Source organism: Nocardia pseudovaccinii, from assembly GCF_050942345.1.
Taxonomy (GTDB): Bacteria; Actinomycetota; Actinomycetes; order Mycobacteriales; family Mycobacteriaceae; genus Nocardia; species Nocardia pseudovaccinii.
This window is the reverse complement of the sequence record NZ_CP192074.1, coordinates 7,278,714-7,505,852: the sequence shown is the minus strand read 5'-3', so window position 1 is coordinate 7,505,852 and position 227,139 is coordinate 7,278,714. Positions and strand designations below refer to the sequence as shown.

216 protein-coding genes, 1 tRNA gene, 1 other RNA gene and 3 pseudogenes (1 of these 221 cut by a window edge) are annotated in these 227,139 nt (G+C 65.6%); 108 read left to right on the top strand and 113 right to left on the bottom strand.

The window, feature by feature from the left end:
* On the top strand, positions 1 to 747 hold the 3' portion of the coding sequence (locus ACQPZ2_RS33860) for a DUF5995 family protein (protein WP_433522135.1). 147 nt of this gene lie to the left of the window's left edge; the window shows 747 of its 894 coding nt (coding positions 148-894); its start codon lies off the left edge, out of view; it ends in the stop codon at positions 745 to 747.
* Between the two features lie 45 nt (positions 748 to 792).
* A complete protein-coding gene (locus ACQPZ2_RS33855; protein WP_433522134.1) occupies positions 793 to 2,040 on the top strand; it encodes a vWA domain-containing protein in 1,248 nt (415 codons plus the stop codon).
* A gap of 31 nt (positions 2,041 to 2,071) precedes the next feature.
* On the opposite strand, the gene ACQPZ2_RS33850 is transcribed toward ACQPZ2_RS33855, so the two are convergent.
* A complete protein-coding gene (locus tag ACQPZ2_RS33850; RefSeq protein ID WP_040688132.1) occupies positions 2,072 to 2,347 on the bottom strand; it encodes a hypothetical protein in 276 nt (91 codons plus the stop codon).
* Between the two features lie 157 nt (positions 2,348 to 2,504).
* Between ACQPZ2_RS33850 and ACQPZ2_RS33845 the strand changes: the two genes are divergently transcribed.
* From ACQPZ2_RS33845 to ACQPZ2_RS33830, 4 genes are all read left to right on the top strand, one after another.
* Positions 2,505 to 2,801: a hypothetical protein gene (locus ACQPZ2_RS33845; RefSeq protein WP_063040631.1), complete on the top strand. Its 297-nt coding sequence runs from the start codon at positions 2,505 to 2,507 to the stop codon at positions 2,799 to 2,801.
* A gap of 114 nt (positions 2,802 to 2,915) precedes the next feature.
* Positions 2,916 to 4,316, top strand: a complete 1,401-nt coding sequence (locus ACQPZ2_RS33840) for a DUF1254 domain-containing protein (RefSeq protein WP_433522133.1) — start codon at positions 2,916 to 2,918, stop codon at positions 4,314 to 4,316.
* A 5-nt stretch (positions 4,317 to 4,321) separates the two neighbouring features.
* Positions 4,322 to 4,447, top strand: coding sequence for a hypothetical protein (locus ACQPZ2_RS33835; protein WP_433522132.1), 126 nt, complete (start codon positions 4,322 to 4,324; stop codon positions 4,445 to 4,447).
* A 13-nt stretch (positions 4,448 to 4,460) separates the two neighbouring features.
* Positions 4,461 to 5,180, top strand: a complete 720-nt coding sequence (locus ACQPZ2_RS33830) for a hypothetical protein (RefSeq protein WP_433522131.1) — start codon at positions 4,461 to 4,463, stop codon at positions 5,178 to 5,180.
* Between the two features lie 7 nt (positions 5,181 to 5,187).
* Here the strand turns inward: ACQPZ2_RS33830 and ACQPZ2_RS33825 are convergent, their stop codons facing one another.
* On the bottom strand, positions 5,188 to 5,631 hold the full coding sequence (locus ACQPZ2_RS33825) for a group II truncated hemoglobin (protein ID WP_433522130.1): 444 nt from the start codon (positions 5,629 to 5,631) through the stop codon (positions 5,188 to 5,190).
* 263 nt (positions 5,632 to 5,894) lie between these two features.
* Here ACQPZ2_RS33825 and ACQPZ2_RS33820 point away from each other — a divergent pair, with 263 nt between their 5' ends.
* Positions 5,895 to 7,124 carry a cytochrome P450 gene (locus ACQPZ2_RS33820; protein ID WP_433527598.1) on the top strand — a complete coding sequence of 410 codons (1,230 nt, stop codon included), beginning with the start codon at positions 5,895 to 5,897 and terminating at the stop codon, positions 7,122 to 7,124.
* 8 nt (positions 7,125 to 7,132) lie between these two features.
* Positions 7,133 to 7,858 carry a TetR/AcrR family transcriptional regulator gene (locus ACQPZ2_RS33815; RefSeq protein WP_433522129.1) on the top strand — a complete coding sequence of 242 codons (726 nt, stop codon included), beginning with the start codon at positions 7,133 to 7,135 and terminating at the stop codon, positions 7,856 to 7,858.
* On the opposite strand, the gene ACQPZ2_RS33810 is transcribed toward ACQPZ2_RS33815, so the two are convergent.
* On the bottom strand, positions 7,848 to 8,612 hold the full coding sequence (locus ACQPZ2_RS33810) for an SDR family oxidoreductase (RefSeq protein WP_433522128.1): 765 nt from the start codon (positions 8,610 to 8,612) through the stop codon (positions 7,848 to 7,850). The genes ACQPZ2_RS33815 and ACQPZ2_RS33810 overlap by 11 nt on opposite strands.
* 130 nt (positions 8,613 to 8,742) lie before the next feature.
* The gene (locus tag ACQPZ2_RS33805; protein ID WP_433522127.1) at positions 8,743 to 10,686 is read right to left on the bottom strand and encodes a TerD family protein; all 1,944 of its coding nucleotides are present in this window, start codon (positions 10,684 to 10,686) and stop codon (positions 8,743 to 8,745) included.
* Positions 10,687 to 10,835: 149 nt separating this feature from the next.
* On the opposite strand from ACQPZ2_RS33805, the gene ACQPZ2_RS33800 reads away from it, so the two are divergent.
* Entirely contained in the window at positions 10,836 to 11,327 is a 492-nt protein-coding gene (locus tag ACQPZ2_RS33800; RefSeq protein ID WP_433522126.1) for a hypothetical protein, read from the top strand.
* A gap of 6 nt (positions 11,328 to 11,333) precedes the next feature.
* Here ACQPZ2_RS33800 and pabB read toward each other — a convergent pair whose 3' ends face one another.
* On the bottom strand, positions 11,334 to 13,418 hold the full coding sequence (pabB, locus tag ACQPZ2_RS33795) for an aminodeoxychorismate synthase component I (protein ID WP_433522125.1): 2,085 nt from the start codon (positions 13,416 to 13,418) through the stop codon (positions 11,334 to 11,336).
* Between the two features lie 308 nt (positions 13,419 to 13,726).
* On the opposite strand from pabB, the gene ACQPZ2_RS33790 reads away from it, so the two are divergent.
* The 3 genes from ACQPZ2_RS33790 (at position 13,727) to ACQPZ2_RS33780 (ending at position 16,674) form a co-directional block, all read left to right on the top strand.
* Positions 13,727 to 14,716 (top strand): phosphotransferase family protein, encoded by a 990-nt coding sequence (locus ACQPZ2_RS33790; protein ID WP_433527597.1) that lies wholly within the window; start codon positions 13,727 to 13,729, stop codon positions 14,714 to 14,716.
* A 77-nt stretch (positions 14,717 to 14,793) separates the two neighbouring features.
* Positions 14,794 to 15,369, top strand: a complete 576-nt coding sequence (locus tag ACQPZ2_RS33785; RefSeq protein ID WP_433522124.1) for a DinB family protein — start codon at positions 14,794 to 14,796, stop codon at positions 15,367 to 15,369.
* Positions 15,370 to 15,543: 174 nt separating this feature from the next.
* Entirely contained in the window at positions 15,544 to 16,674 is a 1,131-nt protein-coding gene (locus tag ACQPZ2_RS33780; protein ID WP_040688149.1) for an NDMA-dependent alcohol dehydrogenase, read from the top strand.
* Positions 16,675 to 16,730: 56 nt separating this feature from the next.
* On the opposite strand, the gene ACQPZ2_RS33775 is transcribed toward ACQPZ2_RS33780, so the two are convergent.
* On the bottom strand, positions 16,731 to 17,918 hold the full coding sequence (locus tag ACQPZ2_RS33775) for a serine hydrolase domain-containing protein (protein WP_433522123.1): 1,188 nt from the start codon (positions 17,916 to 17,918) through the stop codon (positions 16,731 to 16,733).
* A gap of 85 nt (positions 17,919 to 18,003) precedes the next feature.
* Here ACQPZ2_RS33775 and ACQPZ2_RS33770 point away from each other — a divergent pair, with 85 nt between their 5' ends.
* Both ACQPZ2_RS33770 and ACQPZ2_RS33765 read left to right on the top strand, forming a co-directional pair.
* Positions 18,004 to 18,834 (top strand): serine hydrolase domain-containing protein, encoded by an 831-nt coding sequence (locus ACQPZ2_RS33770; protein WP_433522122.1) that lies wholly within the window; start codon positions 18,004 to 18,006, stop codon positions 18,832 to 18,834.
* A gap of 120 nt (positions 18,835 to 18,954) precedes the next feature.
* Positions 18,955 to 19,488, top strand: a complete 534-nt coding sequence (locus ACQPZ2_RS33765) for a DUF3145 domain-containing protein (protein ID WP_433522121.1) — start codon at positions 18,955 to 18,957, stop codon at positions 19,486 to 19,488.
* 128 nt (positions 19,489 to 19,616) lie between these two features.
* On the opposite strand, the gene ACQPZ2_RS33760 is transcribed toward ACQPZ2_RS33765, so the two are convergent.
* Complete coding sequence (locus ACQPZ2_RS33760) at positions 19,617 to 19,829, bottom strand: DUF397 domain-containing protein (protein WP_433522120.1); 213 nt, start codon at positions 19,827 to 19,829, stop codon at positions 19,617 to 19,619.
* Positions 19,819 to 20,703 (bottom strand): helix-turn-helix domain-containing protein, encoded by an 885-nt coding sequence (locus tag ACQPZ2_RS33755; protein ID WP_433522119.1) that lies wholly within the window; start codon positions 20,701 to 20,703, stop codon positions 19,819 to 19,821. The genes ACQPZ2_RS33760 and ACQPZ2_RS33755 overlap by 11 nt, the downstream gene beginning before the upstream one ends.
* A gap of 830 nt (positions 20,704 to 21,533) precedes the next feature.
* On the opposite strand from ACQPZ2_RS33755, the gene ACQPZ2_RS33750 reads away from it, so the two are divergent.
* The 3 genes from ACQPZ2_RS33750 to ACQPZ2_RS33740 are packed head-to-tail and all read left to right on the top strand — an operon-like array spanning position 21,534 to position 22,133.
* Positions 21,534 to 21,677, top strand: coding sequence for a hypothetical protein (locus ACQPZ2_RS33750; RefSeq protein WP_433522118.1), 144 nt, complete (start codon positions 21,534 to 21,536; stop codon positions 21,675 to 21,677).
* Positions 21,670 to 21,918 carry a hypothetical protein gene (locus tag ACQPZ2_RS33745; protein ID WP_433522117.1) on the top strand — a complete coding sequence of 83 codons (249 nt, stop codon included), beginning with the start codon at positions 21,670 to 21,672 and terminating at the stop codon, positions 21,916 to 21,918. Before ACQPZ2_RS33750 ends, ACQPZ2_RS33745 begins: the two co-directional genes overlap by 8 nt.
* Positions 21,915 to 22,133 carry a hypothetical protein gene (locus ACQPZ2_RS33740; RefSeq protein WP_433522116.1) on the top strand — a complete coding sequence of 73 codons (219 nt, stop codon included), beginning with the start codon at positions 21,915 to 21,917 and terminating at the stop codon, positions 22,131 to 22,133. Before ACQPZ2_RS33745 ends, ACQPZ2_RS33740 begins: the two co-directional genes overlap by 4 nt.
* A gap of 183 nt (positions 22,134 to 22,316) precedes the next feature.
* Here the strand turns inward: ACQPZ2_RS33740 and xylA are convergent, their stop codons facing one another.
* Genes xylA through ACQPZ2_RS33725 form a run of 3 tightly spaced genes read right to left on the bottom strand, consistent with a single transcriptional unit; the run spans position 22,317 to position 25,913 of the window.
* Positions 22,317 to 23,495, bottom strand: a complete 1,179-nt coding sequence (gene xylA, locus ACQPZ2_RS33735; RefSeq protein ID WP_433522115.1) for a xylose isomerase — start codon at positions 23,493 to 23,495, stop codon at positions 22,317 to 22,319.
* Between the two features lie 19 nt (positions 23,496 to 23,514).
* Positions 23,515 to 24,690, bottom strand: coding sequence for a 4-hydroxybenzoate 3-monooxygenase (locus ACQPZ2_RS33730; RefSeq protein ID WP_433522114.1), 1,176 nt, complete (start codon positions 24,688 to 24,690; stop codon positions 23,515 to 23,517).
* Positions 24,687 to 25,913, bottom strand: a complete 1,227-nt coding sequence (locus ACQPZ2_RS33725) for an MFS transporter (RefSeq protein ID WP_433522113.1) — start codon at positions 25,911 to 25,913, stop codon at positions 24,687 to 24,689. Before ACQPZ2_RS33725 ends, ACQPZ2_RS33730 begins: the two co-directional genes overlap by 4 nt.
* A gap of 124 nt (positions 25,914 to 26,037) precedes the next feature.
* On the opposite strand from ACQPZ2_RS33725, the gene ACQPZ2_RS33720 reads away from it, so the two are divergent.
* Positions 26,038 to 26,958, top strand: a complete 921-nt coding sequence (locus ACQPZ2_RS33720; RefSeq protein ID WP_433522112.1) for a LysR family transcriptional regulator — start codon at positions 26,038 to 26,040, stop codon at positions 26,956 to 26,958.
* Here the strand turns inward: ACQPZ2_RS33720 and ACQPZ2_RS33715 are convergent.
* The 10 genes from ACQPZ2_RS33715 to ACQPZ2_RS33670 all read right to left on the bottom strand — a co-directional run bounded on the left by ACQPZ2_RS33715 (position 26,942) and on the right by ACQPZ2_RS33670 (position 34,753).
* Complete coding sequence (locus ACQPZ2_RS33715; protein ID WP_433522111.1) at positions 26,942 to 27,748, bottom strand: IclR family transcriptional regulator domain-containing protein; 807 nt, start codon at positions 27,746 to 27,748, stop codon at positions 26,942 to 26,944. The genes ACQPZ2_RS33720 and ACQPZ2_RS33715 overlap by 17 nt on opposite strands.
* Before the next feature lie 22 nt (positions 27,749 to 27,770).
* Positions 27,771 to 28,157: a 4-carboxymuconolactone decarboxylase gene (gene pcaC, locus ACQPZ2_RS33710; protein ID WP_062992341.1), complete on the bottom strand. Its 387-nt coding sequence runs from the start codon at positions 28,155 to 28,157 to the stop codon at positions 27,771 to 27,773.
* The gene (gene pcaD, locus ACQPZ2_RS33705; RefSeq protein WP_433522110.1) at positions 28,154 to 28,930 is read right to left on the bottom strand and encodes a 3-oxoadipate enol-lactonase; all 777 of its coding nucleotides are present in this window, start codon (positions 28,928 to 28,930) and stop codon (positions 28,154 to 28,156) included. The genes pcaC and pcaD overlap by 4 nt, the downstream gene beginning before the upstream one ends.
* A 258-nt stretch (positions 28,931 to 29,188) precedes the next feature.
* Positions 29,189 to 30,541 carry a 3-carboxy-cis,cis-muconate cycloisomerase gene (gene pcaB, locus ACQPZ2_RS33700; protein WP_433522109.1) on the bottom strand — a complete coding sequence of 451 codons (1,353 nt, stop codon included), beginning with the start codon at positions 30,539 to 30,541 and terminating at the stop codon, positions 29,189 to 29,191.
* The gene (pcaG, locus tag ACQPZ2_RS33695) at positions 30,534 to 31,076 is read right to left on the bottom strand and encodes a protocatechuate 3,4-dioxygenase subunit alpha (RefSeq protein WP_433522108.1); all 543 of its coding nucleotides are present in this window, start codon (positions 31,074 to 31,076) and stop codon (positions 30,534 to 30,536) included. Before pcaG ends, pcaB begins: the two co-directional genes overlap by 8 nt.
* Positions 31,069 to 31,791, bottom strand: a complete 723-nt coding sequence (pcaH, locus tag ACQPZ2_RS33690) for a protocatechuate 3,4-dioxygenase subunit beta (protein ID WP_433522107.1) — start codon at positions 31,789 to 31,791, stop codon at positions 31,069 to 31,071. The genes pcaG and pcaH overlap by 8 nt, the downstream gene beginning before the upstream one ends.
* Complete coding sequence (locus ACQPZ2_RS33685) at positions 31,788 to 32,969, bottom strand: thiolase family protein (RefSeq protein WP_433522106.1); 1,182 nt, start codon at positions 32,967 to 32,969, stop codon at positions 31,788 to 31,790. The genes pcaH and ACQPZ2_RS33685 overlap by 4 nt, the downstream gene beginning before the upstream one ends.
* Positions 32,966 to 33,748, bottom strand: coding sequence for a CoA-transferase subunit beta (locus tag ACQPZ2_RS33680; RefSeq protein WP_433522105.1), 783 nt, complete (start codon positions 33,746 to 33,748; stop codon positions 32,966 to 32,968). The genes ACQPZ2_RS33685 and ACQPZ2_RS33680 overlap by 4 nt, the downstream gene beginning before the upstream one ends.
* On the bottom strand, positions 33,745 to 34,566 hold the full coding sequence (locus tag ACQPZ2_RS33675) for a CoA transferase subunit A (protein WP_433522104.1): 822 nt from the start codon (positions 34,564 to 34,566) through the stop codon (positions 33,745 to 33,747). Before ACQPZ2_RS33675 ends, ACQPZ2_RS33680 begins: the two co-directional genes overlap by 4 nt.
* A 1-nt stretch (position 34,567) precedes the next feature.
* The gene (locus ACQPZ2_RS33670) at positions 34,568 to 34,753 is read right to left on the bottom strand and encodes a hypothetical protein (RefSeq protein ID WP_433522103.1); all 186 of its coding nucleotides are present in this window, start codon (positions 34,751 to 34,753) and stop codon (positions 34,568 to 34,570) included.
* A gap of 92 nt (positions 34,754 to 34,845) precedes the next feature.
* On the opposite strand from ACQPZ2_RS33670, the gene ACQPZ2_RS33665 reads away from it, so the two are divergent.
* Positions 34,846 to 35,040 carry a hypothetical protein gene (locus tag ACQPZ2_RS33665; protein ID WP_433522102.1) on the top strand — a complete coding sequence of 65 codons (195 nt, stop codon included), beginning with the start codon at positions 34,846 to 34,848 and terminating at the stop codon, positions 35,038 to 35,040.
* A gap of 366 nt (positions 35,041 to 35,406) precedes the next feature.
* Here ACQPZ2_RS33665 and ACQPZ2_RS33660 read toward each other — a convergent pair whose 3' ends face one another.
* The 3 genes from ACQPZ2_RS33660 to ACQPZ2_RS33650 all read right to left on the bottom strand — a co-directional run bounded on the left by ACQPZ2_RS33660 (position 35,407) and on the right by ACQPZ2_RS33650 (position 38,085).
* Positions 35,407 to 35,901: a YbhB/YbcL family Raf kinase inhibitor-like protein gene (locus tag ACQPZ2_RS33660; protein ID WP_433522101.1), complete on the bottom strand. Its 495-nt coding sequence runs from the start codon at positions 35,899 to 35,901 to the stop codon at positions 35,407 to 35,409.
* A gap of 123 nt (positions 35,902 to 36,024) precedes the next feature.
* Entirely contained in the window at positions 36,025 to 36,603 is a 579-nt protein-coding gene (locus tag ACQPZ2_RS33655; protein WP_433522100.1) for a DUF2267 domain-containing protein, read from the bottom strand.
* Positions 36,604 to 36,687: 84 nt separating this feature from the next.
* Positions 36,688 to 38,085: a wax ester/triacylglycerol synthase family O-acyltransferase gene (locus tag ACQPZ2_RS33650; protein WP_433522099.1), complete on the bottom strand. Its 1,398-nt coding sequence runs from the start codon at positions 38,083 to 38,085 to the stop codon at positions 36,688 to 36,690.
* 263 nt (positions 38,086 to 38,348) lie between these two features.
* Here ACQPZ2_RS33650 and ACQPZ2_RS33645 point away from each other — a divergent pair, with 263 nt between their 5' ends.
* The 7 genes from ACQPZ2_RS33645 to ACQPZ2_RS33615 are packed head-to-tail and all read left to right on the top strand — an operon-like array spanning position 38,349 to position 45,944.
* Positions 38,349 to 39,203: an alpha/beta fold hydrolase gene (locus ACQPZ2_RS33645; RefSeq protein ID WP_433527596.1), complete on the top strand. Its 855-nt coding sequence runs from the start codon at positions 38,349 to 38,351 to the stop codon at positions 39,201 to 39,203.
* 2 nt (positions 39,204 to 39,205) lie between these two features.
* A complete protein-coding gene (locus ACQPZ2_RS33640) occupies positions 39,206 to 40,234 on the top strand; it encodes a VOC family protein (protein WP_433527595.1) in 1,029 nt (342 codons plus the stop codon).
* On the top strand, positions 40,231 to 41,955 hold the full coding sequence (locus ACQPZ2_RS33635; protein WP_433522098.1) for a bifunctional 3-(3-hydroxy-phenyl)propionate/3-hydroxycinnamic acid hydroxylase: 1,725 nt from the start codon (positions 40,231 to 40,233) through the stop codon (positions 41,953 to 41,955). Before ACQPZ2_RS33640 ends, ACQPZ2_RS33635 begins: the two co-directional genes overlap by 4 nt.
* A 26-nt stretch (positions 41,956 to 41,981) precedes the next feature.
* On the top strand, positions 41,982 to 42,809 hold the full coding sequence (locus ACQPZ2_RS33630; RefSeq protein ID WP_433527594.1) for a 2-keto-4-pentenoate hydratase: 828 nt from the start codon (positions 41,982 to 41,984) through the stop codon (positions 42,807 to 42,809).
* Positions 42,806 to 43,753, top strand: a complete 948-nt coding sequence (locus ACQPZ2_RS33625; protein ID WP_433522097.1) for an acetaldehyde dehydrogenase (acetylating) — start codon at positions 42,806 to 42,808, stop codon at positions 43,751 to 43,753. Before ACQPZ2_RS33630 ends, ACQPZ2_RS33625 begins: the two co-directional genes overlap by 4 nt.
* Positions 43,753 to 44,763, top strand: a complete 1,011-nt coding sequence (gene dmpG, locus ACQPZ2_RS33620) for a 4-hydroxy-2-oxovalerate aldolase (RefSeq protein ID WP_433522096.1) — start codon at positions 43,753 to 43,755, stop codon at positions 44,761 to 44,763. Before ACQPZ2_RS33625 ends, dmpG begins: the two co-directional genes overlap by 1 nt.
* 38 nt (positions 44,764 to 44,801) lie before the next feature.
* Positions 44,802 to 45,944, top strand: a complete 1,143-nt coding sequence (locus ACQPZ2_RS33615) for an amidohydrolase family protein (protein WP_433522095.1) — start codon at positions 44,802 to 44,804, stop codon at positions 45,942 to 45,944.
* Here the strand turns inward: ACQPZ2_RS33615 and ACQPZ2_RS33610 are convergent, their stop codons facing one another.
* Positions 45,945 to 46,580: a TetR/AcrR family transcriptional regulator gene (locus ACQPZ2_RS33610; protein WP_433522094.1), complete on the bottom strand. Its 636-nt coding sequence runs from the start codon at positions 46,578 to 46,580 to the stop codon at positions 45,945 to 45,947.
* A gap of 156 nt (positions 46,581 to 46,736) precedes the next feature.
* Here ACQPZ2_RS33610 and ACQPZ2_RS33605 point away from each other — a divergent pair, with 156 nt between their 5' ends.
* From ACQPZ2_RS33605 to ACQPZ2_RS33590, 4 genes are all read left to right on the top strand, one after another.
* Positions 46,737 to 48,047, top strand: a complete 1,311-nt coding sequence (locus tag ACQPZ2_RS33605; protein ID WP_433522093.1) for a bifunctional o-acetylhomoserine/o-acetylserine sulfhydrylase — start codon at positions 46,737 to 46,739, stop codon at positions 48,045 to 48,047.
* A gap of 5 nt (positions 48,048 to 48,052) precedes the next feature.
* Complete coding sequence (locus ACQPZ2_RS33600) at positions 48,053 to 48,844, top strand: ABC transporter ATP-binding protein (protein WP_433522092.1); 792 nt, start codon at positions 48,053 to 48,055, stop codon at positions 48,842 to 48,844.
* The gene (locus tag ACQPZ2_RS33595) at positions 48,844 to 49,821 is read left to right on the top strand and encodes an aliphatic sulfonate ABC transporter substrate-binding protein (protein WP_433522091.1); all 978 of its coding nucleotides are present in this window, start codon (positions 48,844 to 48,846) and stop codon (positions 49,819 to 49,821) included. The genes ACQPZ2_RS33600 and ACQPZ2_RS33595 overlap by 1 nt, the downstream gene beginning before the upstream one ends.
* An 88-nt stretch (positions 49,822 to 49,909) precedes the next feature.
* Positions 49,910 to 50,608, top strand: a complete 699-nt coding sequence (locus ACQPZ2_RS33590; RefSeq protein WP_433527593.1) for an ABC transporter permease — start codon at positions 49,910 to 49,912, stop codon at positions 50,606 to 50,608.
* 3 nt (positions 50,609 to 50,611) lie between these two features.
* On the opposite strand, the gene ACQPZ2_RS33585 is transcribed toward ACQPZ2_RS33590, so the two are convergent.
* Positions 50,612 to 52,327 carry an FAD-dependent monooxygenase gene (locus ACQPZ2_RS33585; protein ID WP_433522090.1) on the bottom strand — a complete coding sequence of 572 codons (1,716 nt, stop codon included), beginning with the start codon at positions 52,325 to 52,327 and terminating at the stop codon, positions 50,612 to 50,614.
* Positions 52,328 to 52,487: 160 nt separating this feature from the next.
* On the opposite strand from ACQPZ2_RS33585, the gene ACQPZ2_RS33580 reads away from it, so the two are divergent.
* On the top strand, positions 52,488 to 53,096 hold the full coding sequence (locus ACQPZ2_RS33580; RefSeq protein ID WP_433522089.1) for a TetR/AcrR family transcriptional regulator: 609 nt from the start codon (positions 52,488 to 52,490) through the stop codon (positions 53,094 to 53,096).
* Positions 53,097 to 53,160: 64 nt separating this feature from the next.
* Entirely contained in the window at positions 53,161 to 54,462 is a 1,302-nt protein-coding gene (locus tag ACQPZ2_RS33575; RefSeq protein WP_433522088.1) for an NtaA/DmoA family FMN-dependent monooxygenase, read from the top strand.
* 9 nt (positions 54,463 to 54,471) lie between these two features.
* Here ACQPZ2_RS33575 and ACQPZ2_RS33570 read toward each other — a convergent pair whose 3' ends face one another.
* Positions 54,472 to 55,209, bottom strand: coding sequence for a GNAT family N-acetyltransferase (locus tag ACQPZ2_RS33570; RefSeq protein WP_433522087.1), 738 nt, complete (start codon positions 55,207 to 55,209; stop codon positions 54,472 to 54,474).
* Between the two features lie 300 nt (positions 55,210 to 55,509).
* Between ACQPZ2_RS33570 and ACQPZ2_RS33565 the strand changes: the two are divergent.
* Positions 55,510 to 55,758: pseudogene (locus tag ACQPZ2_RS33565) on the top strand (F420-dependent methylene-tetrahydromethanopterin reductase); the annotation flags it as partial.
* 114 nt (positions 55,759 to 55,872) lie between these two features.
* Here the strand turns inward: ACQPZ2_RS33565 and ACQPZ2_RS33560 are convergent.
* Positions 55,873 to 56,640: a lipase family alpha/beta hydrolase gene (locus ACQPZ2_RS33560; RefSeq protein WP_433522086.1), complete on the bottom strand. Its 768-nt coding sequence runs from the start codon at positions 56,638 to 56,640 to the stop codon at positions 55,873 to 55,875.
* A 257-nt stretch (positions 56,641 to 56,897) separates the two neighbouring features.
* Between ACQPZ2_RS33560 and ACQPZ2_RS33555 the strand changes: the two genes are divergently transcribed.
* Complete coding sequence (locus ACQPZ2_RS33555) at positions 56,898 to 57,341, top strand: nitroreductase/quinone reductase family protein (protein WP_387290197.1); 444 nt, start codon at positions 56,898 to 56,900, stop codon at positions 57,339 to 57,341.
* An 89-nt stretch (positions 57,342 to 57,430) separates the two neighbouring features.
* Complete coding sequence (locus ACQPZ2_RS33550) at positions 57,431 to 57,922, top strand: MarR family transcriptional regulator (RefSeq protein WP_433522085.1); 492 nt, start codon at positions 57,431 to 57,433, stop codon at positions 57,920 to 57,922.
* A 3-nt stretch (positions 57,923 to 57,925) separates the two neighbouring features.
* On the opposite strand, the gene ACQPZ2_RS33545 is transcribed toward ACQPZ2_RS33550, so the two are convergent.
* The gene (locus ACQPZ2_RS33545; RefSeq protein ID WP_433522084.1) at positions 57,926 to 59,167 is read right to left on the bottom strand and encodes a PucR family transcriptional regulator; all 1,242 of its coding nucleotides are present in this window, start codon (positions 59,165 to 59,167) and stop codon (positions 57,926 to 57,928) included.
* 176 nt (positions 59,168 to 59,343) lie between these two features.
* Between ACQPZ2_RS33545 and ACQPZ2_RS33540 the strand changes: the two are divergent.
* The 4 genes and pseudogenes from ACQPZ2_RS33540 to ACQPZ2_RS33525 all read left to right on the top strand — a co-directional run bounded on the left by ACQPZ2_RS33540 (position 59,344) and on the right by ACQPZ2_RS33525 (position 65,186).
* A pseudogene (locus ACQPZ2_RS33540) lies at positions 59,344 to 60,787 on the top strand (class I adenylate-forming enzyme family protein).
* Between the two features lie 94 nt (positions 60,788 to 60,881).
* Entirely contained in the window at positions 60,882 to 62,693 is a 1,812-nt protein-coding gene (locus tag ACQPZ2_RS33535; RefSeq protein WP_433522083.1) for a DUF3556 domain-containing protein, read from the top strand.
* Between the two features lie 36 nt (positions 62,694 to 62,729).
* Positions 62,730 to 64,145 (top strand): phytoene desaturase family protein, encoded by a 1,416-nt coding sequence (locus ACQPZ2_RS33530; protein ID WP_433522082.1) that lies wholly within the window; start codon positions 62,730 to 62,732, stop codon positions 64,143 to 64,145.
* Between the two features lie 108 nt (positions 64,146 to 64,253).
* Complete coding sequence (locus ACQPZ2_RS33525) at positions 64,254 to 65,186, top strand: alpha/beta fold hydrolase (protein WP_433522081.1); 933 nt, start codon at positions 64,254 to 64,256, stop codon at positions 65,184 to 65,186.
* Positions 65,187 to 65,190: 4 nt separating this feature from the next.
* Here the strand turns inward: ACQPZ2_RS33525 and ACQPZ2_RS33520 are convergent, their stop codons facing one another.
* The 4 genes from ACQPZ2_RS33520 to ACQPZ2_RS33505 form a co-directional block, all read right to left on the bottom strand.
* Positions 65,191 to 66,069, bottom strand: a complete 879-nt coding sequence (locus ACQPZ2_RS33520; RefSeq protein ID WP_433522080.1) for an SCO6745 family protein — start codon at positions 66,067 to 66,069, stop codon at positions 65,191 to 65,193.
* A protein-coding gene (locus ACQPZ2_RS33515; RefSeq protein WP_433520531.1) for an IS5 family transposase occupies positions 66,066 to 66,892 on the bottom strand; the annotation gives its coding sequence in 2 pieces (ribosomal slippage) (positions 66,066 to 66,542 and positions 66,545 to 66,892; 825 coding nt in all). The genes ACQPZ2_RS33520 and ACQPZ2_RS33515 overlap by 4 nt, the downstream gene beginning before the upstream one ends.
* A gap of 92 nt (positions 66,893 to 66,984) precedes the next feature.
* Positions 66,985 to 67,338 carry a hypothetical protein gene (locus ACQPZ2_RS33510; protein WP_433522079.1) on the bottom strand — a complete coding sequence of 118 codons (354 nt, stop codon included), beginning with the start codon at positions 67,336 to 67,338 and terminating at the stop codon, positions 66,985 to 66,987.
* Complete coding sequence (locus ACQPZ2_RS33505) at positions 67,335 to 68,876, bottom strand: long-chain-fatty-acid--CoA ligase (RefSeq protein ID WP_433527592.1); 1,542 nt, start codon at positions 68,874 to 68,876, stop codon at positions 67,335 to 67,337. The genes ACQPZ2_RS33510 and ACQPZ2_RS33505 overlap by 4 nt, the downstream gene beginning before the upstream one ends.
* Before the next feature lie 263 nt (positions 68,877 to 69,139).
* Between ACQPZ2_RS33505 and ACQPZ2_RS33500 the strand changes: the two genes are divergently transcribed.
* The 5 genes from ACQPZ2_RS33500 to ACQPZ2_RS33480 all read left to right on the top strand — a co-directional run bounded on the left by ACQPZ2_RS33500 (position 69,140) and on the right by ACQPZ2_RS33480 (position 72,861).
* Positions 69,140 to 69,718, top strand: a complete 579-nt coding sequence (locus ACQPZ2_RS33500; RefSeq protein ID WP_387291392.1) for a TetR/AcrR family transcriptional regulator — start codon at positions 69,140 to 69,142, stop codon at positions 69,716 to 69,718.
* Positions 69,719 to 69,866: 148 nt separating this feature from the next.
* Complete coding sequence (locus ACQPZ2_RS33495; RefSeq protein ID WP_433522078.1) at positions 69,867 to 70,622, top strand: SDR family oxidoreductase; 756 nt, start codon at positions 69,867 to 69,869, stop codon at positions 70,620 to 70,622.
* Positions 70,619 to 71,602: an NADPH:quinone oxidoreductase family protein gene (locus ACQPZ2_RS33490; protein WP_433522077.1), complete on the top strand. Its 984-nt coding sequence runs from the start codon at positions 70,619 to 70,621 to the stop codon at positions 71,600 to 71,602. The genes ACQPZ2_RS33495 and ACQPZ2_RS33490 overlap by 4 nt, the downstream gene beginning before the upstream one ends.
* 34 nt (positions 71,603 to 71,636) lie before the next feature.
* Positions 71,637 to 72,398: a 3-oxoacyl-ACP reductase FabG gene (gene fabG / locus ACQPZ2_RS33485; protein ID WP_433522076.1), complete on the top strand. Its 762-nt coding sequence runs from the start codon at positions 71,637 to 71,639 to the stop codon at positions 72,396 to 72,398.
* 10 nt (positions 72,399 to 72,408) lie between these two features.
* Positions 72,409 to 72,861 carry a MaoC family dehydratase gene (locus ACQPZ2_RS33480; protein ID WP_433522075.1) on the top strand — a complete coding sequence of 151 codons (453 nt, stop codon included), beginning with the start codon at positions 72,409 to 72,411 and terminating at the stop codon, positions 72,859 to 72,861.
* A gap of 105 nt (positions 72,862 to 72,966) precedes the next feature.
* Here the strand turns inward: ACQPZ2_RS33480 and ACQPZ2_RS33475 are convergent, their stop codons facing one another.
* The 13 genes from ACQPZ2_RS33475 to ACQPZ2_RS33415 form a co-directional block, all read right to left on the bottom strand.
* A complete protein-coding gene (locus ACQPZ2_RS33475) occupies positions 72,967 to 74,022 on the bottom strand; it encodes a phosphotransferase family protein (RefSeq protein WP_433522074.1) in 1,056 nt (351 codons plus the stop codon).
* Between the two features lie 15 nt (positions 74,023 to 74,037).
* Positions 74,038 to 75,255, bottom strand: a complete 1,218-nt coding sequence (locus tag ACQPZ2_RS33470; protein WP_433522073.1) for an acyl-CoA dehydrogenase family protein — start codon at positions 75,253 to 75,255, stop codon at positions 74,038 to 74,040.
* 58 nt (positions 75,256 to 75,313) lie between these two features.
* Positions 75,314 to 75,934 carry an HAD family hydrolase gene (locus ACQPZ2_RS33465; RefSeq protein WP_433522072.1) on the bottom strand — a complete coding sequence of 207 codons (621 nt, stop codon included), beginning with the start codon at positions 75,932 to 75,934 and terminating at the stop codon, positions 75,314 to 75,316.
* Positions 75,931 to 76,740 carry an SDR family oxidoreductase gene (locus ACQPZ2_RS33460; protein WP_433522071.1) on the bottom strand — a complete coding sequence of 270 codons (810 nt, stop codon included), beginning with the start codon at positions 76,738 to 76,740 and terminating at the stop codon, positions 75,931 to 75,933. The genes ACQPZ2_RS33465 and ACQPZ2_RS33460 overlap by 4 nt, the downstream gene beginning before the upstream one ends.
* The gene (locus ACQPZ2_RS33455) at positions 76,740 to 77,753 is read right to left on the bottom strand and encodes an NADP-dependent oxidoreductase (RefSeq protein WP_433522070.1); all 1,014 of its coding nucleotides are present in this window, start codon (positions 77,751 to 77,753) and stop codon (positions 76,740 to 76,742) included. The genes ACQPZ2_RS33460 and ACQPZ2_RS33455 overlap by 1 nt, the downstream gene beginning before the upstream one ends.
* 162 nt (positions 77,754 to 77,915) lie before the next feature.
* The gene (locus tag ACQPZ2_RS33450; protein ID WP_433522069.1) at positions 77,916 to 79,253 is read right to left on the bottom strand and encodes an MFS transporter; all 1,338 of its coding nucleotides are present in this window, start codon (positions 79,251 to 79,253) and stop codon (positions 77,916 to 77,918) included.
* A gap of 169 nt (positions 79,254 to 79,422) precedes the next feature.
* Complete coding sequence (locus ACQPZ2_RS33445; protein WP_433522068.1) at positions 79,423 to 80,388, bottom strand: VOC family protein; 966 nt, start codon at positions 80,386 to 80,388, stop codon at positions 79,423 to 79,425.
* Between the two features lie 28 nt (positions 80,389 to 80,416).
* The gene (locus ACQPZ2_RS33440) at positions 80,417 to 81,490 is read right to left on the bottom strand and encodes a 4-oxalomesaconate tautomerase (protein ID WP_433522067.1); all 1,074 of its coding nucleotides are present in this window, start codon (positions 81,488 to 81,490) and stop codon (positions 80,417 to 80,419) included.
* Positions 81,487 to 82,194, bottom strand: a complete 708-nt coding sequence (locus tag ACQPZ2_RS33435) for a 4-carboxy-4-hydroxy-2-oxoadipate aldolase/oxaloacetate decarboxylase (RefSeq protein ID WP_433522066.1) — start codon at positions 82,192 to 82,194, stop codon at positions 81,487 to 81,489. The genes ACQPZ2_RS33440 and ACQPZ2_RS33435 overlap by 4 nt, the downstream gene beginning before the upstream one ends.
* A complete protein-coding gene (locus ACQPZ2_RS33430) occupies positions 82,191 to 82,991 on the bottom strand; it encodes a DUF1932 domain-containing protein (RefSeq protein WP_433522065.1) in 801 nt (266 codons plus the stop codon). Before ACQPZ2_RS33430 ends, ACQPZ2_RS33435 begins: the two co-directional genes overlap by 4 nt.
* On the bottom strand, positions 82,988 to 83,725 hold the full coding sequence (locus ACQPZ2_RS33425) for a PIG-L deacetylase family protein (protein WP_433522064.1): 738 nt from the start codon (positions 83,723 to 83,725) through the stop codon (positions 82,988 to 82,990). Before ACQPZ2_RS33425 ends, ACQPZ2_RS33430 begins: the two co-directional genes overlap by 4 nt.
* Positions 83,726 to 83,891: 166 nt before the next feature.
* The gene (locus ACQPZ2_RS33420) at positions 83,892 to 84,152 is read right to left on the bottom strand and encodes a hypothetical protein (protein WP_433522063.1); all 261 of its coding nucleotides are present in this window, start codon (positions 84,150 to 84,152) and stop codon (positions 83,892 to 83,894) included.
* Complete coding sequence (locus ACQPZ2_RS33415) at positions 84,149 to 84,577, bottom strand: DUF1622 domain-containing protein (protein WP_433522062.1); 429 nt, start codon at positions 84,575 to 84,577, stop codon at positions 84,149 to 84,151. The genes ACQPZ2_RS33420 and ACQPZ2_RS33415 overlap by 4 nt, the downstream gene beginning before the upstream one ends.
* A 63-nt stretch (positions 84,578 to 84,640) precedes the next feature.
* On the opposite strand from ACQPZ2_RS33415, the gene ACQPZ2_RS33410 reads away from it, so the two are divergent.
* A complete protein-coding gene (locus ACQPZ2_RS33410) occupies positions 84,641 to 84,883 on the top strand; it encodes a hexameric tyrosine-coordinated heme protein (protein ID WP_433527591.1) in 243 nt (80 codons plus the stop codon).
* 210 nt (positions 84,884 to 85,093) lie between these two features.
* On the opposite strand, the gene ACQPZ2_RS33405 is transcribed toward ACQPZ2_RS33410, so the two are convergent.
* From ACQPZ2_RS33405 to ACQPZ2_RS33385, 5 genes are all read right to left on the bottom strand, one after another.
* Positions 85,094 to 85,759: a GntR family transcriptional regulator gene (locus tag ACQPZ2_RS33405; protein WP_433522061.1), complete on the bottom strand. Its 666-nt coding sequence runs from the start codon at positions 85,757 to 85,759 to the stop codon at positions 85,094 to 85,096.
* Between the two features lie 76 nt (positions 85,760 to 85,835).
* Entirely contained in the window at positions 85,836 to 86,849 is a 1,014-nt protein-coding gene (gene yjfF / locus ACQPZ2_RS33400) for a galactofuranose ABC transporter, permease protein YjfF (protein ID WP_433522060.1), read from the bottom strand.
* The gene (locus ACQPZ2_RS33395) at positions 86,846 to 87,877 is read right to left on the bottom strand and encodes an ABC transporter permease (RefSeq protein WP_433522059.1); all 1,032 of its coding nucleotides are present in this window, start codon (positions 87,875 to 87,877) and stop codon (positions 86,846 to 86,848) included. Before ACQPZ2_RS33395 ends, yjfF begins: the two co-directional genes overlap by 4 nt.
* The gene (locus ACQPZ2_RS33390; protein WP_433522058.1) at positions 87,874 to 89,406 is read right to left on the bottom strand and encodes a sugar ABC transporter ATP-binding protein; all 1,533 of its coding nucleotides are present in this window, start codon (positions 89,404 to 89,406) and stop codon (positions 87,874 to 87,876) included. Before ACQPZ2_RS33390 ends, ACQPZ2_RS33395 begins: the two co-directional genes overlap by 4 nt.
* Before the next feature lie 13 nt (positions 89,407 to 89,419).
* On the bottom strand, positions 89,420 to 90,379 hold the full coding sequence (locus tag ACQPZ2_RS33385; RefSeq protein WP_040688225.1) for an ABC transporter substrate-binding protein: 960 nt from the start codon (positions 90,377 to 90,379) through the stop codon (positions 89,420 to 89,422).
* Positions 90,380 to 90,606: 227 nt separating this feature from the next.
* On the opposite strand from ACQPZ2_RS33385, the gene ACQPZ2_RS33380 reads away from it, so the two are divergent.
* A complete protein-coding gene (locus ACQPZ2_RS33380; RefSeq protein WP_433522057.1) occupies positions 90,607 to 91,677 on the top strand; it encodes a LacI family DNA-binding transcriptional regulator in 1,071 nt (356 codons plus the stop codon).
* A gap of 4 nt (positions 91,678 to 91,681) precedes the next feature.
* On the opposite strand, the gene mmsB is transcribed toward ACQPZ2_RS33380, so the two are convergent.
* The 6 genes from mmsB to araB form a co-directional block, all read right to left on the bottom strand.
* The gene (gene mmsB, locus ACQPZ2_RS33375) at positions 91,682 to 92,998 is read right to left on the bottom strand and encodes a multiple monosaccharide ABC transporter permease (RefSeq protein ID WP_433522056.1); all 1,317 of its coding nucleotides are present in this window, start codon (positions 92,996 to 92,998) and stop codon (positions 91,682 to 91,684) included.
* Complete coding sequence (mmsA, locus tag ACQPZ2_RS33370; RefSeq protein ID WP_433522055.1) at positions 92,995 to 94,548, bottom strand: multiple monosaccharide ABC transporter ATP-binding protein; 1,554 nt, start codon at positions 94,546 to 94,548, stop codon at positions 92,995 to 92,997. The genes mmsB and mmsA overlap by 4 nt, the downstream gene beginning before the upstream one ends.
* A 95-nt stretch (positions 94,549 to 94,643) precedes the next feature.
* Entirely contained in the window at positions 94,644 to 95,738 is a 1,095-nt protein-coding gene (chvE, locus tag ACQPZ2_RS33365) for a multiple monosaccharide ABC transporter substrate-binding protein (protein WP_040698588.1), read from the bottom strand.
* Between the two features lie 16 nt (positions 95,739 to 95,754).
* Complete coding sequence (locus ACQPZ2_RS33360; protein WP_433522054.1) at positions 95,755 to 97,149, bottom strand: L-fucose/L-arabinose isomerase family protein; 1,395 nt, start codon at positions 97,147 to 97,149, stop codon at positions 95,755 to 95,757.
* Positions 97,150 to 97,181: 32 nt separating this feature from the next.
* Positions 97,182 to 97,847 carry an L-ribulose-5-phosphate 4-epimerase gene (locus ACQPZ2_RS33355; RefSeq protein WP_063040493.1) on the bottom strand — a complete coding sequence of 222 codons (666 nt, stop codon included), beginning with the start codon at positions 97,845 to 97,847 and terminating at the stop codon, positions 97,182 to 97,184.
* On the bottom strand, positions 97,844 to 99,514 hold the full coding sequence (gene araB / locus ACQPZ2_RS33350) for a ribulokinase (RefSeq protein ID WP_433522053.1): 1,671 nt from the start codon (positions 99,512 to 99,514) through the stop codon (positions 97,844 to 97,846). The genes ACQPZ2_RS33355 and araB overlap by 4 nt, the downstream gene beginning before the upstream one ends.
* Before the next feature lie 264 nt (positions 99,515 to 99,778).
* On the opposite strand from araB, the gene ACQPZ2_RS33345 reads away from it, so the two are divergent.
* Positions 99,779 to 100,609, top strand: a complete 831-nt coding sequence (locus ACQPZ2_RS33345; RefSeq protein WP_433522052.1) for an alpha/beta fold hydrolase — start codon at positions 99,779 to 99,781, stop codon at positions 100,607 to 100,609.
* 334 nt (positions 100,610 to 100,943) lie between these two features.
* On the opposite strand, the gene ACQPZ2_RS33340 is transcribed toward ACQPZ2_RS33345, so the two are convergent.
* The gene (locus ACQPZ2_RS33340; protein ID WP_433522051.1) at positions 100,944 to 101,786 is read right to left on the bottom strand and encodes an alpha/beta fold hydrolase; all 843 of its coding nucleotides are present in this window, start codon (positions 101,784 to 101,786) and stop codon (positions 100,944 to 100,946) included.
* Between the two features lie 92 nt (positions 101,787 to 101,878).
* Here ACQPZ2_RS33340 and ACQPZ2_RS33335 point away from each other — a divergent pair, with 92 nt between their 5' ends.
* Entirely contained in the window at positions 101,879 to 102,442 is a 564-nt protein-coding gene (locus ACQPZ2_RS33335; protein ID WP_433522050.1) for a TetR/AcrR family transcriptional regulator, read from the top strand.
* A gap of 287 nt (positions 102,443 to 102,729) precedes the next feature.
* On the opposite strand, the gene ACQPZ2_RS33330 is transcribed toward ACQPZ2_RS33335, so the two are convergent.
* Positions 102,730 to 104,205, bottom strand: a complete 1,476-nt coding sequence (locus ACQPZ2_RS33330) for a glyceraldehyde-3-phosphate dehydrogenase (protein ID WP_433522049.1) — start codon at positions 104,203 to 104,205, stop codon at positions 102,730 to 102,732.
* Between the two features lie 410 nt (positions 104,206 to 104,615).
* Here ACQPZ2_RS33330 and ACQPZ2_RS33325 point away from each other — a divergent pair, with 410 nt between their 5' ends.
* Positions 104,616 to 106,424, top strand: a complete 1,809-nt coding sequence (locus ACQPZ2_RS33325; protein WP_433522048.1) for a serine/threonine-protein kinase PknD — start codon at positions 104,616 to 104,618, stop codon at positions 106,422 to 106,424.
* A gap of 239 nt (positions 106,425 to 106,663) precedes the next feature.
* Positions 106,664 to 107,092 carry a hypothetical protein gene (locus tag ACQPZ2_RS33320; RefSeq protein WP_433522047.1) on the top strand — a complete coding sequence of 143 codons (429 nt, stop codon included), beginning with the start codon at positions 106,664 to 106,666 and terminating at the stop codon, positions 107,090 to 107,092.
* A gap of 200 nt (positions 107,093 to 107,292) precedes the next feature.
* Here ACQPZ2_RS33320 and ACQPZ2_RS33315 read toward each other — a convergent pair.
* The 4 genes from ACQPZ2_RS33315 to ACQPZ2_RS33300 all read right to left on the bottom strand — a co-directional run bounded on the left by ACQPZ2_RS33315 (position 107,293) and on the right by ACQPZ2_RS33300 (position 109,087).
* Positions 107,293 to 107,364 (bottom strand) — tRNA-Val (locus tag ACQPZ2_RS33315).
* A 32-nt stretch (positions 107,365 to 107,396) separates the two neighbouring features.
* On the bottom strand, positions 107,397 to 107,876 hold the full coding sequence (locus ACQPZ2_RS33310; RefSeq protein WP_357480279.1) for a peroxiredoxin: 480 nt from the start codon (positions 107,874 to 107,876) through the stop codon (positions 107,397 to 107,399).
* Between the two features lie 71 nt (positions 107,877 to 107,947).
* Positions 107,948 to 108,370 carry a DUF3052 domain-containing protein gene (locus ACQPZ2_RS33305; RefSeq protein ID WP_040688342.1) on the bottom strand — a complete coding sequence of 141 codons (423 nt, stop codon included), beginning with the start codon at positions 108,368 to 108,370 and terminating at the stop codon, positions 107,948 to 107,950.
* 159 nt (positions 108,371 to 108,529) lie between these two features.
* The gene (locus ACQPZ2_RS33300; protein ID WP_063040470.1) at positions 108,530 to 109,087 is read right to left on the bottom strand and encodes a hypothetical protein; all 558 of its coding nucleotides are present in this window, start codon (positions 109,085 to 109,087) and stop codon (positions 108,530 to 108,532) included.
* A gap of 297 nt (positions 109,088 to 109,384) precedes the next feature.
* Between ACQPZ2_RS33300 and aceE the strand changes: the two genes are divergently transcribed.
* The 8 genes from aceE to ACQPZ2_RS33260 all read left to right on the top strand — a co-directional run bounded on the left by aceE (position 109,385) and on the right by ACQPZ2_RS33260 (position 119,894).
* Complete coding sequence (gene aceE, locus ACQPZ2_RS33295; protein ID WP_433527590.1) at positions 109,385 to 112,204, top strand: pyruvate dehydrogenase (acetyl-transferring), homodimeric type; 2,820 nt, start codon at positions 109,385 to 109,387, stop codon at positions 112,202 to 112,204.
* A gap of 11 nt (positions 112,205 to 112,215) precedes the next feature.
* Positions 112,216 to 113,550, top strand: coding sequence for a PucR family transcriptional regulator (locus ACQPZ2_RS33290; RefSeq protein ID WP_063040466.1), 1,335 nt, complete (start codon positions 112,216 to 112,218; stop codon positions 113,548 to 113,550).
* A gap of 128 nt (positions 113,551 to 113,678) precedes the next feature.
* Positions 113,679 to 114,593, top strand: a complete 915-nt coding sequence (locus ACQPZ2_RS33285; RefSeq protein ID WP_433522046.1) for an ACP S-malonyltransferase — start codon at positions 113,679 to 113,681, stop codon at positions 114,591 to 114,593.
* 123 nt (positions 114,594 to 114,716) lie between these two features.
* Positions 114,717 to 115,016, top strand: a complete 300-nt coding sequence (gene acpM, locus ACQPZ2_RS33280; RefSeq protein ID WP_063040462.1) for a meromycolate extension acyl carrier protein AcpM — start codon at positions 114,717 to 114,719, stop codon at positions 115,014 to 115,016.
* Positions 115,017 to 115,026: 10 nt separating this feature from the next.
* Positions 115,027 to 116,277: a KasA/KasB family beta-ketoacyl-ACP synthase gene (locus ACQPZ2_RS33275; RefSeq protein WP_063040460.1), complete on the top strand. Its 1,251-nt coding sequence runs from the start codon at positions 115,027 to 115,029 to the stop codon at positions 116,275 to 116,277.
* Positions 116,278 to 116,403: 126 nt separating this feature from the next.
* The gene (locus ACQPZ2_RS33270; protein WP_063040458.1) at positions 116,404 to 117,837 is read left to right on the top strand and encodes an acyl-CoA carboxylase subunit beta; all 1,434 of its coding nucleotides are present in this window, start codon (positions 116,404 to 116,406) and stop codon (positions 117,835 to 117,837) included.
* Between the two features lie 159 nt (positions 117,838 to 117,996).
* Entirely contained in the window at positions 117,997 to 119,364 is a 1,368-nt protein-coding gene (gene dctA, locus ACQPZ2_RS33265) for a C4-dicarboxylate transporter DctA (RefSeq protein WP_433522045.1), read from the top strand.
* Between the two features lie 59 nt (positions 119,365 to 119,423).
* Entirely contained in the window at positions 119,424 to 119,894 is a 471-nt protein-coding gene (locus ACQPZ2_RS33260) for a winged helix-turn-helix transcriptional regulator (protein WP_433522044.1), read from the top strand.
* Between the two features lie 15 nt (positions 119,895 to 119,909).
* Here ACQPZ2_RS33260 and ACQPZ2_RS33255 read toward each other — a convergent pair whose 3' ends face one another.
* Positions 119,910 to 120,395, bottom strand: a complete 486-nt coding sequence (locus tag ACQPZ2_RS33255; protein ID WP_433522043.1) for a hypothetical protein — start codon at positions 120,393 to 120,395, stop codon at positions 119,910 to 119,912.
* 224 nt (positions 120,396 to 120,619) lie between these two features.
* Complete coding sequence (locus tag ACQPZ2_RS33250; RefSeq protein WP_433522042.1) at positions 120,620 to 121,315, bottom strand: nitroreductase; 696 nt, start codon at positions 121,313 to 121,315, stop codon at positions 120,620 to 120,622.
* A gap of 709 nt (positions 121,316 to 122,024) precedes the next feature.
* Here ACQPZ2_RS33250 and ACQPZ2_RS33245 point away from each other — a divergent pair.
* The 3 genes from ACQPZ2_RS33245 to ACQPZ2_RS33235 are packed head-to-tail and all read left to right on the top strand — an operon-like array spanning position 122,025 to position 126,127.
* The gene (locus ACQPZ2_RS33245; RefSeq protein ID WP_433522041.1) at positions 122,025 to 122,945 is read left to right on the top strand and encodes an SGNH/GDSL hydrolase family protein; all 921 of its coding nucleotides are present in this window, start codon (positions 122,025 to 122,027) and stop codon (positions 122,943 to 122,945) included.
* The gene (locus ACQPZ2_RS33240) at positions 122,942 to 124,204 is read left to right on the top strand and encodes an acyltransferase family protein (protein WP_433522040.1); all 1,263 of its coding nucleotides are present in this window, start codon (positions 122,942 to 122,944) and stop codon (positions 124,202 to 124,204) included. The genes ACQPZ2_RS33245 and ACQPZ2_RS33240 overlap by 4 nt, the downstream gene beginning before the upstream one ends.
* 18 nt (positions 124,205 to 124,222) lie before the next feature.
* Positions 124,223 to 126,127 (top strand): Eco57I restriction-modification methylase domain-containing protein, encoded by a 1,905-nt coding sequence (locus tag ACQPZ2_RS33235; protein WP_433522039.1) that lies wholly within the window; start codon positions 124,223 to 124,225, stop codon positions 126,125 to 126,127.
* Between the two features lies 1 nt (position 126,128).
* On the opposite strand, the gene ACQPZ2_RS33230 is transcribed toward ACQPZ2_RS33235, so the two are convergent.
* The 4 genes from ACQPZ2_RS33230 to ACQPZ2_RS33215 form a co-directional block, all read right to left on the bottom strand.
* A complete protein-coding gene (locus ACQPZ2_RS33230) occupies positions 126,129 to 126,749 on the bottom strand; it encodes a TetR/AcrR family transcriptional regulator (protein ID WP_387294755.1) in 621 nt (206 codons plus the stop codon).
* A gap of 147 nt (positions 126,750 to 126,896) precedes the next feature.
* Positions 126,897 to 127,082, bottom strand: coding sequence for a hypothetical protein (locus ACQPZ2_RS33225; protein ID WP_063040439.1), 186 nt, complete (start codon positions 127,080 to 127,082; stop codon positions 126,897 to 126,899).
* A gap of 165 nt (positions 127,083 to 127,247) precedes the next feature.
* Positions 127,248 to 127,763 carry a gamma carbonic anhydrase family protein gene (locus ACQPZ2_RS33220; protein ID WP_433522038.1) on the bottom strand — a complete coding sequence of 172 codons (516 nt, stop codon included), beginning with the start codon at positions 127,761 to 127,763 and terminating at the stop codon, positions 127,248 to 127,250.
* 64 nt (positions 127,764 to 127,827) lie between these two features.
* Positions 127,828 to 128,787, bottom strand: a complete 960-nt coding sequence (locus ACQPZ2_RS33215; RefSeq protein ID WP_433522037.1) for a GlxA family transcriptional regulator — start codon at positions 128,785 to 128,787, stop codon at positions 127,828 to 127,830.
* Between the two features lie 71 nt (positions 128,788 to 128,858).
* On the opposite strand from ACQPZ2_RS33215, the gene ACQPZ2_RS33210 reads away from it, so the two are divergent.
* The 3 genes from ACQPZ2_RS33210 (at position 128,859) to ACQPZ2_RS33200 (ending at position 132,379) form a co-directional block, all read left to right on the top strand.
* Positions 128,859 to 129,626, top strand: coding sequence for an MBL fold metallo-hydrolase (locus ACQPZ2_RS33210; RefSeq protein WP_433522036.1), 768 nt, complete (start codon positions 128,859 to 128,861; stop codon positions 129,624 to 129,626).
* A gap of 76 nt (positions 129,627 to 129,702) precedes the next feature.
* Positions 129,703 to 130,818 carry an alanine dehydrogenase gene (gene ald, locus ACQPZ2_RS33205; RefSeq protein ID WP_433522035.1) on the top strand — a complete coding sequence of 372 codons (1,116 nt, stop codon included), beginning with the start codon at positions 129,703 to 129,705 and terminating at the stop codon, positions 130,816 to 130,818.
* Between the two features lie 49 nt (positions 130,819 to 130,867).
* Positions 130,868 to 132,379 carry a serine hydrolase domain-containing protein gene (locus ACQPZ2_RS33200; protein WP_433522034.1) on the top strand — a complete coding sequence of 504 codons (1,512 nt, stop codon included), beginning with the start codon at positions 130,868 to 130,870 and terminating at the stop codon, positions 132,377 to 132,379.
* Positions 132,380 to 132,420: 41 nt separating this feature from the next.
* Here ACQPZ2_RS33200 and sigJ read toward each other — a convergent pair whose 3' ends face one another.
* Positions 132,421 to 133,368 (bottom strand): RNA polymerase sigma factor SigJ, encoded by a 948-nt coding sequence (gene sigJ, locus ACQPZ2_RS33195; protein ID WP_433522033.1) that lies wholly within the window; start codon positions 133,366 to 133,368, stop codon positions 132,421 to 132,423.
* 294 nt (positions 133,369 to 133,662) lie between these two features.
* Here sigJ and ACQPZ2_RS33190 point away from each other — a divergent pair, with 294 nt between their 5' ends.
* A complete protein-coding gene (locus ACQPZ2_RS33190; RefSeq protein ID WP_433522032.1) occupies positions 133,663 to 134,580 on the top strand; it encodes a cobalamin biosynthesis protein in 918 nt (305 codons plus the stop codon).
* A gap of 113 nt (positions 134,581 to 134,693) precedes the next feature.
* Here ACQPZ2_RS33190 and ACQPZ2_RS33185 read toward each other — a convergent pair whose 3' ends face one another.
* Positions 134,694 to 135,554: an SURF1 family cytochrome oxidase biogenesis protein gene (locus ACQPZ2_RS33185; RefSeq protein ID WP_433522031.1), complete on the bottom strand. Its 861-nt coding sequence runs from the start codon at positions 135,552 to 135,554 to the stop codon at positions 134,694 to 134,696.
* Between the two features lie 188 nt (positions 135,555 to 135,742).
* Positions 135,743 to 136,204: pseudogene (locus ACQPZ2_RS33180) on the bottom strand (low molecular weight protein-tyrosine-phosphatase); the annotation flags it as partial.
* A gap of 17 nt (positions 136,205 to 136,221) precedes the next feature.
* Here ACQPZ2_RS33180 and cobC point away from each other — a divergent pair.
* From cobC to ACQPZ2_RS33140, 8 genes are all read left to right on the top strand, one after another.
* The gene (gene cobC, locus ACQPZ2_RS33175) at positions 136,222 to 137,286 is read left to right on the top strand and encodes an Rv2231c family pyridoxal phosphate-dependent protein CobC (protein WP_433522030.1); all 1,065 of its coding nucleotides are present in this window, start codon (positions 136,222 to 136,224) and stop codon (positions 137,284 to 137,286) included.
* Positions 137,287 to 137,419: 133 nt separating this feature from the next.
* Entirely contained in the window at positions 137,420 to 138,541 is a 1,122-nt protein-coding gene (locus ACQPZ2_RS33170; protein ID WP_433522029.1) for a Nif3-like dinuclear metal center hexameric protein, read from the top strand.
* Positions 138,542 to 138,645: 104 nt separating this feature from the next.
* On the top strand, positions 138,646 to 139,290 hold the full coding sequence (locus tag ACQPZ2_RS33165) for a hypothetical protein (protein WP_063040430.1): 645 nt from the start codon (positions 138,646 to 138,648) through the stop codon (positions 139,288 to 139,290).
* Between the two features lie 414 nt (positions 139,291 to 139,704).
* Positions 139,705 to 140,442 (top strand): zinc ribbon domain-containing protein, encoded by a 738-nt coding sequence (locus tag ACQPZ2_RS33160; RefSeq protein ID WP_433527589.1) that lies wholly within the window; start codon positions 139,705 to 139,707, stop codon positions 140,440 to 140,442.
* Between the two features lie 82 nt (positions 140,443 to 140,524).
* Positions 140,525 to 141,790, top strand: a complete 1,266-nt coding sequence (locus ACQPZ2_RS33155; RefSeq protein ID WP_433522028.1) for a bifunctional RNase H/acid phosphatase — start codon at positions 140,525 to 140,527, stop codon at positions 141,788 to 141,790.
* 316 nt (positions 141,791 to 142,106) lie between these two features.
* On the top strand, positions 142,107 to 144,581 hold the full coding sequence (locus tag ACQPZ2_RS33150; RefSeq protein ID WP_433522027.1) for an FAD-dependent monooxygenase: 2,475 nt from the start codon (positions 142,107 to 142,109) through the stop codon (positions 144,579 to 144,581).
* Between the two features lie 212 nt (positions 144,582 to 144,793).
* Positions 144,794 to 152,056 (top strand): amino acid adenylation domain-containing protein, encoded by a 7,263-nt coding sequence (locus tag ACQPZ2_RS33145; protein WP_433522026.1) that lies wholly within the window; start codon positions 144,794 to 144,796, stop codon positions 152,054 to 152,056.
* Positions 152,057 to 152,258: 202 nt separating this feature from the next.
* Positions 152,259 to 152,957 (top strand): S1 family peptidase, encoded by a 699-nt coding sequence (locus ACQPZ2_RS33140; RefSeq protein WP_433522025.1) that lies wholly within the window; start codon positions 152,259 to 152,261, stop codon positions 152,955 to 152,957.
* On the opposite strand, the gene ACQPZ2_RS33135 is transcribed toward ACQPZ2_RS33140, so the two are convergent.
* Positions 152,906 to 153,778: a helix-turn-helix domain-containing protein gene (locus ACQPZ2_RS33135; protein ID WP_433522024.1), complete on the bottom strand. Its 873-nt coding sequence runs from the start codon at positions 153,776 to 153,778 to the stop codon at positions 152,906 to 152,908. The two genes, ACQPZ2_RS33140 and ACQPZ2_RS33135, sit on opposite strands and share 52 nt — an antisense overlap.
* A gap of 127 nt (positions 153,779 to 153,905) precedes the next feature.
* Between ACQPZ2_RS33135 and ACQPZ2_RS33130 the strand changes: the two genes are divergently transcribed.
* Positions 153,906 to 154,301: a hypothetical protein gene (locus ACQPZ2_RS33130; protein ID WP_433522023.1), complete on the top strand. Its 396-nt coding sequence runs from the start codon at positions 153,906 to 153,908 to the stop codon at positions 154,299 to 154,301.
* A gap of 20 nt (positions 154,302 to 154,321) precedes the next feature.
* Here ACQPZ2_RS33130 and ACQPZ2_RS33125 read toward each other — a convergent pair whose 3' ends face one another.
* Entirely contained in the window at positions 154,322 to 154,819 is a 498-nt protein-coding gene (locus ACQPZ2_RS33125; RefSeq protein WP_433522022.1) for an N-acetyltransferase family protein, read from the bottom strand.
* Between the two features lie 235 nt (positions 154,820 to 155,054).
* On the opposite strand from ACQPZ2_RS33125, the gene ACQPZ2_RS33120 reads away from it, so the two are divergent.
* Positions 155,055 to 155,396: a hypothetical protein gene (locus ACQPZ2_RS33120; RefSeq protein WP_433522021.1), complete on the top strand. Its 342-nt coding sequence runs from the start codon at positions 155,055 to 155,057 to the stop codon at positions 155,394 to 155,396.
* A gap of 9 nt (positions 155,397 to 155,405) precedes the next feature.
* On the opposite strand, the gene ACQPZ2_RS33115 is transcribed toward ACQPZ2_RS33120, so the two are convergent.
* Positions 155,406 to 155,813, bottom strand: coding sequence for a hypothetical protein (locus tag ACQPZ2_RS33115; protein WP_433522020.1), 408 nt, complete (start codon positions 155,811 to 155,813; stop codon positions 155,406 to 155,408).
* Between the two features lie 233 nt (positions 155,814 to 156,046).
* On the opposite strand from ACQPZ2_RS33115, the gene ACQPZ2_RS33110 reads away from it, so the two are divergent.
* Complete coding sequence (locus tag ACQPZ2_RS33110; protein WP_063040418.1) at positions 156,047 to 156,466, top strand: pyridoxamine 5'-phosphate oxidase family protein; 420 nt, start codon at positions 156,047 to 156,049, stop codon at positions 156,464 to 156,466.
* 4 nt (positions 156,467 to 156,470) lie between these two features.
* On the opposite strand, the gene ACQPZ2_RS33105 is transcribed toward ACQPZ2_RS33110, so the two are convergent.
* From ACQPZ2_RS33105 to ACQPZ2_RS33075, 7 genes are all read right to left on the bottom strand, one after another.
* Positions 156,471 to 157,049 carry an NUDIX hydrolase gene (locus ACQPZ2_RS33105; protein ID WP_433522019.1) on the bottom strand — a complete coding sequence of 193 codons (579 nt, stop codon included), beginning with the start codon at positions 157,047 to 157,049 and terminating at the stop codon, positions 156,471 to 156,473.
* A 36-nt stretch (positions 157,050 to 157,085) separates the two neighbouring features.
* The gene (locus ACQPZ2_RS33100) at positions 157,086 to 157,370 is read right to left on the bottom strand and encodes a hypothetical protein (RefSeq protein WP_433522018.1); all 285 of its coding nucleotides are present in this window, start codon (positions 157,368 to 157,370) and stop codon (positions 157,086 to 157,088) included.
* Positions 157,371 to 157,412: 42 nt separating this feature from the next.
* Positions 157,413 to 158,405, bottom strand: coding sequence for a YncE family protein (locus ACQPZ2_RS33095; RefSeq protein WP_433522017.1), 993 nt, complete (start codon positions 158,403 to 158,405; stop codon positions 157,413 to 157,415).
* Positions 158,406 to 158,442: 37 nt separating this feature from the next.
* Positions 158,443 to 158,946: a TrmH family RNA methyltransferase gene (locus ACQPZ2_RS33090; RefSeq protein WP_281197370.1), complete on the bottom strand. Its 504-nt coding sequence runs from the start codon at positions 158,944 to 158,946 to the stop codon at positions 158,443 to 158,445.
* Positions 158,947 to 159,257: 311 nt separating this feature from the next.
* Positions 159,258 to 160,091 carry a helix-turn-helix domain-containing protein gene (locus ACQPZ2_RS33085; RefSeq protein ID WP_433522016.1) on the bottom strand — a complete coding sequence of 278 codons (834 nt, stop codon included), beginning with the start codon at positions 160,089 to 160,091 and terminating at the stop codon, positions 159,258 to 159,260.
* Complete coding sequence (locus tag ACQPZ2_RS33080; protein ID WP_433522015.1) at positions 160,088 to 160,627, bottom strand: DUF6879 family protein; 540 nt, start codon at positions 160,625 to 160,627, stop codon at positions 160,088 to 160,090. Before ACQPZ2_RS33080 ends, ACQPZ2_RS33085 begins: the two co-directional genes overlap by 4 nt.
* Positions 160,608 to 160,934: a hypothetical protein gene (locus ACQPZ2_RS33075; protein WP_433522014.1), complete on the bottom strand. Its 327-nt coding sequence runs from the start codon at positions 160,932 to 160,934 to the stop codon at positions 160,608 to 160,610. Before ACQPZ2_RS33075 ends, ACQPZ2_RS33080 begins: the two co-directional genes overlap by 20 nt.
* A gap of 218 nt (positions 160,935 to 161,152) precedes the next feature.
* Here ACQPZ2_RS33075 and ACQPZ2_RS33070 point away from each other — a divergent pair, with 218 nt between their 5' ends.
* From ACQPZ2_RS33070 to ACQPZ2_RS33055, 4 genes are all read left to right on the top strand, one after another.
* On the top strand, positions 161,153 to 161,380 hold the full coding sequence (locus ACQPZ2_RS33070) for a hypothetical protein (protein WP_063040397.1): 228 nt from the start codon (positions 161,153 to 161,155) through the stop codon (positions 161,378 to 161,380).
* Positions 161,381 to 161,423: 43 nt separating this feature from the next.
* A complete protein-coding gene (locus tag ACQPZ2_RS33065) occupies positions 161,424 to 161,594 on the top strand; it encodes a hypothetical protein (RefSeq protein WP_157124257.1) in 171 nt (56 codons plus the stop codon).
* 324 nt (positions 161,595 to 161,918) lie between these two features.
* On the top strand, positions 161,919 to 162,275 hold the full coding sequence (locus ACQPZ2_RS33060; protein ID WP_433522013.1) for a hypothetical protein: 357 nt from the start codon (positions 161,919 to 161,921) through the stop codon (positions 162,273 to 162,275).
* 572 nt (positions 162,276 to 162,847) lie between these two features.
* Positions 162,848 to 163,093, top strand: a complete 246-nt coding sequence (locus tag ACQPZ2_RS33055; RefSeq protein WP_397051226.1) for a hypothetical protein — start codon at positions 162,848 to 162,850, stop codon at positions 163,091 to 163,093.
* A 166-nt stretch (positions 163,094 to 163,259) separates the two neighbouring features.
* Here the strand turns inward: ACQPZ2_RS33055 and ACQPZ2_RS33050 are convergent, their stop codons facing one another.
* Positions 163,260 to 164,957 carry an RNB domain-containing ribonuclease gene (locus ACQPZ2_RS33050; RefSeq protein ID WP_433522012.1) on the bottom strand — a complete coding sequence of 566 codons (1,698 nt, stop codon included), beginning with the start codon at positions 164,955 to 164,957 and terminating at the stop codon, positions 163,260 to 163,262.
* Positions 164,958 to 164,974: 17 nt separating this feature from the next.
* Positions 164,975 to 165,307: a hypothetical protein gene (locus ACQPZ2_RS33045; RefSeq protein WP_433522011.1), complete on the bottom strand. Its 333-nt coding sequence runs from the start codon at positions 165,305 to 165,307 to the stop codon at positions 164,975 to 164,977.
* A gap of 429 nt (positions 165,308 to 165,736) precedes the next feature.
* Here ACQPZ2_RS33045 and ACQPZ2_RS33040 point away from each other — a divergent pair, with 429 nt between their 5' ends.
* Positions 165,737 to 166,108, top strand: coding sequence for a hypothetical protein (locus ACQPZ2_RS33040; RefSeq protein WP_433522010.1), 372 nt, complete (start codon positions 165,737 to 165,739; stop codon positions 166,106 to 166,108).
* 192 nt (positions 166,109 to 166,300) lie between these two features.
* Here ACQPZ2_RS33040 and ACQPZ2_RS33035 read toward each other — a convergent pair whose 3' ends face one another.
* Complete coding sequence (locus ACQPZ2_RS33035; RefSeq protein WP_433527588.1) at positions 166,301 to 167,194, bottom strand: slipin family protein; 894 nt, start codon at positions 167,192 to 167,194, stop codon at positions 166,301 to 166,303.
* 91 nt (positions 167,195 to 167,285) lie between these two features.
* An RNA gene (gene rnpB, locus ACQPZ2_RS33030) (RNase P RNA component class A) lies at positions 167,286 to 167,701 on the bottom strand.
* A gap of 105 nt (positions 167,702 to 167,806) precedes the next feature.
* Between rnpB and ACQPZ2_RS33025 the strand changes: the two genes are divergently transcribed.
* The gene (locus ACQPZ2_RS33025) at positions 167,807 to 168,694 is read left to right on the top strand and encodes an alpha/beta hydrolase (protein ID WP_063040385.1); all 888 of its coding nucleotides are present in this window, start codon (positions 167,807 to 167,809) and stop codon (positions 168,692 to 168,694) included.
* 114 nt (positions 168,695 to 168,808) lie between these two features.
* Here the strand turns inward: ACQPZ2_RS33025 and ACQPZ2_RS33020 are convergent, their stop codons facing one another.
* The 5 genes from ACQPZ2_RS33020 to panB form a co-directional block, all read right to left on the bottom strand.
* Positions 168,809 to 169,732: a CHAD domain-containing protein gene (locus tag ACQPZ2_RS33020; RefSeq protein ID WP_433522009.1), complete on the bottom strand. Its 924-nt coding sequence runs from the start codon at positions 169,730 to 169,732 to the stop codon at positions 168,809 to 168,811.
* A 2-nt stretch (positions 169,733 to 169,734) separates the two neighbouring features.
* On the bottom strand, positions 169,735 to 170,697 hold the full coding sequence (gene pip, locus ACQPZ2_RS33015) for a prolyl aminopeptidase (protein ID WP_433522008.1): 963 nt from the start codon (positions 170,695 to 170,697) through the stop codon (positions 169,735 to 169,737).
* Entirely contained in the window at positions 170,697 to 171,146 is a 450-nt protein-coding gene (locus ACQPZ2_RS33010; protein WP_433522007.1) for a hypothetical protein, read from the bottom strand. Before ACQPZ2_RS33010 ends, pip begins: the two co-directional genes overlap by 1 nt.
* An 89-nt stretch (positions 171,147 to 171,235) precedes the next feature.
* Positions 171,236 to 172,090, bottom strand: a complete 855-nt coding sequence (locus ACQPZ2_RS33005) for a phosphotransferase (RefSeq protein WP_433522006.1) — start codon at positions 172,088 to 172,090, stop codon at positions 171,236 to 171,238.
* A 7-nt stretch (positions 172,091 to 172,097) separates the two neighbouring features.
* Entirely contained in the window at positions 172,098 to 172,952 is an 855-nt protein-coding gene (panB, locus tag ACQPZ2_RS33000) for a 3-methyl-2-oxobutanoate hydroxymethyltransferase (RefSeq protein ID WP_433527587.1), read from the bottom strand.
* 183 nt (positions 172,953 to 173,135) lie between these two features.
* Here panB and ACQPZ2_RS32995 point away from each other — a divergent pair, with 183 nt between their 5' ends.
* From ACQPZ2_RS32995 to ACQPZ2_RS32985, 3 genes are all read left to right on the top strand, one after another.
* Positions 173,136 to 174,674: an alpha/beta hydrolase gene (locus ACQPZ2_RS32995; protein ID WP_433522005.1), complete on the top strand. Its 1,539-nt coding sequence runs from the start codon at positions 173,136 to 173,138 to the stop codon at positions 174,672 to 174,674.
* Positions 174,675 to 174,789: 115 nt separating this feature from the next.
* A complete protein-coding gene (glnA, locus tag ACQPZ2_RS32990) occupies positions 174,790 to 176,130 on the top strand; it encodes a type I glutamate--ammonia ligase (protein WP_433522004.1) in 1,341 nt (446 codons plus the stop codon).
* Between the two features lie 89 nt (positions 176,131 to 176,219).
* Complete coding sequence (locus tag ACQPZ2_RS32985) at positions 176,220 to 179,231, top strand: bifunctional [glutamine synthetase] adenylyltransferase/[glutamine synthetase]-adenylyl-L-tyrosine phosphorylase (RefSeq protein WP_433522003.1); 3,012 nt, start codon at positions 176,220 to 176,222, stop codon at positions 179,229 to 179,231.
* Between the two features lie 64 nt (positions 179,232 to 179,295).
* Here the strand turns inward: ACQPZ2_RS32985 and ACQPZ2_RS32980 are convergent, their stop codons facing one another.
* Entirely contained in the window at positions 179,296 to 179,628 is a 333-nt protein-coding gene (locus tag ACQPZ2_RS32980; protein ID WP_040688440.1) for a winged helix-turn-helix transcriptional regulator, read from the bottom strand.
* Positions 179,629 to 179,749: 121 nt separating this feature from the next.
* Here ACQPZ2_RS32980 and ACQPZ2_RS32975 point away from each other — a divergent pair, with 121 nt between their 5' ends.
* The 4 genes from ACQPZ2_RS32975 (at position 179,750) to ACQPZ2_RS32960 (ending at position 183,657) form a co-directional block, all read left to right on the top strand.
* Positions 179,750 to 180,088 (top strand): hypothetical protein, encoded by a 339-nt coding sequence (locus ACQPZ2_RS32975; RefSeq protein ID WP_433522002.1) that lies wholly within the window; start codon positions 179,750 to 179,752, stop codon positions 180,086 to 180,088.
* Entirely contained in the window at positions 180,088 to 180,729 is a 642-nt protein-coding gene (locus ACQPZ2_RS32970; protein ID WP_433522001.1) for a cysteine hydrolase family protein, read from the top strand. The genes ACQPZ2_RS32975 and ACQPZ2_RS32970 overlap by 1 nt, the downstream gene beginning before the upstream one ends.
* 401 nt (positions 180,730 to 181,130) lie before the next feature.
* On the top strand, positions 181,131 to 182,075 hold the full coding sequence (locus ACQPZ2_RS32965) for an endonuclease/exonuclease/phosphatase family protein (RefSeq protein ID WP_433522000.1): 945 nt from the start codon (positions 181,131 to 181,133) through the stop codon (positions 182,073 to 182,075).
* A 139-nt stretch (positions 182,076 to 182,214) separates the two neighbouring features.
* Positions 182,215 to 183,657, top strand: a complete 1,443-nt coding sequence (locus ACQPZ2_RS32960; protein ID WP_433521999.1) for a metallopeptidase — start codon at positions 182,215 to 182,217, stop codon at positions 183,655 to 183,657.
* Between the two features lie 4 nt (positions 183,658 to 183,661).
* Here ACQPZ2_RS32960 and ACQPZ2_RS32955 read toward each other — a convergent pair whose 3' ends face one another.
* From ACQPZ2_RS32955 to ACQPZ2_RS32935, 5 genes are read right to left on the bottom strand one after another with little or no spacing between them, the layout of a single operon-like run.
* Positions 183,662 to 184,528 (bottom strand): alpha/beta hydrolase, encoded by an 867-nt coding sequence (locus tag ACQPZ2_RS32955; protein WP_433521998.1) that lies wholly within the window; start codon positions 184,526 to 184,528, stop codon positions 183,662 to 183,664.
* Positions 184,525 to 185,934 (bottom strand): M20/M25/M40 family metallo-hydrolase, encoded by a 1,410-nt coding sequence (locus ACQPZ2_RS32950; RefSeq protein ID WP_433521997.1) that lies wholly within the window; start codon positions 185,932 to 185,934, stop codon positions 184,525 to 184,527. Before ACQPZ2_RS32950 ends, ACQPZ2_RS32955 begins: the two co-directional genes overlap by 4 nt.
* The gene (locus ACQPZ2_RS32945) at positions 185,931 to 187,580 is read right to left on the bottom strand and encodes a CocE/NonD family hydrolase (RefSeq protein ID WP_433521996.1); all 1,650 of its coding nucleotides are present in this window, start codon (positions 187,578 to 187,580) and stop codon (positions 185,931 to 185,933) included. The genes ACQPZ2_RS32950 and ACQPZ2_RS32945 overlap by 4 nt, the downstream gene beginning before the upstream one ends.
* 57 nt (positions 187,581 to 187,637) lie before the next feature.
* The gene (tsaA, locus tag ACQPZ2_RS32940) at positions 187,638 to 188,054 is read right to left on the bottom strand and encodes a tRNA (N6-threonylcarbamoyladenosine(37)-N6)-methyltransferase TrmO (RefSeq protein WP_433521995.1); all 417 of its coding nucleotides are present in this window, start codon (positions 188,052 to 188,054) and stop codon (positions 187,638 to 187,640) included.
* 14 nt (positions 188,055 to 188,068) lie between these two features.
* A complete protein-coding gene (locus tag ACQPZ2_RS32935) occupies positions 188,069 to 188,410 on the bottom strand; it encodes a VOC family protein (RefSeq protein ID WP_433521994.1) in 342 nt (113 codons plus the stop codon).
* Positions 188,411 to 188,482: 72 nt separating this feature from the next.
* Between ACQPZ2_RS32935 and ACQPZ2_RS32930 the strand changes: the two genes are divergently transcribed.
* The 4 genes from ACQPZ2_RS32930 (at position 188,483) to ACQPZ2_RS32915 (ending at position 191,232) form a co-directional block, all read left to right on the top strand.
* Positions 188,483 to 189,325, top strand: coding sequence for a sigma-70 family RNA polymerase sigma factor (locus tag ACQPZ2_RS32930; RefSeq protein ID WP_433521993.1), 843 nt, complete (start codon positions 188,483 to 188,485; stop codon positions 189,323 to 189,325).
* Positions 189,326 to 189,405: 80 nt separating this feature from the next.
* Positions 189,406 to 189,852: a DoxX family protein gene (locus ACQPZ2_RS32925; protein ID WP_433521992.1), complete on the top strand. Its 447-nt coding sequence runs from the start codon at positions 189,406 to 189,408 to the stop codon at positions 189,850 to 189,852.
* Positions 189,853 to 189,996: 144 nt separating this feature from the next.
* Positions 189,997 to 190,446 (top strand): TY-Chap domain-containing protein, encoded by a 450-nt coding sequence (locus tag ACQPZ2_RS32920; protein WP_433521991.1) that lies wholly within the window; start codon positions 189,997 to 189,999, stop codon positions 190,444 to 190,446.
* A 42-nt stretch (positions 190,447 to 190,488) separates the two neighbouring features.
* Positions 190,489 to 191,232, top strand: coding sequence for a DUF4191 domain-containing protein (locus ACQPZ2_RS32915; protein WP_063047323.1), 744 nt, complete (start codon positions 190,489 to 190,491; stop codon positions 191,230 to 191,232).
* A 45-nt stretch (positions 191,233 to 191,277) separates the two neighbouring features.
* Here ACQPZ2_RS32915 and ACQPZ2_RS32910 read toward each other — a convergent pair whose 3' ends face one another.
* Positions 191,278 to 191,667, bottom strand: a complete 390-nt coding sequence (locus tag ACQPZ2_RS32910; RefSeq protein WP_433521990.1) for a YrdB family protein — start codon at positions 191,665 to 191,667, stop codon at positions 191,278 to 191,280.
* Between the two features lie 38 nt (positions 191,668 to 191,705).
* On the bottom strand, positions 191,706 to 192,236 hold the full coding sequence (locus ACQPZ2_RS32905) for an RDD family protein (protein WP_063047321.1): 531 nt from the start codon (positions 192,234 to 192,236) through the stop codon (positions 191,706 to 191,708).
* Between the two features lie 252 nt (positions 192,237 to 192,488).
* Between ACQPZ2_RS32905 and glnA (ACQPZ2_RS32900) the strand changes: the two genes are divergently transcribed.
* The 7 genes from glnA (ACQPZ2_RS32900) to ACQPZ2_RS32870 all read left to right on the top strand — a co-directional run bounded on the left by glnA (ACQPZ2_RS32900) (position 192,489) and on the right by ACQPZ2_RS32870 (position 202,605).
* Positions 192,489 to 193,925 carry a type I glutamate--ammonia ligase gene (glnA, locus tag ACQPZ2_RS32900; RefSeq protein ID WP_387294815.1) on the top strand — a complete coding sequence of 479 codons (1,437 nt, stop codon included), beginning with the start codon at positions 192,489 to 192,491 and terminating at the stop codon, positions 193,923 to 193,925.
* Positions 193,926 to 194,071: 146 nt separating this feature from the next.
* Positions 194,072 to 194,395, top strand: a complete 324-nt coding sequence (locus ACQPZ2_RS32895) for a type VII secretion target (protein ID WP_433521989.1) — start codon at positions 194,072 to 194,074, stop codon at positions 194,393 to 194,395.
* Positions 194,392 to 198,999: an RHS repeat-associated core domain-containing protein gene (locus ACQPZ2_RS32890; protein ID WP_433521988.1), complete on the top strand. Its 4,608-nt coding sequence runs from the start codon at positions 194,392 to 194,394 to the stop codon at positions 198,997 to 198,999. The genes ACQPZ2_RS32895 and ACQPZ2_RS32890 overlap by 4 nt, the downstream gene beginning before the upstream one ends.
* Positions 198,996 to 199,466 carry a hypothetical protein gene (locus ACQPZ2_RS32885; RefSeq protein ID WP_433521987.1) on the top strand — a complete coding sequence of 157 codons (471 nt, stop codon included), beginning with the start codon at positions 198,996 to 198,998 and terminating at the stop codon, positions 199,464 to 199,466. The genes ACQPZ2_RS32890 and ACQPZ2_RS32885 overlap by 4 nt, the downstream gene beginning before the upstream one ends.
* Before the next feature lie 379 nt (positions 199,467 to 199,845).
* Positions 199,846 to 200,010 carry a hypothetical protein gene (locus ACQPZ2_RS32880; protein WP_433521986.1) on the top strand — a complete coding sequence of 55 codons (165 nt, stop codon included), beginning with the start codon at positions 199,846 to 199,848 and terminating at the stop codon, positions 200,008 to 200,010.
* Between the two features lie 382 nt (positions 200,011 to 200,392).
* Positions 200,393 to 201,097: an HAD family hydrolase gene (locus tag ACQPZ2_RS32875; protein WP_433521985.1), complete on the top strand. Its 705-nt coding sequence runs from the start codon at positions 200,393 to 200,395 to the stop codon at positions 201,095 to 201,097.
* Between the two features lie 698 nt (positions 201,098 to 201,795).
* Positions 201,796 to 202,605 (top strand): tyrosine-protein phosphatase, encoded by an 810-nt coding sequence (locus tag ACQPZ2_RS32870; protein WP_433521984.1) that lies wholly within the window; start codon positions 201,796 to 201,798, stop codon positions 202,603 to 202,605.
* A gap of 184 nt (positions 202,606 to 202,789) precedes the next feature.
* On the opposite strand, the gene ACQPZ2_RS32865 is transcribed toward ACQPZ2_RS32870, so the two are convergent.
* Entirely contained in the window at positions 202,790 to 203,341 is a 552-nt protein-coding gene (locus tag ACQPZ2_RS32865; RefSeq protein ID WP_433521983.1) for a hypothetical protein, read from the bottom strand.
* 43 nt (positions 203,342 to 203,384) lie between these two features.
* Positions 203,385 to 205,592 carry an elongation factor G-like protein EF-G2 gene (locus ACQPZ2_RS32860; RefSeq protein WP_433521982.1) on the bottom strand — a complete coding sequence of 736 codons (2,208 nt, stop codon included), beginning with the start codon at positions 205,590 to 205,592 and terminating at the stop codon, positions 203,385 to 203,387.
* Positions 205,593 to 206,194: 602 nt separating this feature from the next.
* Between ACQPZ2_RS32860 and ACQPZ2_RS32855 the strand changes: the two genes are divergently transcribed.
* Both ACQPZ2_RS32855 and ACQPZ2_RS32850 read left to right on the top strand, forming a co-directional pair.
* A complete protein-coding gene (locus tag ACQPZ2_RS32855; protein ID WP_063047309.1) occupies positions 206,195 to 206,629 on the top strand; it encodes an ester cyclase in 435 nt (144 codons plus the stop codon).
* A gap of 495 nt (positions 206,630 to 207,124) precedes the next feature.
* On the top strand, positions 207,125 to 208,681 hold the full coding sequence (locus ACQPZ2_RS32850; RefSeq protein ID WP_433521981.1) for a hypothetical protein: 1,557 nt from the start codon (positions 207,125 to 207,127) through the stop codon (positions 208,679 to 208,681).
* 4 nt (positions 208,682 to 208,685) lie between these two features.
* On the opposite strand, the gene lipA is transcribed toward ACQPZ2_RS32850, so the two are convergent.
* The 5 genes from lipA to sucB form a co-directional block, all read right to left on the bottom strand.
* Positions 208,686 to 209,702: a lipoyl synthase gene (gene lipA, locus ACQPZ2_RS32845; protein ID WP_433521980.1), complete on the bottom strand. Its 1,017-nt coding sequence runs from the start codon at positions 209,700 to 209,702 to the stop codon at positions 208,686 to 208,688.
* A gap of 78 nt (positions 209,703 to 209,780) precedes the next feature.
* Positions 209,781 to 210,515, bottom strand: a complete 735-nt coding sequence (gene lipB, locus ACQPZ2_RS32840) for a lipoyl(octanoyl) transferase LipB (RefSeq protein ID WP_433521979.1) — start codon at positions 210,513 to 210,515, stop codon at positions 209,781 to 209,783.
* A 112-nt stretch (positions 210,516 to 210,627) separates the two neighbouring features.
* Positions 210,628 to 211,161, bottom strand: a complete 534-nt coding sequence (locus ACQPZ2_RS32835) for an N-acetyltransferase family protein (RefSeq protein WP_433521978.1) — start codon at positions 211,159 to 211,161, stop codon at positions 210,628 to 210,630.
* A 32-nt stretch (positions 211,162 to 211,193) separates the two neighbouring features.
* Complete coding sequence (locus ACQPZ2_RS32830; protein ID WP_433521977.1) at positions 211,194 to 212,099, bottom strand: TIGR01777 family oxidoreductase; 906 nt, start codon at positions 212,097 to 212,099, stop codon at positions 211,194 to 211,196.
* A gap of 23 nt (positions 212,100 to 212,122) precedes the next feature.
* Positions 212,123 to 213,868 carry a 2-oxoglutarate dehydrogenase, E2 component, dihydrolipoamide succinyltransferase gene (gene sucB / locus ACQPZ2_RS32825; RefSeq protein ID WP_433521976.1) on the bottom strand — a complete coding sequence of 582 codons (1,746 nt, stop codon included), beginning with the start codon at positions 213,866 to 213,868 and terminating at the stop codon, positions 212,123 to 212,125.
* A 259-nt stretch (positions 213,869 to 214,127) separates the two neighbouring features.
* Between sucB and ACQPZ2_RS32820 the strand changes: the two genes are divergently transcribed.
* Positions 214,128 to 214,490: a hypothetical protein gene (locus ACQPZ2_RS32820; RefSeq protein ID WP_063042089.1), complete on the top strand. Its 363-nt coding sequence runs from the start codon at positions 214,128 to 214,130 to the stop codon at positions 214,488 to 214,490.
* 72 nt (positions 214,491 to 214,562) lie between these two features.
* Here the strand turns inward: ACQPZ2_RS32820 and ACQPZ2_RS32815 are convergent, their stop codons facing one another.
* A complete protein-coding gene (locus ACQPZ2_RS32815) occupies positions 214,563 to 216,098 on the bottom strand; it encodes a leucyl aminopeptidase (protein WP_433521975.1) in 1,536 nt (511 codons plus the stop codon).
* 67 nt (positions 216,099 to 216,165) lie between these two features.
* Between ACQPZ2_RS32815 and gcvT the strand changes: the two genes are divergently transcribed.
* Positions 216,166 to 217,266 carry a glycine cleavage system aminomethyltransferase GcvT gene (gcvT, locus tag ACQPZ2_RS32810; RefSeq protein ID WP_433521974.1) on the top strand — a complete coding sequence of 367 codons (1,101 nt, stop codon included), beginning with the start codon at positions 216,166 to 216,168 and terminating at the stop codon, positions 217,264 to 217,266.
* A 105-nt stretch (positions 217,267 to 217,371) separates the two neighbouring features.
* Complete coding sequence (locus tag ACQPZ2_RS32805) at positions 217,372 to 218,472, top strand: branched-chain amino acid aminotransferase (protein WP_433521973.1); 1,101 nt, start codon at positions 217,372 to 217,374, stop codon at positions 218,470 to 218,472.
* A gap of 44 nt (positions 218,473 to 218,516) precedes the next feature.
* Here the strand turns inward: ACQPZ2_RS32805 and ACQPZ2_RS32800 are convergent, their stop codons facing one another.
* From ACQPZ2_RS32800 to ACQPZ2_RS32780, 5 genes are all read right to left on the bottom strand, one after another.
* Positions 218,517 to 219,230, bottom strand: coding sequence for an MBL fold metallo-hydrolase (locus ACQPZ2_RS32800; protein ID WP_433521972.1), 714 nt, complete (start codon positions 219,228 to 219,230; stop codon positions 218,517 to 218,519).
* A 476-nt stretch (positions 219,231 to 219,706) separates the two neighbouring features.
* Positions 219,707 to 220,456 carry an adenosylcobinamide-GDP ribazoletransferase gene (locus ACQPZ2_RS32795; RefSeq protein ID WP_433521971.1) on the bottom strand — a complete coding sequence of 250 codons (750 nt, stop codon included), beginning with the start codon at positions 220,454 to 220,456 and terminating at the stop codon, positions 219,707 to 219,709.
* A gap of 287 nt (positions 220,457 to 220,743) precedes the next feature.
* Positions 220,744 to 221,898 (bottom strand): nicotinate-nucleotide--dimethylbenzimidazole phosphoribosyltransferase, encoded by a 1,155-nt coding sequence (gene cobT / locus ACQPZ2_RS32790; RefSeq protein ID WP_433521970.1) that lies wholly within the window; start codon positions 221,896 to 221,898, stop codon positions 220,744 to 220,746.
* A gap of 621 nt (positions 221,899 to 222,519) precedes the next feature.
* The gene (gene cobU, locus ACQPZ2_RS32785; RefSeq protein WP_433521969.1) at positions 222,520 to 223,074 is read right to left on the bottom strand and encodes a bifunctional adenosylcobinamide kinase/adenosylcobinamide-phosphate guanylyltransferase; all 555 of its coding nucleotides are present in this window, start codon (positions 223,072 to 223,074) and stop codon (positions 222,520 to 222,522) included.
* A gap of 106 nt (positions 223,075 to 223,180) precedes the next feature.
* Positions 223,181 to 224,164 carry a helix-turn-helix domain-containing protein gene (locus tag ACQPZ2_RS32780; protein WP_433521968.1) on the bottom strand — a complete coding sequence of 328 codons (984 nt, stop codon included), beginning with the start codon at positions 224,162 to 224,164 and terminating at the stop codon, positions 223,181 to 223,183.
* Between the two features lie 86 nt (positions 224,165 to 224,250).
* On the opposite strand from ACQPZ2_RS32780, the gene ACQPZ2_RS32775 reads away from it, so the two are divergent.
* Complete coding sequence (locus ACQPZ2_RS32775) at positions 224,251 to 224,409, top strand: hypothetical protein (RefSeq protein ID WP_433521967.1); 159 nt, start codon at positions 224,251 to 224,253, stop codon at positions 224,407 to 224,409.
* A gap of 188 nt (positions 224,410 to 224,597) precedes the next feature.
* On the opposite strand, the gene ACQPZ2_RS32770 is transcribed toward ACQPZ2_RS32775, so the two are convergent.
* On the bottom strand, positions 224,598 to 225,269 hold the full coding sequence (locus ACQPZ2_RS32770) for a DUF3043 domain-containing protein (protein ID WP_433521966.1): 672 nt from the start codon (positions 225,267 to 225,269) through the stop codon (positions 224,598 to 224,600).
* 172 nt (positions 225,270 to 225,441) lie between these two features.
* Between ACQPZ2_RS32770 and ACQPZ2_RS32765 the strand changes: the two genes are divergently transcribed.
* Both ACQPZ2_RS32765 and ACQPZ2_RS32760 read left to right on the top strand, forming a co-directional pair.
* Positions 225,442 to 225,792, top strand: coding sequence for a HesB/IscA family protein (locus ACQPZ2_RS32765; protein ID WP_040688522.1), 351 nt, complete (start codon positions 225,442 to 225,444; stop codon positions 225,790 to 225,792).
* A 139-nt stretch (positions 225,793 to 225,931) separates the two neighbouring features.
* Positions 225,932 to 226,900, top strand: coding sequence for a carbohydrate kinase family protein (locus tag ACQPZ2_RS32760; protein WP_433521965.1), 969 nt, complete (start codon positions 225,932 to 225,934; stop codon positions 226,898 to 226,900).
* The last annotated feature ends 239 nt before the right edge of the window (positions 226,901 to 227,139 follow it).

The following is a 227,139-nucleotide window of genomic DNA, read 5'->3' as shown; positions in this document are numbered from 1 at the left end:
GCTCAACTCTCCGATACCAGTACATTGATCGGAGATGCGTTGCAGCGCTTGGAGACCGCGGTAGCGCGCCACCGGGAGATCACCGAAATCCTGGTCGCGCATCGCGATCGACGCGGGCTGTTTCCGCTCGGGCTCGACGGTGTGGAGCAGTCGGCGGTAATGCCATTGCAGCGCGATCCGGGTGCGTTCCTGGATCCGGAGTACGCGCATGCGATCAGCTTGGAACTGCTGCGGCGGTTCCTGGTCAATGTGCACGCGGCCTTCACCGGCGCGCCGGTCGAGCCGCAGTGGGCGCGGTATTTCGAGCTCGCTCGCCGATGTGAGGTATCGCCCGCCCGTGTCGCCATGGCGGGCTACAACGCGCATTTGAGCGTGGATCTCGCGTATTCCGTAGCGACGGTCGCGAGTAAGCCCGAGAACGCGCCCGACTACTTCAAGATCGTCGACGCGATCGCGGTCTCCGGTCAGGTGATCATCGATCGGACCAAGGAGATCTACAACGGCGATCTCGGTCCGCTGTGGCGGTTCTATTTCGTCGGTGAGGGTCTGGACCTGTTGCTCGGTGCGGGCGTGGCGACCGGTCCGCTGCTGCGGGCCGCCGATCTCGGATACAACGTGGTGATCTACGGCAATGGCCTGGCGCTGGAGGACCCCGGACTGCACAACGCGACCGCGGCGGAGATCCGGCTGCTCGGCGATTCCGTCGAAACGGCACTGGATGTGTTGACACTGCTCAGGGGTTTGTGAGACGCCTAGTCGGTACGTTCGATCGGGTACGGCAAGGAGTTCGCGGTGGGCATATCACTCGTCAAGGGACAGAACGGTCCGCTCGCGGCGTCGAATGTCGTTGTCGCGGTGCGATCCATCGCCCCGGCCGATGTCTCGGCATTATTGGTGACCGAAGCGGGCCGCGTTCGCACCGATGCCGATTTCGTCTTCTTCAATCAGCCGCAGGCACCCGGCGTCGAGTTGCGGTCGGGAACGCTGCTCGTTTCCGCGGCCCACGTGCCCGCCGATATCGCCCAAATACGGGTGGTCATCACTTTGGACGAATCCGGGGCTACTTTCGGGCAATTCGCGCCACCGGTTGCGACCGTTGCTGACGGATCCGGAAATGCGCTCTACGAGTATGTAATCGATGGACTCGACCGCGAGTCGATCGTCATCGCACTGGAATTGTATCGGCGTAACTCCGAGTGGAAGGTTCGCGCGGTCGGGCAGGGATATGCGGGCGGATTCGCCGCGCTGGTCACCGATCACGGCGTGAGCGTCGACGACGAGCCCGCGCCCGTCACTCCTCCCGCCACCCCCGAGGTCCGCACCGTCCCCGGCGAAGCCGCACTCTCCTTCGAGAAGCGCGCCAGACTCGACCTGCGCAAACGCGAAGTCGCCAAGGTCCTGATCAACAAGAACGCCTTCGGAATTCGCGCCCGTGTCATCCTGGTCATCGACAAAACCCTCAGCATGAGCAGGCAATACAGCAAACAGGTCGTGCATCGCGTTGTGCAGCGGATGATCCCGGTGGCGACCCAGCTCGACGAGGACGGCACCCTGGAGGCCTACCTCTACGCGCTGTCCTTCGCGAAACTGCCCGACATCACCGTCGAGCACGGCGAGGCATGGGCCCAGACCTTCTTGCACCTCACCGGCACTCACCAGGGCATCGACTACGCCAGGATCGGCGGTCGCAACGACGAACTGCCGATCATGCGCGATATCATCGCCTCGCTGCGGCCAGGCGATGCGCCGACCCTGGTGCTGTTCTTCACCGACGGCGGCTTCGCGAAGAAGCGCGAGATCGCCGCACTCATGCGCGATGCGTCCCGACTGCCCGCCTTCTGGCAGTTCGTCGGCCTCGGCAGGGCCAACTACGGCCTGCTGCGCACCCTCGACGAAATGTCGGACCGGGTCGTGGACAACGCGGGCTTCTTCGCCCTCGACGACATCGACCAGGTGGACGACGCGCAGCTGTATGCCCGGTTGCTGGGTGAATTCCCGGACTGGCTGCGCGCGGCCGGGCAGGCGGGCATTCTGCGCTGAATCGTGCCGGTCCGCAGTCGAAGTCGCGGACTCAGCCGATGACGGCGTTCATGATGGTGCCCGCACTGGTGGCGACGACACCGCCGATCATGGCTCCGGCCACCATCTTCGGGGATTCCAGACCACCGCCGCTCCACTTCTCCCAGGCGAAGCGGCCACCTGCGTAGATGATGGCGACTATGCCGGCAAGCAGCACGAACCAGGTGAAGTAGCGGACCAGTTGAAGAATCTTGTCGGACACCGGAGGGGCCTCGGGAGTGGGATTGCCGATCTGTGCCCAAGTGTCGTAAACGGCGGCCAGGATCATCTCGTGTTGCTCATTCTGGATGCGGGACAGGGGGTTAACGCGCTCTCCGAGAGATGGTATCGGTTTCTCGGCGACCGCGCAGTCACGATGCCTGCGCGCTTGCGAGACCACTCGTTGTGCGGATCATGGAAAGGGCGTGATAGTCGAGGAGTAGACGATGAACATCTATCTGATGTCGATCGGCGATGCCTGTGCGACGTTGGCGCAGATCCAGAATCCGACGCCGCAAGCTCCGCCGCTATCGGACAAGCTGCTGCAGATGGTGCGCTATCTGACCTGGTTTGCCCTGCTGTCCGGAATAATCAGCATCATCTATGCGGGCGGCCGGTTCGCCTGGGAGAAATGGAGCGGCGGTGCGATGCAATCGCCGAAGATGGTGGCCGGAGCCATGATCGGCGGCGTCGTCGCCACCAGCGCGGGCACGATTATGAATTCGATTCTCGGCACCGGCTGATCGGCGAAAACCCGGCCGCATCGCCGGTTGCCCGAATTACGGCAAATATGTGGCTATACTCCGGCTGATCTCTCTCGAAGTTGTCCGACCTGATCGGGAAAGTAGGGAGAAGGCATGAGTATGTCGCGGCGATCCATGCTGCTGGCCGGTGCCGTTACGGGCGCGGGCCTGGTCGCGTGCGGCAAATCGACGAATTCCGATAATGTGGCGAGTTCCGGCAGCGTGCCGCCGAGCGATCCGCGTTCGATCGCGACCGACGCCTATATCTACGGATATCCGCTGGTGCTGATGGATGTCACGCTGCAGTCGAATACCGCCGCCGTACCCGCCAATCAGATCTGGGCCGTCAGTCCGGTGAATCCCGCGATGAATACGGTGGTCATGCCGAATATCGACACCCTTTATGCCACCGCTTGGCTCGACGTGGGTGCCGAACCGGTGGTGCTGCAGGTTCCGCCGATGGACGGCGACCGGTACTGGCTCATGCAGATCATGGACGCCTGGACCAATACCACCCACAATCCCAGCAGTGTCGCACCACAGGTGCGCGCCGGTCAGGAGCCGCCGTACGGCTACGTGATCACCGGCCCCAATTGGTCTGGTGCGCTGCCGGATAACCTGACCAGATTGGCGATGCCCACCGCGACAGCTTGGCTGATCGGTCGTATCGAGCTGCGCGGCCAGGCCGATTTCGCCGCCGCCGAGAGCGTGCAGCAGCAGGTGCTGCTCGTACCGCTGAGCGCCTGGTTGCGCGGTGAACGGCCGAACCCGGTGATCAATCCCGTTATGGCCGCCCCGATCGCACCTCCACAGCAGGTTGCGCGGATGGACGGGCGCACCTTCTTCGACCGGCTATGCACACTGATGCTCACCAACCCGCCCGCCCGCGAGGATGCCCCCGCGCTGGAGCGGTTTTCGAAGATCGGCATCCGACCGGGCGGCACGGTCGACGGTGCGCCGGTCGCCGACCTCGACGCCGCGGTGGCGGCGGGCCAGATGCGCATCCCGGACTACGCCAATCCCAAAGCCAGACGGGAGAACGGCTGGGGTTTCGCGACGAATCTCGGCACCTACGGCACCGATTACTCACTGCGTGCCTCGACCGCGTGGACCGCACTCGGTGCGAATCTGCCGGAGGACACCGTCTATCCGGAGATCAGCGCGAATGCGGGGGAGCAGGGTGCGCCGCGCTCGTACCGGCTGCATTTCCCCGCGGGCCAGACGCCGCCCGCGCGGGCCTTCTGGTCGCTGACCGCCTACACCGCGGAGCGCTTTCTGGTGCCGAACCCGGCGGGCATCTTCTCGGTCGGTCATCAGCGTCCCGTCGTACCGCTGCCGGACGGCTCGCTGGAACTTGCCGTCCAGGCGGCGGACCCGGGAAGTGATGTGCCGGACGGCAATTGGTTGCCGATACCGGAAACCGGCACCTTCCGGCTCGCGCTTCGCCTGTATGTGCCCGAGCAGCGGGCGCTCGATGGTCACTGGCAACCGCCGAGTCTGAACCGAGTCGGATGAAAGAGATGGATGAACGCTTGCTGCCCATTCCGTTGTCGGGCCAGTTCTCGCTGACCATGCGGCTGTACGCGCCGAAAGACATTGCCATCGATGGGCATTGGCAGCCGCCCGTCCTGACCGTAGTGCGATAGGAGACGAGAAACTATGGGCCGCTTGGCTTTCCCGATCTCGGTCGCCGCCGCCGTGGTGCTGGCATGCGCCGCACCCGTTGCCGCCGCCGAGGTGGGTGATGAGGACGGGGTTCCGTCGCGAACCGCGTTCTCTTTCCGTTCGGTGCTGCCCGGCGTCCAGTGGGGCACCAGCAACGAACACGAGATGCGCACCGGATTGTCACTGGTCAAGCTCTATATGGTCGACTACGCGCTGCATCGCGGCGACGGGTCGGCGACGGATCTGGTGTTGGCGGAGCGGATGATCCGCTATTCCGACGACTCCGCGGCCGACGAACTCGGCGCGAAGTATCCGCAGGCGATCGACGCCATCGCCGCGGAGTACGGCCTGACCGCTACCAAATCGGGCCCGGCCTGGGGCATGTCGTACACCAGCGCCGCGGATGTGGCCACCTTCCTGGCGACCAAGAAGCGCACCGAACCCTGGTCGCCGATCTTCGGCTGGATGGCCGCGGCGGGCGAACAGGCGGCCGACGGCACCGCACAGGACTGGGGGACCGCGCGGCTGCCCGGCGTCCAGGGCAGCAAGTGGGGCTGGTCCGACAGCGGGCCGCTGGAGGTGGCCTCGGCATCGTTCGGCGAGACTTTCGCGGTCGCGGCACACACCCGCGGCACACCCGAGGATCAGACGGCCGATGTCAGCGCCACAGTGCCGTTCTTGCTATTGGCTCTGGTCGCGCGTGTGACGGGATAGGCGGCGGTCAGTCGTCGCCGTCCCAGGTCCAGTGCGGCACCTCGCGGATCGGGTGCAGTTCGTCGTCGGTCTGAGCATGCGAATTCTGTTGTGCCACTTGGGCACCGAATTCGGCATGTTCGCGCACCGCGGCACGGAAGGCGGGATCGTCGAACAGCCCCGCCTCCTCGAACGCCTCCAGATACAGCTGGGCGAAGCGCGCACGCTGCTCATCGGTGATTTCGAGGCCGCGGTGCACGGCGATGATGTAGTCGAAGCCGAGGTTGCGGGTGAAACGGTCCGGGCCGCCGAAGGATTCGGCGGTGAACCAGGTGAGATGATCGACGTGCGTCGGGCGGCGTTCGGTGAACTGGGTTTTCAGTACCGGATCGGCGAGCACCTTGTCGTAGAAGGCTTCTTCGACGCGATGCAATGCCTCGTCGCCACCGGCGTGCTCGTACAGGCTGGGCATGGGGGACCTCCGAACGGTGACCTGTTGCGTCCCATTACAGGCTTGTCCGTTCGGTCGCGTGCACGGTTTCGCGATAAGCGATCAAGCTCACTATTTATAGCGGATAGCTATTGACCGAATGGCTATCGCCACTGAAGTTAACGGGGTTTACTAAACGCTATTCACAAAACCCCGGTTGTGTGGTTTTATCGGCTTCGGAACGTGTCCACACAACGTCGTGAGGTCTGCAGCCCAAGTCAGACCGGTAGGAGATAGCCGTGACCGTGACCACGCCGTCGATTCCCGCGGGATTCGACTTCACCGACCCAGATCTGCTGTCCACCCGCCTGCCCATCCAGGAATTCGCCGAGCTGCGCCGGACCGCCCCGGTCTGGTGGTGCGCGCAGACCGGGCGGGCCAGCGGCTTCGATGACGGTGGTTACTGGGTCATCTCCAAGCTCGACCACATCAAGGAGATCTCGAAGAATCCGGAGGTGTTCTCCTCGCACGAGAACACCGCGATCATCCGGTTCAACGAGGAAACCACCCGCGAGCAGATCGACATGCTCGGCAATATGCTGATGTTGAATCAGGATCCGCCGCAGCACACCAAGACCCGCCGCATCATCTCCAAGGGTTTCACCCCACGCGCGGTGGAGAGCCTGCGCGCGGCGCTCACCGAGCGTGCGGCTCGAATTGTGTACGAGGCCAAGCAGACCGGTCGCGGCGACTTCGTCGAACAGGTCGCCTGTGAACTGCCGCTGCAGGCCATCGCCGAACTACTCGGAGTGCCGCAGGACGACCGCAAGAAGCTGTTCGACTGGACCAACCAGATGATCTCCTACGACGATCCGGAATTCGACGGCAATCACCACACCGCCACCGCCGAGGTCATGGGCTATGCCTGGAATATGGCCGAGGAGCGGCGCAAATGTCCGGCCGACGATATCGTCACCCAGCTGATCAATGCCGATATCAACGGCGAGAACCTGGGCTCGGACGAATTCGCGTTCTTCGTGATCCTGCTGTCGGTCGCGGGCAACGAGACCACCCGTAACTCGATCACCCACGGCATGAAGGCCTTCGTCGACAACCCGGAGCAGTGGGAGCTCTACAAGCAGCAGCGCCCGCGCACCGCGCCCGATGAGATCGTGCGCTGGGCCACCCCGGTGACCGCTTTCCAGCGCACCGCCACCCAGGACACCGAGGTCGGCGGCCAGGAGATCAAGAAGGGACAGCGCCTCGGGCTGTTCTACAGCTCGGCCAATTTCGACGAGGACGGATTCGAGAATCCGTTCACCTTCGATGTGCTGCGCAACCCCAACCCGCACGTCGGCTTCGGCGGCACCGGCACGCACTACTGCGTCGGCGCCAACCTGGCCCGGCTGCAGATCGATCTGATGTTCAACGCCATTGCCGATGTGATGCCGAACCTGCGTCAGGTCTCCGATCCGGTGCGGTTGCGCTCGGGTTGGTTGAACGGCATCAAGCGCTGGGAAGTCGAATACGCTTGAATTCTTTTATGAACAGCTCCAAGCCGCGGGGGCGGGCACCGGTGGTTTCGGACGCGGATATCCGCCGGGTGGCCCGCACACTGCTGGTCGAGCACGGTCCCGATGCGGTCACCCTGCGGGCGATCGCGCGCGAACTCGGCATTACCGCGCCCGCGCTGTACCGGTATTACAACTCGCGCGAGGATCTGCTCGAGAGTCTGCGCCTGGAGTTCTGTGCGGACCTCGCCGCCGAGTTGTCCGAGCAGATCGCGACGTTGCCCGATGACGGCGCGGTGCAGTTCTTCGCCATCTGCAAGGGGTTTCGGCGCTGGGCGCTGGCGCACACCAGGGAATTCACCCTGGTGTTCGCCTCGCCTGGCCCGGGCCGTGCGCGCATGCTGCGCCGGTTCGACGAACCGTTCGGCCGGATCTTCCTCGCCGCGGCCGGGCGACTGCTGGCGACCTACAATGTCGTGACGCCGCCGACCGATGTGATTCCGGCGGAGCTGCGCGATGACCTCGTACTGTTCCAAACCGAGCTGCTGGCAGCGCTTTCGGAGTCCGGACAGAAATTTCCCGCCGAAAAACTCGACCTCGGCGTGACGTATCTGATGATCCAGATCTGGGCCCGGCTCTACGGGCACGTCACGCTCGAGGTGTTCGGGAATTATCCGATCCCGCTGTCGAATCCGGAGATCCTGTTCGATGCGATGCTGGCCGATCTGGGGCGCACGGCCGGGTTGATCAGTGAGTGATGCGGCGAGACAGCCATTCGGCGTACCCGATGCCGATCGCGTCGCCGTTTCCGTGCAGGCAGAGAGCGCCCGACCGTAGGGCACGTCCGGCACGGCCCGGGATGGGCACGGGAAGCGGGAGCAGCTTGCGGCCGATGTGCTCGCGGTAGATATCGGTGAGTTCGGTGAGGGTGTGCACGGTCGGTCCGGCGATATCCGGGATGCGCCCGGCCGGGCCGTTGTCCACCGCGTCGGCGAGCCTTGTCGCGACCGCGTCGACGTCGATCGGCTGTATCTTCGCCGTCGAGCGCGGTGCGAGCCGCCAGCGCGCCGACAGGGCCAGGATATCGGTGACGAGTTCGTGGAATTGGCTGGCGCGCAACAGTGTCCAGGGGATCTCACCGGTGGTGACCACCTGTTCCTGGTCCACCTTCGCGTTGTAATAGCCGAAGGGGACGAGATCGCAACCGACGATGGAGATTTCGACATGATGGCCGATACCCGCCTGCTTTTCGGCCGCAAGTAGTCGGCGCACGCCGTCCACCATGACCGATCGCGTCCGGCTGCGGGCGCTCACCGCGTCGACCACGGTGTCGCAGCCGTCCAGTGCGGATTCCAGGCCGGAGCCGGTGGCGAGATCCGCGGACCGGTGCTCCAGAGTTCGATCCGCCGGAGCGGTTCGGCTCACCACGCGGACCCGATGTCCGCGTGCGCTCAGCTCTCGTACTACCGCGGCCCCCAGTACCCCGGTTCCGCCGATTACCGCTACCTGCATTGATCCTCCCAAACGGCTCTGTTCGGTATTGGACGCTACGGTGACACCTCGGACCACTCAACGTGCTTCATCGCATATGCATTGTTCGCCACATCGGTGTTCCGGTGCGTGATCGCGTGCGGTATCCGCATCAGATCCGCGCACCCTTGGCGCGGTTGCAGGCGCGGCAGAGGATCTGCAGATTGGTCGCACTCGTCGCGCCGCCGCGGCTGAGCGGGATGATGTGATCGAATTCGAGGTAGTGGCCGTCACCGCATTCGACGCATTTACCGGCGTCACGTTGCCACACCTCGGCCTTGACCTCCTGCGGGATGCTGCGTGTGTCGCGCTGGCCGGGCGTCAGCACCAGCCGTTTGGCGACCCGCAGCGCACCCTCCAGCGCGGCCGCCACGTAATCCGGATCGTCGACATCGAAGATGGCGCCACCGCGGGACGAGGTCGCCGCGACAACCACCGAACGTTGTTCGACATGCACCGAAACCACCCGGTTCCACGGCAATTCGGTGCCGGTATCGGCACCGACGAACCGCAGCTTCTTATTGCTGGCGATCAGCCTGCCATGTGTGAGCTTCGGGCCCTTGGCGAGCAGGCGGACGTGCACGGCGGGCAGATCCACATGCACCTTCTCCTCCGGGTCCAGATGCAGGCCGGGCGTTCGCACCACCGGCAGATCCCCGCCGCGCAACCGTGACAGGGTGCGCCCGCGATACATCCGCCTGCGCAGATCCTCGACCAGCGGTCCGCCGAGCGCCAGCTCTTCGATCGCGTACTCGAACGCCTCGAACTCGGTCTTCTCGATTTCGCCATCCGCGAATGCGAAGGCGACCAGTCGCTCGACATAGGTGAGCGCCACATCCCGCAGTGCCGCCCGGCCAAGGCCCGCATCGATTCGCTGATACCGCAACGACGCCCACAGCGCATCCCATTCCGCACCGCGCGGTCCGGCCGCGGTCAGCGCCCGCCAGGCCTGGGTATGCCAGTGCGTCAGGAATTCCTCGATTTCCTGCTCGCAGCTCTGGCACGGCGCGAGCCCGCCGAACAGCTTGCGGCGCCGGGGATTTCCGCACCGCTCACAGCTGCGTGGGCCAGGCTGGCGCAGTTCGTATGTGGCAGCGGTCCATTCGGCCCCATCCCACCAACGCAACCGCGCAGGATTCTCGGGATCCGAATGCCAGTCCGCACGTTCGGGATTCGGAGGTGCTGGTATCGGCGGCTCCACCTCGTGCCGCTGGCGCTGAAGGTCGACCGGTCTGCCCGTTCGCGGCCGGGCAGGCCGGTCGTCGGCCGAGTCGGTGCGATGGTCGGCTCGGTCCCGGGGGCCGGTCGCGGCGGTGTGGTGATCTCCACGGTGTGCGCCGTGCGTCCATGGTCGGGCCGGTGCTTCATCGGGCGGATCATGCTGTCCAGTCGGGTCTGCGTGTGTGCCGTCCTGCTCCCCGGACGCGGTGTCGAGCTGCTGAGCACCGGGTGATCCGGCCAGCGCGGTGCCAGTCGAGACACGTTGCTGCACTGGAAAAGTGGGTATCCGATTCGCGTGCGCCGCGCGCGAGCGATCGGGTGCCGGCTCGGCGGGGCCGTCGATGGTGACGCCGAATTCGGTGACGAGACCGGGGAGCCCACTGTCCCAACCTTGGCCGATCGCGCGGAAGCGCCACTGGCCCTCGCGGCGGTAGAACTCGCCGAACATCATTGCGGATACCGCGTCGGGATCGGTGATCTCGAACCGGGCGATGGGCCCGTGTGCGGCCTCGATGGTGAGGGTCAGATCCGCGATATCGCCGAAGGTGCCGTCGTCGATCGATCCGGCGACCACGATCCGCGCCACATCCGATTCGGTGCGCGGTAGCGACACGCTCAGGCGCGCCGTCCCCGGTGCGGGTTCCTGATCGAGTGTCACCGCCTGCGACATATGTCGGGGTGCATTGAAGAACACCAGATCCCGATCGGTGCGCACCGTCCCCGCCTCCGCCAGCAACAGCGCGTGCGCATCCACCGCATGCCCCGACCGCCATGAAACAACCACGGCAAGAAGGGAAGTCGGCACCGCCGCATTGGCCCCTTTACTGAGTTTCATCGTGCTCGAACTATGCCACGAAGCACCGACACGCCGACGACGGCGGTCCAAACCTTCGGCGATGCGAGCGAGTGCGCGCCGACGCGACACAAACCGGTCGGTCGGGGGATATCCGGCTTCGCGGGCTAGGGGTGCGGCAGAGTGGAGGGATGACTACCCCGAAGGGTGCGGGCCGGAAGGGCGCGACTCCGAAGGCGCCGGGTGGGCGGGTGCCGAGTCCCGGCGATGTGCTGGCGGCCGCGCAATCGGCGGTGGAGGCGGCACAGTCGGCGGCGAGTCAAGTATTGGATGCCGCACAACTTACCGCTGGTCAGGCCTTCGACGCGGCGGTGCGCCTGCCACCGGCCTCGGCGCAGCTGGCGGCTCAGCTCCCGGATCTGATCGCGAGCCTCTCGATCGCCATCGACCGGCTCAACTCCACCATCGATCGCCTGGACCGCACCCTGGCGCTGGCGGATCCTGCCTTTGCCGCCTACGACCGCCTGCTACCTCGCCTGGAGGCGATGATCGGGCTCGGCGAAGACCTCTTCACCGCCATCGCCAAACTCCCGGGCGTCTCCCTGCTCGGTCGCTTCACCGGCAAACCCGCCGAACCTCCCGCGCCTCCCGAACCCTCGAAGCGCACCCGCCGCCGCAAATAACCGTGCTCAGTGGGGACCGGCGCGGTGGGTGGCGGCGGCCTTGAGCAGGGTTTCGTGGTATTCGTCCTCGGGGTCCGAATCCAAGACGATGGCGCCGCCCGCGCCGATGCGCCAGTGGCCGTCGTGGCGGATCGCGGTGCGGATGACGATATTGAGGTCGGCGGTGCCCCCCAGACCGAGGAAACCGATGGTGCCCGAATAGATGCCGCGCGCTTCGGTTTCCAGCTCGTCGATGATCTCCATGGTCCGCAACTTGGGCGCCCCGGTCATCGATCCGCCCGGGAAACACGCACGCAGACAATCGATCACGTCGACATTCGGCCGCAGCGTGCCGCGCACGGTGGAAACCAGTTGGTGCATGGTCGTATACGTCTCGGTGGCCATCAATTTCGGCACATGCACACTGCCGACCTGGCAGACCCGGCCCAGGTCATTGCGCAGCAGGTCGACGATCATCAGGTTTTCGGCCCTGGTCTTCGGACTGTCGGCCAGTTCGCGCCGCAGCCGCTCGTCCTCGGCGGCCGTGGTCCCGCGCGGCGCGGTGCCCTTGATCGGCTTGCTCTCCACGGTGCGGGCGCGGTCCACCTTCAGGAAGCGTTCCGGTGAGGAGCAGGCGATTTCGAGATCGTCGAAGCGCAGATACGCCGCGTATGGTGCGGGATTGCAGCGGCGCAGCGTGCGGTAGAAGTCGAGTCCATCCGCTTCGGCGGCCGCCATGGATGCGGTGTCGGTCAGGCAGATTTCGTAGGACTCGCCCGCATGCAGCCGCTCCTGGCAGACGGCGATATCGGCTAGATACCGCTCGCGCCCGCGGGTGAACAGCGGTGCGACGGCGGCGGTATCCGAGCGCACCTCGAGTGTCGGCGGATTCGCCCACGTCGGTAGGGATTCCAGGATCTCGCGGGTATCGCGCAACCAATCCGCACCCGCCCGAAGGGCTTCCGGCGTGGGATCGGTGAGTGCGAGCAGATGGGTGCGCCCGCCGACATGGTCCACGACCACGATTCGATCGGCGAAGATCCACTGTGCGTCCGGAGTCGAGGCGCGATGCGCGGCATTCGCGCCGCAATCGGCCTTCACCTCATAGCCCAGGTATCCGACGTAACCACACGCGAAATCGAAAGGCAGATCGGGTAGTTCGGTATGTCTCAGGTGTAGCTGCCCGGCGAGATAGTCGAGGATTCCGCCGGAGACGGTCCGCCGATTCCCGTCCGAGGATTCGACCGTCACCTTGTTCTCGCCGACCCGGTAGCGGATCACCTCGGCCAGTGGTCCGCTCGCATCACCGAGGAAGGAGAACCGATCCAGTCCGGGTTCGACATGTTCGCTGTCGAGCCAGAATGCGGTGGGGGAGTTGCCGTATAGCCGGAGGAACGCGGCCTCGGTATCGATCGCCCGATCGATCACCGCATGCCGCAGCTGCCAGGAACGCCGGGATTCGCGGAACTCGTGTCTACCCATCAGCGGCTCGGCATTCTCGAACGGTGCGATGATGCTCGACCGAATGCGCTGGCCCGCAGTAAGTTTCGCGAAATTTCCGAGCAATGCCGCACCGTACTCGCTGGCAATCGATTCGGGATGGAACTGCACCCCCCACTGCGGTCTGCTCCGGTGCCGCACACCCATGATCACCCCGTCGGCGGCGACGGCGGTGATCTCGAGGCGGTCCGGCAACGGCCGCTGTGCGCACAGCGAGTGGTAGCGCACCGCGGTGAACCCCTCAGGCAGCCCGGCGAACAGTTCGTCGCCGTCGTGCTCGATGTGATCGAGATAGCCGTGCCGCGCGGTGGGCGCGGTCGTGACGATGCCACCCGCCGCGACGACGATGGCCTGATGTCCGAGACAGACGCCGAGCAGCGGCAGCTCGGTCTCGCGGATCACCGCGGCCGAGATGCCGATATCCCGGCCGACATCCGGGCGACCCGGGCCGGGGGAGATGACGACACTGTCGAAGCGCTCCAGCCGCAGGCCCGCGATATCGACGACCTCGTCATTGCGCACGACCGTGGGTTCTTCCCCGTTCACCTCGCTGATCAGCTGATAGAGGTTGTAGGTGAACGAGTCGTAATTGTCGATCAAGAGCGTGCGCATCGTGCTCCGAACCCTACGCCGCACCGGTCGAAGCAAACTGTTGTCATGTGCCGTCAGTTATGTTCGGCGCGTGCCTGCGACCTACTATGGCCGGAACAAGCGCCGAAGAGAGATCGTGATAGTTGTAGGCATTCATGCTCTCGGGCGACAACTGATTTGGAGAGAACATGGGTAACTCATCGGGTACGTCCAGAACCGAGCGACCCGCTGAACCGTCGGCCCGCGACGCGACTGGTGGGGTGCTCGCCGATCGGCCAGAGGTTCGGGGAGGCGGGGGAGCCGTCGACTTTGCCGTCGTCGGTAAATGGATGGACGAGCAGGGTCTGCCTGCCGGTGAGTTCGAGGATGTGACCGCGCTCGGCGGCGGCACCCAGAACATCATGCTGCGTTTCGCGCGCGGCGGTCAGGACTACGTGCTGCGCCGCGGCCCGAAACACTTGCGCGCCAAGAGCAATGACGTCATCCGTCGCGAGGCCCGGCTGCTCGGCGCGCTCGACGGCACCGGCGTGCGCGCGCCGAAGGTGATCGCCGCCTGCCCGGACGAATCCGTTCTCGGTGCGGTGTTCTACCTGATGGAGCCCATAACCGGATTCAATCCGCAGAACGAACTGCCGGAGCCGCACGCGAGCGATCCGGAGATCCGGCGGCAGATGGGTCTGTCCGCGGTGGAGGCCATCGCCCGCCTCGGCTCGCTCGACTATCAGGCGCTCGGCCTGCAGGACTACGGCAAACCGGATGGCTTCCTGGAGCGTCAGGTGCCGCGCTGGCTCGGCGAACTCGAGTCCTATGCGGCCAATGCGGGGTATCCGGGCCCCGAGATTCCCGGTGTGCGGCAGGTCGGGGAATGGCTGGACCGGCATCGGCCCGCGCAGTGGACTCCCGGCATCCTGCACGGCGACTGCCACCTGGCCAACATGATGTTCTCCTACGACGGCCCGGAGGTGGCCGCGATGGTGGACTGGGAGATGTCGACCATCGGCGACCCGCTGCTCGACCTCGGCTGGCAGATCGCGACGCGTCCGGAGCCGGGTACCACAGGCGCGGCGCTGATCGGCAAGCTCGGCGCCGTCGGCGGTCTGCCGACGCCGGAGCAGATGGTCGAGCACTACGGCAAGTTCTCCGATCGCGACCTGAGCAATGTCACCTGGTACACCGTGCTCGCCTGCTTCAAGCTGGGAATTGTGCTGGAGGGCACGCATGCTCGCGCATTCGCGGGCAAGGCGCCCGAGCAGGTCGGTGACTTCCTGCATGCCATCACGCTCGAGCTCTTCGAACGCGCGCTGCGTCTGATGGATTGAACTTCCCTGTCGGGATCTTGTCGCTAGCTGGCTGAATATCTATCGCTGAAGATATTCAGCCAATCTAGGGTAGGCGCATGCCGATCGTTCCCGACGTGAAGAACTGGACCTGGGTCCTCGAACGCTCCTGTCCCGAATGCGGATTCGACCCGGAGTCGATCACGTATGCGGCGGTGCCCGATCTGGCTCGCGAATACGCGGGCCGTCTGTCGGCAACGCTCGCGCGATATGACGCCACTGTCCGCCCGGACGACGACACCTGGTCGCCGCTCGAATATGCCGCTCACGTTCGCGATGTCTGCCGAATCTTCACCTACCGCACGGCCGTCGCGGCCCGCACCGAAGCGGTGGATCCGGGGGTTCCCGGGTTCGACGCTGAGGGCCTCGAGTCCGAGGACGGTATTCCGGTCTTCTCGAACTGGGATCAGGACGTCACCGCCATCGCCGATCAATACGGCAAACAGGATCCACGAAAGGTCGCCGCGGAGTTGACCGACGCGGCCGAGGCGGTCGCGCGCGCCTTCGCGTCGGTACCGGAAGCCACCCTCGGCAACCAAGCGCGACGCAGCGACGGCTCGGTCTTCACGGTCGAATCCCTGGCCGCTTATTTCCTGCACGACGTAATCCACCATGTGCACGACGTGCACGGCTGAAGTCGGGCAGTATCGGTCCGAGGCGGGTTCGCGGTCGGGTGGAACTGGAACTCGTTCGGGGGTTCTGTCAATCTGTGTCGACGAATTTTCGATCGAGTACTAGAACGCGTTACAGTTTTCTCGTACTGTGGGTGCAGTCACATAGAAGCCCGTGCATGCGAGAGGTCGACACGAATGAAGACGAAAGGCGCGATCCTGTGGGGGACCGACCAGCAGTGGTCGGTCGAGGAGATCGAGGTCGGCGATCCGGTATCCGGCGAGGTGCAGATCCGGATGGAAACCGCCGGTATGTGCCACTCGGACCACCACATCGTGACCGGCGCGACGCCGATGCCCGCATTCCCGGTCATGGGCGGCCACGAGGGCGCGGGCGTGATCACCAAGCTCGGGCCGAACTGCCCCGCTGATCTGCAGGTCGGCGATCACGTGATCCTGTCGTTCATCCCGGCCTGCGGTCGCTGTCCGGCGTGTGTGAGCGGCAATATGGCGCTGTGCGATCTGGGCGCGGGCCTGCTGATGGGGCAGGCCATCAGCGACGGCACCTACCGGATCCAGGCGCGCGGTGAGAATGTCATCCCGATGTGCCTGCTGGGCACCTTCGCGCCGTATATGACGGTGCACCACACCTCGGTGGTCAAGATCGACCCGAGCATTCCGTTCGAGGTCGCCTGCCTCGTCGGCTGCGGCGTCCCCACCGGCTTCGGTTCTTCCACCCACGTCGCCCAGGTCGCGCCCGGCGAGACCGTGGTGATCGCGGGTATCGGCGGCGTCGGCATGAGCGCACTGCAGGGTGCGGTGCTCTCCGGCGCGTCCAAAGTCGTTGCCATCGACCCGAACCCGTGGAAGCGCGAGCAGGCGCAGAAGTTCGGCGCGACGCACACCTACGAGAGCATGGCCGCCGCGATCATGCCGCTGATGGAGGCCACCGAGGGCCGGATGGCGCAGAAGGTCATCCTGACCATGGGTGAGATGCACGGCGAATACATCGAAGAGGGCCTCATCCTCACCGCCAAGGCCGGCACCCTGGTCGTCACCTCCATGGGCCGCATGGACGAGAACGACGTCAAGCTGAACAGCTTCCTGCTGTCGATGCTGCAGAAGACCGTCAAGGGTTGCATCTTCGGCGGTGGCAACGCCCGCCAGGACGCGCCGCACCTGCTGTCGCTGTACAAGTCCGGCCAGCTGAACCTCGACGATATGGTGACCCGTCAGTACTCCCTGGAGCAGATCAACGAGGGCTACCAGGACATGTTGGACGGCAAGAACATTCGCGGCATCATCAAGTACACCGAGGCCGACTGGTAAATCGCCGCGTCACCGCTCGGCGAGCTACGGAACCAGCACGCCGAGCGGAGACTCGGTCAGACGGGACAGCGAAGCAGGGCGTTGCGGAGGTTGCGGCTGCGGACGTCGTCGAGGACGGCGAGGCCGAGGCGGTTCATCGAGTAGCCGAAGCCGAGACCGGTTGCCGGATCGGCGAATCCGAAGGAGCCGCCGAGGCCCGTGGTGCCGTAGGCGCGTTTATCCGAGCCGAAGCTGAATGAGCCGCGGGATTTGCGGAAGCCCAGGTGATAGCGAGATTTGGTGTGCAACACCAGATCGTCGGCGGGCACATCATCCGCGGCCGTGGCGGCGAGCCGATCGAGCACCGCGTCCTCGATCGGCAGCGCACCGGTGCGACCCGCCGCCGCGCCGTATGTCTTGGCCAGCGACCTGGCATTGCCGACACCGTTGGAACCCGGCATCTCCAACTCGAGCAGCTCGCGCCTGCTCGCCCGCACCGGCGCGCCGATGCGCGGATTGGTCAGTGCCGCATGGGAAAGTCCGCGCTTGGCGAAGATCTCCGCGCCGATGCGCACCGGAATATCGCGCTCGTAGCGCAGGATGTCCACGCCCTCGGTTGCGGCCAGGGTGGCGATCCGTTCCATGCTCTGTTCGGCGGGCAGGCCGATGAAAAAATCCAGGTCGAGCGGTTTCGCGATTTCCTCGGCGAAGATCCGCCCGAGTGTGCGGTGTTCCGGATCGGCGCGGCGCACGAGTTCGCCTTGGTACAGGCCCAGGGTGATGGCGTGATAGCCGTGTCGCGTGCCCGGCCGCCACGCGGGCCGCTGCGCCGCGAGAATCGTTGCGAGACCGTCGAGATCGGCGATCTGCCGCAGCCGCACCACGGTATCGAGTCCGGAAAGTCCGGCCTGATGGTCGATCAGCTGACGCACCGTGACCGTGCCCTTGCCCTGCGCGGCGAACTCCGGCCAGTACTTCGCGACCGGCTCCTCGTAGTCGAGCAGTCCCTTCGACACCATCGTGGCGACCACGAACGCGGCCATACCCTTGGTCGAGGAGAAGACCGGGACGATCGTGTCGCGCTCCCACGGCAGGGTCCGGCGGCGGTCACGATGACCCGCCCACAGGTCGACCACCGGGCGATCGCCCGCATAGACGGCCACGGCAGCGCCGATTTCGCCGTGCCGGGCGAAGTTGCGGCGGAAGGCGTCGGCAACGGGGCCGAAACCGGCCGCCACATCGCCGTGGATGGTGGGTTCGCTCATGATCGGTTGATGGTACCGGCGGTACCGACTTTCCCGTGCAGACGGTGCGGACACGCCGGGAACGGGCGTCTCGTACGCTCATTTCGTGCGTGCATTCGAGCAGATCAAGGAATGGCCGGTTCGACATGCGGCGGCGGGCGTCGTCACCCGCGACGGTGCGCAGACGGCGGGTGACACCGAGCGCGTATTCCCGCTCGCCTCGGTGACCAAGCCGCTGGTCGCCTACGCGGTGCTCGTCGCGGTGGAGGAGGGTGCGATCGAACTCGATCAACCCGCCGGTCCGCCGGGAGCTACCGTCCGGCATCTGCTCGCGCACACTTCCGGCATCGCCTTCGACACCACCGAGGTGATCGCCGCGCCCGGTACGCGGCGCATCTACTCCAGCGCCGGATTCGAAATTCTCGCGGCCTTCGTCGCGGAGCAGACCGGGATCGCGTTCCCGGAGTACTTGCGCGAGGCCGTATTCGAGCCACTCGGCATGACGGCCTCGGTGCTGGCCGGTCCGGCCGGACATGCGGGCCGGTCCACGGCCGCGGATCTGGTGCGCTTCGGTGCGGAACTGCTGGATCCCCGGCTGATTTCGGCGCAGACCCACGCCGAGGCGACCACGGTCGCGTTTGCCGGACTCAATGGTGTGCTGCCGGGTTACGGATCGCAGCGTCCCAACGACTGGGGACTCGGATTCGAGATTCGCGACGGGAAATCACCGCACTGGACCGGCGGATCGAATTCCGCAGGTACCTATGGCCATTTCGGGCAGTCCGGCACATTTCTGTGGGTCGATCCCGAATTAGGGGTGGCGAGTATCGCTTTGAGCGACGAGAATTTCGGCGACTGGGCACGGGAGGCATGGCCCGTCTTTTCCGATGCGGTGATCGCCGAGGTGATCCTCGCTCGGAACTCGGTTGCGAAGTAACAGGTCGGACACGCCTCCGAAGTAACATGTGTAACTCGGGGCACTCCAGTACACTCGGGCAACGCCAGTACGACGGATCGTTGGGGAAGACGTTTCTCGTCGAAGCTGGAGGTGTCAGTGGTGCGCGCATCGAGTCAGTTCGCGGACGCGACGGCGGGTGTGGTCTATATCCACTCATCGCCGGCTGCGCTGTGCCCACATATCGAATGGGCACTCACCTCGGCCCTCGGCTCACCCGCGAAATTGCGCTGGACCGCACAACCCGCCGACGGACAGCTGCGCGCGACCACCGACTGGATCGGTCCGGTCGGCACCGCATCCCGAATTGCCCAATCCTTGCGGTCCTGGCCGGTTCTGCGCTTCGAGGTCACCGAGGACCCCAGCGACGGCGTCGACGGTGAGCGCTACAGCTTCGTGCCCACCCTGGGCCTCTGGCACGGCTCCACCTCCGCCAACGGCGATGTCACCATCGGCGAAATGCGTCTGCGCGCCATGCTGCAGACCAGCAATGAACTCGGCAACTACACCGGCTATGACCTGGCAACCGAACTCGACCGCGCCCTTGGCACCCCCTGGGACGAAGATCTCGAGATCTACCGCTACGGCACCGAATCCGGCGCCGAGGTGACCTGGCTGCGCCGCGACGTCGGCTGAACGGTCACATGGGGCTGGAGTGCGCAACGGCCCTCTCTGCCAACAACTCTCGGCGCAATCAGGGCCGTAGGCCGACACGAAGAAGGCCCCGAACTCGCATTGGTGAGTTCGGGGCCTTCGGTCTGTCTTCAGCCCTGCTGACGGTTGAACTCGCCATCCTTCGCGCCCGCGACAAAGGTATCCCACTCGCCGGGTGCGAAGACCAGCGCTGGGCCGGTCGGGTTCTTCGAGTCTCGAACGCCGACGTGTCCACCCTCGAGGAACGCGACCTCAACGCAATCCTTGCCCCCACCGCTGCGGCTGCTCTTGAACCACTTGGCCCCGGACAGATCAACGTTCACGCGCGTACTCCCTTGCTACCTGGCGAAGCAGGCTCTTGCTGTTGGCGACGTCCAGTGAGGTTCGCTGGATGGTCTCGTAGGCACGACGATACCGGTCGAGATCCTTTATTCGCTCGAGGTACATATCCCCGGCGTACGACTCGACGTAGACGACGCTCGGGGCGTTCGGCCGCCCCTTACCGTCGTGCCCGAAGTCCAGGATGGTGAACGGACCGGGCGCGATGCCGAGTGGGAATCCGGCCGTGAATCGTTGCAAGCGCACTGTCACATTGGCGGGCATGTCTGCGAGGTGCTGTAGCTGTTCGGCCATGACGGCTGGCCCGCCGACCACGTATCGCAGACAGGCCTCATTGAAGATCACTTCAACTCTGGCCGGTCGGGTCTTGCGTGTGATCAGGGCTTGTCGCTTGGTCCTCAGTTCGATGCGGCGGTCGAGTTCTTCGGTGGTGATGCCGGGGAAGAAGTTTCGATCCAGCGCCCGGGCGTAGTCCGGCGTCTGGAACAGCCCCGAGATCACGTCTGGCCGGTAGCAGCCCATCTGTTGGGCGCTCGACTCCAGGCCGACGTACAGGTCGAAATTTCCGGGAATGAGGTCGTCGAAGGCGTGCCACCAGCTCTTGACCGATGCCTGCATGGCCAGGCCCTTGAGGGCGGCGGTCATATCGGCGTCCATATCGTAGATGCGGCAGAGCGCTTCCACGTCGAGTTCGCGGACCTTCGGCGATTGGCCCTTCTCCACGCGTTGCAGCTTGCTCGTGGACCACTGCATCATCGGCGCGACCTGCTCGAGAGTCATGTTCGCCGCCGAGCGCGCATCACGGAGGTATTGCCCAAGCTGACGCCTCGGCAGGGTGGTGTCGTTGTCTTCAGTCACGCTCCCTCACTTCTCATTACGCCCGTGGGGGCTTGTCGTCATGGGAAAAGTCTGGGACATCGGCGGCAAAAGCTCTGGCACTTTGAGAAAACTACTCATGAAAACCCATGGCGGGCTTGCTGGGAGGGATAGCGCGGTGTGTTCTTGAACTGCGCCCGAAGAGAGGTCTCCTGCTCTCGAGAAGGTTCAGGGGGTCGGGTGCGCCCAAGCCAATCCAACGCAAGCAGAGGTCTAAAACGTATGGACCACATAGCTTTTGGCGACACACCGGTTTCCCGCTGCCACTTCTACCGGCGGGTGTGCGATCTACCTGCCACGATCGACCCACCCAATCTTGGGCGAATCATTATGAAAGCCGAGCATGTTTGGGCGCTCATCATGCCCGGACATCTCGGCCAGGCGGTCAAATCGCTTATAGAACAACAGGGTTCGGATATCGGGCCGATTCTGTCGCACCAACTGCTCGGGTCGGTGGACATACCTCGTGCGCCCGGACATCCCTGATGACGTGCGCCTTTTCGCGGAGATGTTCCGCCTCGACGTCTCCGTTGTGCGCACCGGCGGCACTATCGCCCTTCCATCACCCACAAATCAATGTGCCGAGTTCCGGCGCTGGGTAGAACCACCACGATGCACATTTCGCCCCTCCGGCCTCGTCATCGTCGACTCGATCCGCGCGTGCACAGGTCAGCCGAAGCGACGAAGGGCCGCGAATGCCTGAGTGCACGTGTGGGCCATGGATCAAGGTATCCCTTTGCGGCGCAGCGATATTCAGCGCCAGCACCGGGAAGTTGGTGTCGGTGGCATGCCCGTCGAGACTGTGCGCGGGCATGGTCGCGATTGTCGATGACCGCATCGCCGATCACACGCCGATCATGCCGAACCCGCAGCCGTGCCCGTGGGTCGGTATGCGGGTCGCCGACGACCGCGCCGATTTCGATACTCGCTGCATCGGAGTTGTGCGCCATGGATGAGGTTGAACGGCAACGTAAGTCTGAGATAGCGCCGTCGGTGGTGGCGTTGCTCGCGGTCTTCCACGAGCACACGCTGGAAAAGCTGGCACTCGCCCCGGTCGACAGCGTTGTGCTCCGCCACACCGCCGAAGGGATCACCGAGATCGATGAGGACGGCTGGTGCGCCGAGTACGACGACAGCCTCGAAGAGGATGCGATCGAAGTCCTGCCCATCAGAGTCATCGATACCGAGAACCCATGAGCGCGAATGTATCTCCGCGCCCGACAGAGCCGGACGTGCATCTGAGTGTCTTCCTGCACGGCGCCCGATTCGACTTCACCGCCTGCCTGACCGCCGCATTGATCTTCGTGCGCGAGCACCAAGCGCAGCATTACGTCGATGCCGTCACCATCGATCTCGGCGACACCAGCCGCTACCCTCGCCTTCCGTGCGAGCGCCTCTACCTTGGCCCGTGACCTGAGCGACCAAATAGGGGGCTTGTGGGAGCATCGCGCGAGAATGTGCTGGTGCAGGGGTGCTCTCGCTGTTTGGCCGCCACCGATACATTCTCGGCTGCTGCGCTATCTCTTTCAGGGATCCTTGGTTTCGGATAGCAATTCGAGCGGGTGTGTGTGCATCGGGATGGTGCGGTGTGCGCCTCAGCCGATCAAGTGCTCCAGTGCGAGCTGTTGCAGTCGGACGAAACCGAAGTCTCGTTCGGCTGCCTTGTCCGGGTCGAAACCTTCGTCGTCGCGCAGGAATTCCTCGATCGATTCGCCGTCGTCGAGGGTGGTGTGCGCCAGGTCGAGGACGCCGGAGTAGGCCATCGCCTCCTGGACGCGGGGATCGGCGCGGAAGGTGCGCGCCTTGTCCGCCAGCTTCAGGTAGGTCGCCATACAGGCCTTGGCCGATTCCCATACGCCGGTGAGGTGTTCGGTGCGTGAGGGCTTGTAGTCGAAGTGCCGTGGTCCGGTGTAACGCGGGGCGTCCGGATAGCCGGGGAAACCATTTTCGAGCAGGTCGACGGTGAAGAATGCGGAGACCAGATCGCCGTGTCCGAAGACCAGGTCCTGGTCGTACTTGAGACCGCGCTGGCCATTGAGGTCGATGTGGAACAGCTTGCCGCTCCACAATGCCTGGCCGAGGGCGTGCGTGTAGTTGAGGTTGGCCATCTGTTCGTGGCCGGTTTCCGGATTGAGGCCGACGATATCGCCGTGCTCCAATTCGGCGATCAGGGCGAGTGCGTGCCCGACGGTGGGCAGGAAGATATCGCCGCGTGGCTCATTGGGCTTGGGCTCCAATGCGATTCGCAGGTCATAACCCTGTGACTTGATGTATCCGGCAACCGTATCCAAACCCTCTTTGTAGCGCTCGAACGCGGCGAAGATGTCCTTGGATCCGTCGTATTCGCTGCCCTCGCGGCCGCCCCACATCACGAAGGTGGTGGCGCCGACCTGCGCGGCCAGATCCACCGCGCGCAGGATTTTGCGCAGACCGAAGCGGCGGATCGAGCGGTCGTTGGCGGTCAGCCCGCCGTCCTTGAAGACCGGATGGGTGAAGGTGTTGGTCGTGACCATCTCGATGGTGAGACCGCAGCGATCGGTCGCTTCTTTGAGCCGGGCGAGGTTACGCTCCTTGGTGGCCTCGTCGGCATCGAACGGGAATACATCGTTGTCGTGGAAGGTGATTCCCCAGACGCCGAGTTCGGCCAGGCGTTCGGCGTACTCCCACGGTGTGAGTGCCGGTCGGGTCGGCAGGCCGAACGGGTCGGTACCCGTCCAACCGACCGTCCACAGGCCGAAGGAGAATTTGTCGTCAGTGGTGGGTTGACGGGTCACGCGATGCCTCCAGGTGTGTTTACGACGGACCCCAGCTTCCGGTGTACCCCTCGGCGAAGTACGCCGCGCCGCGTACGGATTCGGTGAGCATCGCGAGTTCACCACGTTGGCGTTCGAGATCGAAAGGGGACGCGCCGTCGATCGAGTGCAGCAGGGTCGTCGCCCAGTAGGAGAAATGCTGAGCCTTCCACACTCGATCGAGTGCGCGGTCGGTATAGCGACGCAGCGATTCGTCGGTCCCCCGGGCGAAGTATTCGTCGATGACCTCGTGCAGTACGCGCACATCCGCGAGCGCGAGATTCAACCCCTTCGCGCCGGTCGGCGGGACGGTGTGGGCGGCATCGCCTGCCAGCAGGAGTCTGCCGTGGCGCATCGGCGCGGTGACGAACGAGCGGAACGGCAGCACCGTCTTTCCACTGATCGGCCCCTCTTGCAGTGCGAAACCATTGCCGTTGACGCGGCGGCGCATCTCGGCCCAGATTCGTTCGTCATCCCAGTCTTCGGGGCGTTCGGTGGGCGCGCATTGGAAATACATCCGCTGCATAGTCGACGTGCGCTGGCTGACCAGGGCGAAGCCGTGTTCGGAGCGGGCATAGATCAGTTCCGGATGCGACTGCGGCGCCTCGGCGAGGAAGCCGAACCAGGCGAAGGGGTATTCGCGGAACCATTCGGTGCGCAGGCCATCCGGGAAGGCGTGACGGCAGATCGAACGTGAACCGTCGGCCCCGACGATCAGATCGGCTGCCAGCCGGGCCAGGCGGCCGTCCGCCTCGGTGAACGTCACCATCGGAGGATCGATGGAGACCTCGGTATCCCGTACGCCATAGCGGACATCACCGCCATCGGTCTTGCGGCGGTCGGCGAGATCGATGAACACATCGGTCTGCGGATACAGCCACACGGATTCGCCGACCAGTTCCCGGAAATCGATCCGATGGTTGTCACCGTCGAAGCGCAGCACCACACCGTCGTGCCGGTCGCCGTCGGTGAGTACGCGATCGGAGACGCCGGAATCCACCAGCATGCGTACCGAACCCGCCTCCAGGATGCCCGCGCGAATGGTGGTCGCGATCTCCTCGTGCGTGCGGACATCGATGACGACCGAGTCGATTCCGGAGCGATGCAACAGATGTGACAGCAGCAGACCCGCCGGGCCCGCGCCGACAATGGCGACTTGCGTGCGCGTAGTCCTCATAGGGCGAACCCCTTCGAAGTGTCCAGGGTGGCGGCCGGTTCCACCGACCGAGTGCTGAACCGGGACACCGCCGTCATCGCGAGCATGCCGACGCCCGCGACCGCGGCGAAAAAGTAGAAGCCCCACGGGTATGCGGATCCGGCGACGATGAGCCAGCCGGTAATACTCGGACCGAATATCGCGCCCAGTCGACCCACACTCGAGGTGAGGCCGAGCGCGGTAGCCCGCACCTCGGCGGGATATACCTGCGTGACGTAGGCGTAGATGAGCGCCTGCGCCGAGAACACGAAGATGCCGGTGACCAGTACCAGCGCATTGAGGAGCACGGTGCTGGAGACTTTGACGCTCAACATGGCCAGCAATATGGCGGCGGCCGCAAACCAAACGAGGACAATCGGTTTCGTGCCGCGGCGGTCCGCGAGCGGACCGGCGATCAGCAGCCCGACGATCGCACCGACATTCAGCACCAGCAGCAGCGTCAACGAGGTCGACATGTTGTACCCGGCGTCACGCATCAGCTTCGGCAACCAGGTGTTGAGTCCGTAGACCAGCAGCAGGCCCATGAACGAACCGACCCACACCCCGAGTGTCGTGCGCAGATAACGCGGTGCGAGCAGCACGGTCGGCCGAACCCGTTCCGGAGCGGCCTTGGCGGCCAGATATGCCTCGGATTCGGGAAGTTCGGCCCAGATCAGCGGCAGCAGCAGGAATCCCGCGATGCCGCCGAGATAGAACAGCGGCTGCCAGTGCGGAACGAGCTGTAGCGCGAGGAGCGAGGTGAGCACCGCGCCGACGTGATAGCCGGTCATCGTGATGGTGCCGATGAAGGCACGGCGGGTGGCGGGTACCTGCTCGGCCATGAAGGTCAGCGCCGTCGGCAGACAGGCGCCGAGCCCGATCCCGGCCAGTAGGCGGAATACGCCGAAAACGGTGATGGATCCGGCCACGGGGACGGCGGCGGTGAATGCCGAGAACAATGCGATCGAGGCGAGAAGCACCTTGCGGCGGCCGTAGCGGTCGGCGATCGGCCCGACCACCGCGGCGCCGATGGCGACGCCGACCAGCGAGATCGTTGCGGCGAATGTCGCACGCGCCGCGGTGAATCCGATGTGGTGGTGCTCGATGAGGGTGGGAATGACGGCGCCGAGCACGACCAGGTCGTAGCCCTCGAGCAGGACGATGAGCCAGCACAGCACGGCCGGCCACGACGACAGCTTGTTCATGATGATTCGTTTCTGCAGATTCGGACCGGTCATAGCGGGCCCTGATTGTGATGGCTCTCACGCTAGAATGACCGCCAATCAGAAATCCAATTGATATTTTTCTCGATCCACATAGAGGAGATCTATGGCAGCCGAGTTCGATCTGAACCTGGTGCGCACCTTTGTGCTGCTGTACGAGACCAGGAGTGTCACGGCCGCCGCGGACCTGCTCGGGGTCACCCAGCCGACGGTCAGTTACGGGCTCGGCAAATTGCGGCGGCGGCTGCGCGACGAACTGTTCGTGCGCGGCCCGGGTGGACTGGTACCGAGCGCGGAGGCCGAGCGGCTGTATCCACCACTGCGCGCGGCAATCGCGGGCGTCGACGAAACGCTCGGCACCGCAACCGAATTCGATCCGAATCGACCGGCACGGTTTACGCTCGGGCTCTCCGATCTCGGCGAGGTGACGGTGCTGCCGCTGGTGCTCGCGGAACTCGCGGTACGGGCACCGCGGGTGACCCTGCAGGTCGAGGCCTTCGATGTCGATACCGCGACCGATCGGCTGGCCCGCGGCGAGGTCGACGCGATGGTGGCCAGTCCGATCCTCGATTCACCTCGGCTGACTCGGACGCCGCTGTTCAGCGAGGGCTATGCCGGGCTGGTCGCGGCGCGCCACCCTCGGCTGCGCGGTGACGGGCCCACCCAAGCCGAACTGGATCGTGAGCGGCATATCGTCGTCGAGGGCGTGACGGGCCACCCCGGCCCGCGCAAGGCGCTGCGCGAGCACCATCTCGAAGACCGCGTCGCGGTGCGCGTCACCCGATTCGCCACCCTGCCCTATGTGGTGCAGGACAGTGAGCTGGTCGCGATCGTGCCCGAACGGGTGGCACACGCTTTGGCGCGCACCCATCCCGTGCGCGTGTTCACCCTTCCGTGGCCCATCGAGCCGGTGGAGGTGGCGGCCTATACCCGGCGCGCTCCCGGCCGGGCGGCGGCCCAGGGTTGGTTTCTGGAGGTGGTTCGGGCGGCGCTGGAGAATCTGCCGTCGGTCAGCCCAGCCGCGTAATCGGTTTCGCGGCGGTGAGATCCGCTTCGATTCGGTGCGCGGCCGTCTGCAGCCGCGGAATCAGTTCGGCCCGAATGGATTCGATGCTGCGGCGGGAGGCGTGCGTCGAGATATTGATCGCGGCGATCACGCCCGATCGATCGCGGATGGGGGCCGCGACCGACCGCAGACCTTCCTCCAATTCCTGGTCGACGATGGAAAAGCCCTGTGCGCGAACCGTTTCCAAGGCGGCGCGCAAGGCGTGCTGATCGGTGATGGTATTGGCGGCCAGCCGGGCCAGTGGTGTGCGCGCCAGATAGGCGTCGAGCTCGGCAGCCGGGAGTCCGGCCAGCAGGATATGGCCCATGGAGGTGGCGTAGGCGGGGAAACGGGTGCCGATATTGATGCTGACGGTCATGATCCGGGATGCGGCGACCCGGGCGACGTACACCACATCCGGACCGTCGAGCACCGATACCGAGCTGGATTCGTGCACGTCGGCGGAGAGCTGTTCGAGATGCGGCTGCGCCACCTCGGACAGGCTCATGCTGGACAGATACGAATAGCCCAGTTCCAGCACCTTCGCGGTGAGCGAGAAGCGTTTGCCGTCGGTTCGGACGTAGCCGAGATCGGCGAGGGTCAACAGGAACCGGCGTGCGGCGGCGCGGGTGAGTCCGGTCAGGCGCGCGACATCGGAGAGCGTCAGCTGCGGGTTCTCGGCGTCGAATGCCTTGATGACCGCGAGGCCGCGTTCGAGCGACTGCACATAGTGGGTGCCGCGCCGGTCGTCGTCGTTACCGCCGGTCGTCATCGTCGTCCTCCTCGACAGGGTGCTACAGGGCGGTATCGTCCCCGAGTTCGGCCAGCACCTGCTGCCCGATCGCGAAGGCGGCATTGGCCGCGGGCACGCCCGCGTAGGCGCCGGTGTGCAGCAGTACTTCGGCGATCTCGGCGGCGGTGAGACCGTTGGTGATCGCGGCGCGGACATGCATCGCGATCTCCTCGTGCCGCCCGAGGGCGGTGAGCACCGCAAGGGTAACGCAGCTGCGGGTGCGCCGGTCCAGGCCCTCGCGGGTCCAGATCGAGCCCCAGACCGACTCGGTGATGTACTCCTGGAACGGCCTGGTGAATTCGGTGGTCCTGGCGACGGCGCGATCGACGTGATCGTCGCCGAGCACTTCACGCCGGACCGCCATGCCGCTATCGGCTCGTTCGTTCACGAGTCCTCCTTCAGGTGAGCGAGAATCAGATCGTTGACCGCCTCCGATGCCTCGGCACTGGCCAGATGTGCACCGGGGCCGACGATTTCGAGGCGCGCGTGCGGGATCGTGTGCGCGATGCGCTGTCCGTGCTCCGGTGGAATGGCCGGATCCTGGGCACCGGCGATCACGAGTGTGGGTGCGGTGATCGATGACAGCTGGTCCGCGATATTCATCGTTTCGATTGCCGCGCAACAGGATGCGTAGCCGTCGGAGTCGGTGGCCGCGACCATTTCCTCGTAATAGCGGGTGCGCTCCGGATGGTCCACGCGCCACTCCGGGGTAAACCAGCGTTGAACGACTGCGTGTGAAATCGACTGTGTCCCTTCGGCTCTGACCAGTGCCGCCCGTTCGGCCCAGCCGCTGGGCGGGCCCAGTTCGGCGGAGGTGCAGCACAGCGTGAGCGTGCGCAGCCGGTCCGGCACGTGCTCGCCGAGCCACATGCCGACCATGCCGCCGAGGGAGAGTCCGACGAAATGCGCTCGCCCGACCCCGAATCGGTCGAGCAACCCGATCACATCGGAGCCCAGATCCGTCAGCGTGTACGGGCCAGGGGGGACCGGGGATCCGCCATGTCCGCGGTGGTCGTAGCGCAATACCCGATACCCGGCGGCGGTCAATGCGGTGACCTGCGGATCCCACATCCGCAGGTCGCTGCCCAGTGATCCGCTCAGTACGACGGGTTCGCCGTCGTCGGGACCGTTCGTGAGGCAGTTCACCTCGACGGCGCTCACGACTGCGCCTGCCGAATCCGCAGGCTGCCACTGGGCGTCAGCGCGACCGGTTGGTAGTCATCGGGACCATTCAGGGGGCAGTTCACCTCGACGGCTCCTCCGACCGTGCCTGCCGAATCAGCAAGCCGCCCCGGCGATCTACGCGCGACTGGTTCCTTGTGGGGACCATCCGGGATGCGGTGCATCACTACCACGCTCATGACTCCGCCTCGCTGGTGCTCGGCTTTTGGGTGGCCAAGGTGACGATTGGTCGGTCGCTCATGATCGGTCCTGCCAGTCTTCGAGTGCTCGTTCGATGAACTTGCGCGTCGACCCGAGGTACCGCGCCGGATCGAGCAGTCTTTCGATCTGTTCGCGTTCCAGATACTTCCCGACCACCGGATCGGCGGCGAGCAGATCGGCGAGTGGGTCTGCACCGGCGAGAGCGGCCTGGCAGCACTGCGTGACGGCATCGCCCGCGGTATGCCTGCCGACCTCCCCGTCGGATGTCGAAACCAACTCGGCCACCACGTTTTCCGCGAGTGCGAGGCCGCCGGTGAGTTCGAGGTTGGCGCGCATGCGCTGTGGATCGACTCGAAGTCGCTCCAGGCTGATACGCAGCCAATGCACCGCGGAACCGGTGGTCCGCAGCAATTCGACATAAGGTCGCCATTCCGCATGCCACGAGCCTGCCGCGCGCTGATGTTCGTGTGCGGCCGCGCCGAGCAGTGCGGCAACCAAACCCGGTGCCTGCCCGGCGGATCCGGCGGCAAGCACGGCGGCGACCGGATTGCGTTTGTGCGGCATGGTCGAGGAGCCGCCCGTACCCGCCGGGCCCTCCTCGTGGACTTCCGCGACCTCGGTCTGCGCCAGCAGGGTGATATCGCGGGCGATCTTGGCCACCGCCGCACAGGTCTGACCGAGCGCTCCGGCGATCTCGGCGATGCGGCCGCGCTCGGTATGCCACGGCAGGGCCGGTTCGGCCAATCCGAGCTGCCGCGCGAGTTCGCTCAGGACGGCAATCCCGTTGTCGCCCAAGGAAGCCAGTGTGCCTACCGCCCCGCCGAACTGCACCGCCAAGCGGTGGCGCCGGATGTCGTCGAGCCGGTCCCGCGCCGCGGCGATACCGCCGAGCCAGCCCGCCCCGGTGAGGCCGAAGGTGACCGGCGGGCCCTGCTGGAGCAGGCTGCGCCCGGCCAGCACGGTGTCGGCGTGGATTCCGGCGAGGTGCGCCAGCTGGGCCGCGCATGCGCGCAAGTCGTCATCGAGCACCGTCAGCGCCCGGTGCGTCACCAGCATGGCGGCGGTATCGCCCACGTCCTGGCTCGTCGCGCCGAGGTGCACATATCCGGCCGCATCGCCCGCGACGCGTGCGGTCAGTGCCCGCACCAGCGGCCCGGCCGGATTGCCGATGCCGACCGCCTGCGCACCGAGCTCAGCGATGTCGTAATCATCTGCAATGCAACAGCTTTGGATCGCGGCGGCGGCCTCGGATGGAACGACCCCGGCCGCGGCCGAGGCGGCCGCCAGCGCGCCTTCGAAGTCGAGCATGGCCTGCACCCATGCCCGGTCGCCGACCTGCGCCGCGACCGGACCGGCCGCGAGCACAGCGTCGAACAACCCGTCAGACATCGAAGAACACCGTCTCGCGCTCACCTTGGAGGTACACGTCGAAAACATAGCCATCGGGACCGTCGGCGGCGATCAGCGTGCCACGACGCTCCGGCGGCACCGCGGCCAGCACCGGATCGGTCGCGTGCTGATCGGCGTGCTCGGGGAAATAGATGCGGGTGACCACTCGATGCAGCAGACCACGGGCGAACACCGACACATCGATATGCGGGGCCTGCCCGTCACCGAGTGCGCCGGGAACGACGGTGTAGACAGCGAATTCGCCCGCTCGGGTGTCGCTGCGTGCGAATCCGCGGAAGTATTCGCGGACACCGCGACCGTCGTCGGGATGCGCGATATGCCCGTCCGGGTCGGCCTGCCAGATCTCGACCATGGCGTCATCGATCGGCTCGCCGACGGCGTCGAGTACCCGGCCGCGAATCCACACGGCCTCGGGTGTGCCCAGCGGTACGGCATACGGGCCGTCGTCCCACGTCAGTCCGATGTGCAGGTAGGGGCCGACGGTTTGCGAAGGCGTGGTGGGCAGATTAGTCATCGTCCTCGTCGTCCTCGAAAGGCGTGGCGTCGCGGCCACGCAATACGATGTCGAACTCGAACGCCAGCGCCCGCTCGGGTTCGCTGCGGTCGAGATCGAAGCGGCTGATCAGCAGTGGGCGAGCGGCCTCGGGCACCGAGTTGAAGATGGGGTCCTGGGCGAACAACGGATCGTCCGGAAAATACATCTGGGTGACCAGTCGCTGGGTGAAGGCGCGCCCGAACAGCGAGAAGTGGATGTGCGCGGGCCGCCAGGCATTGTGGTGGTTGCGCCACGGATAGGCGCCGGGCTTGATCGTGGTGAACTCGTAACGGCCAGCGCCGTCGGTGAGCGTGCGCCCGGCGCCGTCGAAGTTGGGATCCAGCGGACAGTCCCACGCGCCCCGGTCGTGGCGGTACCGGCCACCGGCATTGGCCTGCCAGATCTCGATCAGCGAGTTGGGGATCGGCTTGCCGTCACCGTCGAGCAGTCGGCCGTGCACGATGATGCGCTGCCCGAGCGGTTCCGCGCGGTGCTGCGCGGTCAGGTCGTTATCGGTCTCGGCGAGCCGGTCCGCGCCGAGCACCGGAGCGGTGAGTTCGGTCAGCCGCTGCGGCAGCAGGACCAGCGGCTCTTTCGGATGCCGAAGGGCGGTGGACTTGTAGTCCGGGGAGTCCAGCGGCGGGTGGGTGCCTGCCGGATCCTTTCTATAGCCTTGCAGCGCACGGGTTTTCATGATGTCGCCTCCAGAACAACGGCCAGCCCCTGGCCGACGCCGATACACAATGCGGCCAGTCCCCACCGGCTGCCGCTACGCCGCATTTCGCGGGCGAGTTGGTTGATGACGCGTCCGCCCGACGCGCCGAGCGGGTGGCCGATCGCGATCGCACCACCGTTGACATTGACGATGCCGGGATCCAACTCCGGCCAATCGGCCAGGCAGGCAAGCGATTGCGCGGCGAAGGCCTCGTTCAATTCGACCACGCCGAGATCGGCCGAACCGATTCCCGCGCGCCGCAGGGCGATGCGCGCCGCTTCGACCGGACCGATACCGAACACGTCCGGATCGACGCCGGCCGCGCCGCGTCCCGCGATCCGCGCCAAGGGGGCGCGGCCGAGCCGATCGGCCAGGGCTTCGTCACCGAGCAGCAGGGCGGAGGCGCCGTCGTTCAGTGGTGAGGCGTTTCCGGCGGTGACGGTGCCGTCCGGCCGGAACGACGGTTTCAAGCCCGCCAACCGCTCGACGGTCGTTTCCGCCCGCAGCGACTCGTCGCGAGCCAGTTCGGTGCCGGGCACGGCGACGACATGATCGTCGTAGAAGCCGTTGTCCCAGGCCTTCGCGGTGAGCTGATGGCTGCGCGCGGCGAATTCGTCCTGCGCCGCACGCTCGATTCCGTAACGGCCCGCGAGGATTTCGGTGCTCTCGCCCAAGGACACCGTCCACTGCGCGGGCATTGCCGGATTCACCAGCCGCCAGCCCAATGTGGTGGAGTGCAGTGTTTCGTTGCCAGCTGGAAATCCCTTGGCAGGCTTGGACATAACCATGGGCGCGCGGCTCATCGATTCGACGCCGCCGACGACAACCGTTGCCGCATCGCCGGTTTCGATCATCCGGGCGGCCTGCACCGCGGCGTCCATACTCGACCCGCACAGCCGGTTCACGGTCGTGCCGGGCACCGAGGTCGGCCAATCCGCCAGCAGCGCTGCCATGCGTGCCACATTGCGATTATCCTCGCCCGCCTGGTTCGCCGCCCCGAAGACGACCTCGTCCACCGTCGCGGGATCCAGCTCGTTGCGCTCCGCGAGCGACCGCAGCACGGCAGCGGCGAGGTCATCGGGCCGGATGCCGCTCAGCGCACCGCCGTACCTGCCGAACGGGGTGCGCATACCGTCGTAGAGAAATGCGCTGGTCATGAGGCGGCTTTCAGTGCTCGCAGGGTGGTGAGTTCCATGGCCGTCGGTGGCTCGCCGATTTCGAGATCCGGCGCGACCCGCAGTTGCCACCCGGTGGCCTCGCGGACCTGCTCGACGGTCACGCCCGGATGCACCGCCACGAGGATCAACTCGCCGGTGTCGTCGGGCCGCATCACTCCGAGGTCGGTGATCACCAGGGTCGGGCCCGCGCCGCGCAGGCCGAGCCGGGCGCGCTCGCCGTTACCGCGACCGTGCCCGATTGAGGTGATGAAGTCGACCTGCTCGACGAAGGATCGGCGCGACTGGCGCACGACGACGAACACCTCGCCACAGGAGGCGGCGATCTCGGGCGCGCCACCGGCTCCCGGCAGGCGGACCTTGGGATGGGTGTAGTCGCCGCCGATGACGGTGGTGTTGATATTGCCGTACTTGTCGAGCTGCGCGGCTCCGAGGAACCCGATATCGATCCGACCCGGCTGCAGCCAGTAGTTGAAAATTTCCGGCACGCTGATCACGGCGTCGGCGGTCTCGGCGAGCACACCGTCACCGATGGAAGCGGGCAGCCGATCCGGCTTCGAACCCAATGTTCCGGATTCGTAGATGAGGACCAGATCGGGCGCGTGGGTGTTGCGTGCGAGATTGGCGGCCGTCGACGGCAGCCCGATCCCGACGAAACACCGTTTGCCCGCACCGAGTGCCCTGGCGGCGGCGATCGTCATCATCTCGTCGGCGGTGTATGCCGTTTCCATTGTGGCGGTGCGGGTTTCGGCGATGGTCATACTGTCTCCGTGGTGGCGGTGTACACGTTTTCGTCGAGCCAGCGGGTGAAGTGGTCTCGGTCTCGGCCGATCGCGTCCCATGCCTCGTAGTAGGCGTTGTCGCGTTCGGAATAGCCCTGCGCGTAGGACGGATGCGCGCCACCGGGCACCTCCGCGACGGCGGTCACCGCCCACGCGGGCAGCACGATCGCGCCGGGCACCGGTGTCAGTTCGTCGACGATCTCCTCGACCGTGACCAGGCTGCGGCGGGCGGCGAGCACCGCCTCCTTCTGCACCCCGAGCAGCCCCCACAGCTGCACATTTCCGGCCCGATCGGCGCGCTGGGCGTGGATGACCGTGACATCGGGATTGATCGCCGGAACCGCGGTCAGCTGCTCACCGGTGAACGGGCAGGTGATCGGTTTGATGGTGTCGGTGACCGTCGGCAGATCGGTGCCGACGTATCCGCGCAGCACAGCGAACGGCAATCCGGACGCCCCCGCGACATAGCGATTCGCCATACCGGCGTGGCTGTGCTCTTCGATATCCAACGCCGTGGGCCAGGCATGCTGTACCGCGTCGCGGAACCGGTGCAGCGAGCCGACGCCCGGATTGCCGCCCCAGGAAAAGATCAGCTTGCGTGCGCAACCGGCCCCGATCAGCTGGTCGTAGACGATGTCCGGCGTCATCCGCACCAGCGTCAGATCCCGCCTGCGCTGGCGGATGATCTCTTGCCCGGCGGCCACCGGGATCAGATGTGTGAACCCTTCCAGCGCGACCGTATCGCCGTCGCGGACGAGTTCGCCGACCGCAGCTGCCAAGGAGGCAATCCTGGCCATATCACTCCTCATTCGAAATCGTGGAAACGCGACCGAGCCGAATCCAGCACTTGCCCGGGGTGGATCGCACCGCGGCGAAGGCTCGATCGGCGTCGTCGAGTGCGAATTCGGCCTGCAGCACCCGGCTCGGTGCGATCGCACCGGAGTCGAGCAGGGCCGTGGTGTCGGCGAAATCGCTCGGGGTCATCGATCTTGTGCGCAATACGTACATTTGGTTGCTATGCGAACAGCATAAGCCGAATCCGATGGCGACTCAAGTCCCATATATCGATTGATGGCATGGTCGAGGACAAACTCGGCGCGGCCGCCGCCAGCGGCTGGATCGGCGGTGCGCTCGAGTACTACGACTTCTTCATCTACGCGCAGGCCGCCGCGCTGGTCTTCCGGTCGAGCCGTTCTGGCGTCCCTGGCCACCTCCGGCGTCGGCTACGTCGCCCGGCCGCCGGGCGCATTCGTGCTCGGTCACTGGGGTGACCGGCACGGCCGCAAGAACGTGCCATGATCGTGGAGCACGCACCGTTCGGGCGACGCGGATTCTTCACCGGCTTCGCGCTGCCAGGGGCAGGCCGGTCGAATCCATACTGCCGCAGCGTTTTTGCCGATTTCGGCGCTGTTGCCCGATGACGCGTTCCAATCGTGGGGTCGGCGAATTCCGTTCCTGCTCAGCGTCGTTGTGCTGTTCCCCGGTTATCTGATCCGGCGCCGGTCGCGACGAAACTCCCGCATTTCAGGCCGAGCAGGCACAGCAGGAGATCGTCGCCTCGCCCCGCTGTCACGCGAGGATTACTCGCGCCTGCGCGCCGAGGCGATCGCGGCGTAAGAATGCGCGGTGCGGGTGGGTCAGGCGGCGAAGAGGCCGACCAGGGTGCCACTCGCGATGACGTGGTCCGTGATGGTGGAGCGGACCACGTCGGCCGTGGTTTCCTTGGTGAATCCGGGCTTTTGGTCCAGGGCGTAGAGGCGGAAGAAGTACCGGTGCGGCTGGTCGCCGACCGGCGGTCGCGGACCGCTCCAGCCGATTTCGCCGAAGTCATTGGGACCTACGACGGCCGTGGGCGGCGGCGCGTCCGCCCGGACACCGGTCGCGTTCGGCGCGATGCCGGTCATCAGCCAGTGGGTGAACGGGCCGCCCGGTGCGTCCTCGTCCTCACACAACAGGACGAGCTCTTCGGCGTCGTCGGGGATGCCACTCCACTCGAGCGGCGGGACCACGTTTCCGCCGTCGTAGGAGTAGCGGTCCGGGATCGTCGCGTGGTCGGTGAACGCGGCACTGTGCAGGTCCGCGCGGGCCGGCGTCCGTTGCACGTCGGATCGCTGGCTGGTGGGATTCGCCATAGTTTCCTCCGGTCGATCGATGGTTCGAAGGCTGCCTCGGAATCGGAGAGGTTCGCGCTGATCTCGTACTCGCCGAGCAGCGTCAATGTGCGGGTTACCGCTGGACTATCGGTTAAACCGTGGCTAATAGACGGCCTCGTACTTACCGGCCTGATCCGATGACATACCGGCCAGCCGCTGATCGATGCGCGCGAGCGTATCCGAGAGTGACTCGACCGACCGTTCCAGTCGATCCAGCCGGTCGGCTGTACCGTGCCTGGCCGTCTTGGGTGGGGCCGTTTCGGGGGACAACAGGAGCTCGCGCAGTGTGGGTGGCAGTTGTTCGAGGGCGTGCTCCAGCGTGCCCGGGGAGAACCGGTCCCGCAGCGCCGCGCTCAAACAGGTCACCGTAAACGGCACATCGCCGTCGGAGATCGTGGCCTCCGCGGCGAAGAGCTGGACGAATTCGGATTGGTCGTAGCGTTTCGGCACGTCGCTCGGACGCCAGCCCTCGTAGTAAATGCCGCGCAACAGCTCCGGGAGCTGCGCGCCGAGATGCGCTGCCGCATCCACCGTCAGACGGTCACGCACCGTATGCAACCACGCGCGGAGCACGCGGTACGCGTAACGGCGATCACTGGTCCCCAGGCACTCCATAACGGTGTCGAGCCAGATTCGCGCTGTCTGTTCGGTGTGGGCGAATGGGTCACCTCCGCGGTTCATTTCGCCTTCCCTTCGGTCTCGTGAATCCACTTCCCAGGGTAGGCCGATCGAACCCGTTGTATATGCCATAACCGCAGCTCACGCCTATCCGGCTGGCCTGCGCTCCAGATCGGGCAGCGCCGTGGCGTAGCGGTCTTCGAGTTCGTCGAAGGCGTCACCGAGGTAGCGGGTGAGACTGGCGACATCGGGGAGGGCGGTGCGGCATGCGATGAAGCCGAAGTGCAGCCGACCGTCGTAGGACACCGCGGTGATATTGAGTGCTTCTCCCTTGAACAGCAGCGACAGGGGATACATCCCGACCATCCGTGCTCCGGCGAGATAGAGCGGCCGGTCGGGGCCCGGCACGTTCGACACGATCAGGTTGAACGTCGGCGGCACGTGGGCGACGGCGCCGGGGACGACTTGACGCAGAGTGTGCGGTGTCATGGCGACGATCGCGTAGCCGACCAAAGCCGCGTGCGGTAAGGCCGCCTGATGTTCCTTCGCCGCCCGCGTCGACAGGGCGATCCGCGCCAGCCGGGCCTCGGCATCGGGTTCGTCCGTGGCCGAGTCGACGAACATGATGCCGATCGAGCTGGCGGTCGCGGATCCCTCGGGTGCGATGGAGACCGGGCAGCCGAGCACCAACGGCTTATCGGGTAGATCGGCGATCTCGATCATGTACCGGCGCAGCGCCGTGGCGCAGGCGGTCAGCACGATGTCGTTGACGGTGGTGTCGCTGCGCTTCGTCAGTCGCTTGATGCGGCTCAATTCGATTGCTGCCGTGGCGATCTGGCGATTCGGTCCGATCTCGTCGACGTTGAGCGGCGATCGCGGTGCCGCGAACGGTCCGACCAGCGGCGAGTCCGTGCATCCGGCACGCCACAGGGTTTTGGTGGCACGCGCAATGGCGGTCAGAACTTCGACTCGACTCGATCGACGTCGGCCTGCGGTGGCTTTCGTCGGTGATCTGCGAACGGTCGCCCACACCGGGGCGGTGATCGGGGCGTCGGCGTCGGTGGCGAGGGATCGGCCGAAGAGGCGTACCGCGTCGACACCGTTGATCAACGCGTGATGTGCCTTCAGATAGATGGCGAACCGATTGTCGTCGAGTCCATCGATGACGTGCACCTCCCACATCGGTCGTCGAGCGTCGAGCCGATCCGAGTGCAGGCGTGAAATCAGTTGTGCCAGTTCGTGTTCGCCACCAGGTGCGGATAGAGCGTGGTGGTGCAGGTGGCGGTCTGTGTCGATGTGGTCGGTTGCTTCGAGTCGGGTGCGCCGCGGGAAGCGGCGATAGCCGAGCAGCGATCGGAATCGCGGATCGACATCGCGGTGACACCGGAATGCGGTCAGGATTCGTTCGACGACCGCGGTGGCCGGCTCGTCCTGCGCTGCGAAGATCGCCAGGGCCGCGACTTGCATCGGAGTTTCGGGCGATTCGAGCCACATCCAGAACGAATCGTCGAAGGTGAGGTGCTTGCGTCGTTTCTGACGACTCACGGTATTCCCCCTTCGTGCGCCAACGCGCTCGATAAAGAATTTCGGCGCGACTTCGACGGCGCATGATCGAGGTCGTAGACCCTCGCGATCCGGCTGCTTCCAGACCGAGGCTGCTCACCCTGATGATAATTTCATCATTACTGAGACATCTCGTCAAATCTGGATGCGCGTCATTCTGATGTTTTCATCATTTCCTCTTGACAGAGATGGTGATCGTGACTGATGATTTCATCAACAACGTCGTGGAGGTAGCTGTGACAAGCATCGACAAGGGGGTCGGCGCCGGACGGACGGTCCGGGTCGGCCAGCGTGAGGTCTTCTTCAGCGAGGTCGGATCCGGTCCCGCGGTGGTGCTGTTGCACGGCGGCGGACCAGGTGCGACCGGGCTGTCCAACTATTCGCGCAATATCGAGGCGCTGGCACAGCGGTTTCGCGTAATCGTGCCGGATATGCCGGGCTACGGGCGCTCCTCGAAGCATGTCGATCAGTCCGACCCGTTCGGCGACCTCGCGCGGGCGGTCGGAGGTCTGCTGGACGAACTCGGCGTGGACTCGGCGCACCTGGTCGGCAACTCCTACGGCGGTGCCGCCGCGCTGCGGTTGGCGATGGATCGGCCGGAAAAGGTGGGCCGAATGATCCTGATGGGCCCCGGCGGTGTCGGCTCCACCCGCGCCCTGCCGACCAAGGGTCTGCAGGAGTTGCTCGCCTACTATCCGGGCAGCGGACCGAGCCGGGAGAAGATCACCCGGTTCATCCGCGAGTACCTGGTCTTCGACGGCGCCGCGGTGCCCGACGAGCTCATCGAGCTGCGATTCCAGGCCAGCATCGATCCCGAGGTGATCGCGAATCCACCGCTGCGCCGTCCCTCCGGTCCGCTGGCCCTGCGGACGCTGTGGCGGATGGACTTCACCCGGGACTCCCGGCTGAGCGAGGTGGCTCATCCGACCCTGGTTATCTGGGGCACCGATGACAAGGTCAACCGTCTCGCGGGCGGCCGGATGCTGGCCGATGCGATGCCCAACTGCGATCTGTACCTGGCGGCCAACACCGGGCACTGGGTGCAGTGGGAACGCGCGGACCTGTTCAACGCACTGGCCACCGCATTCTTAGAGGCCTGACGATGAACGATTTTCTGCGCCCCAATACCGATGCCTCGGTGTTCGGCTCGGTGCACCTGGGATATGTTGCGGTGCAATCGAATCGGCTGCCGGACTGGCGTCGCTTCGGTGCCGAGGCGATCGGCATGCACGTGGACCAGGTCGACCCCAATGCGCTACGCCTGCGTCTGGACGAGCGCGCCTGCCGGTTCCTCATCCAGCGTGGTCCGGCCGAGGATGTCACCGCACTGGGCTGGCACATCGACGACGACGACACCTTCGACCGCATTATCGCCCGGGTGACAGATCGCGGTGTCCCGGTCGTCGAGGGCACCCCGGAGGAGACCGCGCTGCGTGGCGTGGAGCGTCTGTGGCGCTTTCCTGGCCCGAAAGGCATTGCGCAGGAAATCTTCACGGCCCCGATATCGACACCCGAACCACTGCGGATGCTCAGCTCCGGATGGGTGACAGGGGAGGCCGGTATGGGCCATGTCGCGATCGTTTCACGCGAACCGGAAGCGATGCGTGGCTACTACCACACGGTTTTCGACTCGCGACTGACCGATTACATCGATGAGAACGTCTCCGGGCTGAAGATGAAGATCCGATTCATGCGGGTCAACGAGCGCCACCATTCGATCGCCATAGCCAATATTCGCGGCGTCAAGATCGACCCGCTGCGAACCCGGGTGCAGCACATCAATATTCAGTCCGCGAGCTTGGACGACATGCTGGCGGCCTTTCAGCGCGTCACCGATCTCGGCTTTCGTATGCAGTGGTCGGTCGGGCAGCACACCAACGACCGCGAACTGTCCTTCTACTGCGCGACCCCGTCAGGCTTCGAACTCGAGGTCGGCTGGAACCCGGTTGTGATCGGTCCCGAACTCGAATCCACCTGGGAACCGACGACTTACCAGGGCATCAGCATCTGGGGCCACACCACGGTCGGGGAAACGGTGCTGGACAAATTCGCCCAATTCCGCCAGGCGCTGCGGACCTCGACCACACCGGAGATCACCGTTGCGCAACTCGCAGGAGGACTTTCACGATGAGTACGACCGACTACGACGTGGTGGTCGTCGGCCTCGGCCCGACCGGCCTCACACTGGCCAACCTGCTGGGGCGGCGCGGCGCGCGCGTGCTCGTCCTGGAGCGGGAACCGGAGTACTACGGACTCGCGCGTGCGGTCTACACCGACGACGAAGGTATGCGCATCTTCCAAACCGCTGATGCGGCAGACGAACTCGCGGCCGATATGAATATCGACTCCACCGTGCAGTGGGTGCGCGCCGATGGCCGGGTGCTGGTGCAGTTCCATCAGACCGACCGTCCGCTGGGGTGGCCGGTGGTGAATTTCCTCTACCAGCCCTACCTGGAGAACACTCTCGAAAGTGCCCTCGGCAGCTATCCACATGTAACTGTCTGTCGCGGACGTGAGGTCGTCGATTTCGACCAGGACGAATCCGGCGTGAACGTCGAACATGCCGAGTGCCGGGGCACCGGATACGGCAACCGCGCGCCGGATACCGACCTGCGGACCGCGGCGCGGGTGCGGGCGAAATTCCTGGTCGGCTGTGACGGCGGGCGCAGTGTGGTGCGCACGAAGCTCGGTATCGATATGAGCGGGACCAGCTTTCCCGAGCGTTGGCTCGTGGTGGACCTGAAGGCCAAGGACGGCATCGACGCATTCCGGCATCTGCCGTACTTCAACTTCGTCTGCGATCCGGCAATGCCGATCGTGTCCTGCCCACAACCGGATGGGCATCACCGCTTCGAGTTCATGCTGAACGAATCACAGACCAAAGAGGAGATGGAGGATCCGGACAACGTCCGTCGCCACATCGCGCGCTATGTCGATCCGGACGAGGTCGAAGTGTTGCGCAAGCTGGTCTACACCTTCAATGCCGTGGTCGCCGACCGCTGGCGGGACGGACGGATCCTCATCGCCGGTGACGCCGCGCATATGACACCGCAGTTCGTCGGACAGGGCATGAACTCCGGTGTGCGCGATGCCGACAACCTGTCCTGGAAGCTCACCGCCATCCTCGAAAGGGGTGCGGACCTGCGGATTCTGGACAGCTACGAGTCCGAGCGGCGGCCGCACGCCAAGGCGATGATCGATTTTTCGGTATTGAACAAGAACATCGTTTCCTTCGACAACAAGCTGGTTGCGGCGGCCCGGGATATCTCACTCACCACCGCGCTACGAGTGCCCGGGCTGGGCGGCTGGATTCGCGCCGCGAAGATGAAGCCCGCACCGCGCTTCCGTCGCGGCGCCTACCTGGGTCTACCCCGGCGCGGGCTGCGCGGCGTCGAAGGCACCATCGCCCCTCAACCGGATGTAAGGACCTATGACGGACGGCATCGGCGTTTCGACGATGTGCTCGGCCTCGGATTCGCGGTGATCGGCAACGGTGTCGATCCGCGGGCTGCGCTGGGTGCGGACGATGTGGCGAGGTTGCGGGACTGGGGCGCTCGTTTCGTCACCGTGTATCCGCTCGGCGGGCGACCGCAGGGCGAACCGGGTGACGGCCGCGCCACCGGCGACGACTACGCCGATATCGAAGATCACACCGGCGCTTTGACTCGCTGGTTCGCCAAGGCGAGCGTCGGGACCGGCGGTGTGGTGCTGCTGCGGCCGGACAAGTTCGTCTTCGGCACGGCCGGTGCCGGGCGCGGCGGGTCCTTGATCGCCGAACTCTTCCGACAGCTCGGCGGTCCGATTCCGGCGCCGACGCAAGTACCGGACCGCCATCTCGAGGAGGCTCGATGAGCACGACAGCATCGCACAGCGATTCGATGAGCGGTGGTGGTCGGACGACGGTCGGGCCAGCGACCGCGGTTCGTGCCGCGGCGGAACGGCTTTCCATCGCCACGACGACCGGAGCGCCGGTCGCGCCCGTCCGCGACCTCATCGGCCCCGATGACGTCGACCTGGCGTATGCGGTGCAGCGCATCGGTGTCCAGCACCGCCTGGCCGCTGGTGCCCAGCTCGTCGGACGCAAGATCGGACTCACCTCACCGGCGGTCCAGCAGCAGCTCGGAGTGAATCAGCCCGACTTCGGCGTGCTGTTCGGCGATATGAACGTTACCGAAACCACTGCGGCACAACGACCCTCGCTATTGCAGCCGAAGATCGAGGCCGAACTGGCCTTCATGCTGGGTGCCGACCTCGATATCGAACAGTTGGATTCGATCAGCGTGCGCGGTGCGGTGGACTACGCGGTCGCCGCCTTGGAGATCGTGGACAGCCGCATCGCCGACTGGGATATCAGTTTCGCCGATACCGTCGCCGACAATGCGTCCAGCGGCTGGTTCGTCCTCGGTACCGAGCGACTGTCACTGGCCGATTTCGAACCGCGCGAGATCGCGATGAATATGGCGATCGACGGCGAAATCGTCTCGACCGGAACGGGTTCCGCGTGCCTCGGCGATCCGCTCAACGCACTGGCCTGGCTGGCCCGCACCGCCCGCGACTTCGGCGATCCGCTACGCGCCGGTGAGATCGTGCTGTCCGGTGCGCTCGGACCGATGGCCCCATTGCGGCCCGGTGCCCGGGTTCGGTCCGAATTATTCAGTGGCACACAGACACTCGGTGCCGTCGATTTCACGCTGGAGGAATTATGAGCGGCACCAAAGTCGCCGTCATCGGCTCGGGCAATATCGGTACCGACCTGATGTTCAAGGTGCTACGGCTGTCGGAAACCCTGGAGGTGGCCGCCATGGTCGGCATCGATCCGGACTCCGACGGACTGGCCCGTGCCGACCGGCTCGGCGTACCGACAACCGCGAGCGGTGTCGACGGACTGATCGCCATGCCGCATTTCGACGAGATCGATATCGTTTTCGACGCCACCTCCGCCGGAGCGCACCGCGCCAATGCCGCCGCGCTGCAGCCGTACGGGAAACGCCTGATCGACCTGACTCCGGCCGCGATCGGCCCGTTTGTCGTGCCTGCGGTCAACCTGGACCAGCACCTCGACGCCCTCAACGTGAACATGGTGACCTGCGGTGGCCAGGCCACCATCCCGATCGTCGCGGCGATCTCCCGGGTCACCGATGTGCCCTACGCCGAAATCGTCGCCTCGATCGCATCGAAATCCGCGGGACCCGGCACCCGCGCCAATATCGACGAATTCACCGAGACGACCGCGCAGGCGATCGAAGCGGTCGGCGGCGCTACCCGCGGCCGGGCGATCATCATCCTCAATCCGGCCGAGCCGCCGCTGATCATGCGCGACACCGTACTCGCGCTGATCGGCGATCCGAATCCAGAAACCCATGCGGCCGTGCGGGAATCGATCGAGTCGATGATCGCCGAGGTCGCCGCCTACGTGCCCGGTTACCGGCTGAAGCAGGACATTCAGATCGCTCCCGCCACGCAGTCGGAAACTCTCGTCGGCGATACCGTTGTCACCCATCAGGTCTCGGTATTCCTCGAAGTCGAAGGCGCGGCGCACTATTTGCCGTCCTACGCCGGAAATCTCGACATCATGACCTCGGCCGCGCTGCGCGTCGCCGAACACCTTGCCGCAGTACCCGTTTCGGTGCCGATCGGGGAGAGTGTGTAATGCCCGAAGTATTTTTGCAAGATGTGACTCTGCGCGACGGTATGCACGCGCTGCGCCACCACATCACCCCGAAAAACGTTGCCGCCGTTGCCGCGGCGCTCGATGCCGCGGGCGTCGACGCGGTGGAGGTCGCGCACGGCGACGGTCTGCACGGCAGCAGCCTCACCTACGGACCGGGCAGTCACACCGATTGGGAGTGGCTCGAGGCCGCCGCGAGCGCATTGCGCCGCGCCCGGCTGACCACACTGCTGCTCCCCGGCATCGGCACCATCGACGATCTGCGCCGCGCCTACGACCTCGGCGTGCGCTCGGTGCGGGTGGCCACGCACTGCACCGAGGCCGATATCTCCGCTCAGCACATCGCCTTCGCCCGCGAAATCGGCATGGACGTCTCCGGCTTCCTGATGATGAGCCATATGAACACCCCCGCCGGGCTCGCCGCACAGGCCAAGCTCATGGAAGCCTATGGCGCACACTGCGTTTACGTCACCGACTCGGGTGGGCGGCTCACCATGGACGGGGTCCGCAAACGGGTCCGTGCTTACCGTGCCGTGCTCGACGAGGACACCGAGATCGGCATCCACGCGCATCAGAATCTGTCGCTGTCGGTCGCCAATAGTGTCGTCGCCGTCGAGGAGGGCGTGACCCGCGTCGACGCCTCGCTGGCCGGGCTCGGCGCGGGGGCGGGCAATACGCCGCTCGAGGCATTCGTCGCGGTCGCCGACCTGCAAGGCTGGCAGCACGGTGCGGACCTGAACCGGCTCACCGATGCCGCCGACGATCTGATCCGACCGCTGATGGAGCGACCGGTGCAGGTGGACCGGGAAACGTTGACGCTCGGCTACGCCGGGGTCTATTCGAGCTTCCTGCGCCACGCCGAAAAGGCTTCCGCCACATACGGAATCGATGTCCGCACGCTGCTGACCGAGGCCGGACGCCGCGGTCTGGTCGGCGGACAGGAAGACATGATCGTCGATATCGCACTCGATCTGACCGCCGTAGCGGGATGACGAGGGATTGCTGGCATGAATAGGAAAGGTGAAGCTCTGTGAACAGTCCTCGGCCCGGGGCCCCGCTGGCGGTCAATCGTCGGCGCGCACTCGGTAGCGTTGTCGTCGGCACTTTCGGTGCGGCTGCGATGACGTCCTTACCGAATGCCCAGGCGGCTCCGGCCTCGGTCCGCGCCCAGCAGGCCGCGCCTTCGGGCACCTACCGCATCGATCTGCACGCGCACTTCCTGCCGCCGGATTACCGTGCCGCACTGCTGCAGCACGGCCACTTGACCATCGGCGGCTACCCGACGCCGGAGTGGTCGCCGGAGGCGGCGATGGCATTCATGGACTACTACGGCATCCAGGCGCAGGCATTGTCGGTCTCGGATCCGGGTGTTTCGTTCCTCGCCGGTAAAGAGGCCAACGATATGGCCCGTTACTGCAATACCTATGCCGCCGGTCTGTTCCGATCGAATCCCACGCGGTTCGGTGCCTTCGCCGTGCTGCCGATGCCCGATATCGCCGCCTCGATCACCGAGGCGATCTACGCACTGGACGAGTTGCACCTCGACGGGGTGATCCTGCTGACGGCCTACAACGGCGTCTATCTCGGTGATCCGCGCTTCGAACCGCTGATGATCGCGCTGAACCAGCGCAACGCCTATGTCTTCGTGCATCCGGGCTCCATCCCCGACGATGCGAAACCGAAGCTGCCGCTGCCGGACTTCTTGGAGGCGTTCACCTTCGACACCACCCGCGCGGCCACCATGATGATGATGACCGGAATGACACAGCGCTACCCGAACATTCGTTTCCAACTCGCGCACGCGGGCGGCACGCTGCCGTTCCTGTCCCACCGGATCAGCGTGGCCTCGCAAACCGTGCTCGAGCAGCTGTGGCCGAAGGATCTGCCGAAACCGTCGGTGCTCGACATAAAGAACCAGATTTCGCGCTTCTACTACGACACCGCGCTCAGCGGTTCGGCGGCCGCGATGTGCAGCACGACCGCCGTGACGAGCCGCGACCACATCGTCTTCGGCTCCGATTGGCCCTTCAGCGCACTCACATTGCCGCAGAGTGGCTCCCACGATCCAGCCCCCGGCCTCAGCGATATCTTCGATGCCGATCAGCGTATGGAGGTCGAACACCACAATCCGCTGCGGCAACTACCGCGACTGGCCGCAGCGGTCAACGGCTGATCACAGCTGGGGCTGCGGCGGCAATTCGCTGGATACCAGCTTCTGCGCCGAGCGCTTGTTCATACCGAACATCCGCAGCACATGCAGGGTCATCTCGTCGGTGAGGGCGTCGGCGTCGGCCTCGGGCCGGGCGTCCAACAGTTGCAGTAGTCCAAGCAGCGCCCCGCCCGCGGCCATCAGCGCCATATCCGGGTCCATCGGCTCGAACCGGCCCGCCTCCTGGGCGGCCATGATGTCGCGGCGGGCCCGCGGGCCCAGGCCCTCGTCACGCAGCAGCACCGATGTACCGGAATTCAGGATCACCCGCACACCTTCCGGGATCTGGCGCTGCAGCCGCCCGGTCATCCGGAAGCTCACCGCGAATACCTCGGCGGGATCGTCGTACATGGCGACGATCTCGTCGCGCATCTCGCTGTAGATCTGCAGTACCGATCGCACGGCCTCGTCGAACAATTGCTCCTTGGACTGGAAGTGGTTGTAGAACGAGCCGAATCCGACATCGGCGGCATCGGTGATCTCCTGGATGCTGACCGCGGATCGCCCCTCCGACAGGAACTTCCGCGCCGCCCCGATCAGGGCATTGCGCGTCCGCTCGCGCCGCCTGTCGATGCGGTTGCCCACCACACCTGTCACCATGTCCTCTTTCCCATTGATTCCGTTATCAGAATCGTATCTGATAAAAGAATCAGAGTCGATCGCGACTATGGTTTCGGGCGCTGCCCCGGCCCGGATTCGGTTCCGGCTGAATGTAATTCTCGACGCGATGCCGGGCGCTTCTTAGTGTCCGTTGATGTGACCACCAGCGACCAGACCCAGGCCGACCCGAGCGCCGACTGGAGCTTCGAGACCAAGCAGATCCATGTCGGACAGGCGCCGGACGGCACGACCAATGCCCGCGCCCTGCCGATCTACCAGACCACTTCCTACACGTTCCGGGATACCGCGCACGCTGCGGCGCTGTTCGGTCTCGCCGAACCGGGCAATATCTACACCCGCATCATGAACCCGACCCAGGATGCCGTGGAACAGCGCATCGCGGCGTTGGAGGGCGGTGTCGCGGCGCTGCTGCTGGCCTCCGGACAGGCCGCGGAGACCTTCGCGATCCTGAATATCGCCGGTGCGGGCGATCACATCGTGTCCAGCCCGCGGCTCTACGGCGGCACCTACAACCTGTTCCGCTACTCGCTGCCCAAACTGGGCATCGAGGTCAGCTTCGTCGACGATCCGGATGATCCGGAACAGTGGCGCGCGGCGATCCGGCCGAATACCAAGGCGCTGTACGGCGAAACGATCTCCAACCCGCAGAACCACATCTTCGACATTCCCGGCATCGCCGAAATCGCGCATGCCGCAGGCGTTCCGCTGATCCTCGACAACACCGTCGCGACGCCGTATCTGATCCAGCCGCTCGCCCACGGCGCCGATATCGTGGTGCATTCGGCGACAAAGTATCTGGGCGGCCACGGTGCGGCCATCGCGGGCGTGATCGTCGACGGCGGCACCTTCGATTGGACCGGCGGCCGGTTCCCCGGCTTCACCACGCCGGACCCGAGCTACCACGGTGTGGTGTACGCCGACCTCGGTGCTCCCGCCTATGCCCTCAAGGCCAGGGTGCAACTGCTGCGCGATCTCGGCTCGGCCGTCTCGCCGTTCAACGCCTTCCTGATCAGCCAGGGTCTGGAGACGCTGAGTCTGCGGATCGAACGGCATGTGCAGAATGCGAAGGCGGTGGCGGACTTCCTCGCGGCCCATCCTGAGGTGACCTCGGTGTCCTACGCCGGGCTGCCGTCCTCCCCGTGGTACGAGCGCGGCCGCACCCTCGCGCCCAAGGGTGTCGGCGCGGTGATCGGCTTCGAATTGGCCGGTGGGGTCGACGCGGGTAAGCGTTTCGTCGAGGCGCTCACGCTGCACAGCCACGTCGCCAATATCGGCGATGTGCGTTCCCTGGTGATCCATCCGGCGTCGACCACCCATTCCCAGCTGACTCCGGAAGAGCAGTTGGCGGCGGGTGTGACCCCGGGCCTGGTCCGTCTCGCGGTCGGCATCGAGGGGATCGACGACATCCTCGCCGATCTCCGCGGCGGATTCGCCGCCGCTCGGTAGTCGACGTGTCACCCACTGCCAGTCGTGCCGCCGGGGTCGCATTACGCGGTCTCGGCCGCAGTTTCGGCGCCCATACCGTCCTTCGCGATATCGAATTGGACATCGCGCCGGGTGAGGTGATCGCGCTGGTCGGTCCGTCCGGCAGTGGGAAGTCGACACTGCTGCGGGTCATCGCCGGGTTGGACGAGCCGACCGAGGGCGAGGTCGTGCTGGACGGTCGGCCCATGCGCGGCATCGACCCGCGCTGCGCGGTGGTTTTCCAGGAACCGCGGTTGCTGCCGTGGCGCGACCTCGCGGGCAACGTCGCATTGGGCCTGCCGCCGACCATCGCGCGGGCCGAAGGCGAGTCCGAGGTGCGGCGCGGACTCGAAATCGTCGGCCTGGCCGGATTCGAGGGACATCGGCCGCGACAGGTGTCCGGGGGCATGGCGCAGCGAACGGCATTGGCCCGTGCGCTGGTTCGCCATCCGGGCGTGCTGCTGCTGGACGAGCCGTTCGCGGCGCTGGATGCGCTGACCAGGCTGCGGATGCAGGACCTGCTCGACGAGGTGCAGCGCGCCGCGGGCATCACGGTCGTTCTCGTCACCCACGATGTGGACGAGGCGCTGCGCTTGGCCGACCGTGTTGTGGTACTCGAAACCATCAGTGGCGAAACGGGTTTCACGATCGGCGCGGCACTGGAGGTAGATGCCGATCGGCCTCGTGACGATACCGACCCACAGTTGGCCGCACTGCGGCTCGACCTACTCGAACGACTCGGCGTTCCGCGCCGCGCCACCGTCAAGGAGACACTCTGATGAGACGACCGTCGATCGTCCTGGCAGCCGTCGCGGCGACGGTGGTGACGCTGCTTTCCGGTTGTGCCGAGGGCGAAAAGTCTGGTGCGGCGGGGGCGGGTGAGGTGCGGCTGGACTACGCCTACTACAACCCGCTGAGCCTGGTCATCCGGGACCAGCACCTGCTGGAGAAGTCCGGCGCCAAGGCGACCTGGGTGTTCTCCGCGGGCAGCAACAAGGCCAATGAAAGCCTGCGCGCCAACGCGATCGATGTGAATTCGACCGCGGGTTCGGCGGCGCTGCTGGCGAAGGCCAATGGCACACCGCTGCAAAGTATTTCGGTCTACAGCAAGCCGGAATGGACCGCGCTGGTCGTCGCGAAGGATTCCCCCATCACCTCGGTGGCCGAGTTGAAGGGTAAGAAGATCGCGGCGACGAAGGGGACCGACGCCTATTTCACACTGCTGCAAGCACTTCAGACGGCCGGTCTCACCGCCAAGGATGTGGAGGTGACCAACCTGCAGCACGCCGACGGCAAGACCGCACTCGAACGCGGCGATGTCGACGCATGGGCGGGTCTGGATCCCTATATGGCGCAGACCCGTCAGGAGCAGGGTTCGCGATTGCTGTACCGCAACGCCAACTTCCAGACCTACGGCGTACTCAATGCCCGCACCGATTTCGTCGCACAGCATCCGGACCGGGTCCAGGCCGTGGTCAATGCCTATGAGCAGGCCAGGGTTTGGGCGCTGGAACATCCGAACGAACTCGCGCAGCTGCTGGCAACCGAATCCAAGACCTCCCTCGATGTCGCCAGGGAAACGCTCGAGCGCACCGTGTTGAAGGTCGATCCGGTGCCCGGTGAGGCTCAGCGGGCGGTGCTCACCTCGGTCGTGCCGATTATCGTGGCCGACGGTGACGTGCGATCGAAGGAAGCCGCCGAGACCGCGCTGGGTGCGCTCTTCGAGCCGAAATTCGCACAGCAGGCCCTTCGGTGACGGTGACCCGGACCGCGCCGCCGCGTGGTGCCGCCGGATCCGTTGGGACAGGGTGGCGCTCGGACTGGTCGTGCCCGTGCTGCTGCTGTTGCTGTGGCAAGGGGTGACCTCGGCCGGACTGTATTCGTCGAGTCAGCTCGCGCCGCCCGCGGATGTGCTTGCCGCACTGCGGGAATTACTACAGCGCGACGACCTGTGGAGCCATCTGGCGATCAGCATCCAGCGGGTGCTGCTCGGCTTCGCCAGTGGGGCACTCATCGCCTTGGTGCTCGGCGCGGTGGTCGGGCTGTTCGATATCGCCCGAGCGCTGCTGGCGCCGACCGTCGGATTGTTTCGCACGGTGCCGTCGCTGGCGTGGGTGCCGCTGCTGCTGTTGTGGCTCGGCATCGGCGAGGAGCCCAAGATCGTGCTGGTGGCCATCGGTGCGTTCTTCCCGATCTATACGACGACGGCATCGGCTCTGGCGCAGGTCGATCCGCACCTGACCGAACTCGGGCGGGCCTATGGACTGCGCCGTGCCGCGCTGTTGTTCTCGATCCAATTGCCCGCGGTGGCACCGGCGGTCGTCAACGGTCTGCGACTCGGCCTGGCCAACGGGTGGCTGTTCCTGGTCGCGGCCGAGCTGATCGCCTCGTCGAAGGGACTGGGCTTCCTGCTGATCGACAGCCAGAACAGCGGCCGCACCGACATCATGCTGCTGGCCATTGTGCTGCTGGCCTTGCTCGGCAAGATCAGCGACACCGTATTCGCCATCGCGGAAACGAAATTGATCGACAGCCGGTTCTGAAAGTCAGGCGTGCGCGCCGCGGATGCGGTCGACGATGGAAAGGGGGTCGGTCGGTGCGGCGTTGCCCCGCCACGCGACGTGTTGGTCGGGCCGGATCAGTACGAGGTCGCGTTCGTAGAGCGCACGGGCGTGGTCGTCGCGGATATCGACCACGTCGAGGGGAACGCCGCGCTCAGCTGCGGCGTCCGTGAGTCCGGTGACGTCGTGTTCGGCGAAGCGCAGCAGGGTGAAGCCGCGGCCGAGCAGGTCGAAGATCGCGCGGCCGTCCGCGAGGTACACGCTCGGCGGCCTGGTGCCGGGCCAGGTGCTCGGCACGTATTCGTCCATCCGCTGCGGCGGCGCGTGACCCTCGGGATCCCGGCAGACGATGGGGGAGTCGTCGTAGCGGTAGCCGAGTTCTATGCCGAGGGCTTCGTTCTCCAGGTTGCCCAAATCGCTGATCTCGCGGCCGAGTTCGCGCCGGGTGCGTTCGCCGAACCAGCGTTCGCTGTGCATGGCGGTCCAGTCGCTGGTCATGATGGCGCCGCGGACCGCGCTGTGCCTGGCCGAGGCCGCGCGGTTGCGCAGCGCTACGGCGCGTCGCTCCTGCTCGTAGGCCGTGAGCAGACCGGGGCCACCCCAGCCGTGCAGCTGTGCGGCGAGGACCCACCCGAGTCCTACCGCGTCGCCGACGCCGGTATTCATGCCGTAGCCCCCGGTGGGCACGACTTGATGGACGGCGTCGCCGGCAAGCCAGACCCGTCCGCGTCCGAAGGAATCGGCGACGCTCAGGCGCGGGGTCCAGAAATTGGCGACCAGGATCTCGATGTCGAAGCGTCGGCCGAGCCGTTCGAAGACGAACTCGCGCGGGTCGATCTTGTCGGCGTCGGTGCCGATGCCGAGCGGCGCCTGCAGGGTGAAGGTGTCGCGGTCGTTCTGCGAGATGACGGTCCAGCCTTCGGGGGACTGGAGGTGCCAGACGGTGCCGAAGCGGGTGCGGATCTCGGTATCTGTGGTGGTGAAGTGCACGAGGTAGAACCGGCCGTCCATGGGGCGCTGCCCGGTGGCACGGAATGCGCGGATCGAGCTCTTGACGGCCCGTCCCGGGCCGAGCTCTTTGACCAGGAGTTTGCGGAGATCGATCTCGTCGAGTCCGATGCCGAGTTGCCTGCGGGTGCGGCTGCCCGCGCCGTCGCAGCCCACGAGATATTGCGCGCGGACGGTGCGCGATTGCCCGGTCTCCCCGGATACCAGACGCGCGGTGACACCGTCGGCGTCCTCGGTGAAACTGTTCAGCGCCCAGCCGTAGTGGACGTGTGCATCGGCTCGGGTGTCGAGCTGTTCGCGCAGCGCCGGTTCGAGGATCACCTGCGATACGCGCATGGCGGGCTCCAGCGGGAGGCCGCCGTCATTGCGCTCGCGGATGAGCCGGAATTGTTCGGCGACGCTGGGATATTCGAAGCGCGCCAGCTCCCAGCCGACCGCATTGGTGACCCAGGTGACGCTGGTCCTGGAGTCGTCCGGAATCGCGACCTTGCGCAGTTCGTCGGCGACACCCAGCCGCCGGTACAGCTCCATGCTTCGGCCATTGGTGATGTCCATTTTCGGATGCCTGGTGCTGGTGGCATTGCGTTCCACGACGACGGTGTCGACACCGTGGCGGTCCAGTTCGAGCGCGAGCGTCAGACCTACCGGACCGGCCCCGACCACCAGTACTGAGGTTGTTTCGGCGGGGGTCATCGCGCCGTCCTTTCCGGATTGCTCCGGTCACTCCGATGTGCCATGGACCACATTGAACATCTCTGTTCAATTCATGTCAACATTGATCTGTTTAGATCGATGTTGACTCATTCGAAACGTGCTCGTACTTTGGTGTGGAACTCCAGGAAGGAGATGCCGGGTGAATGCGACCGAGAAGCGGATCAATGCCGCTGCGATGCGGCTGTTCGCCGCGCGGGGCAGCGCGGATCTGACGATCAGCGAGCTGGCGACCGAGGCGGGCGTCGCCCGCGGCACGCTGTACCGCAATGTCGAATCCATCGAGCAGCTCTTCGACCGGGTGCGGGCGCAACTCGCTTTCGATATCCACGATGCGAACGCCCGGGTCATGGACGCCCACGGCGATATCGATCCGCCGCTGCGGATGGCCACCGGCATCCGCTTGCTGGTGCGGCTCGCCCATGAGAATCCAGCGATGGGACGCTTCCTGGTCCGGTTCGGCCTGACCGACGAGTCCCTGCGCGAGGTGCTCGGCGGTCCGCCGATGCGCGATATCGAGCAGGGCATCGAGAGCGGCCGCTACACCGTCTCACCGGGGATGGCGCTGAGCGTCGCCGCGATGGTCACGGGCGCGGTGGTCAGCGCGATGTGGATGGTGCTCGAAGGGCATCAAGCCTGGCGCGATGCGGGCGCCGGTGCGGCCGAACTGGTGCTGTGCGCGTTGGGGATGCCGCGAGAGGAGGCGCGTCGGATAGTCGCCGCGCCACTGCCCGATCTTCCCGAACTCTGACCGATTCCATTCGAGCTGATCGCAAACCTGTTCTGCGGGAGCGGAATACGGTTGTCTCGAGCAAATGAGCTCTGCACGACGTCGGGCGTTGAAAACAGTTACCGGAGTCAGCGGCGCGGCGAGCGTCTATGCGGCCGCGATCGATCCGCACGAATCGACGGTCGCGTCCTCGATCGAGATCGCGAAGATCGCCGAGGCCGATAAGTTCGACGCACTGTTCGCCGCCGACCTGCTGAGCTTCGGCGCGCAGGGAGCGATCGGCGCGCAGGAGCCGCTGATCTTTTTGTCCGCGTTGAGCGCGGTGACCTCGCACGTCGGCTTGATCGCCACCGTGACCAGCACCTTCCACCATCCCTACAATCTCGCCCGGCTGTTCGGAACGCTCGACCATGTGAGCAACGGCCGCGCCGCTTGGAATGTCGTCACATCCTCGGTGGGTGAGGAGAACTACGGCGATCAGGATCTGCCGAGCCCGGAGCAGCGGTATGCGCGGGCGACCGAATCACTCGAGGTCGTCAACGCTCTGTTCGACAGCTGGAAACCGGGCGCGCTGACCCCCGACGGAAACGGCGGCGCGGTCCTGGACGCGACGAAGGTGCGCCCGATCGAGTATGCGGGGCAATACTTCACGGTGCGGGGTCCGCTCAATATCCCGCCGTTGCCGCAGCGTCGCCCGGTCCAATTCCAGGCCGGTCAATCGGCGGGCGGAATCGAGCTCGGCGCGCGGTTCGCCGAGGTGGTCTTCACCTCGTTACCGACGCTCGAAGATGCGGTGACCTATACCAAGACGATTCGCGCCCGCGCGACGGAACTCGGTCGCGCACAAGGCTTGCCGCTGATCATGAGTTCGTTCCATGCGACTTACGGAGCGACGGAGGCAGAGGCGCGGCGGTTGGTCCGCGAGGCGGCCGAAGCGACCGACTTCGATGCGGGCCGAATCCAATTGGCCGATATGTTCGGCGGCGGTATCGATCTCTCGGAACTGCCGCTGGATCGGCCGATCCCGGAAACGATACTGCCGGAACTGAATTCGGTGAATCGACGGCGCGGGCGGGTGGAGATCTTCACCAAGCTGGCGGCATCGGGTCGCACGCTGCGTGAGCTGATCGTCGCGGCGAAGGATACCGGGCACTGGGCGGCAGCCGGGACACCGGAACAATTGGCTGATGCTGTCGAAGAGCGTTATCGTGCCGGGGTTCTCGACGTCATTTCTTTGGGCGGTCTTGCCGATGCCCGAACTCGGGACTTTGTCACCAATGGACTGCTGCCCGAATTGCGCCGCCGAGGAATCGTCGGAAACGACTATGTCGGTGGCACTTTCCGCGAGAACTTGGAACTTCCCCCGCTACCCGAGCGCACGGAATGAATTCGGCGGCTAGTTCGGCGTCGATGCGGAGCCGGTGGCCGATGGTGCCTGCACGAGCGTCAACAACGAACGCTTGCGCAGGGTGAATCCCAACGTCTCGTACAGACTGATCGCCGTCGCATTATGAGCGACGGCGTGCAGGAACGGTGTCTCGCCGCGCGCCCGGATCCTCGCGCCGACCGCACGGGTCAGCCGAGAGGCGAAGCCGCGGCCGCGGAATTCGGCATCGGTGCACACGGCGCTGATCTCGGTCCAGCCCGGCGGGTGCAGGCGCTCGCCCGCCATTGCCACCAGCCTGCCGTCCACCCGAATCCCCAGGTATGTGCCCATTTCGATGGTCCGAGGCGTATACGGGCCCGGCTCGGTGCGGGCGATCAGCTCCAGAATCTCCGGCACATCGGCGGCGGTGAGTACCTCGAGTTCCGGATCGTGGGCGACGCGTAGCGCGGTGCCGTCCATTTGCACCGAACCGAATTCGTTCAGCACGGTCCAGTCGTCCGGTGGCACGTGGCCGTAGCCGCGCAGCGCGGTGCTGCCGCCCGGTCCGAGCAGGGCGGCCAGATCGGCCCAATCCTGTTCGTCCAGTACCGGTGGATGACCGATGAACCTGGCGACCTCCGGGTCGTAGCGGCCGATGCGGCCCACCCAGCTGGCGAACCGGCGGTGCTCGCCACGCAGCGATGCCCGCACCGGATCGTCGAGCGGGTGCAGTGGGGTATTGATGTCGATGGTCGACTCGGTGGTCATCGCGCACTCCTCCGCAACAGGGTCCGACCGGAGAACGTTAGCGAGGCGCACAAGTGTCGGCACCGGTTGTGCTCAGCGGAATTTCTATCCGGTGGCAGTCGCGTCGCAGCGTATTTCCCCGCGCTCGAGCTGATCTCAATCGTTGACACCACCAGGTCGGTCCCGCCACGAATATCGCCTGGCCACGCCATATGAGGTCGGCGAGGAATCAGACCTGGCAGCAGAGCGTCCGGCCGGGGTCGTCTACGTCCGACGCATCAGCGATTGCGCGCGTTGCAGGACATGACATTCGCGCATGCACAGTTCGAACGCGGGCCCCTGGTCGGCACTCCCGCCCAGGTCGCCGAGCAGATCGATACCTTCGTCCAGAACGACGGCTCCGACGGCTTCATCCTCGGCTCGCACCTGGTGCCTTGGGGCATCGATGAATTCGCCGACCAGGTGGTGCCGCTGCTGCAGGACCGCGGGGTGTTGCGCACCGAATACACCGGAACCACGCTGCGCGACAACCTCGGTCTGCCGAATATCCGGTCCACGATGTCGGCCTGAATTCGGCCGCCGCTCTCGGTATTCCGGGCCGACGGCGGCAATCGGACAGCGCCAGCGGCAGGAGACCCCGCGGGTACGGCCGCTCGGGGTTCTCGATGAGCGTCCTGCGGTGCTCTACGTCTCGCAGGGGATCGTGGCGTGCGACTCCGGGTCGAGGACGTTGGTGACGAGGCCGATCAGGCGCGGGTCCTTCAGTTCGGTGATGTGACCACTGTGGTCCCGAGAGCAGCCGTCCTGGAGCCAGACGTTGTGCACGTTGGGGGCATCGAGGAAGGCGATGTCCGGTGGGACCGAGATCTGGTCGTCATGGGTGGCGATCATGGTGTACCGCACCGACGCGGCGACAGGGGAGGGACCGCTATTGAGTGATTCGATAAAGCTTTTCGCTGCTGGATCGAGCCCGCTGAGTCGACCCGGTGCGGTTTGCGGTCCGCTGACGGCGACGACATTGTCGACCGGATTCGCCCCATCCGGGAAGCGTATGCTCACCGCACGCATGATCAGGGCGCCGTAGGAGTGGCCGACGAGGTCGACCGAGTTGGCACGGTTGACCTGGAGGATCTTGTGCACCGCGTCGGTGAACTGCTGTGTGATCTTCTCAGGTCCAGCGTTGGAGTCGTAGTCGGGTGTGTAGACACAGCGCCCGTCGGCTCGGAGGGCCGATTCGAGTTCGCCCATGCTCCGGTTCGCACCCTCGACGCCGAACGCCGAAAGCGGCTGCCAGCCATGGACGAGGACAACCGGTTGTTCCGCACGAGTGCCGACCGGACAGGCGACTATGCCGTCGGCCGGGTCCGCCGATGCCTGCCGCGACCCGCAGGCCACGGCGGCGACTGCCGTGGCGGCCACAAATGCCGTCGCGACGATCCGTCTTGTCTTCAATGTTCGTCTGCTGCCGTACATTCGATAGATCACAACGCTGCTAATTGTATGACCGGATACGCCTACCTCGCCGTGCTGGAGGAGGCGACCTCAGAACCGTTCGGCGAGTCGCCTCCATCGAATACACCAACGTCGGCGCGTCCGACTGTCCGGGCGGTGATAATCGCCGACGCCGGTCGCTTCACCCACGAGGAACCGCGCTGGTATGTGAAATATACGATATGGAACTCATATAATCTTCAACTAGGATTGTGTGCATGAGTGCAGATAGTTACCGTCGGACAACCAACACCATCAACAAGGTCATCGTCGGGCTACAGCGGATAGGCATCGCCTTCGGCCCGATGCAACTGCTCACGGTCGCGGGGCGACGCAGCGGGCAGTTGCGCACCTTCCCGATCGCGGTGAACCAGCTCGACAGCGGACGCTTCATCTTCCAGGCATTCCCGAAGGCGGCGTGGGTCGCGAATGCCCGTGCGGCAGATATCGTTACGTTGACGCGCGGCCGAAAGTCGTCGACGGCGCGCCTGGTCGAGGTGCCTGTCGACGAGCGCCCGCCGCTGCTGCACGAATTGGTGGCGACGAGTCCGAAGAGCGTCGGCCAGCGTTTCGTCACCACCGGACTGGCCGATGCCGCCACTCCGGATGGCGTGGCCGCATCGGCGCATCGAATCGCGGTCTTCCGCGTCGTTCCCGCCTGACGGAGCCGATCCACACCTCGGCGAGCCGGATCTGCCCCTCGCCTACGTATGATACGAAAACCATATAAACGTAGGCGAGGTGGCGGACAATGAATTCGGCAGCAGGTCGGACATCGACGCGCAGCCGTCGGCGATTGACGGCCGACGTGCGGGAAGCATTGCGTGACTTGAATATTCAGCTTTCGCTGCTCAATAGACGGTTCGGTGGCCGGGTCGAACTCAAGGACGTCGACTGGACCTGCCTCGACCTGATCAACCGTCACGGCCCCATGTCCCCGACGGCGTTGGCGCGTCGCGCCGGATTACACCCCGCGACCATGACCGGAATCCTTGATCGCCTGCAGAAGGGCGGATGGATCGTCCGCGAACGTGACCCGGACTCCGCAGATCGTCGCGCGGTCACCTTGCATGCGGTGCGCGAACGGAATTCCGAACTGTTCGAGCTGTTCTCCGGCATGAACAACCGCATGGACGAACTCTGTTCCCGCTACTCCGAAGCCGAACTCGAGGTGATCGCCGACTTCCTGCAGCGAACCGGCGTAGCGGGCCAAGAGGCCGCCCAGGAGTTGGCGCAAGGCTGAGGATCAGCTGCCTCGGCGCTCCGGTCGATCCAGTCCGAGCTGTGCGCAGGCCAGCAGGGCGACCTCGATTTCGAGCCGGTTCTCGGTTACCGGGTGACCGAGGATTTCCTCGGCTTTGCGGACTCGGTAGTGGACGGTGTTCTTGTGCACGTGCATGCGGGTGGCGGCATCGGTGAAGCTGCCGCGGGCATCGAGAAAGATCTGCACCGTCTCCCGTAGCCGGGCGGTCGCCTCATCGTCGCGCATGAGGTCGCCGAGCACGCGCTCGGCGAAGGCGCGGACATCGGCGAGATGGTCGATCAACAAGCTGGCCAAGGCAATTCGGGAATGCAGGGTGAGCTGACGGTCGAGGTGGGTGGTCGCGATGGCGACGCCGCGGGCGCGCTGTGCGTCGCGAAAGGTGCGACGGAATCCGTCGAGCCCGGTGCCGGGTTCCCCGACTGCCAAATGCAGGGTCGGTCGCGTGCGCAACTCGTTGTCGAGCCGGTCGGCATCGAGGGCGGGCTTGCCGGTGGAGGAGATCCAGGCCCAGCAGTTCTGTTCGTCGACGGTGATCGTCAGTGCGGTCTTTCCGGTGGCCGCAGATAGCATCGCCACGCCCGCGCGCAGCAGACCGGCCGGGTCGGGGGAGCCCGGTGGTATCCAGATGACGGCGGCCAGGTGCCAGCCGCGCAATGAGGTCGCCAGCATCTGTTCGGCCGATGCCAGATCCAGTTCGTCGGTATCGAGTACGGCCCGGATCTGTGCGGCGCGCGTGGCGTCGGAGCGAGTATCCCAGCGGCGGCGTTCGTTTTCGTAGATGTCGATGATGCCCTCGATGACCTGGTCGATGTAGCTGTTGACCAGCAGGGCGATCCGGCTCATGGTCGCCAGTGCCTCGTCGGCGGACCGATCCAATTCGCGCAGGATCGTCATGGCCTGCTGTAGGAACATGTGTTCGCCGAGGCGGTAGGCGCGCAGCAGCCCTTCCAGGGACAGATCGTGCTGGGCGAATCGGCGAGCGTATTCGGCGGCGGCCGGTGGCACGGTGATGTCGTCGATGGAGATGCTCAGGGCCAGCATGTCGATAATGGCGACGAGATTGGACGAGGTGCTCGCGACCATCAGCCGCCGCACCTCGCTGTCGTGCCGGAATTCCGGGATGACCTCGACGAACATCGAGGTCATCTCGACGGTCAGCCGCTCGAGATCGGCTTTGATACTTCCCGCGACCTCGCGCACGATCGGGTCCACGCCGGCACTCATAGCCGGACAGTAACCGACGGCCTGGTCGGGTTCGGCCGTATTCGGAAACCCTTTGTGCCCGCAGTACAAAGCCGCCGGTGAATTCTGGGATACCGGCCCGTAGTCGAGGGTCGGCCGGGTGCCTACCGTTGAATGTAATACCGATCACACCCGATGGTGAGGAAATCGTGCACCACATCGCCGAATTACCCGATATAAGAGCCGAACGGAATCCGGCCGGTCCATGTATCGCACGATGATCGTGAGCAGTTGGATAATCAGGCCTTCGCGGCTCGTGTTCGCGCGGCCGCCGCCGTTTTGTACGGGCATGGAATTCGTCCCGGGTATGTCGTGGCGGTGGCGCTGCCGAATCGAATGGAATTGGTGATAATTCTGTTCGCCGCGTGGCGTCTCGGTGCCGCGGTCACGCCGGTGAATCCGCACCTGACGTTCGACGAAGCGCGTTATCAAATCGAGGATGCCGCAGCGAAAGTGGTGATCACCGAGGGTGGGCGCGGCATCGGGACGCTGGATGTGGCCGAGGTGGCGGGTCGGTCGGCGAATACGGACGCCGTGGTGGATTCAGCTGCCGGAGACGGTCTGGCGCTGCTCATCTATACGAGCGGCACGACCGGGCGGCCCAAGGGCGTCATGCTCGATCACGGCAATATCGCCGCGATGTGCGGCATGATCATCGACGCGCTCGGCCTGGACGAGACCGATCACAGTCTGCTGATCCTGCCGCTGTTCCATGTCAACGGGATCGTGGTGAGCGTGCTGTCGCCGCTGCTGGCGGGTGGTCGCGCGAGCATCGCCGCGAGGTTCTCCGCATCGACATTCTTCGATGTCGTCGCGCAGGTCCGGCCCACCTATTTCTCCGCGGTGCCCGCGATCTACGCGATGCTGGTGTCCCAGCCGGAACAGCTGCGCCCGGACACCTCGTCGCTGCGCCGGGTGATCTGCGGTGCGGCGCCGATGCCCGCCGAATTGATCGCACGCTTCGAAACCCGGTTCGGTGTGCCGATCGTCGAGGGCTACGGACTGTCCGAGGGCACCTGCGCCTCGACGCTGAATCCGCCTGCGGGGCAAAGGAAGCCGGGTACCCTCGGGCTTCCGCTGCCCGGGCAGACGGTCGCGATCATGGATCCCGACGGCAACCTGCTCGCGGATGGATCGCCCGGCGAGGTGGTGGTGCACGGGCCGAATGTCATGCGCGGCTATCTCGGCCAGCCGGATGCGACCGCGCGCACCATCGTCGACGGCTGGCTGCACACCGGGGACGTGGGCCGGTTCGATGCCGACGGCTACCTGGTGCTGGTGGACCGGATCAAGGACATGATCATCCGCGGTGGCGAGAACATCTATCCCAAGGAGATCGAGAATGTCCTGCATGCCCACCCGGGCGTGTTGGAAGCGGCGGTGGTCGGTGCGCCCGATCCGGTCCTCGGCGAGGTTCCGGTCGCCCATATCGTGGCGCTGCCCGGTTCGGTGGTCACCGAGACCGAGCTGATCGAGCACTGTCTGCGGTCGCTGGCCCGCATCAAGGTGCCGGTATCGATTTTCCTCGCCGACGGACTACCCAGAAATCCCGTCGGAAAGATCGATAAACGAAAACTCCGTGCACTCGCGGCGAGTGCATAGCGGATTATCCGCCCGGCCACACGATCCGTAATCATCGGTATTTCGGACGCGGCCGGTGCCTGCCCGAAATCCCTGCCATTGAAAGGTTGGAACAATGGGATTCAAAGAGGCGGACTTCCCGCCCGTCGATCCGGAGACATTTCTCGACAAACCGCTCATGGAACGCATGAGAGCACTGGCCCTGCACTGGGTGGAATACGGATTCGGCACGCCGAAAATGATCCACACCATCTATATGGTCAAGGTGCTGATCCTCTACATTCTGGGTGGCATCGCGCTGGTCACCTGGACATCCGGCGTCGGCCCGTTCTGGGATGTGGCGCATTGGTGGAACCAGCCGATCGTGTATCAGAAGCTGATCCTGTGGACGGTGCTGCTCGAGGCGATCGGCGTCGCCGGATCGTGGGGACCGATCGCGGGCAAATTCAAGCCGATGATCGGCGGCATCCTGTTCTATGCCCGGCGCGGCGCGATCCGGCTGCGGCCGTGGCGGCGGGTGCCGTTCACCGATGGCGATCGCCGCACCGGTGTGGATGTGCTGCTGTATCTGGCATTCCTGGCCAGTCTGCTGGTGCCGATCCTGCTGCCGGGAGTGCCGAGTTCTTCGCTGAGCGACGCGGTGCCCGACAACACCACCGGCCTGGTGCAGCCGACGCTGCTGATCGCGCCGATTGCGCTGTACATACTGTGCGGATTGCGGGACAAGACGATCTTCCTCACCGCCCGTGGTGAGCAGTACCTGCCCGCGCTGGTGTTCTTCGCGGTATTGCCGTTCGTCGACATGATCATCGCCGCGAAACTGCTGATCTGCGTGGTGTGGATCGGGGCGGGGATCTCGAAGTACGGCTACCACTTCAGCAATGTCGTATCGGCGATGACCTCGAATGGTCCCTGTGTGCCGTTCAAGAGCGTCAAGCGGCGGTACTACCGTGACTTCCCGCGCGATATCCGGCCCTCGAAGCTGGCCTCGTTCACCGCGCATGTCGGCGGGTCGGCCGTCGAGATCGCCACCCCGCTCGTGCTGCTGTTCGCCACCAACCGGTGGATCATCCTGGCGGCGGTGGTGCTCATGGTGGTGTTCCACCTGACGATCATTTCGATGTTCGCGCTGGCGGTTCCGCAGGAGTGGAATGTCATCTTCGCTTACCTGACGGTGTTCCTGTTCCTTGGCTTCCCCGCCGGGGACGGCTATGCCGTCACCGACATGTCCTCGCCATGGTTGACCGTCGCGATCGTCGCGGTTCTGGTCTTCTTCCCGATTCTGGGCAACCTGCGTCCGGACCTGGTGTCGTTCCTGCCGTCGATGCGCCAGTACGCCGGAAACTGGGCTTCGGCCCTGTGGGCCTTCGCCCCCGGTGCGGAGGAGAAGTTGAACGCGCTGCCGCACCGGCCGACCGAGAACCAGATCGACCAACTGCGGGCCATGGGCTATCCGCCCGCGGTCGCCGAGATCACCATGCAGCAGACCATCGCGTGGCGGTCCATGCACAGCCAGGGCCGCGGACTATTCTCCCTGCTACTGAAGAACATCCACGAGATCGACCGCTGGACGGTGCGCGAGGCAGAGTTCGGCTGCAACTCGCTGATCGGCTTCAACTTCGGCGATGGCCATTTGCACAATCTGGACCTGATCAACGCCGTACAAGCGAGGATCGGATTCGAACCCGGCGAATGGATCATCGTCTGGGTCGAATCACAGCCGATCCATCGGGGAACCCAGGAGTATCAGGTGATCGATGCCGCTCTCGGCGTCATCGAACGCGGCACCTGGCGGGTCCGCGACGCGGTGGCCGCCCAGCCGTGGCTGCCGGACGGTCCGATCCCGTTGCAGGTCACCTGGCGGTGCGAGGAGGCGTTCCGCACCTTGTCCGGCAGGGCCGAACCGGAGTCGGAAATGGTGTTGTAGTGCCTGTGCCCCAGTAGTTTTCAGGAAGGACATCCGATGAAAACCGCCATCGTCGTCGGCAGCGGACCGAATGGCCTGGCCGCCGCGATCGCCCTCGCACGAGCCGGTGTCGAAGTGACCGTGCTGGAGGCGGCCGACGAGATCGGCGGTGGGACCCGTTCGAGCGAGGCGATCGTGCCCGGACTCGTGCACGATCACTGCTCGGCCATCCATCCGATGGCGGTCGGTTCGCCGTTTCTGGGCGGTCTGGATCTCGAGCGTTACGGGCTGCGGTGGGCGTGGCCCGAGATCGACTGCGCCCACCCACTCGACGACGGGACCGCCGGGGTGCTGTATCGCTCGGTCGCCGAGACCGCCGCCGGTCTCGGTACCGATGGCCGGGCCTGGCGGCTGCTGTTCGACCGGCCGGTCGCCGCCTACGACCGGTTCGGCGCGGACATCATGCGCCCGCTGCTGCGGCCGCCCCGGCATCCGATCAGCCTGGCCCGCTTCGGAATTCCCGCGCTGGCACCGGCATCGCTACTGGCGGAGATCTTCCGCACCGAGCAGGCCAGGGCATTGTTCGGTGGCGTCGCCGCGCACGCGTTCCATCCGCTGCACCGACCGCTGAGCGCCAGCGTCGGGCTGGGCATCCTCACCGCGGGGCATCGCCACGGCTGGGCGGTCGCCGTCGGCGGCTCACAGTGCATCACCGACGCGATGGCCGCACTGCTGCTCGACCTCGGCGGGAAGATCGAAACCGGTGTGCACGTGCGGTCGCCGTGGCAGTTGCCGCCCACCGACATCACCATGTGGGATCTGGCGCCGACCGCGCTCGCCGAAATCCTCGGTGACCGGCTTCCGTCACGAATTGCCAAGGCATATCGGCGATTCCGCTACGGGCCAGCGGCCTTCAAGGTCGACTTCGCGGTCGAGGGCGGGGTTCCCTGGGCCGCTGAATCCGCCCGCCGGGCCGGAACCGTCCACCTCGGCGGCGGTTTCGCCGAAATCGCGGCCGCCGAACGCGAAATCCATGCCGGGCGCATGCCCGAGCGACCGTTCGTGCTGGTCGGGCAGCAGTACCTCGCCGACCCCCAGCGTTCGGTCGGCACCGTGCACCCGGTGTGGACCTATGCCCATGTTCCGCATGGCTACACCGGCGATGCCACCGAAGCGATCAGTGCCAGGATCGAAGCCTTCGCCCCCGGCTTCCGTGACCGCATCGTCGGCACCATTACTCGCACCGCTCCCGGTTTCGCCGAGTACAACCCCAACTTCGTCGGCGGCAACATCATGACCGGCGCCAAAGACATTCCCCAACTCGTCTTCGGCCCGCGAAAAACCCTGCAGCCCTACGACATCGGCCTCCCCGGCCACTACCTGTGCTCCGCCGCCACCCCACCCGGCCCCGGCGCTCACGGCATGTGTGGAGCCAACGCCGCTGCCCGCGCCCTGCGCCTGCTTCATCACTGAACAGCGCCGGACCTGAGCGCGAGGTTCGGCTCGGTCACCGAAAGTTGAACTTGACGTCAGAGTCGAATACGGTGTCGATCTATATTAGCGCGGTAGACGAGGTGACCCATGGACGCACGCAATCTGCTGGACGAGTGGCTGGGGCTGGGGAGTCGCCAGGTCGGGACCAATGGGATCGAGTTGCGGGTCGTCGAGCATGGGGACGGTCCCGTTGTGGTGTTCTGCCATGGGTTTCCCGAGCTCGGGTTCTCGTGGCGGCATCAGGTTTTCGCGCTCGCCGAGGCGGGTTTCCGGACGTTGACACCGGATATGCGCGGATACGGAGGCAGTTCTCGGCCGAGTCGGATCGAGGACTACGACATGGCCGCGCTGTGCGGTGATCTCGTCGGTTTGCTCGATGAGGCCGGTGTCGAGGATGCGATCTTCGTCGGTCATGACTGGGGTGCGTCGGTGGTGTGGCAGTTGGCCCTTCGGCATCCGGATCGGGTGCGGGCTGTTGCGGGACTGAGTGTTCCGGCCACGCCGCGGTCGGTCGCGGCGCCGTTGCCGATTCTGCGGTCCAGGCTGGGCGACGAGTTCTATATGTGCTGGTTTCAGGAACCGGGCCGCGCTGACGCGGAGCTTGCCTCGGATGTGCGCCGAACTCTGCTGCAGGACGATGTCGTCGGTGTCCGGGATCTGTTGAGCGGCAACGGTTCCGAGATGCCAGCTCCGGCCTGGCTGAGTGAGGACGAACTCGGCTACTACATAGCGGCTTTCATGGCCACCGGGTTCACCGGTGGACTGAACTATTACCGCAACCTCGACCGCAACTGGGAACACAGCGCGCACTTGGCCGATGCGAAGATCCACCAGCCCGCGCTGTTCATCGCCGGGTCGGAGGATGCCGTCATCCGGTTCACCCCGACCACCAAGATGGCTCACATACTGTCCGACCTGCGGGCGACCGTTGTCCTGGACGGAGCAGGACACTGGATTCAGCAGGAACGCGCGGACGAAGTCAGTGCCGCACTCATCGACTTCGCCCGCAGCGTCAGCTGAAGACCTACCCGACCACCTGCCGATAGCGTGCGGACAGCATCTGCGGGAATCCGAGGTCACCTTCGATAACCCGGATCGCCAACGGCGCGGCGAGCGCACGCAGACGCGCACACCCGGTTTCGCCGATCGCTTCGTACGGAAAGACCGAGAGTTCGTCCGTCCTGCTCTCGATCGCGCCACGCCGCTCGGAGCCGTGCTCGCTCAGCGCAACAGAATCGTCGGCCATCCAATCCCGTTCACGAAGCCGCCGCACACCGTCGGCCCAGTCCCGCTCGCTCCAGGATCGGCTGGCGCGCAATACTTCCGGCGATATCTCGCCGGTCGCACTGTGCGTGATCAAAGCCTCGATACCGTCCAGCCCCTCTGTCAGCAGCAGGGCGACGTGTCCGTCGCCGCGGTACTCCCGCAACAGTGTCTGCGCATGCCACAGCACCAGATGTGGTTCATCGGGCCACGGCAGCGCCGCATGCGCCGCGAACAATGGACGGCCCTGCGGGCGTTCGCAGGCATGTTCGGCGGCTTGCCGGGCGAGCGCGGCGGCTTCGCTCACCTCGGGGCCATAGATGTCATCGCCCCATGCCTGCCGAAGCGACCGATCGACGGCACGCATACGAGCTCGGAAAATTTCTGTGGGAGAGGCGATGTCCCATGCGGCAGGGATGACGGCCCGCACCGCGTCCGGATTGAAATTGAAGAACGTAGCGATGGTGACTTCGGCAGGCACCGGTCCGAATGCCGCGGACCGGGACGCGAAGTACATCATGCGCGGATCCGTAATGCCCAACTCACGGTAGGCATCCGGGCCGTGTGGGGTGAAGTAGATCACCCCGTGTATCGGCTCGAGCGCTCGGAACGTCAGATGGGCACTAAGAGCGTGTCTCACGTCGCTGTTTTCCCGGCTTTCGCGAGTTTCTTGTAGCAGGTCAGTGTGGCGGCGAGGGTGAGGAAGCCGAGGTAGTGGGTGGCCTTGCGGTCGTATCGGATCGAGAGCCGGTGGTAGCCGAACAGCCAGGCGATCGACCGTTCGATGACCCAACGGTGGCGGCCGAGTTTCTTGCTGGATTCGATGCCCTTGCGAGCGATGCGGACGGTAATTCCCCTGTCTCGCACCCATTTTCGTAGTTCGACATGGTCGTATGCCTTGTCGGCGTGCAGTTTGGTGGGTTTGCGTCGCCGCGGTCCGCGTCGGGACTTGATCGCGGGGACGGCTTTGACGAGAGGTTTGAGCGCGTCGGCGTCGTTGGTGTTGGCGGCCGATATCGCCACCGACAGCGGCAGGCCGGCACGGTCGGACATCACGTGGATCTTCGAGCCGGCCTTGCCCCGGTCGACGGGGTTCGGGCCGGTCATGGATCCCCTTTTTTCGCCCTGACCGATGCCCCGTCCAGGACCGCGCGTGACCAGTCGATCAAGCCTTGGCTGCCCAGTTCGTCGAGGACCGCCCGATGCAGGCGCCGCCACAGACCGGCCTCGGTCCACGCCGTGAACCGGCGATGCGCGGTGGGCACCGTGACCCCGAACGACGGTGGCAGATACCGCCAAGCGCATCCGCTGGTCAGCACGAACACTATCGCGGTGAACACCGCCCGATCATCCATCGGCGCGGTACCCCCACCCTGCGGGCGCGCCTCGAACCGCGGAATCAGCGGTTCAGTCAACGCCCACAACTCATCCGGCACCAGGCGCCGCGAAAGTTCGTCCACCACAACATGATCACAGGATCAGACCCAGATCCACGTGAGACACGCTCTAAGCGGGGATACGGTAGTCAATGGCGTTGCTCCGGTTATCTATTCGATCATTTCTCGAAGTAACGGCGCGGATTGCGCACCAGAATCGCGTCGATATCGTCGTCGGTGAGTCCCCGCGCCGTCAGCGCCGGAATCACATCTTCACTGATGTGCCGGTAGTTCCACCGCGGCGCCACCTGCGCTTTGGCCTCCGGATCGAACCAGTCGATATGGCACGCCGCGTCATGCGCGATAACGACCTTGTCCAGGTAGCCGCGTCGCACCAGTTCGACGATGGTGTCGATCCGATCCTCGAACGGCAGCAGGACGTCGAGCCCGAATCGATCCATGCCGAGCAGCGATCCCGCGTCGGCGAGTTCGGCAGAATCGACGGTTCCGGTGGCGGTGGGAATCTCGGTCAACGGGCTGCCTTGTCTGTGAAGAGATTCGGGTCGAGAGCGCGTTTGAGGATCTTGCCGGTGGCGCCCTTGGGTAGCTGTTCGGTGAAGGCGAAGCGGTGCGGCACCTTGTACGCCGACAGCCGCTCCTTGGCCCAGGACCGCAGATCCGCCGGATCGAGTTCGACCCCGGGCGTGGCGGCGACGACCGCGCCGACCTCCTCGCCGTAGTGGTCGTCCGGAATGCCGATCACCGCGACTTCGACGATGTCGGGATGCTCGTACAGCACTTCCTCGACCTCGCGCGGATAGACGTTGTATCCGCCGCGAATGATGAGATCCTTCGCGCGGTCGACGATGTAGACATAGCCGTCGGCGTCGACGCGGCCCAGATCGCCGCTCTTCAACCAGCCGTCGGACAAATCGGCGGCGGTGGCCTCGGGCCGGTTCCAGTACCCCTTCATGATGCTGGGGCCGCGCAGGAAGATCTCGCCGACGGTATCTGCGGGCAGTATCTTGCCGTCGGGATCGCGAACCTCGATCGACGTCCCGGGCAGCACAGCGCCGACCGAGCCCACCCGCTGTTCGCGATTCAGCGGGTTGTACGTGGCCGCGCCGGTGGATTCGGTGAGTCCGTACCCCTCGAGAATGGTGCAGCCGAAGCGATCCGAGAAGGCGCGGATCACCTCACCGGGCAGTGAAGCCCCGCCGGATGCCGCCAGCCGCAGGCTCGCGAAATCTGCCGCACCGTAGTCACCGGCCGCGTGCAGCATGGCATTCCACATGGTCGGCACACCGGCGACGTGGGTGAGCTGCTGATCGCGGATCATCGCGATCATGGCCCGCGGTTCGAAGGGCATCACCATGGCGAAGGACGCACCCGCGTGCAGCGCGGTGAGCAGGCACACCGCCTGCCCGTAGACATGGAACAGCGGCAGTCCGGTACCGAAGCGATCGTCCGGGCCGAGTTGCAGCTGATCGGTGAAGATTCGAGCGGTCTCGGTCAGGTTGGCGACGGTGAGTTCGACGCCCTTCGGTTTGCCGGTGGTTCCGGAGGTGTAGAGCAGCACCGCGGTGTCGTCGGCGCGGCGGCGCACCGGTTCGGCCACGGGCTCGGCCGGTTCGGCATGCGCGCCCGGCGTGAGCGCGAGCAATGGCAGATTTCGTTCGGTGGCCGCCTCCCGCGCTGCCTCCTGCGCGCCGTGCCAGGCGATGACGATCCGCGCGCCGGAGTCGTCGAGCACGTACCCGATTTCGGGCGCCGTGGCCATCGTGTTCATGGTGATGGCGATGGCGCCGATGAGCTGCGCGCCAAGATATGCGACGACGAATTCAGCGACGGTGGGCGCCACCAGCAGCACCCGGTCGCCCGTGGCGATACCGGATTCGCGCAGCAGGCCGCCGTAAGCCGCACTGCGCCCGGCCAATTCGCCGTAGGTGAGCTGTGTGTCCGGGGCGAGCAGCGCGATGGCTTCGGGGCGTTCGGCGGCGTGCTGCCAGCACCGGTCGGCGACATTGGTCGGCTGATCCGATGCGGTCGGGGAAGCCGGATTCGCGGGCATGGCTTGCTCCAGTTTCATGAGTGTGCGAGAACTGATGTGACCCAGGCCACGTCAGTGGGTCGGACGCTACTTGAATTTGGCGTCATGTTCAATAGATGTTGTGCCGATACAGGTTGCCCAGCGGCGTCGTGGGGTCGCGGGAGCGGCGGGCGCTGTTACGATCCACCACGTCAGCGAGCCGGAAGACAGCGAGTGAGGCAGTGAACGCCCAGGAAGCCACCGAGGACCAGCCCGGTCGGGTGCCCCCACGGAGTAAGCGTGGCATGCGCACCAGGTCCGCGCTGGTGACCGCGGCGCGCGAGGTGTTCGAACGTGACGGTTTCCTCGACGCCAGGATCAGTGATATCTCCAAGGCCGCCGGGGTCGCCTCCGGGTCGTTCTACACCTACTTCGACAGCAAGGAAGAGATCTTCGCCGCGGTCGTCGAGCAGGTGCGCGAGGAAATGCTGCACCCGCACATCCGGGAGCGGGTCGGCATCGACGACCCGCGTGAGTTGATCGCCGCCGCCAATCGTGAGTACCTGCTGTCGTATCGGCGTAATGCGCGGCTGATGGCCGTGCTCGAGCAGGTGTCGAAGATCGATGAGAAGTTCCGGGTGCTGCGCTTCGAGCGCGCCCTGGCCTTCGTCGAGCGCAATGCCGAGATGATCCGGAATCTGCAGGATCGTGGCCTGGTGGACGCCGAGTTGGATGCCGAGGTCACCTCGCTCGCGCTGTCGAGCATGGTGAGCCGCATGGCGTACTTCGTATTCGTGGAGGGGCGGAAGGTGTCCTTCGAGAAGTTGGTGAAAACGCTGAATCAGTTGTGGTTCAACGCTCTTCAGCTGAAAGAAGCTCACTGACCGAGCGTCGGCCACACGGTCGGCCGGTGCGCACCGATCATTCATGTGACCCGTATCACGTGACGCGCGGCCTCACTTGAACTTGACGTCGGAATCAAGTTCGGTGAGTCTGGGTCACGCAGTTCGAGCATCAGGAGAGGCTTACGTAATGGGTCGTTTCGACGGAAAGACGGCGATTGTCACCGGAGCCAGCCGCGGTATCGGGCTGGCCATCGCGCAGCGGCTGGTGGCCGACGGTGCGCGGGTCTGTGTGACCGCCCGCAAAAAGGACGCGCTGGACGCGGTGATCGCCGAACTCGGCGGACCCGAGCACGCCATCGCCGTCGCGGGACGAGCCGACGACGTCGAACATCAGATCGAGGCCATCGAGCGCACGCTGCAGACCTTCGGTTCGGTCGACTTCCTGGTCAACAATGCCGGTATCAACCCGGTGTACGGTCCGATGGTCGAACTCGACCTGGCCGCGGCCCGTAAAGTCTTCGAGGTGAACTGCCTGGCGGCGATCTCCTGGGTGCAGCAGGCGCACAAGGCATGGCTGGGCGAGCACGGTGGCTCGGTGGTCAATGTCGCGTCGGTGGCCGGGATCAAGCCTGCGCCCGGCATCGGGTTCTACGGGGCAACCAAGGCGATGCTGGTGCACATCACCCAGGAGTTGGCGGTCGAACTCGGTCCGTCGATCCGGGTGAACGCGATCGCGCCCGCCGTGGTCAAGACCCAATTCGCCACCGCGCTCTACGACGGCCGCGAGGAGCAGGTCGCCTCGGCCTATCCGCTCAAGCGCCTCGGCGTACCCGAGGACATCGGCAGTGTCGCCGCCTTCCTGCTCTCCGATGACGCGGCCTGGTTGACCGGCCAGTTGATCGTCGTCGACGGCGGGGTCACCCTCACCGGAGGCGTGGCGTGAAGGCTTGGCGGGTAACGGAATTGGGCGAACCGGCGCAGGTACTGCGGCTGGTCGAACTGGCGGAGCCCGAGCCCGGTCCAGGCCAGGTGGTGGTGCGGACCCGCGCGGCGGCCGCGAACTTCCCGGATGTACTGATGTGCCGGGGCGAGTACCAGATCAAGCCCGAACTCCCGTTCACCCCCGGGGTGGAACTGTGCGGTGAGGTGGTCGCGGTCGGTGCCGACGTCGACGGCATCGCGATCGGCGACCGAGTGCTCGGCAGTCCGGCGCTGCCCTGGGGTGGGTTCGCGGAATTGGCGGTCATGCACGCCGCGGATGTCTTTCCCGCACCGGCGGCGCTCGACGATGCCGAGGCCGCCGCCCTCTTCATCGGCTATCAGACCGGCTGGTTCGGACTGCATCGGCGCGCCGGCCTGCGGGCAGGGGAGACGCTACTGGTGCATGCGGCGGCCGGTGGCGTCGGCAGTGCGGCCGTGCAATTGGGTAAGGCGGCCGGGGCCACGGTGATCGGGGTGGTCGGCAGCGCGGCCAAGGCCGAGGTCGCGCGGGCGCTCGGCGCGGATATCGTGGTGGATCGCAGCACACAGGATTTCGTCTCGGTCGTGCGGGAAGCGACCGACGGTCGCGGTGCGGATGTGGTGTACGACCCGGTCGGCGGCGAGGTGTATCAGCGGTCCACCAAGTGCATCGCTTTCGAGGGACGCATCCTGGTCGTCGGTTTCGCGGGCGGGCAGATCCAGTCCGCCGCACTGAATCACGCACTGGTGAAGAACTATTCGATCCTCGGCCTGCACTGGGGCCTGTACCGCGACAAGGACCCGCAAGCGGTGCGCGACTGCCATCTGGAACTGACCGGGCTGGCCGAGCAGGGTGTGGTGAAACCCTTGATCGGTGAGCGGCTGCCACTGGATGACGTGGCTGCTGGACTGCAGCGTCTCGCCGACGGCAGGACCGTCGGCCGTGTGGTCTTCGAACCGTGAACGGTGCCAACCAAATTCGACAAGGAGAACCGTAATGAGTAGTGAGACAACCCGTACCGCCATCGTGACCGGCGCCGCGCGTGGCATCGGCGCTACCACCGCGAAGCGGCTGGCGGCGGACGGCTTCGCGGTCGCCGTCCTGGATCTCGACGAGGCGGCCTGCAAAACCGTTGTCGCCGAGATCGAATCGGCCGGTGGCCGGGCCCTCGCGGTGGGGGCGAACGTCGCCGATGAACAGGCCGGCGCCGCGGCGGTCGAGCGGGTCGCCGCCGAACTGGGCGCGCCGACCGTCCTGGTGAACAACGCGGGCATCATCCGCGACAACATGCTGTACAAGATGACCGTCGACGACTGGGACGCGGTCATGGGCGTGCACCTGCGCGGATCCTTCCTGATGAGCCGCGCGACGCAGAAGTACATGACCGACGCGGGCTGGGGCCGCATCGTCAATCTCTCCAGCACTTCGGCGCTCGGCAATCGCGGCCAGGCCAACTACGCCGCGGCCAAGGCCGGATTGCAGGGATTCACCAAGACACTCGCGATCGAACTCGGCAAATTCGGCGTGACCGTGAACTCCGTCGCGCCGGGCTTCATCGAGACCGAGATGACCGCCGCCACCGCCGAGCGCATGGGTGTTTCGTTCGAGGAGTTCAGCAAGACCCTGGTGGCGCGGATTCCGGTGGGACGCGTCGGCAAGCCCGAGGATATCGCGCACACGGTGTCGTTCTTCGTCAGCGAGGGCGCGTCGTATGTCACCGGCCAGGTGCTCTACGTCGCCGGTGCGCCGACGGTCTGAGGGGCGAATAGTGAAGGTATTCAATGGAATCGGCGAACTCGAGCAGGCCGTCGGCACCCATCTCGGCTACAGCGAATGGCACACCGTCACCCAGGAGCAGATCGATCTGTTCGCCGAGGCGACCGGTGACCGTCAGTGGATTCACGTCGACCCGGAGCGAGCCGCGCAGGGACCGTTCGGCACGACAATCGCCCACGGCTATCTGACCCTGTCCCTACTGCCGCAGCTGGTCTGGCAGGTATATCGCGTCGAGGGGGTGCAGATGGGAATCAACTACGGCAGCAACAAGGTTCGCTTCCCGTCGCCGGTGCCGTCGGGTAGTCGCGTGCGGGCGGGCGTGGAACTGGTGCAGCTCGAGCCGACCAAAGCGGGGGTCCAGGTGACGGCTCGGGTGACCATCGAACGCGAGGGCAGCGATAAGCCCGCCTGTATCGCGGAAGCGCTGTCGGTACTCGTGCCCTGATAGAAGTGACCGCCGGACATCCTGTGCCCGGCGGTCACTTCTTTTCGGCGAGTGCGCGAAACGGCCTGTCTCCCTGGCGATATCGGGAGACAGGCCGTTTTCTTCTCAGAAACCGGCTTCGGTGGCGATCCGGTCGGCGGTTTCGGCGAGTCCGTCGACCATGTCGGTCGTCGGAATGCCCGCGGCCGCACGGTTGCGGGGGTCGTCGAGGGTTCGCCGGTACACACCCTCGGCAATGACCGCGAGCTTCCACAGCCCGAGCGCATGCCAGAACCCGAGTGCCCGCCGGTCACGTCCAGTGATCGCGAGATACTCCTCGACCAGTTCGGCACGGGACGGAAAACCCGGGAGCATAACCATTTCCGTACCCGGAATGGCCGCTTCGCCCGGCATCGGCCAATAGGCCAGCAGACTGCCGACATCGGCCAGCGGATCACCGAGGGTGCACAGCTCCCAGTCGAGTACGGCGGCGACCGCACCCGTCTCCGGTGTGGTGATCACATTGCGGAGGTTGTAATCGCCGTGCACGAGCGCGAGTTCGCGCTGTTCGGGAACGGCGGACCGGAGCCGTTCGGTGAGACGGTCCACCAGCGGCAGGTCCCGTGTTTTCGACTTCTCCCACTGTGCCGACCACCGTTTGAGCTGTCGCTCGGCATACGGTTTGTGACTGGCCAGGTCGATCAGCGCGGTGGCTTCCAGATCGACGGCGTGGATGCGGGCCAGCGTCCGCACCAGTGACAGCCCGGCGCCGCGGCGCAGTTCGGGGGTGATTCGCTCGGCGGTCTCGACACCGTCGATGACCAGTCCGTCGACGAATTCCATGAGCACGAGCGCGATCTCGCCCTCGTGCCGGACATCGTGGACGCGCGGCACGGGGACATCGGTGGGCGCCAGGGCCGACATGACGCGGGCCTCCCGCGCCACGTCGTGCGCGGATGCCAGCAGGTGGCCGAGCGGCGGACGCCGCAGCACCCACCGCCGCCCGTCCGCATCGGTGATCAGGAAGGTCAGGTTGGACTGGCCGATCCCCACCCGATCGGCCCGCACCGGCCCGGTACACGCCGAACCGAGCGAGGACACCCAGTCCGCGAACGCGGCCGCATCGATATCGAAGCCGGTCGCGTCCGCGGTGGGCTGAATGAGCCCGTTACTTGTCTGCATTCGTTCCTGTCCGTCCTACGCCCCGGTCCTGAACTTACCGAGTTCGGCGCGCGCGATGGCGCGTTTGTGCACTTCGTCGGGTCCATCGGCCAGACGCAATGTGCGCAGGTGCGCGTACATGCTGGCGAGCGGGAAATCGTCGGTGACACCGGCCCCGCCGTGCACCTGGATCGCCCGGTCCACGATCCGCAGCGCCATCTCCGGTGCGGCGATCTTGATCGCCGCGATCTCGACCTGGGCCGCCTTATTGCCGACGGTGTCCATCATCCAGGCGGCCTTGAGGGTCAGCAGCCGGGCCTGTTCGATATCGATGCGGGCCTCGGCGATCCAGTCCTGGATATTGGCGCGCTCACTCAGCTTCTGCCCGAATGTGATTCGCGATTCGGCGCGTGCGCACATCAGTTCCAGCGCGCGTTCGGCCATACCGATGGCGCGCATGCAGTGGTGGATGCGACCCGGGCCGAGCCGGGCCTGGCTGATGGCGAAACCCTCGCCCTCGCCCTTCAACACATCCGTGACGGGGACCCGCACATCGGAGAAATCGATCTCGGCGTGGCCCTCGCGGTCGGCGTAGCCGAAGACCGGCAGATTGCGCATGACCGTGACACCGGGTGCGTCGATCGGCACGACCATCATCGACTGCTGACGGTGCTTGGGTGCGTCCGGATCGGTCTTGCCCATGACGATGAGCACCTTGCAGTTCTTGTGCAATGCGTTGGAGGCGAACCACTTCCGGCCGTTGAGCACGTAGTGGTCGCCGTCGCGCGTCATGCGCAGCTGGATATTGGTGGCGTCGGAGCTGGCGACGGCGGGCTCGGTCATGGCGAAGGCGGAGCGGATGGTGCCGTTCAGCAGCGGCTCCAGCCAGCGCTCCTTGTGCTCCTGGGTGCCGAAGAGGGTGAACACCTCCATATTGCCGGTGTCGGGCGCCGAACAGTTGCACGCCTCCGGCGCGAGATGCGGGCTGCGGCCCATGATCTCGGCCAGCGGAGCGTATTCCAGATTGGTGAGCCCCGGACCCCATTCGGGATGCGGATGGAACAGATTCCACAGGCCGCGGGCGCGGGCCTCGGTCTTGAGGTCCTCGACGATCTGCGGATGGTGGTGCGGATCGCCGGATGCCGCCATCTGCTTCTCGTATTCCGACTCGGCCGGGTATACGCATTCGTCCATGAAGGCGCGCAGATCGCGTTGATACTGCTGGGTGCGCTCGGACGTGCTGAACAGGTCCATCGAGGCTCCGATCGTTGGTGCGGGCGGTCGAAAGTGACTGCGCCGCAAGGTGAGTGGATCAGCTAGGGGTTCGTAGTGCGGGCCACAGCAGTGCCGCCGTCGATGCGGCGTCGCGGTGCACGATGCCGCCGAGTCCGAGCAGTTCCGCCGCGGTGATGTTCTGCTCGAGGTCGTCGACCATGATGGTCTGCTCGGGCGCGACACCGAGTCGTTCGCAGCCGACGAGATAGGCCCGGCGGGACGGTTTGCGGCTGCCGATCTCCGCGGAGATGGTCACCGCGTCGAACATGGCGGGCAGGTCGAAGCCCGCGTAGCAATCATCGCCGAGCGAATTCGACAGCAGGCCGACCCGGTAGCCCGCCGCGCGGACACTCGCGACCAGCTCGATCATTTCCGGGTCGGGATGCAGCCGGGACTGGATGCGATCGACAAGGCCGGCATCGTCGATTTCGACGCCGTGCGCGCGCAGCCGCCGCGCGAACCCGACCTCGAACTCACGCTCACCGATGCGCCCCTCTTCGTGATCCACCAGCAGCGCACTGCTTTCCGGATCGCGGGTGAGCAGTAGCAGCGGTAGCCGCGGGGCGCCCAGCTCCGCGCCGAACTCGGCGAAGGCGGCGAGCACGGCGGTGGTGAGCACGCCGCCGAAGTCGAACAGCACAGCGCTGCGCCCACTCAAGACAGTGACCTCCGATAGCGCTGCATGCCCGCGATCCACCGGTCGTGATCGGCAGCCTTGCGGTTCAGGAATTCTCGGACCTCCTCGTGCGGCAGCACGAGGAAACGTTCGGCCTCGATGGCCTCGAGCACGCGATCGGCCACGTCGAGCGGAGCCAGCACCGCCCCGGCTCCGGTGACGGCGCGGGTGGCCAGGTCGCCTGCGGATCCGCCGTCCGTGCCGAGTCCGGTGAGCAGGGCGGTATCGACACCCATCGGACACAGGCAGCTGACCCGCACACCGAGATCCCCGTAGGTCACCGCCAGCCATTCGGCGAATCCGACGGCCGCGTGCTTGGAGACCGCGTAGGTGGCCGAACCGATCTGGGTGAGCAGTCCCGCCGCCGAGGCGGTGCTGACGAAGTAGCCGCTGCCGCGCTCGAGCCAGCCCGGGACGAGCAACCGCGCCGCCCGCACGTGGGCCAAGGTGTTGACCTCGAGTGCTTGCTCCCACTGCGCCTCGGTGGCGTCGAGGCCGGGGCCACCGCCGACACCGGCGTTCGCGAAGAACATGTCGACGGGGCCGAATTCGGTTATGGCCGTATCGATGAGCTTGCGGAGATCGGATTCGGATGCGGCGTCACCGGCCTGCCCGGACACCGCGCCCGGAAATGCCTCGGCGAGTTGACGTGTCGTCGCCGCGAGCCGGTCCGCGTCTCGGTCGGTGATCAGGACGCGAGCTCCGTGCTCGAGCAGACGTTGCGCGATGGCCGCGCCGATGCCGCCCGCGGCGCCGGTGACGATCGCGACCGCGTTCTGTACGCGCATCAGTTCGCCTCGCCGTTCAGCCGGACCAGCATCTTGCCGGTGTTGGCACCGCGCAGCAGGCCGAGAAAGGCGTCGACAGCGGTGTCGATCCCGGTCAGCACCGTGGTGGGGACGCGGAGGCTGCCGTCACGCACCCAGTCCGCCGCGAGCGCCGCGTACTCCGGTGCCAGCTCCGGATGGTCGGTGACGATGAAGCCGCGCAACGACAGTCGGCGAACCACCGCCAGCGCCAGATTCTTCGGGCCGGGCGGCGGGGTTTCGGCGTTGTACCCGGCGACGGCTCCGCACAGGGCGATTCGGCCGAAGTCGCGCATCGAGCCGATCGCCGCCTGCAAATGGTCGCCGCCGACATTGTCGAAGTAGACGTCGATGCCGTCCGGGGCCGCCTCGTGCAACCGTTTCCCCAGACTGCCCGCCCGGTAGTCGATCCCGGCGTCGTAGCCGAACTCCTCGACCAGCCGCCGTGCCTTCTCCGGACCGCCCGCCGATCCGATGATCTTGGCCGCGCCGAAGTGCCTGGCCACCCGGCAGGCGGCAAGACCGACGGCGCCTGCCGCGCCCGAGATGAATACGACGTCACCCGGACGGACCGGCGCGATTTCCTTCAGACCGACATACGCCGTGAGTCCTGGAATGCCGAGCGGGCCGAGGTAGGTCTCGGCCGGGGCCAGCGTGGTATCGACCACGCGCGCCTGCCCTGCCTTCAACAGCGCGTACTCCCGCCAGCCGAGATCGTGCAGCACTGTCGTGCCGACGTCGATTCCCGGTACACCCGAGGCGACGACGGTGCCGACCGCGCCGCCGTCCATGGGGGCATCGAGTCGGAACGGCGGAATGTAGGACTTCACGTCGTTCATGCGGTTGCGCATGTACGGATCGACCGACATCCAGTCGTTGCGGACCAGCAACTGCCCGCTGCCCGGGTCCGGGACATCCGTTGTCACCATCCGGAAATCGGATGGTGCGGGTTCGCCGGTGGGCCGGGCCACCAGGTGTACCTCTCGGCTCTTCACGACCAGAAACCTCCATGTTCATGCGCGCTGACCGGGGCGTCCGCGATGGAGCGCCGGTTGCCGGATAGCTCAGAGGTTAATTGAAGTTGACGTCGGATTCAATTGTTGGATCCGACCACGGGTGCGGGCGCACCACTCACGGCGCACCCGGCCACGATCCGATTATGCGGGCTGTGCGGTGACCGCCGTGTGAGCTTCGGCGGCATTGATCGCATCCACCTCGGGATTGCGCCGCACGAAGCTGATCATGAGCAGGGCGATCACCGCGGCCGCGGCGAACATGCCGAATCCGCTCGTGGTCAGGCCGTGCGACAGCAGTACGCCGCCGAACCACGGACCGAAGATCGAACCCCACCGGCCCACGCTGGAGACCCAGCCCAATGCGGTGGCCCGCACGCTCGGCAGATAGTAGGAACTCGTGGACGCGTAGATCAGGGTCTGCGCGCTGAACAGGAAGCCGCCGGTGAGGAAGACGACGGTGTAGGTCACCACCAGCGGCATGTGGAAGACCAGCAGGCCGACCCCGATCGCGGTCATCGCGAACCAGATCATCGCCACCGGGCGCGGGCCGAATCGGTCGGCCAGTGGGCCCGCGATGAGCATGCCCGCGATGCCGCCCAGGTTGATCACCAGCAGGAAGCTGATCGCCGAGCCCAGGTTGTAGCCGTGGCCGCGCATCATGGTGGGCAGCCAGGTGTTCATGCCGTAGACCAGCAGCAGGCCGAAGAACGACGCGATCCAGAACAGCAGCGTCGTCTGCCGCACCGAGGACGCGAACAGCGCGCGCACGTCCCCGCGCCGCCGCTGGGCACCCTGCTCCGGGGTGTAGAACTCCAGTGGCACACCGTATTTCGCCGCCTGCGCATCGGCCTGCTCGGTGCGGCCGCTGGACAGCAGGTAGGTAATCGATTCCGGCAGCAGCGCCCAGACCACCGGCACCAGCAGCAGCGGCAGCGCGCCGAACCAGTACACCGAACGCCAGCCGAGCTCGTGCACGACCGACATGGCCAGCGCACCGGCCAGGGCGCCACCGGCCTGGTGGGCGGTCATCAGGAAGGTGACCGCGAAGGCCTTGCGTCCGGCCGGTGCGAATTCCTGCACCAGCGCGATACATGTCGGCAGCAGTGCGCCCAGACCGTATCCGGAGATGAAACGAGCCAGGGCGAACGCGCCGACCGACGGCGCGGCGGCCGCACCGGCCGAGGCGATCGAAAAGATGATCACCCCGGTGATGAGGATCTTGCGCCGTCCGATGCGGTCGGTGAGCAGACCGGCGCTGAGGGCGCCGAGCAGCATGCCGAAGTTGGTGAGGCTGCCGATATCGCCACCCATGGCCTTGGTCAGGTGGAAGGCCTTGTCGTCGAGCACGCCGGGGAGTACCGCGCCGTAGACGAACAGATCGAGACCGTCGAGTAGTACGAGGAACCAGCACAGTGCGATGACGCGGACCGCCAGTCGGGAAATGGCGGTGTTTCCGCCGGGCAGGGCTATCGAGGACAACGGCGTCTCTTTCGTCCAAGGGTGTGCATCATAGTGACGCAGGTTACAGTGCTTGAGATATAGCACACAATATCTCCGTCAAAATTGTTAACAATCGCGATGAATGTTGGCAGACAGAGATGGGTGCGAGTTGGATTGCGGCGTTGCGAGAGGGATCGGCGGAAGTCGCCTAATCTTCGCGCGCCAACTCCTCGGCAGTCGGCGTGCCATGCGTGTGGAACGACTCGATGGTCTTCAGTCCCCAGGCCTGTCCCTTGGCGCGTTCGGTCTCGGTCCAGTCCACCCGTTTCCAGTCGGGCGCCAGGATCAGCCGCGCGCCCGGGTTGCACAGTTCGATGCGGTTGCCGCCCGGCTCGTAGACGTAGAGGAAGAAGGTCTGCTGGATGGCGTGTTTGTGCGGCCCGGTTTCGATGAATACGCCCTGGTCGAGGGCGACGTCGCAGGCGCGCAGGATGTCGTGTCGGCTGTCGGCGGCGAATGCGATGTGGTGCAGCCGTCCGGACTTGCCGAGATTGTCCTTGGTGTAGACGATGTCGTAGCTCTTGTTGGTGAAGGTCGTCCAGGTCCCCGCGACGGTGCCGTTGTCGAGCACGATCTGCTCGGTGGTCATCGCGCCGAGCGTGTCGACCAGGAAGTCGCGGTTGTCCACGGGGGTCCTGCCGAGGAAGTTGACGTGGTCCAGCCGCCGTGCCGGTACGCCGCCGCTGGGATAGGCCGCGGCCTGGTTCTTCAGCGACGGCCGGATGTCGTCGCCGCATTCGAACCATTCGGCCTCGTAATAGAGGCCGAATTCGTGGCCGTCCGGATCGGTGAACAGGTAAGTGGGGCCGAAGCCCGGCTCGCCGTCGGTCCAGCCGATGCCGCGACCGACCGCCTCGATCGCTGCGACTCGCTGCTGCAGCGCTTGCTGACTCGTCGCCCGCAGATAGGTGCGGGCGATGCCCGCGTGCCGGTGCGCCCGCAGGGTGATGGTGTGGTGCTGGTAGTCGTCCCAGGCGTGCAGGTAGACCAGGTCGCCGTCGGCGCCGACCACACGCAGGCCAAGGAAGTCGGTGAAGAAGCGGACGCTCTCGTCGAGCTTCGGGGTGAGCAACTGCACGTGCGCCAGATGCGCGATCTCGTGACGGGGTGCCATATTTCGGTCCTCCTTGACCAGCGGCGCATCAAATGCGGGGAAAAGCCGTACCGGCGAATAGTTTTCGAGCGGTGCGCACCACACCGGCCGAACGCACCAGCGGCGGGGTGACGGTGGTATCCAGGTCGATGTCGACCAGCAGATGTCCGGACGGGTGCTCCACGTCGATCCGCTGTGGTCGGCCCGCGGTGGGGTCGTGGCCGACCGCTCCCGGAGTCATCATCGCCGTTGCCGCGCTGATCGCGGCGAACACGCCGATCGAAGTGTGTGGTTGGACGGGGATGAACGAACGAGTGCACATCCGGCCGCCATCGCGAGCGGGGGCGAGCAGCACCGTCTTGGGCACCGACGACTGTGACACGTCGCCGAGGCCCATCAACTGGGCGGCCTTGCGGCGCAGGCGATCTACCCGGCCCAGCAGCGCGGTGTCGGCGGCCAGTTCGGCGTGCGCCTCGTAGCCGGTCAGCCCGAAACTCGTCGCGGTCGCGACAACGACCGGCATGCCGTTGTCCACGCAGGTGACGTCGATACCGTCGATGCTGTCGCGCAGTCGTCCGGTGGGGAACAGGCCTGCTGTGGCCGAGCCCGCGGTATCGGTGAACGACAGCACCACCGGTGCTGCGGTGCCCGGGACGCCGTCGATGCTGGTATCGCCGTCGTAGACCGGTAGCCCGTCGCGAATCGGGAAGCTCGCGGTCGCGAGACTGTCGGAATTGACCAGGTGGATACGGATATTCGCACTGTCACCGGTCGCGGTCACCATTCCGGTCTCCACGGCGAACTGACCGACACCGGCGAGGATATTGCCGCAGTTCTGCTGATCCGACACCGTCGGCTGATCGACGCCCAACTGCAGGAACAGATAATCGACATCGACGCCGGGCCGCCGCGAGGGCGAAACGATCGCCACCTTGCTGGTCAGCGAGGTCGCTGCGCCCATGCCGTCGATCTGCCGCGGATCCGGTGTGCCCATGATCCGCAGCAGCAGATCATCGCGCGCCGCCGGATCCGCGGGCAGATCGACCGCCCGGAAATATCCGCCCTTGGATGTTCCGCCCCTCATCCATATGCACGGAACACCTTGGTCGGCAACCGGATTCATTGCGGTTCCTTCGCGATGTAGTCGTCGTAGGTGAGGTAAGTGATGCCGAACTCGCCGAGGCGGTCGCGCAGGCCGTAGCGGTCCAGGCCGAGCTCACCCTGCCGGAACGCATGTCGGCTCGCTTCCTCTCTGGCCATGCGGGCTGCCGAAAGTTCCAGTACCTCAGGGGCTTTCAGGCGCGGCACGCAGGCGACGCCGTCGTCGTCGGCGACTATCACGTCACCGGGGTGAATCACCTGACCCTCCAGCACGATCGGCACGTTGATCGCCCCGGCTGTCGCCTTGACCGACCCCTGCGCACTCACGGCGGTCGACCAAGCGGGAAAGCCCGTCTCTCTCAGCTCCGCGACATCCCGGACGCCGCAGCCCAATACGACGCCGCGCACACCGCGACGCTGCAGCGCGGTCGCGAAGAGCTCACCGAACAGTCCGTCCGTAGAAGGCGAATTCGTCACCACCACAAGGACATCGCCTTCGGTGCACTGTTCGACTGCGACATGGATCATCAGGTTGTCGCCGGGCCAGCACACCACGGTGACGGCGGTGCCGCCGATCCGCGCCCCGGGCCAGGCCGGACGCAGCCGCGGCCCCAGATATCCGACCCGACCGGCTGCCTCGTGCACGGTCGCGACACCGTAGGCACCCAGTCGGGCGGCATCCTCGATCGAGGCGCGCGGCGGATCGGTCACCACGATGGACTTCACAGGCCTTCCTCTCCTTGTCGATGCGATGCGGCAATGGCCCGCAACGCATCTCGGGTGGCGGACGCGATATGCGGGGTGATGCCGAGGTCGGTCAGTTGCTGCGCGGCGGCTGCCATCTCCTCGGCCCGGCGGTTCGCGTGCGTGCGGCTGCCGCTGATCAGCCGGTCGATCATGTTCGCGTCGAATTTCACGAACTCGGTGGTCAGGTGCTCGTGGAACCATTCGGCGCAGCCCGCCGCCTCGGCCCCGGCCATCGCCTCGACGACGGCCGCCGCCAGTCCCTTGTAGACCACACTGCGCAGCAGCTTTCGCGAACTCGCGGCACCGATCGGGCCGTCTACCTTTTCGATCGTGACTGCGAGGCTGCTCATCATCGTCGCGAACAGCGGTGCTGCGGGACCGGAGGCCGCCATCGGGGTGTGCAGGCCTCGTCCTGGCACCGGGGCCATGATCGCGACATCGACGAGATCACCGCCGATATCTTCGACCAATTCGGCCAGCTGTACCTTCGACGCGGGCGACACCGTATTCGCCTCCGCCCAAACGGTGCCCGGTCGCAGCCCGGGTAGGGCTGCCCGTAGCGCGGACTCGGCTTCGTCTCCGGTGGTCAGGTTGAAGACCAGCTCCGCGTCACGGACCGCGTCGGCGTCATCGGAGCACTGGGTAACACCCTCCGGTGCAACGACTTTCGGGTCGAATCCGCGCACGTCGGCACCCGCCACGACGAGATCGCGGGCGAAAGCGCCACCGGCTTCACCGAATCCGAGCACCGCGACGCGGAGCTGAGGGGTATTCACGACAGCCGCGTGGTGACGTGCGGGTAGTGGCGCACGAACGCCTCGGCGCGACTGTTCTTCAGCAGGCCCAGGTTCGGACCCGCATTCCGCTCGAGCTGCACGCCGCGACGCGCGGCGAGGTCTTCGTAGTAGGTCCACATGTGCTCCTGAGCGCCGAGACAGCGCATCGCCTTGCGCTTGGTCTCGAACACTTCGGTGATATCGAGCAGCACGTCGGGGCGGAACTCCGACATCTCCGATTGATGTGGTTCGAAGCTGAAGACCGGGGGAGCGCCCAATGCCTCGCCGGGAGCGTCGTAGCCGATGGCCTGGGCGAGGATGCGGGCCTGCAGCGCCATGCGGGCGGCTGCGGGGTGGTCGCCGTTGTACGGGTCGACCAGGGTGTGGGTGAGCACCACGGTCGGGGTGACCTCGCGGTAGACGCGCACCAGCTGGTCGGTCAACTCCTGCGATTCGAGCAGGGGGTAGTCACCGGCATCGAGGAAGCGGATATGCGCCCCGAGCACGTCGGCGGCCGCCTCGGCCTCACCGCGGCGCAGCGCCTTGATCTCGTCGAGGGTTCTGCCCTCCCGCCAGGCCTTGGCCGACTCACCGCGCTCGCCATAGCTCAGGCACACCACCGTTGCCCGCTCGCCGCGCGCCGCGGCCAACGCGATCGCGCCGCCCGCGCGCCAGACGAAGTCGCCCGCGTGGGCACTCACCACCAGTAGCGATTCGGTTGCGTTCTCGGCCATCGCCTCACCTCACTCGATCACGGATGCCGCACCATGCGGCGGAGCACGGACATGCGGTGTAGCTCACGTCCGCAACCACAGTAGATTTTTGTCGGCGAAATTGTCAACAATTTTGGTGACGAAGTTTGAGTGGCGTCGTGATGATCGGGGAACGTTGTACGGTCGGTCAGCGAGTTCGCGCACGTCCCGCCGCAAGAGAACGCAACTCGGTGTTGAGCAGCATCCTGACGGCGATGGTGGCCGCAGCGACGGCGAGCGAGGTCCAGGACGGTTCATCGGCCAGCCGGATCAGTCCCGCCGCCACCAGGAAATCGGTCAATACCGGGAGCGTGGGCTGGATCCGACGCAGGCGCAGCCCGACACATGCCGCGGCGAGTACCCCGAGCAGGGTCACCAGCACGGCCGCTTGGTGTAGCACCGCCGTCATGACGTTTTCGCCTGGCTACCGGGCGGTGTCTCGATGCGTCCTGGCTCGATTTCGTCGCGTTCCCTAGCCAGTTCCTTGCCCAGCACGTAATTCAGGACGGTCCGAATGGTCGCGATAGCGGCCAACTGCCCGATCTCGGTGAAGGTGGGCGCCACAGCCGTGCGCAGGATATCCCCGGCCAGCTGAAACTCCAGCCCCAAGGCGAGGAACCGGCCCAGGGAAAGCCGGACGCGATCGAACTCTCGTCGAGGTTCCCACCCGTCGCGCTTGGCCGAGCGGCCCCAGCGAAGTCCCACCCGCACGAACTGTACGAATGCGACCACCGCACCGACGAAAATGACCAGCGCACCAGTGAATTCCACCAAACGCACGGCCATGTCGACGATGTCCCGCAACCTCGACTCCGGGAGCAGATCCCAACCCATGCAGGGATTATCGCCACCACGCATGGCCCGTCTCGCTCATCCATCGCGTGTCGCTGAACGCGTATCCAGTCGAGCAACCGAGCTCGAAGGCCATCGCGACACCGGCGGCGTGGGAACCTGGGGCCCCGGCTGCTGGCGCTCAACCTCGCCCGTCACACTGTCCACAACATTCAGCCCGATTTGGACATCCTGAAAGAAGGCCGTCCCCAGTATTCGGGGGATGCCGACAAGCTGATCGACGCCGCCCAGGTTGTGGCCATCGAGTTCCAGACGATCGCCGCAGCCAACAACTACTGGCGGTCCTGAACGACGTATCGACGAACTGCCTGTGGCGGCGCCACCGCCAGCGCGTCGCATGTGTGGGCTGTGGTAACGGCGCATTCGTCGAGCCGCCGCGGACGCCGACTGCTGGGCAACGTCACGCGGTTGCGCGGGAGCTCGGATTGAGATCGCGTGGGCCGCCCTATCGCGGTGCGGGTGCTCGGCGCTTCTCGTCGGGCCGATTTGTCCTCGTGCTCAGTCGAAGTCGCCGACCGCGGCGATCACACTGTCCAGGTGCGCACGCATCGCCTGCTCGGCACCGGCCGGATCATGCGCGATCACCGCCTCGATCACGGCAAGATGCTCGCCGAGCGAAGTCTGCGGACGCCCGGGCCGCAGCGACAACTGGAACTGAAATCGCACCACCTGGGTGTTCAGCCGCCCGATCAGATCGCTTGCGGTCGATTGACCGGCAATCTCGGCGAGCACCGCATGCAACTCATGGTTGAGTTCGGAATACTTCAGCGGCGCACCCTCCCGCACCGCCGCGGTCAGCTGATCGGCATACTCGCGCAGCCGCTCCACATCGGCCGGACCGGCATGCTCGGCCGCCTTCGCGGCGATCAAACCTTCCAGCGCCCTACGGCATTCGAGGATTTCGACGGCCTGCTGCTTGGTAACCCGGCGCACCCGAGCGCCCCGATTGTGTATGCGCTCGATCAACCCTTCGGCCACCAACTCGTCGATGGCGGCCCGCACGCTCCCCCTGGTAACACCGAATTGCTCGACCAACTCCGCTTCGACGAGCCGCTGCCCAGGCGCCACCTCCCCCTGCCGAACGGCGCGACGCAACCGCTCCACCGCAATGGCTTTGCCCTGCGTTCCCCGCTCCAACTCGGAAGTCTGCGACACTGACACCATCCTGTTCAGGCGACCATATTGTCAGAAATTATGCCAACAATTCGTAGAGTCGCCCAACGACACCCCTGTGGAGTCATTATCCGTCGCGGGTTGCGATGGTGCGCTGGAGCAGGATGAAGGCGAGTAGCAGGACGCCGATGAAGATCTTGGTCCACCAGGAACTCAGGGTGCCTTCGAAGCTGATGATGGTCTGGATTACACCCAGGGTCAGTACACCGAGTACCGAGCCGAGGACGAATCCGGAGCCGCCGGTGAGCAGGGTGCCGCCGATGACGACCGCGGCGATCGCGTCGAGTTCCATGCCTACGGCGTGCAAGCTCCAGCCGGACAGGGTGTAGAGCGTGAACAGGATGCCCGCGAGTGCCGAGCAGAAGCCGCTGATCGCGTACACGGCGACCTTGGTCCGGGCCACCGGTAGCCCCATCATGAGCGCCGACTGTTCGTTCCCTCCGATCGCGTACGCGGTGCGACCCAGTCGGGTGTAGTGCAGAACGACGAAGGCCGCACCGACGACTGCCAGCGCGACGATCATGCCCACCGTCAGGAATACGTCCCCGCCGAGCCGGAATCGACGCTGCGCCAGATCCGTATACACCGGGTCGGTGATCGTGATCGAATCCGTGCTGATCACATACGCCAGCCCGCGCGCGAGGAACATACCGGCCAGCGTCACGATGAACGGCTGGATCTCGAAGTAGTGGATGACCGCGCCCATCGCGGCGCCGAAGAGCGTGCCGCCGACCAGCATGAGCGGCATGACCAGCAGCGGCGGCCACCCGTGCACGGTCACCAGCCATGCCGAGACCACCGTGGACAGGGCCAGCACCGCGCCGACGGACAGGTCGATGCCACCGGTGAGGATCACGAAGGTCGTCCCGACGGCGAGAACGAGCAGAAAGGCGTTGTCTATGAACAGGTTCACGAAAACCTGCGGATAGCCGAATGCCGGATAGCGCATCACCCCGACGCCGTAGATGACGGCGAACAGTGCGGCAGTCGCCAGCACCGGGATGTATCGGCTGCGGTGTCCGCGCATCGTGGGTCGGCGCAGAACAGGTCGGACGGCGCGGGCCTGGGTAAGCACGTTCATCTGGTCGCCTCCGTCGCTCTCGATGGGATGCTCGGTCGGGGTCGGCGTCGAAAGACCTTGGCGCGGAACGCCGGTGACTGGATCAGGCATACCGCGATCACCACGACCGCCTTGGAGACCAGCGTCGTCTCCGGTGGTACCCCGACGGTGTAGATCGTGGTGGTGAGCGTCTGGATCACCAGTGCCCCGAGGACGGTGCCGCCGAGCTGAAATCGCCCACCGGTCAACGCGGTACCGCCGATGACGACCGCGAGAATCGCATCGAGTTCGATCCACAGTCCGGCGTTATTGCCATCCGCCGCAGAGACATTCGAACTGATCATCAGTCCCGCGATCGCGGCGCAGCACGCGCAGACCGCGTAGACGGCCACGATCAGACCACTGGCCCGGATGCCGACCAGACGCGCCGCCTCGGCATTACCGCCCACCGATTCCAGCAGCAGCCCGAGCGCACTGCGCCGCAACAACAACGCGAGCACAGCGAACACTGCGACGGCGACCAATACGGGCACCGGCAGCCCGAGCAGATAACCGCCACCGATGACCTTGTACGGCGGACTGTTGATCGTGATGATCTGACCGGACGTAATCAGCTGTGCGACACCGCGCCCGGCCACCATCAGAATCAATGTCGCCACGATCGGCTGAATACCGAAGCGCGCCACCAGCACTCCGTTCCACAGTCCGAGCGCGATCGCCACGCCGAGCGCGATCAGCACCGCGACGGCAACGCCACCGGCATCGGCCTGATCCGGCATATTGCTGATGTGCAGACAGGCCAGCGCACCCGCGATGGCCACGACCGTGCCGACCGACAGGTCGATGCCGCGCGTCGCGATGACCAGCGTCATGCCGAGCGAGATCAGCACCAGTGGCGCGCCGTAGCGCAGGATATCGATCAGGCTGCCGTAGAGGTGTCCGTCCTGGATGCGGATCGAGAGGAACCCTGGCGTGAACGCGACGTTGACGATCAGCAATGCGATGAGCGCGGCCGCGGGCCAGAACAGGTGGCTTCGGATAATCGTCATGAAATGGCCCCGCTCGCAATGGTTTCCGTGAGGCGATCCATGGTCAGGGTGGCATCGTTGACGAGTTCGGCGACCAGCCGCCGATCGCGCAGGATCGCCACCTTGTGGCTCAGCCGCAACACCTCCTCTAGTTCGGCGGAGATGAACAGCACCGACATGCCCTCCTCGGACAGCGTGATGACCAGTCGCTGGATTTCCGCCTTGGCGCCGATATCGATGCCGCGGGTCGGTTCGTCGAGGATCAGCAGTTTCGGCCGGGTGGCCAGCCAGCGGGCCAGCAGCACCTTCTGCTGGTTGCCGCCGCTGAGGAATTTCACCGGCGTATCCGGATCGGCCGGGACGATCCGCAGCGAGGTGATGTACCGGGCGACGAGTTCGTCGCGCTTGCGCGTCGACAGCGGCCGGGCCCAGCCGCGCGCGGCCTGGACCGCGAGCACGATATTGTCGCGCACCGACAGGTCGAGGATCAGGCCTTGGGATTTGCGATCTTCGGGGCAGAAGGCGATCCGGTGGTCGATCGCGGCGCGCGGCGAGCGCAGTGCCGTCGGTGCGCCCGCCACGCGGAGATGCCCGGTGGACGCGCGGTCGGCGCCGAAGAGCAGTCGCGCCACCTCGGTGCGGCCGGAGCCGAGCAACCCGGCCAACCCGACGACTTCCCCGTCCCGGACGGTGAGATCGAACGGCGCGACAGAATTGCGGCGCCCGCCTATCCCGGTGGCCTGCAACAGCGGATCGTGGCGCGCCACCACCGCCGGATCCGGTTTCTCGTGCTCGATCTCGTCGAGCGTGCGCAGCGCCGTGCCGAGCATGTGCGCGATGAGATCCTTCTGGTCCAGCTGTGCCACCGGATATTCGCCGACGAGGGTTCCGTTGCGTAGCACGGTTGCCCGGTCGCAGATCTCGAAGATCTGATCGAGGAAGTGGGTGACGAATCCGATCGCGACGCCCTCGGCGGCAAGTCTGCGCATCACCGCGAACAGTTGCTCGACCTCACCGGAGTCCAGTGATGAAGTGGGCTCGTCCAGGATGAGGACCTTCGCATCCAGGTCGACGGCTCGGGCGATGGCGATGAGCTGTTGCACCGCAAGTGAATACGAGCCGAGTGGCGATGCGACATCGATGTTCAGATGCAGTCTTTCCAGCAGCCGGGCGGCATCACGGCGCATCGCGGCGAAGCGGATCAGACCGGCCCGCCGCGGCTCCCGTCCGATGTAGATGTTCTCCGCGACCGACAGATTCGGGCACAGATTCACCTCCTGATAGACGGTGCTCACCCCGGCCCGCAGCGCCTGCTGCGGGCCGGTGAAGCGCACTGGGCGACCGTCGAGTTCGATGATCCCGGCATCGGCGTCGTGGATTCCGGTGAGCACCTTGATGAGGGTGGATTTGCCCGCACCGTTCTCACCGACCAGTGCGTGTATCTCACCGGGGAACAGCCGCAGGTCCACCTCGGACAGTGCGGTGACCCCGGCAAAACGCTTGACGATGCCCGACATCCGAAGTGCGGGTGTGACAGTCGGTTCCGACATGCACTGCTCCGGCTCAGTACGTCCGGGTGGGCAGCGCGGCGGCGGCCTGGTCCTGGGTGTAGACGCCTTCGTCGGTGACGATTCGCTTGGGCGTCGGGTGACCCGCCACGACCTCCTTGGTGATCTCCATCAGCTTCGGGCCGAGCAGCGGATTGCATTCGACCACGACGTTGATCTTGCCGTCGGCCATGGCCTGGAAGGCATCTCGGGTCCCGTCGATAGAGATGATCTTGATGTCCTTACCCGGCTTCAGCCCGGCCTCCTCGATCGCCTGGATCGCACCGAGCGCCATATCGTCGTTGTGCGCGTACAGCACGTTGATATCCCGATGCGCGGCCAGGAATGCCTGCATCACCTCTTTGCCCTTGGCGCGGGTGAACTCCGCGGTCTGCGATGCGATGATCTTGAACTTCGGGTCGGCGCCGATGACCTCCTGGAAACCCTTCTTCCGATCCGTCGCGGGCGCGGATCCGGTGGTGCCCTGCAACTCCGCGATATTCACGGTGTCGTTCGAGTTCTTGGTCGCGTCGACGAGCCAATTCGCCGCCCTGCGGCCCTCTTCGACGAAATCCGAGCCGAGGAAGGTCACATACAGCGAGGTGTCGGCCGAGTCGACCGCGCGGTCGGTGAGGATCACCGGAATCTTGGCGTCCTTGGCCTCCTTCAGGACGGTGTCCCATCCGGATGCGACGACGGGGGAGAAGGCGATGACGTCCACGCGCTGCTGGATGAAGGTGCGGATCGCCTTGATCTGGTTTTCCTGTTTTTGTTGGGCGTCAGCGAATTTCAGCTGTATTCCGGCCGCGGCCGCGGCGTCCTGGATGGATTTCGTATTCGCGGTGCGCCAACCGCTTTCGGCACCTACCTGGGAGAACCCGAGTACGGTCTGGTCGCTTCCCGAGCTGCCGCAGCCGACGGCCGTTGCTGCGGTGAGGACAAGTGCGCTGGCGGTGATCAGAAGCCTCTTCAACACGATCAGGCTCTCCCTTGAATTGTGAAACGTGTTGCACCGAGGTGCGGTAGTCCTGTTAGTGTTAGCGCTCACATTCTTCAAGTCAAGAGCTCTCGCGGCCGTAATCTGGTGGCGACGACTGGATATCGGTTGCCGAGGTCAGCGCGGTGGTCCAGGGTCGCGGTGTGGCCACCGGCCGTGTGAGCGTTAACCTGGGGGAACTGGGACGACGCTTTGGAAGGTGGGATGTGAGGGACAGGGACGGATTTGCCGCCGGGGACACCTCAACGGCGGTTCGACCGGCGGGCGCGCGCCCGGCGGTCATGACCGATGTCGCCAAACTCGCCGGAGTCTCCCATCAGACCGTGTCGCGGGTGCTCAACGGCAGTGCGAACGTGCGCCCGGAGACCCGCGAGCGGGTATTGCGCGCCGTCGAACAACTCGGCTACCGCCCCAACGCCATGGCCAGGGGGCTGGTCAGCAGGCGCTCGAATATGCTCGGCGTGGTCAGTTTCGACACCATCCTGTACGGCCCGGCCTGCACCCTGCTCGGCATCGAACGTGCCGCTCGCACAGCGGGCTACGGTGTCAGCATCTTCGCCTTGGAGACAGTTGACCGCTCCAGTGTGCTGGCGGCCGCGAACAGTCTGGCCGATCAGGGAGTGGACGGGATCATCGTCATCGCCCCGCAGATGGCCGCCGCCGCGGCACTGCACAATCTGCCCGAACGTCTGCTGGCCGTCGCGGTCGAGGCGGGACAGGACAGTGGCTTGCCATCGGTATCGGTGGATCAGGTCGAGGGTGCCCGGCTGGCGGTGCGGCATCTGCTCGATCTCGGGCATCGCACGGTATGGCAGGTCGCCGGACCCAGTGATTGGCTGGAGGCACGCGACCGCATCGAGGGCTGGCGACGCGCGCTGGAGGCCGCGGGCGCGCCGATTCCCCCGGTGATCGGCGGGGATTGGAGTGCCCGCTCCGGCTACGAAGCGGGCCTGCTGCTCGCCGCGCAGCCCGATGTGACCGCGGTATTCGCGGCCAATGACCAGATGGCACTCGGCATGCTGCGCGCCTTCACCGAACGCGGTATCCGGGTGCCCGCGGATATCTCGGTGGTCGGTTTCGACGACATTCCGGAGGCCGCCTACCTTTCACCACCGCTCACGACCGTCCGGCAGGACTTCGACGAAGTAGGCCGCCGCAGTATGCAGATGTTGTTGCGGCTCTTGGAATTCGACGGCACCACCGCCGAACCGGCATCGCCTTCGGTGGTGCCGACGCTGGTCACGCGCGACAGCACGGCGGCACCGGCCCAGCGATGAAGGGTCAGGCCGCCGCGCGCTTCTTGTTGTAGACGTCGAATGCCACCGCGGCCAGCAGCACCAGGCCCTTGATGACCAACTGCCAGTCGCTGCCGACGCCGAGCATCGACATGCCGTTGTTCATCACGCCCATCACCAGCGCCCCGACAATGGCGCCGACGACCGTGCCGATACCGCCGCTGGCCGACGCGCCACCGACGAATGCCGCGGCAATAGCGTCGAGCTCGAAGTTCTGTCCCGCCTTCGGAGTTGCCGCGCCGAGCCGGGCCGCGAAGATGACACCCGCCAGCGCCGCGAGCACGCCCATATTCACGAAAACCCAGAACGTATTTGCTTTGGTATTCACCCCGGACAGTTGTGCGGCCTTCTCATTGCCGCCGACGGCGTAGATCCGCCGCCCGATCACCGACCGGTTCATGACGAACGAATACAGCACGATCAACACGATCAGGATGACGCCGATAATCGGAATCCCGTTGTAGGACGCCAATACGAAGCTGAATGCCAGGATGACCGCGCCGAGCGCCGTCAACTTCGCGATGAACAGCGAGCGGGGTCCGGCGGGCAGTCCGTAGGAGTGGCGGCGTTGGCGCACCCGCCATTGCGACCACACCAGGGCCGCCACCGCGAGCACGCCGATGAGCAAGGTCAAACCGTTCAGCTCGCCGACGCGCAGCCGTATCGCGATTCCGTTGAACCCGGCGAACTGAACGGCGTGCAGCGGCAACCAATTCGGAAGATACCCCGCCGCGATATTCACGAAGCCCTGCGGGAACGGCCCGATCGACTGACCTTTGAGCACCAACTGCGCCAGACCACGGAACAACAGCATGCCGCCGAGGGTGACGATGAATGCCGGAATTTTGACGTAGGCGATCCAATATCCTTGCCATGCACCGATGGCCGCGCCCATCGCGACGGCTGCCAGCACGACCAGTGGCCACGGCCAGTGCCACTGCACGATGGCGATACCGGTCACCGCACCGACCAGCGCGCACAGTGATCCGACCGACAGGTCGATGTGCCCGTTGATGATCACCAGCATCATCCCGATGGCCAGCACCAGGATGTAGCCGTTCTGCAGGATGACATTCGTGACATTGAGCGGCGTCAACAGGCTGACACCGTCGGAAAGCTTTGCCGTGGTGAGGATTTGGAACAGCAGCGTGATCACCACGAGCGCAACGATCATGCCGTATTGGCGCACGTTTCCGCGCAGGGTGCGGCGTAGCGCTGCGAGCGCGCCGACCTGTTTCTGCTCGACGGCCTTCGCGATAACCTCCGCGGAGTCGTCGTCTTCCAGTTTGTCCAGCAACGTCATTCGGGTACCGCCTCGGCTGTGGCGGTACCGCGTGTCATCAGTTTCATGACAGCCTCCTGTGTGGCTTCGTGTTTCGGGAGTTCACCGGTAATACGGCCCTGGCTCATCGCGTAGACGCGATCACACAGGCCGAGTAATTCCGGCAACTCCGAGGAGATGATCAGCACGCCCTTCCCGGCGGCGGCGAGCTGGTGGACGATCAGGTAGATCTCGTATTTGGCGCCGACGTCGATACCGCGGGTCGGCTCGTCGAGGATCAGCAGATCGGGTTCGGTGAAGATCCATTTGCCGAGTACGACCTTCTGCTGATTTCCGCCGGAGAGGTTGCCCACCTTTTGGAATACCGTCGGCGTCTTCACCGTCAGCCGGGTGCGCAGGCGCTCGGCTTCGACGATCTCGCGGTGGGTATCGATGACGGTGTGCCGGGAGACCGCGGGAAGATTGGCCAGGGTCATATTGCGCCGGATGTCTTCATCGAGGATCAGCCCGTATTGCTTACGGTCCTCCGAGACATAGGCGATCCCCGCGCCGATCGCATCGCGCACCGACGAAACTCGCAGTACCGCACCGTCTTTGCGGATCGTGCCGCGAATATTTCGGCCGTAGGACCGGCCGAAAACACTCATCGCCAATTCCGTGCGCCCGGCGCCCATCAATCCGGCGATACCGACGATTTCACCGCGCCGCACGTGCAGTGCGGCATCCCGGACGATCCGGCGATCGGCGATGGTCGGGTGATCGACATTCCAATCGGCGATCTCGAAGAACACCTCGCCGATCTGCGGATCCGCCCGCGGCGGGAACCGGTGGTCGAGATCGCGCCCGACCATCCCCTTGATAATGCGGTCCTCGGTGACCTCCGCGGCCGCCGCGTCGAGGGTCTCGATGGTGCGGCCGTCGCGCAGCACGGTTATCGAATCGGCGACCTCGAGCACCTCATTGAGTTTGTGCGAGATGAGGATCGAGGTGATGCCCTGTTCGCGCAGTTGCCGCAGCAGCGCGAGCAGGCTCGCGCTGTCGGTCTCGTTGAGCGCCGCGGTCGGTTCGTCGAGGATGAGCAATCGCACCTGTTTGGACAGCGCCTTGGCGATCTCCACGAGCTGCTGTTTACCGACTCCCAAAGCGGCGACCAGGGTTTCGGGATCCTCGACGAGACCGACCTGCCGCATCAGCAGCATCGCCTGCCGATTGGTCTCTTGCCAGTCGACGGTCCAGCTGCGCAGCCGTTCATTGCCGAGGAAGATATTCTCCGCGATCGAAAGCTGCGGCACCAGCGCCAATTCCTGGTGGATGATCGCGATCCCGGCCGCCTCGCTTCCGCGAATATCCTTGAACGCCACATCGGTACCGTCCATGCGGATCTGTCCGCTGTAGGAGCCGTGCGGGTAGACGCCGCTGACCACCTTCATGAGCGTGGATTTGCCCGCGCCGTTCTCGCCGACCAGCGCGTGGATTTCGCCGTCGGCCACCGCGAAATCCACCGCGTCGAGCGCTTTCACACCCGGGAATTCCATGGTGATTCCGCGCATTTCGAGAATGTGCTTGGTCATGGGCTGTGTCCTTTTCTGCATGCCCGAGGGGCCTCCGTGGTTACGCAGGCTGCCTCCTCCGGGCCCTGACTCGGCCGTGCGGGCATTCCGGGTCGTCAGGCGAAGTCGCGTTCGGAGTAGTAGCCGGAGTCGATCAGCACCTTCCGGTAGTTGTCCTTATCGACCGAGACCGGCTGCAGCAGATACGACGGAACCTTCTTGGCGCCGTTGTCGTAGGAGGTGGTGTCGTTGGTTTCCGGGGTGCCGCTGGTCAAGATCGCATTGACCATCTGCACGGCGCGTTTGGCGAGGTCACGGGTGTCTTTGAAGACGGTCATGGTCTGCTCGCCCGCGATGATCGACTTCACCGACGCCTTCTCGGCATCCTGACCGGTGACGACCGGCATCTTCTTATCGCCCCTGCCGTAACCGACCGCCTTGAGGGCCGAGACGATGCCGATACTGAGGCCGTCGTAGGGGGACAGCACGGCATCGATATTCGTGGTGGAGTAATTGGCGCTGAGCAGGTTCTCCATCCGGGACTGGGCGGTGGCGCCGTCCCAGCGCAGCGTGGTCACCTGATCGATGGCGGTCTGCCCGGAGCGGACCACCAGCTTGCCGGAGTCGAGATAGGGCCGGATCACCGACATGGCGCCGTTGAAGAAGTAGTAGGTGTTGTTGTCGTCGGGGGAACCGGCGAACAGTTCGATCGAGAACGGGCCCTTGCCATCCCGCAGTCCGAGCCGGTCCACTATGTAATTCGCTTCCAGCACACCGACTTTGAAGTTGTCGAAAGTGGCGTAATAGTCGACATTCGCGGTGTCGCGGATGAGCCGGTCGTAGGCGATCACCGCGATCTTGTTCGTCTTTGCCTGCTGTAGTACGCCGGTGAGCGATTTGTTGTCGATCGCCGCGATCACCAGTGCCTTGACGCCGCGGGTGATCATGTTCTCGATCTGCGAAACCTGCGTTTCGATGACGTCCTCGGCATACTGCAGATCGGTGTCGTAGCCGAGGTCCTTGAACTGCTTGACGATGTTGTTGCCGTCGGCGACCCAGCGTTCGGAGGATTTCGTCGGCATGGCGATGCCGATCATGCCGCCGGCCGCGGACGAATTACCGCTGTCCTCAACGGAACACGCGGCGGCGGCCAACAGCGCGGCGACACCGGCGGCGCCGGCGAAGAGTCCGCGTCGGTTGATAGTGGGCATGGGCACAACTCCTTGACTAGACCTGGACGAACTCGATACCGGCGAGCTGACAGAAGACCTGCCAGTCGGCGGCGTGGTGGCCGATATTCATGACCTGGTGATGCGGCCCGCCCGCGGTGAGCCAGCCATCCATGCAGGCACGCACGCCGCTCGTGGGGCGGAACTGGCCGTAGGGCATCTCCAGCGCGGGCAGTTCCTGGCTGTCGAGCACGGTGCCCTCCGCCACCACCAGCCGGAACTTTTCGCCGCCGAGCGAAACCAGACAGGCCAGCGTCGCGGGCCCCGGCCGGTAGCGGAACAGGAAGGTCGGCGGCTCGTCGAGCTTGCCGATGCCGAGCTCGCGCCGGATGAGCCGGACCGGCTCATCGGTGCGCGCGATCCGCCAATTCCCTTCGCCCATATGGCTCATCAGGATCGACTCGGAGGGGAAGTCCATCGCATACATCTCGGTGAAATGGCCGTCGCCGATCAGCTGATGTCCCGCGTAGACCATGGCGGCTGCCATCGCATCGCCCTCGGCGCCATAGCCGTACCCCTTGGCCATCAGGCTCGATGCCGCGGCCAGTGGCAGTCGCTGGAACCGGCCGTCCTCGCCGATCGCATCGAAATGCGTCGAGTACGCACCGTAGCCGCGGTCGGTGAGAATGCGTTCGATGGCGATCTGCATTCGGGCGTGGTCCTCGCGTTCCGCACCGGTCAGTGCCGGATCGATCGCGAATTCCCGGTCCTCCCAAGCCATCAGCGCCGCCACATCGTCATCGGTCACCGCCTGGCTGCCGCGGTAGAGGTCGCCGGGTGCGACGAAGCTGATCTCCGGCCCGAGCGCCCGCAACAGCGCGTTCTCGTCGACGCGGATATCGCCCATATCGTTCATGGCATAGCCGAAGACGCCGACCTTCAACGACCGCCATGCGGTGACCGCGCGCGCGGCGCGTGCCCAACGATCAACGCGCACAGCGAATTCCGGTGTGCGCCAATCGTCGGTCACCACGGTGAACGGACGGTCGGCGCGGACCATCGCGTTGGCGGTGTCCTGGGCGCCATGGATGCCCTGGTTGTAGGTCATATCCGCCATATCCCAGGCGGGGGTGACAGTCGGCTCGGGCTGAATATTGGCCAGTAGCACCGGAAGTCGGTTCTCGTTGAACAACCGGGCCACTCGCATCGCCGGGCCGTAGGTGAGCATCACCACCATGACGCCGTCGAGATCGGCATTGACGAATTCGCGCATGACCGCCTCGGCGTCACGCCGGTCCTTGACGGGGCGTCCGACGGTCCAGTCGGCGAGATCGGCGAGTTGTTCGGCGATATCGTGGGCGTAGCGGTCCTGGCGCTCGGCGATGCCCGGGATCATGTCGTCGTAGAGGGCCTGCATGATGCCGAGTAGGCCGATGCGTGGTTTCGGGTTCATCGAGGGCGTACTCCTTTGTCGGCGGCCGGAATTCAGTGCTGGCCGTATACGTTCTGGTAGCGGTCGTGCAGGCTGTCCACATCGGCCTGCGCGAGGGGGACCGGTTCACCGAGTTGGCGCGCGATATGCACGGTTCGAGCCACGTCCTCGCACATGACGGCCGCTTTGACCGCGGCGCGGGCGTCGCGCCCGACCGCGAAGACGCCGTGATTGCGCATCAGGACGGCGGGGGAGCGGTGGCCGGACAGCGTCGCGACCACACCCCGGCCGATATCGTCGTTGCCGATGAGCGCGAAGGGACCGACCGGAATTTCGCCGCCGAACTCATCGGCCATCGCGGTCAGCGCACACGGAATCGGTTCCGCGCGTGCGGCCCACGCGCTCGCGTAGGTCGAATGGGTATGCACCACACCGCCCACCTCGGGCATCGCCCGGTAGATATAGGCGTGCGCGGCGGTATCGCTGGACGGAGACAGATCGCCCTCGACCAGCTTGCCGTCGAAATCGCAGATCACCATCGAATTCGGGGTGAGTTCGTCGTAGGACACCCCGCTCGGCTTGATGACCAGCAATTCCTCTCCGGGTATCCGGGCGGAGACATTGCCGGCGGTCCACACCACCAGCCCCCAGCGCAGTAGTTCTCGATGCAGATCGACCAGCTGCTCACGCAGGCCGGTTATGGCGGTTCGCTCACTCATGCGGTGGCGGCTTCCCTTCGTGCGTCGTTACGGATGCGCCGCAGGCGATGCAGTACCTCGGTGCCGCCGCGGCCGAAATGGTCGTGTAGGGACTGGTATTCGGCGTAGATGGCGTCGTAGGCGGCGGCGCGGTCGGGATCGGGGAGGTAGGCATTGCGGTGCACCCGGCCCATCGCCTTGGCGGCGGCACGAACATCCGGGTAGGCCCCGGCGGCGACAGCGGCATGGATGGCCGAGCCGAGCGCCGGGCCCTGATCCGAGCCGATGATCGACAGCGGTAACCGCGTCACATCGGCGTAGATCTGCATCAGCAACGAGTTCTTCAGCAGGCCACCGGCAATCACGAGTTCGTGAACGGGAACCCCTGCGGCATTGAAGGTTTCGATGATGGTGCGGGTGCCGAAGGCGGTGGCCTCCAGCAATGCGCGATAGATGTCCTCGGGTTTCGTCGCAAGAGTGAGGCCGACCAGGACCCCGGACAGATCGTGGTCGACGAGTACCGAGCGGTTTCCGCTGTACCAGTCCAGCGCGACCAAGCCGTGTTCGCCGACCCGCTGCCGCTGCGCCAGCTCACTCAGATATGCGTGGGCGTCCATGCCGAGCGCGGCGGCCTCGGCGGGATAGCGCCCCGGCAGCGACGAGTCGACGAACCAAGCGAAGATATCGCCGACCCCGCTCTGCCCCGCCTCGTATCCCCAACTGCCACTGATGATTCCGCCATCCACGACCCCGCACATCCCAGGCACCTCGGCGAGGTGGTCACTGTTCATGACATGGCAGGTGGAGGTGCCCATCACCGCGAGCAACTGACCGTTCTCGACGGCCTGCGCGGCGGGCGCGGTGACGTGCGCGTCGACATTGCCGACCGCGACCGCGATCCCGGGCCGCAGCCCCGTCCATCCCGCTGCCCGCTCGGTCAGGCCACCGGCACGACCTCCGAGCGGGGACAGCGGGTGGACCAGCTTGCCGACGGCGAAGTCGGCGAAGTCCGGATTCAGCGCAGCGAGGTAGTCGCGGCCCGGCCAATTCCCGTCCTGGTGAATTCCCTTGTAACCGGCCGTACAGACGTTGCGCGTCTCCGTGCCGCACAGCTGCCAAACGATCCAGTCCGCCGCTTCGATGAAGCGCTCGGTCCGGGCATAGATCTCCGGATCCTCTTCCAATATCTGCAGCGCCTTGGCGAACTCCCATTCCGCCGAGATCTTGCCGCCGTACCGATTGATCCACGGCTCGGCCCGTTCGTGGGCGAGGGTGTTGATCCGATCCGCCTGCGCTTGTGCCGCATGGTGTTTCCACAACTTCGGGTACGCGTGCGGACGGCCCGCGAACTCCGGCACCCGACACAATGGCGTCCCGTCGGTAAGCGTGGGCAGCACCGTGCACGCCGTGAAATCCGTAGCGATCCCGATGACATCGGCCGGGTCGACCCCCGAGTCGGCCAGCGCCGCCGGCACCGCCGTCCGCAGAACGTCGAGGTAGTCATCGGGATCCTGCAACGCCCAATCCGGCGGAAGCTCAACGCCTGTCACAGGCAGGACGCGATCGATGACCCCATGCCGGTATTCGCTTACCGCACTACCGAACTCGACCCCATCCCGGACCCTGACAACAAGTGCCCGTCCGGACAACGTCCCGAAGTCGACACCGACCACATACTCGTCCGCCACTGTGACGCTCCTAACAATGTTAACGCAAACATTGTTAGCGCGAACATTTGCCCCGTGTCAAGGAGTCATCTGTTTAGTACGTTGTGATCGCTCACGTCGAGCTGGGTCAACGGCATCCGTTCCTTGGCACGAAGCACTCGCCGATGTGGCGGACCGGCGAGGTTGGCGACATGACGATCGGGGGCGCGGTTCTCGCGAGCGAGGCATTCCTGCGTGCATGTCGATGGAAAACTGAGCCGAGTGTTCGTCGAGCAGGTCGTGTCAGTGTCCACGGACCCGGAGGTGATGCTCTTTGTCGCACACTGCGCCGGTCCAGTGCAGCGAACGCTGTTGGTGATTCACGGTGGGCCGGACTGGGACCACAGCTATCTGCGCGAACCGCTCGTCGAGTTGGCCGGGACGCATCGGCTGATTCTGCCGGACCTGCGTGGCTGCGGTCGTTCCACCCGGGGCCTTCGAGACGACGAATACACCCCGGACACTGTTGTCGGGGATCTGACGGCGCTGCTCGATGCATTCGGTGTCGCGCGAGCTGACGTGCTGGGCTTCTCATACGGCGGCCTGATCGCGCAACGTCTCGCCATGGATGCACCCGACCGGGTACGACGGCTGATCATTGCGTCCAGCAGCATCCTGCCGGTGCCCGCCGACGCCTTCGCCGGGTGGCGCGTTCGCGACGAGCGCCGCGCCAGGGAGGCACAGGTGTGGTCCGACCGCTCGTTGGCCGGTGCCGGACTTACTCGCGCAGCAGCCATCGCAGGAGCTTCGGCCAATATCTGGCGGCCGACAGCCTTGCCCGACTACCTGCGGCGTCTAGCGGCCATCCAGTTCTCCGCCGAATGGATGCGGCCGATGTTGGCAGGCATATTGCCTTCACCCCGATACGAGAACGCGGCGCAACGATTGGCGGAGCTCGACGTGCCGTTGTTACTGCTACACGGCCGACAAGACATGATCTTCCCCTCGACACTCACTGCTGCGGCCGCTGCCTTGATTCCTTCCGCACGGCCGGTGGTGATCGACGAGGCAGGCCATATGGCGCACATCGATCAGCCAGACCAGTGGCTGGGAGCGGTCCGTGAATTCCTGAGCTGACCGCCACTGGCATGCCGACGAACCAGCCCGTTGTTCTCGACATCGTGCCAGCGGACGGTGCCGACCTTTGATGCCCGTCTCGCCACAGCAGCTGAGCAGACGGGATCCAACCTCCGTGTGGCACTACTGTCACCCCGCGCTGGCGGGGTCGGCCATCGCGGGAAAACCGCAATGGCCGACCAGGTTTCGGCTGAGGATGTGGCTGTGCGGACTACCGCGCATCGGCCCGTCGAGGCACGCCGCCTGATGTCTGTCTCCGCATCAACCGATCGAATCGCCATCAGTCCTCCGGCGGGTCACGATGCGGCCCACCGTGACCCGCCGGAGGTGGCGTTCAGGAGCGGACGAAGCGCAGCAGTGCCTCGTTGACCTCCGCGGCGTGGGTCCACAGGAGTCCGTGCGGGGCTCCCTCGACCTCGACGTAATCGGCCTCCGGGAAGGCTTCGTGGAAGGGGCGCCCGGTCGCATCGATCGGCAGGATGTTGTCCTTGGTGCCGTGCAGGATGAGGGCGGGCTTGCCCGAGGCGCGGACCGCGGCGACGTCGTCGCGGAAGTCCTCGATCCAGGAGGAGACGACCGCGTAGGCGGCCACCGGCGCCGAGACGGTCGCGGTGTTCCAGCTGGCGGTGACGGCCTGCTGGCTGATCCTGCTGCCGAGTGTCTCGCCGAGGTTGTAGAAATCCTCGTAGAACTTGGTGAACCAGGCGAACCGGTCGGCGCGGGCGGCCTCGGCGATGCCATCGAAGACCTCCTGCGGCACACCGGTCGGGTTGTCGTCGCGGCGCACCAGGAACGGTTCCAGTGAGGCGAGGAAGGCGAGCTTGGCGACACGCTCATGGCCGTACCTGTTGACGTAGCGGGCGAGTTCGCCGGTGCCCATGGAGAAGCCGACGAGGATCACCTCGCGCAGGTCGAGGGTCTCGAGCAGCGTGTTGAGGTCGGCGGCGAAGGTGTCGTAGTCGTACCCGGTGCCGACCTTGCTCGACTGTCCGAAGCCGCGGCGATCGTAGGTGATGACGCGGTAGCCAGCGGCGATCAGCTCGCGGGACTGCCGCTCCCAGCTGTGGCCGTCGAGTGGATAGCCGTGGATGAGCACGATCGGCTGACCGGTCCCATGGTCTTCGTAGTAGAGCTCGATCGGTGTGCTGTTCTCGGTTCCGACGGTGATGGTAGCCATTGCCATACTCCTGAAATCAGCGGGAGAACGGTCGTTCTCCGGACAGTGTACTACGCTAGAGAACGCACGTTCTCAGCGCAAGGGGAAAGACCATGATCGACGACACAGAAGCTCGGACGCGCGTGCTGGAAGCAGCCGACCGACTCTTCTACGCGCGCGGAGTTCAGTCCGTGGGCATGGACGCGGTCCGAACCGACGCGGGGATATCCCTGAAACGGATCTACTCCCTGTTTCCCTCCAAGGACGACCTGATCGTCGGTGTCCTGCACCGCCGCAGGGCCCAATGGAACGCGGGCATCGCCGCAAGCGCCGAGAACGCGGTCACCGCACGAGAGAAGATCCTGTCCGTCTTCGACTTCCTCGACATATGGTTCCGCCAGCCGGACTTTCACGGCTGCGCCTTCATCAATATTTTCGGTGAACTGAGCGCCGGCTCTCCGAACGTCACTCGCGCCGTGCACGAACACAAAGACGGCTTCCAGCGATACCTCGCTCAACTGGTCCACGACGCGGGCGCACCCGAGGCCGTCGCTGCACAGATCGCGATCCTGGTCGAAGGGGCCCAGACCACCGCCGCCATCGCAGGGCAACCCGATGCCGCCGCCCACGCCCGCGCTGCCGCGGCAACCCTCCTCGACGCCGCCTGCGGCTCTTAGAGCTATCGAGTCTGCGCTGCTCTCCGGCCTGGCGAGTGAGCAAAGCCCAGGCTGCCGGGGCCGGTGTCCTGGCCATGTCGTCGAAATCCACGGACATGAACGGCCACGGTGACACCTGCGAGAGATCCTTGCGCGGACCAAGTCGGGTAACGACCAGTGAACCGTCGACGGATTCTGGCCGCTTTGCGGTCGCCGGTCGCGGCGTGGGCGACGGCGAGTCGCGGCGTGAGCCACGCCGCGACTCGCGGAAAATCGCTATGGTCGAACAGATTTCGGCCGAACGCGTGCTATCGCGCGGCGGCCGCGGGAACGGTGGCGCGATCCTGCGCGCCCAGCTGCGGGTAGGTCGGGTACTCGATGCCCGAGATGTACTGCACCGTCCGCACTACCTGGCACGAATAGCCGAATTCGTTGTCGTACCAGAGGTACAGGATCGCGGTGTCGCCGTCGACGATGGTGGCATTGGCATCGACGATGGATGCCGCGCGGGATCCGATGAAATCGCTGGAGACCACATCGGTGGCGGCGGTGTAGTCGAGGTTGCGGCTCAGCGGTCCGGACAGCGATACCCGGCGCAGGTACTCGAGCACTTCGCTCGTCGTGACCTCGCGCTCGAGCTGCAGGTTGAGGATCGCGACCGAAACATCCGGCGTGGGAACGCGAATCGAGTTGCCGGTGATTTTGGCCTTGAAGTCCGGCATCGCCTTCGCGACCGCGGATGCGGCGCCGGTTTCGGTGAGCACGAGGTTGAACGGCGCGGAGCGACCACGACGGTCGGCCTTGTGGAAGTTGTCCAGCAGGTTCTGGTCGTTGGTGAACGAATGCACCGTCTCCACGTGACCGCGGACGATGCCGTACTCGTCATCCATCGCCTTGAGCGGCGGCACGATCGCGTTGGTCGTGCACGAAGCGCACGAGTAGATCTGCTCGGACAGATCGAGGTCGCGGTGGTTGACGCCGTGCACGATATTCGGAACGTCGCCCTTGCCCGGGGCGGTGAGCACGACCTTCGCGATGCCGGGCTGCAGGTGCTGCGACAGGCCCGGACGATCACGCCACTTGCCGGTGTTGTCGATCAGGATCGCCTCGTTGATCCCGAACTCGGTGTAGTCGATCGTCGTCGGATCATCGCTGTAGATGAACTTGATGACGTTGCCGTTGGCGATGATCGTGTCGTTGTCGGTGTCGACCTTGATCGTTCCATTGAACTGGCCGTGCACCGAATCCCGCCGCAGCAGCGACGCCCGCTTGGCCAGATCCTCCTCGCCGCCCTTGCGCACCACCACGGCCCGCAGGTTCAGCCCGTTGCCGGACCCGACCTTCTCGATGAGCAGACGAGTGACCAGACGACCGATCCGACCGAAGCCGTACAGCACCACGTCCCGCGGTCCCTGCGGCTCGGCCTTGTTGCCGTCGGTGACATCGGCCAGCACTGCGGCGGTGAACTCCGGAATAGACAGCCCGCGATCGTCGGTGCGATAGGCCATCACCAACCGGCCGAGGTCGATTTTGCACGGCCCCAGATCCAACGCGCTGAGCACTTCGAGGAACGGCAGCGTCTCCTCGATCGACAGTTCCTCACCCTCGATCTGCCGCGCGAACCGGTGCGTCCGCAGAATGCTGATCACCGATTTATTCACCAGCGACCGGCTGTGCAGGAGGATGGTCACCCCCTTCTCGCGGTACAGCCTGCCAATGATCGGAATCATCGCCTCCGCCGAAGCCTCGTGAGCGTTCCAGCGGTCAAGATGGTCGGTAGTCAACACAAGCCCCTCGGCGTTCCTCGATCTGTACGGTGATCGATGCTATCGAGGGCCTCGCTATCACAAGGCGCGGCTCCCCCCTTGTGAGGTCGGGTCGCGGGCACGGAAGCCGTTGGCTGTAGGCCTCCTGAACTGGGACAGTCCGGCATCGCCCGCTGCGCGCCTGTGAATCCGCATCCACCGCCGCCCGAACATTCAGGGCGTGGGCAGGGACGGTGGCGCACTCGACGGGCATCACCATCGATCGTGTGGAACCGGCTCTGGCCGTAGAAGCGGTGATCACCGACGATAGCGCCCGACTATTGAGCATCTGGCCTGGCTGAATCAACTAGTGTGGACCTACCTGCTCGCGGGCGCGGGTTGCAAGCGAGTACGGCCGTTAGCCAGACAGGTAGTCACGGGACGGCACAATGAGCGACACACCAGAGGGCGGCGGGGACACCGTCCGAGGGTCGGGGCCAGCGGAGGCGTTCGGGCGCTATCGCCTGTTGTCGCTGCTGGGTCAGGGCGGTATGGGCCAGGTATGGCGGGCGCATGATTCGCTGACCGACCGGGTGGTGGCGCTGAAGGTGTTGCCTGAGCGCTTCGCCGATGACGAAGAGCTGCGCGAGCGGTTCCGCCGGGAGTGCCGGGCGGTGGCGCATTTGACCGAGCCGCATGTGATCCCCATCCACGACTTCGGCGATATCGACGGTCGGCTCTATCTGAATATGCGCTTGATCGAGGGCACCGACCTGCGCAAGGTGATCACGCGAGAAGGGGCTTTGTCACCGCGGCGGGCAGTCGCGATCATCGCGCAGGTGGCCGGCGCGCTGCAGGCGGCCCACGACGCCGGGCTGGTTCATCGCGATGTCAAACCCACCAACATCCTGCTAGGGGCCGATGAGTTCGCCTACCTGATCGACTTCGGGATCGCCCACGCCGCCGACGACCGTACGCTGACCACGGCCGGCGAGACCATCGGCACCGTCGCCTACATGGCGCCGGAGGAGATCGGCTCGGAGGTCAAGGCCGATGCCCGAGTGGACGTGTACGCGTTGACGTGCGTGCTGCATGAGTGCCTGACCGGCCGACCGCCGTTTGCGAGCACCTTGGGGATGCAGGGTGTGATGGCCCATCACCTGCACACCCCGCCGCCGCGTCCCAGCACGACCACACCCGATGTACCGACTGCGTTCGACGCGGTCATCGCCAAGGGAATGGCCAAAGATCCCGACGATCGTTACCAGACCGTGCGCGAGCTGGCCGCGGCGGTCTCCGCCGCGGTGGGCGATTCCGTGGTCAGCACCACCGGGGGCATGGCTGCGCGCCTTGGGCGTCGAATCGGATTGTCGCCCAAGACCGCCGGGCTCCTCGCCGCCGCGGTCGCGGTCGCGGTGGTGTCCGCCGTAGCTGTCGTCATTGGTGTCCAACGGGAATCCGGCGGCGGTGGCAATGCGCCCACACCTATCGTCGGGGCCTATTCGCCACAGACCCCTCTGCCGTTCACCGACGTAACCCTACCCACCGGTGTCGCGGTCGATACGGCAGGCAACGTGTACGTCACCGACATGGGTAACGATCAGGTGATGAAATTGGCGGCGGGCGCGTCGGCGCCGACCCCGCTGCCGTTCACGGGCCTGAAGAATCCCCAGGATGTGGCGGTCGACAGTGCGGGCAACATATATGTCAGCGACACGAGTAACGACCGGGTGTTGAAATTGGCGGCGGGCGCATCGGTGCCGACCCCGCTGCCGTTCACCGGCCTGAAGGATCCCCATGGTGTGGCGGTCGACAGTGCGGGAGACGTATACGTCGCTGACCGGGGTAATGATCGGGTGTTGAAATTGGCGGTGGGCGAGTCGACGCCGACCGCGCTGCCGTTGGCAGGGCTCCAAGGTCCCGATGGTGTGGCGGTCGACACGGCGGGCAACGTGTACGTCACCGAATTGGGTACCGAGCAGGTGACGAGGTTGGCGGTGGGCGCGTCGGCGCCGACCATGTTGCCGTTCACCGGGCTCAAAGATCCCCAGGCTTTGGCGGTCGACAAAGCGGGAGACGTATACGTCGTCGACTGGGGTAACAAATGGGTGGTGATGTTGGCGGCGGGCGCGTCGACGCCGACCCCGCTGCCGTTCACCGGCCTGAAGAATCCGCAGGGTGTGGCGGTCGACAGTGCGGGAGACGTATACGTCACCGACCTGGGCGCCAATCCGGTGGTGAAACTCCCGATCGGCTGAACCCCCGAGCCGTGCCCACACGATCCCAGCGGTGCGGCGATCGGGAAGACGGGGCGACGTCCGCGCCACTGCCTCCCATGACAACTCCCGGGTTGGGGCAAGACCGCGTGGTTGTCGCGTCGAAGGGCGACCCATGGGTGGGCGATGTTCACCCATGGGTCGCTATCGCCAACCGCGCACGTGACCGAATCTATTCAGGCAAGCCGACGAACTCTCACGTGAGGAGAAGACAGCACCCGATGCAGCTCATCCCGTTCATTGCGATCATTTCAATCATTTCGATCTTCGCCGGGCTCATGGTGGCGCTCGTGCTATATGCGCGCCCTGTCCGAGAGTTCCAATCGGCGGAAAAACGTACGAACCGCGAAATCGGCCGCGCATTGAAAGCCCGCGAGCTACCCGCGGGCGCGACCGCCGAATCGTGGATCCCGCGCCTCGAACAGGCGCAGAATGCAACCTCGCGTCAGCGCGTGGTTTTCACCGGGCTCGCCGCGCTGTTCACCGTGTCGTTCGCCGCCTGTCTTGCAGATGGTCTACACCCGACAGAGTGGTGGCCGTACACATATACCGTGTCGATCGTCTGGTGGGCATGGATCGCGTATGTCGCACACCGCAATACGCATACCGCCGATCGACTGTTGCACCAACTAGGTGCCCTCTCCGTCTGACGTAGCGGCGAGCCACCGCCAGCCGAGCCGGCTGCACGGAAGCAAATCGCGTGGGAAGCCCAAGTCACCGGATCCCCAGTGCTGACCGGCAATCCAGCGGCCTACGAACAGCTGAACGTTTCGCTGGAAACCCCGCAGCCACTTCCGACTGGCTTGCGGTAGCAGTGGAAGGCGATGTTCCGCCTCTTGTACTTCTTCGGTGGGCGCAGAGGGGTTCGAACCCCCGACCGCTGGTGTGTAAAACCAGAGCTCTACCACTGAGCTATACGCCCGGGATCCGTCGGCGGGTGACCGACGGGCCGGTCTAGGACTCTAGCGCGGCGAGCGCTTTCTCCCAAGCCGCCTGGTCACGGGGCTCTCCGGGGCCGTTCATTTCGGCGAAGCGGATGACGCCGTCGCGGTCCACGACGAAGGTTCCGCGGTTGGGGTAGCCGGATTTCTGGTTGAAGACGCCGAAGGACTGGGCGACGGCGCCGTGCGGCCAGAAGTCGGACAGCAGCGGGAAGACGTAGCCCTGTTCGGCGGCCCAGATCTTGTGGGTGGGCGGCGGGCCGACCGAGATGGCGAGGATTTCCGCGGCGTCGTTCTGGAATTTGGGTAACTCGTCGCGGACCTTGCACAGCTCGCCCTGGCAGATGCCGGTGAAGGCGAGCGGATAGAACACGATCAGCACGTTCTTCTTACCGCGGTAATCCGAAAGCGTGACGTCCTGGTTGTTCTGATCCTTGAGTGTGAAATCCGGCGCGAGCGTGCCGACCTCCAGCGGGCCAACCTCGACTGGCATCACTGATCCTCCATCGTGTCGGGCTACACCGGGCGGTGAAACACCGCCCGGCGAAACCATAGCGAAAGCGGTCAGCGCTGTTTCGAGGGTGCCTTGGGCTGCACGAGGCGGCTGCCGGACCAGGCACCGAGGCTGATCGCCGAGGTTTGCGTCAAACCCGCCGTGGGTGCCGCTTCGGCGATATCGCTCGGATCGACATGACCAGGTTGCCCGGTCTTGGGAGTGAGCACCCAGATGAAGCCTTCGTCGGCCAGCGGACTGATGACTTCCATCAGCTCATCCGCCAGATCGCCGTCGCCTTCTCGCCACCACAGCAGGACAGCGTCGACAACCTCGTCGGAGTCTTCGTCGACCATCTCCCCACCGCTGGCCTCTTCGACATCGGCCCGCAGGTCGTCGTCGGTGTCCTCGTCCCAGCCCAGCTCCTGGACAACCATGCCGTGTGTAATGCCAAGCTTCTGAGCGTAGTTCTGCGCGTCCGCCGCGGCGACCACGGTGGTGTCCTCCTCAACTCCAGACAATAGGTAGTTGCAAGCGAACATGGTTATCGCCTCGAGCGCAAGCTGATCGGACGAAATACCCATGGAATGTCGCGTTGCAACCTCGTGTCATTGGCCGATTTTCGCCACCCGACCCCGGTTCGTGGGACGAATTCAGCGTTTCGGGCAGGCGTCCTTCACCGCGTTGCGCGCGTCGTTGACCCGCTTGCTCGCCTCGTTGAGCGCGCCGACCGGGGCGGTGTAGGTCATCTTGCGGGTCTCCGCGGCGAGCTGGCGTGCGGCGGCGACGTATTCGGCGAACTTGGCCTGCAGATCGGTGGGCAGTGCGCCGTTGGCGTTGTTCACTCCGGTCTCGACCTTGGTCGCGGCGTCTTCGAGCGTCTTGGCGGCGGTATCGCGCTTGGCGTTGTAGTCCGCGGCGTTCGCGTCGTGCGCATCTACGAATTCGTTGTACTTCGAAACGCCGACGCCGGTAGTCGTGGGGAATTGACCGCAGTTGTCGCTGATCGCCTGCGCCTGGGCCGCGGCCTTGCGCGAGGAGGTCGCCGCGGCTGAGGAAGCGGCCGCCTCGGTCTTGTAGGCGGCTAGCTCCGAGGCATTCGGATTGGCAACGCCGTCAACGTGTTTCGCGCATCCCGCGATGGTCAGCCCGACCACGACCGCCGCTGCCGCGCACACCGCTCCGAACCCGCGTGGGTCCAGCACCTTCATCGTCCTCCGTGCCTCTCTGTGTCATCGGCGGTCCTCGACTCACGTTCCCTGCGGAACCGTACTGCAGATGCCCCTGACATGATGACCTGGGCCACAACTTCCGCAAGGATGGAGGTGCGCCCGAACCTTTCGTAAAACGGGTGGTCCGCCAACCAAGTGTGCCGCCCGGGGAATAAGACGCCTATCAGCTTGTCCACCCCTGTACGAGGAGCAGATTTGACCGACCTGATCCACTCTTCCGCGCCAGCGAAATCCGCCGGCACCGACTCCGCGCCGCGTGATCCGAACGGATCGCAGGTGCCGCCTACGGGCGGGCGGGTGCGGGTTATCCGCGAAGGGGTGGCGTCCTACCTACCGGACATCGACCCGGAGGAAACCTCCGAATGGCTCGAATCGTTCGATGACATGCTCGACCGGGAAGGTCCGGGCCGCGCGCGTTACCTCATGCTCCGGCTGTTGGAACGCGCCGGTGAGCGTAGGGTCGCCATTCCATCCCTGACCTCCACCGACTACGTCAACACCATCCCCACCGAGAACGAGCCGTGGTTCCCCGGCGACGAAGAGGTGGAGCGGCGCTTCCGGGCCTGGATCCGCTGGAACGCGGCGATCATGGTGCACCGGGCGCAGCGTCCCGGCATCGGTGTCGGCGGCCATATCTCGACCTACGCGTCCTCGGCGGCGCTCTACGAGGTCGGGTTCAACCACTTCTTCCGCGGTAAGGACCATTCCGGCGGCGGCGATTCGATCTTCATCCAGGGGCACGCCTCACCCGGCATCTACGCTCGCGCCTTCCTCGAGGGCCGGTTGAGCACCGACCGGATGGACGGTTTCCGGCAGGAGTACAGCCATGGCGGTCCGGGACACGGCCTGCCCTCGTATCCGCATCCGCGGTTGATGAACGACTTCTGGGAGTTCCCGACGGTGTCCATGGGCCTGGGCCCGATGAACGCCATCTACCAGGCGCGGTTCAACCACTACCTGCACGATCGCGGTATCAAGGACACCTCCGATCAGCACGTCTGGGCGTTCCTGGGTGACGGCGAGATGGACGAGCCGGAATCGCGCGGCCTGATCCAGGTTGCCGCCAACGAGGGGCTGGACAACCTGACCTTCGTGATCAACTGCAACCTCCAGCGTCTCGACGGCCCGGTGCGCGGTAACGGCAAGATCATCCAGGAGCTGGAGTCGTTCTTCCGTGGCGCGGGCTGGAACGTCATCAAGGTGATCTGGGGCCGGGAGTGGGACGCGCTGCTCGGCGCCGATCGCGACGGCGCGCTGGTGAACCTGATGAACACCACCGCTGACGGTGACTACCAGACATACAAGGCCAATGACGGCGCCTACGTGCGCGACCACTTCTTCGGTCGCGACCCGCGCACCAAGGCCCTGGTTCAGGATCTTTCGGATCAGGAGATCTGGAACCTCAAGCGCGGCGGTCACGACTACCGCAAGGTCTACGCCGCCTATGCGGCCGCGATGGCGCACAAGGGCCAGCCGACGGTGATCCTGGCCAAGACCATCAAGGGCTACACCCTCGGCAAGCACTTCGAGGGCCGAAATGCCACGCACCAGATGAAAAAGCTGACCCTGCAGGATCTCAAGGACTTCCGTGACCTGCAGCGGATTCCGATCTCCGATGCCGAACTGGAGAAGGATCCCTACCTGCCCCCGTACTACCACCCGGGCATGCAGGCGCGCGAAATCCAGTACATGCTCGACCGCCGCAAGGCGCTCGGCGGTTTCCTGCCCGAACGGCGCGCCGCAGCAAAGCCCTTGCAACTGCCCGGCGACGAGGCGTACAGGTCGGTGCGCAAGGGTTCCGGCAAGCAGAACGTGGCCACCACCATGGCCCTGGTTCGGCTGATGAAGGAGTTGCTGCGGGACAAGGAGATCGGCAAGCGGATCGTGCCGATCATTCCGGACGAGGCCCGTACCTTCGGTATGGACTCGTGGTTCCCTTCGTTGAAGATCTACAACCGCCTCGGGCAGTTGTACACCTCCGTCGACGCGGAATTGATGCTTGCCTACAAAGAGAGTGCCGTCGGGCAGATTCTGCACGAGGGCATCAACGAGGCCGGATCGACCGCATCGTTCACCGCGGCGGGCACCTCGTACGCCACGCACGGTGAGCCGATGATCCCGCTGTACATCTTCTACTCGATGTTCGGTTTCCAGCGCACCGGCGACGGATTGTGGGCGGCGGCGGACCAATTGGCGCGCGGATTCGTGCTCGGGGCAACCGCCGGGCGAACCACGCTGACCGGTGAGGGACTGCAGCACAACGACGGCCACTCGCTGCTGCTTGCCTCCACCAACCCGGCCGTGGTCACCTACGATCCGGCGTTTTCCTTCGAGATCGCGCACATCGTGCGGGACGGTCTGCGTCGCATGTACAGCGGCGGCACACCGCAGCCCGGTCCCGGCGCACTGCCCGGCACGCATCCGCACGGATCCGCGGGCGGTTTCGGCGGCGAGGACGTCTTCTACTACATCACCCTCTACAACGAGCCGTATGTACAGCCTGCCGAGCCCGACGATCTCGATATCGCCGGACTGCTCAAGGGCCTCTATCTGTACAAGCGGGGCGGCGAGGGCACTGTGCGCGCACAGATCCTGGTCTCGGGTGTCACGGTGCCCGACGGTGCGCGGGCCCAGGCGCTGCTCGCCGAGGAGTGGGGTGTGCAGGCCGATGTCTGGTCGGTGACCTCGTGGGGTGAGCTCCGCAAGGAGGCACTCGACAAGGAGGTCGCTCAGCTGCGCAACCCGGGCACCGATGCGGGCGTCCCGTACGTCACCCAGGCGCTGGCCCGGGTCGAGGGTCCGTATGTGGCCGCGACGGACTGGATGCGCGCGGTGCCGGATCAGGTGCGCAAGTGGGTGCCCGGCGACTTCACCACGCTCGGCACGGACGGTTTCGGCTTCTCCGATACCCGGCCTGCCGCGCGCCGCGTCTACAACGTGGACGCGCAGTCGATCGTGGTCGCGGCTCTGGCCGCACTCGGCCGCACCGGCAAGATCGATCCGGCCAAGGCCGTCGAGGCCGCGGCCCGATACCGCATCGATGATGTCGCCGCCGCGCCGAAGTCGGCTCCCGGCACCGAAGACGAACTCGCATAGCGGACGATTGGATGGTGGAACGTAAACCGCCGCGGCCGCGTCGGATCTCCGAAGGCTCCTCCGAGCACGAGGTGTATCTGCCGACGGGCGCGCTCTCCCCGAACCGGCAAACCCGCGACCCGCTGCCGGACACGCTGCTCAAACGCGTGAAGCAGTTCTCCGGACGCCTCTCCACCGAGGCGGTCGGGTCGATGCAGGATCGGTTGCCGTTCTTCGCCGATCTGGACGCCGCGCAACGCGCAGGCGTGCAGATGCTGGTGCAGACCGCGGTGGTGAACTTCCTGGAATGGCTACAGGATCCCGATAGCGATATCCGGTTCAGCCTGGATGCCTTTCAAGTGATCCCGCAGGATCTGGCGCGGCGGCTGACGCTGCGCCAGACCGTGGACATGGTCCGTGTGGCCATGGAGTTCTTCGAACAGTGGCTGCCCGCGCTCGCGCGCAATGACCGGCAGCTGGTCGCACTCACCGAGGCGGTGTTGCGCTACGGGCGTGAGCTCGGGTTCGCCGCCGCCTCGGTGTACGCGAGCGCCGCGGAATCCCGCGGCGCATGGGATACCCGCCTCGAGGCGCTGGTCGTGGACGCCGTCGTCCGCGGCGACACCGGTCCGGACATGCTGTCGCGGGCCGCGACCCTGAACTGGGACGCCACCGCACCAGCGACGGTGCTGGTCGGCACGCCGCCGGGGGATCAAGGCGTCTCGATGGTCGGCTCGGTGCACACGATCGCCGCGCGGCACGGTCGCGCGGCGCTGGCCGTGGTCCAAGGTTCACGGCTGGTGATGGTGGTCAGCGGGAATCTGGGCGATACCTCCTATGCCTCCCCTTTTCTCGCGGATCTGCTGGCCGAGGTGTTCTCCGACGGTCCGGTGGTGATCGGCCCGACCATGCGCACCCTCGGCGCGGCGCATGCCAGCGCGGTGGAGGCACTGGCCGGAATGGAGGCCGTTGTCGGCTGGCGCGGGGCCCCGCGACCGGTGCACGCTGCGGAATTGTTACCCGAGCGAGCCCTTTTGGGTGACCGGGCTGCAATCGACGCGTTGAACGAGTATCTTGTCCTACCGTTGGCCGCCGCCGGATCGGCGCTGGCCGACACTCTCGAGGCCTATCTGGATTGCGGTGGCGCGGTCGAGACGTGCGCGCGTCAGCTGTACGTTCATCCAAATACCGTTCGCTATCGCCTCAAACGGATAGCGGAGATAACGGGCCGTGATCCGATGAATCCGCGGGATGCGTACGTGCTCCGGATCGCCGCCACAGTAGGTCGTTTGACACGAACCCGTAACGAATCGTCAACTCCTACCCCAGAAGTCACTCAATTCCCGGTGAGTCACGAGGGCATGTAACGGATACAGCGAATCGGTCGATCGGCAGAACCCACATGCGCTTTTGTGGGACCCCCACAAAAGCGCTCCGCAAGGTTCATTCGCGTCGACATCTCCTGCGGCGTACCTCACAGTGTTTTCTTAGAGGTGTGATCGCGTTGTTCGCCCCTGGACAGGGGTCCCAGACACCCGGCATGCTCGCGCCTTGGCTCGACCTTCCCGGCGCGACTGATCGCCTCGCCATCTGGTCCAAGGCCTCCGGCCTGGATCTGGTTCGACTCGGCACCACCGCAACGGCGGAGGAGATCACCGATACTGCCGTTACCCAGCCGCTTGTCGTCGCCGCCGCACTGCTGGCCTTCGCGGAAATCGAGCCGGATGCACTTCCGGCCGATACCATCGTGGCCGGACATTCGGTCGGTGAACTCGCCGCCGCCGCGGTCGCCGGAGTCATCTCCGCCGACGATGCGGTACGGCTGGCCGCCATCCGCGGTGCGGAGATGGCCAAAGCGTGTGCTCTCGAGCCGACCGGTATGTCCGCGGTGCTCGGTGGCGATGAGGCCGCCGTGCTCGCCCGGCTCGAAGAGCTCGAACTCGTCCCGGCCAACCGCAATGCCGCGGGTCAGATCGTGGCCGCCGGACGTTTGACCGCCCTCGCGGAACTCGCCGCCGATGCGCCCGAGAAGGCGCGGGTGCGTGCGCTGCCCGTCGCGGGTGCGTTCCACACCGCGTTCATGGCCCCGGCCCAGGACGCTGTGACGGACGCCATATCCAAGATCACACCGAACGAGCCGACCAGGACCCTGCTTTCGAACTTCGACGGCAAGGCGGTTACCTCCGGAGCCGATGCTGTCGCTAAGCTCGCGGCGCAGGTCACCCGGCCCGTCCGGTGGGACCTGTGCACCGAGACCGTCCGGCAAGCGGCGGTCTCGGCAGTGGCGGAGCTGCCGCCGGCGGGCACGCTCGTCGGCATTGCAAAACGGGAACTGAAAGGCACGCCAACACTGGCCCTGAAGACCCCCGAAGACCTCCCCGCGTTGGCCGGACTCACCACTTCCGGCTAGCTTTCCCCCCGCGGCCGTGTAACCCAATACGCGATCGTGACCGAGCGGACGGTAACCATCGGCTCGCTCGATTCGAAAAACAACAGTGAAGCCCTACAAAGTAGATAAGAAGGGAGCCACGAAGTGGCCGCTCTGACCCAGGAACAAATCGTCGAGGAACTCGGCAAGATCATCGAAGAGGTGACCGGTATCGAGCCCTCCGAGGTAACGATCGAGAAGTCCTTTGTCGATGACCTGGACATCGACTCGCTGTCCATGGTCGAGATCGCGGTGCAGACCGAGGACAAGTACGGCGTGAAGATCCCGGACGAGGATCTGGCCAGCCTGAAGACGGTCGGTGACGCTGTCGGCTACATCCAGAAGCTCGAGGCCGAGAACGCTGAGGCGGCCGCGGAGCTCAAGGCCAAGTTCGACGCCGAGTAGGGCCGACACCGTGACCACTCCTTCCACCTTGAACGGGAATTTCCCCAATGTCGTCGTCACGAGTATGGCGGCGACCACGTCGATCGCTGGTGATGTCGATGCGACGTGGAAGGGACTCCTCAACGGCGAGAGCGGAATCGACGTTCTCGAGGACCCCTTCGTCGAGGAGTACGACCTTCCGGTCCGCATCGGCGGTCACCTGAAGGTCCGGCCGGAGACCCTGCTGAGCCGTGTCGAATGTCGGCGCATGGCCTACGTCGAGCAGCTCGCGACCGTACTCGGTCGCGAGGTCTGGCAGAACGCGGGCAGCCCCGAGGTCGACCCGGAGCGTCTGGGTGTGGCGATCGGTACCGGGCTCGGTGGCGGTGATGCGCTCATCGACTCGGTCGACAAGCTGAAGAACGGTGGCTATCGCAAGATTTCGCCGCTGGCTGTTCAGATGGTCATGCCGAATGGTCCGTCGGCCGTCGTCGGTCTCGAATTGAAGGCCAGGGCAGGAGTGGTCACTCCGGTCTCGGCATGCTCATCGGGCTCCGAGGCCATCGCCAATGCGTGGCGAATGATCGTCATGGGTGACGCCGATATGGTCGTCACCGGTGGCGTCGAGGGTTTCATCGACGCGGTGCCGATCGCGGCATTCACCATGATGCGCGCGATGAGTACCCGCAATGACAATCCGAAGGGCGCCTCGCGTCCGTTCGACAAGGATCGCGACGGTTTCGTCTTCGGTGAGGCCGGTGCGCTGATGGTCCTCGAGACCGAGGAGCACGCCAAGGCTCGTGGCGCGACGATCCACGCGCGCCTGCTCGGCGCCGGTATCACCTCCGATGGCTTCCACCTGGTCGCACCCGATCCCACGGGTGACGGTGCCGCCCGGGCGATGACCAGGGCGATGCAGACCGCGGGTCTGACGCCCAAGGACATCACCCACATCAATGCGCACGCGACCGCGACCCCGATCGGTGACACCGCCGAGGCGAACGCGATCAACAAGGCCGTGGGCAACCATGCTTCGGTGTACGCGCCGAAGTCGGCACTCGGTCACTCGATCGGCGCCGTCGGTGCGCTCGAATCGGTGCTCACCGTGCTCAGCATCCGCGACGGCCTGGTCCCGCCGACGCTGAACCTGGAGAACCAGGATCCGGAGATCGATCTGGATGTGGTGCACGGCGAGGCTCGCCGCCAGGAGATCGAGTACGCCATCAACAACTCGTTCGGTTTCGGTGGGCACAATGTCGCGCTCGCCTTCGGTCGGGCATAGCCGCCTTATCGACTGCACAACGATCCCCGGTGGGGTCGACCAACGCCAAAGTCGGTCGACCCCACCGGTGTTCGACATACGCAGCCGCAGTAGCGGCGCACTTCCTTGAGGTGAGGAGAAAACGCGATGACGATTGTGGCTCCCGCGTTCCGACCAGAAACTGCCACCGATCCGCGTGACCCGCTCGGGCGGCTCCAGCGCTTCTTCGATCCCGGAACTGTGCTACCGCTGCACCCGCGCGACAAGTCCGGTGTGCTCGCCGCGATCGGCGAGGTGGACGGTGTCCGCACGGTTGCCTACTGCTCCGACGCCACCGTCATGGGTGGCGCGATGGGTGTGGAGGGTTGCAAGCACATCGTCGACGCGATCGACACCGCCATCGATTCCGCGATTCCGGTGGTCGGCATCTGGCATTCCGGCGGCGCTCGCCTGGCCGAGGGTGTCGAGGCGCTGCACGCGGTCGGTCTGGTCTTCGAGGCCATGGTTCGCGCATCCGGCCTGGTTCCGCAGATTTCGGTGGTGCTCGGCTTCGCGGCCGGTGGCGCCGCCTACGGTCCGGCGCTGACCGACATCGTGATCATGGCGCCGGAGGGGCGGGTCTTCGTGACCGGTCCCGATGTGGTGCGCAGTGTGACCGGTGAGCAGGTCGATATGGCCACCCTGGGCGGTCCGGAGACGCACGGCAAGAAGTCCGGTGTCACCCACATCGTCGCCAATGACGAGGCCGACGCGCTGCACCGTGGTCGGCGCCTGGTGTCGATGTTCGCCGAGCAGGGCGAATTCGATCTGGTCGCGGCCGCGCACGGTGATGTCGATCTGAAGGCGATGATGCCGGAATCGGCCAAGCGCGCCTATGACGTGAAGCCGATCGTCCACGAATTGCTCGACAACGTCGACGGCGAGTCCTCGTTCGAGGAGCTGCAGGGCGGTTACGCGCGCAGCATCGTCACCGGTCTCGGACGGCTCGGCGGGCGCACCGTGGGCGTGCTCGCCAACAACCCGATCCGCCTCGGTGGCTGCCTGAACTCCGAAAGTGCCGAGAAGGCCGCGCGTTTCGTGCGGTTGTGCGACGCGTTCGGCATTCCGCTGGTGGTGCTCACCGATGTGCCCGGGTATCTGCCCGGTGTCAGCATGGAGTGGGAGGGTGTGGTGCGGCGCGGCGCGAAGCTGCTGCACGCATTCGCCGAGGCACGGGTACCGCGGGTCACGTTGGTCACCCGCAAGATCTACGGTGGCGCCTACATCGCGATGAACGCCCGTTCGCTCGGCGCGACCGCGGTGTACGCCTGGCCCGGTTCCGAGGTCGCCGTGATGGGCGCCAAGGCCGCGGTCGGCATCCTGCACAAGAAGGCCCTCGCGGCCGCGCCGGAGGAAGAGCGTGAGGCGCTGCACGAGCGTTTGACGGTCGAGCACGAGCGTATCGCCGGTGGTGTCGAGCGGGCCATCGCGATCGGTGTCGTCGACGAGGTCATCGATCCGGCCAAGACCCGCAGCACCATTGCCGCGGCATTGGCGGCGGCGCCGGTGCGCAAGAGTCACCACAAGAACATTCCGCTGTAAATCCAGCGGCGAAAGCGGGCTTCGGGATTTCCCGGGGCCCGCTTTTGGTTCGTATTGTTCTCGATATCGGACCTGGGGTGACGGGCATATATCGATCGGGTTTCCGCGCGGCAATGTAGTTGAAACTTTGGTGATACGAATAACTCGTACGTTGCGCGCATGAGCGTGACGATCGAATCCACCGCAGCGACCGACCCGGTGCGCAAACCGCCCTGGTATCGATCGCTATTCCTGCAACTGCTGGTGGCGATCGTGGCCGGAATTCTGGTCGGCAAGCTGTGGCCCGACTTCGGCGCGGATCTCAAACCGCTGGCCGACGGGTTCATCAAGCTGATCAAAATGGTGATCGCGCCGATCATCTTCTGCACGGTGGTGCTCGGCATCGCCCATGTCGGCGATATGAAGTCGGTGGGGCGGATCGGTGTGAAGGCGCTGATCTACTTCGAGGTGATCACCACCTTCGCACTGCTCTTCGGTTTGCTGGTCGGCAACCTGGTGCAGCCGGGTGCGGGCTTTCATGTCGACGCGCAGACCCTGGCGACCGGTGCCGAGAAGATCGCCAAGACCACCAAGAACGGCGAGCTGCCGCATACCGTCGACTTCTTGCTGAATATCATTCCGGCATCGGTGATTTCGGCATTCGCGGAGAATGCGCTGCTGCAGGTGTTGTTCTTCGCGGTGCTGTTCGGCTTGGCGTTGGCGAAGTTCGGCGAGCACGGCCCGCCGGTCATTCTGGAGGCGGTCGATCACATCGGGAAGATCTTCTTCACGATCATCGGCTGGATCATGAAATTGGCGCCGCTGGGTGCGTTCGGCGCGATGGCCTACATCGTTGGGCAGTACGGACTTTCCGCGCTCAGCAGCTATGGCAAGCTGATCGCCTGTTGTTACGGCGCGGCAGTGTTGTTCCTGCTGGTGCTCGCGGTGGTCGTGCGGGTTTTCGCGGGGGTGAGCCTGTGGAAGCTCCTCAAATACATCAAGGACGAACTGTTTCTCGCGCTCGGCACCGCGTCGACCGAGGTGGTGCTGCCGCGGATCATGATCAAGCTGACCCAAGCCGGTTGCTCACGAGCCACCACCGGGCTGGTGATACCGACCGGGTATTCGTTCAATCTCGACGGTGCGACGCTGTATCTGTCTATCTGCGTGCTGTTCCTGGCGCAGGCGCTCGGGGTGGATCTGAGCCTCGGCGAGCAGATCACGGCCGTCGGCGTGCTGATGCTGACCTCGAAAGGCATGGCGGGCGTGCCGGGTTCGTCATTCCTGGCCCTGTCTGCGACGATCACCGCGATCGGGCACGGATCGATCCCGGTGGCGGCGGTCGCGCTGCTGCTCGGGGCGGATCGGCTGATGGATTCGATGCGGGTCACGGTGAATCTGCTCGGCAATTGCGTCGCGACATTTGTGGTCGCGAAGTGGGAGGGGCAGTTGGATTCGGAGCGGATGCGCAAGGTGCTGGACGGGGAGGAGGTGCCGCCGTTGGAAGACAAGGATCCGATGGTCGCCTACACCGCTGAAGAAGCTTGACCTCGGTGCCCGGCGGGTAAAGCCACCGCCGGGCGCCGCGGGCTCGGTAGCATCGACAGGTGCGCTACGAGGAACTTGCCGATGAGCCGTGTTCGATCACACGGCCGCTGGTGATCCTGGGCGACCGCTGGACCCTGGTGATCCTGAAATATTCGTTCGCGGGCGTCCGGCGGTTCAACGCATTCCAGAGCGCGCTCGGCATCTCCCGGAGCCGGTTGCAGGATCGGCTCGATCGGCTGATCGAACACGGGATTCTGGTCAAACAGAAGGCTGCCGTCGGCGCGCACGAGGAGTACCGGCTGACGCCGAAGGGACACGATATCTACCCGATCCTGATGGCGATCCGGGATTGGGGCGATACCTATATGGCACCCGAGGGTCCGCCGGTGCACTACCGCCATTCGGACTGCACCGGCGAAGGACATATCAAACTCGAATGTGACTCGTGCGGAACCGAACTCACCGCACGCGACATCTCCGCCGAGCCGGGTCCCGGCTTCACCTCCCAAGACGGACGTCAGGCGGGCTAACCGGCGGCGGCCCAATTATGAACCGAGGCGGGCCTTTTCCGATGGGTTGTCGCGGCTGACGCACTCCTGGTACGGGTTCGGGGTGCCGATGTGCTCCTGGCAGTCCCAGGTGGTGGTGCCGACCGTGATGGGGATGACGAAGCCGACGTCCCACAGATCCGATTGCACGGCATAGGCATTGGTGACCGCGACGGCGGTGGGGCAGGCGGCGTCGCCCCTGGTGGTGACGGCCGAGACGGCCAGGTCGAAGGGGCCCGCGCCGCAGAAGATCGTGGTGGGCTCGGCGACCGGTGGGGTGGTCGGCGGCGAGGTGGTGATCGTGGTCGGCGGCTCGGTGGTCGGGGTTGCCGCCGCATAGGTGGTGGTGGGGTGTGTGGTTGTCGCGCGCGCGGTAGTGCTCGTTGCCTTGGCGCTGTTGTTGTTCTCCTTGTCGCAGGCCGCCAGGCCGAGCACGAGAACCGCGGCCGCGATGACTGTCGAGAGTGCACTGATGGAACGCATAAAAGCCGACCTCCTCGTTGTGCAATCAACGGCAGGGGGTTGCCGAACCCACCCCCGATTCGTTCCGCCACCCTAGCGCGGTGGGCAAACGCACAGGCGATGTTCCGTCGGCGTGCCGATCGGGGGTACAGGTCGGGCGGCCCCCCGTACCCACCGATCGGCTGCCGATCGGTGGGTACGGGGGAGGCACGGTGTCGGGGGCCTGCGAAACAAGGATCGCGGCGTCAGGCGCTGTACCAGGTTGCGACCTGGTCCAGGTCTTCGCGGGCGGTGCGGAAGGCATTGACCGGGTGGTCCGGGGCCGGATAGCCGAAGGAGATCGCGGCGACCACTCGGCGGTTTTCGGGCAGGTCGAAGTAGGTGTGCAGGAAAGGGGAGTAGGAGGCGAGGGCGGCTTGGGGTGCGGCACCGAGGCCGAGGCTCTGGGCCGCGAGAAGGAAGGTGCCGATGTAGAGGCCGCAGTCGATGGCGCCGTAGACGCCGAGGTCGGCCTCGGTGGTGACGATCGCGACGTGCGGGGCGTCGAAGAGTTCGAAGTTGCGCATGGCTTGGCGCATGGTGCCTGCCTGATCTCCCTTCACGATGCCGACGCTGTCGTAGAGCTGCAGGCCGCATGCGCGTCGACGATCGCGGTAGGCGCCGGTGTACTGCGCGGGAAAGGCGAAATCCGGTTCCGGCGCGGCGATTGCGACGTGTTCGAGGAGTTCCTTGCGGAATCGGTCGGTGCCCGCGCCCTCGGTGAGGACGATTTGCCAGGGCTGGGTATTGCACCAGGACGGGGTGCGCTGAGCCAGTCGCAGTAGCGCCCCGATGGTGTCGCGAGGGACTCGGTCGGATTTGAACTGACGGCAGGTCCATCTGCTGTCGAGGATGTGGCTCAATGCCGTGAACTCGTCGGTCTGCAGGCTGGTCGGGCTCATGGGCACCCTCTCGAGTTGGTCTTATTTCGAGACTGAACGCTAGCATCTGTGGTCTCGTTTTGGAACCGGCGAGGTGGGATCATCGGGCGTATGGTGTTGCTTGCCGAAGTTAATATGGCGGTTACATTCGTGGAACCGGTTGGGGTGCATACGCATTGACCGGGCTTGTTAGCGAAAATGCTTGGCCCACTTCGGGATACGCGGCGCACCGAGCGCCGGAAGCGAGGTTCGGGCGGTCGGGGTAATTCGGTGAAAGATGCCACGCGGGTCCGATTCGGCTCGTAGTCTCCCGACTAGACTGAAAAGCAAATGCTCCTGATTTATACTGGAACGGGGATAGTGTTGAAGGTTCGTCTTGCCACCGTGTTCGCTTGCGGTGCAGTGCTTCTCGGTGTCACCGGATGCAGCGAGGGTACCGAATCGCATGGCGATCACACCCCAACCAGTGGGCCGGTTGAGACCAGTGCACCGGCGCCGACCAGCGCCGCGGTCCAGTCGACCATTGCATCCGAAGCCCCGGCTCCGCCCGCGCCGGAAGCGACATCGGTAGCCCCGCCGCCCGCCGCGGCACCGGAACCGCAAGCGCCACCGGCTGTGCAGGCGCCACCGGCCGTGCAGGCGCCGCAGCCCGAACCCGCCAAGCCCGCACCGACATTGACCGCCCCCGGATTCGAACCGCGCGCGGGCTACTGACAGCGGAGGAAACACCGTGAACAGCAAGCTCTCTCGTCGTTGTGCCAGATGGCTCGGGGTGGTGACGGCGACCGTGGCGGCTGTGGCCGGATTACCCGCGGCGGAGGCGGCTCCGCCCGCCGCGCCGGGTAGCGCCCTGGTGGTGCTCGGCGATTCTTTCGCCGCCAATGGGTTTCGATGGGAAGCCGATGCGAAGGAGTGTCTGCGCGGACCGACTTCATGGCCGACACAGCTGAGCCGATTGATGGGTGTCGCGGGTGCCTCCGACTTCGTGGACGTGTCGTGCTCCGGCGCGGCGATCGAGACCGAGCGGGGTTATTCGCTGGTTCAGGAGGCGATCAACGCCGATAAGGCGGGGGCATTCGGGCCGCGAACCAAGTTGATCGCAGTGCAGTTCGGGCTCAACGACACCTGGGGAGCGAATCCGGCCACACTGTGGACCTCGCTGGTTCCGTGCGTCTTCAATGTCGCCGAGGGGTGTGGGTTGGAGGCCGCCGCACAGGGGCGGATCACCGACTATCGGGGCGTATCGGGTGCGCAGTATGCCGAACGCATCCGCGCGGTGGTCGAATATCTGCGGTACTACTCGCCGCAGGCGAAGGTCGTGCTGGTCGGCTATCCGGAACTGTTCCCGGCCGGGCAGAGTTTCACCTGCATCAGCGTGCTCGGTGTCGGGCAGTACGTGCAGCCGCGGGGTGCCGGGCTGGTCGAATATCTGGATCGCATCGATGCGGCGCAGCGGGACGCGGCGGCGCAGCTCGGAATCGAATACTTCGACTCCAGGGCGCTGACGGCCGGTCACGGATTGTGTTCGGCGCAGCCGTGGTTGAACGGTGTGCTCGATCCGCGCGCGGATCCGGTCGGGATTCCGTTTCATCCATCGGCGCACGGGGATTCGGTGATCGCTGGAGCGCTGTACGAGCGGTACGGCAAGTGAAAACCGAGCCCACGGCGGATCCCGCCGAGGCACGGCCCGCACTCCCTTCGCTGACCGGTGCGCGATGGTGGGCCGCGTTCGCGGTATTCCTGTTGCACGCCTTGGTTTTTCTGCCGGTCTATCCATTTCAGAAGTCCGAGTTGTTCCGGCAGATCCACCAGGTGATGCCGATGCAACTGGGCGCGGCCGGGGTCACGTTCTTCTTCGTGCTGTCCGGGTTCATCATCTACTGGTCGTTCCGGCCCGGAAATTCGGTGCCGCGCTTCTATTGGCGGCGGGTGTTGAAGATCTATCCGACGCATCTGGTTGCGACGGTGGCCTTCATCGTGGTCGCGAGTGTGCCACTGTCGCGGCTGGTGGTGTGGGCGCCGAATGTGCTGCTGATCCACACCTGGGTGCCGAAGTGGACGACGGTGGGCGGGCTCAATGTGCCGTCCTGGTCGCTGGGTGCGGAAATGCTTTTCTACCTGAGCTTTCCGCTCGCCTTGCCGCTGGTGCGGCGCATTCGCGGGGAGCGCGTGTGGTGGGTGGTCGCCGGTTTGCTCGTGCTGATCCTCGCGCTGCATACGGCGTACTTCCTGTGGGTACCGGGTCCGAAGGGCATCGCGAATGCCTTTGCGCCACGGCTCGTTCCGGGAGATGTGTCGCCGTACTTCGAGTTGCATGCGTCACCGGCCTGGTTCGCACAGCCGGATATCCCGGTGGCGCCGTCCTATTGGCTCAGCTACACGTTTCCGGCGTCGCGGCTGCCCGAATTCTTCCTCGGCGTACTCGCCGCGCGGCTGGTGCTGGAGGGGCGCTGGCGCAACACCCGGCTGGATTGGCCGCTGCTGGCCTTGGCCGTCGCCTTCGCGGCCACCTGGGTGGTGCCGGTGAACTACAAGATGTCGGCGCTGCTGCTCGCACCGATGACCGCGGTGGTAGCGACGCTCGCGGCACGGGATCTGGCTGGTCTGCGCGGCCTGAACGCCTCGCCCAGGATGGTGTGGCTCGGCAATATCTCCTTCGCCTTCTATCTGATCCAGTTCCCGGTCATGGTGCTGATCACCCGGCTGTTCATCGGCGGACGACAGTTCGGCCCACTCGGCTGGCTCGGGTTCGCCGGGCTGAGCCTGATCGTCGCGATAGCGGCGGCGGCCGCGATCTATCGCTGGGTGGACGAACCGCTGATGCGTCGCTTCGCCGGTCGCCGCGCCGTGCGTCCGCCCGCGACGCCGCGAGATCCGGTCGACCGCGTTACCGCCTCGGTTGGGCCGTGACGAGGCAGAATCCCAGGCATGACTCCCGGCGAGCCGGCTGCGCGCGACCGCAAAAGGCACGGTAGGCACTACACGCCACCCGCCCTGGCGCGCTTTCTCGCGCAGCGGCTGCTCGAACATGCGCCGCCGCCGGTTGACATCAGGAAGCCTGATGGCGTGGTGCGGGGCACAGCAGCACCGGGCGCTGGAGTGCGGGCCTCGAGCGCAGGGGTGCTACGGGTGCTCGATCCGGCCTGCGGGGACGGTGAGCTGCTGCTGGCGCTGGATCAGGTTGCGCGGGAGTTGGTGCCGGGGGTGCGGGTGGAATTGGTGGGGTATGACCTGGATGCGGCCGGGGTGGCGGTGGCCCGGGAACGGGCGGCGGCCGCGGGGGTCGCGATCGAGTGGCATATCGGGGATTTCCTGACCGAATCGGCGGGGATCGCGGCGGGGTCGTTCGATGCGATCATCACCAATCCGCCTTATGTGCGGACCCAGCAGTTGGGTGGGCCGACCGCGCAGCTGCTCAGCAAGCAGTTCGGGTTGCAGGGGCGGATCGATCTCACGCACCCGTTCGTCGCGGTCGCGCCGCGGCTGCTGCGGTCGGGTGGGGTGCTCGGGTTGCTGTGTGCCAATCGGTTTCTCACTACAAAGGCCGGTGCGAATATTCGGAGTCTGCTGCGCACCGAGTTGGCTCCGGTCGAGCTGTACGACCTCGGTGATACGAAGTTGTTCGAGGCGGCGGTGCTGCCCGCGGTCACCATCGCCACCCGGACGGCAGCCCGCGCGGTCTGCCGCTATGTTTCGGCCTACGAGGTCGATGCCGCCGAAATCGTCGGCGGAACAGATCTTTTCGAGGCACTGGCGGCCGAACACAGTCACTGTGTCGAGCACTCTGGGCGCACTTTCGCGGTCGAGGTCGGTACGTTGGCGACGGGCGATCAGGCGGTGATTCGCGGGGCATCCGGTGATGGGAAAACGGGTGATCGAGCAAACCGCGGCGATCCGGTGGTATCGGGCCCGGTAGTCGCTTGGCGGGTCGCCGCTTCCGGTCGTGATGACGACGTGGACGCGGCGGAATCCGTTGCCTGTGACGCGGACGGGCACAGCGGCGCGTGGCGAATGTCCCGGCCGGAGGTCGACAGGTGGTTGGCCGAGGTGGAGGCGGGGACCTGGCGGACCTTCGGCGCCGTGGGGCGGATTCGGGTGGGGATCAAGACAACTGCGGACCGGGTGTTCATTTCCGATCGGTGGGCGCAGGTGCGCCCGCGCCCGGAGGGGGAGTTGCTATTCGATTTGATCACCCATCAGGATGTCGATCCATGGCGGATCTCGCGTGCGCGCGACGTACAGGTGCTGTATCCGTACGACCCGGCGCAACCTGCACGGATGCCGGTTGACCTGCGAGAATTTCCCCGGGCCGCGGCATATTTGGAGTCACATCGGGAGACGTTGGCCGGCCGGAAGTATCTGACCGACAGCGGCAGGGAGTGGTTCGAGATCTGGGTGCCGCAGCGGCCGCATCTGTGGCGGGTGCCGAAGGTGGTCTTTCCCGACATCAGCGAGCGGCCGCGATTCGCCCTGGATCGGTCCGGAGCGGTGGTGAACGGGGATTGCTATTGGATATCGCTGGCCGATCTCGGCGTGGACGGCGCCGCGGAGCGATTGGCGTATTTGCTGATGGGCGTCGCGAATTCGGCGTTGGGCCTGCGGTTCTACGATGCGGTGTGCGGGAATCGGCTGTATTCGGGTCGGCGGCGGTGGATCACCCAGTATGTGTCGCGGCTGCCGCTGCCGGATCCGACCACGATGCGGGCGGGTGGCGTCGTCGAACTGGTGCGGGAATTCATCGACGACGGCAGGGAGCCCGACGCGAATTCGCTCCGCCTGCTCGATGAATGGGTGGCGGCGGCCTTCGGCACCCGTATGTTCGAAATGCGTTGAGTTATGCGGTGGCCCGGACACCGACCATCGGCAGCAACGTGCGTCGCGCGAAATCTCGACCCGCCGCCACATCATCGATCGGAATGAGCCCGTCGGGCGTCAATGCCAGCGACAGGGCCAGCCGCGCCATGATCTCGGCGACGAGTTCGAAGTCGAAATCGTCATCCGCACCGCTGCGGAGTTCGCGCAGTTTCTCCGCCAGATAGGTGCGCCCGACCGCGATGATCGGTCCGGCCTCCGTGGTCAGTCGGGGCAGGATGAGATCGGGTTCGGTGCGCAGCAGTCGCCGCAACAACTCGTTGCCCGCGATCTCGGTGATGACCGCGACGAAGATCTCGATCAGCTGTTCCTCGACGCCGTCGACCTTCTGCACCCGCTTATCGATCTCGGCGACGAAACGCTGCGCCTCGCGCACGCTGACCGCCTCGACCAGATCGTTCTTCGATTCGAAGCGGCGGTACAGGGTGGCCGGGCTGATTCCGGCGCGCCGGGCGATCTCGCCCATGCTGGTGCGTTTGATGCCGAAGTCCAGGAACGCCGACAGCGCGCTCTCCAGCAGCTTCTCACCGTCGCTGACGGGCTTTTCCAGGATGCGCTGGAGGATGGGCGGAACGGTCGGCATCGAAGCTCCAGTCGAATCGGCTCGGGACGCCGATGGTGTCTGGGCGTCGCGACGGTGCGGGTGCGTGCCGTTCATTATTTCACCGGGTCGCGGCGGTTCGACCGCGGATCGGCACCAGAGCTCGACCGACAACAGGCAGACGCGCGACTATGTGCGCGGCAGATCCAGTTCCGCCATCTCCTTTTCGATCGCATTGGCGGCGAAATCCACCCCGCTGGAGCGCAACTCGTGCACTCGCCGCTGTAGCGCCTCGATCCCACCCGGCTGGGCCGCGATATCGGCCACGCTGATCCGCCCCGACGGCCGGTGCATACTCTGCTGCACGTACGCCACCGTGTTACCTCCTGCCTGCACGCTCTGCGGCCACCATCCGGTGGGCTCGCCCTCCGCGCTACAGGCCACTCGACAGCTGTGTCGGCGGGAGACCCCGGCATACCGGGCACGCTGGCAGAATGCTATCAGCGATTTAGTTTGGTCAATTGATCAGTGTGCTCTGTCTCACACCTGTTTCGCGTCTCGGTGGTTGGCCATGTTGTGCAGGTACACAGCGCTATTGATTCGGATCCCGTCCTGTTCGGCCTCGCTCAACTCGCGACGCACCTTGCCGGGCACCCCCGCGACCAGCGAGCCGGGCGGAATCTGCGCACCCTCCGGAATCAGGGCATTGGCGGCGATCAGACTGCCCGCGCCGATGACCGCGCCATTGAGCACCGTGGCGCCCATGCCGACGAGCACATCGTCGCCGACGGTGCAGCCGTGCAGGATCGCATTATGTCCCACCGAAACTCCGGTGCCGACGATGAGCGGGAAGCCGGGGTCGGCGTGCAGTACGCACCCGTCCTGAATATTGGTGCGCGCGCCGACGCTGATCGCCTCGAGGTCACCGCGCAGTACCGCGCTGTACCAGATGCTCACCTCGGCGGCGAGTTGCACGCGTCCGATTACGGTGGCGTTCGGTGCGATCCACGCGGTTTCGTCGATTTCGGGCGTATGTCCGCTTACCTCGATCCTCATGCCGAAAACATAAGGGGACGGAAAGCGGCGGAGCCGACGGGGTGGGCGAACACAGCTGGAGCTGCTACTCCGCCGGGACCGGTGTGCCCGAGAACAGCGCGCGGTGCGCGGCCGGGCTGGTGCCGAGGATGCGGTGGAAGTGGTGGCGCAGGCTGACCGCGGTGCCGAAGCCCGTCTCGGCGGCAATGCGATCCATGGTGTCGGTGGTGGATTCCAGGAGCAGCCGGGCGCGGTCGGCGCGTTGTTGCAGCAACCATTGCTGCGGGCTGTTTCCGGTGCGTTCGCGGAAGCGGCGGGTGAAGGTGCGTCGCGACATGAGCGCGATGCGAGCCCAATTGTCCAGGTCGATCGGTTCGCCGAGATTCGTTCGCGCCCAGACCATTGCGCGTTCGATCGGATCGTCGTCGGCGGCTTCGGGTACGGCGACCGGTATGTACTGGGCCTGGGAGCCGCTGCGGTGCGGGGCGGTCACGAGCGACCTGGCCAGTTCGGTGGCGGCCCGGCTGCCGAGGTCGTCGCGGACCAGGTGCAGGCAGCAGTCGAGGGCGGCGGCGACGCCTGCGGAGGTGACGATGTCGCCGAGGTCGGTCCAGAGGGTGTCGGCGCGGACCCGGACGTTCGGATAGGTCGCGGCCAAATCGGCGGCCGCGGCCCAGTGCGTGGTGATTTCCCGGCCGTCCGCCAGACCGCTCGCCGCCACCGCGAAGGAACCCAGGCACAGGCCGACGATCCGGGCACCCCTGGCGTGAGCTCGATGCAGTGCGTCGCGCAGTTCCGCCGAGATGCCCATATCGCGCTGCCAGCTCGGGATCACCACCATGTCGGCGCGCTCGAACGCGTCGAGTCCGGTCTGCACGACGATGTCGAAACCGGCCGGGGTTCGCAGAGTGCCGGGATTTTCGGCGCACACCTCGACGCGGTAGTCGGGTGTGCCCTCGGTGCCGACCCGGCCGAAGACCAGCGTCGGTACCGACAGGTGGAAGGGGATAACCCCGTCGAAGGCCAGGGCGGCGACGGAACGCATGGCCTGATCTTATCGCTAAGCGGCTCACGGGCCACTATTGATCGAATATCGGGACGACAAGTATTGATCCCATGACCGAGACGATTGCACGCACCACCATCGAAGCCCTGCACATCGGCGGGCCGACCCTGCGTTTCCGGTACGGCACCCTGACTTGGCTGACCGATCCCACCTTCGACGCCCCGGGCGACTACTCCGGCCCGATCACGCTGCACAAGCTCACCGGCCCCGCCGTTTCGGTGGACCAGGTGGGGCCGGTGGACGTCGTGCTGCTGTCGCACGACCAGCACGACGACAATTTGGACCACTCCGGTCGTGAATTCCTCTCGACCGTGCCGACCGTCTTGTCGACGCCGGATGCGGCCGATCGCATCGAAGGTGTTCGGGGAATGGCGAATTGGGAGACCGTCACGTTGGGTGAGGTGCGCGCGACGGCTGTACCCGCACTGCACGGGCCCGAGGGGTGCGAGTCGCAGACCGGCGTGGTCACCGGGTTCGTATTGCAGGCCGAGGGGCTCCCGACCGTGTACGTGTCGGGTGACAATGCCTCGGTCGAGGTCGTCGAGCAGATCGTGGCGCGGATCGGTCGGATCGATATCGCGATCCTGTTCACCGGTGCCGCGAATGTCGGCCGGTTCGGCGATATCGATCTCACGCTGAATGCCCGTACCGCGGTGCAGGCCGCCGAGGCGTTGGGTGATGCGGTGATCGTGCCGGTGCATGCGGAGGGATGGGCGCATTTCAGTGAGACGCTCGAGCGCCTCGAGCGGATTTTCGGGTACGCCGGGCGGGGCGCGCAGCTGCGCATTCCGAAGCTGGGTGAGACGTTCGCTGTGTGAGCGCGCTCGGAAAACCGGCGGTGCGCTCAGCGCGGCGGTCATGGCGCCGGGACCGTCGGTGGTCCACGATGGCGATATGAGGATCGCAATTCCGCGGGAGGTCAAGGAGCAGGAGTTTCGAGTGGCGCTGACCCCGGCCGGTGCCGGGGAACTGGTGCGGCACGGGCACGAGGTGCTGATCCAGGCCGGTGCGGGGGTGGGTTCGGGATTTTCGGATGCGGACTATGTCGCCGCGGGTGCCCGGATGGTGCCCGCCGCCGAGCAGGTGTGGTGGGAGGGCGAGTTGGTTCTGAAGGTCAAGGAGCCGATGGCCCTGGAGTATCCGCGGCTGCGGCGGGAGCAGGTGCTGTTCACCTATCTGCATCTGGCCGCGTCACGCGAGTGCACCGATGCGATTCTGCGGTCCGGAATCACCGCGATCGCCTATGAGACGGTGCGGGCGGCGGACGGGTCGCTGCCGCTGCTCGCACCGATGAGCGAGGTCGCGGGCAAGCTCGGCCCACAGGTCGGCGCGTATCACCTGATGGCGCCGCTCGGCGGCGCCGGGCTGTTGCTCGGCGGAGTACCGGGGGTGCTTCCGGCCGATGTGGTGGTGCTCGGCGGTGGTGTCGCGGGGACGAACGCGGCCGCGATCGCGGCCGGGATGGGCGCGAAAGTCACTGTGCTGGATACGAATTTGACGCGACTGCGCGAGCTCGACGCGCGGTTCGAAGGGCGTATCTCGACGGTGGCCTCGAATACGGTCGAGGTCGAACGGGCTGTGCTGGCGGCGGATCTCGTCATCGGTTCGGTGCTGGTGCCCGGCGCGCGGGCGCCGAAGCTGGTGTCCGAGGAACTGGTTCGCGGTATGCGGCCGGGGTCGGTGCTGGTGGATATCGCCATCGATCAGGGCGGGTGCTTCGCCGGTTCACACCCGACGACGCACGCGAATCCCACTTTCCGCGTGGCTGATTCGCTGTACTACTGTGTGGCGAATATGCCGGGTGCGGTGCCGCATACCGCGACCGTGGCGCTCACCAATGCCACCCTGCCGTATGTGCGGGCGATCGCCGACCACGGGTGGCGCGAGGCGTGCACGGTACATCCCGATCTCGCATACGGGGTCACCGCGGATAACGGGCGGCTGTTGTCGGCGGAGGTTGCGGCGGCGCACGGATATTCGATGCCCGAGCCGGTTGGGTTGGCGGGCTGAGGTGGTGCGACCGTGGTTCCGCGGACGCGCGATGAGAAGGGCAAACGCGGTGACTGTGGAGTACCTGCGGCGGGTAGTGGTGATCGCATTGCTGCTGGCGCTGTTGCCGTCGGTCGGTACCGCGGTGGCGGCACCGGCGGCGGAGGGCGTCGATCCGGCGGCGGTGGATCGGTATATGTCCGAATACCTTTCCCGGACACGGTTGCCGGGGGCTTCGATCGCCATTACCCATGGGGATCGGGTGGTGTACGTCGCGGGGTACGGTCACGATTCGAACGGTGCGGCGATCAGTGCGACGTCGCGCATGCCGATCGCCTCGGTGAGCAAGTCCATGACGGCGCTGGCCGTGATGCAGTTGGTCGATGCGGGGAAGGTGCGGCTCGACGCGCCGGTGCATGAGTACCTCGCCGACTTCCGGTTGGCCGATTCGCGCGGTGATCGGATCACCGTGCGAGAGCTGTTGAATCAGACGTCGGGGATGTCGGATACCGCTTTTCCCGATCTGCGGCGGCCGCAGGCGGATTCGCTGGCCGGGGCGGTCGAGCGACTACATGCGGCGAAACTGGCCGCCGATCCGGGGACGGAATTCCACTATCACAACCCGAACTACCAGGTGGCCGCTCGGCTGGTGGAAGTGGTCAGCGGGGAGCCTTTCGCGGACTATATGCGGCGAAATGTATTCGGTCCCATCGGGATGCGCGACAGCACGACGGTGAATTCGCCGCGCGAGGCCGAGGATGTGACGCACGGATACATTCGGGCATATGGCTTCGCGATACCGGTTGCCGAGCCCGATTGGTTCGTCGGTGGTAGCCACGGTGTGATCACCACGGCCGCCGATCTGGCCGCGTGGCTGATCACCCAGAACAATGGTGGCGTGGCACCGGACGGGCACCGGGTGGTGTCCGCGGCGGCGGTGACCGAGATGCACACACCCTCGGGAGTCGGCGACGACGAGTACGGAATGGGTTGGCAGCGCGAACAATCCGATCAGATCGTGCACTACGGTGACTGGTTCACCTACACCGCCGCACAGGTCCTGGTGTCCGACACCGGATACGGGATCGCTGTCATAGCCGATACCGGCTTGGCGCTCGAGGACGATCCCAGGATCATCGCGCAGGGCTTGGTCGAGCTGACCCAGGGCGAGTCACCGGATGTGCACCGCCCGTGGGGCATCTACGCCGACTGGGGCATGGCACTGCTTACCCTCGCGACGCTCGCTCTCGGTGTGCTCTGCCTGGTGCGATCGCGCCGCTGGGCCGATCGGCAGACCACCCGGCCCAGCTGGCTGATCGCCTTGCGCCAATTGCCCTATCTCGCCCCGATCCCGATCCTCGTCGCGCTACCACAGCTCGCCGGTCTGGTCTTCCGCGGCCGAGCACCGACTTTTCTCCAGGTGACCTACGTCTGGCCTGGTCTCGTGGCATTTCTCGGCATTGCCGCGTTGGCGGGCGCGGGTGTTCTTCTCGCTCGCGGTGTCCGGCTCATCATGTTGCGGCGCAATCGATCCGGGACCGATATCGAGCGAGCAGCGCCCGTGGACCGAGCGCCCGCTTAGCGGACAGCGGCCCGCACATCGAAATGTGCAGGCCGCGTGGGTTATTCGGCGTTCGGGCCGAGGTACCAGTCGGGGGCGCCTTCGGTGGGGAGGTCGTGCAACTTGTCCGGGTTGCGGACGACATTGATCGCGACGATGCGGCCGTTGTCGATGGTGAAGGAGAAGACGCCGGTGTGGGTGCCGTCGAAGACGACCAGACCGGGCGCGCCGTTGACCAGGACCGCGCGGCCCCACGCGCCCGCCGTGGACGGTGCGTGGTACCAGCCGAGCAGCATCTTCGCGATGAGTTCGGCGCCGCGCACGGGCTGGCGGATAGCGGGGACCTTGCCGCCGCCGTCGGCGGTCAGGCTGACATTGGCGTCGAGCACGCCGAGCAGCGCGCTCAGGTCACCCGAGCGCCAGGCGACCGCGAAGGCCGAGACGACCTTCTCCTGTTCGTCGGGTGAGGCCGGGAAGCGGGGCGTGCCGTCCTCGACGCGCTTGCGTGCGCGCGAGGCGAGCTGACGCACGGCCGCGGGCGTACGCCCGACGACCTCGGCGACCTCGGGACCGCTCATACCGAACACATCCTGCAGCACGAAGGCGGTGCGCTCGGCGGGGGAGAGGGATTCCAGTACGACCAGCAGCGCCGTGGTGACGCGCTCGTCCTGGGTGATCCGGTCGGCCGGATCGTCCCAGGTGGTGACCTCGGGCTCCGGCAACCATTCACCGACATACTGCTCGCGCCGGGCGCGGGCCGAACCGAGCTGATCGAGGGCCAGCCGCCCGGTGACCGTGGAGAGCCAGGCCCGCAGATTCTCGATCTCGCCCGCGGTCCCGGCCTCGTACTGGCGCTGCAGCCGCAGCCACGCCTCCTGCACCACGTCGTCGGCATCGGTGAGACTGCCGAGCGTGCTGTAGGCGAGCCTGCGCAGATACGGGCGGTGCTCCTCGAAACGCCGAGCCAACTCGGCCTGGTCGCTGGGTTCGCAGGAGTGGTCTGCAGTCACTGGTCTCGCCGTTCGGTCGTACGGCCCCGTCAGGGGCGAGCTTATGCGTCCGTCACCCTGATGACGACGCAGGGCTAGCGAGTGTGACATCACCGCCCTCCGAGCAAGTAGGCGGGTCGAGCAGCGATCGGCAGCGCAGCGCTCTCGGGACAATTCCGCGCTCGGCACCGAGGGCGCACAGGGCATCGGTCGTAATCGCGGTACGTATCGGTTGATGATGCGAGCGCCCGTGGGGCGGACTCGTGCGCCGGGCGCGGGCGTGGTCGGGAGGTGGCGACCGGCTACCCTCGCCGAGTGCAGACGGGGACTTCCACGGCGGCCGGGTTGGTGCTCGGGTTCGCCCTCGACCGGGTATTCGGTGATCCACGCCGATGGCATCCGGTGGCCGGATTCGGTACGGCGGCAACTGCGCTGGAGCGGGTTACCTACGCCGATCGGCGTTCGGCGGGGGTCGTGCACGAACTGGTGTTGGTCGGTGCGACAACGGCGTTCGGGTTCGGGCTACGGCGCGGTGGGGTAGTCGCGACCACGCTGGCGACGTGGACGGTGCTCGGCGGGCGCAGCCTGGTGCGCGCTGGTCGGGAGATGGCCGACCGGCTAGAGGCCGGTGATGTGGCGGGTGCGCGAGCGCTGCTGCCGTCGCTGTGCGGGCGGGATCCGGAGGTGCTCGATGCGGACGGATTGGCCCGTGCCGCATTGGAATCCATTGCCGAGAACACCTCGGACGCGACGGTCGCGCCGCTGGTGTGGGGTGCGATCGCCGGTACGCCGGGTTTGCTCGGGTATCGCGCGATCAACACCTTGGACGCGATGATCGGCTACCGCAACGAGCGGTACCTCCGCTTCGGTTGGGCCGCCGCTCGTGTCGACGATCTGGCGAATCTGTTGCCCGCGCGCGTCACCGGCATGCTCACCGCCGTCCTGGCCTCTGCCGTGGGCGGTCATCCGGCCGACGCCCTGCACGCGTGGCGACGAGATGCGTCTGAACACCCCAGCCCCAATGCCGGGGTCGTCGAGGCCACGATGGCAGGTGCGCTCGGTGTCCGCCTCGGCGGGCGGACTCAGTACCGCCATGGCGTCGAACTGCGTCCCAGCCTCGGCGACGGCCCTGCGCCCCAGGTGGCAGATCTTCGTCGCGCTGTACGTATGTCGGAGGCTATCCAGGTCGGGGCGGTCCTGACCGCTGCGCTCTGGGCAATTCTGCGTCGCTGACTCGGCTCGCCGCATGCACTTTCGCTTGGCGAAATCGGCCGTGAGAAGTCCTCCGGCCAGCCGACCGAGGATCTGCTCCCCGGGACCTCGTCCCAGCCGTGCGCGGCTAGTGCTCAGCGAGTACCGCCGTAGCGGTCGGCAAGGCGTTGCTCGTTGCTGGATGCCGGTGCAGGGCTTGGGGTTTCGGTCGCGGCGGGTTGCGGGGTAGCGGTGGCCTTTCCCTTGCGGCGCTCGCGGATCTCGGCGTAGACGAAGTAGCCGAGGCCGAGGGGAGCCATGATGCCGAAGGCCAGCCATTGCAGGCCGTAGGAGAGGTAGGGGCCCGCGTCGAGTTGCGGGAGGGGGGTGGGGGTGAAGGCGCCGGGCTGGTTTTCGCTGAGCTGCAGGTAGCCACCGCGTTCGCCGGTGGCGATGACGGTAAGGGGCGCCTGCAGGACGGTCATCTCCTGTGTGGTGTCCACCGAATACACCTGGCGGTAGCCGTCCTGGACCATCGGGTCCTTACCGGGGGTGACGCCCTCGGACATCCGGATGCGCGCCTCGATCTTCTGCGGTCCGGCGGGCGCGTCCGGAATCTGCGGTGGGCGGGAGCCGTCCACGGCCGCGACGAGACCGCGATCGACGAGCAGGATCCGGCCGTCGTCGAGTTTGAAGGTGGCCAGCACCGAGTAGCCGGGCGCGCCGTCGAGGTGGCGCAGGCGGACCAGCACGGTCGAGTTCGGCATATAGCTGCCGGTCGCCGTGACCCGTCGCCATTCGGCGTGCGAATCGGTGCTCTGGTCGTCCAGGACGGTGGCGATATCGATCGGGGCGGCGTCCACCGAATCGGCGATCAGTTGGTTGCGGTGCGAGGTGGTGGTGTTCTTGCCGAGCTGCCACGGGGCGAGCACGGTGAAGCAGAGGTAGGCGAAGGCCGCCACGAGGACGGCCAGGATCAGCCAACTCGGGCGCAGCAGGAAGGTCAGTCGGCGCATCACAGGCTTCCGTCGGGGACGGGTTCGTAAGAGACTGATTGGTCTGATTTGTGGCCGGGCTCTTCGACAGCGAGGGAGCCGTCCGTGGACGCGACGACGTCTCGGGATGCGTCGGTGTGGGCCGAGCGAATGGCATCGCCCGGCTCCGTGGCTTGGTCCGTGTCGCCGGTGCGTGCGTCGAGGGCGGCACGAACCCAGTCCAACAGCCCAGGGATGGCGGCCGCGATCTGATCGTGGACCAAGTCGAAGTCGGCGGTGTCGCCGTAGTACGGGTCGGGGACGTCGAGGGCGTCGGCAGCGGGGTCGAAGCTGCGGAGTAGGCGGCGGCGATCCGATGGGATGCCGAGGGTGGCGAGGCGGCGTTCGTGGCCGGAGTCGAGGGCGACCAGCAGGTCGGCGTCGCGGTGCTGGTTGCCGAATTTCGCGGCGACGTGACCGGTTGGATAGCCGTGGCGGCGCAGCGTGGCATTGGTGCGGGTGTCGGCGTCCTCCCCGGCATGCCAGCCGTCGGTGCCCGCGCTGCTGACCCGCACGCGGTCGGCGAGCCCCTCGCGGTACAGCTGTACCGCGAACATCTTCTCCGCCATCGGCGATCGACAAATGTTGCCGGTACAGACGAACGACACGTGCAACTCACCCACGACAGCCATTCTGGCCGGTCGTCCCGATGGATCGCCACGTAGGGTGTTTTCTCGTGTCAGCGGAGAGTGTCGAGCACGCGAAATTGCGTCATCACGGTGACGTCGATGCGCGCCCCGGCATGCTCGACTTCGCGGTGAATGTGCAGGGCGGTGCGCCGCCGGACCGGTTGCGCAACCGACTGGCCGCGCGACTCGACGACCTCGGCCGATATCCGAGCGCGGCCGACGAACTCGCCGCACGCACCGCGGTCGCGGCTCGCCACGGACGCAGCACCGACGAAGTGTTGCTGCTGGCGGGCGCGGCCGAGGGTTTCGCGATGCTGCCCCGACTCGCGCCGCGACTGGCCGCGGTGCTGCACCCCTCGTTCACCGAACCCGAACTGTCGCTGCGCGAGGCCGATATCCCGGTGACCCGCGTCGTACTCGACCCGCCGTACGCCCTCGACCCGGTGCTCGTCCCCGCCGCGGCCGACCTGGTAGTGCTGGGCAACCCGACCAACCCCACCTCGGTCCTGCACCCCGCCGACACCATCCGTGCGCTGCGCCGACCGGGACGGATCATCGTGGTCGACGAGGCCTTCGCCGATGCGATTCCCGGCGAACCGCAGTCACTGGCCGCTGCCGCCGGACCGGACATCCTCGTTCTGCGCAGCCTCACCAAAACCTGGGCCCTGGCGGGTCTGCGCTGCGGCTACTTCCTCGGCGCACCCGAACTGCTGGCCCGCCTGAATCACGGCCGCGCGCACTGGCCGCTCGGCACGCTGCAACTGGAAGCGATCATCGCGACCGCCGAGCCGGATGCGGTCGCCGCGGGACAACAGCGAGCACACACGATCGCCGCCGAACGCGACTCGATGATCGAACGACTGACCGCTCTGGGCATACACGTACACACCCCCGCCGCCGGGCCATTCCTGCTGCTGCGCGTGCCGGACGGTGAGCTCCTGCGAAAGCATCTGGCAGACCAGGGAATCGCGGTCCGCCGCGCAGACACCTTCCCGGGCCTCGGAGCGGATTACCTGCGCGTCGCGGTCCGCGGTCCCGCCGAGGTCGATCGGTTGGTCGCCGGGATTCGCGCGGCAGGAGTTTGATGTCGGCCCAGACGGGTTGTCCTTCGGTATGTCCGCCCCGTGCGAGCGAAACGGATCGGGCGCTTGTCCCGGGCCGTCGGATGATGGCAGGTGATCTTGGTGCGGGCGGAAATCGGGATATGGAGGTAGGCGGATGGTGACGACGCTGGCGGATCTCATCGAGGTGCTCGACGCGGCATATCCGCCGAGGTTGGCGGAGTCGTGGGATTCGGTGGGGTTGGTGTGCGGCGACCCGGGTGATGAGGTGACTCGGGTGCTGTTCGCGGTGGATGCCACTGCCGCCGTGGTGGATGAGGCCATCGACTGGCGGGCGCAGGCCTTGGTGGTGCACCATCCGCTGCTGTTGCGCGGGGTCGACACCGTCGCCGCCGATACGCCCAAAGGCGCTCTGCTGCATCGGCTCATCCGGTCCGGGTGTGCGTTGTTCGCGGCGCATACCAATGCGGACTCCGCTGATCCGGGAGTTTCCGATGCGCTGGCCGATGTGCTCGGTCTCACCGTCACCGGACCTTTGGATTCGAAACCGCGAGCCGCCGTCGACAATTGGGTGGTCCAGGTGCCGCGTTCGCATGCGGATGCGGTGCTGGCGGCGCTGTTCGCAGCCGGTGCCGGTGGCAGCGGAACCTATCGGGACTGTGCTTTGCGGGTGCCGGGAGTCGGGCAGTTTCGTCCGACGACAGGGGCGAATCCGGCGATCGGCGCGATCGGGGAGTTGCAGCAGGTCGACGAGGATCGCCTCGAAGTGATCGCACCGCCCTCGGCGCGCACCGCTGTGCTGGCGGCGCTGCGTTCGGCCCATCCCTACGAGGATCCCGCCTATCACGTCACCGAGCGCGCGGCGTTGCCATCCGGGCTCGGCATCGGTCGAGTCGGCACCCTGCCCGAACCGGAGTCCTTGCGCGAGTTCACCTCTCGGGTCGCCGCCGCGTTGCCAGCCACCACCTGGGGCGTCCGTGCGGCCGGTGATCCGGACCGAACGATCCAGACCGTCGCGGTGTGCGGCGGCGCGGGCGACTCCTATCTGAATACGGTCGCCCGCCTCGGTGTCGACGCCTACGTCACCTCCGACCTGCGCCACCATCCGGTCGACGAACACCTGCGCAGCGGCGGCCCCGCCGTGATCGATGCCGCGCACTGGGCCACCGAATTCCCTTGGTGCGCACAGGCGCAGACAGCAGTCCGAACCGCCCTGCCCGACCTCGAAACCCGCATCTGCACCCTGCGCACCGACCCCTGGACGATCGCCGCTCCGTAATCCGAGCCCGAACCATCCAGTGCCCCGGCGTGTTCGGGGCGTGTTGCCGGACTTGGTATGTGGTTCAGGTGAGTTGACGCGCCCGCTCGGGGTACAACTACCGCATGAACTACCCGGTGGACTTCGGGATCGTGCAGATCGGTCTGATGCTGATCATCCTGGTCGCGGTCGCGTTGCTGATATCGGCGCTCGTCATGGTGCGCAAGGTCGGATTGCGGGTTCTGCTCGGGCGCGGTGCGGGCGGACTAGCGCTGCTGGTCGTCGCGGTACTGCTGCTGTGGGTGATCACGCTCGTGCAGACATTCCTCGGACTGAGCGGGGAGGTCAAGGCCGCGCACGTGGTGGTGAATCAGGTTGCGGGCCAAGACCACCGGCTCGAGGTCGACCTCACCCTCTACGGCGACGAGCATCATCCCGACAAGCACGAGAAATATCAGGTCGAGGGTGACCTGTGGGTGCTGCAGGCCAATATCGTCGAATTGAAGCCCTGGGTGAACGCCCTCGGCTTCCACTCCGGCTACAAGGTCACCCGCCTCTACGGCCAACGTCTCGACGGCGTCGCAACCACCCAGAACCAGATCTTCGTCAACGGCGACGACCAGGACTTCTTCAACGATATGCGCAACCACAAATGGTGGACCGACCCCTTCGTCCGCTCCGCCTACGGCAACGCCGTAATCGCCACGCCCGGCACCTACGACGTCTTCATCTCCCGCGACGCCATCAAAACCCGCGCCCCCGGCAGCTGACTGTACGAGCTACCACCCTGATCGGCTGATCGCTGCGAGATGGCCTCTCGCCCGCACCCGGCTCGCCAAGAGCGCGCATGACGCGGGCCGTGGCATGTTCACCCGCATGCCGGTGGAGAGAGCGGGCAGGTACGGGCGCCGCTTCGCGGGGGCGGACCGCTTCTCTCCGGTCAGCTGTGTTCAGTATGTGGCCGGGCCGGATGGCACGAAACCGCTGTCCGCCCGGCCGGTAGGGACCCATCGAGACAGCGATACGGCTGTGGTAGGAATCCCCGCCCCGCCTCTGTTCCACGCACTTCTCCGCCACTAGTCGTGGCCCGGACCGGATCACCCACCATCCGGGGTACGGTTGAAGACTGGCATCGCCACCTCGCGTGCCCCCATCCGTCCACAGCGTCCAGGAGTTTGTCCGCGTTGAATGTCGAACCACCTGTCCAGGCCAAGCTGCTCCAGCTCGCCGCCGTCGACGCCGAACTGACGCGGATCGCGCATCGGCGCACCGTGCTGCCCGAGCAGCAGGAGGTGGCGCGGCTCGAGGGCGAGCGGAATGCGCACAAGGATGCGGCCGTGGCGGTCGAGATCATGCTCGACGATCTCGACCGCGATATCCGCAAGCTGGAGGGCGAGGTCGACGCGGTGCGCAAACGCGAGGACCGCGACCGCGGCATGCTGACCGCCGGTTCGGTGAACGCCAAACAGCTGTCGGAAATTCAGCACGAGCTGGGCAGCTTGGAGCGACGCCGTTCGGTGCTCGAGGACGAGTTGCTCGAGGTGATGGAGCGTCGCGAGGCGTCGGCATCCGATCATGATCACGCGGGTGCACGCCTCAGCAAGACCGAGCAGGAGCTGGCCGACGCGCAGCGCCTGCGCGACGAGGCGCTGGCGGATCTCGATGTGGCGCAGGGCCGTTGCGATTCCGACCGCAAGGATCTGGTCGCGCTGTTCCCGGACGAACTGCTGAGCATCTATGACCGGCAGCGCACCCAGCACGGCGTCGGCGCCGCGCTGCTGCAGGCCCGCCGGTGCGGCGCGTGCCGGATCGAACTGGACCGCGGTGAGATCGCGCGGATCGCCAAGACCGCGCCGGACGTGATCATGCGGTGTCCGGAATGCGGTGCGATCCTGGTGCGCACCAAAGAGTCGGGTTTGTGAGGTTTCCGGTGCGGGTATCAGTACTCGCGTCGGTCCGCTCCCAGCGACGGATGGTCGGCTGTCGAAGAGGACGAGGGAAACAATGACCGAGCACGAGGTGATCGTCGAGGCCGATGGCGGTTCCCGGGGCAATCCGGGGGCGGCCGGTTACGGCGCGGTCGTCTTCGGTGCCGATCACATCCGAATTCTTGCCGAGCGTAGGGAATACGTCGGCATCACCACCAATAATGTCGCCGAATACCGCGGGCTCATCGCGGGTTTGGAGGCGGCGGCGGAGTTGGGCGCGCGTGTGGTGTCGGTGCGGATGGATTCCAAGCTGGTCGTGGAGCAGATGTCCGGCCGCTGGAAGGTCAAGCACGCGTCCATGATTCCGCTGGCCGACCGGGCACGCAGGCTCGTCGCCGGCTTCGACAGCGTGACGTTCACCTGGATTCCGCGCGCCGAGAACTTCCATGCCGACCGGCTGGCGAACGAGGCGATGGATGACGCCACGCTGATCGGCGAGGTGCACGCCGCCGAGCGGCAGTTACTCGATGCGGGCGCGGCCGCCGCCACCCTGGCGGAAGAGGTGCGCGAGGCCGAAGAACAGCTGCTCAGCTGGACCGACGAGCCGCAGAGTTCCGCGCGCGGCGTCGAAGAGCGCTTGCCGAGTTGGATCGATGAGGCCCGGGATGCGCAGTCGACCGCATCGAATACCCGAGCCGCCGAAAACCCGCCCGCCTGGACCGGCGCAACGGGCCGCCCGACCCGGTTCCTCCTGCTGCGCCACGGCCAAACCGCTCTCTCGATAGAGCGCCGCTACTCCGGCCGCGGCAACCCACCGCTCACCGACCTCGGCCGTGAACAGGCCGCTCGCGCCGCGAAAATGCTCGCCGCGAAGGGTGACATCGCCGCTGTGGTCACTTCCCCGCTCAGCCGGGCCCGTGAGACCGCCGAAGCCGCCGCGACCGCACTCGATATCCCGGTGCGCGTCCTCGACGGCCTCACCGAAACCGACTTCGGCGACTGGGAGGGGCTCACCTTCCAGGAAGCGGCACAACGAGATCCGCAACTGCACGCCCGTTGGCTCGGCGATCCCTCGACTCCCGCGCCGAACGGCGAGAGTTTCGACCAGGTGCGCGAACGAGTCGAGGCGGCGCGGCGCGATCTGCTCGCCCTGTATCCCGGGCGGAACATCGTGGTGGTCAGCCACGTGACCCCCATCAAGACGTTGCTGCAGTTGGCGCTCGGGGTCGGTCCGTCGCTGCTGTATCGCCTGCACTTGGACCTGGCGTCGCTATCGATCGCGGAGTTCTACCCGGACGGTGGTTCGTCGGTTCGGTTGGTCAACGACACGTCCTACCTCTGAGGAAGTTGGGCATCGGACCAAACTCGAATCTTTTCGCGAACCGTGAATTATGGCGCATCGCAATGGATTCGGCCTGTCGAAACGACCCCTTTGGGTTGAATCTCACACGGTAACGTTTCAGACACGGTTATAGCGGTAGGCTTCGGGTCGGTCAGGCACAGGCATCCCGCCCCGCCTGTCTGGTCGGGGATAACGAAGGTCTTCGAACAGTGCTGCTCGGGGGGATGAGAGCTGACGAGCAGCGTTGCTCGGTGGTCGCTTCGAACGATGAAGTAGTCCTGTGCGGTCGAGTGATTCGATGGAAGCGCAGGTTCGAATGAGTAGTCCGATCAAGGTTATCGTGCTCGGTGCGGGGATCGGAGGGCTCACCACCGCCGCCGCATTGCGACAGGCGGGCTTCGCGGTCGAACTCTATGAGGCCGCTCCCGAGCTGCGTGGCCAGGGATTCGGACTTTCGGTGCAGGCCAATGGGATCAAGGCGCTGCGCGCAATCGGCCTCGGCATCGAGGAGGAACTGTTCGAGCGCGGTGGCAAGGTCGAGACCTTCCGCTTCAACAACCCGGACGGCACGCCCATCCGAGTACTCCCGGTACACCGCCAGGACGACCGGCTCGGCGCATCGAGCGTCGCTCTGCACCGCAAGGATCTGCACGCGATCCTGCTGCGCGCGATCGGCGACACCCCGACTCATGTTGGCGCACAAGCGACTCGGTTCATCGACGACGGCGAGCACGTGCGCGTCGAATTCGCCGACGGCCGCATCGCCGAGGGCGATCTGCTGATCGGCGCCGACGGCATCCATTCCGTGGTGCGCGCCCAATTGCACGGCCGCGCCGAACCGCGCCCCGGCAATTTCGTCGCCTGGTTGGCCTGCATCCCGTTCGAACATCCCGCCGTGCCGAGCGGCTATTCCGCCCACTATTGGGGCACCGGAATGCGTTTCGGCATCCACGATATCGGCCACGGCCGGGTGTACTGGTGGGGCACCATGACCATGCCGGGCGATGAGGCCGCCGATTGGCAGGGCACCAAGGAAGATCTGCGGCGGCTCTATGCCGACTGGGCGCCGGAGGTGCGCGCCTGCATCGATCAGACCGAATGGGCCGATGTGCTCGCCGTGCCCTGCCAGGACCGTCCGCCGCTGGACGGCTGGGGCCGCGGCCGGGTCACCTTGCTCGGTGATGCCGCCCATCCCATGCTGCCCAGCCTGGGCCAGGGCGCCAACTCGGCCATCGAGGACGCGGTCGTACTGGCCCACACGCTGAGGTCCTCGCTGGATCCTGTTGCGGGCCTGCGTCGTTACGAGCAGGTGCGCGCCGAGCGCACCGCCATGTTCGTCAACGGCTCGTGGTCCCTCGGCAAGATCGAGCAGACGACCGACCCCAAGCTGGTGAAGGTGCGTGACACCTACTTCCGGCACGCACCCACCGAATTCTTCCTGCGGGAATTGGGCAAGCCGATGTCGTTCCCCCCGCTGGAGGGACCGACCGCGCGGCTGCCGCGCCAGCTGTCCCCGGTGGAGCGCTGGCACTGGATCGCGGATCAGCTTGCGCCGCTGCATATTCTGGCCCGGGTGCGGGTGCACGGCTCGATTACCGCCGAGCAGGTGCGAACCGGTCTCGATGAAACGCAGCACCGACATCCGCTGCTCCGTGTCGCGGTGGCGGCCGAACCCGACGGCACCGCACCGCGTTTCGTGCCGGTGCCAACGCCGATTCCGCTGCGTGTGGTCGAATCCGCCGATCCGGATGCCTGGTCGACCGAGGTCGACGAGGTCGAATTGCGCGAACCCTTCGACTGGCACTCCGGTCCGCTCGCGCGCGCCGTGCTCATCACGGATGCGACCGGTGAGACCAGCGATCTGATCGTCACCCTGCACTATGCGATCGCCGACGGCGAGAGCGCGATGTCGGTGGCCAAGCAGGTGCTGCAGGTCGCCGCGGGCGATGACGTCGATCTCGAGCCCGCACCGGTCCGGCCGGGTCCGGAGGAACTGTTCCCGGCAAAGTTCCAGGGCGCCAAGGGCTTCGGTCGCACCGTGGGATCGCTGCTGCGCGACCAGAAGTCGCAGCTGAAGCGGCCGCGCCGACTCGAACCGACCGAACTCGCACCGCCGTCGCGGCGACGCAGCAGGGTCGTGCACCGCAGCCTGGATGCCGATCAACTCGACGCATTGTCCGCGGGCTGTGAGCGCAAAGGCGTCGGCCTGCAGGCCGCACTCTCGGCGGCGCTGCTCATCGCGGCGGCCCGCGAGTCGGGCACCTACACCGAATCCTGGTACACCGTCGGCAGTTCGGTGAACTTCCGCGGCCACCTCGACGGCGCGGTCGCCGATACCGAGGTCGGGACCTACCAGGGCATGATCGCGACCCCGGCGAAGTACGCGCCGTGGTCCTCGCTGTGGCAGATCGCCGGCGAGATCGAGCGCGAGTACGGCGCAAGAATGGACCGTCGCGACCATCTCGCGGCATTGAGCCTGCTGAAGGTCGCCGCACCGAAATCGGTGGCCGCCAGTGCATCCACGGTCAAGCTGATGGACACCCGCGGTCCAGGTCACCTGTGTATGACATATCTGGGGCGCTACGCGTTCCCGGACAAAATCGGCGCGTGGCAGCTCTCGGGCGCGCAATTCGTCTCCGGCATGTCGGTGAGCGGCTTCATCATGGCCACCGCCAATGCCACGCACGGCGAGTTGTCGTTGAACATCGGCTATGTCGAGCCCGCGGTGTCGCGTGAGCGTGCCGAACGTCTTGCCGATGAGAGTGTGCGCGCGCTGCTGTCGGTGATCTGACAGGGCTGGCCGTAGCGACTGCTTGCAGGTCGCTCGAAATGGTCAGCACCCATCAACGAGAGCGAATCCCGGCATCTATGTCGATGCCGGTAATTCGCGCTATCTGAAAACTGGATACAAGTGGTAACAGCTATGCGTTTCGGCGTCGTCAGGGGTGGGTCCTGGACAGTTCGCGCACGGTCTGTGCCGCGACTGTCGCGATAGGAGTGACTGTGACGTCGGAAACCAGCGCAAATCCCGAAAGACCAATCGAAGCATGGCCGGTCAGCGCATATCAGCGCGACGTACTCGGCCTGGCATTTCGGCTGGCACCGGAACCCGTTGCGCAGCAGACCTATAGCCTGCGCATGGATGAGCCGCTGGATATCGAGCGGCTGCAGGCCTGCTGGCAGCGCGCCCTGATGAGCGATGACGCGTTGCGACTGCGCTTCGCCTTCGAGAACGGCGAATTCCGCCAATGGATTTCGAATGAGATTCCGCCGGTCGAGGTCGTCGATCTGACCGGAGCACCCGACCCCGAGGCCGCGACCCAGGAGTGGCTGTGGCGCGAGGTCGGCGCACCGGAGCGGCCGGATCGGCCCGCACGACTTGCCGCGGTGGTGGACCGGCCGGACCGGTTCTTCCTGTTCATGTCGTTCCATCACGCACTGGCCGACGGATACGGCATGAATCCGGTCATCGCCACGCTCGATACCAGCTACAAGATGAAAGACGTTCCGCTCGACCAGCTTGCGGTGCCAGAGCCCGCCAACGAGCACACCGACCGTTCCGTGGCCACCTATCGGCGGATCATCGAGGACGACGAGGCGTACCGGACCTCCGAGCAGTACACGGCGGACCGCGGCGGTCTGCTCGCCGCGCTCGACGGCGTCGAACCCGCCCTGTTCCCCAACCGGACCAGCTCGCCGCGAATCGCCCGCGGACACTACAACACGATGATCTCGGGGGAGTACCTCGATCGTGTCCGCGCCACCGGTGTCACCGTCTTCGCTTATCTGACCGCGGCGGTGGCAACGTATCTCGCCACGATTCACCGGACCGATCAGGTGGTGATCGGCGTCCCGATGCTGAACCGGCACTCGGCCGAGACCTATCGCACGCAGGGCCACCGCGCCAATGTCGTTCCGCTGCCGGTGCGCGTCGATCGCGACGTGCCGCTCGCGCGGATCGCCGAGCAGGTGACCCAACAGATTCGGAAGCTCAAGAAGCATCAGCGCTTCCCCTACGGCGAGCTGACCCGCGCGCTGAATCCGGATCCGGCCGCGCCGCCGCTGTACGACGTCGCCTTCTCCCATACGAAGCTGCCGGATGCCGATTACGTCCACGAGCTGATCTCGAAATGGACGGTGCACAATCCGGGTTCGGTGACCAACGCGCTCACCATCGTCACTGCCGAAAACGGCCGGGACGGCTCGTTCAGCCTCCAGTTGTTCTACGACAAAGACATTTTCGACGCGAGCTTCCCGATCGAATCCGCGCTGCGCAGCGTCGGCGAAATCGTCACCGCGTCGCTGGACGATCCGGAGACCCCGGTGGGTGCGCTGCCGCTGCTTTCGGCGCAGGCGAGTGCCGAAGTCGCGGCCTTCGAGGCCGGTCCGCGTATCGAATTCCCCTACACCACCATCGATCGGCTTTTCACCGAAACGGCCGCCGATCATCCGGACCGGGTGGCGGTCGTATCCGCGGACTCCCGCGAACTGACCTACGCCCGACTGTCCGGTCTGGTCGACGGTTTCGCCGCCCGGCTGCATGAGCTCGGTGCCACCGGCAACGAGTGCATTCCGGTGGTGCTGCCCCGTTCGACCGACATGCTCATCGCGGTGCTCGGCATCCTGCGTGCCGGATGCGCGTACGTGCCGCTCGATCCGGATTACCCGGCGGCGCGTATCGAAACGGTTCTCGCGGACTGCGAAGCGCGGTTCGTGGTCGCCGGAAGCGAGCATGCGCGAGTCTACCGAGACCTCGGCATCATCCGTATCACGGTGGCCGACACCGTGCCCGGCACCGTCGAAAACGTCTCGCATCCACATGATTTGAGCTATCTCATCTACACCTCGGGCTCCACCGGTGTGCCCAAGGGCGTGATGGTCGAGCACCGCTCGGTGGTCAACCGGCTGACCTGGATGCAGCGCCGCTACCCGCTGTTCGCCGATGACGTGATCCTGCAGAAGACGCCCGTCACCTTCGATGTTTCGGTGTGGGAGTTGTTCTGGTGGGCCATCACCGGCGCCAAGGTCGCGCTGCTCGAGGTCGGCGGCGAGCGCGATCCGCGCCGCATCGCCGAGGCCATCGAGGCGAATGCGGTGACGGTCGTGCACTTCGTGCCGTCCATGCTGGCGGCCTTCGTAGACGAACTGGAGGCCGATCGCACGATCGTGCCGCGCATCGCGAGCCTGCGCCGGGTGTTCTGCAGCGGTGAGGCGCTGCCGCCCGCGCTGGTCCGCCGCTTCCACGCCGCGTTCGCCGCGGTCGCTCAGCGGCCACCTCAGTTGGTGAACCTCTACGGCCCCACCGAGGCCACTGTGGACGTTTCGTATTTCGATTGCCCACCCGCTGGCGACAGCTTGCAGGTCGCTCGAAAGAACCAGGGCGATTCGCTCGATCTGGTGCCCATCGGCCGTCCGATCGACAATATCGACCTGCTGGTGCTCGACGAATCCGGTCGTCGCATGCCCATCGGTGTTCCCGGTGAACTGAATATCGCCGGAGTCGGCCTCGCGCGCGGCTACCGCGGCCGCCCAGACCTGACCGCGGCCGCATTCGTCGACGATCTGACCGTGCCCGGCCGTCGCCGCTACCGCACCGGTGACCTGGCGCGCTGGCTGGCCGACGGCACCCTGGAGTACCTGGGCCGTTTCGATGATCAGGTCAAGATCCGCGGTAACCGGATCACCCTCGGCGAGGTGCAGAACGCCATCCTGGACTGTGCGGGTGTGCGCGCCGCGGTCGTCGTCGACGAGCAGTCCGAAACACATGGACTGCATCTGGTCGGATATTTCGTCGGCGATGCGGTGACCGGTGACGAGATCGCCGAACAGATCGCGCTTCGCCTGCCCCGGTACATGATTCCGACCCGGCTGCTGCGCGTCGACCGGATTCCGTTGACGCCCAACGGCAAGACCGATCGCAAGGCGCTGGCACGGGCGGCGGCGGTTTCGGAGCATGCCGAGTTCGTCGGCGTGCCGATCGAACCGCGGACACCGGTCGAGGCCGAGCTGGCACAGGTCTGGCGGACCGTGCTCGGTATCGACTCCATCGGTGTACACGACAACTTCTTTACCCACGGCGGCGACTCCATACTCGCGCTATCGGTACGCACCGCAGCCGAACGCGCCGGACTGTTCTTCGATGTGGATGCCTTCTATGCGCATCCGACCATTGCCGAATTGGCTCAGATCGTCTCGGATGGCCCGGACGGCAACCGGATTCGCATCGCCGATCCATTGGCGACCGTGCCGCTGATCGACCGCGCCGCACTGCATCAGGCCGAGGACGCCTTCCCTGCCACGGCGCTGCAGCTCGGCATGCTCTTCCACAGCATCGAGCGCACGGATTCGGTGACCTACAAGGACGTATTCCGCTATCGGTTCGAAATGCGCTGGGACGCCGCGCAATTCCGCGCCGCATTCGACCGCCTGGTCCGCCGTCAGCCCGCACTGCGCTCCTCGTTCGAGCTGAGCAGGTATTCGGTCCCGCTGCAGGTCGTGCATACCGCGATCGAGTACGAGATGGACATCGTTGATCTCTCCGATCTCGATCCGGTGCTGGCCGATCAGGATGTCGAGGACTACACGCAGGAACGCAGGCGCGCCCGGTACGACCTCGCACGCGCACCGCTACATGCCGTCCGGGTATTCCTGCAGCCGTCCGAGGGCACCCTCCAGACCGTGGATCTGGTGCTCAGTTTCCACCACGCCATCCTCGACGGATGGAGTGTCGCGACCTCGGTGCTCGAGCTGCTGGTCGACTACCTGAACAAGCTGGGACTGATCGAAACCGGTATCGATGACACGCCGCATGCGGCCACTGTCCTGGCCGAGTACGCCCAGTCCGAAATCGCCGCGGTGCACGATGATTCGGCCCGCGAGTTCTGGCGCGAGGCGCTGGCCGGAGCCGAGCCGACCGCGCTGACCGCTCTCGGTGTCCACGAGGGTGCGGGTGCGCAGGACCCGCAGGCCGCCGCCCTGGTGCCGCGTCGGCTCGCCGAGCGGGTCACCGCCTTCGCCGCCCGGCATCAGGTGCCCGAGAAGGCGGTCTACCTGGCGGCGCACTGCCTGACCTTGCGCACGGTGACCGGCCGCGCCGATATCACCACCGGCGTGGTCAGCCACGGCCGACCGGATCGGGCGGGTGCGGAGAGTGTCGCGGGCCTGTTCCTGAACACGCTGCCTATGCGGCTGGACGATACCGCCACCACTTGGCGTGCGGCCGTAGCGCAGATAGCGCGCCGGGATCGCGACGCCTACCCGCACCGACGCTATCCACTGCGGTCGATCCTGGCCGATGGCGGGCCCGCGTTCGAGACGGCATTCAACTTCATCAACTACCACGTCTTCGCACCGATTCTCGGTTCCGACCGAGTCATCCTGCGCGACTTCGACGTTCGCGAGGACACCAATTTCCAGCTGCTGGTGACGGTGGCCCATGATCCGCGCGACGGCCGAATGTGGGTGCGGGTCAATGGTGATCACACGCTGACCAAGGATCAATGCGAGACCGTCGCGGTGACTCAGCTGCGCATGCTGGCGGCGATCGTCGCGGATCCGGATGCGGCGATCGATCGCGGCACCGGTCCGGCGACCGCGCGCGATGCGGGCACACTTGTCGCCGACGCGGCCGCGCTCAATCCGCACACCGTCGCTGTTCAGGGCGACGAATCCAGCCTCACCTACGACGAACTGATCGAACGCAGCGAACGGCTCGCCCGGTGGCTCAACGGTTTGGGGGTCGGACCCGGTCACCGGATCGGCATCCTGATGAGCCGTCGCCCGGAATTGGTGCTGCTGGTGTTGGCGCTCATGCGAATGGGCGTGGCCTGCGTGCCGCTCGATGTCAGCTACCCGCGGGCCCGGCTGAATCTCATGATCGACCGCGCCCGCCCGCACCGGGTGATCGCCGACGCCGCCTATGCCGAGATCGTCGACAATGTTCGACTGGTGCTGGACACGGCGGAGGTGTTCGATCCGTCGGCTGACAGTGACGTAGATTTCGCTGTCCCCGACTATATTTCGCCCGACGCACTCGCCTACGTGCTGTTCACCTCCGGCTCCACCGGCGAGCCCAAGGGCGTCGCCATGCCGCACCGCGGCCTGAGCACGCTGGTGGACTGGCAGAACCGCAGCCCTTCGGGCATGAATCTGGCCAGCACATTGCAGTTGGCGCCGTTGAGCTTCGACGTGTCGTTCCAGGAGATCTTCACGACCCTTGCCGCAGGTTCCACGCTGCGGGTGAGTTCGGCGGATTTGCGCTCCAATGTCGAAGAATTGCTGAATACCGTTGTCGCCGAGGGCATCGAGCGACTATTCCTGCCCTATGTCGCACTGCAGGCTTTCGCGGAGGCCGTTGTCGCCCGGCGCAAGTTCCCGGTCGACCTCAAAGTGCTCGCGTCCTCCGGTGAGCAATTGCGCATCACCGACGAGATCCGCGCGCTGTGCACAGTGGTGCCGGGGCTATTGCTGGAAAACCAGTACGGCCCAACGGAATCCCACGTCGCGACGGTATTTACGCTGGCTGGCTCACCCGACGACTACCCGGCGCTGCCGCCGATCGGACGCCCGGTCGACGGCGATACCGTCGAATTGCTCGACAGCGCACTGCGTCCGGTGGCCGACGGTGTGATCGGTGAGATCTACCTCGGCGGACGTTCCCTCGCCCGCGGTTACCAGGGCCGGGCGGCACTGACCGCACAGCGGTTCGTGGCCACCCACGGCGGTGGAATCCTCTATCGCACGGGTGATCTCGGCGTGCGGCTGGCCTCCGGCGATCTCGTCTGCCTCGGCCGCAGTGACAGCCAGGTGAAAATCCGCGGATTCCGAGTGGAGCCCGCCGAGGTGGAACTGTGCATCCTCGGACTGGTCGAGAAGTATCCGGCCATCACCGAGGCGGCCGTGGTGGCACGGGGATTCGGCGGCATCGACGGCGCGCTGATCGCCTTCCTGGCCGGTGACGCCGAGCAGACCGATCTGGCCGCGTTGCGCCACGATCTACGCGGCGTACTTCCCGCGCATATGGTGCCGTCGCGATTCGTCTTCCTCCACGAACTGCCCCGCACCCCCAGCGGCAAACGCGACGACGGCGCACTGCGTTCCATTGTGGAATCCGCGCCGGAATCGGTTACCGCACAACGGGAACCGGCCGACGAATACGAGCACTCCGCAGTCGAGCTTCTCGCCGAATACGCGGGTCTGCGTTCCATCGGCCTCGATGAGGACTTCTTCGCCGCAGGCGGCACCTCGATCGGCGCCATGCGCGTGGTGATGGGGTTGTCCCGGCGCTTCGGCGCCGAAATACCGCTGGATTTGTTCATCGGCGCGCCGACGGCCGCTCAACTCGCGGCGCTGATCCGGTCCGGAAATACCCGGCGCACCTTCGACCCGCTGGTGCCGATCACCGTCGGCGGGCACAAGCCGCCGCTGTTCCTGGTGCATCCGATCGGCGGAAATGTGCTCTGCTACTTGACGCTTGCCCGCTATCTCGATCCGGATCGCGCGATCTACGGCCTGCAGGCAGCGGGCGCGGATGCGGGTAGTACGCCGGAGAAGACGATCGTCGCGATGGCCGAGTCCTATCTGGCGGCGGTGCGTCGTGAGTATCCGGAGGGCCCCTACCACCTGGCCGGCTGGTCCTTCGGTGGGAATGTCGCGCTCGAGATGGCGCGGCAACTGCCCGAGTGGGAGGTGGCCAGTGTGACGCTGCTGGACACCATGGCGTTGCGTCAGCAGGCCCGCGAACCCATCGCCGAGGAACAGCTCATTCGCTGGTTCTTCCTCGAATTGCTGTGGTACGCCCGCGGAAATCAGGCCGCGCTCGTCGATTTCGAACCCGGCGTACACGGATCCGAGGAGCTCTTCGATGCGATGCTCGCCGAGGCGATCCGGTCGGGAATCCTGCCCGCCGACAGTTCACCGCAGGCGATCCGGCGGCTCTACGAGGTGTTCTACGCCAACTACACGGCGTTGCTGGAGTACCAGCTCGAACCCTACGACCGCGATATCACCCTGCTACGCGCCGAGGACGGTCTGCCCCCGGGTGTCGATCTCGCGCACCAGGCCGTCGGCAGCATGTTCGACAGCGCGAACAACGGATGGCAGCAGTACGCGGCCCGGCGCTTCACCCTGGTCCCGGTGCCCGGCGACCATCTGCACATGATGACCGAACCACACGTTCGCGAGGTCGCGGTGCAGTTGGACTCGGCGCTCGCGGCGGCCGATCCGGATCCGGACCGGGAGCTCGGCGCCGAAATGCTCGACGCCTGAGCGGTACGGCCCAACCGCTATGCCGGTAACGGTTGGGCCGAGGCGCTGTGGCGCGGCACACAGGTAGTTGTTCACGAAGTGTGAACTAGAGTTCCGGGGTGGCCGCAGCTGTCGGGGCGGCTCTCCATCGTGTGTGCGGTTGGCGAATGCCTGAGTCGATTGCGATGTCGGCCAGCGCTTTTCGAGAAGGAGAGTAGTTGCCGTGAAATTCGCAACGATCGCGCTGTGCTCGGCGGCTGTGGCCGCCACGGGATTCACAGGTGCCGGCACCGCGCAGGCTGCCGGAAATGCGGTGCTCGGCGGCAGTTCCGGCCTGGTCTTCGATAACAACGCCGCGTGCTCGCTGACCACGATCGGCTACGACAGCGACGGGCGCCTGGTCGGGCTGACCGCGGGGCACTGCGCCCCGACCGGTGCGCGATTCGGCGCCGAGCGCTTCCTGGATGCCGGTGTGATCGGCACGGTCGCGTACTCCGATGAGGGTGAGGGCCTCGATTTCGCTGTGCTGCAATTCGATCCGGCCAAGGTCACGCCCGTGCGCAACGTCGGGCCGACCACCATCGCCGGATTCGGTGCGGCGCCCGCACCCGGCGAACCGGTGTGCACGAGTGGGCGCAGCAGCGGATTCGACTGCGGTGTGGTCTGGGGTTCGCTCGAGGCCACCACCATCAACCAATCCTGCTCCAAGCCGGGCGATTCCGGTGGTCCGGTCACCGTCGGTGATCGACTGGTCGGCATGAATCAGGGGCGACTGACCGGAATCGGCGGCGTCGGATTCAATATCCCGTGCATCTTTCCCGCGAATCCCATTCACTCACCCGCATTCTTCGCACCGATCGACCAGATACTTCAGGCCGTCGACGCCACCGGCGGTGTCGGTAGCGGGTTCCAACCCCTCTGATCCGTCGACGGGTTGTGCGCCGCGAGTCCGCGCAGGGCTGCGGCGGTGAATTCGTCGAGTGGGTAGAACAATTCGATCGCGAGCTCGGACAGCGTGACATCGGCGGGTGCGCCGAATGTGGCCATGGTGCTGAACATGCGGAGTTCACCGAACGGAGTCCTGATGCGCAGCGGGACCTCGAACGGATTGGGTTGTGCCGCATCGTCATCGGGTTCGTCGATGAAATCAGGCGGTAAGGGATAGGCGGCGACCTCGTCGTACAGTGTCCGGAGCTCGGCGTCGCCGGTGGCATTGACCTGGCGAGACAGTCGCTCCAGGAACAACTCTCGTACCTGGGTCAGGTTGGCGAGACGGGCCGCGAGGCCATCCGGGTGCAGCACCAGCCGGTAGACATTCGGTTCCGGCAGCATCAGCGCTTCGGGTATATCGGCCATGAACAGGCCCATGGCGTTGTTGCCGGTGACCACATTCCACAGCCGATCCACCACGACCGCCGGACAGGGCTCGTGCGCGGTCAGCATGATGTCGAGTGCGGAGCGGACCGAGGCCAGGCTCGCGTCGTCGAGACGGCTCTCCCGGTAGGCGGGTGCGTAGTCGGCGGCCAGCAGCAGGGTGTTGCGCTCGCGCAGCGGCACCTCCAGCGCATCGCAGAGCCGCAGAATCATGGCTCGGCTGGGTTTGGCCCGTCCGGTCTCCACGTAGGAGATGTGGCGCGAGGAGCTGTCCGCGGCCAGCGCCAGATCGAGCTGGCTGAGCCTGCGCCGCTGCCGCCAGTCGCGCAGCAGGGCGCCGACCCGCGATCCCGTCTTATTTACCGCCACCTGGGCAGGTTAATCAGCGCCGTGTGCGCTCGGCCATGACCTCAGGGGTTATTGAGACCTTCACCTCAGGCCCGGCATGGTCGGTTTCGGGAGTCGATCGGCTGCCGAATCGACAAAGGAGAAGAAGATGAGCACACTCGTCGCACGCACCGATTACCTGCGTACCGTACTGCGCTTGGACGGCTGGGGCACCGGAGTGTTCGGCGTCGTCATGCTGGCCGGGGCGGCTGCGCTGAGTGGGCCGTTGGGGCTGCCGACCGCCTGGTCCATTCCGTTCGGCGTCGCAATGGTCGGCGGCGGACTGGCGCTGCTGCTCATTGCCGGGTATCCAGATCTCGTGCCGAGCCACTCGGTCGCTGTTATCGGGGTCAATGTGGTCTCGGCGTTGGCGCTTCTGGTGCTGCCGTTCTCGGGTCTGCCCGACTTGACCGGGTTCGGGGTCGCGTTCATGCTGATCGGCGCGGTGTGGGTTGCGGTATTCGCGGCGCTGGAGGTGAGTGGGGTGCGGCGGGGCGGGTTGTGACGATCGGTGCCGTCGGAAGGTCAAGTCGGCACGATATCGGACATCACCGCAATGAACATTTCACTTTCGAGTCGAGGATCATCCTCTGCGCACCGCTGTTTGCATCCGGTGAAGGCGAAACCTGTTCGCAGGTACAAAGACTCGGCGTGGTGATTGCCTTCGACAACCCAGAGCCGAAGTTCCTCGTGACCATGTGCCCTGGTCCAGTCGATGGTGGCGGCCAGCAGTAGATCCGATGCCCCGGTGCCGCGTGCGCTCGGATCGACCCAGACCGAAACCACGACCGGCGGTCTGTCATCCGACTTGGTGACGATGCCCGCCGAGCCGACTACCCTGCCGTCGCGCTCGGCGACGAACAGCAGCCGCGTTCCCATCCACTGCCGCCACTGCGGCTCGTCCCACCGCGATGCCACCTCGAATGTCGAGGCGAACGTCCCTGGTGGCGATCCCGCCAGGGCATCGAGCCGGATCTCCCGGGCGACCTGCCATTCGTCCCCGCCCAACTGCCGCACTCTCATCCGGCGATCATGTACCGACACCGCCGCAGCACGCAAACGAACATCTTTTCGGACTTGACGGTCGGTATCGAATGTTGCCGAAATATGCACTCCAGCAACATGATTGCGATGCCCGTATGTTACGGCCGCATATACTTGTGTCAGTCTCGGCGCGATTCGTCCGAGGCGACCGCAATGGCATCGTTGGCGATTGGGGAGTTCGGTAGCACCATCGATTCCGGCGGGGAGGAAGTGGATGAGCGGCAACGGGTTGCGATTGTGGATGGTCACGGCGGCCCGGATCGATGCCGATCGTATCGAGGCATTGCCTGCCGGGGTGGCCGTCGCCGCGGATCTGGAATTGGCCGCGGAGCAGGTATGCGCGCATCTGCCCACGGGTGATCCTGATGCCAGCGGCTATTACCTGATCGCATCCGCTGCCCATGCCACGACGGCGAGCCGCACCTGGGTCAGTCGGGTGCACCGGCAGAACGAAAGCGCCCACTGGATACTCGGTCCATGGACGTCTGCCGCGGAGGCCGCGCATGGATGTCCGGCTGTATTGGACGCCGTGCCGATCCGGAAGGATATGCGCTGAGCCGTCGGCTCAGCGTAGTCGTCCGCGACGATTCGTCAGGCGCCCGTCGTGTACGGCTTGGTTGCGCAGCGATTCGATCGTCTCGGTATCCCGTTCGTGGGCGAGATCCAGCATGGCGAGTCCGGTTTCGCGGATCAGCCCATCCAGGTCGTCCAGCATCGCGGCGATCGCATCGCTGGCCGTCCGCAATTCGGCGGCGCTCGGATCCGGCTGGTCGAAGACCATGCGGAGTTTGTGCAGCCGCAGCCCGGTGTCGAAGAGGCGGCGCACCAGCCGATCGCTGGTATCGGCGAACGCGGTGGCGGTTCCGGATAGCTCCTTGGCGGGGCCGAATGATCGTCGCGGCCTGCGCCACGTGCCTCGGCTGCTGCCCACGCGGGCGCCGGTCCGGGAGCTCGACCGCACATCGTCGGGCATCGAAATCCTCCTGAGTCGTTGCTTCGTATTTTGTGGCCACGTTTCGGGACCCCGGAGACGTGGCCATTCTACTGCGCCCGATTTCGGCGGCGACGAACGGCTCCTTCGGAAAACCGATACCTGTTTATCCTTCGTACCGTGTAATTGCTTGGTAGGCAACATGATCACCGCCTGTCCGAAGTGAGGTGATCGATACGGGCTGCTTCGCATCGCGAACTGGTGGACAATGGGGTATGGCAGTACACGGTGTGCGGGAGTCTCGCGAACTGTCGGTCGATACCGCGCTGCACCTGCTGGGCACGATCGGATTCGGGCGTGTCGCGTTCTCGCGCTACGCCTTACCCGCGATTCGCCCGGTCAGCCATGCGTTGGTCGAGGACCATTTGGTCATCTACGCCGACGCTGCGACGACCGGTTCGCTCGATCGTCAAGTCGTTGCCTATGAGGTGGACGCGATCGACCACCGGACCTCGCTCGGCTGGTGCGTGATCGTGACCGGCATCGCCGACACCGTGCGCGACCAACACGAAATCGTGCACTACCAGCAGTTCTTGCCCGCCCGCACGGTCGGTTCCGGTGATCGAGTGACCAGAATCCTGCCCGACATCGTCACCGGAATCGAGTACGTAGGGCCGGACGAGGCCGATCGGTAGTCGTTCAAAGGTTCGGAATCCTTTCGGGGAGTAGCGGTTCTAGTTTCGTGAGGAAGCGCGCGAAATGTGGATCGGCGTCGGAGCAGTCGAAGCTGTCGATATCCCACCAGCGTGCTTGCGCGAATTCGCCTGGATCCAAGGTGTATTCGCGGGTGCGGTCGCCGCGGATGACATACCAGAGGCTGACATCCTGGTGTCCGCTGTGCATGCCGACCGTGGTCGTAACGGTGAGGAACAGCGGTTCGGTCCCGGTGACGGTGAATTCGGGATCGATGCCCAACTCCTCGGCGGCCTCGCGTCCGGCGGCGGTCAGTGGATGTTCTCCCGGCGAGATGTGGCCGCCGGTCGGCAGCCATAGTCCGGCGAGGAGATGACGGCCGAGTAGCACGCTGCGGGCTCGCGGGTCGACGAGCACCACATACGAGACCAGATGTCGTGGGGGAGTGGCAGGTTTGACGCGACGGAACACATCGTCGGTCGAGGCCAGCCAGGCTCTGGTGTCCTCGATATGCTCCCGCTCGAGTGCATCGAGCGGCGTGATCGCGTCGACGATATCGGCGACGGTCGCGGTCGCGAGGTTCATGGCAGGTGACTGTAGCCGCAGGCACCGACACGTTTACTACTCGAGGACGACCGGGCGCAGCCGGGTGGTGTACACCCCGGCGCGATCGAGCGCATCGGCGGCCGCATCGAGTTCGATCATGGTCTCCTCGAAGACTTCTCGCGCCCCGGCAATGCAGTAGGCCGGAGTGGTGAGCGCCCCGATCCCTTCGGTATCGACCAATATTCCCGAGGCCTGCAACGAACTGTAATCGGCATCGAGCCCGGCCAACTCTCCACGCAGTTCCCGCAGCCGATGAAACAACTGCTGCCGCCGAACCTCCAGTGCCAACGGATCGGTCATCACACGCTCCCACTTCCGAATTCCCCCGCAATCTACCGCGATCTACATCGAGGGCTCGAACTCGAGCAGCACCGGTCCCTGCGGAAGTGGGAAGAAGCTGTGATGGGTGTCCGGATCGACGGCAACCGTGTGCGCGCCGTCGGCGAGATGACTCGACCCCAACGCGGTCGTATGCCCCGCACGCTGCTCGAACAGATTAACCCAGCCGCTCTCGGCGGCCACATACAGCCGCTGCGCCGAGCCGTCGTAGACCAGCACATCGGGAGTCTGGCCGACGCTGTTCTCGCCGATCACGCTCCGATGGGTGAGATCGACCGTGACCAGACGGGCATCGTCCTCACACCCCACGAACATCAGCCGATCGGCCGCATCCAAGGCCTGGCCGTGTGGTCCGCCGCAGCCCGGCACCGGAATCCGATCGGTCACCGCCAGCGTCTCCGGATCGATGACCGCGAGATCGCCCTTGCCCTGCACCGCGACGACCATGCGATCGGCATCGGCGTCGTAGACCACATTGCCGACCTCCCCGCCCAATGGCACTGTGCCACGGACGGTTCCGGTATCCGCGTCGATGACCGTCTCGGTCCCGGCGCGTTGATCCGTGGTCCACACCGTGCCGCGTCGCGAATCGAATGCGAGTCCGTCGGGATAGTCGCCGGTCGGTGTGGTCCACAGGATCGCGCCGGTCTCCGAATCGATGGCCGCGAGCTGGTTGCGTCCTGTCGCGGTCGCGTAGGTCCGCCGCCGCTGCGGGACTGCCAGCACACCGTGCACATCCGGCAGATCCGAAATGGTCCGAACCACCCGATGCGCGCGGGTATCGATCTCGACAACCGCGCCCGCACCCATATGCGCCACCCACAGCAGGCCGGATCCGGGATCGAGGCTCATGTAGTCGAATCGGACTGCCGCACCGGGCAGATCGAGCTGCCCGACCTGACGCAGCGGCAGTGCGTCGGACGGCCCGGGAGTACCACACCCGGTCGCCGCCATGACAACCGCGCAGGCCAAGCCTATCCGCCACATCGATCCCATCCGAGCCTCCCGTGGAGGTGGTTTCAGGCTAGTGAACTCAACACAGCCCCGCGAGTTTGTAGAGCACCAGCGATCCGGCGACGGCCACGTTGAGACTGTGTCCGGTGCCGACCATCGGGATCTCGACGGCCAGATCCAGCAGTTCCAGCCCTTCCGGGGGGATGCCGGTGGATTCGTGGCCGAGCACGATGACGGTGCGTTTGCGGGCCACGGGCAGGTCGGCGAGTCGAATGGATTCGTCGGTGAGTTCCACGCCGACGATGGCTGAACCCCCATCCCGCTGACGCTGCAGCCACCGATCGACCCGCCCATCGATCCAGTGCACGCACTGGCGGTGGCGCAACGTATTGCCGTGGTCGAGCGCATCAGGCACCCAGGGCCGTCGCGGCACCGCCATGCACGCACCGACCGCATCACATGTGCGAAGCAGCGTGCCGAGATTGACACCGTGCTTGGGCCAAAGCGGTGCCGCGAGTAGATGATTCCAACAGCCATGCGAACGCGGACGGCGCTGACGGCGGATTTCGGGGCGGGTGCGCACTCGCGCGGCCGTCACGGGCGCGCGGGAATACCCTTCCCGAGGAGGCGGAAGTCTTGGCAGACCACGAATTCCATCACAACGATGCTTCGCGGCGCATCCGAGCCATCGACGTGGCCGATCATTTGACGACCGGGCCGTATCGTCTCAGCATACCGGTCCCGCATGCACTCGCAGGATCGCGCTGCGTCATCGTCCCCGTCTTTGCGGAGTGCTGCCCCGATCAACTTCCGCGCAGCTTCCCCGGTTACGCGGAGGGAAACTACCTCTAGCACAACAAAACTGTAGAGGCGCGTACGTCCATCCCCGATGGACTACCGGGTCCGTATTTCCAATGCCTTGCCGATTAGGCTCCGTGCAGCGTCGCCGGTCACGGACTGACAGGCTAGCGTATCGAACGCTCGGGCGTACATCGCGACTTCTCTCGGCTGAGTGATTGTCAGTTCTGCCGCTGTGCTCTCAACCATAACCATGCGGTTGTCGAACATGACAAAGCTGTTCGAAACGATGAGCGCTTCAGAAATAGCCGGAATGATGCCTATGTTGATCCGAGGCATTCCGATGATGGACGCCAACCTATCGAGTTGCCCTCGCATCACGTCGTCATTCCCTACAGTCGTGATTAGTGACTGCTCACTGATGAGAAAATGAAACCGGTGGTCACGCTGATAGAGAACGCGTTGTCGGTCCATCCGCTTGGAAACACCTTCTTCCACGTCATCGGGCACTCGATAGAACTCGACATGACGCCTGAGTATCGCCTCAGCGTATTCGGCGGTCTGGAGGAGACCGGGAACTATCTGAGTGGTGTAGACACGGAGGCTCTTCGCTGCCGCTTCGAGCTTCACAGATTTCTGCTGTCGGCGCTTCACTCCGGTAGCGAGGATTCGTCGCCACTCCAGATAAGCCGTATCGATGTTGTGGAGGGTCGCTAGCAGGTCCTCGAGTTGGTTGGCGCCATTCGCGTGCTCACAATAGGCGCGTATGTCGGAGTCAGACGGCTTGATCCGGCCATATTCGATCTTCGAGACTTTCGACGGGTGCCAACCAGACAGCGAGGCGAGCTGCCTGCCGGTGATGCCCGATCTGCGGCGAAGCTCCCGGAGCCGCGCCCCGAGAGCCTCCCGCGCGTTGTCAACACCTGTCACTGTCGGCCGTAGGCGCTATCGCAATATTCGACGTACGGCGTAGCCAAAGCCCAAAGCCGTTGTTTGACACTGTGGCAGTATTCGACTATTCGAGGGTCAGTGGTGACGGCGATCCCTTCTGCCTGTGCGTCCTGCTCGTCGACAAGGTTGAACACCACTCGATCATTATCGATGAGCCACCAATCATCGGGCGGCACCTCCCCGGCTAGATGGCGCGGTACGTAACGAATATCTTCGCCCGCCTCCACATTGCTATCAGTGACAGACAAGAGCCACCGTTGATAGTCTGAATGAGGTACGGTGACGACCCGTACGCGGCTTATTTCCACGCCACGCAAAGTCGTTTCCTGAACAAGCGAAACCCAATCGTTCTTATAATCGTCCACTATCGGAGGCTCGCCGTTGAGGAATCGCCTGAATCGTTCATTTTCCTGTGGAACGGCATAAGCGTCTCTGACCTCCAAATGAAATGCTCGAGACTTACACCTGTGGAAGAGGTCCAACCAGGTTGACCAATCATTTCGAAGGTACTGCACCGTAAAACGTCCTCCGTGACATCGGCACTACGATAGCGGTTTCGTTGTCGGCTAGGTCCAGCTGCCCCAGGGTCTCGGTATCGGTTACAGGCTGGCCGGTAAGGGTGAACGTGCCCCGGCCGGTGTCGGTGAGCGTGGTCCCGATGAACGTATCCGGCTCCAGGAAGCCGAGTAGGAGATGAGGTATCTCAACCGTTTCGGGCCGGTCGGTGATCCACCCCTGAGCTAGGTAGCCGTCGTCAGTGGAGTAGAGGGAAGGGCATCCCGTGACCTCTGAGCCACCCTTACCGAGGAACCTCAAACCCATGTCAAAGCCTCCTGCCTAGTTAGGTGCACGAAGTTTCTCGCACTGCTACATGATCCCTCGAACTTCCGAAGTATGTTGCCTGATAGCGAATCTGAGCAACTTTATGCAACTTTCTGGTGTTGCTGCTCAGCGGCTCCTTAGCGTCTGAGCTGGCCCCCGTGACATGTGACGCCAACCGGTCACGGGGTGCCTACCAACACCGGACTACAGGAGTCGAGATGGACAGGCGCACACGACTGTTCGTGTTTCCAGGCGGGTGGTTGGAGGTCGCCGACTACGGCGACGAGAACGACGGTCCGGGGGTGTACCTGGAGTTGCGGACTCCAGCCGATCCTGTGCTACCGCAACGGGTTCCGGGTACTGCCGAGCTACCGAGTAGCCCGGTCGAGCCTGCCGACGCCGAACTGTGCGGACAGGTGCTGCGACTGCTCCGAGACCTGCCGTGAGCAAGCGCGCGCTTGCGACCACCGGACACCCTGGAGGTGTCCAGTGATCACGCTGGGGTGGCTCGTGTGCTTCGGCCTGCCGCTAGCGGTGACGGTCGGGGTGATCGTGTGGCCGGAACCGATTCCGAAGGACCGCACCGTGGACGCGATCCGCGAACGGATCGAACGCGAGGACACGGGCGCGATGATGCCTGACCCGTCACGGGATTACTGATCGGCTCTCGGCCGGTCGGGCGTGAGAAATGAGGAAATCCATTGCTGTACAATATTTCGCGACTCTCTTTTGTCGTTGCAGCAGCTACTGCCGTGCTGGTGCTGGTGACCTCCCCGGCATCGGCAATCACGATCGAAATGTGCGAGCAGTCGGGCGGGATAGTGGTCCGCTGCGCCGAGCAACCGGTGACCCGAGAGGACAAGGTGATGTGTCCGACACCGGGGAAGGCCATCCGGATTTGGTGTGTCGGAGGCCGCGAATACAACGGCTGGGAAATCTTCGAGTCCAGCGGCAATAGCCGCTACGGCCGATAAGGTGTCGGCTATGGCCGAACATCAGTCGGTAACCACGATCACTGGGGCAAACGCCAGCGTCATCGCTGCGTTGCGCCGCGCCGCAGAGATGGCCGCAGAGCACGGGCACGCGTCCGTGATCTGCTGGGAGGATCTGTTGCTAGCGTTGGTCGATACGGCCGGTAGTCCGCCCTCACCGCTCGAATACCAATGGAAACAAAGAGGTTTCGATGCATTGACGCTCGACGGGCTTCGCGAGCTGGCAAGGTCCATCGTCCCGGGCAGCCCGGAGGCCGATGGGGACGCGGCGGAACCAGCAACGGTTACGTTCGAGGTCACAGGGCCGTACGCCGACGAGTTTCGAATAGTGGCCGAGCGCCGTCCCTAACCGGGCTGGAGCCCTTGTTGCTTCGAGGGCTCCAGCTCATAGGTTCCGTGCAACCAGGGTGCCAACCTCATCAAGGGTCGGCGTCACTGGCTCGACTTCCTAGCGGACCGGGTCGAGGCGGCCTAGCGGTAGCCGCCTCGGCGGATCGCGTTTCGCGGCGAGGGAATACGCTCTGCCCGATAGTCGCGGTTCTCATCCGACGGGGCGCAGATACACTTTCGCCCTGCCGGAAAGACAATCCGACAGGGCGTGCAGGTGAGGGTCTAGGTATTGCGCCGGGTCAACCGATTACCCAGATAGGTGAGGCAGGCTGCGGTGATGGACGCGAGGACCGGCAACGGAATGCCGACATCGGGTCCGAAGGACAACGCGGGGGCGAAAGTGCGAAGCGCGTTGGCGGTGGCGACGCAGCCCACCACCGAACCCGCGTGAGCGATCGTGTGCGGGGAATCAAGCCGATAGGCCCCGGTTCGTCATTCCGCAGGGGCACCAGTTCACCTACACCAACGCATCCGGCACCGTGGAGGTACCGACCTCGCAGTGTTACCCCCGATTCTGAAGGAGCCAGAGTTGTGTCTACACCCGAACCGATCGAGTACCCGATAGATCCCGATAACCCGCCGGAATTTCCCGGAACGCTGCCTCGAGAGCTTTCGGTGGCGCTCCGTGATCGGTTGCAGAAGATTGCAGAGGAAGTGAACCCGTACCTCGGTCCAGACCACCGGGCCATAGACGCACTGGTCAAAGCTGCAACAGAGTTGGCGGTAGTCACCTTCCCTAAGTCGGGGCAGTACGCCGAGTACACCCCGGACGAGTGACCCAGGAGGGGATCAGCCACCCCGGCCGTTCGGCCATGATCGAAGTAGGCCCTGGTTTTCGCCGGGGCTTACTGCCGGCTGGGGGCGTCCATACTGGACACCCACGCCCGTTGGGCGGCAATCCGTTTCGTGGACGCGGACGGCGCGTGAAGCCGACGCGACGGCGTCAGACGGGATAGCCGAAGCTGATCTTGCGGGTGGTGGGGTCGGCGGCGACCAAGCGGACCTGGACTTGCTCGCCTTCTGGGGGTGCGCCAACGCAGGGACCGACTACTGGTGGGTCGGCGATGAATACTTCGGCGGGACGGGTGCCATTGGCATCGCGTACTACGACGGCTTCGAAGATCGCGCCGCCGCGTTCGGCGAGCAGGGTGGCTTCGGTGAGGTCGATGCAGGCGCGTTCCACTTTGCCCGCGATGCTGTCGCTGCGTTTCATCGACTCGGCAGTGGGGACCAGGCCATCGCGGACCCATTGCGGCACTTCGGTTCCGGCGCAGCGGGCCAGGCAGATCTCGGTGGCGAAACGGTCGGCGAGGCGGCGCAGCGGTGCGGTGACGTGCGCGTAGGGCGCGCCGATTGCGCTGTGCTGCAGATTGTTCGCGGTCTGAGCGCCGCTCGCAGATTTAGCGGTCCGCCCGCCGCCGCCCGCACGGGTACTGCCTGGCGCGCCCGTGTCGCCGACGGAATCCGATCTGTCAGGCGAGCCCCCGCCGTCCAGTGAGCCCGCACCGCCCGGCGACTCGGCATAACCTCCCGACCGCGAATCGACGTCCAGCTCGGCGCCGCCCGCCGCCCGCGCACCGCCCGCCGACTGAGCACCGACCCCAGAACCATTCACCCCGGCACCAGCCACCCCATCGAGCACCGTATATCCAGCACCACGCAGCAGCCCGGTCGCCTCGGACATCAGCACCAACGTCGCAGGCGCATTCGGATCGAGCCCGGCCAGCATCCGACCGACGGACTGCTCCGCAGGCCAGGCAACCCCCAACGCCGCGGCGGTCCTGCGCATCGAATCGATCGCCGAAACAATGGGCGGCGGCATCGTCCGCAACAATGCGATGCGCTCACCAACACTGGGCGCACCATTGGATCCGTTGCCGTTCAACATGATTTGCGCCGCGCACATGCCGGTCAGCAGGGAGATCTGCTCGTTCCAGTCGTCGGCGGCGGTGCGCGGTTCCACCACCAGACGCCAGTGGCCGACGGCCTTGTCGTCACGGATGATGCTCTGGGCGGGCAGGCGCAGCCCGATCGCGCCGCGTGCCAGTCCAGCCTCGATGCGCCGCTTGCCGAATTCCGGCAGGGCCGCGATCGAGGGATGCGGGCGGTTCGCGTCGGCGTCGGCCTGGACGCTCGCGTAGTCGAGCCGGGCGCGCGAGCGCACGGTGGCCCGGGTCACCGAGAACCGCTGCGGTTCCGCGTTCTCATCGCATTCGATGGTCCAGAGGGCGGCGGGCCTGGTCTGGTCTGGCAGCAGACTCGCGGAATTCTCCGATAGGATCGGCGGGTGCAGCGGCACGATGCCGTCGGGGAGATAGAAGGTCTGGCCGCGCCCGCCCGCTTCCTGGGCCAGCGGGCCTGCGGGGTCTACTACGGCGCCGACGTCGGCGATCGCGTAGTGGACGGTGAAACCGGAAGAGGTGCGTTCGATATGCACCGCCTGGTCCAGATCCATGGCGCCGGGCGGGTCGATCGTGACGAATGGAATATCGGTGCGATCGGCGCGAGTGCCCGCGAACGCGTCGATCGCGTCGCGGGCCGCCGCGGTGGCCGCGGCGGGATACGCCGAGGCCAATCCGAATTCGGATCGAATGGCGCCGAAATCGACCGGCGCCGACACGATCCGCTGGTGGAGTTCCACGCTGTCGCAGTCGGTCTCTACTGCAGTGCCAACATGGTGCCGTTCAATTCATTGAGCGGGCCGTACACGGTAAAGGTCACCCGGCCACCCGGGACGCTGGTGGAAACGCCCGCCGCCGCGTCCAGCGCCTCACCGAACGACGCCGCCGACGGATGCGGCAGACCGGCGATGGCCTGCCCGATGTGGTTCTGGTACACCCAGGCGGTGTCGGCCGGGTTGAGGTCGACCTGGACCCCACCCGCCAGCGGGGTGACCGCGACCGCCGAGGCGGATCCGGTGCCCAGCATGGCGAAAACCGATGCGGCCCCGGCGATCAGCGCACCGGCGACCAGTGAACGAACAATCCGCATAGAGTTGTGACCTGCTTCCGTGATCGAAGAATGTGATTTTCGTGGCGGACCGGCAACGGGTCTTACCAACGGCGCCTACTCTATGACGTCGCTCACGTTCTAGGCCAGCTCCAACCGAATCGCCATGCCGGACACGCCGAGCCCGGCGAGGTCACACCCCGACTGCTAGGGTTCCCCGGCGTGGCGGGTTCGAGCTTTTCCCGCGCATTCGCAAGTGACCTGTACGTCGACAATTGGGAGTTATCCACTGATGTCAACGATTCTTTTCGATTACCTGATGCCTCTGCTCGGACCGGAGCAGGCGGCGTATTGGGCTCAGGTTTTCATGGTCAACCCGCTCTGACCTCACCGTCGACGATGCGGTTTTCGTCGCCTTCCGTTAACCGGACGGGAGGCGACGTTTCCCAAGTGCCGCTAGCATCCCGCTGCGTGACCAGAACTACCGCCGCTATCGCGGCCAGCTCCGCCGTGTTAGCCCTGCTCCTTGCCGGTTGCGGCGATGACAAAGACTCTTCCGCTCCCGCGACGACCTCGGCGGCCAAGTCCGCGGGCGGCGAGACAATCGACAACGTCAAGGCGGGGACGTTCGTCGTCAGCTACCGCAGCGCCTTCCCCAAACTCGCCGAGGGCAAAGACGACGTCAAGATCAGCGGCATTCTGGTCGACACGTGCAAGGACATCAAGGGCGGCAAGGGCGAGGACGAAGTCGTCCAGAACGTCATCAAGCGCACGAAGGGCACCACCGAGGCCTCCAAGGAAGAGGCCCAGGCGATCTATCAGATGGCGAAGATGCTCTGCTGAGCGAACTTCAATCCTTCAGCCACGGAAAGTAATTGGGCAGGTATTTCAACACATACCCCACGGTGATCATGAGAATGATCGCGATCACGGGAATCAGTATGGACATCGGCCCGGTTTCCTTACGTTGTGCTACCGATGCGGTGGTACGGCGAGCAATAGCTGCCGTACCCGTATCGGTATACGCCCGTTGTGTTACGGGCGCGTTCCATCTTGTTCGACCGCTGGCGTGTTGCCCTGACCGAGCGCCTGTGTCGGGTCGGGCGGGTTGATCTCCGGTGTGGATTCGGAAGCGGTCGGGGTGGGCTCGGCGGTGGTCGCCGCGGACGGCGTACCGCGTTCCAGGAACCGCAGCAATTCCACCGGGAACGGCAGCACCAATGTCGAATTCTTTTCCGCCGCAACCTGAACCACGGTTTCCAGCAATCGCAGTTGCAGTGCCGCCGGTGATTCCGACATCTGTGCGCCCGCCTGCGCCAACTTTTTCGACGCCTGGAATTCGCCCTCGGCGGAAATCACTCGCGCCCGCCGTTCCCGCTCCGCCTCGGCCTGCCGCGACATCGAGCGCTTCAGCGAATCCGGAATCGAGACATCCTTGATCTCCACCCGATCGATATGGATACCCCAGGCGAGCGCCGGGCTATCGATCATGATCTCGAGCCCTTTGTTCAGCTCCTCACGATTGGACAACAGGCTGTCCAGATCGCTCTTTCCGATGATCGAACGCAACGAAGTCTGCGCCACTTGCCCGACGGCGAACAGATAGTTCTGCACTTCAACCACCGCGCACACCGGATCGATCACCCGGAAATAGACCACCGCGTCGACGCGCACCGTCACGTTGTCTCGGGTGATGCCGTCCTGTGCGGGCACCGGCATGGTGACGATCTGTGTGGAGACCTTGCGCATCCGGTCGATGAACGGAATCAGCATGCGCAGTCCGGGATCTCGGGTTCCGACCACGCGGCCGAACCGGAACACCAGCCCCTTCTCGTATTGGGCGACAATGCGCGCGCTCATCGCGGTGAGCACCCCGCCCGCGATCGCCCCCACCCCGAAAATCGCCCCGACAACAGAAAGAATATCCATGGCTACACCCCGTGCGAAGTGGCTGACCGCACCGAATTCCGGCTCAGCGGTCACTTCCATCATGGCACCGGCGAGCACCGGATTGCAGGGGCGGACGAGTTGACCTGTAAGCCGGATCCTGTCCCCGGTTCACACCGGGTGACGACCATCCATCTGGACACACCGTTGCCGGGTGCCTCGAGCGGTCCACCCGCAGGCTCGGGCGAGCAACCCTCGAACACCTGCGCAGCCGCACCGCGAACGGTGCGACCTTCGACCTTGCTCCGGGCGGGGTTTACCTAGCCGCCCCGGTCACCCGGGGCGCTGGTGCGCTCTTACCGCACCGTTTCACCCTCACCGCACGATCCCGAGGGATCATGGGCGGTCTGTTTTCTGTGGCACTTTCCCGCGGGTCACCCCGGGTTGCCGTTAGCAACCGCCCTGCTCTGTGGAGTCCGGACTTTCCTCGGCGACGGGCGGCGGCACTCGCGTGCCCGTTCCCATCACCGCGGCCGCCCGGCCAACTCGTCCGCAGCGTTTAGCCTACTTTGATCTAGGGGTACGTTGTTCACTGGCCTGACCGCGCTCGGTCGGGGGGCAATAGTTCGGACCGAAACAGTACGGTGAGGTGCCATGGAACGTGTCGAGGTCAGTTTTCCCTCGGGTAGCGAGCACTGCGCTGCCTGGCTGTATCCCCCCGCTGGCATCCCCAAGCCCCGCCCACTTGTCGTGATGGGGCACGGACTCGGCGCCAACCGGGAGATGGGGCTGGATAGGTACGCACGGCGTTTCGCCGCCGCCGGGATGGGTGTGCTGGTATTCGATTACCGGCATTTCGGGGCCAGCCAGGGTGCGCCGCGTCAGCTACTACATATTGCCCGGCAACGCGAGGACTGGCGCTCGGCCATCGCTTACGCGCGTACGCTGCGCGGCTTCGACGCGACCCGAATCGCGCTGTGGGGTACCTCTTTCGGTGGCGGCCATGTGCTGTCGGTCGCGCCCGACGACGACTACATCGCGGCCGTCGTCGCTCAGGTTCCGTTCACCAGTGGCTGGGCATCGGCCATGGCGAAGGGGCCGACCAGCCTGACCAAGGTGGCCACCATCGCGGCCACGGATCTACTCGTTGGTCCGATCCGGCGCAAGCCCGTTCGCGTCCGGTTGGCCGGGCGCAAGCGTTCGGCGGCGCTGATGAGCGCGCCGGATGCGCCGGAGGGTTATGGCAGGCTCGCCGACGAGAGCGAGACCTACGAACCGAAAGTCGCTGCCCGTGTGGCATTCTCGACACTGTTCGATTCCCCCGGCCGCCGGGCGAAGGCATTGAAGATGCCGGTCTTCTACGCGGTCGCCGACAACGACACCATCGCACCGCCGAAGCCGACACTACGCGCGGCCGAACGCACCAAGCACGCGATCGTAAAGCGTTATCCGGTGGGGCATTTCGATGTCTACTTCGACGATGTCTTCGAGCAGACGGTGTACGACCAGACCGAGTTCCTGGTGTCGGTGCTGCGGCCCTAGGCTTGTTTCGAAGTGAAGTGTGGGGTGGAACCGCGGTAGCGGGTGCCACCCCACAATTGATTTCGTTGAAAGATGTTGCCGCGTTGGCGTATGCGTGAGGTCTCCGGTCGGCGGTCAACCCGATACGAACGCCGACGCGGCGGGGTATTTGGCCAGCGCTTCGCCCGCGGCGATTTCTTCCGCGTCGGCGAGCAATTCGTAGATGGTGGCGTTGACGCCGGTGGCGTGGGTTCGGTCGGCGCGCGCCAGGATGGCTTCGCGGGATTCGACGGCGTCGCGGTGGTCGCCTAGTACGGTTTGCAGGCGTTTCGCTTCGGTTCCGAGATCCTTTGCGGCACTGCCGAGTACGTCGGTCGCGCCCTCGCACGAGTAGCGCAGGCGCTTGGCGCCCTTGCGGATATCGTGCAGCAGTTCGACGCGCTCGGCGGGGGAGACGGCGGGTTCGGCGTAGACCATTCGCTGTAGGCGTTTGCGGTCCTTGCGCAGGATGCGTTCGAACACTTCGGCGGCGGGCTGCTTCGACTTGTCGGCATCGAGGGGCGGTTCGGTGCGCCAGGACGAAAGGCGGTGGCGCAGTGCGTGATAGCGATGGTGATCGAGGGCGTCGAGGATCTCGGCATGCGCCTTTCGGTACCGGTCTCGCTCCGCGTCGACCAGATCGGTGCGTACGTACTCGGTGGTGCCGGGCACGTAGGCGCTGCCCGCCTTCGGCGCAGCTGATTCCGTTGCTAGCCGGGCGAATTCATCCTGCGGTGCGTGTGCGGCCAGCAGTGCCGCGAACCGTTCCGCCCGCACCTCGGCATCGCGGGCAACACCCAGCAGGTCGGCCAGCCACTTCAGTTCGTCCTGCATCTCGGCGATCTGCGTGGCCTCGAAGAGCGTGCGGTACGAGCGCAGCACGCTGCGCAGTCTGCGCGTCGCGACCCGCATCTGGTGCACCGAATCCCAGGCGTCGGCGCGGACGTCCGGTTCGGCGGCCAGCAGCCGGTCGACGTCGTCGCGCAGTGCCGCGACGATGGCGGTTCCGGCCCTGACCATGATCAGCTCACTTTCGCGAATCCGTCGGTCGCCTCGACGAGATGGTGGGTGATTCCGGGTTCGGCGGCGGCGTGACCGGCGTCGTCCACGATGTGCAGTACCGATCCGGGCCAGGCGCGATGCAGTTCCCATGCGCTGGTCGCCGGGCAGACGACATCGTGGCGACCCTGCACGATGACGGCGGGGATGTGCGCGATCTTGTCGATATCGCGCAGCAACTGTCCTTCGTCGAGGAATCCGCCATTGACGAAGTAGTGGTTCTCGATCCTGGCGAAGGCCAGCGCGAACCGTGGCTGGGCACTTTCCTGCACCCGATCCGGATGCGGCAGTAGCGAACTCGTCGCGCCCTCCCAGGTGGACCAGGCGATGGCGGCCGCTTCGGCGACCTGCTCGTCGGGGGAGTGCAACAGCCGGTGGTACACCTGCACCAGATCGCGGTCGCGCTCGTCCACCGGTACCGGGGCCAGGAACTTCTCCCACTCGTCGGGGTAGATGTTGCCCGCGGCGCCGTTGTAATACCAGTCGATTTCCTTGCGCCGCAACAGGAATATGCCGCGCAGTACCAGTTCGGTGACCCGCTCCGGATGCTGTTGCGCATAGGCGAGTGCGAGCGTCGAACCCCAGGAGCCGCCGAATACTTGCCAGCGATCGATGTCGAGACGAATACGCAGCGCTTCGACGTCGGCGATCAGATGTGCGGTGGTATTGGTCTCCAGACTCGCACCGTCCGCGATATGCGGGGTGGATCGTCCGCAGCCGCGCTGATCCAGTAGCACGATCTTGTAGGCGGCCGGATCGAAGAACTGCCGGTGGAACGGTTCGGTGCCGCCACCGGGTCCGCCGTGCAGGAACACCACGGGCTTACCGTCGGGATTGCCGCTGACCTCCCAGTACACGGACTGGCCCGCGCCGACATCGAGCATGCCGGTTTCGTACGGCTCGATCGCGGGATAGAGTGTTCGCATCAGAAGGCGATTCCCGAAGCCAGATCGGGCAGTTCCAGCGCCTCGATGGCCTGCTGGTGTACATCGGCGCAGCTCTTGGTGGTGATCCGGTCGATCATCGCCTTATCGGCGAGTACGTGGCCGTTGATGCCGCCATTGCGCAGCGCCCATTCGTGCACCAGCGCATTGAGCCCGATCCGGCCCAGCGTCGGACCCTGCACCCGCCAGTTCGACAGTTCCGGGCGGATCATGTCGCACAGCTGGGTGGCCGACGCGTCGGAGATCTCCAGGGTCGTCGCCGGTGCGCTGGTGGTCTTGGCCGCGCTGGTGGCTGTCGCCGATCCGGTGGTGGAGCTCGAGCTGCCGGTGGGCGCCGGGCTCGAGCCGCTCCCGCAGGCGGTGAGTGCCGCGGCGGCGAACAGGCCCGCCACCACTAGCGTGCTGCGTGAAATCCAACGGGGTTGCGGCATCGGTACCTCTGCTCGTGTCGGCATTGTCGGCTTCGAGTCTGCCATTATTTGCCGCGCCTGGCCCGCGCGAGTTTGCCGGGCGCTGCCGATCAAACCGGGCCGAAGCCCGTGCGCAGATCGTCGAGCAAGCTCCGCAGGAAGCGCGCGAACCGCGGTGGTGACGCGTCGATGGTGCGCCACGGATGCAGGGCGATCAGTGGTGCCAGCCGATCGGCGAGGGCGATCTCGGCATCGGTGACGGCGCACGACTGCCGCCACCGGTCCAGGTATTCCGAGCGGTGCGGACCGCGCAGCACACGCCAGGACAGCAGCGGATGGGTGATTACCGCATCGCCCCAGTCGAACAGCATGTCCGAATCGGTGAACACGTTTCCCGGATGCAGATCATTGTGTTCGATGCTCAGCCTGCCGAATTCGGCAAGCGCCGCGCCTGCTTCGGTGATCGCCGCGCCGAGGCCGGGAACGCGTGGCTCGAAATGCCGATACACCGTGATCAGTCGGGACGGGGGCAGATACGGTGTGCCGGTGGCGCGCAGTTCATCGATGTGCTCGCCCATCGCCAGCTGGAGGTCGGCGTAGCGGCGGACCAATTCGGTCCACGCTGCCGCGGAATCCCGCGCCGTAGCACCACCGTCGGGACTGAGCAACCAACCGTGATCCGGTTGCACCGCAAGCGGTTCGAGCACGCTGCCGGGTAGCAACCGGGCCAATGCCTGTAGCAGCGGACCCTCGTGCGCACCGGCGCGAGCATTGGCCTTCAACCACACCGGACCCGCATCGGTCGGGATGCGCATGATCAACGACCACGCCCGCCGTCGCGTTTCCTCCGGCGTCTCAACGATTTTCAAGCCGCGATCGGTGAGAACACCCGTGGCCCAATCGAGCATCGGTTGCACGGGTTGGCCGAGCAGCGCCACTGGCGCGTGCACTGCTCGGCCGGTCATCGTGAACTCAGAAGCTGTGCTCGGGACCGGGGAAGGTTCCCCGTCGCACCTCATCGGCGTAAGCGGCTGCGGCGGAACGTAATTCATCGCCGATCCGGCCGAACCGCTTGACGAACTTGGCGGTCTTGCCGCTGGTGAAGCCAGCCATATCCTGCCAGACCAGCACCTGCGCATCGCATTCCGCGCCGGCGCCGATGCCGACGGTCGGGATGGTCAGCTTGCGGGTCACCTGGCCGGCCAGGTCGGCGGGCACCATCTCCATCACCACGGAGAACGCACCGGCCTCCTGGACCGCGATGGCATCGGCGATGAGCTGCTCGGCGCCGTCGCCGCGACCCTGCACCCGGAAACCACCGAGGGTATTGACGCTCTGCGGGGTGAAGCCGATATGCGCCATTACCGGAATACCGGCCGAAGTGATCAGCGCGATCTGCTCGGCGACCCGCTCACCGCCCTCCAGCTTGACCGCGTGCGCACCGCCCTCCTTCATGAACCGGGTCGCGGTGGCCAGCGCCTGCTGCGGCGAGGTTTCGTAGGTGCCGAACGGCAGATCGGCCACCACCAGCGCATGTGGTGCACCGCGGACCACGCCGCGCACCAGCGGGATGAGCTCGTCGACGGTGATCGGCACGGTGGTGTCGTAGCCGTAGACGACGTTGGCGGCGGAGTCGCCCACCAGTAGCACCGGAATTCCGGCTTCTTCGAAGATGCGAGCGGAGGAATAGTCGTAGGCGGTCAACATCGACCACTTCTCGCCATCGGCCTTCATCTGCTGCAGATGAGGTACCCGCGTCTTGCGCTTGGCCGGTTTGGCAGCCGGGGCAGCGCCGTAGGCAGGGGTCTCCGATTCGGATACGGACATCATCGTCCCTTTCGTGGTTGTCGCCTCGAGGCCCGTTCGGGTCCCCGGGTTGTGTGACGAATCCAGTCTGCCACCCGTGCGATCGCGACTTAAGTGCGATGACGGTGCATTTGGTCACAGCCGCATCGGCGCCGCCGGGCGACCGGACGCACGGCCTCGCACGGCAATGGCAGGATCGTCCCTATGTCTGTGGTGCGGAGTGGGTCGCGTGGTGTGCTGGTCGCGGTGGCGTTGGCGTTGGTGGCGGCCGGATGCAGCGCATCCAAGGACGCGCCGGGCAATGCGTTACCCACTCCGCCTCAGGGCCTCGAGAAGTTCTACAGCCAGACCGTGAACTGGGGTTCCTGCGACGATTTCGGCTCCCCGGACGACCGCCCCGCACCCAACACCGAATGCACCCGCATCACCGTGCCCATCGACTACACCAAGCCCGACGGCGCGACCGCGCAGATCGCGCTGGCCCGAATTCCTGCCAGCGGCAAGCGGATCGGCTCACTGCTGCTCAATCCGGGCGGGCCGGGCGTATCGGGTCTGTCGATGGCGGGTATCGCGGGCAAGACGCCGTTGGCCGAGCGCTTCGACCGGGTCGGCTTCGATCCACGTGGGGTCGGCTCCTCGATCCCGACCATCGCCTGTCTGACGCCGCAGCAGAACGACGCCGAACGCGCCGAACCCCCCACCGACAACACCCCGGACGGCATCGCCAAGGCCGAGGACGAGAACCGTCAGTTCGTCGGTCACTGCGTCGAGCGCACCGGCACCGAATTCCTGGCCCACGTCGGCACCCGCGAGGTGGTGCAGGACATGGATGTGATCCGCGCCGTCCTCGGCGATCCGAAGCTCAGCTACCTCGGCTACTCCTACGGCACCAAGCTCGGCTCGGCCTACGCCGAGAAGTTCCCGGACAATGTGCGCGCGCTGGTGCTCGACGGTGCGGTGGACTCATCCCAGGATCCGGTGCAGGAATCGCTGCGGCAGGCGGCGGGCTTCCAGCAGGCATTCGAAGCCTATGCCGCGGAATGCGCCAAGCAGGCGGACTGCCCGGTCGGCACCGATCCGGCCCAGGCGGTCGCGAAGTTCCGCGCGCTGGTGAATCCGCTGGAGACCAAATCGGCCGCGACCACCGATCCCCGCGGACTCAGCTACGGCGATGCCATCACCGGTGTGCAGCAGGCGCTCTACTCCGATGATTTCTGGCGGGTGCTCACCGTCGGCCTGTCCGAATTGCGCGATGGGCGTGGCGACACGCTGCTGAAGCTCGCCGATCTCTACGACGGCCGCCGCGACGACGGCAGCTACGACAACACCCAGGAGGCCTTCAACGCCATCCGCTGCGTCGACGATCCGCCGATCAACGATCGTGCGGTGGCGGGTCGACAGGACACGGAATACCGCAAGGCGGCGCCATTCCTCGACGACGGCCGCGGCACTGGGACCGCACCGCTTGAACTGTGCGCCATCTGGCCGGTGCCGAACACCAGCACACCGCACAAGGTTTCGGCGCCGGGTCTGCCGAAGACGGTGGTGGTGTCGACCACCGAGGATCCCGCGACGCCGTATCAAGCCGGTGTCGATCTGGCCAACCAGTTGGGCGCCGCACTGATCACCTACAAGGGCACCCGGCACACCGCGGCACTGGTCGCGGGTGACCAGTGCCTTGACGACGCGGTGATCTCCTACCTCACCGATCTGAAGGTTCCCGAGGCCGGTCTGACCTGCTGACTCCCAGCTCACAACGTGATCTTGCACCCCGTGCGATTCATTCCGAATGATGGGATTGCAATCCCTAAGCGTGTATGTAACACGGATTTAACGCCAGGTGCTTACGCTCGGCGACATGGATCGCCAGAAGGAATTCGTGCTGCGGACGCTCGAAGAGCGGGATATCCGCTTCGTGCGTCTCTGGTTCACCGATGTGTTGGGCTATCTGAAGTCCGTTGCCATCGCTCCGGCGGAGCTCGAGGGCGCCTTCGAAGAGGGCATCGGCTTCGACGGCTCGGCCATCGAGGGCTTCGCCCGGGTGTCGGAGGCCGATATGGTCGCGCGGCCGGATCCCTCGACCTTCCAGGTGCTGCCGTGGTCGACGAGTAAGGGCCATCAGCACTCCGCGCGCATGTTCTGCGATATCACCATGCCCGACGGTTCGCCGTCCTGGGCCGACCCGCGCCATGTGCTGCGGCGTCAGCTCAACAAGGCGGGTGACGTCGGGTTCAGCTGCTATGTGCACCCGGAGATCGAATTCTTCCTGCTGGAGAACGGCCCCCAGGACGGCCGCGAGCCGACCCCGGCCGACACCGGTGGGTTCTTCGACCAGGCCGTGCACGATTCCGCACCCAACTTCCGTCGCCACGCCATCGACGCGCTGGAGTCGATGGGCATCTCGGTGGAGTTCAGCCATCACGAGGGCGCCCCGGGGCAGCAGGAGATCGACCTGCGCTACGCCGACGCGCTGTCCATGGCCGACAACGTGATGACCTTCCGCTACCTGATCAAGGAAGTGGCCATCGACGAGGGCGTGCGCGCGACCTTCATGCCCAAGCCGTTCGCCCAGTACCCGGGCTCGGCCATGCACACCCATATGAGCCTGTTCGAGGGGGAGGCCAACGCCTTCCACGATGCCGACGACCCGAACAACCTCTCGGGGACCGCGCGCGCGTTCATCGCGGGCATCCTGGAGCACGCCCCGGAGATCAGCGCGATCACCAACCAATGGGTGAACTCCTACAAGCGGCTCATCCACGGCGGCGAGGCGCCGACGGCGGCCTCGTGGGGCCGGTCCAACCGCTCCGCGCTGGTGCGGGTGCCGATGTACACCCCGAACAAGTCCTCCTCGCGCCGTGTCGAGATCCGCAGTCCAGATTCGGCCTGCAACCCCTACCTGACCTTCGCCGTGCTGCTTGCGGCCGGTCTGCGTGGCATCGAGAAGGGTTACACGCTGCCGCCGGAGGCCGAGGACGACGTGTGGTCGCTGACCGCCGCCGAGCGGCGCGCCATGGGCTTCCGTGAGCTGCCCGGCACGCTCGACGAGGCGCTGCAGGCGATGGAGCGCTCGGAGCTTGTCGCCGAGACGCTCGGCGAGCACGTTTTCGACTTCTTCCTGCGCAATAAGCGCCGGGAATGGGCGGACTACCGCAGCCAGGTGACGCCGTACGAGCTGAAGGAGTACCTCGGCCTCTAGCCGGTTAAACCCGGCTCGGTCGGCTACGTTTGCGACTCTTTCCACCCCGGCCGGGTGGAAAGAGATGATCGGCCATCTAAGTTGGACTTATGGTCCGGCCGCCGTCTGCTCGTTCTGCTGTCCCCGGTGTCGGTCGGCTCGGCTTGCTCGAGCCGACCGCCGCCGCCTCGTTACGAGAGTTGGCTTGGGACAATATCGACTCCATTCCGGTGCTGTGGGCGCTGTCCCGCGCGCCCGATGCCGATCTCGCACTGCTGACGCTGACGCGGTTGCAAGCCGCGCTCGGCGAGGACTGGTCCGAGCTCGATTCGACGTTGCGGATCGATACCGCCTTGCGCGGCAGGCTTTTCGCGCTCATCGGATCGTCGAGCGCATTCGCCGATCATCTGGTCGCCGACCCTCCCGCATGGCGAATTCTGCTGCGCGACAAGTTGCCCGCGCGCGAGGAGCTGATCGCTGATCTGCTGGCGGCCGTGCAAGCGGTACCGGCCGAGAGTCCGCACGCGGATGCCGTGCTGTACCGGGCCGAGCTGTCCGGTCCCGAGGCAGTTGCGTTGCTGCGCAAGCGATATCGCGATCAGCTGATGCTCTTGGCCGCGCTGGACCTGGCTGCCACCGTGGAGAACGAGCCGGTGCTGCCATATCAGGTGGTCGGCCGCCATCTCACCGATCTCGCCGATGCCGCACTGACCGCGGCGCTCGCGGTGGCGGTGGCACGGGTCTGTAAGGACGCCCCGGTGCCGGTGCGGCTGGCCGTGATCGCCATGGGCAAGAGCGGTGCCTGCGAACTCAACTACGTCAGCGATGTCGATGTCGTCTTCGTCGCCGAACCGGCCGATGCCACCGCCACTCGGTTGGCCGCCGAGATGATGAGCGTGGGCAGCGCGGCCTTCTTCGAGGTCGATGCGGCGCTGCGGCCCGAAGGCAAGGCGGGCGCGCTGGTGCGCACCCTGGACTCGCATATCGCCTACTACAAACGCTGGGCCAGGACCTGGGAGTTCCAGGCACTGCTCAAGGCGCGGCCGATGACCGGCGATCTGGCACTGGGGGAGCAGTACCGCGACGCACTGATGCCGATGGTGTGGACCGCTTCCGAGCGCCCCGACTTCGTCGCCGATGTGCAGGCGATGCGGCGCCGGGTGGAGGATCTGGTGCCCGCCGATCTGCGCGAACGCGAACTCAAACTCGGTCACGGCAGCCTGCGCGATGTCGAATTCGCCGTGCAGCTACTGCAATTGGTACACGGACGGGTGGACGAGACCCTGCATGTGCAGGACACCATCGAGGCGCTGACGGCGTTGGCGGCCGGCGGCTATGTCGGCCGCGACGATGCCGCGAATCTCACCGCCTCCTATGAATTCCTGCGCCTGCTCGAACACCGGCTGCAGTTGCAGCGGCTCAAGCGCACCCATACTCTGCCCGCCGCCGATGACGAGGAGGGCATGCGCTGGCTGGCCCGCGCGGCCCATATCCGTCCGGACGGACGGCAGGACGCGGTCGGCGTGCTGAGCAATGAGATTCGCCGAAATGCGGTGCGGGTGCGCCGATTACACGCCAAACTCTTCTATCGGCCACTGCTCGAATCGGTGGTCAAGATGGATCCCGACGCGCTGCGCCTGAGCCCGGACGCGGCGATCCGCCAGTTGGCGGCGCTCGGCTATGCGGCCCCGGAAAACGCACTGGGACATCTGAAAGCGTTGACCGGCGGGGTATCGCGCAAGGGCCGGATTCAGGCGCTGCTCTTGCCGACCTTGCTCGAATGGCTCGGGGACACGCCGAATCCCGATGCCGGACTGCTCGCCTACCGGCGGGTCTCGGAGGGTCTGGACGATCAGATCTGGTTCCTGCGCGAATTGCGCGATGAGGGCGCGATCGCACAGCGGTTGATGATCGTGCTCGGCTCCTCGGAATATCTGCCGGATCTGCTGATCAACGCACCGGACACGATCCGGATGTATGCCGACGGTCCGGGCGGGCCGCTGTTGCTCAGTCCGCAGCCGGAAGACGTCGCGCGCGGCATCCTTACCGCGGCGGCGCGCTACGACGATCCGAAACGTGCTGTGGCCGCGGCTCGTTCGCTGCGCCGACACGAATTGGCGCGGGTGGCCTCGGCCGATCTGCTCGGCATGCTCGACGTGCCGCAGGTGTGCCGGGCGCTGTCCTCGGTGTGGGTCGCGGTGCTGGAAGCCGCACTGCGCGCGGTGATCCGGGCCAGCGAGGTCGAACTCGGGGCACCGGCACCGGCCGATTTCGCGGTGATCGGCATGGGTCGGCTGGGCGGCCTGGAACTCGGTTACGGCTCCGATGCCGATGTGCTCTTCGTCTGCGACCCGCGTCCCGGCGAGGACGAGACCAAGGCCGTGAAATGGGCGATCGGCATTGCGGAGAAGGTGCAGCGGTTGCTCGGTGCGCCGAGTACCGATCCGCCGCTGCAGGTCGACGCCGGACTGCGCCCGGAGGGGCGCAACGGCGCGCTCGTGCGCACGCTGGCCGCCTATGCCGCCTATTACGAGCAGTGGGCGCAGCCGTGGGAGGTACAGGCCCTGCTGCGCGCGCATCAGGTGGCTGGGGATCAGGACCTCGGTGTCCGGTTCCTGCACATCATCGACAAGGTGCGCTATCCCGAGGGCGGGGTGTCGGCGGAGGCGGTGCGCGAGATCCGCAGGATCAAGGCCAGGGTGGATGCCGAACGCCTGCCGCGCGGTGCGAATCCGGCGACCCACACCAAACTCGGACGCGGTGGTCTCGCCGATATCGAATGGACCGTCCAGCTGATGCAACTGCGCTACGCCGACGATGTACGCGCACTGCACAACACCTCGACGCTGGAATCCCTCGATGTCATCGAGCAAACCAAATTGCTTGCGATCGAAGATGTTTCGCTGCTGCGCGAAGCCTGGATCACGGCGACCAGGGCGCGCAACGCGCTGGTGCTCGTGCGCGGCAAGCCAGCTGATCAACTACCCGGCCCGGGCCGTCTACTATCGGCCGTCGCGCGGGTCGCCGGGTGGCCGAACGATGATGGCAGCGAGTTCCTGGACAACTACATGCGCATCACCCGCCGCGCCAAAGCCGTGGTGGAGCGTGTCTTCGGCGGTTGACCCGCGCCGACGGTAGTCGAAAGGTGGTTCTCAGTGGGCACGGCGGCCGCCATTTGACTTTCGCTCAGGGCAGGGGGATGCCTGCGCGATCGGCGCGTTTCTGTCCCCATTCGTAGAGGGCGGTGAGCACCGGGACCAGGCTCCAGCCTTCCTCGGTCAGGTCGTATTCGACCTGGGGCGGCACGGTATCGAAAGTAGTGCGGCGGATCAGGCCGTCGGACTCCAGGTCGCGCAGTTGCTGGACGAGCATTTTCTCGCTGGTGCTCGGCATCAGGCGCCGCAATTCGCCGTAGCGGCGCACGCCCTCCTTGAGGTGGGCCAGGATGACCGGCTTCCATTTGCCGTCGATGAGATCGACGGTCACCTCCACCGCGCAGTAATAGCGCTTCTCCGGCATTGCTCGCCTCCCGGTACTCACCAAAAAGTGCGTTCTTGTAACACTGTAATCATCGGGCTTACATGGAACTCGCACTGCGGCGCGGCCGCACCACATTCTGCAGACATGGAGTTCGATTCCCGTGAAAGTCATCGTTTTCGACAGCTTCAAGCCCGGCGTGACGATGGAGACCATCACCCCTTATCTTCCCGAAGAGGTCGCCAATGTGTGGCGGCTGTGGAAGGCGGGCATCGTGCGCGAGAACTATGCGCGCGCCGATGAGCCCGGCGTGGTGATCGTATTCGAGGTCGACAGCGTCGACGAGGCCAAACGTTATGTCGCCGATTTCCCGCTGACCAAGGCCGGTCACCTGGAATGGACCTACGTTCCGGTGCAGGCCCCGTTGCCGCTGGAGGCGCTGATGGATCCCTCCGTCGACGTCGCCGAGCCCTACGACCGGACGAAGGTGGTGTCGGCCTGATGCAATACGCCTACGGTCTGAGCATTCCGCAGACCCTCGCGGATGCCTGTGATCCGACCAGGATGGCGCTGATCGTCTACGACATGCAGGTCGGCATCGTGCGGCAGCTGCCGGACGGTGACAAGATCGTCCAGACCTGTGTGCAGCTGCGGGATGCGGCGCGGGAGAACGGTTTTCGCGTCTTCTACACCCGGCACATGTCGCTGCCGCCCGCGGCGGCCGGTGTCGCGCAACTGCGCACGGCCATGGAGTGGCAGCGGGTCGAGAACCCGAACGAGGTGAATTCCAGCTTCCCGCAGGGTTCGCCCCAGTATCAGCTCGTCCCCGAGCTGGCGCCCGGTCCGAACGAGGTGGTCATCGATAAGATCACCATGTCGGCCTTCGCGGCGACACCGCTCGATATCGCTTTGCGCGACTTGGGTATCGACACCTTCGCCATTGCGGGCATCGCTCTGGAGGTCGGCATCGAACCCACCGTCCGGCACAGCCTGGACCTGGGCTATCTCCCGATTCTGGTGACCGATGCCTGCGGCGCGGGCCATCTGGACGCGGCCGAACGTTCCTTGGCCACACTGGCTTTCGCCGGTGGTTCGCTCACCACGGACGCCGCGACGCTCGTCGAGCAGATGCACCGCCACTGAGCGGAAAGCCGCGCCGGGCCGACCGCGGTCAGCACCTGGAAGCGGCGCACGAATTCCCGCAGCGCGATGCGGTCTTCATCGTCGGGCGGGCGGTACCCCCGCTCGGCGGTGACCGATACCGTGCTGCCAGCGCGCACCCGCAACTCGTCCCAGCACGACGGCAGCACCGGTGTCAGCACGGTGTGCCCATTGCAGGTCACCGTGATCCGTGAGGTGAACCGTCCCGCGGTGTCGGCAAGATCTTCGGCCGCGTCCGCGGTGAGCGCACCCGTCGCCGTGAACTCCTCGACATACATCGCGACCACCTCACCCTCTGCTGTCCAATGTAGGAGGAGCGCTTCCACACGGGATCTCCACAATCGCCGCACCTGGCCTCCATGGCCGCCGGTTAGGGTCGGGGCATGCGTAAATGGGTGGACCGGGTGGTGCTCGGGCTGGGGTGGTGCGCCTTGGCGGCGGGAGTTCTGGGGATCGTGCTGCATTTCGGGACGTGGCGGCGGCAGGCTTTGGTGCTGTTGGCCTCGGGTGCGTCGTATTTGATGCTCGGGGCGGTGTTGGGGTTGCTGTTGTTCCTGATCGCGCGGGGGTGGAAGAGTGCGGCGGCGGCCGGGGTGATCGTCGCGTCGGTGTTGTGGATGCAGGTGCCGATGTTCGTTCCTGAGGGCCGGGCGGCGAGCGGGCCGGAAGTTTCGGTCATGCAGTCGAATCTGTTGTTCGGGGAGGCGGATGCGGCGGCGGTGGTTCGGGCGGTGCGGGAGAACCGGGTCGAGGTGCTCACCGTCGACGAGCTGACACCGGAGGTCGCGCAGCGACTCGCGGCGGCCGGAATCGAAGAGTTGCTGCCACATCAGTTCCTACAGCCCCGTGGGGGCGGCAACGGCACCGGGATCTACAGCCGATATCCGTTGCGGGACACCAAGAAATACGACGGATTCTGGATGAACAATCTGTCCGCCACCATGGAGCATCCACAGCGCGGTCCGGTCGCGGTGTTCGCATTCCATCCGGTGCCGCCCTCGGTCGACTTCCCGGCATGGAGTTCGGAACTGGACAGGATTCGCGAAATACTCGACGCGCAACAGGGGCCCGCGATCGTCGGCGCGGATTTCAATGCCACCCGTGATCATTCGGCATTCCGTGATCTGCTGCGCGGCCGGTTCGTCGCGGCGGCGGATCAGGCGGGTGCCGGGCCGCTGCTCACCTATCCGGCGGATCGCCGGTGGGGTCCGGTGATCGGCATCGACCACATTCTGGTCGCCGATGGCACGGCGGCCGACGTCCGCTCGCTCACCATTCCCGGATCCGATCATCGCGCGATACTGGCACAGGTGCAGTTGAACGCCTGACGGAGCGAATGCGCTCAGACGTATACGCGCGCAGGGGTTTCTGCGATTACCATGTGATCGCTCGACGGGCAGGCGTATGACCCATCGGGTCGGGGTTCGCCGAGGACGGACCCCAGTGAGTTCGGGGAGGAAAGACCTGATGAGGACTAGACGGCTGCGGTTCGGGGTGGTCGCGGTATTGCTGTTGGTCGGTGCGGCGCTGGTCGGCTGCGACAGCAAGACGGGACAGCCGGGGGCGAGTGCGGTGACCGCGGACAATCCGTGGGAGCTGACCGGCGCGGTTTCCAATAGCGGTCCGAGTGGCCCGCGCAAGGGGGTCCCGGACGCACCGCTCACCGCGGAGAACGGCGACGGCGGCGCGGTCGACAAACTCGCCCTCAACACCATCGCCGACCTGGAAGATTTCTGGAAGACCGAGTACGGCAAGAACTTTCCCGGCACCTTCAAGACGGTGAGCCGCTACATCTCCTGGGATGCCAAGGCGCCCAAGGAGCAGGCGATCACCTTCTGCAAGTCCAGCACCTATCACCTGGTCAACGCCGCCTACTGCAGCGTGGACCACACCATCGGCTGGGATCGCGGTGTGCTGCTGCCGCTGTTGCAGGAGAAGTACAGCGATATGGCGATCGTGATGGTGCTCGCGCACGAATACGGTCACTCCATCCAGGGGCAGGCCAAGATCGCCGGATTCTTCACCGGGACGCTGGTGAAGGAGCAGCAGGCCGACTGTCTGGCCGGTGTGTTCCTGCGCCATGTGGCGGAAGGGAATTCGGCGCATTTCACGTTGAATATGACCGACGGGCTCAATGCGGTCCTCGGCGCCACCATCGCCGTGCGCGATACCGATCCGGATAACCCGAAGAATGTGCACGGCTCCGCCTTCGAGCGGGTGACCGCGGTGCAGATCGGCTACACCGACGGCGCCCAGGGCTGCAAGAAGATCAACAAGAAGGAGATCGAGCAGCGTCGGGGCACCCTGCCGACGACATATGAGGACGGCGAGCAGGACGCCCAGCTTCCGGTCGAGGTGGCATCGTTGACCAGCCTGAGCCAGGCGCTGGCGAAGATCTTCCCGCTGCAGCGGGCGCCGCAGTACGACTACAACGGGATCATCAAGAACTGCTCGAAAGTAACTGCTACCGAGCCGGTCTCGTACTGCCCGAGTTCGAACAAGATCGGCACCGATGTGCCCGAACTGGCCAAACGCGGTGGGGCGATGAAGGGCGACGACGAACCGCTCTCGGCGGTGGTGGACGGTGATTACAACGCCTTCGCCGTGTTCATCTCCCGCTATGTCCTTGCGGTGCAACAGGAACGCAAGCTCTCGGTCACCGGAGCCGGGACCGCCGGGTTGCGCACCGCATGCCTGACCGGAGTCGTGACGACCGAACTGAGCGAGCCGGGCAGCGATCCGCGGCTGTCGGCGAACGATCTCGACGAGGCGGTCTCCGGACTGCTCGCCGACGGTCTGGTCGCCAGCGATGTGGACGGCAAGGTGGTGGCGAGCGGCTTCCAGCGGTTGGAGGCGTTCCGCACGGGAGTCCTCGACGGCGAGCAGACCTGCCTGACGAACTACCGCTAGCGGCTCACTCGTCCGCTACGTGGGCCTGCAGCCACTCCAGGACATCGGCGAGCACCTTGTCCTGTTCGGGTTCATTGAAGACCTCGTGGTAGAGGCCCTCGTAGCGGATCACCGTCAGGTCCTTCGAACCCGCGCCCTGCTCGATCAGATCGGTGCTCGACGGTGCCGCGATGGCGTCGGCGGTGCCGTGCAACACCAGCAGCGGCACGGTGAGCTTGTCCAGACGGCTCTTGACGAACTCGGTGGCATTCAGCATCTCCATGCCGGTTCGGGCCGGGAGCTTGCCACGGAAGACCAGCGGATCGTTGTCGTAGGCGCGAACCACCTCGGGATCGCGGCTGATCATCGACGAATCCAGTTTCAGCACACCGAGATTCGGCGCGAACCGGGACAGCAGCGGACCGACCAGACGCTGCAGCGGATTGCCGACCGCGATATCCAGCGGCGGTGCCGACAATACGATGCCGTCGACGTCGATCGGCGCCCGGACCGCCAGATACAACGTGATCAGGCTGCCCATCGAATGCGCGAGCAGGAACCGCGGCACATCCGGATGTTCGCGGCTCGCGATCTTCAGCATCTCCGCGACATTGTCGGCCGAGCCCGCCATCGAACCGATATTCGCGTTGTTGCCCGCCGACTTGCCGTGGCCGAGATGGTCGAGCGCGTAGACCGCGAAACCGTTGTCCGCCAGTCGTTTTCCAACATGGGCGTAGCGGCCGGAGTGTTCGGCGACGCCGTGCACGAGCACGATCACCGCATCCGCAGTGGTATCGGGAAGCCATGCGCGCCAAGCGATTCGGCTGCCGATGCCGTCGAATTCGCCCTCGGTGACCGGTGTCGGCTTGTCGGCCTTTGGATCGGTTGTCATGCATCGGCTCCTTGGGTACGTGGTGGCGCCGCGAGCTGATCGATCAGCCGCCGGTTGAACTCGATGAGCCGAGCGTAGTTCACCAGGGAGATGCGCTCGTCGGTTCCATGGATCGTTTCCACATCCGCCTTGGTCAGCAGGATGGGGGCGAAGTTGCAGCGGGTCGCGGCGAGGTCGTCGTAGTGCCGGGAATCGGTCGCGCCGGGGACGATACCGGTGGTCACCGCGATGCCCGGGACGACGGACTCGGCCAGGCCCGCGATCATGTCGAATGCCGGGCCGGGCGGATTGCCGGGGGAGGGCTCCGAGGTCATGCCGACGAGTTCGATCCGCACGTCCGCGTCGCGCACCACCTTGCGGCAGTGTGCGAGCACCGATTCGACCGAATCGCCGGGCAGGATGCGGAAATTCACCAGGGCCTCGGCCTGCTGTGGCAGCACATTGGGTTTGACGCCGCCGCGGATGACCGTCGGCGCGGTCGTCGTGCGCACCATCGCCTCGGTCTGCGGACGGGCCGCGAGTATCCGGATGATCACCGGAGAGGCCAGTCTGGCGAAGCGGAGCAGGCGGCGGCGATATTCGGGCATGACGTGGCGCAGTCTGGTGACCATGTCGGACACCACCGGCGTCAATCGCAGCGGCATCGGATGGTCCTGGATTCGGCCGACCGCGCGGGCGATCCGTCCGACCGCGGTCTGTCTGCCGGGCATGGACGAATGTCCGCCCACCGCCGATACCGAAAGGCGAACGGTCGCATAGCCTTTCTCGCCCACCATGATCGAGGCCACCGGCCGGTCTATGCCGTCGGCGATATCGTCGAGAATGACGCCGCCCTCGTCGAGCAGCAGATCCGCGTGCACACCGGATTCGCGCAGCCGTTGCGCCATGCGCACCGCGCCGTCATCGCCGAACACCTCCTCGTCGTGCCCGAAGGCCAGATAGATGGTGTGCCGCGGGCGAACTCCCGCGGCGAGTGCGGATTCGACCGCCTCCAGAATCGCGATCAACCGGCTCTTGTCGTCGATTGCCCCACGGCCCCAGATGAATTCGTCATCCACCACACCCGCGAACGGCGGATGCGTCCACCGCCCCAGATCATCGATCGGCACCACATCCTGATGGGCGAGCAGAATCGCCGACACCCGGTCCGGTTCGACGCCCGGCCAGCGATACAGCCTGCTGTGCCCGAACCGCTCCAATTCCAGTTCGGCGTGGACCAGTGGGAACGACTGTTCCAGGTGCGCGCCCAGCCGGACGAATGCTGCGTCGCTGGGTTCTGTGGGCTCCGCGGTATCCGATGGCTCGTAGGAAACCGTCGCGCAGCGCAGGGCCTGCGCGAGGCGATCGGCGACGTGCGTATCGACGACAACCGGCGTGGTGTGGGTCTGCGCGGCGTTACCTGTCATCGAGGGCCGGTCTCATTCGGCAAGTTCATGGGCACCACTGCATTCAACACCTCGGGCCCGAGTGCGCGGACCTTCTGGTCGCGCCACTTCGCCCAGGCCTCACTGGTGCCGCCGGTGAGGTCGGGCGTACGCGGGGTGCTGAGCAGGGGCAGGTCCAGGCGCGCCGAGGCGACGGTGACCTGGGCATTGGCGGCGGTATGGGACCACACATCGTCGACGACATCGGTGATCCGCACGCCGAGGCGATGCCCGGCAATGATCGGCCAGTCCTGCGCCAGCAGTCTGATCTCGGCGGTTTCGGCGACCGGAGCGATGCCGCGGGTAATGATGGTGCCGCGGCCGTCGGGGGCGATATCGAATAGTTCGACCGCGACCGTCGCGGTCGGCGGACCGGACAGTCGCAGCGTTGCCGTCGGAATTCCGGAGATGTGCTGGGTCGTACTCAGCGGCTCGGAAATGGACCAGATCTCGCGATCGGGTCCGGGCAGCAGGCCGCGATCGGTATAGGTGCCGGTGCGCAAATCGATCGGAATGCGTCGCGAGTCGACGGGCGGCCATGCGGTTTCGGAGCGCCAACCGCCATCGAATTGGCCGACCGTCACGCGCGGGCCGGGCACCTCGATATCGCGGTCGGCGACATGCTTGTCGAAGAAGGCGAGTAGTTGGGTATCGAAATCCGGTGCACCGCATTTGCTGTCGCAATCGCTGTGGCCCCATTGGCCGAACCAAGCGCGATGATCGCCGGGACCCAGCGCATTCCAGACGTCGAAGATGCGATACGCCCGGGTGTTGTAATCGAGAAAGCCTTGGCCGACGAACAGCGGAATGGTATTGCCGCGCAACTCTTCCACGAGATCGCGTTCACGCCAGAAAGGCGTGGTGGCGTCATGGTCGGTGGTGTTCGCCGCGAATTGCTCATAGCAACCGGCCGATATGTTGACGGCATTGGACTGGTACTCGGGGGAGTCGTCGGTTCGGCCCGGTGTCGAGGCGATGAGCAGGTGTTCGAAGCCCGTCATTTCGGCCGGGCGAATGCCGCTCTCGGTGACCGGCTTACCGGAGAACTTCCACGCGACACCCTGCATGTACATGTACGCGTACGGGTCGACATCCGGTCCGAACGCCGCGACGGCGGCCAGACCGGCGGGTTTGGCGGCCAGCCCCATCATTCCGGTCCAGGCCTCGTAGGAGGTGCCGATCATGCCGACCCGACCGGTCGACCACGGCTGCCCCGCGGCCCACTCTACGGCGGTGGCCACATCCGAACGTTCACCCGGCCCACCGAAATCCGGACAACCGGATGAGCCGCCGTAGCCGCGCAGATCCACGATGACGTAGGTATAGCCCGCATTCAGGAACATCGCGACGTGCAGGTCGTCGGTGGACGGTCCATCTTCGAGCCGCGGCACGCTCAGATAAGCGGTATGTGAGCGATACGGGCTGACGGTCATCACCACCGGCGTGCGGATATCCGCGGAAATGCCCTGCGGGCGCAGGATGTCGGCGTGCAGCCGGGTGCCGTCCGGCGCGGTGATGAAGCTCTGCGACCACTGGAACGGCACATCGACCGGGTCCGCCGCCGATACCGGCGCCAGTAATCCGAGCATCAACAAAACCCCGGCCACACCACGCAACAGCACAGTCACTCGAGAACTATCGACCGCTACTGGTCGATAGTCCAGCCCCAGGAACGGGGGTGTCACTCAGCGCTCAGCGGTCGGACCGAGCACCGGCTTCAGATCCAGCACCGGTGTGCCGTCGATCGCTTCCAAACCGTGCACGGTGAGTACCGCCCCATCGATATCGGCGATCGTGACCCGATGCAGCCCGATCGGATTCGGCCGATGCGGGGCGCGAGTCGCGAACACCCCGGTGACCGGGCGGGTGCGGTCGCCGCGCGGATGCACCGCGAGCACCTCCCGATCCGCCCGGTGCAACCAGGTGAACACCAATACCTCATCGCCGGGCCGCAAGCCCGCCGCGCCCGCCGCGACCTCGGGATCGAGCACGATCTCGGCGGGCGGTGCGCCTTCGTCGCCTTGTTTCGGCGCATCCGCCGGATCGGTCAACGGCGAGCGCACCCGGCCGATCGGGCGCACGTCATAGGTCTCGGAGGGCATAGTTCGATCCTCGCCTACGGCTGCATGAGGCCGAAGACATTCCCGTCGGCGTCCTCGACGGTCGCGATCAGCTTTCCGCCGCCGACATTCGTCGGCTGCTGGGTCACCTCGGCACCGGCCTCGACCAGGGTGGCCAGCTGCTTCTCGATGTCATCGACGGTCCAGTAGCCGATCGGGCCGGTCATTCCCTTCTTGTGGCCGTTCGGGTCCAGGCCGATGTCTTGGCCCGCCACCCGGTAGCCGACGTAGTACGGGGTGTCGGCGGTGGGCTCCGAGCCGAACAGCGCGCCGTACACGCTCTTCGCCTTGACCAGGTCGGTGACGGGGTACACGATGGTCTGCAGTCCAGCGGTCATCATTCGCTCCTCGTTCGCGGTTGCGGTTTCGGGTTCACGTACATGACCAGCCCGAACGGGAGAATGTGACAAGTGGACGAGAAATTTCTTGCCGAGCGCTTCGAGGAGCACCGCACGCATCTGCTCGCGGTGGCGTATCGCATGCTCGGCTCCGGCAGCGAGGCCGATGACGCCGTCCAGGAGGCCTGGCTGCGACTCAGCCGTTCCGATAGCGACGAGATCGAGAATTTGGGTGGCTGGCTCACCACCGTGGTCGCCCGGGTCTGCCTGAATATGCTGCAGTTCCGCAAGACGCGGCGCGAGGAACCGCTCGACGGATTCGAACCGGTGCCGGATGTCGACGGTCCGGAACAGGAAGCGGTGCTCGGCGATTCGATCGGCTTGGCCCTACTCGTCGTGCTCGACACCCTCGCCCCGCCGGAGCGGCTGTCGTTCGTACTGCACGACATGTTCGCCGTACCCTTCGACGAGATCGCGCCGATCGTCGGCAAAACTCCCACGGCCGCGCGGCAATTGGCCAGTCGGGCGCGGCGGCGGGTGCAGGGTGTCAGAGCCGCTGCCGACCGAGATCGCCAGCGTGAGGTCGTCGACGCATTCCTCGCCGCCTCGCGCAGCGGTGAATTCGAGGCGCTGCTGACCCTGCTCGATCCGGATGTGGTGCTGCGCGTCGATGCCGCGGCCATCGCCACCGGTGCCGCGGGCGCGTCCGGTGCGAATGCCGTCGCGCAGACCTTCTCCGGCCGGGCCAAGGCGGCGCAGCTCGCGCTCATCGACGGAAGGGCGGGCCTCGTGTGGTCCGTCGGCGGCCAACCGCGCGTGGTCTTCGATTTCACCGTGTCCGAAGGCCGGATCGTGGCGATCGATCTGCTGGCAGACCCGGAGACCGTGGCACTCATGGAACTGCAGGCGGGGTGACCCTGCCTGTCACATCTCGGCGGCCGCGCTGGTCAGGGGTGTGACAGCGGGAAACGCCCGCGCACGAGGCAGGAGAAACCATGAGCAACGCACGATCGATCGGCTACTGGACCACTACCGGGTTGACGGTGTTCGTCTTGGCATCGGGCGGTATCGCCGATCTGCTGCATCGCGGCGGGACCGCGGCGGGCATGACGGAATTGGGTTATCCGACCTATGTCATGACCATCCTCGGATTCTGGAAAGTGCTCGGCGCCATAGCACTTGCTGTCCCGCGCTATCCGTTGGTGAAGGAATGGGCCTATGCCGGTGCGTTTTTCGATCTGACCGGCGGATTCGCCTCGCATATCGCGCATCATTCCGCCGCGAATCATCTGATCTATACCGGCTTTTTCGCGCTGTGCGTGGTGGCGTCGTGGGCCTTGCGGCCCGCGAGCCGCATGCTGGACGTGCCCGTTTTCCGCGGGCTCGGCCGGGTTCCGGAATCGGAAGATGTGACGTCCCGGCGGATTGCCGGAACCGTGTGACGAAGGAGCCTGTCGTTCGTGAGAACGGCAGGCTATCCGCTCTCGCTATCGACACGGCGAAGGTCCTGCTCGGTCAATAAGTTTCGGCTGGTGTCTCAGGTAGCTCGGCGTATGATCGGCCCAGTGCGAGTCCCCGGGGGGAGTATGAGTGAGCCGGTGACCACGGATTGGGATCTATTCGTGCGGTCGCTGGCACAGTGCCTATCGGAACTACCTTCGCGGGCAACGCTGGTCATCGCCGCGTCCGGGAATCGATACGTCCAATTCGTGCAATACGACATAAAACTGTCCGTCGAACTGGCGGGCAATTCCTATCTCGCGCAGCCTATCTCACCGACCGCTGAACGCATGCTGCGTGAGCTCGGCTGGCGCGAACCCGTCGCACGGCGCGAGATCGACAATTGGACTCGCACCCTGCTCTGGCCACTGTCTTTGGATACCTTGCGCGGACTCGCCCGCTCGGTCGCAGTCGGCCTACGCGATGCGCTCGGTGTCGGCACGCCCGCTGAGTTGCGCGCCATGGGGTGGACCGAGACCTCGGGTGATCTGGATCTCACCGCATTGGGCGAGATCGCGCGTCGCGGCGTGAACTGACGCGGTGGGGGCACCCACCCGACGTGCCACTATTCTGTGAATATGGCAGTAGGCAAGGGCGGCACGCCGTCGAAGGAAGCGAAGGCCGCGGCTAAGGCGGCCCGCAAGCAGCAGTCGAAAGAACGCCGCCAGCAGCTCTGGCAGGCGTTCCAGATGCAGCGCAAGGAAGACAAGCTGCTGCTGCCTTTGATGATCGGCGCCGTCGTCGGCATCACGGTCGTTTTCCTGGTGGTCGGCCTGATCTTCGGACTGCAGTGGTTCCTGCTGCCGCTCGGTCTGCTGCTCGGTGTGCTCGTCGCGTTCATCATCTTCGGTCGCCGGGTGCAGCGGAATGTCTACGCCAAGGCCGAGGGCCAGGCGGGCGCGGCGGCCTGGGTGCTGGAAAACCTGCAGGGCAAATGGCGGGTCAGCAATGGCATCGCCGCCACCACGCAGCTGGATGCGGTGCACCGGGTGATCGGTCTGCCGGGCGTCATTCTGATCGGCGAGGGTTCCCCGCAGCGGCTGAAGTCGCTACTGGCGCAGGAGAAGAAGCGCACCGCGCGACTCATCGGCGACACCCCGATCTACGACATCATCATCGGCAACGACGAGGGCCAGATCCCGCTGAAGGAACTGCAGAAGCACCTCACCAAGCTGCCCCGCAATATCGATGCCAAGCGCATGGACCTCATCGAGGGTCGGTTGGCCGCGCTGAGTTCGCGCAGCGGTCCGGCACTGCCCAAAGGCCCGATGCCCGCGGGCGCCAAGATGCGCGGGGTGCAGCGCACCATCCGCCGACGCTGATCCGGTTACGAGGCCCGCATCCCATGGATGCGGGCCTTCGCGTTTCTAAGAAGTCGTTCCGCTTCGCCCGATGCCGAGCAACCAGATGATCCGGTCGTAGCCGACGGCGTGGTAGACGACGAGCACCGCGGTGAAGACCAGGGCCCAGCGCGGCAACTCCGCGAGCCAGAATGCCGCCGCGCCACCGAACAGCACCACGATCTCGACCAGCAGCCGCACCCGGCCGTGCACCGCGACCGGAGCGTTTCCGCTGCGGCTCGGATCGCCGGGCACCGCGAACGTCCCCCAAGCCGCGGCGGCGGCAAGCGGCAGCAGTACAACCAGCACATAGCGCCAGGGCGAATCGAACGCGCGCCAACCGCAGACCGCGAACGAGGAAATGGCGGCGAGTTCGAGGAACAGGCGGACCGCCAGCATGACCGGATTCAGAGACACCGCCGGAGCGTACTGTTCCGGCGGCCGCCCGGCGGGCGCTAGCGCGAGCGTACGACCGCGGTGCCGGTGGCTCGGTCGTGCATGCCACGACCGTCGGCGTCGGTGAACAGCGCCGGAACCACGAAGACCAGCAGCACCTGGCGGGCCAACGCGCGCACGAAGCCGACGGCCACCGGCGCATCGATGCGGATGACGCGCAGGCGCAGGAAGTACTGCCCCGGCGTGTACCCGAACAACGACACCGCGACGACGCCGATCACGAACCAGACGAGCAGGTTGGGTGTAGTGAGCGCACTCACAATCGCCTCGAAGTTCGACGGGCGCGGCTTCCCGGCCGGAATATCCATGCCAGCGATGATCTTGTCCGGGTTCGGCCGAACGATGATTGCGGTCACACCGAGCGAGATGAACCAGTCCACCACGAGCGCGACGATGCGCCGCATCATGCCGACCAGTGACCCGGCGCCCGAGCGCGGCAGACCCAGGTGCTGACCGGGGAACTCGGGGGTTGCCGGATCGCCCGGGTCGGCCGAAGGTCCGGAGAGCCAGGATCCGCTGATGCGTGCCATGGTCCCCAGAATAGGCCTCTACGACCGGTCGTAGGACACCGCATTAACCCAAGTGACCTCGGCGGGCGCTGGTAGAAATGACAGGATTACGATGCTGTTCGAGCCCGGGTGGCCATCAACACCCGGCCAGCCGCACGTGTAACACTGGCGAAACACAGCCTTGATTGCTGGGAAACATCGCGTCCATAGCGTCTGGACGCGACGAACCCATGCAATCGACACTGGCTGGGAACCGATCCGTAAGGAGAACAAGTGACGTTCAGCACGGCCGACGAGGTCATCAAGCACATCAAGGAAGAGGAAGTCGAATACGTCGACATCCGCTTCAGTGATCTTCCGGGTGTGCAGCAGCACTTCTCGATCCCCGCGAAGGCTTTCACCGCTGACCTCGCTGAGGAAGGGCTAGCGTTCGACGGCTCCTCCGTCCGTGGCTTCCAGTCCATCGACGAGTCGGACATGCTGTTGCTCCCCGACTTCAGCACCGCGCGGCTGGACCCGTTCCGCCAGGCCAAGACGCTGAACCTCAACTTCTTCGTGCACGACCCGTTCACCCGGGAGGCCTACAGCCGCGACCCGCGTAACGTCGCGCGCAAGGCGGAGGAGTACCTGAAGAGCACCGGCATCGCCGACACCGCCTACTTCGGTGCCGAGGCCGAGTTCTACATCTTCGACTCCATCCGTTACGACTCGGGCATGAACGGCGCCTTCTACGAGATCGAGTCGATCTCGGGCTCCTGGAACACCGGCGCGGAGTTCAACCCGGACGGGACCCTGAACCGCGGCTACAAGGTCCGTAACAAGGGCGGCTACTTCCCGGTTGCCCCGTACGACCACTACGTCGACCTGCGCGACAAGATCTCGACCAACCTGCAGAACGCGGGCTTCGAACTCGAGCGTGGCCACCACGAGGTCGGCACCGCCGGTCAGGCCGAGATCAACTACAAGTTCGGCACCCTGCTCGGCGCGGCCGACGACCTGCAGCTGTTCAAGTACATCGTGAAGAACACCGCGTGGGCCGAGGGCAAGACCGTCACCTTCATGCCGAAGCCGCTCTTCGGTGACAACGGCTCGGGTATGCACGTGCACCAGTCGCTGTGGAAGGACGGCAAGCCGCTGTTCCACGACGAGGCCGGCTACGCGGGCCTGTCGGATCTGGCGCGCCACTACATCGGCGGCATCCTGCATCACGCCCCCTCGCTGCTGGCGTTCACCAACCCGACCGTGAACTCCTACCACCGCCTGGTCCCGGGCTACGAGGCCCCGATCAACCTGGTGTACTCGCAGCGCAACCGTTCCGCCGCGGTCCGCATCCCGGTCACCGGCAACAACCCGAAGGCCAAGCGCATCGAGTTCCGTGCGCCCGACTCCTCGGGTAACCCGTACCTGGCCTTCGCCGCCATGATGATGGCCGGCCTGGACGGCATCAAGAAGAAGATCGAGCCGAAGGCCCCGGTCGACAAGGACCTCTACGAGCTCCCGCCGGAGGAGGCCAAGGGCATCCCGCAGGCCCCCACCAGCCTGGCTTCGGTCATCGACCGCCTCGAGGCCGACCACGACTACCTCACCGAAGGTAACGTGTTCACCCCGGACCTGATCGAGACCTGGATCAACCTCAAGCGCGAAAACGAAATCGCGCCGGTGAACCTGCGTCCGCACCCGTACGAATTCGAGCTCTACTTCGACGTGTAAGTCGTTGTAAGGCAAGGAGCCCCATCCGTTTCGGCGGATGGGGCTCCGTCGTTTCTCGGGGGCTCTTGGCTCGCGGCCCTGGCTATAGTGGGCACACCGGTTCAGTCACAGGGAAATTCGGAACCGGGAGTGTTGAGGGGGGGTAGATGAGCGAAGTATCGGTAGAGCCGGAGAAGTTGCGGACGCACGCCGCGAATGTGGAGAAGGTCGGCCAATCCCTGTCGCAGGCACTGGAGGCGGCACAGGCGGTATCACTTCCCACGGACGCGTTCGGAAAGCTGTGTGCCTTCCTCCCACCACTATTCGTCGATTCGGTGGAGACCGACGGCGTCGACGCGATCGAATCGGCGCAAACGGCGTTGGGGGAGGACGCGGGAAAGCTCCGCAGCGTCGCCGACAGCTTCGAAACCGTCGACGCCTCGCGGGCCGCACAGTTGAAGGCGGTCACCCCTGACGGGGCGTCGAATTGACCGAGACCTCATCGAACCCGCTGATCGCGCAGCGGGAGGATTCGACGCAATGGTATTCGGGTGTCTCGGTTTTCGAGACGGTCTCGGACCTGCACTCGGCGATTTCGTCGGGATCGTGGATCGATGGGGGCCTCGGGGTCCTCGGCGTGGGGATGGAAGCGGTATCCCTGGTAATCGACCCGATCGGCACGATCGCCTCCTACGGTGTGGGCTTCCTGATCGAGCACGTCAAACCGCTGTCGGACGCCCTGGATTGGGTGGCGGGGGACCCGGACCAGATCGAGGCGTACGCGAAGACGTGGGAGAACGTCGCCACCTCGATCGCTGAGACGAGCGCGACCCACAAGCAGGCCGTTGAGCAGGATGTGGCCGGGTGGACCGGGGCGACCGCGGATGCGTACAAGAAGTCCGCAGCAGACACGTCGTCGTTATTGTCGGCGGCGTCAACCGCGGCGAAGGCGGCTTCCGATGCGGTGCGCATGGCCGGTGGAATCGTCGCAGCGGTCCGGATGGTGGTCCGCGATCTCGTCGCCCAAGCGGTGGGCCGTTTGGCGGCGTGGGCGGCCGAGGAAGTCTTCTCCTTCGGTGTCGCAACACCTTTGGTAGCGGCACAAGCGGCAACTTTCGTCGCGAAGACGATGACCACGATCGCAAATCTGTTCCGCAAACTGGCGCGCACCTTCGCGAAGCTGATGCCGTTGTTGAAACGGCTCAAATCGGTGTTCGCGGATATCGCGAAGGGGTTCAAACGGACGAAGTCGGGTCGTTCTGCCGAGACGCCGCACGGTTCGCGAGCGAAGTCGACCGAGGACACCTCGACCAAGCCGTCGAGTACGGATACCTCGACGAAGCCGTCGAGTACATCGCCGGAGTCGCCGAAGTCGACGGATACGCCGAAGCACGCCGATTCGCCGGATGGATCGACGAATACGAGTCCGTCACAGCACAATTCGCCCGATGGTGAGAAGCCGAACGGTCCGACCAAGAACGCGGACAACGACAAGGACGCCCCGGATAAGGCACGGGGGAACAATCCGGAGCAGACGAAGACGCCGAAGGACACCACGACGTGCGGTGACCCGGTCGACGCCGCTACCGGCGAATTCCTACTCCCCGCTACAGATGTGGACCTACCCGGTGTATTGGGTTTGGTGTTGGGGCGGCGCCATCGGTCGAACTATCGCTTCGGACGTTGGTTTGGTCCATCGTGGTCGGCAACCTTGGACATGCGGATCATCGTCGACCAAACAGGCGTGACGTTTCTCGCTGAGGACGGCATGCTGCTGGCCTACCCGCACACCGGCCCCGAAGTGTCGGTATCCCCGTCGGGGGGCGGTCCACATTGGGCGATGACGCGTTCGCAGTCGGGTGGGTATCGGGTGTTCGACCCGGACCGTGAAATCACATGGCATTTCGCGCCGGATCCAGTGCTGAACGGTCTGGATGTCCGTTTGGGCAACTACGCGATTTCGGCGATCACCGATCGGCATCACAATCGGATCCGCTTCTCCTACAACGCCGACGGTGCCCCGGTCGAGGTGGTCCATTCCGGTGGCTATCGGGTGCGGGTCGACACCGCCAACGGACGAGTCACCGGGATCTCGGTGCTCGGTGAAGCCTCTGATGGCGGTGAGATCGCTACTAGGGTGCGTGAGTTCGATTATGCCGCAGGGGAGTTGGTGGCGGTCACCAACGGCGTCGGCGCCACCACGACATACACATATGACGACGCGCATCGATTGCTGTCCTGGACCGACTCCAATGGCAATCAGATGATCAACACCTACGACTCGACTGGACGGGTCGTATCCCAGCGTGGCACCAACGGCATCCTGGCCGCCGAATTCGACTACAGCCCACGAGCCGACAGTTCCGGGACCCGAACGACATTCACCAATTCCCTTGGAGCGAGAACGGTATACGAGTTCGACGCAGGTCTATTGTTGCGAGATGTGATCGACCCGACCGGTGCCCGAACCCACACCGACTACACCCGAGACCGCAAGCCCGTCCGGGTCGTCGCCGCAGACGGTGGCATAACCTTCTACCACCACACCGACCAGGGCGATCTCACAAAAATCACTCGGCCCGACCAGATGGTGATCACCGTCGATTACCAGGCTGCAAACCGTCCGAGTGCGATTACTGATGCAGACGGTAGCGTCAGTCGTCGGGAATACGGCAGCGACGGTAACCTCCGCGCCGTAATCAACGAGGCGAATGTGCGAACCGCGTACACTCATCACGCCACTGGTGCGGTGGCATCCATTACCGAATCCACTGGTGCTCGAACCACATTGCAGGCCGATGCTGCTGGGCTCCTCGTTAGTGTCGCAAATCCACACGGCGAAGTGACCCATGTCGATCGCGACCATTTCGGTCGTTTGCTCGCGATCACCGACCCGCTTGGATCGGTTACTCGCTACGAATGGTCAGCTGAGGGCTATCCGCTGCGCCGAGTCGATCCCGATGGTCATTCGGAAACCTGGAGATGGGACGGGGAGGGGAACCTTCTCACTCATACCGACCGCGCAGGCAACCAGATCCAATTCTCCTATGGCCCGTTCGATCTGCTGTCCACACGGATCGATGCGGACGGTTCCGCCACATACTATGAGTGGGATACCGAGCGGCGCCTGGTTTCAGTGGTCAATCCGCTCGGCCAGACTTGGTCCTACACCCACGATAGTGTCGGTAGGGTCGTTTCCGAAACCGATTACAGCGGTATCGCTACCCGATACGAGCACGACCTTATGGGGCGGGTGGCTGTTGTCACCAGTGCCGCCGGGGTAAGTCGTTTTCATTCCCACGACCAGCTTGGGCGACTCGTTGGTATTCGTGCGACCACCGGTGAATGGGTCCGCTACACTTATGATCCGGTCGGCCAGTTATTGTCCGCAATCAGCGGGGCCGGTGAAGATCGAACGCATACTGGAGAATTCACGTACACACTCGGCGGGCGTATACTGACCGAGCGCATCGATGGCCGCCCCGCGATGCGTTATGAGTACGATTTGCACGGTCGCCGTACAGGGCGTACCAGTTCCACTGGAGCGGCCACCGCCTGGCATCACGATGCGTCAAGTCGTGTTATCGGAATGGCTACAGAAGGCAAGGTAATCGACTTCACCTACGACCAACTCGGTCGGTCCACCGGCTGGCGTCTCGGAGCTCTCGAGGTCAATCAGACCTTCTCCGCAGGGGGCCACATCCTCAGTCGGCAGGTCACAGGGGATCTGATGCCGAATGACGTCCTTACCGCAGATGCGCCGAGTCATCCCGCTGCGCGCTTGCTGCGCCGGGATGACTACAGATGGCGGCCCGATGGTTACATCGCGAGCCACACTGTTACTCGTGCCGATGCTCGGGTAAATCGCCGCGACTACACCCTCGACGCCATAGGTCGGGTTTCCGGCATCGCCGACGCCGAGACCTTGACAGAAAGGTATACCTACGACCGGCTCAACAATGTCATAACCGCAGGAGACAGAGCTCCGACTAACCCGACCTCTGCCCTGACCACGATGCGTGCCCCGGCGTCGGATCCAGGAAGTCTCGATAATTCTATCGAGGGAAACCATCGCCGCGAATACCGAAACAACCTACTTATCCGTGATGGCCGCATCCGATACCAGTACGATGCCGCTGGGCGTGTTATCCGTAAGACGCGGATACGGTTGTCGCGCAAGGCGGATGTTTGGCACTACCGATACAACGCGTTCGACCAACTCGTCGATGTCTACACCCCTGATGGCCAATGGTGGCACTACACCTACGACGCCCTTGGGAGACGGGCATCGAAACAACTCCTTGGCCGTGATCGCCAGATCCTCGAGCGTATCGACTATGTATGGGAAGCCGATCGTCTCATCGAGCAAACGACGAGCCGGAAAACGATGCGTTGGACATATCAGCCCGACACCCACACACCGATCACGCAAAGTGCGGACGGCGTAGCTGCGGATCGCCAATTCCATGCGATCATCAGTGATCTTGTCGGCACTCCTATTGAACTCCTCGAGCCGGGGACCGGTCATACCGCTGCTACCGCATCAGGCGATCTGTGGGGGCGGATCGCGTGGCACGGCGGCACCAGCACTCCATTGCGTTTCCCTGGACAGATACACGATGACGAGACGGGTCTGCACTACAATTACCATCGCTACTACGACCCCTCGACCGGGCGGTTCATAGTATCGGACCCACTGGGCTTGGCCGCAGGTCCGAACCCATACGGTTATCCCCACAATCCATTGACATGGACCGACCCTCTGGGTCTGAGGGCAGCCCGGGGCGGACTTCAGGATGACATCACTCTCGGCAAAGGCTATACGGCGCGGAAAGACGTGTTTCCCATAGAAGGTACGGTCGACTTCGAAGTTCATGTCTACCACAATGGTCGGGAGGTCGGGATATTCGGAAGTAACGGCTGGTTTGCAAAACACGGCCATTCGGCGGACGTGACAGTTCCTGATACCGTGGCGAATCGGCTGAAGAGCGTTGCAGTCGAAGAAATGAGAAGGCAAGGCCGGTTGGGTCCTAAGGGTACCGAAGATATCTGCGGTGATAAATGGAAGCGGCCGAGGGTTGGGTGTAAAGAATGAAATTCATTGAGATTCGTCGTAACTCAGACGGGCTATTCCTGAATCCGGAGAAGTATTTGGAACAGCTTTCCAGTCTCGGCGCGGCCCTGCCGTCTGGTGCCTGGGATTTCGCGTCCGATCCTGGTCACTATGATTTTCGGGGTGCGAGATGCGTAAAAGATCTGAATCTGAAGGATGTATCTCACACGGGCGAGAACGAAGTTACCATCTCGTTCGGTCCAAATCAATTCAAACACGATGAAGGCCTGTTCATTGTGTATGTCGATGTTTCTCGAATTGATTTTCGCATCGATGGTCAAGGGTATTTCTACGATGGTTTCTCGCCAGTAGTTCTGGACGAGGTTCTGCCGACCGAATCGGGATGTTCGCATGAGATCGCTCTTATCAACGGATCTATGTTGATAGAGTGTGCAGATCTGAGGGCCCGATGGTTAGCGCTATCCGATCACAACGCATCCGATACCTAGCTATCCGCGAGCGGTCCATAGACTTCCATCCTTGACGAACGAATCGTGGATCGAATATTCTCTGGTGATTCGGAAAGATCGACGGCACCGCCAATCAAGGCGATGTCCGACGCGCATCGGTTGTTGTTTTCGTATGCAGAATCAGATGTCATGATCGGAGGTATTGTTTGTCGAGTAGAAATAAGCGTTGGCGGTGGACCAGAGTAAGCTGAGGCAGCTTGTCGTTTCTGCTATTTCCGAAGGCGTGTGTTGTGGGGAATTACTCACCTCCGTCGATGACGACCCTATTATCCATAGCGGTCGAGTCCGCATGATTAGTCTTCTCCATAGGTATCAGAGGCGCCTGCGGCGAACCGAGAGCGGCACTGATCTGCACGATATGACCAAGAAGCTGGTGGAGTTACTCGAGAACTACCCTGATGAGTACATGTGGATGGTCGGTGTGTACCCGGCCAGCGGAGGTGTTCGCTTACTTCTGGCGGATTACGGCGAGTCCAGAATTCTCTTTTGGTTGAAAATGTTCGACGAGCCCAAATCCAAATAATTCCCTCGGGTTGAATGTTAACGCCTAGGCATCAAAAGGGTTGCCGTCCAGATCGTCGTCTCAGGCCGTCGCTGATCGGCACATTGCCGTGTTGACCAGAGAGGTCACGGCGATCTGGCCGCTGATATGGCCGGGCCGCTTTGGCGTCGCAGCGGCATATTGGGCTGCAACTCGACAGTCTAGGCAGGTCACGGACGGTAGCGTGACAATGCAACTCTGCGGCCACCTTTGCCGTCTGGGGCTGCAGTTCAACGAGTATCTCGTCGATTCATGAGCCGCGCAGTGGCCCGATCCTGGATTCGGAACGGGGTCGATCTGCCATGGAAGGTGCTTTGTTCTTTGCTCTACAAGTCCCACAACCTAAGCACGTAGTCTCCGTTGCGTGGGACCGACGCTCGTTCTGTGGGATGTGGACAACACGCTGATCGCCAACGGCGGGGTGTCGAAGGATGCCTATGCCGGTGCGTTCGAACTATTGACCGGAATGGGTGTCGAGCATCGGCCGCGAACCGGTGGAAGTACTGATGCGCTGATCATGCGTGATCTGGCGGCATGCCACGGCGTCTCGCTGCCCGAGGAACTCGACCTCATCTTCGATGCATTGGAGCGGTCACTGCTCGCGCGCAAGGACGATCTCAGAGAGCGAGGCCATGTTCTGCCTGGTGTGCGCGAAGCATTGGATGCCCTCGCTCATGTGGATGGTTTGGTTCAATCTGTGTTGACCGGCAACATTCGGCCCAACGCGTTCACGAAGCTCGATGCCTTCGGCTTGGCTGGTTCGCCCCTGGATTGGGAGATCGGGGTATTCGGTTCAGATGATCGCGTACGCGCCAAGTTGGTCGGCGTTGCCCAACGTCGTGCGGCTCGGAAGTACGGCGCGTCGTTTGCTCGCGCAAACACTGTGCTGATCGGTGATACGCAGAGCGACGTACGCGCTGGCCTTGATGGGGGAGCCAAAGTTGTCGCTGTTGCGTCTGGCAGTGACAGTGCAGATGTACTCGCCGACGCCGGGGCGGATGTTGTCCTTTCCAGCCTCGCCGACACGGCCGCGTTCCTGACGGCAATCAAGCTGACGCTCGGGGTTTGAGGTTCGCCGCCGAGACGCCTTCCAGAATGTGAATTCATGATGGGCGAAGCGGTTTCCCAGTTCGAAGCTGCGGATGTACATGTCGAAGAAGTCGCTGCCTTGGAGTCGCCATAGGTGCAAGATCGGAGCCGGGTAGCCGCGATGGTTGTGCCGGGCGCAGCGCCGACATTGCCGGGCGAAAGTCGCTGATTGTTCGGCGCATGCCACGAAAGATGGCGCCGTCGAAGGCCCTTCGGACGGCGGCGGAGGTTCCGCGCGACGCCGCTCGATGAGTATCCGGCGGATTACGAGCAGCTCAACGGTCCTATTCCCCTAGAGGAACTACGAAGGGCGCGCGAGCAGTTCGATCGAGCGCGGTGGGAGGCGATGACGTCGGAAACGTACGTGCCGTAGCCGGTGGTAACAATCAGTATGCCGTGCAATCAATTTCGAGTAGGCATATACTGCTTCGGCACTGCTGCAATCGATCTCGGGTTTCGCTGGCAAGGGGGTTTAGTTCCGAAGGAACAGTCTGAATCCCATTGAGCGGCACGGGAATACCGGTCAGTGGGGTAACGGCGGCGGGATCGGTGGGAAGCGGCGCACGAGGGGTGGGGTGGGTTCTACTGTCCCGCGCCATGAGGATTTCACTTGTTTCACTTATAGGTGCTGCTGCGGCGGCTTTGGCGTTGACTGCGACCGGGGTGCAGCCTTCGGCGGTGGCTGAGCCGAGTGTCGCGGCGGTCGGCGGGAAGATCGATTTGCAGGGGGCGGTCAATGTTCGGGATATCGGGGGGTATCGGACTTATGACGGGGCGAAGGTCAAGGCGGGGAAGGTTATTCGGTCGGATTCGCTGGAGAAGTTGACGGACTCCGATGTGCAGAAGCTGGGAACCCTGAATCTCAAAGCCGTTATTGATCTGCGGACGTCGGCCGAGGTTCAGTTCGCGGGGGTCGACAAGGTGCCTGCGGGGGTGCAGAAGGTGGCGCGGCCGATTGATGACACCGGGTTGTTCCAGCAGATGTTGGCGGCGATTCAGTCTCGGGATCCGCAGAAGCAGGAGGAGCTGCTCGGGAACGGGAAGGCCGAGGAGATCATGGCGAATGTGTATCGGAGCTTCTTCACCGATGATTCACGGGCGAAGTTCGGGCAGACGATTCGGGATCTGGCGGCGACCGATCGGGCGACGCTGTACCACTGCACCTCAGGTAAGGATCGGACCGGCTGGCTGACGTATGTGGTGTTGCGGGCCGTCGGGGTGCCTGAACAGACTGCGCGGCAGGATTATCTGCTGTCGAATCAGTATCGGGCCGCGGCGGATGCCAAGTTGCGCGAGCAGGTGAAGCAGGCGGGGCTGATGCAGAATCCCGATCTGCTGATTCCGCTGCAAGTGGTCAGCGACGAGTATCTGGATACCGCGATCGCTGCGATGGAGCAGGCTTATGGCGATTTCGGGAAGTTCCTGACGCAGGGCTTGGGCCTTGACGGCGGCACCCTCGTACAACTTCGGAAGAACCTGGTGAGCTAGCGAGAACGGTTCGGGCCCATTCCTTATCCGAAGGGGCGGGCCCGAACCTGCGAGCCGTCGCACAACCAGTCACGATCGCGCACTCCACTCCCCGTACTCACTACACACGATGTGTCCCACGACCATCCTGGCAACGGACGAACAGCCTGTGCGAACTCCTCGCACTATGTGCGACAGCAGAAGTTCAGATCGGGAGCACCATCTCGAAGAGGTCCCATAGCGATACGCCTCCGGTGCCGAAAGCTGTGACCAACGCGTACGCGATAAGAGCGTCCTCCACGGTGGGCTGGCGAACAGTTACCCCGGGATCGCGCACGGTGAATGGCAATGCCCAGACAACCTCGATGTGGTGCGTCCCCGTCAACATGAATTCGCCGAGCACATGCTCGCCCCGATCCCGTTGCCCGACCATCAAGGTGCTGGAGTGCAGATCCGTCGGCATCAGCCGCAAAATCTTGCCATCGACCTCGGCGACCGCGCGATAGGTCCACCGGTAGTAGAAATGCCCGCGCCCGACCGTCAACCTGATCGGGCGATCATTGATCGATGCCCGCAGCCGCTTGGCATTTCGCGTACCGATGGGAACACGCTGACGAGTGCGCGGACCGATCCGCTCGATGGTCACGGCAGTGGCATCGTCGAATACCGGTGTGGCGACCACTCTTTCGTCGGTCCGCGTGATCACGATCTTGCCGAAATGCTCGGTGTCGACGACGAAACGCTCTGGACTGCTCACCCGGCTCCTTCGACGCTAGCGAAACATCCTGCGGTGCTGGGTATCAGCCCGACTTCCTGGCCTGCTCGCGGACCGAACCGGCCAGCGCGTTCGGCATCGGTTCGTGCCGGATATACGAGCGCGTGAAATCACCTGCGCCATGGGAAATGGAGCGCAGATCTATTGCGTAGCGGGTGAGTTCGAGTTCGGGCACCTCGGCGTGGATACGGGTGCGGCCGGTGCCATGCGGTTCGGTGCCGAGGACGCGTCCGCGGCGTCCGGACAGATCGCTGAGTACCGGACCGACATAGTCGTCGGTTACCACCACCCATACTTCGGCGATCGGTTCGAGCAGGTCGATACCGGCGGCGGCCGCGGCCTCGCGCAACGCGAGCGCGCCCGCTGTCTGGAATGCGGCATCTGAGGAATCGACCGAATGCGCCTTGCCGTCGAAGAGGGTCACGCGCATATCGACCAGCGGGTATCCGGCCGCCACGCCGCGCGTGGCCTGGGCGCGGACACCCTTCTCCACCGACGGAATGAATTGTCGCGGTACGACCCCGCCGACCACCCGGTCGACGAATTCGATGCCAGAACCGCCGGGCAGCGGTTCCACTTCGATCTCGCAGACCGCGTATTGTCCGTGCCCGCCCGACTGTTTGACGTGCCTGCCCTTACCGGTTGCCTTGCCCGCGAATGTTTCTCGCAGCGCGACCTTGTGGTCGATCACGTCGACCTGCACGCCGAACCTGGTGCGCAACCGCTCCAGCGCGACATCGCGGTGCGCCTCGCCCAGACACCACAGCACGATCTGGTGGGTGTCGGGGTTCTGTTCCAGCCGGATCGCGGGATCCTCGGCCGCCAGCCGGGCCAGGCCACTGGAGAGCTTGTCCTCATCCGCCTTGCTGCGTGCCTGAATGGCGATGGGCAGCAGGGGATCCGGCATCTGCCATGGTTCGATCAGCAGCGGTGCGGCGGTGCCGGACAGGGTATCGCCGGTTTCCGCGTGGCTCAGTTTGGTGACGTAGGCGATATCACCGGCGATGGCCTGGCCCAGTGGGCGCTGCTGTTTGCCGAACGGTGCGGTGATGGCGCCGATGCGCTCGTCCACATCGTGGCTTTCGTGGCCGCGGTCCTCCAAGCCGTGACCGCAGACGTGCACGGTGTCGTCGGGTCGCAGGGTGCCGGAGAATACGCGGACCAGCGAGACCCGGCCGACGTACGGATCCGAGGCGGTGCGGATCACCTCGGCGGCCAACGTGCCGTCCGGATCGCAGTGCAACGGTGTCGGTGCCGCGCCGTCGGAGGTGTTGACCGCCGAGACCGCATGTTCCGACGGTGTGGGAAATCCGCCGGTGATCAGCTCCAGCAGTTCGATGGTGCCCAGGCCTTGTTTGGCCCCTTCCGGGGCGGGCGCGCCGAACAGGACGGGATGGAAGCTGCCCCGGGCGACCGCGCGTTCGAGGTCCTCGACCAGCGCGGCCAGCTCGATCTCCTCGCCGCCGAGATAGCGCTCCATCAGGGTTTCGTCTTCGCTCTCGGCGATGATGCCCTCGATCAGCCGGTTGCGCGCCTCGTCGAGCAGCGGCAGCTGATCGGCGGATGGTTCGCACTGGACCTCCTCGCCGGAGGAGTAGTCCGCGATGCAGTGCGGCAGCAGCTCGACCAGTCCGGTCACCGGGCGATGACCGTCCGGACTCTTCGGCCCGTACACCGGAAGATGTAGCGGCAGAATGTTTTCCGAGGAACCGCCGCCGAGTACCTGTCGACAGGTCTCGGTCATCTCGTCGAATTCGGCGCGTGCGGTATCGAGGTGGGTGATCACGATGGCCCGCGGCATCCCGACCGCCGCGCACTCCTCCCACAGCGCGCGGGTCGCGCCGCTCACGGCCTCGGCGCCCTCGGCCGCCGAGATGACGAACAGGGCCGCATCCGCCGCACGCAGACCCGCGCGCAGCTCACCGACGAAATCGGCGTATCCGGGGGTATCCAGCAGATTGATCTTTATCCCGTGCCACACCATCGGCACCACCGACAGCTGCACCGATCGGTGCTGGCGGTGTTCGATCTCGTCGTAATCCGATAGTGACGTCCCGTCCTCCACCCGGCCCGCGCGATTCACCGCGCCCGCCGTGAGCGCCAACGCCTCCACCAACGTGGTCTTACCGGACCCGCTGTGCCCGACCAGCACTACATTCCGGATGTCCTCCGGTCGCTGCGCCGTCACACCTCTACCGTTGGTCCCTGCGGACGCACTCGCTTTCTCGACCATGTGTCTCGCTTTCTCGGTCGACACTTACGGTCCTTCGAGCTTCCCACCAGCGGTCGCATCGCGTGCACGGATCGGGCGATCCGATGTGTTCATTTGCGTTTGGGTCGGCGTGTACATGAGGTTCAGGATCCGGTCAGACGGGGTGTACGCGTGCGATGCGACGGTGCGGTCGGCTATTGCGCGTAATCGGGTACGACAGCTCATGGCGCGAGCCGTACCGGCAAATCGGTCGACCGACCAGTCTGCGCGGGACTGGTGAGTGATGCGCGTACATGACCGCCGGGGTATCCGCCCGCAGGTAGACATCATGCGAGCACGGGACAGGTCCGTTGCCCCTTACCTCGCGTACGAAACAGGCGCACAATGATTGCGGTACACCGGTTTCAGGGATTGTTATCGGCGGGTAGCTGGATGTCCGCCGACAATATTCGGACGGGCATCTGCCGTGATGAGAGCGTCCACACACTGGGTCGCGGTGCCTGGATCCGCCGCTGGCATCGCGGCCGCGCTCCGAACCACACTCCATGCCGGGCACCGCGAATGCTGCCTGTAGAGACTATGGCCGCCGCCGGTTCGGCACTATCAATCGAAGGGAAAGCGCCATGTCAGAGCAGAACAAGGCCACCGCCAAGCGCATCTTCGACGCATGGAACGCGCGAGACCTCGATGTATTCGACGAGGTGATCGCGGCTGACTGCATCAACCACGATCCACAGAACCCGTTCGCTGAGGTCCATGGCCCCGACGGCTTCAAAAAGCTCGTGCAGATGTATCTCGCCGCGTTCTCGGATCAACGGTTCTTGGTCAACGAACAGATCGCCGAAGGCGATTTCGTCACTACCCGATGGACGGGCACAGGTACCAACGACGGCGAGATGATGGGCATGTCCCCGACGGGCAAATCAGCGGTCGTTCAGGGAATCACGATCAGTCGCTTCCAGGACGGCAAGATCATCGAAAACTGGGCATGTTGGGACACGCTCGGGATGATGCAGCAACTCGGTGTCGTCCAGGCGGCGCACTCTGCAACCACCTGACTCGCACCGTCTCCTCGCTGCTGTTGGATAAAGTCAAGTGCGGCAGTGAAATTCGAGTGGGCGGTTGTGTACGCCCACTCGGTGCATCTCGCCAGAAATTGGCGGCTCGCCCGCGGCCGCTGCTCTTGACGCTGTCTCCGGGGGAGAAGATCTCGATTCCGCAGGGGATCCGGCCTCCACCCGACCGATAACACCGACCTTGCGGTGTTCAGGATCGCCGCGGCGATGGCTCTGTCGATTTCCGCTGAGCCGAAGCGACAGGGGCCAGGCCGGAGTTGCGCGGGCATCGCAGCTGGGATTTCGCGCCCGAAGCGGCGGCGACCATGTCGAGTGTCGCACCGCCCCGACACGCGCGTCTGTCGCCGCCACGCCGGTGTAGTGACACCTTTTGTCGCCAAAACCACACTCTTACGGTGCCTTTCGAATTTTCGTCAGGCGGTCGCGCTGAATACCGTTGGTGGGTCGACTGCGCGGACGAGAGGGAGGGTGACCTCGATGCTGGTTGTCAACGAACGGGCGGCGGTTACGCGATCCGAGCAGTGCGTGCTCGACTGGATGCGAACGTGGACCGGTCAATATGTCATTGTGGGGCTTGCTATTTCGGGATGGCACCGGCCCGACCGCAACTCCGGGGAGACTGTGCGGGAGGCGGGTCTGGTGGTGTTCACACCACGCGCGATGATCGTGATCGAAGCCGAGGAGACCGCCGCCGAAGTGGCTACCGGGGTTTCGGGCCCGACCGACGGGCGCTCGCGGCTCCTCGAGTTCCAGGGCGATCCGGTTCCTGTCCGCGATTGCGACACCAGTCCGTTCGACCGAGCGACGAGCCATGTGCTCGATCTCGAGGAGTTGGTGCACAAGCGGCAACCGGACGCCTTCGTCGACGGGTTGGTCGTGGTTGTGCCGCCTCGGGACGCGTCGGTCATGCTGGATATCGAAGCGTCCGAGCATGGCAACTGTGTGGTCCTCGGGTCGTCGGCCGGGTTGCGGGCTTGGTTTCATCGGACGGCTAATCGGAAGCTGATCTGGACCGCGGAGCAGGTGCATGCGCTACTCGGCGAGCTTCACCTGTCGCACGTGGTCACCGTCGAGGATCTCGCGGCCGAGGGATTTCCGTCAGAGTCGGGACGGCGTATGCGTTCGGAATCCAGGGCGCTGGTCGGCGCTGCCCGCGCGTCTGCTCCGCTCAGTGCTATCGCTGCGCCGGTCGGCAGCTCGAGTGTGGCTGCCGGACAGCCGGATGCGGATGGGCTCTCCGAACCACGGTTCGAGTCGGCCCTGCCGCGGCCTTCCGATATCACCGAAGTTCTTGTCGACGATCATTCGACAACGACGGTGGACAACTCGACGGCGCTGGTCGGAGCGGTATCACTGTCGAAGCACGATGGGCCGCAGTCCGTTTCGTCCGCGATAGGGAATACGGGGACAGTATCCGCCGGACTGCAGCCGCCTCCCTCGGCTCCGTACCCGCCATGGCTCGCAGCCGATATCGCCAGGGCTCAGGCGAGGGGTGCGCAACGCTCGCGGCTTGCGGTTCGCTCGGATGCGGGGCACGTATCCGTGCCACCGGCAGAGCCGGAACCGATCGCCGCTGTCGATGCCGTTCAGGCGCGGTCGGCACCGCCGTCGTCGCCCGACGCCGACGCGTGGTCGTCGTGGGTCGACTCCGACCCGCAATCGATGCCGACTCCACCACAGGCTGAGCCGGAACCCATGCGGCCGACAACCCCGCGGCAGACGGCCCCGCCCGCCGCCGAGCGGTCGAACCAGGATTCGGCTCGCCGACGGGTGTCCGCAGTACGCACGCGTACGTCGACCGCACTGGCGAAAGGACTCGAGCTCATCCCCGGCCTACCGCAACACCTCGCGACCTTGCTGATCGTCGCGGTCGTCATCGGCACGATCTGGATCCTGGTTTCCGCGGGTGTGAACGAGCGCGGTAGCGCCGTTCAGCCGCGCCCCGTGCCGAGTACCGAACCAGCTGCCCCGGTGGCACCGCAGGCTCCGGCTCAGCCCGAACCGCGGTGCTTCCCGTTCCAGCCGGGATGTTGATCGACTAGCCGCCGAAGCGGGCCAATACGGAGCTGGCCTCCTGTGCGGCGGTGCCCTCCGCTGCGAGATGTGCCATGGCAGGCGAGATTTCGCGACCGTGGTGGGCCATTGCCTGGGCGTAGAGGCGGCCCGCGCGGTACGAGGAGCGGACCAGCGGCCCGGCCATGACACCGGCGAACCCGATTTCCTCGGCCATGCGCGAGTGCTCGACGAATTCCTCCGGCTTGACCCAGCGGTCCACCGGATGGTGGCGCGGCGAGGGCCGTAGGTATTGGGTGATGGTGAGGATGTCGCAACCGGCCTCGTGCAGGTCGCGCATGGCCTGGGTGACTTCCTCAGGGGTTTCGCCCATGCCGAGGATCAGGTTCGACTTGGTGACCAGGCCGTCTTCCCGGGCGGCGGTCAGCACGGCGAGGGAGCGCTCGTAGCGGAACGCCGGGCGGATCCGCTTGAAGATGCGCGGCACCGTCTCCAGGTTGTGCGCGAGCACCTCAGGGCGTGACGAGAAGACCTCGGCCAACTGCTCGGGGACCGCGTTGAAGTCCGGGATGAGCAGTTCGACGCCGGTGTTCGGGTTCAAAGCCTTGATGGCGCGGACGGTTTCGGCGTAGAGCCAGGCGCCACCATCGTCGAGATCGTCGCGCGCGACGCCGGTGATGGTGGAGTAGCGCAGGCCCATCGCCTGGACGCTTTCGGCGACCCGGCGCGGCTCGTCGCGATCGAGTGCGGCGGGTTTGCCGGTGTCGATCTGGCAGAAGTCGCAACGGCGGGTGCACTGTTCGCCGCCGATGAGGAAGGTGGCCTCACGGTCTTCCCAGCATTCGAAGATGTTGGGACAACCCGCCTCCTCGCACACCGTGTGCAGGCCTTCGCGTTTCACCAGGCCCTTGAGTTCGGTGTACTCGGGGCCCATCTTGGCTCGGGTCCGAATCCATTGAGGCTTGCGCTCGATCGGGGTCTCCGCGTTGCGCGCCTCGATGCGTAGCAGTTTGCGTCCTGCCGGTGCTGAAGCTGAGGTCACTCGATCGACCTTACGCCTGCCGTGCGCCGCCGTCGGATGCAGTCCGTCACTGTTCCGGGCAACGCGACAGCTGCCGACTCATTCGGCTTTCGCGGACTCCACGGCCGGTGCGGCGCGGACGATGTCGCGTGCGGTCACCGGGAGCTCGCCATTGAGCGCGCGGGTGATCGCATCGGCGACGAGCGGCTTGACTTCGGCCACCGTGACCTCGCGACCGAGTTCGCGCGTCAGCGTGGTGACACCGGCGTCGCGGATGCCGCACGGGACGATCGCCTGGAAGCCGTCGAGCGCGGAATTGCAGTTGAGCGAGATGCCGTGCAGCGCAACGCCCTGTTGCACCCGCACGCCGATCTGGGCGACCTTGCGCTCGGAATAGAGCTCGGTCGCGGCCAGCCAGACACCCGAGCGGCCCTCGACTCGCCCGCAATCCAGGCCGAGGCCGGTGCAGACGGTGATCAGCGCTTCTTCCAGCCTGCGCACGTAGTGCACGACATCCACCGGCTCGGCGAGCCGCACGATCGGGTAGCCGACCAGTTGGCCCGGACCGTGCCAAGTGATCTTGCCGCCGCGATCGACCTGCACCACCGGGCTGCCGTCGATCGGCAGATCCTCGGCCTCGGTGCGGCGACCAGCGGTATAGACCGACGGGTGCTCCAGCAAGAGCAGATGGTCGGAGCCCTCCCCGGCGGCCCGCTGCGCGGCGATCGATCGCTGCATCTCCCAGGCGCTGTGGTAATCGATGAGTCCGAGATCCTCGACCACGATCGGGGTCGTATCGAATCTGGCGGACCAGGTGGTGCGCGTGTCGTTCACGTCCTCGACGGTACGCCGAGTGTGTCGATTCGATAAACCAACCCGATGTGGGCGATGCCACAGGGTTGCCAGGTTTGGCATCGGTGCAAGTGGGTGCACTCGTCCGTGCGGCTCAGTCGCCCTCGACCGGCAGCGTCAGCTGCATCAGCGTCAGATCCATCCAGCGACCGAATTTGCGGCCCACTTCCGGCAGTTCCCCGACCGTGCGGAAATCGAATCGCTCGTGCAGCGCGATCGAACCGGTATTGCCGGATTCGATGGCAGCGACCATGGCGTGCACGGTACCCGCTTGGCGGGCACGCTCGATCAGCTCGGTGAGCAGGGCACTCGCAATTCCGCGGCGGTGGAAACGCTCGGCGACGTAGACCGAATTCTCCACGGTGAAGCGGTAACCCGATCGGGTCCGCCATGGGCCGTAGCTGGCGTAACCGGCGACCTCGCCGCCGATATCGGCGACCAGAATCGGCAGCCCGGCGGCGGTGCGGTCGCGGAACCAGGCGCGCCTGTCGTCGAGATCGACCAGCTCGTGATCCCAGATGGCAGTGGAGGTGGCGATATTCGTGTTGTGGATGACCAGGATCTCGGGCAGATCGCCCGCGCGCGCGTCACGGATGACGGTGGCGGGTCGGGTGTCCAGCTCGGTCATCGATCTACTCCATGGGGTCTTCGGATGCGGCGTCAGCGGTCGTCGTCGTGGCCGAGGGCGGCCGCCAGCGCCGCGCCGATCGTCTGGTGCTGGAACGGATACCCCGCCTGCTCCAGTGCCGTCGGAATCGCGCGCGGCCCGTTCAGGATCGCCTCTTCGGCGAATTCGCCGATCAGCGCGCGTAATGCGAACGCGGGCACCACGAATGGAGTCGGTCGGTGCAGCACACGACCCAGTGCCCGATTGAATTCGGCATTGGTGACCGGTGCCGGACCGACGGAATTGATCGGCCCGGCAATGCTGTCGTGGGTGAGCGCGAAGATGATCGCGCCGATCTCGTCGGCCATCGAGATCCACGGCGTGTACTGCCGTCCATTGCCGAGTCGCCCGCCGAGGCCGAGCGAATACAGCGGCTGCAGCATGCTGAGCATGCCACCGTGATGGGACAGCACCACGGCACTGCGCAGCAGCACCGTGCGCACGCCCGCGTCGACGGCGGGTTTGGTCGCGGCCTCCCAATCCCGGCAGAGGGTGGCGAGGAAACCCGTTCCCGCGGGGGTGGTTTCGTCGACCACGCGGTTGCCGGTGGCGCCGCCGTAGTAGTGCACGCCGCTGGCATTCACCAGCACCGGCACACCAGCGGCGGCGACCGCATTGGCCAGGACATCGGTCGGGGTGAGCCGACTGTCACGCAGCTCCTGTTTGTAGCTGCCGTTCCAGCGCCGTCGTCCGATGCTCGCCCCGCAGAGGTTGACCAGTGCGTCGGCGCCCCGCAGGGCCCGCTCGTCCAGATCGGCGCGAGCGGGATCCCAGCGGTGTTCGTCCGGCGCGTTGGGTGAACGGCGTACCAATCTGGCGACTTCGTGCCCCTCGCGGCGCAGCGCCGCGACGAGTGCCGTCCCGATCAGCCCGGACGAACCGGCGATCACCACTTTCATACGCGACAGACGACCCTTTCCGACTAGAGACCGAGGTCCGCCTCGAACGCCGCTTCCTCGAGCCGGTGCCGGATCGTGGTCAGGAAGCGACCGGCGTCGGCACCGTCGATGAGGCGGTGATCGTAGGTGAGTGGCAGGTAGCACATGGACCGAACGCCGATGGACTCGTTGCCGGTCTCATCGGTGACCACCACCGGACGCTTGACGATCGCACCCGTGCCGAGCATGCCCGCCTGCGGCGGAACCAGGATCGGGGTGTCGAACAGCGCGCCCTGGCTGCCGATATTGGTGATGGTGAAGGTGCCACCGGCCAGCTCGTCCGGCTTGAGGCCGCCGGTGCGGGCGCGGTTGGCGATATCGGCGATGGCGCGGGCCAGTCCGGCCAGCGACAGGTCGCTGGCGTTGTGGATCACCGGGGACAGCAGACCCTGCTCGGTGTCGACGGCGATGCCGAGGTGCACCGAGGCGTGGTAGGTGATCTCCTTGGTGGACTCGTCGTAGCTGGCGTTCACATTCGGGTGCACGCCGAGCGCCTCGACGACCGCCTTGGCGAAGAACGGCAGGAACGTCAGGTTGACGCCCTCGCGGTCCTTGAACGCGGCCTTGGCCTGGCTGCGCAGCGCCGCGATCTTGGTGACATCCGCCTCGTGCACCTGGGTCAGCTGCGCGGTGGTCTGCAGCGATTCCCGGGTCTTGGTGGCGGTGATCTGGCGGATGCGGCTCGCCTTCTGCACGGTGCCGCGCAGGTGCGCCAGCTGCGACGGGGCCGCGGGGGCGGGCGCCTTCGCAGCCGGTGCGGCCGCCGCGGGGGCGGCTGCGGCCGGAGCCGGTGCCTTCTTGGCCTCGACGGCGGCGAGCACATCCTGCTTGCGGATGCGTCCGCCGACACCGGAACCGGTGACGGTGGCGAGGTTGACGCCGTTCTCCTCGGCCAGCTTGCGGACCAGCGGGGTGACGTACGGGGTCGCGCCGTTGCCGGAGGTGTCCGGGGTCGGCGCCGGAGCCGTGGCGGCCGGCGCCGGAGCAGGCTTGGGAGCCGGGGCAGGTGCCGGAGCGGCGGCCGCGGGAGCCGGAGCCGGTGCGGGAGCCGGGGCTGCCGGGGCCGGTGCGGGGGCGGCGGGTGCTGGTGCGGCGGCCGCGGGGGCGCCGCTGCCGATCACGCCGAGCTGTCCACCCACGGCGACGACATCGTCTTCCTGCGCGGAGATTTCCAGCAGGGTGCCCGCGACGGGCGAGGGGATCTCGGTGTCGACCTTATCGGTGGAGACCTCGAGTAGCGGCTCGTCGACGGCGACCTGGTCACCGACCTGCTTGAGCCAGCGGGTGACGGTGCCCTCGGTGACCGACTCACCGAGTTCCGGCATCTTGACCGGGGTGCCCGACGCGGCGGCCGGGGCGGGGGCGGCAGGAGCCGCGGGGGCGGGGGCCGCAGCGGCGGCGGCCGGCGCGGGGGCCGGTTCCGGCTCCGGTGCGGGGGCGGGTGCAGGCGCGGCTTCAGGTGCGGGTGCGGCGGCGGGCGCGGGCGCTTCGCCGGCTTCGCTGATCACGCCGAGCTCACCGCCGACCTCGACGACGTCATCCTCGGCGGCGACGATCTTCGACAACACACCCGCCGCTGGCGACGGGATCTCGGTGTCGACCTTATCGGTGGAGACCTCGAGCAGTGGCTCGTCGACCTCGACCGTGTCTCCTTCCTGCTTCAGCCACCTGGTCACCGTTCCCTCGGTGACGCTCTCACCAAGAGCCGGCATCTGGACGGAGAAGGCCATGTCCGTTGACTCCTCTGACTGCTCGACGGGTTCTACAACAGTTGATCTCACTGCGAACACCCACCGCGGGTCGCGATGGGTGTCCGAAAGCCACCGATCATTGTGCGTGGCACCGGAGATCTGTGTGGTTCTTGTACCGCGATCCATCCTTGCACTCGCCCGCGAGACGTGTAGCACAGGGCAGCGAACTACACAGGGCTGGCAAGATGGAATGACCGATGCCGAGCACTCGGTCACCGGTGGAAGGAGGTCGGCGTCGTTGGGTTTGCTGGATCGTTTCCGAGGCGGCGCGGCCCGGGGAGGCAGGGCTTTACGTGCGGGTTCGGGTAGCGGCGATGATGCGCGCTATCTCGCCGAGTGGGTACGTACCCATACCGGGGTGGAGGGCTACGTGGAGCCCAAGACAACCGTGACCGATGTCACTGTCGTATTGGTCGCCGCCGATGGCGAATGGACTCGTCGCGTCGTCGGCGAGCGCGGCGCGCAGCGGCTAGCCGGAGATTTGCGGATTCCCGTTTACGACGTCCGCAAGACCGGTTATCCGCAACGGATGCGCGACTACGACGCCCGCAAGCGGATCGAGCGCCAGCGGGCGCTGGAACGCGAATTGGGCGATTTGTAGGACTTTCGTTCAATTTGTTCGCGGCCCGCCGGGTGCGACGCCCGGGAATCCGGACGCCGCACCGGCATTCGATTACTCCGTCGCGTCCTCGTGCGCGATGTCCTCGATCACCGAGACCAGGGTGCGGACCGGAACCCCGGTGCCGCCCTTGCCGATGTAGCCGAACGGGCCGCCGGTGTTGTAGGCCGGACCCGCGACGTCCAGATGCGCCCACTGCACACCCTCCGGGACGAACTCCTTGAGGAAAATCGCGGCCGAGAGCATGCCGCCCCAGCGGTGCGATGCGACATTCGCCAGATCGGCGACCTTGGAGTTCAGATCGGCGCGCAGTTCGGCGGGCAGCGGCATGGCCCAGCCGTTTTCACCGGCCAGCCGCGACAGCCGCGCGACGCGGTCGCGGAAATCGTCGGTGCCCATCACGCCGGGGGTGCGGGTGCCGAGCGCGACCATCTGCGCGCCGGTGAGGGTGGCGACGTCGATGAGGTACTCCGGATCGTCCTCGCCCGCCCGCACGATGGCGTCGGCCAGGATCAGGCGGCCCTCGGCATCGGTGTTCAGCACCTCGACGGTCTTACCGCCGTACTGGGTGAGCACATCGCCGGGGCGCTGCGCGGTGGCCGACGGCATGTTCTCGGCCATCGGCACGGTCGCGATCACGGTGACCGGCAGTTCCAGCTTGGCGGTGGCGATGGTCGCGGCGATGACCGCGGCGGCGCCCGCCATATCGGAGGTCATATTCTCCATATTCGCGGCGGGCTTGATGGAGATGCCGCCGGTGTCGAAGGTGATGCCCTTGCCGATGAGCGCGATCTTCTTGGCGCCGCCGTTGTAGGTCAGGCGTACCAGGCGCGGCTGGCGCGAAGAGCCTTTGCCGACGCCGAGCACGCCGCCGTAGCCGCCGTCGGCCAGCGCCTGCTCGTCGAGCACCTCCACCCGCAGACCCGCCGCCTCGGCCAAAGCCTTCGCGCGGGTGGCGAATTCGGCCGGGTACAGGTGACTCGGCGGAGTGTTGACGAAATCGCGTGCGGTGGCGATGGATTCGGCGATCACCCAGTCGTGGCTGAAGCCCTTGCGGTAGGACACGCTGGGATCGCCGACCAGGAGTTCGACTTTGCGCACCGGCTGCTCGTCCGGCTTGCCGTCGGCACTGTCGGATTTGAACGCGGTGAAGGTGTACGCGCCGAGGAAGAACCCTTCGGCGGTCGGGCCGATGCCGCCCTCGAGGCCCGACAGCGTCGTCACGGCCCGGCCGACACCGGTCAGCGCACGTCCCGCGACACCGGCCGAGCGGCGGATCTGTTCGGCATCGATCTTGTCCGCGGCGCCGAGTCCGACGGCGAGCACGCTCTTCACATCGAGGCCGACGGGGGCGGGAATCCGTGTGAGCTCCTCGGCCTTACCCTTCGCGCCGACGGCGCGCAGCTGTTCCTGCAGCGCCGCGCGGACCTCCGGGGCGAGGATGTTGTCGACGAATTCGTCCTCCAGTGTGGCGATCGTCGGGCCGTCGTCACCGGACACCAGGCCGATCACCAACACATCGGTGTCGGCGCTGATGGTGTCGACCAGGTCCAGTTCCGGTCCGAGCGAGCGATCTGCAACAGCGGTCATGAGCACAGGCTATTCGGTCTGCTCCGGGTCGCGCATCGCGACGCCACCGCCGGGCTAAGCTCGGCCGGTGACCGATGCGAACCTGCTGCAAGGCCCGATCCATGGTGTCCACGTCGAACTCGGGGCGAAGTTCGCACCGTTCGGCGGATGGGAAATGCCGGTGTCATACGCGGGGACGGTCGGCGAACATCAGGCGGTTCGCACGACCGTCGGCCTCTTCGATGTGAGTCACCTCGGCAAGGCCACTGTCCGCGGCGCGGGCGCGGCGGATTTCGTGAACTCGACGCTCACCAACGACCTCGGTCGGATCCGGCCGGGCAAGGCGCAGTACACGCTGTGCTGCGCGCCCGACGGTGGTGTGATCGACGATCTGATCGCGTATTACGTCAGCGATGACGAGATCTTCCTGGTGCCCAATGCCGCCAACACGGCCGCGGTGGTCGCGGAACTGCAGAAGGTCGCGCCGGACGGCATCACGGTCACCGACGAGCACCGCGAGTACGGGGTGTTCGCGGTGCAGGGACCGCGCTCGACGGAGGTGCTCACCGCGCTCGGGCTGCCGACCGATATGGAGTACATGGCCTACGCGGACGCCGAATGGGACGGCCGCCGGATTCGGGTCTGTCGCACCGGATACACCGGCGAACACGGTTACGAACTGTTGCCGCGGTGGGCCGATGCCGAGCCGCTGTTCCGCGCGCTCGTCGAGCAGGTCCGCGCGCACGATGGGCAGCCCGCCGGGCTCGGCGCCCGCGATACGTTGCGCACCGAAATGGGTTATCCGCTGCACGGACATGAACTGTCGCTGGAGATTTCGCCCGTGCAGGCGCGCTGCGGGTGGGCGATCGGGTGGAAGAAGGCCGAGTTCTGGGGTAAAGCCGCACTGGAGCAGGAGAAGTCGACCGGTCCGCGTCGAATCCTGTTGGGGCTGAAGGCACTTGATCGAGGTGTACTGCGCCAGGGCCAGGCCGTGCTGCGTGCCGGTGCACCCGTCGGCGAAACCACCTCCGGTACCTTCTCGCCGTCGCTGCAGATCGGTATCGCCCTCGCCCTGCTCGATACCGAGGCGGGCCTCGAACCCGGCGCGCAGGTCGAGGTCGACGTGCGCGGCCGCCGCCTGCGCTGCGAGGTCGTGCGTCCGCCGTTCGTCGACACGAAAACCAAGTAGTCGGCGTCTCGCTGTGCACTGCGGATGTCGGCAGGTGACGCTGGGACATTCGCGGCGCGCCGACACTCGCACCGCGGCGAAATCGCGCCCGATAGGATCTGCCTCATGACCGTTGCCGCACAGTTCACCCATGTTCCGCATCCCGCGCCCACCCCGGCGCAGCGGGTACAGGAGATTCTGGCGGCACCGGGCTTCGGACGCTTCTTCACCGACCATATGGTCTCCATCGACTACACCGAGGGCGAAGGCTGGGGCAATGCCAGGGTCGAGCCGTACGGGCCGTTGGCGATGGATCCGGCGACGATGGTGTTCCACTACGGCCAGGCCATCTTCGAGGGTCTGAAGGCCTACCGGCAGAACGACGGCAGCGTCTCCTGCTTCCGCATCGACGCGAATGCGACGCGCTTCCGCAAGTCCGCGCGCCGGATGGCGATGGCGGAACTGCCCGAGGAACTATTCATCGAATCCGTGCGTCAGTTGCTCGAGGTCGACGGCGGCTGGGTGCCCGCGGCCGGTGGTGAGGAGTCGCTGTACCTGCGGCCGTTCATGTTCGCCACCGAGGCCGGGCTCGGCGTGAAGCCCGCCTCCGCCTACAAATACCTGCTGTTGGGATCGCCTGCGGGCGCGTACTTCCCGCGCGGTGTGAAACCGGTGCGGGTCTGGCTGTCGACCGAATACGTGCGAGCCGCACCGGGCGGTACCGGTGAGGCGAAGGTCGCAGGCAACTACGCGGCCTCGCTGCTGGCGCAGGCGCAGGCCTCCGAGAAGGGCTGCGATCAGGTCGTCTGGCTCGATGCCTGTGAGCGCCGCTATGTCGAGGAGATGGGTACCAACAACCTGTTCTTCGTCTTCGGCTCCGGTTCCGAGGCGCGGCTGGTCACCCCGGAACTGTCCGGATCGCTGTTGCCGGGCATCACCCGCGATTCGCTGCTCACCCTCGCCGCCGATTCGGGCTATGTGGTCGAGGAGCGCAAGGTTTCGGTGGAGGAGTGGCGCAAGGGCGCCGAATCCGGTGAGATCACCGAGGTTTTCGCCTGCGGCACCGCCGCCGTGATCACACCCGTCGGCTGGGTTCGTTCCGCCGATGGTGAGTTCGCCGTCGGCGGTGGTGAACCGGGCGAGGTCACCATGGCGCTGCGTGACACCCTCACCGGGATCCAGCGCGGCACCTTCGCCGATATCCACGGGTGGATGCGCGGCATGTGACTGCGGCAGTCTCGTGAACGCCGCAGCCGTGTGCCCTTCGTGGTTCAGCTGGGCATGAAGGTGCGCCATTCCTCCAGGGTTTGCGGGCGCATGACGTAGTTGGCGTCCTTGACGGTGGAGAGGGTGGCGGAGGGGTCCTGGGAATACCAGTGACCGGGGTAGACGACCGGGTCGCCCGATAGGTCGGCTAGGTAGCGCAGGCTACGGAACATGGCGTCGGAGTCGCCGCCGGGGAAGTCGGTGCGGCCGCAGCCGTCGATGAACAGGGTGTCGCCCGCGATGAGGCGATTGTCGAACAGGAAGCACTGGCTGCCGGGGGTGTGGCCGGGGGTGTGCAGCAGCTCGATATCGAAGGCGCCGACGCTGACCTTGTCGCAGTGCTCGTGTCCGGTGAGTTCGCTGGGCGCGATGCCGGTGACATCGGCGACCCAGGACAGTTCCTCGGCATTGACGTGCACCGGAACGCTCGTCTTTTCGAGCAGCTCCCGCACCCCGCGCAGGGTGAATCCCAGCATGGTGCCGCCGACATGGTCCGGGTGGTGATGGGTGGCGAGCACCCCGGTCAGCCGCAGCCCGTCCGCCTCGGCGATATCCACCAGATCGCCCGCCGCATACGCCGGATCCACCACCACACACTCGCCGGTCTCCCGATCGCCGATCAGGTACGCGAAATTTCGCATCTGCGTCGCGATCGGATCACCCACGGCAAAATCTCGACCGGACAGCAGTTGACGAAAATACAGACGCTCGGAGGACATACCGTCCACTGTATTGCCTGACCCAGACAATGCGCGCACCGTGCCAGCTATCTCGGCGCGGCAGTACGTCCGCATGCGAGTGCCGACATCCTCGTGTGCGTGATAAGCGGACCGACGAAGCTGCGGTGGTGGTGGCGCTGGCCCGATGCGAGTGAATATCGCCGCCGTTTGGGCCCGAGCGTTCACCTTTCCGCCGAGTCCGCACACCTCGGCACTGCGTTCGGGGCGATGTACGGGATCGCGATCACCGAAATATCCAGGGCGGCACGGTAAGACGTTGCTGGCACGAGTCGGCCGAGTCAAGTGCCCGAGGCCAGTCCTGCGGCGGTGATGGCACGGATATCTCTAGTGTGACGCTGCGGATATCGCCGGTTTTGCCGCCGAAGGTGGGTGAAGTGTGCAATGACAGAGGCCGAAACGTCCGGGGCGGCATCGTAATTCAGGTATTCGCTTGTGCTTGGTGGGCGTTGGCCGACTCAGGCGCCCAGGGTCAGTCCGGCAGCGGTGATGGCGACGGATATCTCGAGTGTCGCGCCGAGGATGTCGCCGGAGAGGCCGCCGAAGCGGTGCGTGCTGTGTCGAATCAGTAGGGCTGAAATGCCCAGGGCGACAAGGACAACGGCGGGGCCGAGCCAGCGGTGTTCCGGGACGGCGAGTATGCCCGCGGCAACGGCGAGTGCGGACCAGAGTGCGATGGTGATCGGGTGCTGGGTCCCGGCGACCAAAGCGCCGAAGCCGGTGCCGGGAGCAGCGGCGGTGCCGCGCCGACATGCGAGGACCACCACCACTCGGCCGACGGCCACCGCGAGCAGCACCGCGAACCAACGCTCGGCCTGGGCCAGCGCGGCGAACGAAAACGCTTGGATCCCAACGGCGAACACAATTGCCGCCACCCCGAACGGCCCCGTGTCACCACTCTTCGATATCTCCCTGGCCCGCTCGGGCGAACCATAGGACCCCAGCCCGTCCACCGTGTCGGCCAACCCATCCAGATGCATCCCCCGAGTGCTGAGCGCCAACCCGGCAACCACCACCAGCCCCGCGACCGCCGCGCTCGCCCCACCCCACACCAGCACCCACAGCAACCCGACCCCGGCCGCCCCGAGTCCCACGCCCACCAACGGCGCCAACGCAATCGCCCGCCCCGCCGCGCTCCGATCGACACGCTCCGGCCCCCGCACCGGCAGCACCGTCAGCCACGACACCGCAAGCCGCACACCGTTCATATTTGCCGACCTGTAATCGCTCGACCCTCGTCATCGTCGGATCCACGCAGCGAAACTGCCCTCGCGCCCGCCGTACGCCGCGCACCGTTCATGCCGAGCGTTCCGTCGGCTCGGAGTGCCAGGTCCGCATGTCGCTCGATGCGTGTGTTTCCGCTAGCGGCCGGGATCCTGCAGAACGGGATCGTCTGCTGATGATGGCGGTCGTCGCGGTGCTTCCGACCGAGAGCGCGGTCCGCTGGTCCGAGGTGCGAGTTTCGCTCGTCGCTGGAGGCGCGGGCAGCCAAGGTCTACTTCCGCAAGTCCGGTTGCGCGGTCGCTTCGGCGGCGATGCTGGTCCCGGCTTCGGCTTCGGCTTCGGCTTCGGCTTCGGCTTCGGCTTCGGCTTCGGCTTCGGCGGCCGAATCGGCTGTGCTCACACCGGCTTCGGCGAAGGTGGCCATTTCGGCGAGGGCGGCTACGGCGGCGCGGAGGACGGGGAGGGCGGTCAGGGCGCCGGATCCTTCGCCGAGGCGCATGTCCAGGTCGAGTAGGGGCTCGAGGCGGAGGTGGCGCAGGGCGAGGGTGTGTGCGGGTTCGGTGGAGCGGTGGCCCGCGAGCCACCAGGCGCTGGCACCGGCGGCCAGGTCCTCGGCGACCAGGGCGGCCGCGGTGACGACTACGCCGTCGAGGATGACCGGAGTCCGTCGGGTCGCGGCCTGCGCGAGGAATCCCGCCAGGGCGGCGAAGTCGGCGCCCGCGGCTACCCGCAGCAGTTCGACCGGATCCTTGGCGACCGGGCGGGCGCGGCGCATGGCATCGCGGATCGCGGCGACCTTGCGGATCCAGCCCGCATCGTCCACGCCGGTGCCCCGGCCGACAGCGGCGATGGGTTCGGTATCGGTGAGCGTCGCGATGAGGACGGTGGCGGGTGTCGTATTGCCGATGCCCATATCGCCCGCGATGAGCAGGTCGGCGCCCGCATCGATCTCGTCGTCGGCGATCGCCTTGCCTGCGGCGAGCGCGGCATGGATCTCGTCCTCGCTGAGCGCGTCTTCGCGATCGATCGCCCCGCTAGAGCGCCGCACCTTGTGCTTGGCGACCTGTGGATCGGTATCGGCGTCGACGGAAATATCGACGACCCGCACGCTCGCACCCGCCACTGCGGCCAGCGTATTCACCGCCGCACCACCGCCGAGGAAATTGGCGACCATCTGCGCGGTCACCTCACTCGGATAGGCCGAAACGCCGTGGCGCGCAATGCCGTGATCTCCGGCGAACACCACTACCCGCGCCCGCTCGAACTGCTTCGGCGGGCACACACCTTGACACGCCGACACCCAATTGCCGAGTGTCTCGAGCCGCCCGAGCGCCCCACCGGGTTTGGTCAGCTGCGCCTGCCGCTGCTCCGCCGCCGCCCGAACCCCCGCATCGGGTGGCACAACCGGTCCGAATCCGTCTGTCACTATCGAGCCTTTCCGGGTCGGGGCAGTTCATTCCTACACCGCGCAGTCCATACCGGGCCCAATCTTGCCGCCACACCCGCCGGTCCGCACCACCCACCCCGCACCTGATGCCTCGTCCCGCGTGCTCGCTGTCGGACCGGACGGTCCGACGGCGCGGTGTGCACGGCTGGCGCGACACCCCGTAGGGCGCGGCTCCCGCTGGTGACGCGACCTGATCGCCGCGGCCGTGCGGCCCTATTTCAGGCGGACTGCACCACCCGTGCCCTACCTGATGCCTCGTCCCGCGTGCTTGCGGTCGGACCCGACGGTCTGCACGGTGCATCCTGCACGGCTGGCGCGACACCACACAGAGCGTGGCTCCCGCTGGTGACGCGACCTGATCGCCGTGGCGGTGCGCTCGTATTTCAGGTGGACTGCACCACCTAGGCCCTACCTGATGCCTCGTCCGCGTGCTTGCGGGTCCACTCGGCCTCCGCATGACGCCATGCGACACCCGTTAGGTGCCAGCTCTCACGGGTGATCCGCAGTGCGTGGTCGCCGCGGCAGATGCCTGCACCGCATTGGACCGCGGTGCCCTGCAGTTGGCCGAGGTCGCGACGTCATCGCGGCTGCCGTGCCGTCCTATTTCAAGCGGAGGGGAAGCCCGGCGACAATTAAGAAGGCTTCATCGCAGGTTTGCGCGAGGCGCTGGTTGAGGGTCCCGATCTCGTCGCGGAAAAGGCGGCCGGAGCGGGTGGCGGGGATGACGCCCATACCTACCTCGGGGGTCACGATCACCAAGCGGCCGAGGTAGGCACTGACGGCGGCGACCAAGGCGTCCGTGTCCGAGGCGATGGTGCCGCGCGGGGCATCCCAGGCCTCGCGCGCGTCGATGCGGGCGGTGAGCCAGGTCCCGATATCGTCGATCAGTGTGGTTCCGGCCGGGGGAGCGGCGGTGAGAACCGTTGCCGGATCAGCGCTTTCGAGGACCGTCCAGTCCGCGGGCCTGCGGTCGCGGTGGCGGGCGATGCGCTCGGCGAAGTCGAGATCTGCCGGATCGGGAATCGCGGTGGCGATATAGCGCACCGGGCCGCCCTCGGCCGCCAACACTTCGGCGAATGCCGACTTACCGGATCGCGCGCCGCCGAGCACGAGGATGCGGTGCGCGCGGCTGCTGGTAGATGAGCGATCCGACACGGCAGCACCGTATCAATCCGCCGCGCTCATGCCTGCACCTCGCTGGCGCTCGGTTCCGGCATGACCGCTTCGGCGGCTGTGTTGATAGTTCGCTCGCTCCGCTCGCTCAGGCGCGCTGCTCGGTGGCCTCAGCGCCGCCGAACCGGCGGCGATACTCGGTCGGCGCGATACCGACGACCTTCTGGAAGTGATGCCGCAGCAGCGCACCGGATCCGAAACCGGCTTGTGCGGCAATCTGTTCCAGCCCTTCGTCGGTGTCCTCCAGCAGATGCTTGGCGTACAGCACGCGCTGATTGGTCAGCCATTTCACCGGTGTGGTTCCGGTTTCGGCGGCGAAGCGGCGGGCGAAGGTACGGGTGGACATCATCGAACGCGCGGCCAGATCGTCGATGGTGTGCGGCAGGTCGAGATTCTCGTTCATCCACTGCAGCGTGGAGCTGAGACTGTCGGAGGTGCATTCGGGCACCGGACGCTCGATGAATTGGCGCTGTCCGCCGTCACGCTGCGGCGGCACCACCATCCGGCGGGCGATCGCATTCGCGACGGAACTGCCGATCTCCCGGCGCACCAGATGCAGGCAGGCGTCGATGCCCGCGGCCGTGCCCGCCGAGGTGATCAGATTGCCCTCGTCGACGAACAACACATCGGGATCGACCGTGGCCCGCGGAAACCGCGCCGCCAACTGGTCGACATAGCGCCAATGTGTGGTGCACTTGCGACCGTCGAGCAGACCGGCCGCCCCGGCCAGGAACGCACCGGAACATACGGTGAGCACGATCGCCCCACCATCCGACGCGTCCCGTATCGCGTCGACGACTCGCGGATCGAGCCCCTGTTCCAACGCCGATGCGGGAAAGGCCGGAATCGCCACCAGATCCGCCTTCGCCAACTCCTCCAGTCCGAACTCCGGTGTGACGGTGATACCGGGGGTCGTGGACGGCAGCGGCTTCCCCGGCTCGGCCCCGCACACCTTGAAATCGAATCCGGGCAGTCCGTCCGCGGTCCGATCGAGCCCGAAGACCTCACAGACCACGCCGAATTCGAACATGGCCAGGCGCTCCGACAGCACCACCGCGACCTTGGACAGCATGCGGACAGCGTACCTGGCTGAATCTTTACGAACAATGTCAGAACAGCCACTTTCGGCGGTAAATCACCGAGCGCAAAATTACTGCCATGATTACTTTTCTCGTAAGCATGGCGGTCGTGGTGGGCTTCGCGGTCCTCATCACACGAGGCGGCGGTCACGCCGGATCAGCGAATATCACCGATCGCGACGCCCAGCGCCTGCATTCCGATCTGTCCGCCATCATCGCCCACTCACATCACCACTGACTGGAGTGCAATGGGCTGTGGGCTCGTCGCCGCCCTCGATGCCACCACGGAGCGAGTCTTACGAGCGACCGTTCGCGGCCCGTCTCGCGTCCGAGCCGTCGAAGCGCATGCGACGTAGTCGCGAGTCTCGACGGCTCGGACGCGAGACACCACGGGGCCGCGAACACGCAGCGCCGAAGGCGCTGCAATTAGACACTGTCGCCAGGGCCGACCCGCGGCTTCGGCGCCCGCATCTTGCGGATCTGCGAGGCGCGGACGAAGGCGTACCACCCCAGCTTGTAGCCGGTATCGGTGCTCTCCGGAAAACGCTCACGCACCCGTCCGTTGACGATCCGGCCGAGCAGGAAACCCTCGGCGATCATGAAGAACATCATCACCAGCATGGCCAGCGTCACAATCGTCTGCAGCGCGGGCGCGACGAACATCGACAGGATCAGGACCAGCGCCATCGGCATGAACAATCCGACCAGGTTGCGTCGCGCATCGACGATGTCGCGCACGAACGCCCGCACCGGGCCCTGATCCCGGGGCAGCAGGTATTTGTCCTCACCGGCCAGCATCCTGGCGCGCCGGTCCTGGGCCGCCAGCCGACGCTCGGCCGAGGCCGTCTTGCGGTCCTCGCGGCTACCGCGGGTGGCCTTGCGCCGGGCGCGCGCCTCCTTCGCGGTGAGCGGGGCCGGGGCCACGGGACCGCGTCGCTTGCCTTGGGCGTCACGACGTTTCGGAGTCGGTCGGCCCTTGCCCTCGGTGGCGGTGGCCGCTTTCGTGATGGAGACTGCGGTCGAGCCGCCGTCCGAGCCCGCCGTCTTGTCGGCGCTCTCGTCGGTGGTGCTGGACTCGCCGCGACGGAACAATTTCACGCGACCAGGCTATTCGATGCGATACTCCGCAGGAAATGAGGTCGGTGGGAGGTTGTGTCCACCGCAGTACCCGGTGGTGGCAAGATGGGGGAATAACAGCCCGCTGAGTGGTGTTGTAGCCACGAGCCGTGCGCTGTTCACGGGTTGAACACAGCTGTCCTGAGGAGAGTTCATGACTGTGCAAGACGAGACGACCACCCACGGTGTGACTCTGACCGACGCCGCCGCCAGCAAGGCGAAGGCGCTGCTCGACCAGGAGGGTCGCGACGACCTCGCCCTGCGTATCGCCGTGCAGCCGGGCGGCTGTGCGGGCCTGCGCTACCAGCTCTTCTTCGACGACCGCTCGCTCGACGGCGACCTGACCGTCGACTTCGGCGGCGTCAAGCTGGCCGTCGACCGGATGAGCGCGCCGTACGTACAGGGCGCCTCGATCGACTTCGTCGACACCATCGAGAAGCAGGGCTTCACGATCGACAACCCGAATGCGACGGGTTCCTGCGCCTGCGGCGACTCCTTCAACTGACACCTCGCCCCCCGGCCGGTTGTCGCCGGGGCGAAGAAGTCGTTAGTGCTCGGCGGATGCACTAGTTGATACGGTGAAGGCGCGGGTTTGTGTCCCGCGCCTTTCGTCGTCTGCCGCCTACTCGAAGGGGCTCAGCCTCGTGTCTATCGCCGTGTCCGCGTCCATTGCAACCGACCACCTCATGCGTTTCCCCGGACGGTTCGCCGACGCGCTGCTGGCCGATCAGCTCGACCACGTCTCGGTGAGCTTTCTCGTCGATGATCTGCAGATCCGCAAGGGCGGTGTCGCGGGCAACATCGCCTACGCCATGGGCGTTTTGAACCGCACGCCGCTGCTCGTCGGCGCGGTCGGCGCCGATTTCGCCGAGTACGGTGCCTGGCTCGAGAAGCACGGTGTCGACTGCTCCACCGTCCGGATCTCGGATCGGGCGCATACCGCGCGCTTCGTCTGCACCACCGACGACGACATGGCCCAGATCGCGTCGTTCTACCCGGGCGCGATGAGCGAGGCCCGCGACATCTCGATCGGCGAGCTCGCCGAGCAGCACGCCCTGGACCTGGTGCTCATCGGCGCCAACGATCCCGAGGCGATGCTGCGCCACACCGCCGAATGCCGTGAACTCGGCATTCCGTTCGCCGCCGACCCGTCCCAGCAGCTGGCCCGCCTCGACGGTGATCAGGCCGTGCAGCTGATCGAGGGCGCCGCATACCTTTTCACCAATAAGTACGAGTGGGCGCTGCTGCTGCAGAAGACCGGTCTGAGCGAGGAAGAGGTCGCGCGGAAGGTCGGTATCCGGGTCACCACGCTCGGCAAGGACGGCGTGCAGATCGTCGACCGCGACGGCACCGAGGTGACCGTCGGTGTGGTCCCCGAGGTGAACAAGGTCGAGCCCACCGGCGTCGGCGACGCTTTCCGCGCGGGCTTCCTCACCGGCCACACCACCGGGCTCTCGCTGGAGCGCTCCGCCCAATTGGGTTCGCTCATCGCGGTTCTCGTACTCGAGACCATGGGCACCCAGGAGTGGACACTCAACAAGGACGACGCACTCGAGCGCCTCACCAAGGCCTACGGCGCCGAGGCTGCCGCCGACATCAAGCCCCTGCTCTGAGCCACGCAGACCTCGACGGCCGCACCGTATTCCGGTGCGGCCGTTCGCATTTGCACACCGAGCACAGCGAAGCCCGCGCTGCCCCGCACGTTTCGGCGTGCCGCGTACGAATTCACCCAGCATCCCATTCGTAGCGTGCGAAAAGGTGTGCGGCACAGTCGCCTTGCGCCGAGTCGACGGGCCGCGTCACTCCGGCTTCCATCTGCGCATGTTGCGCCGTGCACGCCCTTACCCACGAA

Excerpts from the sequence above, each read along its gene's own strand:
- ACQPZ2_RS33850 (WP_040688132.1), bottom strand. The coding sequence starts at position 2,347 with ATGATCCTGGCCGCCGTTTACGACACTTGGGCACAGATCGGCAATCCC.
- ACQPZ2_RS33845 (WP_063040631.1), top strand. The coding sequence starts at position 2,505 with ATGAACATCTATCTGATGTCGATCGGCGATGCCTGTGCGACGTTGGCG.
- ACQPZ2_RS33840 (WP_433522133.1), top strand. The coding sequence starts at position 2,916 with ATGAGTATGTCGCGGCGATCCATGCTGCTGGCCGGTGCCGTTACGGGC.
- ACQPZ2_RS33835 (WP_433522132.1), top strand. The coding sequence starts at position 4,322 with ATGGATGAACGCTTGCTGCCCATTCCGTTGTCGGGCCAGTTCTCGCTG.
- ACQPZ2_RS33830 (WP_433522131.1), top strand. The coding sequence starts at position 4,461 with ATGGGCCGCTTGGCTTTCCCGATCTCGGTCGCCGCCGCCGTGGTGCTG.
- ACQPZ2_RS33825 (WP_433522130.1), bottom strand. The coding sequence starts at position 5,631 with ATGCCCAGCCTGTACGAGCACGCCGGTGGCGACGAGGCATTGCATCGC.
- ACQPZ2_RS33815 (WP_433522129.1), top strand. The coding sequence starts at position 7,133 with ATGAACAGCTCCAAGCCGCGGGGGCGGGCACCGGTGGTTTCGGACGCG.
- ACQPZ2_RS33810 (WP_433522128.1), bottom strand. The coding sequence starts at position 8,612 with ATGCAGGTAGCGGTAATCGGCGGAACCGGGGTACTGGGGGCCGCGGTA.
- ACQPZ2_RS33805 (WP_433522127.1), bottom strand. The coding sequence starts at position 10,686 with ATGAAACTCAGTAAAGGGGCCAATGCGGCGGTGCCGACTTCCCTTCTT.
- ACQPZ2_RS33800 (WP_433522126.1), top strand. The coding sequence starts at position 10,836 with ATGACTACCCCGAAGGGTGCGGGCCGGAAGGGCGCGACTCCGAAGGCG.
- pabB (WP_433522125.1), bottom strand. The coding sequence starts at position 13,418 with ATGCGCACGCTCTTGATCGACAATTACGACTCGTTCACCTACAACCTC.
- ACQPZ2_RS33790 (WP_433527597.1), top strand. The coding sequence starts at position 13,727 with ATGGACGAGCAGGGTCTGCCTGCCGGTGAGTTCGAGGATGTGACCGCG.
- ACQPZ2_RS33785 (WP_433522124.1), top strand. The coding sequence starts at position 14,794 with ATGCCGATCGTTCCCGACGTGAAGAACTGGACCTGGGTCCTCGAACGC.
- ACQPZ2_RS33780 (WP_040688149.1), top strand. The coding sequence starts at position 15,544 with ATGAAGACGAAAGGCGCGATCCTGTGGGGGACCGACCAGCAGTGGTCG.
- ACQPZ2_RS33775 (WP_433522123.1), bottom strand. The coding sequence starts at position 17,918 with ATGAGCGAACCCACCATCCACGGCGATGTGGCGGCCGGTTTCGGCCCC.
- ACQPZ2_RS33750 (WP_433522118.1), top strand. The coding sequence starts at position 21,534 with ATGGTCGCGATTGTCGATGACCGCATCGCCGATCACACGCCGATCATG.
- ACQPZ2_RS33745 (WP_433522117.1), top strand. The coding sequence starts at position 21,670 with ATGGATGAGGTTGAACGGCAACGTAAGTCTGAGATAGCGCCGTCGGTG.
- ACQPZ2_RS33740 (WP_433522116.1), top strand. The coding sequence starts at position 21,915 with ATGAGCGCGAATGTATCTCCGCGCCCGACAGAGCCGGACGTGCATCTG.
- ACQPZ2_RS33730 (WP_433522114.1), bottom strand. The coding sequence starts at position 24,690 with ATGAGGACTACGCGCACGCAAGTCGCCATTGTCGGCGCGGGCCCGGCG.
- ACQPZ2_RS33725 (WP_433522113.1), bottom strand. The coding sequence starts at position 25,913 with ATGAACAAGCTGTCGTCGTGGCCGGCCGTGCTGTGCTGGCTCATCGTC.
- ACQPZ2_RS33720 (WP_433522112.1), top strand. The coding sequence starts at position 26,038 with ATGGCAGCCGAGTTCGATCTGAACCTGGTGCGCACCTTTGTGCTGCTG.
- ACQPZ2_RS33715 (WP_433522111.1), bottom strand. The coding sequence starts at position 27,748 with ATGACGACCGGCGGTAACGACGACGACCGGCGCGGCACCCACTATGTG.
- pcaB (WP_433522109.1), bottom strand. The coding sequence starts at position 30,541 with ATGTCTGACGGGTTGTTCGACGCTGTGCTCGCGGCCGGTCCGGTCGCG.
- pcaG (WP_433522108.1), bottom strand. The coding sequence starts at position 31,076 with ATGACTAATCTGCCCACCACGCCTTCGCAAACCGTCGGCCCCTACCTG.
- pcaH (WP_433522107.1), bottom strand. The coding sequence starts at position 31,791 with ATGAAAACCCGTGCGCTGCAAGGCTATAGAAAGGATCCGGCAGGCACC.
- ACQPZ2_RS33685 (WP_433522106.1), bottom strand. The coding sequence starts at position 32,969 with ATGACCAGCGCATTTCTCTACGACGGTATGCGCACCCCGTTCGGCAGG.
- ACQPZ2_RS33680 (WP_433522105.1), bottom strand. The coding sequence starts at position 33,748 with ATGACCATCGCCGAAACCCGCACCGCCACAATGGAAACGGCATACACC.
- ACQPZ2_RS33675 (WP_433522104.1), bottom strand. The coding sequence starts at position 34,566 with ATGGCCAGGATTGCCTCCTTGGCAGCTGCGGTCGGCGAACTCGTCCGC.
- ACQPZ2_RS33670 (WP_433522103.1), bottom strand. The coding sequence starts at position 34,753 with ATGACCCCGAGCGATTTCGCCGACACCACGGCCCTGCTCGACTCCGGT.
- ACQPZ2_RS33665 (WP_433522102.1), top strand. The coding sequence starts at position 34,846 with ATGGTCGAGGACAAACTCGGCGCGGCCGCCGCCAGCGGCTGGATCGGC.
- ACQPZ2_RS33660 (WP_433522101.1), bottom strand. The coding sequence starts at position 35,901 with ATGGCGAATCCCACCAGCCAGCGATCCGACGTGCAACGGACGCCGGCC.
- ACQPZ2_RS33655 (WP_433522100.1), bottom strand. The coding sequence starts at position 36,603 with ATGAACCGCGGAGGTGACCCATTCGCCCACACCGAACAGACAGCGCGA.
- ACQPZ2_RS33640 (WP_433527595.1), top strand. The coding sequence starts at position 39,206 with ATGAACGATTTTCTGCGCCCCAATACCGATGCCTCGGTGTTCGGCTCG.
- ACQPZ2_RS33635 (WP_433522098.1), top strand. The coding sequence starts at position 40,231 with ATGAGTACGACCGACTACGACGTGGTGGTCGTCGGCCTCGGCCCGACC.
- ACQPZ2_RS33630 (WP_433527594.1), top strand. The coding sequence starts at position 41,982 with ATGAGCGGTGGTGGTCGGACGACGGTCGGGCCAGCGACCGCGGTTCGT.
- ACQPZ2_RS33625 (WP_433522097.1), top strand. The coding sequence starts at position 42,806 with ATGAGCGGCACCAAAGTCGCCGTCATCGGCTCGGGCAATATCGGTACC.
- dmpG (WP_433522096.1), top strand. The coding sequence starts at position 43,753 with ATGCCCGAAGTATTTTTGCAAGATGTGACTCTGCGCGACGGTATGCAC.
- ACQPZ2_RS33610 (WP_433522094.1), bottom strand. The coding sequence starts at position 46,580 with ATGGTGACAGGTGTGGTGGGCAACCGCATCGACAGGCGGCGCGAGCGG.
- ACQPZ2_RS33595 (WP_433522091.1), top strand. The coding sequence starts at position 48,844 with ATGAGACGACCGTCGATCGTCCTGGCAGCCGTCGCGGCGACGGTGGTG.
- ACQPZ2_RS33585 (WP_433522090.1), bottom strand. The coding sequence starts at position 52,327 with ATGACCCCCGCCGAAACAACCTCAGTACTGGTGGTCGGGGCCGGTCCG.
- ACQPZ2_RS33575 (WP_433522088.1), top strand. The coding sequence starts at position 53,161 with ATGAGCTCTGCACGACGTCGGGCGTTGAAAACAGTTACCGGAGTCAGC.
- ACQPZ2_RS33570 (WP_433522087.1), bottom strand. The coding sequence starts at position 55,209 with ATGACCACCGAGTCGACCATCGACATCAATACCCCACTGCACCCGCTC.
- ACQPZ2_RS33555 (WP_387290197.1), top strand. The coding sequence starts at position 56,898 with ATGAGTGCAGATAGTTACCGTCGGACAACCAACACCATCAACAAGGTC.
- ACQPZ2_RS33550 (WP_433522085.1), top strand. The coding sequence starts at position 57,431 with ATGAATTCGGCAGCAGGTCGGACATCGACGCGCAGCCGTCGGCGATTG.
- ACQPZ2_RS33545 (WP_433522084.1), bottom strand. The coding sequence starts at position 59,167 with ATGAGTGCCGGCGTGGACCCGATCGTGCGCGAGGTCGCGGGAAGTATC.
- ACQPZ2_RS33535 (WP_433522083.1), top strand. The coding sequence starts at position 60,882 with ATGGGATTCAAAGAGGCGGACTTCCCGCCCGTCGATCCGGAGACATTT.
- ACQPZ2_RS33530 (WP_433522082.1), top strand. The coding sequence starts at position 62,730 with ATGAAAACCGCCATCGTCGTCGGCAGCGGACCGAATGGCCTGGCCGCC.
- ACQPZ2_RS33525 (WP_433522081.1), top strand. The coding sequence starts at position 64,254 with ATGGACGCACGCAATCTGCTGGACGAGTGGCTGGGGCTGGGGAGTCGC.
- ACQPZ2_RS33505 (WP_433527592.1), bottom strand. The coding sequence starts at position 68,876 with ATGCCCGCGAATCCGGCTTCCCCGACCGCATCGGATCAGCCGACCAAT.
- ACQPZ2_RS33500 (WP_387291392.1), top strand. The coding sequence starts at position 69,140 with ATGCGCACCAGGTCCGCGCTGGTGACCGCGGCGCGCGAGGTGTTCGAA.
- ACQPZ2_RS33495 (WP_433522078.1), top strand. The coding sequence starts at position 69,867 with ATGGGTCGTTTCGACGGAAAGACGGCGATTGTCACCGGAGCCAGCCGC.
- fabG (WP_433522076.1), top strand. The coding sequence starts at position 71,637 with ATGAGTAGTGAGACAACCCGTACCGCCATCGTGACCGGCGCCGCGCGT.
- ACQPZ2_RS33475 (WP_433522074.1), bottom strand. The coding sequence starts at position 74,022 with ATGCAGACAAGTAACGGGCTCATTCAGCCCACCGCGGACGCGACCGGC.
- ACQPZ2_RS33470 (WP_433522073.1), bottom strand. The coding sequence starts at position 75,255 with ATGGACCTGTTCAGCACGTCCGAGCGCACCCAGCAGTATCAACGCGAT.
- ACQPZ2_RS33460 (WP_433522071.1), bottom strand. The coding sequence starts at position 76,740 with ATGCGCGTACAGAACGCGGTCGCGATCGTCACCGGCGCCGCGGGCGGC.
- ACQPZ2_RS33445 (WP_433522068.1), bottom strand. The coding sequence starts at position 80,388 with ATGGCACCCCGTCACGAGATCGCGCATCTGGCGCACGTGCAGTTGCTC.
- ACQPZ2_RS33440 (WP_433522067.1), bottom strand. The coding sequence starts at position 81,490 with ATGAATCCGGTTGCCGACCAAGGTGTTCCGTGCATATGGATGAGGGGC.
- ACQPZ2_RS33425 (WP_433522064.1), bottom strand. The coding sequence starts at position 83,725 with ATGGCCGAGAACGCAACCGAATCGCTACTGGTGGTGAGTGCCCACGCG.
- ACQPZ2_RS33420 (WP_433522063.1), bottom strand. The coding sequence starts at position 84,152 with ATGACGGCGGTGCTACACCAAGCGGCCGTGCTGGTGACCCTGCTCGGG.
- ACQPZ2_RS33415 (WP_433522062.1), bottom strand. The coding sequence starts at position 84,577 with ATGGGTTGGGATCTGCTCCCGGAGTCGAGGTTGCGGGACATCGTCGAC.
- ACQPZ2_RS33405 (WP_433522061.1), bottom strand. The coding sequence starts at position 85,759 with ATGGTGTCAGTGTCGCAGACTTCCGAGTTGGAGCGGGGAACGCAGGGC.
- yjfF (WP_433522060.1), bottom strand. The coding sequence starts at position 86,849 with ATGAACGTGCTTACCCAGGCCCGCGCCGTCCGACCTGTTCTGCGCCGA.
- ACQPZ2_RS33395 (WP_433522059.1), bottom strand. The coding sequence starts at position 87,877 with ATGACGATTATCCGAAGCCACCTGTTCTGGCCCGCGGCCGCGCTCATC.
- ACQPZ2_RS33390 (WP_433522058.1), bottom strand. The coding sequence starts at position 89,406 with ATGTCGGAACCGACTGTCACACCCGCACTTCGGATGTCGGGCATCGTC.
- mmsB (WP_433522056.1), bottom strand. The coding sequence starts at position 92,998 with ATGACGTTGCTGGACAAACTGGAAGACGACGACTCCGCGGAGGTTATC.
- mmsA (WP_433522055.1), bottom strand. The coding sequence starts at position 94,548 with ATGACCAAGCACATTCTCGAAATGCGCGGAATCACCATGGAATTCCCG.
- chvE (WP_040698588.1), bottom strand. The coding sequence starts at position 95,738 with ATGCCCACTATCAACCGACGCGGACTCTTCGCCGGCGCCGCCGGTGTC.
- ACQPZ2_RS33360 (WP_433522054.1), bottom strand. The coding sequence starts at position 97,149 with ATGAACCCGAAACCACGCATCGGCCTACTCGGCATCATGCAGGCCCTC.
- ACQPZ2_RS33355 (WP_063040493.1), bottom strand. The coding sequence starts at position 97,847 with ATGAGTGAGCGAACCGCCATAACCGGCCTGCGTGAGCAGCTGGTCGAT.
- ACQPZ2_RS33340 (WP_433522051.1), bottom strand. The coding sequence starts at position 101,786 with ATGGCTACCATCACCGTCGGAACCGAGAACAGCACACCGATCGAGCTC.
- ACQPZ2_RS33335 (WP_433522050.1), top strand. The coding sequence starts at position 101,879 with ATGATCGACGACACAGAAGCTCGGACGCGCGTGCTGGAAGCAGCCGAC.
- ACQPZ2_RS33325 (WP_433522048.1), top strand. The coding sequence starts at position 104,616 with ATGAGCGACACACCAGAGGGCGGCGGGGACACCGTCCGAGGGTCGGGG.
- ACQPZ2_RS33320 (WP_433522047.1), top strand. The coding sequence starts at position 106,664 with ATGCAGCTCATCCCGTTCATTGCGATCATTTCAATCATTTCGATCTTC.
- ACQPZ2_RS33310 (WP_357480279.1), bottom strand. The coding sequence starts at position 107,876 with ATGCCAGTCGAGGTTGGCCCGCTGGAGGTCGGCACGCTCGCGCCGGAT.
- ACQPZ2_RS33300 (WP_063040470.1), bottom strand. The coding sequence starts at position 109,087 with ATGAAGGTGCTGGACCCACGCGGGTTCGGAGCGGTGTGCGCGGCAGCG.
- ACQPZ2_RS33290 (WP_063040466.1), top strand. The coding sequence starts at position 112,216 with ATGGTGGAACGTAAACCGCCGCGGCCGCGTCGGATCTCCGAAGGCTCC.
- ACQPZ2_RS33270 (WP_063040458.1), top strand. The coding sequence starts at position 116,404 with ATGACGATTGTGGCTCCCGCGTTCCGACCAGAAACTGCCACCGATCCG.
- dctA (WP_433522045.1), top strand. The coding sequence starts at position 117,997 with ATGAGCGTGACGATCGAATCCACCGCAGCGACCGACCCGGTGCGCAAA.
- ACQPZ2_RS33255 (WP_433522043.1), bottom strand. The coding sequence starts at position 120,395 with ATGCGTTCCATCAGTGCACTCTCGACAGTCATCGCGGCCGCGGTTCTC.
- ACQPZ2_RS33250 (WP_433522042.1), bottom strand. The coding sequence starts at position 121,315 with ATGAGCCCGACCAGCCTGCAGACCGACGAGTTCACGGCATTGAGCCAC.
- ACQPZ2_RS33235 (WP_433522039.1), top strand. The coding sequence starts at position 124,223 with ATGACTCCCGGCGAGCCGGCTGCGCGCGACCGCAAAAGGCACGGTAGG.
- ACQPZ2_RS33230 (WP_387294755.1), bottom strand. The coding sequence starts at position 126,749 with ATGCCGACCGTTCCGCCCATCCTCCAGCGCATCCTGGAAAAGCCCGTC.
- ACQPZ2_RS33220 (WP_433522038.1), bottom strand. The coding sequence starts at position 127,763 with ATGAGGATCGAGGTAAGCGGACATACGCCCGAAATCGACGAAACCGCG.
- ACQPZ2_RS33215 (WP_433522037.1), bottom strand. The coding sequence starts at position 128,787 with ATGCGTTCCGTCGCCGCCCTGGCCTTCGACGGGGTTATCCCCTTCCAC.
- ACQPZ2_RS33210 (WP_433522036.1), top strand. The coding sequence starts at position 128,859 with ATGACCGAGACGATTGCACGCACCACCATCGAAGCCCTGCACATCGGC.
- ald (WP_433522035.1), top strand. The coding sequence starts at position 129,703 with ATGAGGATCGCAATTCCGCGGGAGGTCAAGGAGCAGGAGTTTCGAGTG.
- ACQPZ2_RS33185 (WP_433522031.1), bottom strand. The coding sequence starts at position 135,554 with ATGCGCCGACTGACCTTCCTGCTGCGCCCGAGTTGGCTGATCCTGGCC.
- cobC (WP_433522030.1), top strand. The coding sequence starts at position 136,222 with ATGGATCGCCACGTAGGGTGTTTTCTCGTGTCAGCGGAGAGTGTCGAG.
- ACQPZ2_RS33170 (WP_433522029.1), top strand. The coding sequence starts at position 137,420 with ATGGTGACGACGCTGGCGGATCTCATCGAGGTGCTCGACGCGGCATAT.
- ACQPZ2_RS33165 (WP_063040430.1), top strand. The coding sequence starts at position 138,646 with ATGAACTACCCGGTGGACTTCGGGATCGTGCAGATCGGTCTGATGCTG.
- ACQPZ2_RS33155 (WP_433522028.1), top strand. The coding sequence starts at position 140,525 with ATGACCGAGCACGAGGTGATCGTCGAGGCCGATGGCGGTTCCCGGGGC.
- ACQPZ2_RS33150 (WP_433522027.1), top strand. The coding sequence starts at position 142,107 with ATGAGTAGTCCGATCAAGGTTATCGTGCTCGGTGCGGGGATCGGAGGG.
- ACQPZ2_RS33130 (WP_433522023.1), top strand. The coding sequence starts at position 153,906 with ATGAGCACACTCGTCGCACGCACCGATTACCTGCGTACCGTACTGCGC.
- ACQPZ2_RS33125 (WP_433522022.1), bottom strand. The coding sequence starts at position 154,819 with ATGAGAGTGCGGCAGTTGGGCGGGGACGAATGGCAGGTCGCCCGGGAG.
- ACQPZ2_RS33120 (WP_433522021.1), top strand. The coding sequence starts at position 155,055 with ATGAGCGGCAACGGGTTGCGATTGTGGATGGTCACGGCGGCCCGGATC.
- ACQPZ2_RS33115 (WP_433522020.1), bottom strand. The coding sequence starts at position 155,813 with ATGCCCGACGATGTGCGGTCGAGCTCCCGGACCGGCGCCCGCGTGGGC.
- ACQPZ2_RS33110 (WP_063040418.1), top strand. The coding sequence starts at position 156,047 with ATGGCAGTACACGGTGTGCGGGAGTCTCGCGAACTGTCGGTCGATACC.
- ACQPZ2_RS33105 (WP_433522019.1), bottom strand. The coding sequence starts at position 157,049 with ATGAACCTCGCGACCGCGACCGTCGCCGATATCGTCGACGCGATCACG.
- ACQPZ2_RS33100 (WP_433522018.1), bottom strand. The coding sequence starts at position 157,370 with ATGACCGATCCGTTGGCACTGGAGGTTCGGCGGCAGCAGTTGTTTCAT.
- ACQPZ2_RS33095 (WP_433522017.1), bottom strand. The coding sequence starts at position 158,405 with ATGGGATCGATGTGGCGGATAGGCTTGGCCTGCGCGGTTGTCATGGCG.
- ACQPZ2_RS33075 (WP_433522014.1), bottom strand. The coding sequence starts at position 160,934 with ATGGGTTTGAGGTTCCTCGGTAAGGGTGGCTCAGAGGTCACGGGATGC.
- ACQPZ2_RS33070 (WP_063040397.1), top strand. The coding sequence starts at position 161,153 with ATGGACAGGCGCACACGACTGTTCGTGTTTCCAGGCGGGTGGTTGGAG.
- ACQPZ2_RS33060 (WP_433522013.1), top strand. The coding sequence starts at position 161,919 with ATGGCCGAACATCAGTCGGTAACCACGATCACTGGGGCAAACGCCAGC.
- ACQPZ2_RS33045 (WP_433522011.1), bottom strand. The coding sequence starts at position 165,307 with ATGCGGATTGTTCGTTCACTGGTCGCCGGTGCGCTGATCGCCGGGGCC.
- ACQPZ2_RS33035 (WP_433527588.1), bottom strand. The coding sequence starts at position 167,194 with ATGGATATTCTTTCTGTTGTCGGGGCGATTTTCGGGGTGGGGGCGATC.
- ACQPZ2_RS33025 (WP_063040385.1), top strand. The coding sequence starts at position 167,807 with ATGGAACGTGTCGAGGTCAGTTTTCCCTCGGGTAGCGAGCACTGCGCT.
- ACQPZ2_RS33020 (WP_433522009.1), bottom strand. The coding sequence starts at position 169,732 with ATGGTCAGGGCCGGAACCGCCATCGTCGCGGCACTGCGCGACGACGTC.
- pip (WP_433522008.1), bottom strand. The coding sequence starts at position 170,697 with ATGCGAACACTCTATCCCGCGATCGAGCCGTACGAAACCGGCATGCTC.
- ACQPZ2_RS33010 (WP_433522007.1), bottom strand. The coding sequence starts at position 171,146 with ATGCCGCAACCCCGTTGGATTTCACGCAGCACGCTAGTGGTGGCGGGC.
- ACQPZ2_RS33005 (WP_433522006.1), bottom strand. The coding sequence starts at position 172,090 with ATGACCGGCCGAGCAGTGCACGCGCCAGTGGCGCTGCTCGGCCAACCC.
- panB (WP_433527587.1), bottom strand. The coding sequence starts at position 172,952 with ATGTCCGTATCCGAATCGGAGACCCCTGCCTACGGCGCTGCCCCGGCT.
- ACQPZ2_RS32995 (WP_433522005.1), top strand. The coding sequence starts at position 173,136 with ATGTCTGTGGTGCGGAGTGGGTCGCGTGGTGTGCTGGTCGCGGTGGCG.
- glnA (WP_433522004.1), top strand. The coding sequence starts at position 174,790 with ATGGATCGCCAGAAGGAATTCGTGCTGCGGACGCTCGAAGAGCGGGAT.
- ACQPZ2_RS32985 (WP_433522003.1), top strand. The coding sequence starts at position 176,220 with ATGGTCCGGCCGCCGTCTGCTCGTTCTGCTGTCCCCGGTGTCGGTCGG.
- ACQPZ2_RS32980 (WP_040688440.1), bottom strand. The coding sequence starts at position 179,628 with ATGCCGGAGAAGCGCTATTACTGCGCGGTGGAGGTGACCGTCGATCTC.
- ACQPZ2_RS32970 (WP_433522001.1), top strand. The coding sequence starts at position 180,088 with ATGCAATACGCCTACGGTCTGAGCATTCCGCAGACCCTCGCGGATGCC.
- ACQPZ2_RS32965 (WP_433522000.1), top strand. The coding sequence starts at position 181,131 with ATGCGTAAATGGGTGGACCGGGTGGTGCTCGGGCTGGGGTGGTGCGCC.
- ACQPZ2_RS32960 (WP_433521999.1), top strand. The coding sequence starts at position 182,215 with ATGAGGACTAGACGGCTGCGGTTCGGGGTGGTCGCGGTATTGCTGTTG.
- ACQPZ2_RS32955 (WP_433521998.1), bottom strand. The coding sequence starts at position 184,528 with ATGACAACCGATCCAAAGGCCGACAAGCCGACACCGGTCACCGAGGGC.
- ACQPZ2_RS32950 (WP_433521997.1), bottom strand. The coding sequence starts at position 185,934 with ATGACAGGTAACGCCGCGCAGACCCACACCACGCCGGTTGTCGTCGAT.
- tsaA (WP_433521995.1), bottom strand. The coding sequence starts at position 188,054 with ATGCCCTCCGAGACCTATGACGTGCGCCCGATCGGCCGGGTGCGCTCG.
- ACQPZ2_RS32935 (WP_433521994.1), bottom strand. The coding sequence starts at position 188,410 with ATGACCGCTGGACTGCAGACCATCGTGTACCCCGTCACCGACCTGGTC.
- ACQPZ2_RS32925 (WP_433521992.1), top strand. The coding sequence starts at position 189,406 with ATGAGCAACGCACGATCGATCGGCTACTGGACCACTACCGGGTTGACG.
- ACQPZ2_RS32920 (WP_433521991.1), top strand. The coding sequence starts at position 189,997 with ATGAGTGAGCCGGTGACCACGGATTGGGATCTATTCGTGCGGTCGCTG.
- ACQPZ2_RS32915 (WP_063047323.1), top strand. The coding sequence starts at position 190,489 with ATGGCAGTAGGCAAGGGCGGCACGCCGTCGAAGGAAGCGAAGGCCGCG.
- ACQPZ2_RS32905 (WP_063047321.1), bottom strand. The coding sequence starts at position 192,236 with ATGGCACGCATCAGCGGATCCTGGCTCTCCGGACCTTCGGCCGACCCG.
- ACQPZ2_RS32895 (WP_433521989.1), top strand. The coding sequence starts at position 194,072 with ATGAGCGAAGTATCGGTAGAGCCGGAGAAGTTGCGGACGCACGCCGCG.
- ACQPZ2_RS32885 (WP_433521987.1), top strand. The coding sequence starts at position 198,996 with ATGAAATTCATTGAGATTCGTCGTAACTCAGACGGGCTATTCCTGAAT.
- ACQPZ2_RS32880 (WP_433521986.1), top strand. The coding sequence starts at position 199,846 with ATGACCAAGAAGCTGGTGGAGTTACTCGAGAACTACCCTGATGAGTAC.
- ACQPZ2_RS32860 (WP_433521982.1), bottom strand. The coding sequence starts at position 205,592 with ATGGTCGAGAAAGCGAGTGCGTCCGCAGGGACCAACGGTAGAGGTGTG.
- ACQPZ2_RS32855 (WP_063047309.1), top strand. The coding sequence starts at position 206,195 with ATGTCAGAGCAGAACAAGGCCACCGCCAAGCGCATCTTCGACGCATGG.
- ACQPZ2_RS32850 (WP_433521981.1), top strand. The coding sequence starts at position 207,125 with ATGCTGGTTGTCAACGAACGGGCGGCGGTTACGCGATCCGAGCAGTGC.
- ACQPZ2_RS32835 (WP_433521978.1), bottom strand. The coding sequence starts at position 211,161 with ATGACCGAGCTGGACACCCGACCCGCCACCGTCATCCGTGACGCGCGC.
- ACQPZ2_RS32830 (WP_433521977.1), bottom strand. The coding sequence starts at position 212,099 with ATGAAAGTGGTGATCGCCGGTTCGTCCGGGCTGATCGGGACGGCACTC.
- sucB (WP_433521976.1), bottom strand. The coding sequence starts at position 213,868 with ATGGCCTTCTCCGTCCAGATGCCGGCTCTTGGTGAGAGCGTCACCGAG.
- ACQPZ2_RS32815 (WP_433521975.1), bottom strand. The coding sequence starts at position 216,098 with ATGACCGCTGTTGCAGATCGCTCGCTCGGACCGGAACTGGACCTGGTC.
- ACQPZ2_RS32805 (WP_433521973.1), top strand. The coding sequence starts at position 217,372 with ATGACCGTTGCCGCACAGTTCACCCATGTTCCGCATCCCGCGCCCACC.
- ACQPZ2_RS32800 (WP_433521972.1), bottom strand. The coding sequence starts at position 219,230 with ATGTCCTCCGAGCGTCTGTATTTTCGTCAACTGCTGTCCGGTCGAGAT.
- ACQPZ2_RS32795 (WP_433521971.1), bottom strand. The coding sequence starts at position 220,456 with ATGAACGGTGTGCGGCTTGCGGTGTCGTGGCTGACGGTGCTGCCGGTG.
- ACQPZ2_RS32780 (WP_433521968.1), bottom strand. The coding sequence starts at position 224,164 with ATGCTGTCCAAGGTCGCGGTGGTGCTGTCGGAGCGCCTGGCCATGTTC.
- ACQPZ2_RS32775 (WP_433521967.1), top strand. The coding sequence starts at position 224,251 with ATGATTACTTTTCTCGTAAGCATGGCGGTCGTGGTGGGCTTCGCGGTC.
- ACQPZ2_RS32765 (WP_040688522.1), top strand. The coding sequence starts at position 225,442 with ATGACTGTGCAAGACGAGACGACCACCCACGGTGTGACTCTGACCGAC.